This is a genomic window from Xanthomonas boreopolis (genome assembly GCF_046529185.1).
Lineage (GTDB): Bacteria > Pseudomonadota > Gammaproteobacteria > Xanthomonadales > Xanthomonadaceae > Pseudomonas_S > Pseudomonas_S boreopolis.
Map to the genome: position 1 here is coordinate 1,986,501 of NZ_CP097162.1, position 227,850 is coordinate 2,214,350.

Genomic DNA, 227,850 nt, shown 5'->3' on the forward strand with positions numbered 1-227,850 from the left:
GGCCGGTGCCGGCAGCGGGAACCGGTCCGAGGCACGCGCGGCCGCGCGGTACAAGGTGTCGCGCTGGCGCCACCAGGCGACCCGTTGCCACCGGCCATCGCCGTCGGCGGCGCGGCGCACGATCTCGATCCGCAGCGGCGCCAGGCCCTGGCGCGTGCTGACCATGGCGTCCGGCAGCAATCGCCGCGGGATCGGACGCCCGTCCTCGTCCACCTCCGCGGGCTCGCCGCTGTCCAGCGGCGGCAATTCGGTCGTGGCGCGCGCGGCCACGTCGAGCTCGAACTGGCGCAGCGTGCGCAGGATGGCCGTGCTCTGCTCGCCGGACCGCTCCAGGCGCTGGCTCGAGCGGGCGACGCTGTCCAGGCCTTTCCAGCTGATCAGGCTGATGACGGACAGCAGCACGATCGCGACCAGCACTTCGATCAGGGTGAAGCCCGGCGAGCCGGGGCGCACGCCGTTCATCGCTGCGTGCCCCCCAGGTCGAGCGTGGCCAACCGGCGACGGAGGTCGTCCTGGACTTCGACGGTGATCGCGTACTCGCCCGGTGCGGTGCGCGTCACGTGCTGCACGCAATCGAACCGGAGGTGCCCCTGCGGGCAGGCGACGCGCAGCGTTCCCGGCGGTGGCGGGCTCAACTGCAGCTCGGCCAGCCGGTTCTCGGCCGCCATCAACGCCAGGGCGCGGTCGCGGAGCAGGCCCTGGTTGGACGTGGACACGCCGACCGCGCGCATGATCGCCACCAGCGCGATCGAGACGATGGCCAGCGCGATCATGACTTCGATCAGGGTGAAGCCGCCAGGCCGGCGGCGCATCGGATGGGGCGGGCGAGGACCGGGCGGCATCGGCGTCAATGGATCGAGAGCCGCCCCGAGGCGTCGCGCGAGATGTCCACGCTGGCGTTGCCATCGGACAGGCGGATCCGCCAGCTCGGGCCGATCCATTCCGGCGTCACCAACAGGCGCGGCTGCGGCGATACCCGGGTGCCGGCGGAGCGCCATGCGCGGGCGCGCAGCACGTCGTCGCGGGCGAAGGCGTCCGGTGCCTGGGCGGAGCGCAGGCGCCCGCTTTCCGGGAGCGTGCCGGCACGGACGAAGCGGTAGCCTTCGCCGTCGGCCAGCCAGACGATCGGCCGGCCGTCGATGCGGGCCACGCTCTGCGCGACGACCAGCGCCTGTGCCAGTTGCTGCGCTTCCAGGCGCAATGCGCGCGCCGGGTCCTGGGTCAGTTTCAGGGTGATCGCGGTGGTGCCGATGCCGACGATGACCAGCACGATCATCAGTTCGATCAGGGTGAATCCTCGCTGGCGCCGGCGGGCGGGCAGGAAAGGCAGGGCGCTGCTCATGGCGCATCCATGTCCCGTGTCGACCGGCGATGAGGCTAGCCGGCGAATATGATCGGCGTATGAAACATTCCCGTCAGCGGCGGGTGCTAGCGTCGGCGATCCCAGGCGGGAAACTCGGGGTCCGGTGATGAGATTCGGCCAGTCGGCGCTGCCTTCCGCATTGCTTTGCCTCGGCGTGGCAGGGACCGTCGCGGGTCTCGCGGGGTGGGGCTGGATGTTGCTGCGGCCGTTCCCGGCACCGGCGCCCGCCGGGCCGGCCGGTGCGGTTCCCGGCGACGTGCGCGAGGCCGCGCGGGCGATGGCGCACTGGTTCGAGCCGGCCGCGGCCACGCTCGACGTGCGCGCCAATGGCCTGGTGCACGGGGCCGGCCGCGACGTGGCCGTGCTTTCGGTCAACGGTGGCGCCGAACAGGCCTACGTGGTCGGCGAGAGCCTGGGGCCTTCGGCGAAGCTGCAGGCGATCGAGGCCGACACGGTGGTCATCGACCATGCGGGCACGCTGGTGCGGGTCGCGGTGCCGTCGTTGCCGGCCTTGCCCGAAGACGCCATGCAGCGGGCGGGCACCGCGCCGCGCTGAGGACCCTCCCGATCCGCGGACGGGCACGGCGCCCTAGGCAGGGCCGCCCCCGGGCGCTTATGGTCTGTGCCCGGGCTTCGCCGTCGGAGCCGTCGGAGGGAAGGGGAGACATGCGGGCGAGAGTCGCGAGTGACCGAGGCCGGAGGGCCGGATTGCGGAGGTTCGCATTCCTCAGGGCGATGTCGTTGATCGTGGCGTTGGCATGGGGATGCGTCCACGCGTCCATCGCGATGGCCGCCGAGAACGCCGCGGCGCCCGGCGACGTCCCGCCGACGCGCACGCAGGTCCCGATCGATGCGGGGTGGCGCTTCCTCCGCGCCGATCCGGCGGATGCGGCGCGGGAGGATTTCGACGACGGCCCGTGGGCCGAGGTCACCTTGCCGCATACCTACAACGCCGCCGATGGCGAGGACGGCGGCGGCTACTACCGGGGCGCAGGATGGTACCGGCGCGCGTTGCAGGTGCCCTCGCTTCCCGCCGACCGGCGCGTGTGGCTGCAATTCGACGGCGCGGCGCTGGCGGCGGACGTATGGGTCAATGGCCGGCATGTCGGGCGGCACGAGGGCGGCTATGCCCGGTTCCGGTTCGACATCACGCCGCAGCTGAAGGTGGGAGCGAACCTCATCGCGGTCCGCACCGACAATGCGGCATCGCTGCCCATCGCGCCGCTCGGTGGCGATTTCACGGTGTTCGGCGGGCTCTATCGCGGCGTGTCGATCGTGGAGGTCCCGGCGCTGCATATCGACCTGGCCGATCACGGCGGCCCCGGCGTTTATGCGTCCACGCGCTCGCTTTCGGACGACCGGGCATCGCTTTCCGTCCGCGTCGCCTTGCGCAACGACGAGGCGCGCGCGCGCCGTTCCAACGTGAGCGTCACGATCGACGACGCCGAGGGAAATACCGTCGCCAGCGCGCGACGGCAGCTCCAGGTCGGTGCGGGCTCGACGGCGTCGCTCGACCTGCCCTTGGCCATCGCCCGCCCGCGCCTGTGGCAGGGCCGGGCGGATCCCTACCTGTACACGGTGACCGCGCGCCTGGATTCGGGCGACGAAGTGCGCGTTCCGCTGGGCCTGCGCACCATCCGGTTCGATCCGCGCGACGGCTTCGTGCTCAACGGCAAGCCGTATCCGCTGCATGGCGTGAACCTCTTCCATCCCCAGCGACCGGGGCGCGGCACCGCCGTCGCCGAAACCGACGTGGCCGCGGACATGCAGGCGATGGACGAGCTCGGGCTGACCGCGCTGCGCCTCGTGCACTACCAGCATCCCCAGAGCGTCTACGACTACGCCGACAGGCACGGCATCGCGGTCTGGACGGAGATCCCGATCAACGGGGTGATCCAGGACAGCGCCCGGTTCCTCGACAATGCGTCGGCCCAGCTCAGGGAGCTGGTCAGGCAGAACTACCACCATCCTTCGGTGGTGTTGTGGGGCATCGGCAACGAGGTCTACGCGACCACGCCCGACGTGGCGGCGTTCCTGCGCCGCATGAACGACCTGGCGCACGAACTCGATCCGTCGCGCCCGACGGCCTACGCGCACTGCTGCCAGCGCGACGACGATCCCAAGGCGGCGATCACCGACGTGATCGGCTTCAACCGCTATTTCGGCTGGTATCCCGAGCAGACCGACACCATGCGCGCCTGGGCGGAGCGCTACCGGTCGGCGTTCCCGGAGCGCGCCTTCATGGTGAGCGAGTACGGCGCCGGCGGCAGCCCGTTGCAACAACAGGTGCCGCCGCCGGACAGGAACGTGCCGCAGAGCGGTTGGCATCCGGAGCAGGCCCAGACCCGCTACCACGTGCAGAACTGGCGCGACCTGCGCGACCAGCACGGCCTGTCCGGCGCCTTCGTGTGGGTCGCGTTCGACCTGGCCTCCGATGGCCGCCACGAGGGCGACCGGCCGGGCATCAACGACAAGGGGCTGGTCAGCTACGACCGCAGCGTCCGCAAGGATGCCTATTTCTGGTACCAGGCCAACTGGAGCGCCAGGCCGATGGCGCACCTGCTGGACCGGCGCCTGGCGGTGCGATACGAGGACAAGGTGGATATTGCCGCCTTCAGCAATCTGGCGGAGGTGTCGTTGACCATCAACGGACGCATGTTCGGACAGACGCCGGTGGTCGACCACGTCGCGCAGTGGAGCGATGTCCCGCTGGTTATCGGCACCAATGACATCCGCATCGCCGGAAAAACGGCGCAGGGCACGACGGTGGGCGACCGCATCCAGCTCACCCGGATGCCATCGCCCGAGACGGGCATTTCGCCGATTCCCGCGATTCGAAAGCCTGTGCCGGCAGCGCCCACGGGGAAGCCGCCGGGGCAGTAGCGCTTTCGGTATTCCGGCATCCGCGTTGCGATCCAGACATTGCCTTGATTTCAAACCCGTCGTCCCCGCCTTCGCGGGAACGACGGGAAAGAGGGTATGCAGCGCGCGATGTGCAACTACCCGTTAGGGCAGTGGGGTGCGCGTATACCGTCCGTTACTGCGCATGCGCAGCACGCACTAGCGCGGTACGCGCACCATCCGTTCCAGGAGATGCTCGACGATCCGCTCCGGGTACAGGGTGCGGCCGACGTGCGCCGGCGATACCTGCACGATGGAGCTGCGCTTGGCGGTCAGCCAATGGAAGCGCGCGCGCGGCTGCAGCGCGGCGATCGGGCCGGCCCCGGCATCGCCGCGGCAGATCGCCTCGATCGCCCGCAGGTAGGGCAGCAGCGCGTCGATATCGAGCGACGGCGCGAACGCACGCAGGCGCGCCTCGTCCAGTTCGATGCGCGCCTCCAGCCGGCGCGCGCCGGGGCAGGACACGATCACGCCGACGTTGATGAATTCCTCGCGCTCCACCCGCGGTACCACGCGGATGATCGCGTAGTCATACGTGTGCGGCGTGGGCACGGACGGCCTCCTGGACGAAGACCTGGCGCTGGGCCAGGCGCTGCACGAGGTGTTCGACGTAGGCCCGGCGCTGGGCCTGGGCGTCGGCGAAGGCGGGGTCCGGCAACAGCCAGCCGTCCGGGACCTGCGCGACGATGCGCTCGATCGTCGCTTGGTCCAGCCGCGGCGCGAGCTCGGCATCGGCCGCGGCGATGCCGTCTGCGAACGGCAGCAGCACGTGGTCGCGGACCAGGGCGAACGGCTTGGCGGCCGCGCTGGCGGCATTGGCCCAGTCGTGGTGGAAGTACAGCGAGGCGCCGTGGTCGATCAGGTGCAGGCGGTCATGCCAGACCATCAGGTTGGTGTTGCGCGTGGTGCGGTCGACGTTGCTGACGAAGGCGTCGAACCAGACGATGCGCGAAGCCAGCGCGGCGTCCGGGCGCATCGCCGCGGGGTCGTAGTTGATCGCGCCGGGCAGGTAGTCGAGCGCCAGGTTGAGGCCCTCGCTGGCGCGGATCAGGTCCTGGATCTCCGGGTCGGGCTCGGTGCGGGCGAACTCGGTGTCCAGCTCGACGAACACGATCTCCGGCACCGGCAGGCCGAGCGCGCGCGCCAGCTCGCCGGAGATCAGCTCGGCGACCAGCGCCTTGGGGCCCTGGCCGGCGCCGCGGAATTTCATCACGTACAGGCCGTCGTCGTCGGCCTCGACGATGGCCGGCAGCGAGCCGCCCTCGCGCAGGGGCGTGACGTAGCGGGTCGCCTGGACGGTGCGTGGAAGGGGCTGCGTGCTCATCAGGGGCGCAAGTTTAGCGCCCGCACGGCGCGCCGGGCCGGGATCCTTCCGCGGAAGGCCTCCGGCCCGGCGCCGGCACGCAGGCGATCAGCCCAGGATGCCCGGCAGGTCCAGTCCCTTGTCCTTCGCGCACTGCACGGCGATGTCGTAGCCGGCGTCGGCGTGCCGCATCACGCCGGTGGCGGGATCGTTCCACAGCACCCGGGCGATGCGCCGGTCGGCGGCCTCGCTGCCGTCGCAGACGATGACCATGCCGGCATGCTGCGAGAAGCCCATGCCGACGCCTCCGCCGTGGTGCAGCGACACCCAGGTCGCGCCGGACGCGGTGTTGAGCAGGGCGTTGAGCAGCGGCCAGTCGGAGACGGCATCGGAGCCGTCGCGCATGGCCTCGGTTTCGCGGTTGGGCGAGGCCACGCTGCCGGAATCCAGGTGGTCGCGGCCGATCACCACCGGCGCCTTCAGCTCGCCGTTGCGCACCATCTCGTTGAACGCCAGGCCGAGCCGGTCGCGATCGCCCAGGCCGACCCAGCAGATGCGCGCCGGCAGGCCCTGGAACTTGATCTTCTCGCCGGCCATGTCCAGCCAGCGATGCAGGTGCGGGTTGTCCGGGATCAGCTCCTTGACCTTGGCGTCGGTCTTGCGGATGTCCTCCGGATCGCCCGACAGCGCGGCCCAGCGGAACGGGCCGATGCCGCGGCAGAACAGCGGGCGGATGTAGGCGGGCACGAAGCCGGGGAAGTCGAAGGCATCGCTTACGCCTTCCTCCAGCGCCATCTGGCGCAGGTTGTTGCCGTAGTCCACGGTCGGCACGCCGAGCCGGTGGAAGCCGAGCATGGCTTGCACGTGCGCCGCCATCGACTTGCGCGCGGCCGCTTCCACTTCCTTCGGCGCGGATGCGCGCTTGTCGTCCCATTGCTCGACGCTCCAGCCCAGTGGCAGGTAGCCGTTGACCGGGTCGTGCGCGGAGGTCTGGTCGGTGAGCAGGTCCGGCTTGACGCCGCGGCGGAGCAGTTCGGGCAGCACGTCGGCGACGTTGCCGAGCAGGCCGACGGAAGTCGGCTTCCTGGCCTTGCAGGATTCCCCGATCAGGCGCAGCGCCTCGTCCAGCGAGTCGGTCCAGGTGTCGAGATAGCCGGTGCGCAGGCGCATGTCGATGCTGCTCTTGCGGCATTCCACCGCCAGGCAGGAGGCGCCGGCCATCACCGCCGCCAGCGGCTGCGCGCCGCCCATGCCGCCGAGGCCGCCGGTGAACAGCCACTTGCCGGACAGGTCGCCGCCGTAGTGCTGCCGGCCCATCTCGACGAAGGTCTCGTAGGTGCCCTGCACGATGCCCTGTGCGCCGATGTAGATCCAGCTGCCGGCGGTCATTTGCCCGTACATCGCCAGGCCCTTCCTGTCCAGCTCGTTGAAGTGGTCCCAGTTGGCCCAGCGCGGCACCAGGTTGGAGTTGGCGATCAGCACGCGGGGCGCGTCGGGATGCGTGCGGAACACGCCGACCGGCTTGCCCGACTGCACCAGCAGGGTCTGGTCGTCGTCCAGGCGCTTGAGCGTTTCGATGATGGTGTCGAACGACTCCCAGTCGCGCGCGGCGCGGCCGATGCCGCCGTAGACGACCAGTTCCTCCGGCCGCTCGGCGACGTCCGGATCGAGGTTGTTCTGGATCATGCGCAGCGGCGCTTCGGTCAGCCAGCTCTTGGCGCTGAGCGTGGTACCGGTCGGCGCGTGGATCTTGCGGGTTGGATCGCGGCGGGTCGTCATACGGTGTCCCTTGGATTGGCGGGGCCGCGCGCAGGGCGCGGGTCAGTACGGGGAAGGGGCGGCGTCCCGCGGGGACGCCGCGAACGCGATGCAGGCGGCCAGGACCTGTTGCAGGACCTGGCGCAATGGCGCTGCGCGCTCGGGGTCCCAGGGCGTGGGCCAGTTGTCCGGCGACGGCACGGCCGGCTCGTCGATGTAGCCGCGGCAGGCCAGTTCCATCTGGATCGAGTGCACGCCGCGCGCCGGATCGGCATGGTGGCGGGTGATCCAGCCGCCCTTGAACCGGCCGTTGCGCACCGTGCCCAGCCCGCTGGCGCGGCAGATGCGCTCGACCTCGTCGGTCAGCGCGTCGTCGCAGCTGGTATCGCCGTTGGTGCCGATGTTGAACTGCGGCAATTCGCCGTCGAACAGGTGCGGGATGCGCGAGCGGATCGAATGCGCGTCGTAGACGACGATCCTTCCGTGCCTGCCGCGCAGGCGCGCGATCTCGCTTGCGAGGGCGTCGTGGTAGGGCGTGAACCAGGCAGCGCGGCGGCGCGCGATCGCGGCCTCGTCGGGCTCGGCGCCGGGCCTGTACAGCGGCTCGTCGTCGAAGGTGGTCAGCGGGCACAAGCCGGTGGTGTTCTGCCCGGGATAGAGCGAAGCGCCGCTGGGGTCGCGGTTGACGTCGATCACCGAGCGCGACACCGATGTGCGGATCGTGGTCGCGCCCAATGCCTGGGCGAAGTCGTAGAGGTGGTGCACCCACCAGTCGGCGTCGCGGCGCGCCAGCCAGGGCGATGCGAACCCGGCGGCCTCGCTCGCCGGCAGCTCGGTGCCGGTATGCGGGAAGCTCACGATCAGCGGGGCATCGCCGCGGTGGAGTTCGAGCCAATCGGGAAGGGATGTCATGCGCGTCTCCTGGCCTGGATCGGGACATGCCTTTCCGCGCGACCGCGCAAGGAAAGGCAACTCGGCGCAACGCGAAGGCCTCCGCCTGCTGGCACGTCCGGATGGCGACGGAGCCGGTCCTTCTCCTGCTTGCCGAAGAAGGTGGCACGAAGCGCCGGATGAAGGGCGGGAGCCCGCTTCCGATTCCCGCTCGGCCGGAGGCCGGCCTTGCGGGCACTTCCCTCGTGGGCGAAGAGACCGCGGAACGCGATCATGTCCGCGCTTCCTGGGAAACGCCCGGCAACGCCAGGCCGACGCAGTCCGCCAGCACGCCCGAGCGCACCAGTCCGGTCGCCGCCAGCATGTCCGGATGGAAATAGCGGTCCTCCTGCAGTGCCGGCACTTGCGCCCGCAGCAAGGCGCGCGCCGCCTCCAGCGCGTCGCTGGAGCGCAGCGGCGCGTGGAAGTCGCAGCCCTGCACGGCGGCGAGCAGTTCGATGCCGACCACGTTGGCCGCGTTCCCGGCCATCGCCAGCAGCCGGCGCGCGCCGTGCGCGGCCATCGACACATGGTCTTCCTGGTTGGCCGAGGTCGGGATCGAGTCCACGCTGGCCGGATGGGCGCGCTGCTTGTTCTCCGAGACCAGCGCCGCGGCGGTGACCTGCGGGATCATGAAGCCGGAGTTGAGCCCGGGCCGGGGCGTCAGGAACGCCGGCAGGCCCGACAGCGCCGGATCGACCAGCATCGCGATGCGGCGCTCGCTGATCGAGCCGATCTCGCATACCGCCATCGCCAGCATGTCGGCGGCGAACGCCACCGGCTCGGCATGGAAGTTGCCGCCGCTCAGCGCCTCGCCGGTGTCGCTGAACACCAGCGGGTTGTCGGATACGCCGTTGGCCTCGGTCTCCAGCGTGCGCGCGGCCTGGCGGATCACGTCGAGCGCGGCGCCCATCACCTGCGGCTGGCAGCGCAGGCAGTACGGGTCCTGCACGCGCACGTCGTTCTCGCGATGCGATTCGCGGATCGCCGAGCCGGCCATCAGCCTGCGCAGCGCCTCGGCCACCGCGACCTGGCCCGGCTGGCGGCGCAGCGCATGGATGCGCGGGTCGAACGGCGTGTCCGAACCCTTGGCCGCCTCGGTCGAGAGCGCGCCGGCGACCAGCGCGGCCTGGAACACCGCCTCGATCTCGAACAGCCCGGCCAGCGCATAGGCGGTGGAGAACTGGGTGCCGTTGAGCAGCGCCAGGCCCTCCTTGGCGCCCAGTACGAGCGGCGCGAGCCCGGCCTGGCGCAGCGCATCGGCGGCGGGCATGCGCTCGCCGCGCAGGAACGCCTCGCCGGTGCCGATCATCGCCGCGGCCATGTGCGACAGCGGCGCCAGGTCGCCGGAAGCGCCTACCGAACCCTGGCAGGGCACCACCGGCACCACGTCGCGCTGCAGCATCGCTTCCAGCAGCGCGATCGTCTCCGGCTTCACGCCCGAGGCGCCCTGGGCCAGGCTGGCGAGCTTGAGCGCCATCATCAGTCGCACGACCGCGGCCGGCATCGGCTCGCCGACGCCGGCCGCATGCGAGAGCACGATGTTCCGCTGCAGCGTCTGCAGGTCGTCGCGCTCGATGCGCACCGTCGCCAGCTTGCCGAAGCCGGTGTTGATGCCGTAGACCGGCTCGCCCTTGGCGACGATGGCGTCCACGGTCTGCGCGCTGCGCGCGATCGCCGCGGCCGAGGCCGGATCGAGCTGGATGCCCGCGCCGCGGTAGATGGCGCGCCACTGCGCGAGGGTGACCGCGCCGGGTTGCACCAGGATCGGGGCCGCGTACGGGGATGTGCGCGGCGCTTGCGAGGGATTCGCGCCCAGGGGGGAATTCATGCGGTTGCTCCGTGGATCATGGAAGGCGGTGCGGAAGCGGCGGGGTCATGTCCGGCGGCCGCGATGGACGCGCGCGTGCAGCGGGTTGAAGCCGATCCGGTAGACCAGGTCGGCCGGGGCCTCGATGTCCCAGATCGCCAGGTCGCATTGCAGGCCGGCGCGCAGCCGGCCGATCCGCTCGTGGCGGCCGAGCGCGCGCGCCGCTTCGCGGGTGAAGCCGGCGATGCATTCGGCCACGGTCAGGCGGAACAGGGTCGCGCCCATGTTCATCGCCAACAGCGGGCTGGTCAGCGGCGAGGTGCCCGGATTGCAGTCGGTGGCCAGGGCCAGCGGCACGCCGGCCGCGCGCAATCCGGCGATCGGCGGCACCCGGGTGTCGCGGGTGAAGTAGAACGCGCCCGGCAGCAGGACCGCGACGGTGCCGGCCGCCGCCATCGCGGCGATGCCGTCGGCGTCCAGGTGCTCGATATGGTCGGCCGACAGCGCGCCGAAGCGCGCCGCCAGCGCCGCGCCGTGCTGGTTGCTGAGCTGTTCGGCATGGATCTTCACCGCCAGCCCCGCGGCGCGCGCGGCGGCGAACACCTGCCCGGCCTGCGCGGGCGAGAACGCGATGTCCTCGCAGAACACGTCCACCGCTTCGGCCAGGCCCTGCGCGGCGATCGCCGGGATCATCGTCGCGCAGACCTCGTCGACGTAGTCCTGCGATTCGCGCCCGGGCGGCACCGCGTGCGCGCCGAGGAAGGTCGGGACCACGTCCACGCCGCGCAGCTCGCCGAGTCGCCTGGCCACGCGCAGCTGCTTGGTTTCGTCCTCCAGCGTGAGCCCGTAGCCGGACTTGATCTCGATCGTGGTGACGCCCTCGGCGAGCATCGCGTCCAGGCGCGGCAGCGATGCGGCGACCAGCGCCGCATCGTCGGCGGCGCGGGTGGCGCGCACCGTGGAGACGATGCCGCCGCCGGCGCGCGCGATGTCGGCATAGCTGGCGCCCTGCAGGCGCTGCTCGAACTCGTTGGCGCGGTTGCCGGCGTAGACCAGGTGGGTATGGCAGTCGACCAGCCCCGGGCTGATCCAGCGGCCGCCGCAATCGATGCGCTCGGCCGGCGCCAGCGCGGGCGCGCCCGCGGCCGGGCCGGCGTAGGCGATCCGGCCGTCCAGACTGGCGACCACGCCGTCGGGGACGATGCCCAGGCCGCCGTCGGCGGCGTCGAGCGTGAGCAGGTGCGCGTTGTGCCAGAGCGTGTCGCAGTGCATGTCGTGGTCCGGCGCGGTTCGTGATATGTCTATACAATAAATTCGGTTCGAGGAGGGCGTCCAGTGGCAGTGCAGCACGACGACAACGCACGGCATCTGTGGGCCGAACGCGCCCTGTTGCCGCAGGGATGGGCCCGCGACGTGCGCCTGCAGGTGGCGGGCGGACGCCTGGCCCGGGTGGAGGCCGGCGTGCCTGCCGCGGACGGCGACATCCGCCTGCAGGTGGCGCTGCCCGGCCTGGGCAACCTGCACAGCCATGCGTTCCAGCGCGGCATGGCCGGGCTGACCGAGATCGGCGGTGCGAGCGGCGACAGCTTCTGGAGCTGGCGCGAGCTGATGTACCGCTTCCTCGAACGCCTGGATCCGGACAGCCTGCAGGCCATCGCCGAGCAGGCCTACGTCGAGATGCTGGAGGCGGGTTTCACCCGCGTCGGCGAATTCCACTACCTGCACCACGCGCCGGATGGCGCGCCGTACGCCGATCCGGCGGAAATGTCGGCGCGCATCGCCGCGGCGGCGCAGGCCTCGGGCATCGGGCTGACCCTGCTGCCGGTGTTCTACGCGCACGCCGATTTCGGCGGCGCGCCGCCGAACCCCGCCCAGCGCCGCCTGATCCACGACATCGACGGCTTCGCGCGCCTGCTGGAGCGCTGCCGCGCCGTGCTCGCCGGCACCCCCGACGCGGTGCTCGGCATCGCTCCCCACAGCCTGCGCGCGGCGACGCCCGGGGAGCTGTCGGCCCTGCTGCCGCTCAACGCCGGGCCGGTGCACATCCACATCGCCGAACAGTTGCGCGAGGTCGAGGCCTGCCTGGCCTGGTCCGGGCAGCGCCCGGTCGAGTGGCTGCTGGCGCACGCGCCGGTGGATGAGCGCTGGTGCCTGGTGCATGCCACCCATGTCACGCCGGAGGAAATGGCGGGGATCGTCGCCAGTGGCGCGGTCGCCGGCCTGTGCCCGATCACCGAGGCGAACCTGGGCGACGGGCTGTTCCCGATGCGCGAGTTCGCGCGCGCCGGCGGTCGCTTCGGCGTCGGCTCGGATTCCAACGTGCTGATCGACGCCGCCGAGGAACTGCGCCTGCTCGAGTACGGCCAGCGCCTGCATGCGCGCGGCCGCAACGTGGTGGTGCCGGACGCGGGCATGTCGAGCGGACGTTGGCTGTACCAGCACGCGCTCGCCGGCGCCGGGCAGGCGCTGGGCGCAACGGCGGGCCTGCAGGCCGGCGCTCCGGCCGACGTCGTCGAGCTGGACCTGCGGCATCCCTCGCTGGCCGGCCGCGAGGGCGACGCGCTGCTCGACAGCTGGCTGTTCGCCGCGCGCGGCGGCGCGGTGCGCTCGGTATGGCGGCGCGGCGTGCAATGGGTGGACGAGGGACGCCACGTCCGCCGCGAGCAGGTCGCCGCCCGCTACCGGCAGGCGCTGGCGCGCGTGCTGGCGGCCGCGTGACCGCGCAGCGCTCGCGCGCCGGCGGGAGAGGCACAATGCCGGCCCCGGAGAATGGACGCCGCATGTCCGCCGCATCCCCGACATCCCGCAGCACGGCCACCACGCTGCACCAGCGCATCCGTGGCGACATCGAGGCGCGCATCCACAGCGGCGAATGGCCGCCGGGCCACCGCGTGCCGTCCGAACACGCGCTGATGGCGCAGTACGGCTGCTCGCGGATGACCGTGAACAAGGTGCTGGGCCTGCTGGCCGACGCCGGCATGATCGAGCGCCGCCGCCGTGCCGGCTCGTTCGTCGCGCGCCCGCACCCGCACATCGAGCAGGTCGCGCTGGCCATCCCGGACATCGAGGTGGAGGTGACCTCGCGCGGCCATGCCTATGGGTTCGAGCTGATCGCGCGCAGCCTGCGCAAGGCGCGTGCCTCGGTCCCGCAGGAACGCGAACTCGGCAGCCGCGCGCGGCTGCTGTCGCTGCACTGCCTGCATCTCGCCGACGGCCGGCCGTTCGCGCTGGAAGAGCGGTTGATCGACACGGAGACCGTGCCGGAGGCGCTGGAGCAGGATTTCGCGGCCTCCGCGCCGGGCAGCTGGCTGTTGCGCCACGTGCCGTGGACGCGCGCGCAGCACCGCATCGGCGCGATCAACGCCGACGCGGCCCAGGCCGAGCGCCTGCGCGTGCCGGCCGGCACGGCCTGCCTGGTGATCGACCGGCACACCTGGCGCGGCGAGCAACCGGTGACCTACGTCAGGCAGGTGTTCCTGGGCAGTGCGTACGATCTGGTGGCGCGCTTCGCGCCCGGGATGCGCTAGGACGCGCCGGGCGGACGGGAACCCTCGGCCGCCTGCCGTGGAAGGCCCTAGGCCAGCACCGACAGGATCGTGCCCACGGTTCCGGCCGCGGCCAGCCACTTGCCCGCGGTGTAGTACTCGTTCTTCTCGGCCTCGGGCCTGGCCTTGGTGGGGTCTTCCAGCCCCAGCGCACCGGCCACGATCGAATGCACCGCCTGGAGCCCCGAGGTGCCGTCGCCTTGCTCGTCCTTGGCCACGGGCTCGTCGCCGCGCTTGGCGGCGGCCGCCAGGGCGCGGGCATGGGCGAGAGGGGCGGCTTGGCCGCCGGGGGAGGCTGTGCTGCCGATGACCATCCGGGAGTTCCTGCGCGAAGCGGGGGAGCCTGGCTGGTATCGGCGGGACGACGGCCGGCTTGAGCCTCCGGAAGCGCTCAGAAGGTCGCGCACTGGCGCCAGCGCACCGGCTCGTCGATCTCGGGGCGTGGATTGAGCTGCACGCGCACCGTGCGCAATACCGGATAGCGTTCCAGCTCCCGGCAGATGGACGGCCAGATCTCGGCATCCCCGCCGGTCCGGTCGACCGCGAGCGTCATCCGGGTCATCCAGATGCCGCGGACGACGCCCGGCACGCCGGTCAGGGCGCGCGATACCGCCTGCTGGTAGCGATCCAGCGTGGCGTCGTCCGGTTCGGCGGCAGCCTGCATCGGGCGGACAGGAGCGGTTGCCGATGCCGCTTGTCCGGCCGGCATAGCCGCCGGCGGCGCGGACCGAGGCGCGACGGCTTCCCGCAAGGGCGCTTCCGGCGTGGCCGGCCGATGGGTGGACAGCCAGCCGAGCCCGGCCAGCAAGCCGATACCGAGCGCGACGATGCCGGCAACGACGGTATGCCGCCACGCGCGCCGGCGGGCGCCTTCGACGACGTCGTCTTCCAGCCCGCCTGGCAGGTACGCGCGCAGGATCGGCCAGGCGCGATGGCCGTCCAGGATCTCGATGGACTGCTTCCCGGCCGCGGCCAGGCCCTCGCGTTCGACCTTGCCCTCGGTGACCAGCACGCCGCCCCGGGCCCCGGCCAGGCGCAACAGGGTGCCCAGCTCGCTCACCGCGACCGTGCCGATGCGGTAGGTGCAACCGTGCTTGCAGGAGACCATCCAGCGCTCGCCGCTATGGCGGTCGCGCATCAGGAAGTCCGCGCCCGGTGGGTCGTGCCGTTCCGGGTCGGCCTGCCAGCCGCGTCGTTCGCCCAGGGCGCGGTGCACGATCTCGGAGAAGTCCCGCCAGTGCAGGCTTGCCAGGGCCGCCAGGCCGGCACGCGTCTCGTCGCGGCATCGGCGGAACAGCCAGAGATGGAGGATCGTGATGGTCCAAACCGCCGCGGCCGTCGCAAACGCGAGGATCCACGCAGACATAAAACTCCCTGGCCGAAAAATATCGCAGCGCGAAAAGTATATCGGCCCCGGGAAGCGTTCCTTGACCTGTCATGCCGCGACCGGGCGCGGGAACGCAGGCATAAAAAACCCGCCAGTCCGAAGCCGAAAGGGGAGGGGAGCAGACGGTCTTCTGGTGGACTGGCGGGTCGGGTCCGATTGTGGGCAAACATTTTGTGCTTTGCAACAAGCGCCTATTCGCCCGGGGAAGGCGGCGCCTGGGGAGGCGTGCGGTGGTCGGCCGGCGTGCTCCGGGCACGCGAACTGCGGCCGGCGCGGCGTGCGCGCACCTGGGCCGCATGCAACTGCGCCTTGAGCGATTCCACTTCCGCACGCAGGTTCTCGACCTCCGCGCGATCGGGCACCTGCAAGGCGTGCAGCACGCCTTTCACCCGCTCGTCGAAGGCCTTGCCGAGCCGATGCCAGCTCTCGCGAGCCTGGCCCAGGCCGGCTTCCACCTGGTCGCGCATCGCGTCCGCGCCGCTCTCGGCCCGGCGCTTGCCTTCGCGCTGGTAGGTGGCGCCTTCCTTCACCAGCGATTCGAACAGGCGGCTGCCTTCGCTTTGCGCGCGGCCGAACGCGCCGAGCCCGGCGAGCCACACCTGCTCGGCCGACTCGCCGAGCTTGCGCGAGAACCGACTGGCCTGGGCCTGGAATCCCCGGTCGTCGTGGTCGTCGGTATGGGATCTGGCGTTCCGGGTCGTGGTCATGGGGACTCCTCATCGGACGATGGAAGCCCTCACGCTAATCCCGCCGCTGCATCGGCGGGGTGAAACCGCGACGGAGCGTGCAGGGATCCTTCAGGATGCGGGACCCAGCTTTTCCGCCAGTACGCGGCGGATTTCCGCTTCGACCATGCCCTTCATCGCAGAAAGCAGGAACCCAAGCGTGGCGGTCACCCGCACCTGCCCGGGCAGCAGCTCGATCGCGCCGTCCACGCCGGAGCCGGAGAAGTCCAGCCGGTCGCCGTTCCAGCTCGAACGCAGGCCGAAGCGCTCGTCGAGCTTGCGCGCCGCCTCGTCGATGGCGGTGCGCGCCTGCTCGGCGCTCAGGGCATGGTCTTGGCGGATGTCGATGCTGGACATGGGCGGGCCTGGCTGAAGGGAGCCGCGCATTGTGCCACTTCGCCGCGCGCGGCTTCCTGTCCGGGCGGCAACGCCTCTCTTCCCAAAGGCCTGCGCACGCTCTAGTCTGCCGCGGTGCGCGATCTGCAAGTCCATTTCACCCACCGGCAGCAGCCGGACCATTCCCTCACGCCGGGCGTCCACAAGGTGGTCCGCCATGCCAGCGGCAGCGTCCGCCTGGCCGAGGATACCCAGGGCGCGTTGCTGCTCGCGCAGTTCTGCCTGGACCGGCGCGGCCTGTGGCTGCAGGTCGCCAACGGCGTGCGCGGCATCCACGTCAACGGCCGCCCGGTCCGGCGCATGGCGCTGCTGCGCGCCGGCGACGCGGTCTATGCCGACGGCGTGGAAATGCTGGTGCGTGGCGCCGCGGTGCCGGTGGGCCGCGTGCCCGAACCGGCGCAGCCGGGCGAGTCCGATCCGGGCGTGCTGCTGCGCGGGGTGGGCGGGCCGCACCATGGCCGCAGCTTCACCCTGCAATCGCCGCGGGTGATCGGGCGGGATCCCGCTTCGGACATCGTCGTGGACGACCCCGCGTTCGCGCCGCGCCATGCCAGCGTCGAACTGCACGACGGCAAGGTGTTGCTGCGCGATCTCGGGTCGGAGGACGGCAGCCTGGTGAACGGCGTGCCGGTCCGCGACTGCTGGCTGCAACCCGGCGACCAGGTCGCGTTCGATGCGCGGCACCGGTTCGTGCTGGAGGCGCCGCTGCAGCCGCCCGCGATGGACCTGCCGGCCGGCGAGGAAGACGAGCCGCCACCGGTCGCTCCGGGACACCCGCAGGCGGGCGGGGTGCGGCCGGTCAAGGTCGCGCGCTGGCCGTGGCTGCTGTTGAGCGCGCTGCTGCTGGCGGCGGCGCTCAGCGCGCTGCTGTGGTTCGGCGCGCGCTGAACCATCTCCAGCAGCGCCAGCCCAGCAGCACGGCCAGGATCGCCGCGTACATCGCCGGTTCGCGGATGTCGGATTTCACCACCCACCAGAAATGCAGCACCGCGAGCAGGCCGATCGCGTAGACCAGTTTGTGCAGCCGTCCCCAGGCGCGCTTGAGCCGGCGCATCCAGCCCTGGGTCGAGGTGATCGCCAGCGGCACCAGCAACAGCCAGGCCGCGAAGCCCACGGTGATGTAGGGGCGCTTGAGGATCTCCTCGAAGATCTGCGTCCAGTAGCCGCGCAGGTCCAGCGCCAGGTAGGCGGCCAGGTGCAGCGTCGCGTAGAAGAAGGCGTACAGGCCGAACATGCGCCGGAAGCGGATCAGCACGGCCTGGCCGGTCAATTGCCGCAGCGGCGTCAGGGCCAGCGTGACCAGCAGCAAGCGCAGCGCCCACAGCCCGGTGCGATGCTCGATTTCCGCCACCGGATCGGCGCCGAGCGCATCGCTGCCGGTCTGCCACACCTGCCAGAACTGCCAGGCCAGCCATGCGGCGGGCGCGATCGCGAGGGCGTGCAGCAGGGTCTTGGCGGCGATCAGGCGCGATGAAGAGGGCATGGGGGAAGGAGCTCAAAGAAGTACGGATTCATCGCGGGAGCGGCTCGTGCGGGAGCGGCTTCAGCCGCCATGGGTTTGCACAGGGATGTGCAGGCTGTTGCAGAGGGACCTGCATGCAAGCCCCATCGCGGCCGAAGCCGCTCCCACGGATAAGCACGCAAGGATGCGAGCCTCTCCCGAGTCCCCATCAAAACCACTTCTTCAGGTCCATGCCCGCATACATCGAGGCGACCTGGTCGGCGTAGCCGTTGAACGGCCGGGTCGGGATCCGCTCGGCGAACAGCTTGCTGGCGGTGCCGGCGATGCGGCGCTCGGTCTTCTGGCTCCAGCGCGGGTGGTCGACCGCCGGATTGACGTTGGAGAAGAACCCGTACTCGTTCGGCTGCAGTTCGTTCCACGCGGTCGGCGGCATCCGCTCGACGAAGCGGATCTCCACGATCGACTTGATGCTCTTGAAGCCGTACTTCCACGGCACCACCAGCCGCACCGGCGCGCCGTTCTGCTGCGGCAACGGCTTGCCGTACAGGCCGGTGGCGAGCAGGGTCAGCGGGTGCATCGCCTCGTCGATGCGCAGGCCTTCCCGGTACGGCCAGTCGATCGAGCGGTAGCGCACGCCGGGCATCTGCTGCGGGTCGGCGAGCGTGGTGAAGGCCACGTACTTGGCCTTGGAGGTCGGCCCCAGGCGCTTGATCACCTCGGCCAGCGGCACGCCCATCCACGGGATCACCATCGACCAGCCTTCCACGCAGCGCAGCCGGTAGATGCGTTCCTCCGGCTTCAGGCCCTTGAGCAGGTCCTCCAGCGAGACCATGCCGGTCTTGTCGCAGTAGCCCGTGACGTTGATCGACCACTGCCGGGTCTGCAGGGTCTTGGCGGCCCGGGACGGGTCGGTCTTGTCGGTGCCGAACTCGTAGAAGTTGTTGTAGCTGGTGACATCCTCGTAGCGCGTCAGCGGCTCGTCGGTGGTGAAGCCGCTGCGCGCCTGCGCGGGGGAGACGACCCGGGCCGGCGGCGGGGGCGGGTCGGCGTCGGCGCAGCCGGCCAGTCCGAGCGCCGGCGCCAACCCGAGCATCTGGACCACGCGCCGGCGATCGCGGTACACCGCCTCGTCGGTCACGGTTTCGCCGGCGGATAGGCGAAGGGCATCGCGCAGGGACATCGCAGGCTCCTGGAATCGTTCGTTCGCTCAGACCGGCGGGAGGCGGGGAAGTTCGCGCCAGTGGATCGCATCGGCCGTATCCAACGCGCGAATGGGTGCAATTGCAACCTTTTGCCGGCGATGCCAGGGCTGGTGCACTGCGGCATACTAGGGGTCTTGCCCCGAAGGTGTGACATGACACGCGCGTTCAATTTCAGTGCCGGCCCCGCGACCTTGCCGGAATCGGTCCTGCGCCAGGCGCAGGCGGAGATGTTGGAATGGAACGGCGTAGGTGCCTCGATCGTCGAAATCAGCCACCGCAGCGCCGACTTCATGGCGGTCGCGGCGGCCGCCGAGGCCGACCTGCGCACCCTGCTGTCGATCCCCGACGACTACGCCGTGCTGTTCATGCCCGGCGGCGCGACCACCCAGCAGGCGCTGGTCGCGCTCAACTTCGCCGCGCCCGGCCAGGTCGCCGACTACGTGGTCACCGGCCACTGGGGCAAGACCGCGATCAGGCAGGCCAAGCCTTACGTCTCGGTCAACGTGGCCGCCGACGGCGAGGCCGGCGGCTTCCGCGACATCCCGGCGCGCGGCGGCTGGAAGCTGTCCAGCGACGCCGCCTACGTCCACATCACGGCCAACGAGACCATCCATGGCGTGGAGTTCCGGGACACGCCCGACGTGGGCGACGTGCCGCTGTTCGCCGACTTCAGCTCGTCGATCGCCTCCGAGCCGATCGACGTATCGAAGTACGGGCTGATCTACGCCGGCGCGCAGAAGAACCTGGGGCCGGTCGGCATCACCGTGGTGATCGTGCGCCGCGACCTGCTCGAGCGCGCCGGCCAGCCGCGCGCGGACATCTTCACCTACGCCTCGCACGCCGCGCGCGACTCGATGCTCAATACGCCGCCGACGTGGAACTGGTACCTGCTCGGCCTGACCACCAAGTGGATGCTGGCCGAAGGCGGCGTACCCGAGTTCGCGCGCCGCAGCGCGGCCAAGGCCAAGCTGGTGTACGACGCGATCGATGCCTCCGGCGGCTTCTACCGCAACGAGGTGGCGCCGGCCGCGCGCTCGCGCATGAACATTCCCTTCTTCCTGCCCGATGCCGAGCTGGACGCGCGCTTCGTGGCCGAGTCCAAGGCCGCCGGGCTGCTGGCACTGAAGGGCCACAAGGCGGTCGGCGGCATCCGTGCCTCGCTGTACAACGCGATGCCGCTGGCGGGCGCCGAGGCGCTGGTCGCGTTCATGCGCGACTTCCAGCAGCGCCATGGTTGAGGGATGCCACGCGGCCCCCGCCGCACGCCGTGCCGCATGACGCGGGCGGACCGAACGAGGAAACACGCAACGATGGCCGCAAAGCCGAAGAAACCCACTCCCGCCAAGCGCGGCAAGACCCGGGAGCCGGCGCCGCCGGTTCCGGCGCTGGCCGACGTGCGGGCCAAGATCGACGAGATCGACCGCAACATCCAGGCGCTGATCGCCGAGCGCGCGCGCTTCGCCCACCAGGTCGGCAAGGCCAAGGGCAAGCTCGCCGCGGCGGTCGACTACTACCGGCCCGAGCGCGAGGCGCAGGTGCTGCGGATGGTGGTGGACCGCAACGAAGGGCCGCTTTCCGACGAAGTGCTGGTGCACGTGTTCCGCGAGATCATGTCCGCCTGCCTGGCCCAGCAGGAGCCGCTGAAGATCGGCTACCTGGGCCCGGAGGGCACCTTCAGCCAGCAGGCCGTGCTCAAGCACTTCGGCCGCTCGGCGGTCGGCCTGCCGATGGCGACGATCGAGGAGGTGTTCCAGGAAGTGGAGAGCGGCAACGCCGACTTCGGCGTGGTGCCGGTGGAGAATTCCGGGCAGGGCACGATCCAGGTGACGCTGGACATGTTCCTGACCTCCAGCCTGAAGATCTGCGGCGAGACCGAGCTGCGCGTGCGCCAGTACCTGATGTCGCGCAGCGGCCGCATCGAGGACATCGAGCGCATCTACGCGCACCCGCAGTCGTTCGCGCAGACCGCCGGCTGGCTGCGCGCCAACCTGCCCAAGGTCGAGAAGATCCCGGTGTCGAGCAATGCCGAGGGCGCGCGCCGCGCCCGCAATGCCGACGATGCCGCCTCGATCGGCGGGGAGAGCGCCGCGCACGTGTATGGCCTGAAGAAGGTCATCATGAAGCCGATCGAGGACGACGACGACAACACCACGCGCTTCCTGGTGATCGGCCGCAAGATCTTCCCGCCGTCGGGGCACGACCGTACCTCGATCCTGGTGTTCATCCACGACAAGCCGGGCGCGTTGTTCGACGTGCTGAGCCCGTTCGCGCGGCATGGCATCAGCATGAACCGGATCGAGTCGCGGCCGTCGCACCAGGCCAAGTGGGAGTACGGGTTCTTCATCGACCTGGCCGGGCATGTCGAGGACGAGGCGATGAAGTCGGCGCTGGCGGAACTGGAGGCGCATTCGGCGCAGATCAAGGTGCTGGGTTCGTATCCGGTGGCGGTACCGTAGGCTACGTTTTTCCCTTCCTGCGCCGGGACATCAGCCCCCTTTCGGGGGGGAGGTGCCCGAAGGGCGGATGAGGGTGCGAGCGAAGCCTCATGCGGTTTCACTCGCCATCTCTCTACCGTCATCCCCGCGTAGGCGGGGATCCAGGGACGTTGCTTTTGGCCTTTGGGGCCTTTGGCGATAAAGCCGAAAGCTTTCGCCTTTGGCGAGTTACTTTTCTTTGCTCGTGCAAAGAAAAGTAACCAAAAGAAAGCACGCCCCAGATCTCCGCGCCCTCCGCGCCGTTGGCGCTCCGGGTCCGCTCCGCCAGCGGGATTTTTCGACGGGACATCCTGTCCCGGCGAAAAACGACGTGCATCCTTGCACGTCGCCCTTCGGGTATTTCCCGCTGGCTTCGCCGCTGCGAATGGGGCCCCGGAAAGCAGAAAAGCAAGGCAACAACTTAAAGTCGCAAGCAACTGCAACAGCAAATTCAACGGCAACAACGCGGCTTCGGCCGCCGGACGAGACTTAACAATGACCGGTTCGCAATCCTGGATCGCACGCAAGGGCACGGCGCTGCACGGCACGCTGGCCATCCCCGGCGACAAGTCGGTATCGCATCGTGCGGTGATGTTCGCTGCACTGGCGGACGGCACGTCGCATATCGATGGTTTCCTGGAAGGCGAGGACACCCGGGCCACCGCGGCGATCTTCTCGAAGCTGGGCGTGCGCATCGAAACCCCGTCGCCGTCGCGGCGCATCGTGCACGGCGTCGGCGTGGACGGCCTCAAGGCGCCCCAGGGCGAACTGGATTGCGGCAATGCGGGCACCGGCATGCGCCTGCTCGCCGGCCTGCTGGCCGCGCAGCCGTTCGACAGCGTGCTGGTGGGCGACGAGTCGCTGTCGCGCCGGCCGATGCGGCGCGTCACCGGGCCGCTGGAGCAGATGGGCGCCAGGATCGACACCCGGCCCGACGGCACGCCGCCGCTGCATATCCACGGCGGCCAGGCCTTGAGCGGGATCGACTTCGCCTCGCCGGTCGCCAGCGCCCAGGTCAAGTCCTGCGTGCTGCTCGCGGGCCTGTATGCGCAGGGCGAGACCACGGTGCGCGAGCCGCACCCGACCCGCGACTACACCGAGCGCATGCTGTCCGCGTTCGGCGTGGACATCGCGTTCTCGCCGGGCTACGCGAAGCTGCGCGGCGGCCAGCGCCTGAGCGCGACCGACATCTCGGTGCCGGCCGATTTCTCGTCGTCGGCCTTCTTCCTGGTCGCGGCCAGCGTGATCCCGGGGTCGGACGTGACCTTGAAGGCGGTGGGCCTCAACCCGCGCCGCACCGGCCTGCTCGCCGCGTTGCGGCTGATGGGCGCGGACATCGAGGAGCTGAACCACGGCGAGCATGGCGGCGAAGCGGTCGCCGACCTGCGCGTGCGCTACGCGCCGCTGAAGGGCGCGCGCATCCCCGAGGAGGTGGTACCGGACATGATCGACGAGTTCCCCGCGCTGTTCGTCGCGGCGGCGGCGGCTCGGGGCCAGACCGTCGTCAGCGGCGCCGCCGAGCTGCGCGTGAAGGAATCCGACCGCCTGGCGGCGATGGCGACCGGCCTGCGTACGCTGGGCGTGCAGGTGGACGAGACGCCGGACGGCGCGACCATCCACGGCGGCGCCGCGCTCGGCAGCGGCACGATCGAAAGCCATGGCGACCACCGCATCGCCATGGCCTTCGCGATCGCCGGCCAGCTCTCGACGGGCGAAGTCAGGATCGAGGACGTCGCCAACGTGGCGACCTCGTTCCCCGGCTTCGACACGCTCGCGCGCGGCGCCGGGTTCGGGCTTACTGCTGCGCCTTGAAGTCGACCGGCAACTGCACCGTGCTGGCCACGGCGTGGCCGTTGCGGATCGCCGGTTCGAAACGCCAGCCGCGGACCGCGTCGATCACCGCGCGGTCCAGCTCGCGGTCGCGGGTGCCCTTGCGCTCGATGATCTCCACGTCGTCCACGTGGCCGCGCGCATCGATGCTCACGCGCGCCACCACGCTGCCCTCGATGCCGGCGCGCAACGCGCGCGGCGGATAGACCGGCAGCGGATTGCCGCCCAGCGGCCGGGCGTCGCGGTTGCGCACGACGGGAGCGCTGCGCTGCGGCTCCTGCTTCACCATTGACGGTTGCTTCGGCTGCGCGGGGGCCGGGATCACTTCGCTGGCGGCGGGGGGCGCCGGCGGCGCGGCCACGGTCTCGGGGCGCTCGCTGCTGTTGCGGATCCACCACCAGGCAGGCGCGGCGATCAGCAGCAGGATCAACAGGGCCCACAGCAACGGGGAGACGGTGCGCTCGCGTTCTTCGGCCGGCACGTCGCCCTGGTGCCGGATGTCGTGGGTGGGGGACATGGCCATGGTCTACCTCCTGCGTCGTGGTACAGGAGCAGTCTTGCCACGATCGGGCGGCGAGGGTGTCAGTTCCGGGTGAACCCGGCGGTCGCGCCGCCGCTGGGGTTCAGCTTACTGACCCGGCTTGAAATCGAACGGCACGTCGATGCTGCCCGGCACGGGGCGGCCGTCGCGATGCGCGGGCCGGAAGTGCCAGTCGCGCACCGCGTCCATCGCGGCACGATCCAGGTCGCGCGAACCGCTGCGCTGGACCAGCGCCACGTCGACCGGAACGCCGTTGGCGTCCACGTCGACCCGCACCACCACGGTGCCGCTCTCGCCCCGGCGCAGCGCGGCCGGCGGATAGGTCGGCGGCGGCATCTGGCCCTGGATCGGCAGCGGGCGATCCTCGGGCAGGTTGGCGGCCGTGCCCGCAGGTGCCGGCGCGGGAGCAGGCTCGGCCGGCGCGGGCGGAGGAGGCGGCGCGGTTTCCACCAGCTTGGGGGCCTCGTCCCCGCTGGCGTCCTCGGCCGGCTTGGCGCCGGGCATGTCGGCGGCGCCGTCGTCTCCGGCGGCCAGCGGCGCCGGGAGCGGGGCGAGCGCGTCGTCCGGCTGTTGCCGCGCCGCATCCTGGGCCGGAGCGGTGGTCGCCGCGGCGGGATCGTCCTTGCGTGCCACCAGCCAGACCAGCACGAAGCAGAGCACGCCCAGGCCGAACGCGATGCCGGCGATCTTCCAGGTCTCTCGGGGAAGGCGAAACGCGAAGCGCGGAGCAGGGGAGCGGCGGGCAGGCATGAAGATCACCGGGAATGACCCCCGGATTCTGTCACAGCCCGAATGAATCGAGCGGCAGAACGGAGCGCGACAGGCGATAATCGCGGTCTGTCCCAACAAGAACCGCCTCCATGCTCGATCCGGCCCTGCTCCGCCAACAGCCCGCTGAACTCGCCGAACGCCTGCGCGCCACGCGCGGCTTCGCGCTCGATACCGCCCGGCTGGAGTCGCTGGAGAGCGAGCGCAAGCGCATCCAGGTGCGCACCCAGGAATTGCAGGCGCTGCGCAACAGCAAGTCCAAGGCGATCGGCCAGGCCAAGGCCAAGGGCGAGGACGCCTCGGCGCTGATGGCGGAAGTGGCGGGCTTCGGCGACGAGCTGAAGGCCTCCGAGGTCGAGCTGGAGCGCATCCGCGGCGAGCTGGAAGCGCTGGCGCAGGGCATCCCGAACCTGCCGGCGGACGACGTGCCGGCCGGGCAGGACGAGAGCCAGAACGTGGAGATCGCCCGCTGGGGAACCCCGCGCAGCTTCGATTTCGCGGTCAAGGACCACGTCGAGCTGGGCGCCCGCAACGGCTGGCTGGACGGCGAGACCGCCGCCAAGCTGTCCGGCGCGCGCTTCACCGTGCTGCGCGGCCCGATCGCGCGCCTGCACCGTGCGCTGGCGCAGTTCATGCTGGACCTGCACACCGGCGAGCACGGCTACGAGGAGACCAACGTGCCGGTGATCGTCAATGCCGAGAGCATGACCGGCACCGGGCAGTTGCCGAAGTTCGAGGAAGACCTGTTCTCGACCGAGCTCGGCGAGCACCGGCGCTATCTCATCCCGACCTCGGAAGTGCCGCTGACCAACATCGTGCGCGAGGAGATCGTCGATGCCGAGCGCCTGCCGTTGCGCATGACCGCGCACTCGATGTGCTTCCGCTCCGAGGCCGGCAGCGGCGGCCGCGACACCCGCGGCATGATCCGCCAGCACCAGTTCGAGAAGGTCGAACTGGTCAGCGTCTGCAAGCCGGAGGACAGCGAGGCCGAGCACCAGCGCATGACCGAATGCGCCGAGGCCGTGCTGCGCAAGCTCGGCCTGCCGTACCGCAAGGTGCTGTTGTGCACCGGCGACATGGGCTTTTCCGCGCGCAAGACCTACGACCTCGAGGTGTGGCTGCCGTCGCAGGGCACCTACCGCGAGATCTCCTCGTGCTCCAATTGCGGCGACTTCCAGGCGCGCCGGATGCAGGCGCGCTGGCGCAACCCGGCCACCGGCAAGCCGGAACTGGTGCATACCCTCAACGGCTCGGGCGTGGCGGTCGGCCGCGCGATGATCGCGGTGATGGAGAACTACCAGAACGCGGACGGCTCGATCGACGTGCCCGAGGCGCTGCGGCCGTACATGGGCGGTACCGGTCGGATCGGCTGAGGGTCTTCCGCAGCTTCCAGGCCGGAGAACGACGGGCCCGCGCATCGCGGGCCCGTCGCGTTTTCGGGACAGGGGAGCCTGGCGCGCTTGAAGGTGAGACAGGCGGCCTCATGGAAGAGGCGCGGCACCTGGACGGGCTACAAGGTACATCGTTGCCTTGGTGGGATAAATGGAGTCTAATGTCGGTTATCGTTCCATTGGTGTTGCCGTCATGCACGATCTGAATGACCTGTACTACTTCGCGATGGTGGTCGATCACGGCGGCTTCGCCGCGGCGGAACGCGCACTGGGAATCCCCAAGTCGCGCCTGAGCCGGCGCATCAGCCAGTTGGAGACCGACCTGGGCGTGCGCCTGCTGCAGCGCTCCACCCGGCGCTTCGCCGTCACCGACGTCGGCATGAGCGTGCACCGCCATGCCCAGACCATGCTGGCCGAGGCGCAGGCCGCACGCGAGGTGGTCGATCGCCTCAGCGCGGAGCCGCGCGGCCTGGTGCGGGTCAGCGTGCCGGTGTCGCTGGCGCAGATCCAGTTGCCCAAGCTGCTGCCCGAGTTCCTCAACAAGTACCCGAAGGTGCGTCTGCAGCTGAACATCAGCAACCGCCGCGTCGACGTGATCAACGAAGGCTACGACGTGGCCCTGCGCGTGCGTTCGCGGCTGGACGACGACGGCAGCCTGGTGATGCGCAGCTTCGGCCAGGTGCAGGAACTGCTGGTCGCCAGCCCGAAGTACCTCGATCGCGCCGGCCGCCCGCGGACGCCCGAGGACCTCGCGCACCACACCACCATGAGCATCAACGAGGACGAGGCGCACCAGCGCTGGGAACTGCATGGTCCCAACGGCGAGACGCGCCGCGTCGAACTGCAGCCGCGCGTGGCCGGTTTCGACTTCCCCTTGCTGCAATCGATGGCCCGCGACGGCTTCGGCATCACCATGCTGCCCGAGACCGTGTGCGCCGAGGCGGTTCGCGCCGGCGAGCTGGAAGTGGTGCTGCCGGACTGGTCGCTGCCGCAGGGCATCTGCCACGCGGTGTTCGCCTCGCGCCGCGGCCTGCTGCCGGCGGTCCGGGTGTTCATCGACTTCCTCGCCGAACGCCTGCCGCGCGAGATCGAACGCTCGCGCCTGGACTGCGGCGGCAACTGCGAGGAAGTGAAGGCCAAGCTCAAGCAGGCCAGCGAACGCCGCCTGCAGACCGCCGAAGTCGGCTGAGCAAAAACGCGTCGGGCGTGCGAGAATGCCCGCCCGGCGCAAGCCGCTGGTGCCGCGCAACGCGGCATCCATCGCGACCGGAGCGGTCGCACATGCAGCAACAACGGAGAGATGGCCGAGCGGTTTAAGGCACCGGTCTTGAAAACCGGCGAAGGGTCAAACCTTCCGTGGGTTCGAATCCCACTCTCTCCGCCAGTTATGTAATTAAGCCCTTGATTTCAAGAGCTTTTTATTGAATAAACGATTGTCCCAACATCATGCCCATACGTTGCGGAATGATGCTTTTGGGGGTCGGAGAACCCTACACTTTGCCCTCGCAGCAACGTGCCTGCGCAAAGCTACCGGCTGAAAGGGGAACGCCGTGACCAAAGAGCAAGTCCGCGCAGCTTTCAATGGCCTATTCAACGAATGGCGCGCATTGCCTGCAAATAGGGACACGGATGAACAACGGCTGGACTTTGGCAGCTTCTACAGTTGGTTGCTAGCCAACTATCCGCAGGCAACTCAGTTCCGGTCTCGGATGGGGCCTCGGGAAGACTTGGAGCAATGGTTCGATCAGGCAACCCGCCAGACTTGGCGGAACTGAAACAAGGGGACAACGATGACCGAAGAATGGATCAGCATTGACGATCAATTGCCGGATGACACTCGATCCGTTGTAGTGAAGACAGTCGAAAACCAGGCATTGATTGCTCGCTACTTCAATACCGGAAATCCGCGAGAAGACTTCATAGTTCAAGGTCAGCCGGTAGTGTATGGCGCTATTACGCACTGGCGATACCCAAGGGAATAAAAACGTTTCGCCGGCGCGTGCGGGACGTCGCCGAAGAAGACGTCTTCAGGGCCTCGCTGCCTGCTGCGGTCCGGCTGCTGTCCATGCAATGCGCGCGGCATCTGCCCGCAGGCACCCTCGGCAACGCGAAGGCGGCCGAGGCGCTCGCGGCCATGATCGAGGGCGGATGTGGCGACGATCTCCGTGGCCACCTCATTCACTTCGCGATACGCGTCGGCGCCAGGCGGCTGGCCGATGCCGCGACCTGCCTGGCGCGGATCGGCCACGGCGGTGCTGCGCGGATCGCTTCGGAGCAGGCGCAACTCGTCGGTTCGCTGCAGTACCCCTTAACGGTCGGGCGGGACGAGGAGGCGGTCGCCACGCTCAGGCGACTCGGTCCGACATATGCCGGGCTGCTCGCTGCGTTGCAGGACGCGGGACGGGAAAGGTAGTCGGGGGGCGGCGCCTGCCTTGGGGAGGGCCTGGGCGCCGGCAAGCCTCGTCGGGACCGAAGTCCCTCCCGCAACGGCTCCCATCGAAATCCCGCGCGCTGCAAGCGGGATGCTGGAATGCTGTAACGCCGTCGACCGGACGCTGGGCCGCTGGTGTCGGCGCCGGGCGGCCCCATCTCGGCAGGTATCCCCGTGCCGGAATCCGCCGATGATCCCGATTTCCGTACTCGACCTGGCTCCCGTCTGCGAAGGCAGCGACACCACCCGTGCGTTCGCCAACATGCTCGACCTGGCCCAGCATGCCGAGCGCTGGGGCTACCAGCGCTATTGGCTGGCCGAGCACCACAACATGCCGGGCATCGCCAGCGCGGCGACCGCGGTGCTGATCGGCCACGTCGCCGGCGGCACGAAGACGATCCGGGTCGGCGCGGGCGGGATCATGCTGCCCAACCATGCGCCGCTGCAGGTGGCCGAGCAGTTCGGCACGCTGGCATCGCTGTATCCCGGCCGCATCGACCTGGGCCTGGGGCGCGCCCCGGGCACCGACCAGCCGACCGCCCGTGCGTTGCGGCGCTATTTCGACAGCGCCGACCAGTTCCCGCAGGATGTGGCGGAGTTGCTGCGCTACTTCGAGCCGGCGGTGGAAGGGCAATTGGTGCGCGCGGTGCCCGGCGCCGGGATCGAGGTGCCGGTCTGGCTGCTCGGTTCCAGCCTGTTCAGTGCGCGGCTGGCGGCCGCGCTCGGCTTGCCGTTCGCGTTCGCCTCGCATTTCGCCCCGGATGCGATGGACGAGGCGCTGGCGATCTATCGGCGCGAGTTCCGGCCCTCGGCGCGGCTGCAGAAGCCGTACGCCTTGCTGGCGCTGAACGTGGTCGCGGCCGGTTCGCGCGAGGAGGCGCGGCAGTTGTTCACCAGCCAGCAGCAGGCGTTCGTCAACCTGCGGCGCGGCCGGCCCGGCAAGATCCCGCCGCCGATCGACGACATCGAGGCCTATTGGCAGCCGCACGAGAAGTTCGGCGTGGAGAACGCGCTGGCCTGCACCGTGCTGGGCGACGAGGCGGACGTGGCGCAGGGATTGGACGATTTCGTCGCGCGTCACCGCCCGGACGAGCTGATGGTCACCGCGAACATCTACGATCACGCGGCGCGGCTGCGCTCGTTCGAACTCGCAGCGCGCGCCTGGCAGGGGCGCCGGGCCGGTGCCCTGCAAGAGTGACGGCGATCGCCGCACGCGCCGCCCGTGCCCGGGAGGTTCCGCCCGGGCTCAGCCCAGCCTCGACAGCCAGCCCTGGAACAGGTCGACCAGCTGGTTCGACGTGATGCCGAAGGCGAACACGCAGATGCCCGCGGCGATCCAGCACGCCAGCATGAGCACGCCGTCCCGTTCCAGCAGCGCCAGCGCGAACAGCAGCAGGATGGCGCCGAACAGGTAGTTGGTGAGCGGGATCGGCAACGCCAGCAGCAGGCCGGTCAGCGCCAGCAGCAGGCCGGTGAACATGCGCGCGGGCAGCGGCGAAAGCAGCAGGCCGAACCGCGCCTTCAGCAGGCGGTCCAGCCAGTGCAGCATCGGCGCGATCTTGCCCATGAAGCGGCGCGTGGTGCTGCGGCGCGGACCGCGCTCGCCGATGAAGCGCGGCAGCCAGGGATTGCGCAGTCCGAACAGCATCTGCAGGCCGATCAGGATCACCAGCGGCCCGCTCACCGCGCCGCCGATGCCGGGGATCGGGATGAACGCCGGCAGGATCGCCACGAACAGGAACACGCCGAAGCCGCTCTGCTGCAGCGTCGCCAGGATGTTGCGCAGGGTCAGTACGGTCTCGTCGTCGCCGATCGTGAAGTGCGCCAGCAGCGTGCGGATACCTTCGTTGCGGTAGCGGGCCTCACCCGCGCCTGCAGGGTCACCCGACGATGTCATCGCTTTCCTCTTCCTCGAGCCGGCGCAGCAGCAGCTTGTCGATGCGGGCGCCGTCCAGGTCGACGATCTCGATGCGCCAGCCGGCCCAGTCGAAGTACTCGCCCGCGTGCGGGATGCGGCCGAAGTAGTAGATGCACATGCCGGCCAGCGTGTGGTAATCGCCTTCCTGCGCGGGCGGCAGCTCGGCGCCGCCGAGCACCTCGCGCAGTTCCTCGACCGGCAGCGAGCCGTCGATCAGCAGCGAGCCGTCCTCGCGCATCACCACCAGCGCGTCCTCGTCGGTGTTCTCCACCGCCTGCAGGCGGCCGACGACGGCGCCCATCAGGTCGCTGATGGTGACCAGGCCCTGGATCTCGCCGTACTCGTCCACCACCAGCGCCATCGACTGCTGTTCCTCGCGGAAGATCTCCAGCAGCTTCATCGCGTGGGTGGACTCGGAGACGAACAGGGTCTCGCGCAGGTGCTTGAACAGCTGCCGCGATCCTCCTTCCAGATGGGTGACCAGCGACTTGACCTCCAGCACGCCGACGATGTCCTGGTCGCTGTCGCGGTAGACCGGGTAGCGCGAGAACTCGTGCTCGCGCATCACCGCCAGGTTCTTCTCGGCGTCGGCGCCGATGTCGAGCCAGGCGATGCGGTTGCGCGGCGTCATCAGGCTGTCGGCGGTGCGGTCGCCCAGGCGCATGACGCGGTTCATCATGTCGCGCTCGTGCGTGTCGATGACGCCGGCCTCGTGGCTCTCGGCGACGAGCATGCGGATCTCCTCCTCGGTCACCGAGGCGGACTCGTCCTTGCCGAGGCCGAGCAGGCGTAGCACCAGCTTGGTCGAGCGGGCCAGCACCCAGACGAACGGGGCGCCGGCCCGGGCCAGCCACGACATCGGCATCGCCACGAAGCCGGCGAACGTCTCCGGCCGGGTCAATGCCAGGCGCTTGGGCACCAGTTCGCCGAAGATCAGGGTGATGAAGGTGATCAGCACGATCGCCAGCGCCTTGCCGATGGTCTCGGCATAGGGCAGGGCCGGGATCGCCGTGCCCAGCTGCGTGCCGATCACCTCGCCGATGGCGTCGCCGCCGAGCACGCCGGTCAGGATGCCGATCGCGGTAATGCCGATCTGTACCGTGGACAGGAAGTTCTCGGGGTTCTCGGCCAGCGCCAGCGCCTTCTCGGCGCGCTTGCTGGACTGGGCCATCTGCTTGAGCCGGCTCTTGCGCGAGGTCATCAGCGACATCTCCGACATGGCGAAGAAGCCGTTGAGCAGGATCAGGGCGAATACGATGAGGAGCAGCTCAAGCACGGGCGTCGTCCCCGGTCAGTGAAGGGGAGGGCGTCGCGGAGCGGTGTCCGGACCGCGCGGAGGCGGCGTAACGGGGGGAGGTAGGGTCGTCGTCCATAGGCTGCGCCCAGCGGGCGCGAGGACCATGTTAACAAAAACCCGGCCAGCGTCGGCCAACCCCGGCTAGGGCGCCGTGAAGGCGGCGTCGGGGCGGCGGATACCCAGAACGGTCATCCAGCGGTCATAATTCCGCCCCAGTGCCGTCCCTCCGCGACGGCGGGATACCACCTGACGCATGTTTTCCCTGCAGACCATCTTCGGTTCCGGCAAGCAGTTCTACACGCTGTTGAACGAGGCTGCCGAAGCCGCCCACGACAGCACCAAGGCCCTGCATTCGATGATGCGCGAGAGCGACCGGCAGCCCGCGCTCGATGCCTTCAAGCTCGCGCGCCTGCGCGAGCGCGCCGCCTCGGACAAGATCGGCCAGGCCCTGGTCGACAGCTTCATGACCCCGATCGAGCGCGAGGACATCGAGGCGCTGGGCTCGGCGCTGTACAAGATCCCCAAGCAGGTCGAGAAGTTCGCCGACCGCTACTCGCTGGCCACCCAGCACCTGGCGCACATCGATTTCGCCCCGCGCGCGGCGATGCTGGAGCAGGCGGCCTCGGTGGTGGTGGAGATGGTGCGCGAGCTGCCGTCGATGAACCTGGACCGCATGACCGCGCTCAACGACAAGCTGCGCATGCTCGAGAACGAGGCCGACCGGTTGATGCTGGAGCTGTACCGGGACATCTATTCCGGGCGCCTGGACAACCTGCAGATGTTCCTGCTCAAGGAGTTCTTCGAGATCCTGGAGAAGGCCATCGACCGCTGCCGCGAGGCCGGCGTGGTGGTCTACCAGATCGTGCTGAAGAACTCCTGATGGCCATGTCGCGGGTTGCTTGCATGTCCATTCCGGGAGTCGCGGGCGCGGTCGCGCGCTCGGGGAGGCAGGGATGCTGACGCTGGTCATCGTGGTGATCCTGGCCGCGCTCGTCTTCGAGTTCATCAACGGCTTCCACGACACCGCCAATTCCATCGCCACGGTGGTGGCCACCAAGGTGCTCTCGCCCGGATGGGCGGTGATGCTGGCCGCGGTGATGAACCTGATCGGCGCCCTGACCGGTACCGCGGTGGCGCTGACGATCTCTTCCGGCCTGCTCGATTCCAACGTGATCGAGGTGACCCCGCAGGTGGTGCTGTGCGCGCTGCTGGGCGGCATCATCTGGAACCTGATCACCTGGTGGAAGGGGCTCCCGTCCTCGTCCTCGCACGCGTTGATCGGCGGCCTGTGCGGCGCCGGCCTGGCCGCCGCGCACAACAACTGGGACGTGCTGATCTGGTCGGAGAACGTCGGCAACTGGGCCAAGAACAAGGGCCTGCTGTGGAAGGTGTTCGTGCCGATGATCACCTCGCCGATCGCCGGGTTCATCCTCGGCATCCTGGTCATGATGCTGCTGTGGGCGATCATCGCCGGCATGTCCAGGGTGGGCGGCTCGATCGGGCGGCTGGCGCGCCCGCGCTGGGTGAACGCGTTCTTCGGCAAGGCGCAGATCGCCTCGGCGGCCTACATGGGCTATGCGCACGGGCACAACGATGCGCAGAAGACCATGGGCATCATCGCCATGACGCTGATCGGCGCGCAGTCGGTAGGGGCCCTGGACGACCTGCCGCAATGGCTGTGGTTCCTGCACCCGCAGGCGCACGGCGGCGACGGCATCCCGACCTGGATCGTGCTGACCTGCGCGCTGGTGATGGCGGCCGGCACCGCCTCGGGCGGCTGGAAGATCATCAAGACGCTGGGCCACAAGATGGTCAAGCTGCATCCGATCCACGGCTTCGCCGCGGAAACCAGCTCGGCGACGATCCTCACGCTGGCGGCGCACTTCGGCATGCCGGTGTCCACCACGCACAGCATCTCGACCGCGATCATGGGGGTGGGCTACGCGAAGAATCCGCGCTCGCTGAAGTTCGGCGTGATCGAGCGCATCATCTGGGCCTGGATCCTGACGATCCCGGCGGCGGGCGGCGTGGCTTACCTGATCCTGCGCGGCTTCGAACTGTTCGGCTGGGCCTGAGCCCGTCGCGGCAGTGTCCCTGCCAGGCCCGCCGGTCGCCCCGGCGGGCCTTCGTGTTTCCGGTGGCGGACGCCCAGGCGCGTGCGTCATGGATCGGCAACCGGCGGCGGTCGCGGGACGGCTATCATCCCCGGTCCTGTCGCCTGCGGAGCCGTCGTTGAAATCGCTGGGAAAATGGTGGCTGGCGCCATCGCTGGCAGTCGCGGGGATCGCGGCCGCGCTCGCCGCCGGCAAGGTCCGCGATCCCGATGCCCTGTGGCGGATCGTAAGCATCGGCTGCAACGAGCGCGTCGCAACGCGTTCGGCGGATTGCGTGGCGGTCTGGGCCGATCCCGCCCGGCGCTCGGCGGTGCTGAAGGACCGCCACGGCGATTACCAGCACCTGCTGCTGCCGCTGCAGCGCGTCACCGGCATCGAGGATCCGCGGTTGCTGCAGCCGGCGATGCCGAATTACTTCGCCCTGGCCTGGCAGGCGCGCGGCTTCGTCGAGGGCGCGTTGGGTCGGCCGTTGCCGCGCCGCTATATGAGCCTGTCGCTGAACTCGCCGCACGGGCGCTCGCAGGACCAATTGCACATCCACCTGGATTGCCTGCGGGCGGACGTGGCCGCGGTGCTGGCGCGGCAGGCGAAGGTGATCGGCGGGGACTTCGCGCCGTTGCCCGAGCCATTGCGCGGCCATGCCTATCTCGCGCGCTACCTGCCCGGCGAGGCGCTGACCGCCGATCCGGTGCACCTGCTGGCGCAGGCGCTGCCGCCGGGGGAGGCGCTGGAGCGCTATTCGCTGGTGGTCGCCGGCGCCGAGGATGCGCGCGGGCCGGGTTTCGTGGTGCTGGCGACCCGGCTGGACGCGCTGGCGGGCAATTTCGCCAGCGGCGAGGAACTGCAGGACCACGCCTGCGGCGTGGTCACCGGGGCCAGGGCGCTCGACGGGGTGCGCTAGGCTAGGCGGGTGCTGCCGTGGAAGGGACTTCAGTCTCGACGCCTATTGTCGGGACTGAAGTCCCTCCCACAAGAAGGTCTCTGCTGGGGCGCTGGCGCCTGCGTTCAGACTTCCAGCGAGGCCAGGTCGCCCTTGGTCTCCAGCCACTGCTTGCGGTCGCTCGCGCGCTTTTTCGCCAGCAGCATGTCCATCAGCGAGCGGGTCTGCTCGCCGTCGTCGACGGTGAGCTGGACCAGCCGGCGGGTATCCGGGTGGATGGTGGACTCGCGCAACTGCTGCGGGTTCATCTCGCCCAGGCCCTTGAAGCGGGTCACGCTGACCTGGCCCTTGATCTTCTCGCGCTGGATCTTCTCCAGCAGCACGCGCTTTTCCTCCTCGTCCAGCGCGTAGAACACCTGCTTGCCCACGTCCACGCGGAACAGCGGCGGCATCGCGACGAACACGTGGCCGGCCTCGACCAGCGCCGGGAAGTGCTTCAGGAACAGGGCCGAGAGCAGGGTGGCGATGTGCAGGCCGTCCGAGTCGGCGTCGGCGAGGATGACGACCTTGCCGTAGCGCAGGCCGGAGATGTCGTCCTTGCCCGGGTCGCAGCCGATCGCGATGGCGAGGTTGTGCACTTCCTCGGAGGCCAGCACGCTGCCGGAGGCGACTTCCCAGGTGTTCAGGATCTTGCCGCGCAGCGGCATGATCGCCTGGAAGTCCTTGTCGCGGGCCTGCTTGGCGCTGCCGCCGGCCGAATCGCCTTCCACCAGGAACAGCTCGGTGCGGGAAAGGTCCTGGCTGATGCAGTCGGCCAGCTTGCCGGGCAGGGCCGGGCCCTGGGTGACCTTCTTGCGGACGATCTGCTTCTCGGTCTTCAGCCGCGCGCTGGCGCGCTCGATCGCGATCTGGGCGATCTTCTCGCCGATCTCCACGTTCTGGTTGAGGTAGAGGCTGAAGGCGTCGTGCGCGGCGCCCTCGATGAAGCCGGCGGCCTGGCGCGAGGACAGGCGCTCCTTGGTCTGGCCGCTGAACTGCGGGTCGGTCATCTTCAGCGACAGCACGAAGGCGACCCGGTCCCACACGTCCTCGGGCGCCAGCTTGACCCCGCGCGGCAGCAGGTTGCGGAAGTCGCAGAACTCGCGCAGCGCGTCGGTCAGGCCCGAGCGCAGCCCGTTGACGTGGGTGCCGTGCTGGGCGGTCGGGATCAGGTTGACGTAGCTCTCCTGGACCAGTTCGCCTTCCGGCACCCAGGCCACCGCCCAGTCCACCACCTCGGTGTCCTTCTTGAGCCCGCCGACGAACAGGTCGGCCGGCAGCAGCTCGCGCCCGGCCATCTCGCCCTTGAGGTAGTCGCGCAGGCCGTCCTCGAAGTACCAGGTGTCGCTCTCGCCGCTGGCCTCGTCGAACAGCTTGACGGTCAGGCCGGGGCACAGCACCGCCTTGGCGCGCAGCAGGTGGCGCAGCGAGCGCAGGTTGATCTTGGGGCTGTCGAAGTACTTCGGGTCCGGCCAGAACCGCACCCGGGTGCCGGTGTTCTTCTTGCCCACGGTGCCGACCACTTCCAGCGGCGTGTCGCGATGGCCGTCGCGGAAGGTGATGCGGTGCTCGCTGCCCTCGCGCTTGATGTGGACCTCGACCAGCTTCGACAGCGCGTTGACCACGCTGACGCCGACGCCGTGCAGGCCGCCGGAGAAGGTGTAGTTGCGGTTGCTGAACTTGCCGCCGGCATGCAGCCGGGTCAGGATCAGCTCCACGCCGGGGATCTTCTCCTCCGGATGGATGTCCACCGGCATGCCGCGGCCGTCGTCGGCGACCTCGCAGCTGCCGTCCTTGTAGAGCGTGACCTCGATCTGGCGAGCGTGCCCGGCCAGCGCCTCGTCCACCGAGTTGTCGATGACTTCCTGCGCCAGGTGGTTCGGGCGCGCGGTGTCGGTGTACATGCCGGGCCGGCGCTTGACCGGGTCAAGGCCGGAGAGGACTTCGATGTCGGCGGCGTTATAACGGGTATTCATGCATCTCGGACGGCGTGAAACGACGCGCAAGTGTGCGGTCTCGACCGTTTTTTTGCACGCGGCGGCCCGCGTTCAGTGGCGATGGGGGCGGGGGCGGCTAGGCTGGCGTGGATTTCCTGGGTAGCCGCCCCCATGTACGGGGGCGACCGAGACGGAGGTGCGACGATGAAACTCAAGAGTGTCCTGATGCTGGCGGCGGGCCTTGCGGCCATCGCCGCCGTGCCGGCCGTGCTGGCGCAGAGCGCGCCGCAGCCGCAGGCGAACGAGGGCGCGGCCGCGCAGAAGCAGGCCGAGCAGAAGGCCCAGACCGAGGCCGAGCGCAAGGCCCAGCGCCGCGCCGCCGCTGCCGCGGAGAAGGCCAAGGCCGAGAAGGAAGGCAAGATCGGCAACCGCGTCGAGGAAGAGGAAGAAAAGCCCGCGCGCTGATCCCGGCAGGTCGTTTCGTGGACGCCCCGGTCCCGGCCGGGGCGTCCTTGTTTTTGTGAGTCCTCCGCGGGAGCGCCGGCGCCCCGCGCGGGCTTTTTCGTTCGTCGACACCGGCCGGGGTGCTTGGGCAACCCGGCTCCAACCGTTAAACTATGGCTTTCCGGGAGTCCCCGACCATGACCCCCCTTATTTTCGTTACCGGCGGCGTCGTGTCCTCGCTTGGCAAGGGCATCGCGGCCGCTTCGCTCGCGTCCATCCTCGAAGCGCGTGGCCTGAAGGTCACGATGATGAAGCTGGACCCCTACATCAACGTCGATCCGGGCACGATGAGCCCGTTCCAGCACGGCGAGGTCTACGTCACCGACGACGGTGCCGAGACCGACCTGGACCTGGGGCACTACGAGCGCTTCGTGCGCACCCGGCTGAGCCGCAAGAACTCGGTCACCACCGGCCGGATCTACGAGAACGTGATCCGCAAGGAGCGCCGCGGCGACTACCTGGGCGCCACCGTGCAGGTGATCCCGCACATCACCGACGAGATCCGCCGCTGCATCGACGAGGCCACCGAGGGCTTCGACGTGGCGCTGGTGGAGATCGGCGGCACCGTCGGCGACATCGAGTCGCTGCCGTTCCTGGAGGCGATCCGCCAGGTCCGCACCGAACGCGGCGCCGAGAAGGCGATGTTCATGCACCTGACCCTGGTGCCGTACATCGCCGCGGCCGGCGAACTGAAGACCAAGCCGACCCAGCACTCGGTCAAGGAACTGCGTTCGATCGGCATCCAGCCGGACGTGCTGCTGTGCCGGTCCGAGCAGGCCATCCCGGACTCCGAGCGGCGCAAGATCGCGCTGTTCACCAACGTGTCCGAGCGCGCGGTGATCAGCTGCGCCGACATCGACGTGCTGTACGGCATGCCGCTGGAGCTGCATCGCCAGGGCCTGGACGAGATCGTCATCGACCAGTTCAAGCTGCGCGACAAGGCCGGCCAGGCCGACCTGTCCGAGTGGGCGGCGGTGGTGGACGCGGTCAAGCACCCGCTCGACGAGGTCAACATCGCGGTGGTCGGCAAGTACGTCGACCACCAGGACGCCTACAAGTCGGTCGGCGAGGCGCTCAAGCACGGCGGCCTGCGCCAGCGCACCAAGGTCAACCTGAAGTGGATCGAGGCGCAGGACCTGGAAGGCACCGACATGGCGCTGCTGCGCGACGTCGACGGCATCCTGGTGCCGGGCGGCTTCGGCGACCGCGGCTTCGAAGGCAAGGTGCTGACCTCCAAGTACGCGCGCGAGCACAAGGTGCCGTACTTCGGCATCTGCTACGGCATGCAGGCGGCGGTGGTGGATTACGCCCGCCACGTCGCCGGGCTGGAGAACGCCAACAGCACCGAGAACGACCGGCAGTCGCCGAATCCGGTGATCGGGCTGATCACCGAGTGGCGCACCGCCACCGGCGAGGTCGAGCGCCGCGACGAGAAGTCCGACCTGGGCGGCACCATGCGCCTGGGCCTGCAGGAGCAGCGCCTCAAGCCGGGCACGCTGGCGCGCGAGCTGTACGGCAAGGACGTGGTGGCCGAGCGGCATCGCCACCGCTACGAGTTCAACAACCGCTACCGCACCCAGCTGGAGGACGCCGGCCTGGTGATCGCCGCCAAGTCGATGGACGACACGCTGGTGGAGATGATCGAGCTGCCACGCGAGGTGCACCCGTGGTTCCTGGCCTGCCAGGCGCACCCGGAGTTCCTGTCCACGCCGCGCGACGGCCACGCGCTGTTCGTGGGCTTCATCCGCGCCGCGCGCGAGAAGAAGGCCGGCGGCAAGCTGTTGAAGGAAGCGCGGGCTTGATGCTTTGACGCCTTCTCCCTCGGGAGAAGGTGCCCCGAAGGGGCGGATGAGGGTACGGGCGAAGCTTCGCGTATCCGACTCCGCAGGGGCTTCGCCCCGGACCCTCGTCCCAACCCCTCTCCCGGCGGGAGAGGGGGCCATGAGAACAGGTGACGCAATGAAACTGTGTGGTTTCGAAGTAGGCCTCGACCAGCCGTTGTTCCTGATCGCCGGTCCCTGCGTGATCGAGTCGATGCAGCTGCAGCTGGATACCGCCGGCAAGCTGAAGGAGATCACCTCCAGGCTCGGCGTGAACTTCATCTTCAAGTCCAGCTTCGACAAGGCCAACCGTACCTCGGGCAACAGCTTCCGCGGCCCGGGCCTGGAAGAAGGCCTGAAGGTGCTCGACGCGGTGAAGAAGCAGATCGGCGTGCCGGTGCTGACCGACGTGCACGAGTACACCCCGATGAACGAGGTGGCCGCGGTCGTCGACGTGCTGCAGACGCCGGCGTTCCTGGTGCGCCAGACCGATTTCATCCGCAACGTCTGCTCCGCCGGCAAGCCGGTCAACATCAAGAAGGGCCAGTTCCTCTCGCCGTGGGACATGAAGCCGGTGGTCGATAAGGCCAAGTCGACCGGCAACGAGCAGATCCTGGTTTGCGAGCGCGGCGCCAGCTTCGGCTACAACAACCTGGTCAGCGACATGCGCTCGCTGGCGGTGATGCGCGATACCGGTTGCCCGGTGGTGTTCGACGCCACCCACTCGGTGCAGTTGCCGGGCGGGCAGGGCACCAGTTCCGGCGGGCAGCGCGAGTTCGTGCCGGTGCTGGCCAAGGCGGCGGTGGCGGTCGGCATCTCCGGCCTGTTCGCCGAAACGCATCCCGACCCGTCCAAGGCCCTGTCCGACGGCCCCAACGCGTGGCCGCTGGACAAGATGGAAGCGCTCCTGGAAACCCTGCTGGAACTGGACGCGGTCACCAAGAAGCACGGCTTCGAGCGGTTCGCCTGAACGAGGCGGACCTCGATGCAGGACCGAGGCCCGGAACGCCAGTTCCGGGCCTTTTCTTTGTCCATTCCCATGCCCGGCGGAAATGGCCGGCCGGCGGACGCGCATTTGGCAATGGCGCGCACCGCGGCGATAATCGCGGGCGTTTCGGCGTTCCCCCCTTTTCTGGCAACCGATCGGACCTATGACCAACATCGCCAAGATCCACGCCCGCGAGATCCTCGACAGCCGCGGCAATCCCACCCTGGAAGCGGAAGTCACGCTGGAAGATGGTTCGTTCGGCCGCGCCGCGGTGCCGTCCGGCGCCTCGACCGGTACCAAGGAGGCCGTCGAGCTGCGCGACGGCGACAAGACCCGTTACCTGGGCAAGGGCGTGCGCAAGGCGGTCGAGAACGTCAACGGCGCGATCGCCTCGGCGCTGAAGGGCTTCGACGCCGCCGACCAGCAGGGGCTGGACCGCCGCCTGATCGACCTGGACGGCACCGAGAACAAGGGGCGCCTGGGCGCCAATGCGCTGCTCGGCGTCTCGCTTGCCGCCGCGCACGCGATGGCCGCGTCGAAGAAGCAGCCGCTGTGGCAGTACCTGTCGACGATCACCGAGTCCGACGTGTCGCTGCCGGTGCCGATGATGAACATCATCAACGGCGGCGCGCACGCCGACAACAACGTCGACTTCCAGGAGTTCATGGTGCTGCCGGTCGGCTTCGCCTCGTTCTCCGAGGCGCTGCGCGCCGGCACCGAGATCTTCCACTCGCTGAAGTCGGTGCTGAAGGGCCACGGCCTGAGCACGGCGGTCGGCGACGAGGGCGGCTTCGCGCCCGACTTCCGCAGCAACGTCGAGGCGCTGGACACGATCCTGGAAGCGATCGGCAAGGCCGGCTACACCGCCGGCGAGGACGTGCTGCTGGGCCTGGACGTGGCCTCCAGCGAGTTCTACGAGAACGGCAAGTACAACCTGGTCGGCGAGAACAAGCGCCTGACCAGCGAGCAGTTCGTCGACTTCCTGGCCGACTGGGTCGCCCAGTACCCGATCATCAGCATCGAGGACGGCCTGGCCGAGAACGACTGGGCCGGCTGGAAGCTGCTGACCGACCGCATCGGCGGCAAGGTGCAGCTGGTCGGCGACGACCTGTTCGTGACCAACCCGAAGATCTTCAAGGAAGGCATCGAGTCGGGCACCGCCAACGCGATCCTGATCAAGGTCAACCAGATCGGCACGCTGACCGAGACGCTGGAAGCGATCGCGATGGCGCACAACGCCAAGTACGCGGCGATCGTCTCGCACCGTTCCGGCGAGACCGAGGACACCACCATCGCCGACATCGCGGTGGCGACCACGGCGACCCAGATCAAGACCGGCTCGCTGTGCCGCAGCGACCGCGTCGCCAAGTACAACCAGCTGCTGCGCATCGAGGAAGCGCTGGGCGGCCAGGCGCGCTACGCCGGCCGCGGCGCGTTCGTCTCGCTCAAGCGCTGAGCCGTGCGCAACTGGCGCTGGCTGCTGCTGGTGCTGGCGGTACTGCTGGCCTGGCTGCAGTACCGCTTCTGGTTCGGCACGGGCAACTCCGGCGAAGTGATGATGCTGGAGGCCCAGGTCGCCCACCAGAAGCGCGACAACGAGGGCCTGCGCCAGCGCAATGCGGCGCTGGCCGCCGAGGTGAAGGACCTCAAGGAAGGCGAGGCCGCGATCGAGGAGCGCGCGCGCAGCGAGCTGGGCATGATCAAGCCGGGCGAGAAGTTCTATCGCGTGGTCGAGAACGCGCCGGTCGCCGCGCCGGTCCAGCCCCATCCGGCGAACGACGCCGACCACGCGCAGGGCGAACAGCCATGAGGACGTCGGTGTGGGCCGTGGTTCCGGCCGCCGGTCGCGGCACGCGCTTCGGCGGCCCGGTGCCCAAGCAATACCTGATGGCGGCCGGCAAGCCGCTGATCGCGCATGCGCTCGAGGCGCTGGCGGCGCACCCGGCGGTGGCCGGGCTGATGGTGGCGATTTCCGACGGCGACGCCGACTGGCCGGGCTGGACCGAGGTCGCCGGAAAGCCGGTGCTGACCTGCCTCGGCGGCGCCAACCGCGCCGATTCGGTGCTGGCGGGATTGTTGGCGTTGCCGGACAGTGTGCGCGCCGACGATTTCGTGCTCGTGCACGATGCCGCGCGGCCCAATCTCGCGATCGAGGACCTGGACCGGCTGCTCGAAACCGGTCGTGGCGATCCGGTCGGGGCGATCCTGGCGGCGCCGGTGCGCGATACCCTCAAGCGTTCCGGCGACGACGGCGGCATCGATGCCACCGAACCGCGCGAGCGCCTGTGGCGGGCGTTCACGCCGCAGCTGTTCCGCCGCCACCAGTTGGTGCGGGCCTTGCAGGACGCCGCCGCGTCGGGCATCCAGGTCACCGACGAGGCGATGGCCATGGAGCGGCTTGGATTGCGCCCGCTGCTGGTCGAGGGCGCCGAAGGCAACTTCAAGGTGACCACGCCGGCCGACCTGGCCCGTTTCGAATTCGAACTTTCCCGGCGCGGCGGCTGATCCCGTCGCCGCTTTTCCGACAGGGAGCATCATGAGCGCGTTGAATTTCCGCATCGGCCAGGGCTACGACGTGCACGCCTTCGGCGAGGGCGACCACGTCATGCTCGGCGGCGTGCGCGTTCCGCACGGCCAGGGCGTGCTCGCCCACAGCGACGGCGACGTCGTGCTGCATGCGCTGTGCGATGCGATGCTGGGCGCGCTGGCGCTGGGCGACATCGGGCAGCACTTCCCGCCTTCCGACGATCGCTGGAAGGGGGAGGACAGCATCGCGTTCGTCCACCACTGCGAACGGTTGGCGCGGGAGCGCGGCTGGAAGGTCGGCAACGCGGACGTGACGGTGGTCTGCGAACGGCCGAAGGTCGGGCCGCATGCCGCGGCCATGCGCGAGCGGATCGCCGGGGCGCTCGGCATCGACCTCGACTGCGTCAGCGTCAAGGCCACCACCAGCGAAAAGCTGGGGTTCACCGGGCGCGGCGAGGGCATCGCCGCGCAGGCGGTGGTGCTGCTGGTGCGCGCGTGAATTTTCCCTTCTCCCCCAAGGAGAAGGCGGCGCGAAGCGCCGGATGAGGGTACGACCGAAGCCGGGTACCCGAGCACCGACCGGAAACCAAGGGCCATGACCGACACTTCCATTCTTCCGCGCGCCCACGGCCCGGCCGTGCTGAGCGCCGCGATGCGCAGCCGGCCCGAGGATTTCAGGGTCGACGAGATCGATGCGTTCGAGCCGCACGGCGAGGGCGAGCACCTGCTGCTGACCTTGGAGAAGCGCGTGCTCAACACCGCCGAGGTCGCGCGCCGCCTGGCCAAGTGGGCGGGGATCGGCGAGGTCGGGATCGGCTATGCCGGCCTGAAGGATCGCCATGCGGTCACCACCCAGCGCTTCAGCGTGCACCTGCCGAAGCGGGTCGCGCCCGATCTCGACGCGCTGCAGGACGAAGACCTGAAGGTCCGCCACCATGCCTGGCACAACCGCAAGCTCCCGCGCGGCGCGCTTGCCGGCAATCGCTTCACGCTGGTCCTGCGGCAGGTGCAGGGCGAGCCCGCGCCGATCGATGCCAGGCTCGCGCGGATCGCCTCGCGGGGCATTCCCAACTGGTTCGGCGAGCAGCGGTTCGGGCGCGGCGGCGGCAACGTGGCGCAGGCGCTGGCGATGTTCCAGGGGCGCAAGGTCAAGCGCGAGCAGCGTTCCATCCTGCTGTCGGCCGCGCGCTCGGAGCTGTTCAACCGGGTACTGGCGCGTCGGGTCGAACGGGCCGATTGGGACACCGGCCTGGAGGGCGAGGTGTGGATGCTGGCCGGCAGCCGCAGCGTGTTCGGCCCCGAACCGTGGAGCGAGGCGCTGGCGCAGCGCCTGGCCGCGTTCGACATCCACCCGACCGGCCCGCTGTGGGGCGAGGGGCCGTTGCGCACGGCGGCGGCCTGCGCCGAGGCCGAACTGGCGGCGCTCGGCGATGAGGTCGCGCTGCGGCTGCGACAAGGCCTCGAACAGGCCGGCCTGAAGCAGGAGCGGCGCTCCCTGCGCCTGCCGGTATCCGACCTGGCATGGACCTGGCAGGATGCCGGGACGCTGGAGCTGGCGTTCTCGCTGCCGCCCGGCAGCTACGCCACCGCGCTGCTGCACGAACTGGGCGACGTAGCCGACCGGCCGTGACGCCCTAGGGCGCCAGCAGCACCAGTACCGCACCGGTGCCGCCCTGGGCGGGCGGCGCGGAGTGGAAGGCGAGCACGTCGTTGCGCTGGCGCAGCATCCGGTCGACCAGGTTCTTGAGCACCGGCGCGCCGCCGTCGGACTGCAGGCCCTTGCCATGGATGATCCGCACGCAGCCGTACTCGTGCGCATGCGCCTCGGCCAGGAACTGCCGCAGCATCGATTCCGCCTGCGCGGCGGTGGCGCCGTGCAGGTCCAGCTCGTCCTGCACCGAGAACTGGCCGCGCTTGAGCCGCTGGAACACGCGCGGCGGCACGTGGTCGCGTCGATAGCTGGCGGTGTCGCCGGCTTCCAGGGGCGTGGCGTCGCGAAGCATCCTGGCGAACTCGCCGAGCGCCTCGGCCTCGTCGCGTTCGGCCATGCGCGCGCGCGCGCGGGGCTTGGGCCTGTCGCCGGCGGCCGCGGCCGCGGCGCGGATCGGCTTCACTTTGCCGACGGCGGCGCGGAACAGCGCGGCGTCGTCTTCGTCTTCGGGATGCGACATGCGCACAGGGTAGCGCTGCCCATGCGGCGTGCAACCGTACCGGTTCGCGCGGACCGCATCCGGTATCATGGGGCGGTTTTCCGAGGAGTCCCATGCGAGTACTCGTAAGCAACGACGACGGCGTCGACGCCCCCGGCATCAACATCCTCGCCGAGGAGCTGCGCGGTGCCGGCCATGAGGTGACCGTGGTCGCTCCCGATCGCGACCGTTCCGGTGCCAGCAATTCGCTCACCCTGGACCTGCCGATCCGTACCAAGCGGATCGACCACTACACCTGCAGCGTCGCCGGCACCCCGACCGACTGCGTGCACCTGGCGCTGACCGGCATGCTGGAGTACGAGCCGGACATCGTGGTGTCGGGCATCAACAATTCCGCCAACCTCGGCGACGACGTGATCTATTCCGGCACCGTGTCGGCCGCGATGGAAGGGCGCTTCCTCGGGCTGCCCGCCGTCGCCGTGTCGCTGGTCACCCGCAACCACGAGGCGCACCACTACCGCACCGCGGCGCGCGCCGCGGTGGAGATCGTCAAGCGGCTCAAGGCCGACCCGCTTCCGGCCGACACCATCCTCAACGTCAACGTGCCGGACCTGCCGTGGCACGAGGTGCGCGGCTTCGAGGTGACCCGGCTCGGCAACCGGCACCGCTCCGAGCCGTGCATCCCGCAGAGCGATCCGCGCGGGCGCACCGTCTACTGGATCGGCCCGGCCGGACCCGAGCAGGACGCCGGGCCGGGCACCGACTTCCATGCGGTGCGCACGGGCCACATCTCGATCACTCCGATCCAGGTCGACCTCACCCGCTACCAGGCGCTGGAGAAGGTAGCGAGCTGGGTCGGCGGCCTGACGGCAGCCCTGGACGAGCCGGCATGACCCCGCGGTTGCGCCTGCAGCCGGCCGCGGTCGGCATCGGCATGACCTCGCAGCGCGTGCGCGACCGCCTGGTCGAGCGCCTGCGCGAGGCCGGCATCCGCGACGAGAGCGTGCTCAACGCCGTGCGGATCGTGCCGCGCCACCTGTTCATCGACGAGGCGCTGGCCTCGCGTGCGTACGAGGACACCGCGCTGCCGATCGGCCATGGCCAGACCATCTCGCAGCCCTGGGTGGTGGCCCGCATGACCGAGGCGGTGCTGGAGGTGGCGCCCAAGAAGGTGCTGGAAGTCGGCACGGGTTCGGGCTACCAGGGCGCGATCCTGGCGGCGCTGGGCCTGGAGGTCTACACGGTCGAGCGGATCGGCGACCTGTTGCGCCAGGCGCGCAAGCGGTTCCGGCACCTCGGCATGAACGTGCGCAGCAAGCATGACGACGGCCGCATCGGCTGGCCGGAGCACGGTCCCTACGATGCGATCGTGGTCACCGCGGCGGCGCCCGCGCTGGTGGACGCGCTGGTCGAGCAGCTCGCCCCGGGAGGGCGCCTGGTGGCGCCGGTCGGCGGTGCCGGCACCCAGTCGCTGGTCCAGCTCAGTCGCGGCCAGGACGGTAGTATCGAGCAGCAGGTTCTGGCGCCGGTCACGTTCGTGCCGTTGCTGTCGGGCATGCTGGACTGAATCCACGAGAATCCTTGATGAAGATATTCGGGCCGCTGTACGACCTGGCCATACGCTGGTCTCGCCATCGCCGTGCGCCGACCCTGCTGGGCGGGCTGAGCTTTCTGGAAGGCTTCATTTTCCCGGTTCCCCCCGAGGTGATGCTGGCGCCGATGTCGCTGGCGCAGCCGCGGCGCGCGCTCTGGTTCGCCACGGTGAGCCTGGCCGGTTCCCTGGGTGGAGCCGTGGTCGGCTACCTGCTCGGGCATTTCGCCTTTGCCGCGCTGCAGCCGCTGATCGAATGGCTGGGATGGAGCGCCAAGATCGACGAGCAGGTGGCGCACCTGCGCGCAGTGGTCGCCGAATCGCCCTGGCGGGCGTTTTGGCTGCTGGTGCTGGTGGGCTTCACCCCGATCCCGCTGAAGATCTTCACCTGGGCCTCCGGCGTGGTCGGCGTGCCGATGCTGCCGTTCCTGGCGAGCATGTTCGTCGGGCGCGGCAAGCGGGTATATCTGGTGGCCGGCGCGATCCGGCTGGGCGGCGCGCGCGCGGAGGCGGCGCTGCATCGTTGGATCGAGCCGCTGGGATGGATCGCAAGCGTGGTCCTGCTGGGCCTGGCGGGCTGGTTGGTATGGAGGGCTAAGTTCGGATGAAACAGAAGCTGGGCATGGATATCGGTCGGCACGGGGCATCGCTCCTGCTGGTGGGCGCGCTGGCGGCCTGCAGCAGCGCCACGGTGGTGCGTTCGCCTTCGGCGGGGAGCGCGGCCGCGTCGAGCGCGCCGAGGACCTCCGTCGCCAAGCCGGGGGCCGTCGTGACGGTGCAGCGCGGCGACACGCTGTACGCCATCTCGCGCCGCACCGGCATCACGCCGCAGGACCTCAGCGCCTGGAACAACCTGTCCTCGCCTGACACGATCTATCCTGGGCAGACGCTGCGGCTGTATCCGCCGGGCGCCGGCACCGCCGCGCCCAAGCCTTCGACGGCATCGTCCTCCACGGGCGCGGCCACGCAACGCCCGGCGGCGCCGGTGGCCGCTCCGCCCAGCAGCGGTTTCAGCTGGCGCTGGCCGGCCGACGGCGTCGTGGTGGGCAGTTTCGTCCAGGGCGAAACCACCAAGCAGGGCGTGGACATCGCCGGCGCGAGCGGGCAGGCGGTGCGGGCGGCCGCCGATGGCGTGGTGGTCTATTCCGGCAACGGCCTGGTCGGCTATGGCGAGCTGATCATCATCAAGCACAACGAGCAGTGGCTGTCGGCCTATGGCCACAACCGCAAGCGCCTGGTCAACGAGGGCCAGAGCGTCAAGGCCGGGCAACAGATCGCCGAAATGGGCCGCAGCGGCGCCTCGCGCGACATGCTGCACTTCGAGATCCGCTACAACGGCAAGCCGGTCGATCCCTTGCTGTATCTGCCGAAGAAGTAGCCGGGACCGGGGACCGGGACAGCGACGGGCCTGCTCCGGGTCGATTGCCGTGGTGGGAAGGGCTTCGATGAAGCCGGGGCTCGGGGCCGGGGATCCGGACCCGGGCCAGCGGCAAGCCCGCCCCGGATCGAGTGTCGCTGTGGGAGGGACTTCAGTCCCGACGGGCTTTACTGGCCTGCTGTCGGGACTGAAGTCCCTCCCACAGAAAGCCCGAAAGACTGCAAAAAAAGCATCAGGTTGCGTCAGTCAGGCCCGGGCAAGACGCGTCCCCGAGTCACTCCCCGCGCCCGAGCCGCCGCTCAGCCGGGCAGGATCATCGCCAGCGCCACCTTAGATCTGCCGAAGAAGTAGCTCAAGCCGGGGTCCGGGTTCCGGGACAGCGACGGGCCTGCTCCGGGTCGAGTGCCGTGGTGGGAAGGGCTTCGATGAAGCCGGGACTCGGGACCGGGGATCCGGACCCGGGCCAGCGGCAAGCTCGCCCCGGATCGAGTGTCGTTGTGGGAGGGACTTCAGTCCCGACGGGCTCTACTGGCCTGCTGTCGGGACTGAAGTCCCTCCCACAGAAAGCCCGAAAGACTGCAAAAAAAGCATCAGGTCGCGTCAGTCAGGCCCGGCAGGGCGCGTCCCCGAGCCGCTCCTCGCGCCCGAACCGCCGCTCAGCCGGGCAGGATCATCGCCAGCGCCACCTTGCGGCCCTCGCTGGCGAGCACGTTGTAGGTGCGGGCGGCGGCGGCGTTGGTCATCGCTTCGATGCCGATGCCGCGGGTCAGGCAAGCCGCCATCACTTCCGGCGGCGGGAAGCCCTGGCTTTCACCCGTGCCCAGCAACACCAGCGCGGGCGCCAGCTCCAGCACCGGTTGCATGTGCGCGGCGGTGAGCTGGTCGAGCGCGGCCACCGGCCAGGCCTCGACCAGTTTCTCGGGGGTCAGCAGGAAGCTCCGCCGCAGGACCTGCTCGTTGACCTTGGCCTGGGTGCCATCGGCCGAGCGCAGCGCGTAGGTGTAGTCGGGATGTTCCTGGTTCAGTTGCATGGAACCACTCAGGCGCGCGGCAGGACGATCTGGCGCTTTTCCTTGCTGGGCCGGTAGAGGATCGCGGTATGCCCGATCCGCTGGACCAGCGCGCTGCCGGTCTGCCCGACGATGTCGGCGATCATGGCATCGCGTACCTCGCGATCGTCCGCGCCAACCTTCACCTTCACCAGCTCGTGCCGCTCCAGCACCTCGTCCAGCTCCGCCAGGAACGCGGGCGTGACCCCCTTGCCTCCGGTCTGGAGCAGCGCCTTGAGGTCGTGGGCCTGGCCGCGCAGGAAACGGGTCTGGGCGGGGGTGAGAGCGATGGACATGCAGGAGAAAGGGAAGCCAAGGGGGTTCAGGGTATCATGACGCCCCCTCAGGTCCCCCAGCCCGATGTCCCGCAGCAAGAGCAGCCAGCGTTGGCTCAAGGAACATTTCTCCGACCCCTTCGTGAAGAAGGCCCAGGCCGAAGGCATGCGTTCGCGCGCGGCCTACAAGCTGGAGGAGCTGCTGGAGCGGGATCGCCTGTTGAAGCCGGACATGGTGGTCGTCGACCTCGGTGCGGCGCCGGGCGGGTGGTCGCAACAGGTCCGCAAGCAGATGGGCGATCGCGGCCGGGTGCTGGCGCTGGACATCCTGGACATGCCGCCGCTGGCCGGCGTGGAGTTCCTGCACGGCGACTTCAGGGAGGAGGCGGTCCTGGCCCGTTTCGAGGAAATGCTCGGCGGCGAGCCGGTGGACCTTGTGCTGTCGGACATGGCCCCCAATAAGAGCGGTATGGATGCGGTCGACCAGCCGCGGATGATGCACTTGGCTGAATTGGCGATGGATTTCGCCGACAACCACCTGAAGCCGGGCGGGGCGTTCCTGATCAAGCTGTTCCAGGGCGTCGGGTTCGACGACTACGTCCGCGAGCTGCGCCGGCGCTACGACAAGGTGTCCATCCGCAAGCCCCAGGCGTCGCGCAAGCGTTCACCCGAGGTTTATGCCCTTGGCCAGGGCAAGCGTGCCCAGATCAAGTAAGCTGCCCCAAGAACCAATAGAGTAACGAGCGAGAGGGACACCGGAGCCAATGAGGATGAACGACTTGACCAAGAATCTGCTGCTATGGGTGGTCGTCGCCGTCGTGCTGATGGTGGTGTTCCAGAGCTTCTCGCCGCGGATGGCGGCCGGGGCCGGCAGCGACTCGATCAGCTATACCCAGTTCCTGGAGGACGTGGACAGCGGCCGGATCAAGTCGGTGGACTTCACCGACGAGAGCGGCTTCGCGGTCAACGCCATCCGTTTCAAGCGCAGCGACGGCAGCGAAGGGATCGTCTACGGCCCCCGCGACGACAAGCTGGTCGACGTGCTGTACGCCAAGAAGGTCGAGATGACCCGCGCCAAGCCGGCCAGCGGCCCGAGCTTCTGGTCGATCGTGCTGAACTTCCTGCCGGTCATCCTGATCATCGGCTTCTGGCTGTTCATCATGCGCCAGATGCAGGGCGGCGGCGGCGGCGCCAAGGGCGCTATGTCGTTCGGCAAGTCGCGCGCCAAGCTGCAGGGCGAGGACCAGATCAAGGTCACCTTCGCCGACGTGGCCGGCTGCGACGAGGCCAAGGAGGAGGTGGGCGAACTGGTCGACTTCCTGCGCGACCCCACCAAGTTCACCAAGCTGGGCGGCAAGATCCCGCGCGGCGTGCTGATGGTCGGCCCGCCCGGTACCGGCAAGACCCTGCTGGCCAAGGCGATCGCCGGCGAGGCCAAGGTGCCGTTCTTCTCGATCTCCGGCTCGGACTTCGTGGAGATGTTCGTCGGCGTCGGCGCCAGCCGCGTGCGCGACATGTTCGAGCAGGCCAAGAAGCATGCCCCGTGCATCATCTTCATCGACGAGATCGATGCGGTCGGCCGCCACCGCGGCGCCGGCCTGGGCGGCGGCCACGACGAGCGTGAGCAGACCCTGAACCAGTTGCTGGTCGAGATGGACGGCTTCGAGGGCGGCGAGGGCGTGATCGTGATCGCCGCGACCAACCGTCCGGACGTGCTGGACCCGGCGCTGCTGCGCCCGGGCCGCTTCGACCGCCAGGTGGTGGTCGGCCTGCCGGACGTGAAGGGCCGCGAGCAGATCCTGCGCGTGCACATGCGCAAGCTGCCGCTGGCCGACGACGTCGAGCCGCTGGTGATCGCGCGCGGTACCCCGGGCTTCTCCGGCGCGGACCTGGCCAACCTCTGCAACGAGGCGGCGCTGTTCGCCGCGCGCGGCAACGAGAAGGAGGTCCGCATGGACCACTTCGACCGTGCCCGCGACAAGATCCTGATGGGCGCGGAGCGGCGCTCGATGGCAATGAGCGAGGAGGAGAAGACCCTCACCGCCTACCACGAGGCCGGCCACGCCATCGTCGGCCGCCTGGTGCCCGAGCACGACCCGGTCTACAAGGTCACGATCATCCCGCGCGGCCGCGCGCTGGGCGTGACGATGTACCTGCCGGAAGGCGACAAGTACTCGATGAACCGCGTGGCGATCGAATCGCAGCTGTGCTCGCTGTACGGCGGCCGCGTGGCCGAGGAACTGATCTTCGGCGAGGACAAGGTCACCACGGGCGCCTCCAACGACATCGAGCGCGCGACCAAGATGGCGCGCAACATGGTCACCAAGTGGGGCCTGTCCGACGAACTGGGCCCGGTCGCCTACGGCGAACAGGAGGACGAGGTGTTCCTGGGCCGCTCGGTGACCCAGCACAAGAACGTCTCCGACGAGACCGCGCGCAAGATCGACGAGGTGGTGCGTTCGATCCTGGACAAGGCCTACGCCCGCACCAAGCAGATCCTGACCGAGAACCTGGACAAGCTGCATTCGATGTCCCAGCTGCTGCTGCAGTACGAGACCATCGATGCGCCGCAGATCGACGCGATCATGGAAGGCCGCGAGCCGCCGCCGCCGGCGGGCTGGGGCAAGTCCGGCAAGGACGGCAACGACAAGGGATCGCCGCGGCCGCTGCCGCCGATCGCGGGGCCGGCCGAGCAGACCTGATCCGGCCGGTCGCCATGAACGGGAGGGCGCGCAGGCAGCTGCGCGCCCTTCGCTTTTGAGGGCATTGGGCATTCGCGCGCAGGTCGGCGAAAATGCCGGTCCATGCATCGCGAGGTCGCCATGTCGCCGCCATCCACGGAAACCCCGTCGTACACGCTGGAAATCGTCATCGCCACCTGCGTGGGCGCGACGCTGGGGCTGTTGACCGACAACATCCCGCTCGGCACCGGCGTGGGCATCGCGCTGGGCTGCCTGTTGAGCGTGATCAAGGTCGTCCGTACGCAGAAGAAGGACAAGTGATGTTCGATACCCGGCCGACGCTGGATTGCGGCGGGCGCCCGCTCGCGCTGGACCGCCCGCAGGTGATGGGCATCGTCAACGTGACGCCGGATTCGTTTTCCGACGGCGGGCGCCACGACACCCTGGACGCCGCCATCGCGCACGGGTTGCGGCTGGTGGAGGAGGGCGCGGCGATCCTGGACATCGGCGGCGAATCGACCCGGCCCGGCGCCGAGCCGGTCGGGGTGGAGGAAGAACTGCGCCGGGTGGTCCCGGTGATCGAGTCGCTGGCTGCGCGGGTCGAAGTGCCGATCAGCGTGGACACCTTCAAGCCGGAGGTGATGCGCGCGGCGGTCGCCGCCGGCGCGGGCATGATCAACGACATCCGCGCGCTGAGGGAGCCGGGCGCCCTCGACGCGGCGGCGCAGCTGGGCGTGCCGGTGGTGCTGATGCACATGCAGGGCGAGCCGCGCTCGATGCAGCAGGCGCCCCACTACGACGACGTGGTCGCCGAGGTGCACCGTTTCCTGGCCGAGCGGATCTTCGCCGCGGAGATGGCGGGAATCGACAAGCGCCGGCTCGTGCTCGACCCGGGCTTCGGTTTCGGCAAGACCACCGCGCACAACCTGCAGTTGCTGGGCGAGCTGGAGCGTTTCGCCGGCTTCGGGCTGCCGATCCTGGCCGGGCTGTCGCGCAAGCGCAGCATCGGCGAACTGACCGGGCGCGAGGCGCCTGCCGAGCGCGTCCATGGCTCGGTGGCGGCGCACCTGATTGCGGTCCAGCGTGGCGCGGGCATCGTGCGCGTGCACGATGTCGCGGCCACCGTCGATGCGCTGAAGGTGTTGGCGGCGCTTCCGCCCAAGGCGGCAGCCACGGCATCTCCGGCCGCGGCGATCCGCTGGCCCGACGACGAATGAGCCTTCCCGCCTGCCGGCCGGCACGGCCCGGTGGGTAGGCCTTCGAATGGCGACCATGCACGACACCCGCCCCCTTGCCATCGCCTTGATGGGGCCGACCGCCAGCGGCAAGACCGCGGCGGCGCTGGCGCTCGCGCGGCGTTGGGGAGGCGAGATCGTCAGCGTGGATTCGGCCCTGGTGTACCGCGGGCTGGATATCGGTGCGGCCAAGCCGGACCGCGCGATGCTGGCCGCGGCGCCGCACCACCTGATCGATATCTGCGATCCGTGGCAGGCCTACTCGGCCGCGGACTTCGCCCGGGACGCGCGTGCGGCCATCGACGGGATCGTCGCGCGCGGGCGGTTGCCGATCCTGGCCGGCGGTACCGGCCTGTACTTCCGGTCGCTGCTGACCGGGCTTTCGCAGATGCCGCAGGCCGACCCGCAGGTGCGCGCCCGCCTGGCGGCGGAGGCCGACGCGCGCGGATGGCCAGCCCTGCATGCCGAGCTGGCCCGGGTCGATCCGGTCGCGGCGGCGCGCATCCACGCTACCGATCCGCAACGGATCCAGCGCGCCTTGGAGGTCTATCGCCTGACCGGGCGCCCGATCAGCGAGTGGCAGGCCATGCCGCCGCCGCCGCGCCTGCCGCTGCGGGTGCTCAAGCTGGTGCTCGCGCCGCGCGCGCGCGCCGTCCTGCACGCGCGCATCGAGCGCCGGTTCGACGCGATGCTGGCGGACGGATTCCTGGACGAGGTCCGCGCGCTGAGGGCCATGCCGGAGATGACGCGGGTCGCCAGGCCGCTCGACCTGCCGGCGGTGCGGGCGGTCGGCTACCGGCAGGCCTGGGAACACCTGGACGGGCGCTGGGGCGCGGCGGAATTCCGCGAGCGGGCGATCCACGCCACCCGGCAACTGGCCAAGCGCCAGCTGACCTGGCTGCGCGGGGAGCTGGACGCGCGCTGGTTCGACCCCGAGAGCGACGCCGGACGCGTGGATGAGGCCGTCGCCGCATTCCTTTCACATCGACCCGGGGACCATAACGGGCTCCAGGACACTGCCAGCGGGCCCAAGGCCGTGTAACATCCGGGGTCCGGAAACCGGCTGGGGAAAAGCAGGTGTCGACCGGGCCCAATAAGAACAATCAATAATTAAAAAAGGGAGTCTTCAATGTCCAAGGGACAGTCCTTGCAGGATCCTTTCCTCAATGCACTGCGCCGCGAGCGGGTTCCGGTGTCGGTGTACCTGGTCAATGGCATCAAGCTGCAAGGCACGATCGAGTCGTTCGACCAGTTCGTGGTCCTGCTGCGCAACACCGTCAGCCAGATGGTCTACAAGCATGCGATCTCGACGGTCGTGCCGGCGCGCAACGTGCGCGTGGGGCCGGGCGGCGGTTACGTGCAGTCCGCGGGCGACGCTTCCAGCCAGGATGACGGCGACGTTGACTGAGTTCGAGGTGATGCGTGTTTGACCGTTCGCGCAAGGGCGAGCACGCGCTGTTGATCCAGCCCCACGCGGGCGGGCCTGCCGAGGAGGACGTGCTGGAGGAGTTCGCCGACCTGGCGCGCTCCGCCGGCGCGAGCGTGGCCGCGACGCTGACCGCGCGCATCGACCGGCCGAGCCCGTCCACCCTCATCGGCAGCGGCAAGCTGGAAGAGGTCAAGGCCGCCGCCGACGCCACCGGCGCCGACCTGGTGCTGGTGAACCACCAGCTCACCCCGGTGCAGGAGCGCAACCTGGAGAAGTACCTGCAGCGGCGCGTGATCGACCGCACCGGGCTGATCCTGGACATCTTCGCCCAGCGTGCGCGCAGCCACGAGGGCAAGCTGCAGGTGGAACTGGCGCAGCTCCGCCACCTGGCGACGCGATTGGTGCGGGGCTGGACCCACCTGGAGCGCCAGCGCGGCGGCTCGATCGGGTTGCGCGGCCCCGGCGAGACCCAGCTCGAGACCGACCGCCGCCTGCTGCAGAAGCGGGTGGAGCAACTGCAGAAGCGGCTGGACAAGGTCGAGGTGCAGCGCACCCAGATGCGCCGCGCGCGCGTGCGCAGCGAGCTGCCGCGCGTGGCGCTGGTGGGCTATACCAATGCCGGCAAGTCGACCCTGTTCAACGCCTTGACCGGCGCGGAGGCCTACGCGGCGGACCAACTGTTCGCCACGCTGGACCCGACCGTGCGCCGCATCGCGCTGCCGGGCGGGCACGTGGTGCTCGCCGACACCGTCGGCTTCGTGCGCGACCTGCCGCACGAACTGGTGGCGGCATTCCGCTCGACCCTGTCGGAAGCGCGCGAGGCGGACCTGCTGCTGCACGTGGTCGATGCGGCCGATCCGTTGCGCGAGGACCGCATCCGCCAGGTCGACGAGGTGCTGCACGCGGTGGGCGCGGGCGAACTGCCGCAGTTGCTGGTGTTCAACAAGATCGACCGCATCGAGGGCGCCGAAGTGCGGCATGACGCGCAGGATGGCGTGCCGGACGAGGCGCGGCGCGAGCGGGTCTGGATTTCCGCGCGCGGCGGCGACGGCCTGGACCTGCTGCGCGAAGTGCTGGCGCGCCGGCTCAATCTCCAGCACGTGCAGGGCACGCTGCGCTTGCCGGCGTCGGCTGGCCGGCTGCGCTCGCGGCTGCACGCGCTGGACGTGGTGCGCGGCGAACGGGCCGACGAACACGGCTGGCTGATCGACGTGGACTTGCCGCTGGCCGAGGCCGAGCGGCTCGCCGCCGGGCGCGATGGCGAGCCGGTGCGGGCCTTGCTGCCGCAGCCGGCGCGGGAGTGGTAGCGCCCTGGGCATGCGCCCCGGGGCGGCAGGACCGGTAGGCGGGGGATCCGGGCGGCACGGCGTGCCGGGGCGTTCACTTCGCCTGGCGCATGATCGCCCGGAGTCCAGGGCCATCACGGAGTTCCTCCGATGTCCGAGCAGCCGGTCGCCGCGCTTCCGCACTACACCGCCGAGGAAAAACGCCATCGCGTGTTCGCGATCATGGCGGCGTCCTCGGGCAACCTGGTGGAGTGGTTCGACTTCTATGTCTATGCGTTCTGCGCGATCTACTTCGCCGCCGAGTTCTTCCCCAAGGGCGATACCACCGCGCAGTTGCTGAACACGGCCGGCGTGTTCGCGGCCGGGTTCCTGATGCGCCCGATCGGCGGATGGCTGTTCGGGCGCGTCGCCGACCGCTACGGGCGCAAGTCCTCGATGCTGATCTCGGTGTCGATGATGTGCGGCGGCTCGCTGATGATCGCGTGCCTGCCGACCCACGCCCAGATCGGCGCCCTGGCCCCGGCGCTGCTGTTGGTCGCGCGCCTGGTCCAGGGGCTGTCCGTCGGCGGCGAGTACGGCACCACGGCCACCTACATGAGCGAGGTGGCGTTGCGGGGCCAGCGCGGCTTCTTCTCCTCGTTCCAGTACGTGACCCTGATCGGCGGCCAGTTGCTGGCGGTACTGGTGATCGTGGCGATGGAGGCGCTGTTGTCCGAGCAGGAGATCCGCGCGTGGGGCTGGCGCGTGCCGTTCGTGATCGGCGCGATCGCGGCGGTGGTGTCGGTGCTGCTGCGGCGCACGCTCCGCGAGACCCAGCGCGAGGACGTGCGCAAGGGGAAGGACGCGGGATCGCTCGGCGCGCTGTTCCGGCGCCACAAGGCGGCGTTCTTCACCGTGCTGGGCTACACCGCCGGCGGCTCCCTGATCTTCTACACCTTCACCACGTACATGCAGAAGTTCCTGGTCAACACGGTGCACCTGCCGATCAAGACCGCCAGCTTCGTGATGACCGGGGCGCTGTTCCTGTACATGTGCATGCAGCCGGCGTTCGGCATGCTGTCCGACCGCATCGGCCGCCGCAACAACATGCTGATCTTCGGCGCGCTCGGCGCGCTGACCACGGTGCCGATCCTGACCGCCTTGCAGCATGTCGCCAACCCGGTCGCCGCCTTCGCGCTGATCGTGCTGGCGCTGGCGATCGTCAGCTTCTATACCTCGGTCGCCGGCATCGTGAAGGCCGAGATGTTTCCGCCGGAAGTGCGCGCGCTCGGCGTGGGGCTGGCCTACGCGGTGGGCAACGCGATCTTCGGCGGTTCGGCCGAGTACGTCGCGCTGGGCCTGAAGAAGCTGGGCCACGAGCCGGCGTTCTTCTGGTACGTCACCGCGATGATGGTGGTGACGTTCCTGGTCAGCCTGCGCCTGCCCAGGCAGGCGGCGTACCTCCACCACGACCATTGAGCATGAACGCCGGTGCGCCGCCGAAGGCGCACCGGCCGGCGGCGGCAGACATGGCTTGCGAATTCGGTTAAAAGACGGGCCTGGTCCATCGGCGCGAGATCCATGCCCATTCCTTCCGATCCAGAGCTGCGCGTGCTTTCCGAAACGCTGGGGGCGCAACTGCTCGACCGGCGCGAACATCTCGTCGCGGCGGAAAGCTGCACCGGCGGTTGGATCGCCAAGGCGATGACCGATGTGGCCGGTTCCTCGGCGTGGTTCGATTGCGGCATGGTCGCCTACAGCTACGAAGCCAAGCAGGCGCTGCTGGGCGTGCGCCCGCAGACGCTGGAGACGCATGGCGCGGTCAGCCGCGAGACGGCGATCGAGATGGTGTCGGGGGCGCTGGCCAATTCCGGGGCGAGCATCGCCGTGGCGGTCACCGGCATCGCCGGCCCCGGCGGCGGCAGCGCCGGCAAGCCCGTGGGCACGGTCTGGATCGGCTGGAAGCGGCGTGGCGGCTACGCCAGCGCGGAAGTGTTCCACTTCGACGGCGATCGCGATGCCGTGCGCCGGCAGACCGTCGCCGCGGCACTGCGGGGTTTGAGCGCGCTGCTGTGAGCATCGACGGCCTGCCGCGGCAGCGTGGAGCTCGTGCCCGATGATGTGGGATGCGCTCGGCACGGTACGCGACCTGGGGCGGCTGCAGGAAATCGCCTCGGTGCTGATCCGCCATGGATTCGGCGACGTGGTGCGCCGCATCGGCCTGGCCGACGTGCTGGAACGGGCGGGGCGGCTGCTGCACTGGCACAACGGCGAAGGCATGTTGCGCATGTCCGCGGCCGTGCGGGTGCGGCGCGCCCTCGAGGAACTCGGGCCGACGTTCGTGAAGCTGGGGCAGGTACTGGCCACGCGCGTGGACCTGCTGCCGCCGGAATGGACCGACGAGCTTTCCCGCTTGCAGAACGCGGTGCCCGCGCTGCCGTTCGAGCGGATCCGCGACCAGTTGCTGGCCGACCTCGGCGTTCCGCCCGAGCAGGCGTTCGCGCGCTTCGACGAGAAGGCCCTGGCGGCGGCGTCGCTCGCGCAGACCCACCGTGCCTGGCTGCACGATGGCCGCGCCGTGGTGTTGAAGGTGCGCCGGCCGGGCATCCGCGAGGTGGTGGAAGCCGACCTGCGCTTGCTGGCGAGGCTGGCCGAGATCGTCGAGGCGCGCGCGCCGGACCTGCAGCGCTACCGACCGAAGGAGGTCGTCCACCAGTTCACGGTATCGCTGCGGCGGGAGCTGGACTTCGCCGCCGAGTGCCGCAACGCCGAGCGCATCGCCGCCAACTTCGCCGGCCATGCCGAGGTGGTCATCCCCGCCGTGCATTGGCAATGGACCTGCGAGAGCCTCAACGTGCAGGACTTCGTCGATGGCATCCCCGGGCGCGACCTGGCGGCGGCCGATGCGGCGGGCCTCGACCGCGTGCAGCTGGCCAGGCTCGGCGCCGGCATCGTGCTGAAGATGGTGCTCGAAGACGGCTGCTTCCACGCCGATCCGCATCCGGGCAACATCTTCTACATGCGCGACGGCCGCATCGCCATCATCGACTTCGGCATGGTCGGGCGCATTTCCGAGCAACGGCGCCAGCAGGTCGCGCAGCTGCTGTACGGCATGGTCGACCACGACGCCGAGATCGTCGTCGACGTGTTGCTGGAGTGGGCCGCGGGCGGAATCGAGGTCGACGAGATGCGGCTGCAGCAGGACATCGGCACCTTCGTCGACCAGTACCGTGGCGTGCCGCTGAAGGAATTGCGGATCGGCGCGATGCTGGCCGACATCACCGCGATCCTGCGCGAGCACGCGCTGACCTTGCCTGCCGACCTGGCGCTGATGATCAAGGCGTTCCTGAGCCTGGAGGGCATGGGGCGCCAGCTCGATCCCGATTTCGACATGGCCAGCGAGGCGCGGCCTTACCTGCAGCGGGCGCTGCTGCAGCGCTTCGCGCCCGGCCAGGTGCTGCGGCGGGGCCGGCGCAGCCTGACCGGCGCCATCGACCTGGTCGGCAACCTGCCGCGCGATCTCAAGCGGCTGCTGCAGGCGGCCCGCCGCGGCCGCCTGCAACTGCATGTGGAAACCCAGTCGCTCAAGGCCTTCGGCGCCCAGATCAACCGCGCCGCCAACCGCCTGACCATGGGCATCGTCACCGCGGCCCTGGTGATCGGTTCCTCGATCGTGATGAACAGCGTGGGCGGCATTTCCAGCCGGTGGCTGCTGGCGATCGGCGTGACCGGCTTCGTCGGCGCCGCCCTGTGCGGCATCTGGATCCTGATCTCGATCTGGCGCAGCGGCAGGGACTGACCGGCGGCGTCCGAGGCTATCGGGGCTTGCGACCGCCTTAATTAGTAGTAATACTACTAACCATGGACCTGACCGACACCCAGCAGGCGATCCTGGCGATGATCGCCGAACGCATCGAGTCCGATGGCGTGCCGCCGTCGCAGACCGAGATCGCGCGTGCCTTCGGCTTCAAGGGCGTGCGTGCCGCGCAATACCACCTGGAAGCGCTGGAGCAGGCCGGAGCGATCCGGCGGGTGCCCGGGCAGGCGCGCGGTATCCGCCTGGTCGCCCCGGCGGTCGAGGCCATCGAGCCGCCCCGGCAGCAGGACGATGTCCTGCGCCTGCCGGTGCTGGGCCGGGTCGCGGCCGGCCTGCCGATCGGCGCCGACATCGGTTCGGACGATTTCGTGGTGCTCGACCGGGTGCTGTTCTCCCCCTCGCCGGACTACCTGCTCAAGGTGCAGGGGGATTCGATGCGCGACGAAGGCATCTTCGACGGCGACCTGATCGGCGTGCACCGCACCCGCGATGCGCGTTCGGGGCAGATCGTGGTGGCGCGGATCGACGAGGAAATCACCGTCAAGCTGCTGAAGATCGGCAAGGATCGCATCCGCTTGCTGCCGCGCAATCCGGACTACGCCCCCATCGAAGTGCTGCCGGACCAGGATTTCGCGATCGAAGGCCTGTATTGCGGCCTGCTGAGGCCGAACCGTTGAGGCCGTCGCCCGAGGCCGGGCCGTGGGGTTTTCCCACGCTCGCGGCCGGCATGCACTGGTGCCCGCGGACCCGCCCGCCGATTAATTTCGATCGCGTCGCCGGCAGTCTCAGCCCTTGCGATACATCGACGCTAGATTGACCCCATTCCGATCACTGACGAGGAACACACGATGGACGAGAACAAGAAGCGCGCGCTGGCGGCTGCCCTGGGCCAGATCGAGAAGCAGTTCGGCAAGGGCTCGGTGATGCGCATGGGCGACCGCGTGGTCGAGCCCGTCGAGGCCGTCCCGACCGGCTCGCTGATGCTGGATATCGCCCTGGGCATCGGCGGCCTGCCCAAGGGCCGCGTGGTCGAGATCTACGGTCCGGAATCCTCGGGCAAGACCACCTTGACCCTGCAGGCCATCGCCGAGTGCCAGAAGCAGGGCGGCACCGCTGCCTTCATCGATGCCGAGCACGCGCTGGACCCGATCTACGCCGCCAAGCTGGGCGTCAACGTCGACGAGCTGCTGCTGTCGCAGCCGGATACCGGCGAGCAGGCGCTGGAGATCGCCGACATGCTGGTGCGCTCGGGCTCGGTGGACATCCTGGTGGTCGACTCGGTGGCCGCGCTGACCCCCAAGGCCGAGATCGAGGGCGAGATGGGCGACCAGTTGCCGGGCCTGCAGGCACGCCTGATGAGCCAGGCCCTGCGCAAGCTGACCGGCAACATCAAGCGCTCCAATACGCTGGTGATCTTCATCAACCAGTTGCGCATGAAGATCGGCGTGATGATGCCGGGCCAGAGCCCGGAAACCACCACCGGCGGCAACGCGCTGAAGTTCTATGCCTCGGTGCGCCTGGACATCCGCCGCATCGGTTCGATCAAGAAGGGCGACGAGATCATCGGCAACCAGACCAAGATCAAGGTGGTCAAGAACAAGCTGGCGCCGCCGTTCAAGCAGGTCGTCACCGAGATCCTCTACGGCGAAGGCATCAGCCGCGAGGGCGAACTGATCGACATGGGCGTGGAGGCCAAGCTGGTCGAGAAGGCCGGTGCCTGGTACAGCTACGGCAACGAGCGCATCGGCCAGGGCAAGGACAACGCCCGTGCCTACCTGCGCGACAACCCGCAGGTGGCGGCCAAGATCGAGGCCGAGCTGCGCGAGAAGTTCCAGCCGGCCGAGGCTTCGCGCGACGAGGGCGAGGACCTGGACGACTGAGTCCCCGCGTGTTTTCCGCTCTGGGCGAGGGACGCTGTCAGTGACGTCCCTCGCCCGGGGCACTCCGGATGAGGCCAGGAGGACGGGCGCCAGGGAAGGCGCGCTTCCTGGCCCGAGCCGATCCGGTGTTGTTGCAGGGAGCCGCCATGGCCACCGACCCAGGGTTCATCGAGTACATCCGCGAACAGGCGGACCTGCCACAGCGGCTGACGTGCCGCAAGATGTTCGGGGAATACGGGTTGTACTGCGACGGCAAGTTCGTGGCCGTGGCCGCCGACAACTCCTTGTTCCTCAAGCCCACCGAGGCGGGACGCCGCCTGTTGCCCTCGATGACCGAGGGAAAACCGTATCCTGGAGCAAAGGCTTGGTTCGTGGTGGACGAGGTCCTGGACGATCCCGATCTATTGCGTCGATTGATCCTGGCCACCGCTGCCGAGTTGCCTATTTCCACGCGAAGGGCCGGCGCGGCCGGGAAGCGACGTTCGACTGGGGCAGGATGAGCGAACGGACAGGGTGCCGCCCGGCATTGACGAACCAACGATGACTTCCAAGCCCGAGCGCAAACCGAGGACCCCGCCCACGCCGCTCCAGCGCGCCCTGGGGCTGTTGGTGCGGCGCGAACATTCGCGCAAGGAGCTGACCCGCAAGCTGCAGGCGCGGGGCGTCGAGGCGGAGGCTGCCCTCGAAGCGGTCGAGCGCCTGGCCGGGGAGGGGTGGCAGGACGATGCCCGGTTCGCCGAATCGCTGGTGCGCAGCCGTGCGGCCAGTGGCTATGGACCGCTGCATATTCGCGCCGAACTGGCCACGCACGGGCTGGACGGCGATGCCGTGGCCACCGCCATGGCGGCTTTCGAAGGCGACTGGACCGAGAATGCCCGGGACCTGGTCCGCCGCCGGTTCGGCGAGGCCGGGCCAACCGATCTCGCCCAGCGCCGCAAGGCCGCGGACCTCCTGGCACGACGGGGCTTCGACGGCGACAGTATCCGGGCCGCGACCCGTTTCGATCCTGAGGACTGAACAGGCAAGGCCTGATACCCTTGGCAGTTTAGGTTGTCCCGATTCCGTGCCCGCCGGGAGTGCCGTCGTCCCGGCGGCGCCCGCCTACTGCCAGCCCCATGAACGCACCCGCCAAATTCACCACCTCCCAGATCCGCAGCGACTTCCTCGAGTTCTTCAAGGGCAAGGGCCATACCATCGTGCCGTCGGCACCGCTGGTGCCGGGCAACGACCCGACCCTGTTGTTCACCAACTCCGGCATGGTGCAGTTCAAGGACGTGTTCCTGGGCGCGGAAAAGCGCAGCTACGTGCGCGCGGCCGACGTCCAGCGCTGCCTGCGTGCCGGCGGCAAGCACAACGACCTCGATTCGGTCGGCTATACCGCCCGCCACCACACCTTCTTCGAGATGCTGGGCAACTGGTCGTTCGGCGATTACTTCAAGAAGGAAGCGATCGCCTGGGCCTGGGAACTGCTGACCCAGGTCTGGAAGCTGCCGGCCGAGCGCCTGCTGGTCACGGTCTACCACACCGACGACGAGGCCTACGCGTTGTGGCGCGACATGATCGGCGTGCCGGAAGCGCGCATCGTGCGCATCGGCGACAACAAGGGCGCCCCGTACGCTTCCGACAATTTCTGGCAGATGGCCGATACCGGCCCGTGCGGTCCTTGCACCGAGATCTTCTACGACCACGGCGAACACATCGCCGGCGGCCCCCCGGGCTCGCCGGACGAGGATGGCGATCGCTTCATCGAGATCTGGAACCTGGTGTTCATGCAGTTCGACCGCCAGCCCGACGGCACCCTGGTGCCGCTGCCGGCGCCGTGCGTGGACACCGGCATGGGCCTGGAGCGCTTGGCGGCGATCCTGCAGCACGTGCACAGCAACTACGAGATCGACCTGTTCCAGGCGTTGATCCGCAAGGCCGCGGAGCTGACCGGCACGGCCGACCTGGAGAACAAGTCGCTGCGCGTGATCGCCGACCATATCCGCGCCTGTTCCTTCCTGATCGTGGATGGCGTGCTGCCGTCCAACGAAGGGCGCGGCTACGTGCTGCGCCGGATCATCCGCCGGGCCTTGCGCCATGGCTGGATGCTCGGCGTGCGCCAGCCGTTCTTCAGCAGGATGGTCCCGACCCTGGTCGAGCAGATGGGCGAGGCCTATCCGGAACTGCCGGCGGCGGCGGACACGGTGGCGCGGGCGTTGCTGGCCGAGGAGGAGCGCTTCGCGGAGACCCTCGATGCGGGCATGAAGATCTTCGACGAGGTCGCGGCAAAGGCGGCCGACGGGGTGATCCCCGGCGCCGAGGCCTTCCGCCTGTACGACACCTACGGCTTCCCGGTCGACCTGACCGCCGATATCGCGCGCGAGCGCGGCATGAGCGTGGACATGGACGGCTTCGATGCCGCGATGGAGCGGCAGCGCGAAACCGCCCGTGCGGCCGGCAAGTTCGGCGGCGGCGTGCAACTGCCGGCCGAGCTGGTGGCGGCGCTGTCGCCGACGGTCTTCCTCGGGTACGACCTGCTGGAAGCCGACGGCCTGAAGGTGGTGGCATTGTTGCGCGATGGCCGCCCGGTGGAGTCCGCCTCGGAGGGCGACGAGGTCATCGTGCTGACCGACCGCACCCCGTTCTATGCCGAATCCGGCGGCCAGGTCGGCGATACCGGCACACTGGCCGCGCCGGGCATGCGCCTGGACGTGACCGATACGCAGAAGTTCGCCGGGCAGTTCCATGGCCATGTAGGCCGCATCGCCCAGGGCAGGCTGAAGATCGGCGACGTGCTGTCCGGCAGCGTCGATGCGGAGCGCCGCGGCACGATCGTGCTCAACCATTCGGCGACCCACCTGCTGCACGGTGCCCTGCGCGGCCTGCTCGGCACCCACGTGGCGCAGAAGGGCTCGCTGGTCGCGCCGGATCGCCTGCGTTTCGACTTCTCGCACTTCCAGCCGGTGACGGCCGCGGAGCTTGCCGAGATCGAACGCCAGGTCAACGACGAAGTACGTGCCAACCACGCGGTGGTCATCCAGCAGATGGACATGCAGGCCGCGCTGGACGCGGGCGCGATGGCGCTGTTCGGCGAGAAGTACGGCGAACGCGTGCGCGTGGTGACGATGGGTCCCTCGGTGGAGCTTTGCGGCGGCACCCACGTAGCCCGCACCGGCGACATCGGCCTGTTCAAGATCGTTTCCGAAGGCGGCGTGTCCTCCGGAGTGCGGCGTATCGAAGCGGTCACCGGCCGGGGCGCCCTCGATCACGTGGCCGGCGAGGAGCGGCGCTTGCAGGAGGCCGCGAGCCTGCTGGGCGGCAGCGCCGCCGACGTGGTCGACAAGATCCGCCAGCTCGGCGAGCGGCAGAAGAAGCTCGAGCGCGAACTGGAAGCGCTCAAGGCCAAGGTGGCTTCGAGCGCCACGGCCGATCTGGCCGGTTCGGCCGTGGACGTGGCCGGCGCAAAGGTGATCGCGGTGCGCCTGGACGGTTTCGACGCCAAGGCGTTGCGCGAGGCGGTCGACCGCCTCAAGCAGCAGGTGCGGGACCTGGTGGTCGTGCTCGCGGGCGTCGTCGACGGCAAGGTCGCGCTCGTCGCGGGTGTGAATGGCAGCCCAATGGGCAAGGTCAAGGCGGGGGAACTCATCGCGCATGTCGCCGGTCAGATCGGTGGCAAGGGCGGCGGCCGCCCGGACCTCGCCCAGGGTGGTGGCGAGGACGGGCCCGCCCTTGCCACGACTCTCAGCGGAGTCACCGAGTGGGTCAGGCAGCACCTCTCCTGAATGTATCGGCGCCGCGCCTTGATGGTCGGTGGTGGTGCCGTTAACATTTCCAATCTTTTCCTCTGACTGTAGGGCGCTCCGTCCGGAGCGCCGATGCTGGCGGGGAAGTTCCTGCCAGTTCCTGGAGAACCACTGACATGTTGATCCTGACCCGCCGCGTTGGCGAAACCTTGATGATTGGAGATTCGGTCACCGTGACCGTGCTGGGCGTCAAGGGCAACCAGGTGCGTATCGGCATTACTGCGCCGAAGGACGTCGCGGTGCATCGCGAAGAGATCTACCAGCGCATCCAGCGCGGCGAAGAGCCGACTTCCCACGGTTCGGGCGCCGGCGAGGAATAATCTTCGCATTGAGGGTTTACGTTGGCCCTCGTTAACCGGTATTCTTCGCACCCCGCAGCGCGACGCCGCGGCGGGGACGAAAATCCGGAGTGATGCCCGAGAGGCCGAAGGGGCTCCCCTGCTAAGGGAGTATAGGGTCAAAAGCTCTATCGAGGGTTCGAATCCCTCTCACTCCGCCAGTTACGAACAACCCGCCTTCCGGCGGGTTGTTTGCGTTTGGGCGCGGCATCAGTTCAACGGCAGGTCGAACAGCAGGATCTCGGCATCCTGTCCCCCGGACAGGACGATGCGCTCCTCTGCGGTGACCTGTGCGGCATCGCCCTGGTCCAACCGCTGGCCGTTCACCGAGAGGCTGCCGCGCGCCACTTGCACGTAGGCGCCGCGGCCTTGGCCGAGCGCGTGCTCGAGCTGCTGTCCGCCGTCGAGGATCGAGGCGAAGATGCGCGCGTCCTGGTGGATCAGCAGCGAGCCTTCGGCCGCATCCGGGGAGGCGATCAGGCGCAGCCGGTTGCGCTTGTCCTCGGGCGCGAAGTGCCTTTCCTCGTAGCTCGGTTCGATGCCGTTGCGTTCCGGGAAGAGCCAGATCTGCAGGAAATGCACCGGTTCGCTGGGCGAATGGTTGAACTCGCTGTGGGTGACGCCGCTGCCGGCGCTCATCCGCTGCACGTCGCCGTAATGCAGCACCGAGCCGCTGCCCATGCTGTCCTTGTGCTCCAGTGCGCCGGACAGGACGTAGGACACGATCTCCATGTCGCGGTGGCCGTGCGTGCCGAAACCTTCGCCGGGCTGCACGCGGTCTTCGTTGATCACGCGCAGCGGGCCGAAGCCCATGTGGCGCGGGTCGTGGTAGTGGGCGAACGAGAACGTGTGGCGGGACGACAGCCAGCCATGTTCGGCGCGGCCCCGGGTATCGCTCTTGCGGATCTGAAGCATGGTGGTCTCCTTTCGATTCTATCGATGGTGTCCGTGGAGCCGAACTGTTCGGTTCCTTTGGGTTGGCGAAAGTCTGTGGCTTTTCTCGCGGTAGGAAAAGCGAGTAGATTTGGGTAATACAATCGAAAAAATCGAACATGAAGATCAGCCTGGACGCCCTGCAGATCCTGGATGCCATCGATCGGCGGGGCTCGTTCGCGGGGGCGGCGAAGGTCCTGTTCAAGGTGCCTTCCACGATCTCCTACACGGTCGCCAAGCTGGAGGAAGACCTCGGCGTGCAATTGTTCGAGCGCTCCGGCCCCAAGGCATGGCCGACCGAGGCCGGCCGGGAGCTGCTGCGCGAGGGCCGGCACCTGCTGCAGGCCGCCCAGGAGCTCGAGCAGCGGGTGCGCCGCGTGGCTTCCGGGTGGGAGGCCGATCTCGGGATCGCGATCGATTCGGCGCTTCCGGGATGGTTGCTGGAACCCGACATCCGGGCCTTCTGCGACACCGCGCCGAACACGCGGCTGCGCGTGCAGAGCGAGGCGCTGTCCGGGACCTGGGAGGCGCTGCTGGACCGCCGGGTGGACTTGGTGGTCGCGGCCGGGGAAGGGCCGAGCGGAGCGGGGTACGTCGCCGAGCCGCTGGGCAGGATCGGCTTCGTGTTCGTCGTCGCGCCGGACCATCCGTTGGCGGCGTCGGGCAAGGTCTCTTCCGCCGACCTGGCGGCGCATCGCGCGATCGCGGTGGGGGACAGTGCGCGCCGGCTGCTGCCGAGGACGGTCGGGCTGCTGTCGGAACGGGACGTGCTGACCGTGGCGAGCATGCACGACAAGTACCTGTTCCAGCGATCGGGCCTCGGCTATGGCTTCCTGCCCCTGCCTTACGCGCAGGCGGCCATCGAGGCCGGGGCGCTGGTGCCGGTCCGGGTGGATGAGCGCAAGCCCGACGAGACCTTCTATCTCGCCTGGCGGATCGAGGAAGAGGGCAATGCGCTGGCGTGGTGGCGGCAGCGCCTGCGGCGCCAAGGGCTGTTCGACGAATGGCAACGCCGGATCGCGGAAACGTACCGTTCCGTCGCTCGCGGCGGCTGAAGCGGGATAATCCGCATCATCGCGAGGGGCGTTGGAGTCGGTGATGCAGGCGTTGCTGGAGCAGTTCGGGCTGGCGCTCGTGTTCGTGAACGTGCTGGCGTTGTCGCTGGGCTTGCCGGTGCCCGCGATGCCGACGTTGATCGTGGTCGGCGCCGGCTTCGCATTGCAGGGCGGGGCGACGGCCTGGTTCGGCTGCCTTGCCGCGCTGGCGCTGTCCGTCGCGGCCAGCCTGCTGGGCGACCTGGCTTGGTACGCCGCGGGGCGGCGCTACGGCACGTCGACCCTGCGCTCGCTGTGCCGGCTATCGCTGTCGCGCGACAGTTGCATGAAGAAGACCGAGCGCTTCTATGGCCGCTGGGGCGTGCGCGTGTTGGCGGTCGCCAAGTTCGTGCCGGGGTTGTCGATGGTGTCGGTGCCGATGGCGGGCGCGATGCAGGTGCGGCCGGCTGCGTTCCTCCGCTACGACGCGCTGGGCGCGGCGCTGTGGGCGCTGGTGGGCGTGGGACTCGGCGTGCTGTTCCATGGCCAAGTGGGGCGGGTCACTTCGCTGCTGGCCGAGCTCGGCTCCGGTGCGGTGCTGCTCGTCGTGGCATTGCTGGTGGCCTACATCGGCTGGCGCGCGTGGCATCGCCGTGCGTTGCTGCGTTCGCTCGATGCGGCGCGGATCGACGTGGACGAGCTGCATGCGCTGTTGCAGGGCGAGGACGCGCCGGTCGTGCTCGACATCCGCGCGCCCGGCTACCGCGAACTGGAGCCTTTCACGATCCCCGGCGCGGTGTTCGCGGACGAGCGCCGGCTCGGCGACATCCTCGCGGCGTATCCGCCCGAGCGGAGCATCGTGATCTATTGCGCCTGCCCGGACGAAGTGTCCGCGGCCTGGCTTGCCGCGCAGCTGCGGAAGCATCGTTATCGGGACGTGCGGCCCTTGCGGGGCGGCCTGGCGGACTGGCGGAAGGCCGGCTACGACGTCGCCTGGTTGCAGGGCACGAGTGGCGCCGGAATGCCGCGGCCGCTCGTGCAGGCATAAAAAAACGACCTGCGTTGCCGCAGGTCGTCTCGAAGATGGCGCGCCCGGAGAGATTCGAACTCCCGACCGCCTGGTTCGTAGCCAGGTACTCTATCCAACTGAGCTACGGGCGCGTTTTGAACTGGCTCGAAGCGACTCGATCGCTTCGAAACAAAAAGACAGCACTGGATGCTGTCTTTTTTGTCGATCCTGAAGATGGCGCGCCCGGAGAGATTCGAACTCCCGACCGCCTGGTTCGTAGCCAGGTACTCTATCCAACTGAGCTACGGGCGCGTCGTCAGGAGCGGAATTATGCGGGTGTGAAGGGCATGCGTCAACCTCCTTGTCCGGCAGCCGGGCAATCCTGGCCGTGGCGCTTGCGGAAGGCGAAGACGGATGTCCGGGCGGGCGTCAGCGCAACGACTGCGCCAGTTGCTCCGCCACCGCTTCGGGTTGCCGCATCCAGCTGAAATGGTCCGCGCGCGTGCCCAGGCGCGCTTGCGCCAGGCGATGGACGCGCTTGGGCGCGGCACCGTGCAGCTTCCGCAGAAGGGCCTGCATGGAGCTTTCGGGGGCCAGCCAATCGTCGGCCATGAGCACCCCGGTGGTCGCGATGTCGAGCGTCCCCATGCCGGTTTCCAGCTCCGAGGGCAGGCCGGCGGCGGCATAGTGGTTGGTCAGGCCCACGCGGGCCCAGTCGCGGATCAGCCCGCGCGCCTCGGTGCCTCCGAAGCCGAGGCGCCTTCCCGGCAGCGCGCCCTGGCGCCTGGCCAGCCAGGGCAGGAAGCGATAGACCAGCGGCAAGGCGTAGCGCACCGGTGCCGGGAAAGCGCGCCAGTAGGGTGTGCCGGTGGCGACCAGCCACAATCGCGAGATCCCTTCCGGCGAGAGCGCCGCGTGGCAGCACGCCAATTGGCCGCCGAGACTGTGCCCGCCGACGATCAATGGCGCTTCGCCTGCGTGCCGGGAAAGCGCGTTGCGGCTGGCAGGGAGGTCTTCGAGCAGCAGTTCGCGATAACCCCAGTCGTGTTCGCGGGACGGACGCAGCGAACTGCTGCCGTTTCCGCGCCATTCGTGCAGGAACACGGCAATGCCGTGGTTGGCGAGCGCGTCGGCCCATGGTTCGTAGTGGCGGGCCGCCACGCCCAGCGCGGGCAACCATAGCAGGCGTGCGACCGGGGCCGGGGGCAATCGGCCGACCAACTGCCAGCGATGCCCATCGTCGGCCTGGAGATCGAGAATGATCGGCGTCATGCCGGCTAGCCTACCGAACCAAGATACCGGGTGCGAGCGCGCGCCTGGCGGGAGGCGCGCTCGAGACCGCGGCGTTGCCGCGCCTCAACGCACGCGAGGTCGAGGGTTCCGGGCACGGTGGAGCGTCCACTGCCGATGGATCACGTACCCGGCACCGGTGAGGCCGGTGATGCAGGCGGGGATCAGCAGCGACAGGTAGTGAAGGCGCTGGAACAACCAGGTGCCGAACAGGCTGCCGCACAGGAAGCCGCCGATGATCAAGCCGCTCAACGTGAGCCGCCGCACCTGCAAGGGCATGCCGCGCAGCAGGTGACCGAGCCCGATGCCGAGATCGGTGAACATCCCGCTCAGGTGGGTGGTGCGGACGATTGCGCCACTGAACGTGGTGGCCATCGCGTTCTGCAGCCCGCAGGCCGCGGCTGCCGAGAAAATGCCCCAGGCCAGGTGCTGTCCGAGCAGCGGGATCGCCGCCAGCAACAGGAGCGATTCCAGCAGCAATACCACGCCATAGCGCCTGCCGAGCCGGAGCGTGCTGTCCTGGACGATCAACCCGCTCAGCATCGCGCCGAGGCTGAAGGCGATCAGCACGCCCCATAGCAGGCGGACTTCACTCCAGTCGCCTTGCGCCAGGGCCGCGCCGAGCAGGCTGGTGGTGCCGGACATGTGGCTGACCACCTGGTGCTCCACGCCGAGGTAGGCGATCACGTTGACCATGCCGGCCACGGCCGAGAGCGTGATCGCGCCTATCCATACCCAGCGTGGCAGGTGGATCCCCACGGCGCCCGTCCGCTCTTGGGCTTCAGTGCGGACCATTGACTTCCACCTGCGAGAATTCGCCGGTCTGTGGATCGTACACGGCCCCCCAGAAGCTGCTCCCGCCGTCGCAGACGCGGATGGCGGTCCTGCCGGGATCGAGGTCGGAATGGTCGGGCAGGCGGAAGGCGTTGATGTAGATCAGCCGGCGCCCGCCGGATTCGATGCCCACGTACTGGCGATCCGATTTTTCCGGCGCGGCGATCGTGGGGCGCAACCGGCCGAGCGCCGCTTCCAGCTGGTCGATCTGCTGGCGGCTGGGGGCCCAGAAGCCGGTCACTTCCCCGATGTGGCGCCCCGGGCTGTCGCGGGAGCAGGTGTCCAGCACTTCCGCGGCGACGAGCGGGCGGGTGATCACCCACGATTGCCCGCTCTTGGCCTGGGTCGGCACCATGGCCGGCCCACGGGTGGCGCAGCCGGCGAGCAATGCGCCCGCGGCTGCCAGGCAAAGCGCTTGGCGGATCACAGGACCTCCGAAGCGTAGTCGGCCAGGCGCGAACGCTCGCCGCGGCGCAAGGTGACGTGCGCGCTGTGCGGCCAGGCCTTGAAGCGGTCGACCGCGTAGGTCAGGCCGGAGGTGGTCTCGGTGAGGTAGGGCGTGTCGATCTGCTCGACGTTGCCCAGGCATACGATCTTGGTGCCGGGGCCGGCGCGGGTGATCAGCGTCTTCATCTGCTTGGGCGTGAGGTTCTGCGCCTCGTCCAGGATCAGGTAGCGCGACAGGAAGGTGCGGCCGCGCATGAAGTTCATCGAGCGGATCTTGATGCGGCTGGCGAGCAGGTCGTTGGTGGCGGCCCGTCCCCAGGCGCCGCCTTCCTGGTTGTGCGTCAGCACTTCCAGGTTGTCGGTCAGCGCGCCCATCCACGGCGTCATCTTCTCCTCCTCGGTTCCGGGCAGGAAGCCGATGTCCTCGCCGACGCTGACGGTGGCGCGCGTCATGATGATTTCGCGGTAGCGCTGCTGGTCCATGGTCTGCGCCAGGCCGGCGGCGAGCGCCAGCAGCGTCTTGCCGGTACCGGCGGTGCCGAGCAGGGTGACGAAGTCGATCTCCGGGTCCATCAGGGCGTTGAGCGCGAAGTTCTGCTCGCGGTTGCGCGCGGCGATGCCCCAGACCGCGTGCTGGCCGGTGCGGTAGTCCTCGACCAGGCTCAGCGTCGCCTTGCCTCCGGCGAGCTTGGCCACGCGCAGTTCGACTTCGTCGTCGCCCGGCAGGTACAGGTACTGGTTCGGATAGAAATCCTCGTCCTCGGCGAGCCGGATCTCGTAATGGGTGCGGCCCTTGTCGCTCCAGCTGCGCAGGTCCTGGTTGTGCTTCTGCCAGAAGTCCTCCGGCAGCTCGAGCGCGCCGGTGAACAGCAGGCTGAAATCGTCCAGCGCCCGGTCGTTCTCGTAGTCCTCGGCCACCAGGCCGCTGATCGAGGCCTTGATGCGCAGGTTGATGTCCTTGGACACCAGCACCACCGGCACCTCGGGGTGGGCCTCGCGCAATTCCAGCACCGCGGCGAGGATCTTGTTGTCCGGCATGACGTTGCCGAAGGTGCGCCCGGGCTCGCTGGCGGTGGTCTGGAAGTACAGCTTGCCGATCCCGGACTGGCCCTTGAGCTGGATGCCCTGCGGGTGGCTGAGGGTGATGCCGGCCTGGATCTGCTCGGCGCTGGCGCTGCCCAGCAGTTCGTCGAGGAAGCGGCTGACCTGGCGGGCGTTGCGGCTGACTTCGGAGGTGCCCTTCTTGGCGTTGTCCAGCTCCTCGATCACCTGCATCGGCAGGAAGACGTCGTGCTCCTCGAACTTGAACAGCGCGGTCGGATCATGCATCAGCACGTTGGTGTCCAGCACGTAGATGCGCTTGCCTCGGGTCATCATCGGTTCCTGGGTGAGGGACAGGGGCAAGCCATCACGGCCTGCGGTGCAGGGTGATGGCGTTTGCAGGGAGCGGGTGCGATCACTTCTTGACGTGTGCCTTCAGGGCTTCGAGTACGGCTTCCGCGTGGCCGGCCACCTTGACCTTGCGCCACGCCTGCACGATACGACTGTCCGGCGAAATGAGGAAGGTGCTGCGCTCGATGCCGAGCACCTGCTTGCCGTACATGTTCTTCATCTTGATGACATCGAACGCCTTGCACAGCGCCTCGTCGGCATCGCTGACCAGCGGGAAGCGGAACCCCTGCTTGGCGCAGAAATTGTCGTGCGACTTCACCGAGTCGCGCGAGACGCCCAGCACGACCGCGCCGGCGCGCTTGAACTGGGGCAGCAGCGCGTTGAAGTCCAGGCCTTCGGTGGTGCAGCCCGGGGTGCTGTCCTTGGGGTAGAAGTACAGCACCAGCCAGTGGCCGGCCTGTTCGGCCAAGGTGGTGCCGGCGCCGCCGGACAAGGCGAGCGGAAGGTTCAGTACCGAGGCCGGCAATTCGATCCGTGATTCAGTCATGGCTCCTCGACCAGGATTGGGAAGCGGGGAATCAGTGGGGAGGCGGACCGGCGTCCACGCGGTCGCAGGCCGCCGCGCCCGGGCGGCAGCCTTGCCATGCGGACGCTGCGCCAAGCCGGCGCAGCGCGCCGGCGTCGATGTCGGTACAGGAGTGGCCCCACGGCATGGGGCCGTCGACGTTCCAATCGGTATCGGCGCGGGGGGCGGCAGGCAGCGGGTCCAGTGCGGATATCTCGATGGCCATCGCGGCTCCGGCGATCAGAACTTCATCGGGTCCATGATCGCGTCGAGGTTGAGGTGGTCGCAGAACTCGAGGAAGTCGTCGCGCAGCGCGGCGATGTGCATGTTCGCCGGCACGCCGATCGTCACCTGCGCCGAGAACATCTCCGCGCCGGTCTGCATCGCGCGGTAGCGCGAGCTCTGCAGGTTCTCGATGGTGATGCCCTGGCGGTCGAAGAAATCGGCCAGCTGGAACAGGATGCCCGGCTTGTCGGCGGCGATGACTTCGACGATGTAGGGAAGCAGGTTGGACTGGGTCTGCTTGGGACCGGTGCGGTACCAGATCAGCTTCAGTCCTTCCTCGCGCTCCAGGCGCGTGAGCATCGCTTCCAGCTTGGCGACCGAATCCCACGACCCCGTCGCCAGCGCGGTGACCGAGACGTCGCGGCCCACGGTGGCCAGGCGCGCGTCCACGAGGTTGCAGCCGCTGTCGGCGATGCGGCGGGTCACGGGCAGCAGGGGGGACTCCGGATGCGTCGTGTAGGCGTTGATCAGGAGGTGGTTTTCGTTCGGCGAAGGCCGGGGCGTGGAGTCGGTCAAAGGGGATTCCGGCATTGCGAGGTAAGGCTGAATGGCGGCCGGCAGGGCCCGGTGCGCTGTGCGCAGCATACTTGCCCGTGCTTTCGCGCCGCAAGTAACATGCGGGATGCCCCGAACCCGCCCCGGCGGGCCTTTCACCACGCACAGAGCCGTTTCCATCTTGTCACTTTCCGGCATCATCACCGCGCTGGCGACCCCCTTCGGTCCCGATGGCGCTCTCGATCTGGACGCCTGGCATCGCCTGCTCGACCAGCAACTGGATGCGGGCATCCAAGGCGTGGTCGTGGCCGGTTCCACCGGCGAGGCGGCCACCCTGTCCGACGACGAATACGACCTGGTCCTGCGCGCGGCGGTCGCCCGCGTGGCCGGGCGCGTGCCGGTGCTGGCCGGTACCGGCCTGTCCGGGACCGCCAAGACCGTGGCGCAGACCCGCCGCGCGGCCGCCAACGGCGCCGAGTACGCGCTGGTGGTGACGCCGCCGTACGTGCGCCCCACCCAGGAAGGACTGAAAGCGCACTACCTGGCCGTCGCCGAGAACGGCGGCCTGCCGGTGGTGCTGTACAACGTGCCGGGCCGCACCGGGTGCGACCTGCTGCCGGAAACGGTGGCGACCCTGGCCGGGCACCCGAACATCGTCGGCATCAAGGAAGCGCGCGCCGAGCCGGAGCGCATGCAGGCGCTGCTGGCGTTGCGCAGCGAGAGCTTCGCGGTGCTCAGCGGCGACGACGGCACGGCCGCGCGCGCCATGCTCGCCGGCGGCGACGGCCTGATCTCGGTCGGTTCCAACGCGCTCCCGGGCGCCTACCGCCGCCTGTGCGACCTGGCGCGCGCGGGCGATCGCGCCGCGGCCGAGGCCTGGGACGCGCGCCTGCGCGAGTTCCATGAGTTCTGCGGCATCGAATCGAACCCGATCCCGGTCAAGGCGTTGCTGCAGCGGGCCGGGATCGGCCATGGCCTGCGGCTGCCGTTGCTGCCGCTGTCCGAGCCGCACCATGCGGCCGCCGACCGCCTGGCCGCGCAGGCCAGGGCGTTGGAAGAACTTTCCAGCCGCGAACGCCTCGCGGCCTGACCCAGGAGATTTACCGATGCGTCATACCGTTTCCTCCGTCCGCGTGCTGTCGCTCGCGTTGCTGGCGACCGCCGCCGTCGCTGCCACGAGTGGCTGCAGCTGGTTCAAGAAGGGGGCCCGCGGCGACTATGCGCTGCCGGCCGAGCAGCGCCCGCTCGAAGTGCCGCCGGACCTGAACGTGCCCGACACGTCCGGCGCGATGAAGGTGCCGGCGCTGGCCTCGGCGGTGCAGGGGCAGGCCGCGTCTTCGCAGCCGGCCGCCGCCAGCAACAACAGCGGTTTCATCGTCAGCGGCAGCAAGGACGCCGTGTTCGGCCAGGTCGGCGACGCGCTCGGCCAGATCGAGGGCGTGACCATCGCCAGCCGCGCGCAGATGCTGGGTTCGTTCGACGTGAGCTACGAAGGCAGCAACTTCCTGGTGCGCGTCACCACGGTCGATGCCGGGAGCTATGTCTCGGCGGTCGATCCGCGCGGGCTGCCGGCCACGGCCGAGGCGCCGGTCAAGCTGATCGCGGCATTGAAGGCCAAGCTCGGCGGCAACTGAGCCGCTCGCGAGAGCGTACGAAAACGGGCGCCGATGGCGCCCGTTTTCGTTTGCTGGAAGAGGACTTGCCGGTTACCGGCCGCCCTCGCGCGCTCAGCGCTCCAGCAGCGACAGCTTGCCCGGCTTGCCGTCCCAGTCGGCGGCATCGGGCATCGGTTCCTTGCGTACGGTCAGCACCGGCCAGGCCTTGGCCAGCTCCGCATTGAGGGCGACGAAGTTCTCCTGGCCCGCCGGGACGTCGTCTTCCGGGTAGATCGCGTTCGCCGGGCACTCCGGCTCGCACAACGTGCAATCGATGCACTCGTCGGGGTCGATCACCAGGAAGTTGGGGCCTTCATGGAAGCAATCGACGGGGCATACCTCGACGCAGTCGGTGTATTTGCACTTGATGCAGTTTTCGGTGACAACAAAAGGCATGAGGAGGTCCAGCGTTAAGCCGGGCAATTCTAGAACAGTCGGGCGGGCCAGGTGCGGATGGTTCTCAACGCCGGCACGAGGTTTCCCGGCCGGCGCCCGGCACGATGGCGCCCTCCCGGCGGGAGGTCACAGGCCCCGTTGGCGCGCCAGCAGGTGCAGGCCGGTGGCGGCGAGGTCTTCGCCATGGCGCATGGAGCCCACGCCCAGAAGGCCCAGGGCGCGTGCGTAGCGCTGGGCCAGGCCCGAGCCGCCGACCAGGTGCACCACGTCGCCGATCGGCTGGCGGTCGCGGATTTCGTGGCCGATCAGGATGCCGGACAGGTAGGACGCCAGCGCGTTGGAGGGCAGGCGCTCGAACAGGCCCAGCGTGCGCGTGCCGAACAGGTGATGGCCGAGCCCGCCCGGCTCGCCGCTGCGCGCCACGCCCCGTTCGAAGGCGTCCTCGTGCAGGTCGTCGCCATCGCCGTCCATCAGCTTGCCCAGGATGCTGTGCCGGCGCAGCAGTGCGTAGAGTTCGCCGGTCATGGTCGTGGCGAAGTCGACCAGCCGGCCGCCCTCGACGCGCGCCCACTTGCAGTGCGTGCCGGGCAGGCAGACGGTGTGCCGGCCGGGGCCGAGCGTAGGCAGCAGGCCGACGATCTGGGTTTCCTCGCCACGCATCACGTCGGGTACGCCGCTGCGTTCGCGGGTGGCGACGCCGGGCACGAACCATAGGTGGCGGCCGGGCAGGCTGGCATCCTCGTGCCGTTGCATCGCCGCCGCCAAGGCCGGCGTGTCGGCCGGGCAGGGCAGGTACGGCAGTTCGATCCAGCCGTTGCGGCTGCCGATCATGCCGCACAGCAGGAGATCGCCTGGCCATCCGTCGATCTGCCCGCGCAACACCTCGGCGAAACGGCCGGCGCTGGCGAGGATGCCCTGGTCGCTGCGGCGCGCGTCGACGACCTGCCCCTGTGCGTCGAGGCGGTAGGCGCGCAGGCTGCTGGTACCCCAGTCGACGGCGATCATGCGAGGGCGATCCGGCTTTCGGGAAGACCGGCCGTGCCGGGGCTGCATTCGAACAGGCTGCCGGAGGAGGGCGTATCCGCCAGTTCGGACGGGGTGTGGTCCAGCCGGGAACTGATCACGTACAGGCGGTCCAGCGCGCTGCCGCCGAAGGCGCTGCAGGTCGGGTGCTTGACCGGCATCCGGACGATGCGGTCGACGCTTCCGTCCGGGCGGTAGCGCACCACGCGCCAGGCGCGCCACTGCGCGTTCCAGACGAAGCCTTCGGCGTCGACGATGGAGCCGTCGGGTTCGGCATCGCCCAGGTCGAGCGTGGCGAACACGCGCGGGTTGGCCGCATGCGCGGCGTCCGGGTCGTAGTCGCAGCAGAGGATCTGCGGACGCACCGAGTCGCAGTAGTACATCGTGCGGCCGTCCGGGCTGAAGCAGATCGAGTTGGGGATCGATACGCCGCCGAGCGGCAGCCGGCGCAGGCCGTGGCGCAGCGAGAACTGGTAGAACGCGCCGCGCCCGGCCTTCTCGGCATGCTCGTCCATGGTGCCGAACACGAAATTGCCATGGCGATCGGCGCGGCCGTCGTTGCTGCGGGTATGCGGGTCGCCGGGCTCGACATCGGCCAGGTGCCGCAGCGGCAATTCGCCGGCCGGCGCGCCCGGATCGGTCAGGGCGATCGATTTGGCCATGACCACCAGCAGGCGGCCGTCCTCGAGCAGGCCGAGGCAGCCAGGGCGGTCGGGCAGGGTCCACTGCAGGGTCCGCGCGCTGCCCGGGTCGTGGCGCCAGATCCGCTTCCCGCTGATGTCGACCCAGAACAGCGCCTGCCGGCGCTCGCACCAGATCACGCCTTCGCCATGGGTACAACGGCTGTCGACCGCCAGGGTCGCCACGATCGGTTCCACGCGGTCACCTACCATTCGGCGATGCTGCCGTCGGCATGGCGCCATACCGGGTTGTGCCAGTCGGGCGGGTTTTCGTTCGCACGCTTGAGCATCTCTTCGTCGATCTCCACGCCCAGGCCGGGCTTGGGCAGCGCGGCGATACTGCCGGCGGTGCACTGGAAATCTTCCTTGTTGAGGACGTAGTCCAGCAAGTCGGCGCCTTCGTTGTAGTGGATGCCGATGCTCTGCTCCTGCAGCACCGCGTTGTGCGAGACGAAATCCACGTGCAGGCAGGCGGCGAGCGCGATCGGGCCGAGCGGGCAGTGGGGCGCGAAACCGACGTCGTAGGCATCGGCCATCGCGGCGATCTTGACGCACTCGGTGATGCCGCCGGCGTGCGAGAGGTCCGGCTGCAGCATCGCGATGCCGCCGCCCTGCAGGACGTGCTTGAACTCGAAGCGCGAGTACATGCGCTCGCCGGCCGCGAGTGGGATCGAGGTGCTCGCCGCCAGGCGCGGATAGTGTTCGGCCTGTTCGGCGAGCACGGGTTCTTCGACGAACAGCGGCTTGTAGGGCTCCAGTTCGCGCAGCAGCACCTTGGCCATGGCCGGGCCGACGCGGCCGTGGAAGTCGATGCCGAAGTCCACGCCGTCGCCGAGCGCGTCGCGGATGCCGGCGATCTTGGCCACGGCGGCATCGACCGCGCGCGGGGTGTCGATCAGCTTCATCTCCTCGGTGCCGTTGAGCTTGAAGGTGTCGTAGCCCAGTTCGCGATAGGCCTGCATCTGCGCGACGATGTCGGCCGGGCGGTCGCCGCCGACCCAGCGGTAGGTCTTCATGCTGTCGCGCACCAGGCCGCCGAGCAGTTCGTAGACCGGCACGCCCAGCAGCTTGCCCTTGATGTCCCACAGCGCCTGGTCGATGCCGGCGATCGCGCTCATCAGGATCGCGCCGCCGCGGTAGAAGCCGCCCCGGTAGAGGGTCTGCCACAGGTCGTTGATGCGGCGCGGGTCCTTGCCGACCAGGTAATGGGACAGCTCGTGCACGGCGGCCTCGACGCTGCGCGAGCGTCCTTCGATGACCGGCTCGCCCCAGCCGGTGATGCCTTCGTCGGTCTCCATTTTCAGGAACAGCCAACGCGGGGCGGCGTGATAGGTGGTGAGGCGGGTGATCTTCATCCCTGGGCTTCCTGGTAGGCCTGCACGAACGCGCGTGCCTGCGACTGGGTGGTTTCGAGAGGTTGTGCGGGCCGGTACAGCTCGCCGCCGATGCCGGCGCCGGCCGCGCCCTGGGCGAGGAAATCGGCGAGATTGGCAGGCGTAACGCCGCCGACGACGTAGACCGGCACGCTCGCCGGCAGCACCGAGCGCAGCGCACGCACGTGGCCGCCGCCGTAGGTCGCGGCCGGGAACAGCTTGAGCAGTTGCGCGCCGGCGTCGATCGCGTCGAACGCCTCGCTGGCGGTGGCGAAGCCGGCCAGCACGACCAATCCGCGCGAGACCGCGTGGCGGATCAGCGCGGGGCGCGTGTTGGGGGTGACGATGAAGCGCGCGCCGATGTCGGCCAGCGCGTCCACGTCTTCGTTGCGCAGCACGGTACCGCCGCCGATCCAGGCGCGGTCGCCGTATTCGCGTTGCGCCAGCGCGATGCTCTCCGCCCAGCGCGGCGAATTGAGCGGGATCTCGATCGCGTCGAAGCCGGCCTCGACCAGCGCACCGACGTGCGCGGAGGTCTCCTCCGGCGTGATGCCGCGCAGGATCGCGACCAGGGGCAGCTTGAAGGAGGCTGAGGCAGGGGTCATGGCATCACTCGCGGTGGAACGGGGGAACGGTCGCCATCGACCAGGACGTCGATGGCGCTCGGAAGGGCTTCGGCGCTGGCGATGGCCCGGCGGGCGGCCATGCGACGGCAATGCCGGCGCCATCGGCGGCGCCGGTCACGTGGGCGGGCTTGCCGGCCAGCCGATCGCTCACGCGTGGACACCACGCGCAAGGCGCCGGCGACCCGATGACGGTCGAAGGGTTGGCGTCATGTCACTCCTCCTGATGTTCCTGGAAACCGGTCCGCCGAGGGCGGCTAAGGTTCCGCATTCATTCTCCTGCCGCAGAAAGGAGTGGGGCTCCAGCATCGGCGATGATTAGCCTCGCGCGGGCGAGATATGTGCTGCAAATGAATTTTTCGTCATATTCTATTCCCCTCGTGAATACACCAACGCAGCGAGTCCCCAATGGCAAGTCCCGGTACGCCCTGGTTCAATGCTTCCCGTCTGAAGACCCGTCAGTTGTTGCTGTTGCTGCACCTGTATGAACAGCGCTCCGTGCTGCGCGCGGCAGAAGCCGCCAGCATGACCCAGCCCGCGGCGTCCAAGCTGCTGGCCGAGATGGAGGACATGCTCGGGGTGAAGTTGTTCGAGCGCCATGCCCGCGGCGTCGAGCCCACTTGGTACGGGCAAGTGTTGATCCGGCGCGCGCGCGCCGCGATGTCCGAGATCGGCCGCGCCCAGGAGGAGATCGCCGCGCTCAAGAGCGGGCGGATGGGCCAGGCTTCGATCGGGACCGTGGTCAATCCCGGCAGCAACCTGGTGCCGCAGGCCATCGCCGAGGTGAAGCGCGAGTACCCGGACATCCTGGTGCGCGTGGAGATGGACTACAGCCGCCCGTTGGTGGCCAAGCTGCTGGACGGCCAGCTCGACATCGTGATCGGCCGCATCCTGGGCCCGGAAGGCGCCGGCGAACTGGAGTTCGAGCCGCTGGCGGACGAGCCGCATTCGGTCGTGGCCCGCGCCGGCCATCCGCTGGCGAACCGCAGCGGCCTGCAGCACGCCGACCTGCTGCGCTACGGCTGGATCCTGCCGCCCGCCGACAGCATCTTGCGGACGCGCCTGGACTCGATGTTCCTGGAGCACGGGCTGCACGCGCCGGGCAACACCATCGAGACGTCCTCGCTGCCGGTCACGACCAACCTGCTGCGCGGCAGCGACCTGCTGACCGCATTGCCGGCGGACGCGGTCGCGCCGCTGGTCCAGGCCAAGATGCTGACGATCCTGCCGATCGAGCTGGGGGTGCGCATGGAATCGTTCGGCATCATCCGCCGCCGCGACTACATCCTCCCACCCGGCGCGGAACGCATCCTCCAGGCATTGCGGACCACCGCCCGCCGGCTCTATCCGGAACCGAGGGCGTAGGCGGGTGGCGATGCCGTCGCGCTCGAGCTTGTTGCATGGCGCAACGCCGATCTGCGAAGGGCGGGGACGGCCGCGATTTGTCGCGAGTACCTTCCTCGATAAACGCGATCCAGGAAGTGGTCGTAAACGTTTTCCTTATCGATTTATGTCGGGGGATTTCGAAAACGTATATGTGTTGCAGTTTTTTTTATTGGTGTAGATGACAGCGCTGCCCGTAGGTTTGTAGCGGGCAGCGCCGGAGCGACGTGACGTCGGGTGTGGGCCCCAACAGAGATGTGCTGCACGCGGCAGAGGGGCAGCACGGCAAGGCAGGTCGTTTGCTTGCCTGTTGACAAAAACTCGTGGTTTCGTCGTTTCCTGGGAGGGAGTTGCGATGTCGATACATGCAAGCCGTACGTCGGCGGGGACGGGCGTGCGCCCGCGTCATGCTTGTCTGTCGCAGCGCACGCTGCTGGCAGCGGCGATCGCCATGCAGTTGGCGATGCCAGCATTCGCGCAGCAGGCCGGGGCGCAGGATGATGCCGGTGGCGGGAAGAAGGGCGAGGCGGTCAATCTGGACACGGTCGAAGTGCGCGGCGTGCGCGCCAGCCTGATCAAGTCACAGGTGATAAAGCGCGACGCGGCGCAGATCGTCGACTCGGTGAGCGCCGAGGACATCGGCGCGCTGCCTGATCGCTCGGTGACCGAGACGCTGCAGCGCGTGAGTGGTGTGACCATCGACCATTTCATGGCGCGCAACGACCCGGACCACTTCTCGGCCGAAGGCAGTGGAGTGATGATCCGCGGCATGACCCAGGTGCGCGGCGAACTGAACGGCCGAGATATCTTCAGCGCCAACAGTGGGCGCGGGCTGAGCTTTGAGGACGTGCCGGCCGAATTGATGGCTGGCGTGGACGTGTACAAGAACCCGTCGGCGGAGATCATCGAGGGTGGCCTTGGCGGCACCGTCAACCTGCGCACGTACAAGCCGTTCGACTTCCCCGGCCGGAAGGTCGCCGGCACGGTCGACGTGAACTATGGCGACATGAGCAAGGAGAAGAAGCCGTCCGGCTCGTTCCTGTTCAGCGACCGCTGGAACACCGGCATCGGCGAGGTCGGGGCGATGATCGACCTGGCCTACTCGGAACTGGCCACCGAAAGCGACGGCATCCAGGTGGAACCGTTCTACCGCTTCAAGCGCGGCGACGGCCAGGCGAACACGGATGCGGTGCTGGCCGGTTCCGGGCTCGACAGCGTCTACGTGCCCGGTGGCGTGAACTGGCGCCGGCTGGACTTCGAACGCAAGCGCCAGGGCATCGCAGCGGCTTTCCAGTGGCGGCCGAACGAGGATACCGAGTTCTACCTGCAGTACCTGCGGTCCAAGTACGACATGAACTGGACCGAGCATGCGTCGTTCTTCAACGACTATACCCCCGACCTGCGCCCGGCGACCGGCACCACCTATACCTACGACGCGAACGGCGTGTTCGTGAGCGGCAACCCGGTGTCCACCTCGTGGCGTGGGGAGGGCGGCGTCACGGACGGGCGACTGCCCGAGAGCGAGGCCGTCAAGTTCGTCGACGACACCCGCTACGCAACACAGAAGACCGTCACTCAGGATATCTCGGCAGGCTTCAAGCGCTATCTCACCGAGAACGACACGGTGCAGTTCGACGCGCAATTGGTGCAGTCCAAGAGCGACCAGCTCGACTTCACCGTGGCGCAGAGTATCTACCTGCCCTCGATCAATTTCGACCTGAGCGGGAAGTACCCGCAGGTGGACATCGCCAACACGGACTTCACCGCGAACCGGGACAATTACTACTGGTTCTGGGCGATGGACCACCTGGCCAACAACAAAGGCCGCGAACTCGCGCTTCGCCTGGACTTCGAACACCAGTTCGACAGCGCTTGGCTGAGGACCCTCCGCTTTGGCGTGCGCAGCACCGACCGTTCCCAGACGAACCGCAGCTCGGCCTATAACTGGCAAGCCATCAGCGAGACCTGGGCGGCCATCCCCAATGCCGACGGCACCACCAGCCTGGCCTGGCTGGACCAGTACATGACCGACCAGTCCTCGCTCTACAACTTCTCCGGCTTCTTCAATGGGAAAGTCTCGATTCCGACCAACATGTGGTTCCCGAACGTTGGCATGGTGAAGGACTACAGCGGAGCCGCAGCGCTGATCAAGCCGATCGTGGATGCGCGCGGTTCTGGATGGACGCCGGTCCAGTACCTGATCGGCGACGTCAACCGGCAGCACGAGCGTACCCAGGCGGCCTACGGCGTCCTGTATTTCGGCAACGACGAGACGCGGTTCCCTATCGATGGCAACGTCGGCGTCCGCGTCGTGCAGACCCGGGGCGAGGCCGACGGCTGGTGGCAGCTGCCCAATGTGGCGGGCACCAGTGCGAGCGAGCAATGGCAGCAACGCTACCAGGGCCAGTACTTCGAAAACGACGGCAACAATCGCTACACGGACGTGCTGCCGAGTCTCAACCTGCGCGTCAAGTTCACGGACAGCCTGCAGTGGCGCTTCGCCGCTTCCAAGGCGATCGCCCGTCCCAGCTTCGACGACCTGAAGGCCTACCTGCGGCTTGCGGTGACCACCGACCAGGAGACCGGCGAGATCCTCACGCGGACAGGTGACGGCTCCAATCCGCTGTTGGATCCCATGCGCGCGACCCAGTTCGATACCGCCCTGGAGTGGTACTTCGACGATACCGACATGCTGTACGTAACGGCGTTCTACAAGGACGTGAAGAACTACATCGCGCGCGAGGTGCGCACCGAGGTCTATGACGACGCCGAATGGCAGGTCACGCGTCCGTACAACATGGACAACGGGAAGATCAAGGGTGTCGAGTTCGGTTATACCCAGTTCTTCGACTCGTTGCCGGGATGGCTGAGCGGCTTCGGTGTCAGCGGCAACTATACCTACATCGATAGCGAGGGTTCGCCGCTGAAATTGGTCACCCCGGTGACCAAGGCGCCGGTCGATGTGATGACAACCCTGCCGCTCGAGGGCCTGTCGAAGAACAGCTACAACGCGGCCCTGATCTACGAGAAATACCGGTTGTCGGCTCGGCTGGCATACAACTGGCGTTCCCGGTACCTGTTGACCACCAGCGATGCGGCCACGGGGCTTCCGACCTGGTCGGACGACTTCGGCCAACTCGATGCGTCCGTGTTCTATGGCATCACCAAGAACATCCAGATCGGCCTCCAGGCCAACAACCTGACCGATACCGTCACCAAGGTGCTGATGGGACCGTCCGGTTATGCCGACGGCGAGATCGACAAGCGTCTTTATACGCGTGGCTGGTTCGTCAACGATCGCCGTTATTCGTTGGTGCTGCGCGCCAACTGGTAGGACCTCCGCTTGGTATGGTTTCCGAAGGCCCGCCTTCCGGCGGGCCTTCGTTTTGGGGCAGAGAACGGACGCGGACTCCATGCCTATCCATACGTGCAGTGATCGTTCAGATATGCAATATGCTGATATTTGTCCGTAAATATTTCATTGGTCCGGCCTGAAAACGGCTTCTATGCTCCCCGCCGACCCGTGACGGAAAGCCTCCGGCATTCCTCTTGCGCATTCAGGGTGCCCGCAACGGGCGCCTGCTCAGGCAGCGGTCATCACTACAACGAGGCAGGGCCGCCGCTGGCGTGACCGCTGCCGAAGATCAATACACATGCATCCTGGGAGGGAGTTCCATGTCAGCACATCATGGCCGTGTTCCGGCCGGCCGCCTCGTGGCTTCGCGGTCCATCCGTGAAGTCCGCCGTTCGATCATGGCGGCCAGCATCGCCGCGTTCCTGAGCGCGAACGCCTATGCGCAGGAAGCTCCCGGGCAGGACGCCACCCAGTTGGATACCGTGCGGGTGACCGGCACGCGCTCCAGCGTCACCAAGGCGCAGCTGGTCAAGCAGAACGCCGAGCAGATCGTCGACTCGATCGTCGCCGAGGACATCGGCAAGCTGCCGGACAACAACGTCGCCGAGGCGCTGCAGCGCATCTCCGGCATCCAGATCTCGCGCAACTACGGCGAAGGCAGCTCGATCGCGATCCGCGGCCTGACCCAGGTGCGCACCGAACTCAACGGCCGCGACATCTTCACCGCCAACGACGGCCGCGGGCTGAGCTTCGAGGACGTGTCGGCCGAGCTGCTGGCCGGCGTGAACGTCTACAAGAACCCGTCGGCCGACATGATCGAGGGCGGCCTGGGCGGCACGGTCGACCTGCGCACGCGGCTGCCGTTCGACTACGACGGCCGCAAGATCGCCGGCAGCGTGCAGTACAACCACTACGACCTGGCCGACGACAGCAAGCCGGCGTTCTCCGGCATGTACAGCGACCGCTGGCAGACCGGCATCGGCGAGATCGGCCTGCTGGTGAACTACTCGCAGCAGACCAGTCCGTTCCGCCAGGACACCATTTCGGTCGAACCGTGGTACACGCAGACCGACCTGCCGGGCTACGAAGGCCAGGAAATCTCGGTGCCGCACGGTGCGGGCATCAACACCACGGTGGGCGAGCGCAAGCGCAAGACCGGCGCGTTCGCGCTGCAGTGGCGCCCCAACGACGACGTGGAAGTCACCGCGCAGGTGCTGCGCTCGGACTACGACTTCCGCTGGCACGATTACTCGTTCTTCGCCTATAGCGGCCAGGACGCGATGAAGGGCTACGACGACATCGTGGTCAACGACCGCAACGAGTTCGTCAGCGGCACTTTCCGGGATACGCCGGCCGATTCCAACACCAGCCTGACCACGCGCCACTCGGTGACCACCGACTACTCGCTGGGCGCGAAATGGACGGTGAATCCCAGCCTGACCCTGAGCACCGACCTGCAGTACGTCGATGCGACCACCAAGGGCACGCGCTACATCCTGGGCACCGGCATGACGGCGGTGCCGTTCTACACCATCGATTTCAGCGGCGACCTGCCGCGCCTGTCGGTGACCGATGCCAGCGGCGGCGCGGGCTACCTGACCGATCCGGCCAACTACACCGGCTGGAAGTTCCACCTGGACAACAAGGACGACAACAAGGGCACCGAGTTCGCCTGGCGCGCCGACATGGACCTGGCGTTCGACGGCGATTTCGCGCGCAGCTTCAAGGCGGGCGTGCGTTATACGGACCGCGACGCCGAGAACAAGGGCAATGTGTGGCGCTGGATGGCGCTGGGCGTCCCGTTCTCGCAGTACCCGGACGTGCAGCTGGTGGCCAACCCGATCACCGATTTCTTCCGCGGCGATTCGCTGGCGTTCGGGCCGACGCTTTCCGCCTCCGACGATGCGGTCAACAACTACGAACAGACGCTGGCGGCGTTCGGGGCCTCGCCGCTAGTGTTCGCGCCCAACAACATCAACAGCCAGAACGAGAAGACCTACGCGGCCTACGGCGTGCTGCGGTTCGGTACCGACGGGGACATCCCCTTCGACGGCAACATCGGCGTGCGCATCGTCCGTACCGAGGTGAACTCGCAGGGCGTGCGCACCGCCACGGATGCGGAAGGCGGCGGCCTGCTGCCGGTCGACGTCAAGCAGACCTACACCGACGTGTTGCCGAGCCTGAACCTGCGTTGGATGCTGACCGACCAGCTGCAATGGCGCTTCGCGGCCTCGCGCGGCATCTCGCGCCCGGGCTTCGACAAGATGAACCCGAACCTGAGCCTGAGCGCTTCGGATACGGGGGGCGGCGTGACCCGGCGCACGGGATCGGCCGGCAATCCCGACCTGGAACCGATGAAGGCCGACCAGTTCGATACTGCGCTGGAGTGGTATTTCGGCAAGGGTTCGATGATGTACGGCACGCTCTTCTACAAGAAGGTGAAGGGCTTCATCGCCGATGCCGTATTCGAGGAAGTCTACGGTGGCCAGACTTGGGAGATCACCCGCCCGGTCAACGGCGACGAGGGCACGATCAAGGGCGTCGAGGTCGGCTACACGCAGTTCTTCGACTTCCTGCCGGGCTGGCTGAGCCACTTCGGCCTGCAGACGAACTACACCTACGTGGATTCGAAATCGCCCAGCCCGACCGCCACCGATACCAACGGCCAGGCCCTGACGGTACCGCTGCAGGGGCTGTCCAAGAACAGCTACAACGTCATCCTCAGCTACGAAGTGCCGAAGTTCCAGGCGCGCGTGGCGTACAACTGGCGCAGCGACTGGCTGGTGACGACGGCGGGCAACGGCACCGGCAACCTGCCGGTCTACAACAAGGGCTTCGGCCAACTGGACGCGTCGTTGCGCTACAACATCAACGACGTCTGGTCGGTTTCGCTCGATGGCGTGAACCTGCTCGATACCCGCAACGAGAGCTACCTGGGCTTCGAATCGCGCTACCGCGATTTCGTGATCAACGACCGTCGCTACGGCCTGACCGTCCGCGCCAGCTTCTGATCCGCGACATCGCGTTGTTCCAGCCCGGCTCGCCCCGCGCGCCGGGCTTTTCTCGTGTCGTGGACATCGCCATCGGTGCGAACGGGGCGGCGATTCGGCACGGGATCGCTCGGCGATCGTTCGCGACCGTAGGGGAGACCCTGCGATTCGGCGGGAAACCAGGCTTTCAGCGGCGTCCGGCGCGAGATTCCGCACGTGGAAAGCCTATTCCCGAGGCTGATAGCTCGGCGTCATTTTTCTATTGGCCGGAAATGGGACAAGGGCCCTATGCTCGGATTTTTGCAGGCGCCGGCCTGATGACCGGGCGCGCGCCGCGCGGGAGGCAGGTACGTTCGAACGAGCGCACCTGGGCGTCGGTGGCTGGTGCCTGCGTATGCAGTACATGTGTCCTGGGAGGGAATCATGTCGAAGCAGCATATCCACGCTCCGCGTTCGCGGAATGTGACCGTTCCCACGTGCCGCCGGAGGGCCGCGACGTGGCAGCGATGATCAACGGGATGGCCTCGCAGTGCAGGTCGTCCCAGAAACGCGCCGTAGGAAGTGCGTCTCCGGTCCGGCACGCCGAGCAGGCGGCCGGGCCGGTGTTTTTTCTTCGCCGCGCAGGCGGCCGGGCCATGGCCCTGCTGCTGGCCTGCGCGGCACTGCTGGCTCCGGCCATCGCCTCTGCATCGGCCGCTTCGACCGCGTATGCCTGGCGCAACGTCGCGGTGGGCGCGGGCGGCTTCGTCAGCGGCGTGCTGTTCCATCCGCGCGAGCGCGGCCTGGCGTATGCCCGCACCGACATCGGTGGCGCCTACCGCTGGGACGCCGCCGCCAAGCGTTGGGTGCCGCTGCTGGATTGGCTGCCGCACGACGATGCCAACCTGATGGGCGTCGAGAGCCTGGCGGTGGATCCGTCCGATCCGGAGCGGCTGTACCTGGCCGTGGGCACGTACCTGAAGCGGGGCAATGGCGCGATCCTGCGCTCGTCGGACCGCGGCCGCACCTTCCAGCGCGCCGACCTGCCGTTTCCGCTCGGCGGCAACGAGATGGGCCGGGGCAACGGCGAACGCCTGGCGGTGGACCCGAACGACGGCCGCGTGCTGTTCTTCGGCTCGCGCGGGGCCGGGCTGTGGCGCAGCGGCGATGGCGGCGCGAGCTGGAAGAAGGTGGAGGCGTTCCCGGCGGTCGCCACCGCGCCCGAGTCCGGCACGCAGACCCGTTGGGCGGGCCTGCAGCCGGTCGGCATCGTCTCGGTGCTGTTCGATCCGGCCAGCGGGCGTCCGGGGAAGGCCACGCCCACGCTCTATGCCGCGGTGTCCACGCGCGGGACCAGTCTCTACGTCTCGCACGACGGCGGCGTCCGCTGGGCGCCGGTGAAGGGCCAGCCGAGCGGATTGCGCCCGACCCGGATGGCATTGGCGTCCGACGGCGAGCTGTACATCGCCTACGGCGACGAGCCCGGCCCGAACGTGATGAACGACGGCGCCCTGTGGCGCTACTCGCCCGCGGGCGGCGCCTGGCGCGACATCAGTCCCGTGCCGCAGTCCAGCGACCTGCAGCACGACGGCTTCGGCTGGGGCGCGGTGGCGGTGGACCCGGCCAACCCGAAGGTATTGATCGCCTCGACGTTCTGCCGCTACCAGCCGCACGAGGAAATCTTCCGCAGCGTCGACGGCGGCGAACACTGGACGCCGATCCTCGGCGGCTCGCAGTTCGACCACAGCGTGGTGCCATGGACGGAGCAGGCGTTCCCGCACTGGATCGCCTCGCTGGCGATCGATCCGTTCGATCCGGATCGCGCGCTGTTCGTCACCGGTTACGGTCTGTGGGCTTCGCGCAACCTGACCGAGGCCGGCCGCGCGCCGGTGCGCTGGGGGTTCGACGACGATGGCCTGGAAGAGACCGCCGCGCTCGCCCTGGCAAGCCCGTCCGAGGGCGCGCACCTGATCAGTGGCGTGGGCGACATCGACGGCTTCCGCCACGACGACCTGGACAAGTACACCTTGCAGTTCGGCGGTCCGCGGCTGACCAACACCGAAGCGATGGCATGGGCCGGGCAGGCGCCGCAGGTACTGGTGCGCGCGGGGCGCATCCGCCATCACGAGGGCGAGGTGCGGGCGCTGTATTCGCAGGACGGCGCCCGCAGCTGGAAGGCGTTCGCCAGCGAGCCGCCGCAGGGCGAGGGCGCCGGCCGCATCACCGTCGGCGCCGATGGCAAGCGTGTGATCTGGACGCCGAGCAAATCCGATACCGCCTGGGTCACCGCCGACTTCGGCCAACGTTGGCAGGCGGCGAAGGGACTGCCGAACAACGCGGTGGTCGAGGCCGATCGTTTCGATGCGGGCACTTACTACGGTTTCGATCCTGCCAGCGGGAAGCTCTATCGCAGCGGCAACGGTGGCGTCGAGTTCAAGGAGGTCGCTGCCGGCCTCGGCGAGCCAGGCCCGTGGTATCGCGCGGAGCTGCGGCCTTCGCTGACCGATCCGGCGACGGTCTACATCGCGGCGGGCCAGCATGGCCTGCGACGCTGGTCCGCACGTGGGCCGGAGCGCTTGCCGGGCGTGGAGAACGCGATGTCGCTGGGGCTGGGCGCGCCCAGGCCGGGGAGCAAGGCGCCGACGCTGTTCCTGTATGGCCAGGTGGGCGGCGTCACCGGGCTGTTCCGTTCGGACGACGACGGCAAGCGCTGGACCCGCATCGACGACGATGCCCACCGCTATGGCGGCATGCGCCTGGTCACCGGCGATCCGCGACTGTATGGACGTGTCTACTTCGCCGCGGAAGGGCGCGGCGTGATTTACGGCGATCCGCGCTGAATTTCGAGGAGATCAGATGAACGTGCGTCTCACCTTCGCATCCCTCGCGCTGGCGCTCGCCGGCGCGAACGGTGCCGCTTCCGCACAGCCGCAGCTGCCGCTGCTGTTCGCCGACGGCGCAGTGCTGCAGCGCGACCAGCCGATGCCGGTATGGGGCTGGGCGACGCCGGGGGCGAAGATCCGCGTGGCGTTCGACGGCCGCCGCGCCGAAGCGACCGCCAACGCGCAGGGCGAGTGGAAGGCGGTGCTGCCCGCGCATCGCGCCGGCGGGCCGTACGTGCTGTCCGTCGAGGGTGATGGTGGTGCGTTGCAGGTGCGCGACGTGCTGGTCGGCGACGTATGGCTGGCCAGCGGCCAATCGAACATGGAATGGACGCTGGCGCAGGCGCGCGACGGCGCGCGGGAAGTGGCCAACGCCCGCGATCCGCAGTTGCGCCATTTCAAGGTGCCCAAGTCCTGGGCCGAGTCGCCGCAGCCGCGCCTGCAAGGGGGCGAGTGGAAGGCGGCCACGCCGGAGAACGCCGGCGCCTTCACCGCCGTGGGCTATTTCTTCGCGCGCGAGCTGCGCAAGAGCACCGGCGTGCCGATCGGCATCGTCAACAGTACCTGGGGCGGCAGCGCGATCGAGGCCTGGATGGACGCAGCCTCGCAAGGCCTGGATGCAGCGCAGGCCGCCGCGCGCCTCGCCGAGGTCCGCAGCAAGGACGAGCAGCAGATGGCGGCGACCCGCAAGCGCGTGGCGCGCTGGCCGCAGGCCGACGACGAAGGCGACGGCTGGGCCGCGGCCGATCTCGACGACGGCGACTGGGACAGCATCCCGGTGCCGGGATTGTGGGAGCAGGGCGGTTATCCGGGCATGGACGGCATCGCCTGGTACCGCACCACGTTCACCTTGAGCGCCGCCGAGGCGAAGGCCGGCATCACGCTCGGCATCGCGGCGGTCGACGACACCGACTTCACCTACGTCAACGGCCAGCAGGTCGGCCATACCGAGAACCGCTACGGCGATCCCCGGGCCTATGCCGTGCCGGCGGCGGCGCTGCGCGCGGGCGTCAACCACGTCGCGATCAAGGTGGTCGATACCGGCGGCGGCGGCGGTATCCACGGCGATGCCTCGGCGCTGTACGTGCAGCCGCGGGACGGAGCGCGGCGGCCGATCGACGGCGCGTGGAAGTTCCGCCCGGCCAAGGTCACGATCGCGGCCCAGGACGACAAGAACCAGGTGCCGACGCTGCTGTACAACGCGATGATCCATCCGCTGCAGCCGTTCCCGGTCAGGGGCGTGATCTGGTACCAGGGCGAGAGCAACGCCTACGAGGGCGGCGCATTGCGCTATCGCGACCAGTTCGCGGCGATGATCCGGCAGTGGCGCACCGAGCGCGGCCAGCCGAAGTTGCCGTTCCTGTGGGTGCAGCTGGCCAACTGGAAGGCCGGTTCGGACAAGGGCGACCTCAGCCCGTGGGCGCAGCTGCGCGAGTCGCAGTCCAAGACCCTGGCGCTGCCGGCGACCGGGCAGGCGGTGATCATCGACGTCGGCACGCCCGACGACATCCATCCGACCAACAAGCAGGACGTCGGCCATCGCCTGGCCTTGGCGGCGCGCCATGTCGCCTATGGCGAGTCGCTGGTGTACAGCGCGCCGGTGTTCGAGCGCGCCGAGTTCGCCGGCGGCCAGGCCCAGGTGCGCTTCAAGGCGATGGGCAGCGCCCTGGCGGTGCGCGGCGGCGGCACGGACGTGCACGGCTTTGCCCTGGCCGGCGCCGACCGGAAGTTCCATCCGGCGCGGGCGCGCATCGAGGGCGACCGCGTCGTGGTGCGCAGCGACGCGGTGTCCGCTCCGGTCGCGGTGCGCTACGCCTGGAGCGAGAACCCGGTCGATGCCGACCTGGTCAATCGCGAGCAACTGCCGGTGTCGCCCTTCCGGAGCGACGAATGGTGAGCACCGCGAGCTCCGTCCGGAACGTTTCCCGCGCGTGCCGGGGGAACCCGGCGCCTCCGTGCCTCACGGCACCAGGTCTCCGCCAGTGCGGGGACGACGACTCATCGAACAACTCAGGAGCCGCCTGTCCATGACGAACTTCCATTCTTCCCGCGCCCGCCTGTTGCTCGGCGTGGCCTGCACGCTCGCGCTGGCGGCCTGCCAGCGCACGGAATCGCCAAGCGCGGCCGCAGCCGGCGCACGAGCACCGGACAGGCAGGCGGCGTCCGCCGACCCGGCCAGGCAGGCGCCGATCCCGCAGTTCGTCAGCAAGGACGGCAAGCACGCGCTGCTGGTCGACGGCGCGCCGTTCCTGATCCTCGGCGCGCAGGTCAACAACTCCAGCAACTACCCCGCGACGCTGGAGCAGGTCTGGCCGGCGATCAAGGCGATGGGCCCCAACACGGTGCAGGTGCCGATCGCGTGGGAGCAGGTCGAGCCGGAGGAGGGCAAGTTCGACTTCTCGTTCGTCGACACGCTGCTGGAGCAGGCGCGCGCGAACGACGTCCGGCTGGTGCTGCTGTGGTTCGGTACCTGGAAGAACAACGGCCCGAACTACACCCCGCGCTGGGTCAAGACCGACAACAAGCGCTTCCCGCGCGTGGTGACCCAGGACGGCCGCACCCTCGGCTCGCTCTCGCCGCACGCGCCGGCCACGCTGGAGGCCGACCGCAAGGCGTTCGTCGAGTTCATGAAGCACCTCAAGCAGGCCGATCCGCAGCGCACCGTGATCATGGTGCAGCCCGAGAACGAGGCCGGCACCTACGGCAGCGTGCGCGACTTCTCGCCGATGGCGCAGCAGCTGTTCGAGGGCCAGGTGCCGGAAGAGCTGTTGAAGAAGCTCGGCAAGCAGCCGGGCACCTGGGCGCAGGTGTTCGGCAAGGACGCGGACGAATTCTTCCATGCCTGGTCGATCGCGCGCTTCATCGACCAGGTCGCCGAGGCGGGTAAGGCGGTCTATCCGCTGCCGATGTACGTCAACGCCGCGTTGCGCGGGCCGTTCAACCCCGGCCAGCCGGGGCAGTACGCCAGCGGCGGGCCGACCGACAACGTGCTGGACGTCTGGAAGGCCGCCGGACCGCATATCGACCTGCTGGCGCCGGACATCTACATGCCCGAGTACACCATGTACACCACGGTGCTGGACCGTTACGCGCGCCCGGACAACGCCCTGTTCGTGGCCGAGACCGGCAACCGCACCGAGTACGCCCGCTACCTGTTCCCGGCGCTGGGCCACGACGGCATCGGCTGGTCGGCGTTCGGCATCGACTACACGCGCTATTCCAACTATCCGCTCGGCGCCAAGCAGGTGAACGAGGAGACGCTGGCGCCGTTCGCGCTGAACTACAAGCTGGTGGGCCTGGGCATGCGCCAGTTCGCCAAGGCCGCGTCCGAGGGCAAGCTGCACGGCGTGGCCGAGCAACCGGGCGTGGCGGTGCAGGAAATCCCGCTCAACGAGCGTTGGGCCGCGACCGTGACCTACGGGGTGCCGCAGTTCTGGTTCCAGGGCGAGCCGCCGGGCAACCCCGAGCCGATCGGCGGTGCGCTGATCGCGGAGCTGGCACCGGACGAGTTCCTCGTCACCGCCGTGCACGCCCGCGTGACCCTGCATCCGGCGAGCGAGGCGACCGCCAACATGGTCTACGACCGCGTCGAGGAAGGTTTCTACGACAAGGCCGGGCAGTGGCAGTTCCAGCGCAACTGGAACGGCGACCAGACCGACTACGGCGTGAATTTCTCGAGCGCCCCGCAGCTGCTCAAGATCAAGCTCGCCACCTATCAATGATCCAGGCGCCCCAGAGCGTCCAGACCGCAACACAAAAGGGAGAGAACATGCGCAAGTCCACCCACGCGGCCACAGGCCTGCAACCCACGCCACTGGCACGCAGCCTGGCGTTCTCGTTGATGCTGCTGGCCGGCGCGGCCGGCGCCCAGGAAGTGAGGAAGGCCGCCGACGGCGTCACCGTCGTGCCCAGCGCCAAGGGCGCCTCGCCGGTGCGGCTGCAGGTCGTGGATGCCGGCATCATCCGCGTGAGCGCCGACCAGGACGGCGATTTCCAGCGTTCGCCCAGCCTGATGCGCGTGCCGGTGCAGGGCGACACGGGCTTCACCCTGGACCAGCAGGGCGACGCGGTGACGCTGAAGACCGCCAAGGTCACCGCGACCGTCTCCACCACGGACGGCCACGTCAGCTTCGCCGACGCCAGCGGCAAGCCGGTGCTGTCCGAAGTGGCGGGCGGCCGCAGCTTCGCGCCGATCACCGTCGATGGCACCCAGCGCCTGCTGAGCACGCGCCAGCGCTTCGTCTCGCCCGATGGCGAGGCGATCTACGGTTTCGGCCAGCACCAGCAGGGCTGGATGAACCAGAAAGGCCGCAACGTCGAGCTGCTGCAGAGCAATATCGACATGGCGGTGCCGTTCCTGGTGTCCAGCCGCAACTACGGCATCCTGTGGGACAACAACTCGATCACCCGCCTGGGCGATCCGCGCGGCCTGCAACCGCTCGACAAGTCGCTCAAGCTGTACGACGCCAAGGGCAAGCCGGGCGCGTTGACCGCCACTTACTCGGTGGACGGCAAGGTCGTGGCGACGCGCCGCGAGAGCGAGGTCAACTACCAGTACATCAAGGACCTGGCCAAGTACCCGCAGAACGCGAAGACCAAGAACGGCCGCATGCAGGCCAGCTGGGAGGGCCAGATCGAGGCGCTCAGCGCCGGCGAGCACACCTTCTCGCTGTACGGCAGCGAGTACCTCAAGCTCTACGTCGACGGCAAGCCGGTGATCGATCGCTGGCGCCAGAACTGGAACCCGTGGCACCACGAGTTCGCGCTGCAGATGAAGCCCGGCGAGCGCCACACCGTCAAGATCGAGTGGGACCTGATCGACCCGAGCTACATCGCGCTGCTGCACCGCGACCCGCTGCCGGCCGCCGAGGCCAAGGACCTCTCGCTGTGGTCCGAAGCGGGGCAGATGATCGACTACTACTACGTCGCCGGCGACAACGCCGACCAGGTGATCGCCGGCTACCGCAAGCTCACCGGCAAGGCGGTGCTGCTGCCGAAGTGGTCCTATGGCTTCTGGCAGAGCCGCGAGCGCTACAAGAGCCAGCAGGAGATGGAGGACGTGGTCGCCGAGTACCGCAAGCGCGGCCTGCCGCTGGACAACATCGTGCTGGACTGGTCGTACTGGCCGGTCGATGCCTGGGGCTCGCACGACTTCGACAAGCAGTTTTTCCCGGATCCGGACGGGATGGTCAAGTATTTCCATGACCATCACACCAACCTGATGATCTCGATCTGGCCGAAGTTCTATCCGAACACCGAGAACTACAAGGAACTCGCCGCCAAGGGCTACATGTTCACCAAGAACGTCGAGGCCGGCGAGCTCGACTGGATCGGCAAGGGCTACCTCAACGCGTTCTACGATCCGTTCGCCACCGAGGCGCAGAAGATCTACTGGCGCCAGATCAACGAGAAGCTCAACAGCAAGGGCATCGACGCGTGGTGGATGGACGCCGACGAGCCGGACATCCATTCCAACCTGGACATCGCCACCCGTAAGGAGCGGCTGACGCCGAACGCGCTGGGCAGTTCCACCGAGTACTTCAACGCCTATCCGTTGCCGCATACCCACGGCGTCTACGAGGGCGACCGCGCCGCCGACGGCAAGCGCGTGTTCATCCTCTCCCGCAAGGGCTACGCCGGGACCCAGCGCAACGCCGTGGCGGTATGGAGCGGCGACATCGTCTCGCGCTGGGACGACCTGCGCGACCAGATCTCGGCCGGCGTGAACATCTCCATGTCGGGCCTGCCGAACTGGACCTTCGACATCGGCGGTTTCTCGGTCGAGAAGCGCTACGAGAACCAGGACCCGGCGCACCTGCCGGAATGGCGCGAGCTCAACACGCGCTGGTTCCAGTTCGGCGCGTTCGTGCCGCTGTTCCGCTCGCACGGCCAGTTCCCGTACCGCGAGATCTGGAACATCGCGCCGGAGGGCACGCCGTACTACGCCTCGCTGGCCTATTACGACAAGCTGCGCTACACGCTGATCCCGTACATCTACACGCTGGCGGCGGATACGTACTTCAAGGACGGCGTGATCATGCGCGGCCTGCCGATGGACTTCCCGCACGATCCGAAGGTAGCCGACCTGAACGACCAGTACCTGTTCGGACCGGCGTTCCTGGTCGCGCCGGTGACCAGGTTCGGCGCGACCTCGCGTCCGGTCTACCTGCCGGCCGGCACCAGCTGGATCGACTTCGCCACCGGCAAGCGCTACCAGGGCGGGCAGACCATCCAGGCCGATGCGCCGATCGAGCGCATGCCGCTGTTCGTGCGCGCCGGTTCGATCGTGCCCACCACCACCGTGCAGCAGTACGTGGACGAGAAGCCGGACGCGCCGCTGACCGTGGTCGTCTACACCGGCGCCGACGGCCAGTTCTCGCTGTACGAGGACCAGGGCAAGGACTACGGCTACGAGAAGGGCGAATACAGCCGCATCCCGTTGAGCTGGGACCAGGCCAAGGGCGTGCTGAGCATCGGCCAGCGCGAAGGCAGCTGGCCGGGCATGCCGGCCAAGCGCACGATCAACGTCCGGTTCGTGGACGGTCCGCGCGAGGATGCCGGGGCGCTGGAACCGAAGGTGGACGCGACCGTGCAGTACGCCGGCAAGCCGCTGACCGTGGCGTTCAAGGGCGGCCAGGCGAAGTGATGCCTTCGATGCCGTTGCCGGCCAAGGACCGTCGTCCCCGCGCAGGCGGGGACCCGGCGGCTTTTGCGTCGCTGGCCGGAATGCCTGCGCGAAGGATGCCGGGTGGTCCAGGGCCATCGGCCCGGGCGGATGCTCGGGAAAACCTGCCGGGCATGGATTCCCTCCCACGACGAGCGTTGGCCTGATGAGCGTCGAACTGACTCGCCGCGAGCTGTGCAAGGCCCTGGGCGCCGGCGGTCTCGCGGCCGGCATGACGATGCGTGCCGGAAGCGTGGCGGCGGCGCCGGAACCGGCCGAGCTGCCGCCGGTTGCCCCGCAGGGCGCGCTGGCGCTCTGGTATCCCGAGCCCGCCAAGGAGTGGGTGGAGGCATTGCCGGTCGGCAACGGCCGGCTGGCGGCGATGGTCTGGGGCGGCATCGGGCACGAACGCCTGCAGCTCAACGAGGACACGCTCTATGCCGGCGGCCCATACGACGCGACCAGTCCCGACGCGTTGGCGGCGCTGCCGCAGGTGCGCGAGCTGATCTTCGCAGGCCGCTATGCAGAGGCCGAGAAGCTCGCCGACGAGAAGCTGCTGTCGCGCCCGCACAAGCAGATGCCGTACCAGCCGCTGGCCGACCTGCTGCTGGATTTCGACCGCGCCGACGGGATCGGCGACTACCGGCGCGAGCTCGACCTGGACAGCGCCCTGGCGATCACCACCTTCAGTTCGGGCGGCGCCAGGCACCGGCGCGAGGTGTTCGTATCGCCGGTGGACCAATGCATCGTGGTGCGGCTCTCGTGCGAGCAGCCGGGCGGGGTGTCGCTGCGCATCGGCATCGACAGTCCGCAGGCCGGCGACATCGCGGCCGATCGAGAGGGCCTGCTGTTCAGCGGCAGGAACGCGGGCTTCGCCGGCATCGAGGGCAAGCTGCGCTTTGCCCTGCGCGTGCTGCCGCGGGCCAAGGGCGGCACGGTGCGCGTCCTGCGCGACCGCATCCACGTCCAGAACGCCGACGAGGTCGTGCTGCTGTTGGCCGCGGCCACCAGCTACCGTCGCTACGACGACGTCGGCGGCGATCCGCTCGCGGCGACCGCGCAAGCGTTGCGGAACGTAGCCGGGTACGACTATCCGGCGCTGTTGCGGCGGCACCTGGCCGAACATCGGCGGCTGTTCCGCCGCGTCGCCATCGACCTCGGCACGAGCGAGGCGGCGGCGCTGCCGACCGACGAGCGCGTGCGCCGTTTCGCCCAGGGCGACGACCCCGCGCTCGCCGCGCTCTACCACCAGTACGGCCGCTACCTGCTGATCTGCAGTTCGCGGCCCGGCAGCCAGCCGGCCAACCTGCAGGGCGTCTGGAACGACCTGATGGCGCCGCCGTGGGAGAGCAAGTACACCATCAACATCAATACCGAGATGAACTACTGGCCGTCCGAGCCGAACGCGCTGCACGAGTGCGTCGAGCCGCTGGAAGCCATGCTGTTCGATCTCGCGCAGACCGGCGCGCGCGCCGCCAGGGCGATGTACGGCGCGCCGGGCTGGGTGGTGCACAACAACACCGACCTGTGGCGCCAGGCCGGGCCGATCGACGGCTCCAAGTGGAGCCTGTGGCCGATGGGCGGCGTGTGGCTGCTGCAGCAGTTGTGGGACCGCTGGGACTACGGCCGCGACCGCGCCTGCCTGGAAAGGATCTATCCGCTGTTCAAGGGCGCGGCCGAGTTCTTCGTCGCCACGCTGCAGCGCGATCCGGCCACCGGCGCGCTGGTGACCAACCCGTCGATGTCGCCCGAGAACCAGCATCCGTTCGGTGCGGCCGTCTGCGCCGGTCCGGCGATGGATGCGCAACTGTTGCGCGACCTGTTCGCGCAGTGCATCGCGATGGGCAAGCTGCTGGGCGTGGACGAGGCCTTCGGCGCGCAGTTGGCGCAACTGCGCGCGCAGCTGCCGCCGCACCGGATCGGCAAGGCCGGCCAGTTGCAGGAGTGGCAGCAGGACTGGGACATGGAGGCGCCGGAGATCCACCATCGCCACGTCTCGCACCTGTACGCGCTGCACCCGTCCAGCCAGATCAACGTGCGCGACACGCCCGGGCTGGCCGCCGCGGCGAAGCGCTCGCTGGAGATCCGCGGCGACAACGCCACCGGCTGGGGCATCGGCTGGCGGCTGAACCTGTGGGCGCGGCTGCGCGACGGCGAGCACGCCCATCGCATCCTGCAATTGCTGCTGTCGCCGGACCGCACGTATCCGAACCTGTTCGACGCGCACCCGCCGTTCCAGATCGACGGCAATTTCGGCGGCACCGCCGGCATCACCGAGATGCTGGTGCAGAGCTGGGGCGGGACGGTGTTCCTGCTGCCGGCCCTGCCCAAGGCGTGGCCGAGCGGGCGCCTGCGCGGCGTGCGCGTGCGCGGGGCGGCGACGCTGGACCTGACCTGGGAGCAGGGCCGGCTGTCGAATGCGGTGCTGCACAGTGACAAGGGCGGGCGCTACGAGATTTCCTATGCGGATCAGGTCCTGGCATTCGGGCTCGGCGCCGGACGCACGCAGCAGGTGGGCTTCAAGAACGGTCGATTGGTGAAGCAATGAGTCTTTATGTAGGTCTGGACGTAGGCACGCAGAGCGTGAAGCTGGTGGCCTACGATCCCGAGGCGGGGGAGGTGGTGTCCACGCAGTCGTCGGCGCTGGCGCTGACGAGCGCGGAGGACGGCACGCGCGAGCAGGAAGCGGCGTGGTGGATCGAGGGGATCGTGGCGTGCTTTGCCGGGTTGCCGGCCGGGCAGCGGGCGCGGGTGCGCGGGATCGCGGTGTCGGGCCAGCAGCACGGGTTCGTGCCGGTGGCGGCGGACGGGACGGTGACCGCGCCGGTGAAGCTGTGGTGCGACACCAGCACGCAGGCGCAGGTGGAGGCGCTGATGGCGGCGGTGGGCGGGGTGCCGGGGGCGGTGGCCGCGGCCGGCAACCCGATCCTGGCCGGCTACACGGCCTCCAAGCTGCCGTGGACCCGGGTCCACCGGCCCGCGGCGTACGCGGCGATGGCCACGGTGATGCTGCCGCACGACTACGTGAACTTCTGGCTGACCGGCGAGCGCTTCATGGAAGCCGGCGACGCCTCGGGCACCGGCTGGCTGGACGTGCGCACGCGCACCTGGTCCGAGCCGATGCTGCGGGCGATCGACCCGGAGCGGGACCTGCGCGCGGCGTTGCCGCCGCTGGTGGAGCCGGGCACGAGCTTCGCGCTGTCGTCGGCGGCGGCGCAGGCGCTGGGCCTGCCGGCGGGGGTGCGGGTGACCACCGGCGGTGGGGACAACATGATGGCGGCGATCGGTACCGGCAACGTGGTGCCGGGGCGGCTGACCATGAGCCTGGGCACCTCCGGCACGCTGTTCGCGCATGCCGAGCGGCCGGTGGTGGACGCGGCGGCGCGCTGGGCGGCGTTCTGCGACTCCACCGGCGGCTGGCTGCCGCTGATCTGCACGATGAACTGCACGGTGGCGACCGAGGCGGCGATGCGGCTGGGCGGTCTGGACCGGGCGCAGGCCGAGGCGGCGGTGGCCGGCACGGCCCCGGGCGCGGACGGGCTGGCGATGCTGCCGTTCTTCAACGGCGAGCGCACCCCGGACCTGCCGGCCGCGCGCGGGATGCTGTTCGGCATGGAGCCGCACAACACCACGCCGGCGCACGTGTACCGGGCGGCGATGGAAGGAGCGACCTACAGCCTGCGCAACGGCTATGACGCCTTCGTCGAGGCCGGGCTGCGCTTCGACACGGTGCTGCTGACCGGCGGCGGCTCCAAGAGCGCGCAGTGGCGGCAGATGGTGGCCGACGTGTTCGGGCTGCCGGTGCGGGTGCCGAGCCAACCGGAGGGTGCGGCCTTCGGGGCGGCGCTGCAGGCGCTGTGGGCGTGCGCGGGCGGCGGTGCGACGCTGGCGGAGGTGGTGCTGGCGCACCTGCGGTTCGACGAGGCCCTGGCGGCCACGCCCGATCCGGGCCGCACGGCGGCCTATGCGCAGGGCTACCGGAGCTTCCAGCGCTACCTGCAGGCGGTGACGCCGCTGTACCGCGGTGCGGTCTCATGAGTGCCGCGGGAGGAGCCTTTGTCACTTCTACACACGATTTCCCCAGACGTTTCCCTTTCCCTTTCCCCCTGATCAGCAGCAAGGACCCGACATGAGCAGCAACGTTTTCATCGGCGCCAAGGAATATTTCCCGGGCATCGGCCGGATCAAGTTCGAAGGCCGCGACTCGGACAACCCGCTGGCGTTCAAGGTCTACGACGCGGACAAGAAGATCGGCGGCAAGACCATGGCCGAGCACCTGCGCTTTGCCACCTGCTACTGGCACACCTTCGGCAACGCCGGGGCCGACCCGTTCGGGCCGGGCACGCGCAAGTTCCCGTGGGAGGCCGGCACGCCGATGGCCACGGCCGAGGCCAAGGTCGATGCGGCGTTCGAGTTCTTCACCAAGCTGGGCACGCCGTTCTGGTGCTTCCACGACGTGGACCTGGCGCCGGACGCGGACGACATCGGCCAGTACGAGAAGAACCTCAGGCACATGGTGGCCCAGGCCAAGGAGCGCCAGGCGGCGACCGGGATCAAGCTGCTGTGGGGCACGGCCAACCTGTTCAGCCACCCGCGCTACATGAACGGGGCGGCGACCAACCCGGACTTCGCGGTGGTGGCGCGCGCGGCGGTGCAGGTGAAGGCGGCGCTGGAGGCGACGGTGGAGCTGGGCGGGGAGCACTACGTGTTCTGGGGCGGCCGCGAGGGTTATGCGAGCCTGCACAACACCGACATGAAGCGCGAGCTGGCCAACTTCGCGCGGTTCCTGACGATGGCGCGCGACTACGGCCGCAGCATCGGGCTGAAGGGCAACTTCCTGATCGAGCCCAAGCCGATGGAGCCGATGAAGCACCAGTACGACTTCGACAGCGCCACGGTGGCCGGCTTCCTGCGCGAGCACGGGCTGGAGAAGGATTTCAAGCTCAACATCGAGGCCAACCACGCCACGCTGAGCGGTCACACCTTCGAGCACGACCTGCAGGTGGCCTCCGACCACGGCCTGCTGGGCAGCATCGACGCCAACCGCGGCAATGCGCAGAACGGCTGGGACACCGACCAGTTCCCGACCGACCTGTACGACACGGTGGGGGCGATGCTGGTGGTGCTGCGCCAGGGCGGGCTGGAGGGCGGGTTGAACTTCGACGCCAAGCCGCGCCGGGAGTCGACCGACCTGCAGGACCTGTTCATCGCGCACATCGGCGGCATGGACGCGTTCGCGCGCGGGCTGGAGGTGGCGCACGCGCTGCTGACGGCCTCGCCGTGGGAGCAGTGGCGCCAGCAGCGCTACGCCAGCTTCGACAGCGGCGCGGGCAAGGACTTCGTGGACGGCAAGCTGGACCTGGCGGCGCTGGCGGGCCTGGCCGCCCAGCACGGCGAGCCGAAGCAGACCAGCGGCCGCCAGGAGGCCTACGAGAACCTGCTCAACCAGTACCTGTTGCGCTGACCGCGCACGGCCGGTGGTCGCGGTGACCGCCGGCAGGCGGTAGAGTCGGCGCGGCCGCCGCGCTGGCGAGGGCCGGCACCGGCGATCCGGTGCCGGCAGGCCGGCGGCCACGATCATGCGAGGGGCACCGGCACGCCGGTGCGGTCAATCGAACACAACCCGGGGAGAACCACCGGAATGAGCACCACCACCACGGCTGCGAATCCAGCCGCCGCGCACGCCGCGGAGAACACCCGTTTCATCATCCTGATCAGCTGCGTCGCCACGATCGGCGGCTTCCTGTTCGGCTTCGACAGCGGCGTCATCAACGGCACGGTCGACGGTCTCAAGCAGACCTTCCATTCCAGCTCGGCCGGGATCGGCTTCGAGGTCGCCTCGATGCTGCTCGGTTGCGCGATCGGCGCGTTCTTCGCCGGCCGCCTGGCCGACCGCTGGGGCCGCCGCGCGGTGCTGATCATCGCCGCGGTGCTGTTCCTGCTCTCGGCGCTGGGCGCGGGGGCCTCGCACAGCTCCGCGTTCTTCATCTTCTCGCGGGTGATGGGCGGCTTCGCGGTCGGCGCGGCCAGCGTGATGTCGCCGGCCTACATCGCCGAGGTCGCTTCGGCGCGCTACCGCGGCCGGCTGGCGACGGTGCAGCAGATCGCGATCATCAGCGGCCTGTTCTGCGCGTTCCTGTCCAACTACCTGCTGGCCAAGGCGGCCGGCGCGTCCACGCAGCACCTGTGGTTCGGGCAGGAGGCCTGGCGCTGGATGTTCTGGATGCAGGCGATCCCGTCCGCCATCTTCCTGATCCTGCTGCTGACGATCCCGGAAAGCCCTCGCTACCTGGTGGTGAAGAAGCGCAAGGAAGAGGCCCTGGCGGTGCTGACGCGCCTGTACGGCGCCTCCGAGGCGCAGGCCAAGCTGGGCGAGATCGATGCATCGCTGTCGGAGGACCACCACCGGCCGAGCCTGTCGGACCTGATCAACAAGGCGACCGGCAAGATCCGCCCGATCGTCTGGATCGGCATCGGCCTGGCGGTGTTCCAGCAGCTGGTCGGCATCAACGTGGTGTTCTACTACGGCGCGGTGCTGTGGCAGGCGGTCGGCTTCTCGGAGAACGACGCGCTGCTGATCAACGTGCTCTCCGGCGGCCTGAGCATCGGCGCCTGCCTGGTGACGGTGGTGCTGATCGACAAGATCGGCCGCAAGCCGTTGCTGTGGGTCGGCTCGGCGGGCATGGCGGTCACGCTGGCGCTGGTCACCTACGCCTTCGCCAGCGCATCGCTGGATGCGAACGGCAAGCTGGCGATGTCCGACTCGATGGGCCTGCTGGCGCTGGTCGCGGCCAATGCCTACGTGGTGTTCTTCAACATGTCCTGGGGCCCGGTGATGTGGGTGATGCTGGGCGAGATGTTCCCGAACCAGATCCGCGGCTCGGGCCTGGCGGTGGCCGGCGCGGCGCAGTGGACCTCCAACTTCGCGATCACCGTGACCTTCCCGATCCTGCTCGGCAGCATCGGCCTGGCGGGGGCCTACGGGATCTACACCGTGGCGGCCTTCCTGTCGGTGTTCTTCGTGCTCAAGTGGGTCTACGAGACCAAGGGCAAGGAACTGGAGCAGATGGAGGGCTGAGCCCTGCTGCCGCCCCTTTCCCGCCAGGGGAGAGGGGTAAGGCATGCACGCCATGGCGCGCATGCCCCCGGGCGCCCACGCCGCCGGCGTGGGCCGGGACGGGGAGGACCAGGGTGCTTCCCCCCGCCTCACCAGAGGGGGAGGGAAAAACAAAAAGCCCCGCATTGGCGGGGCTTTTTCGTTCTCGCATCCGACGTGGCGCTCCCTAGGGGACTCGAACCCCTGTTTTAGCCTTGAGAGGGCCACGTCCTAACCACTAGACGAAGGGAGCGTTTTGTTACGTCGATGTGAGCGCGCTAGTATAGTGGGCTCGAATCCGTTCGGCAACATCCTGCACCACTTTGGGAAGCGCCACCATCGAACCTTCAGTTACATCTCCGTTCACCCTGCGGGTGATTCCGCGCGAGCAGCACGTCATCTCGCGCAAGGACATCAGTCCCAACGCACTGCGGGTGCTGTACCGCCTGCGCGAGGCGGGCTTCGGCGCCTTCCTCGTCGGCGGCGCGGTCCGCGACCTGCTGGTCGGCGGGCATCCCAAGGATTTCGACGTCGCCACCGATGCCACGCCGGAGGAGGTCAAGAGCCTGTTCCGCAATTGCCGCCTGATCGGCCGCCGCTTCCGCTTGGCGCACGTGGTGTTCGGCCGCGAGATCATCGAGGTGGCCACGTTCCGCGCCAACAGCGACGACGGCAGCGGCGACCGCGAGGTCGAGAACGGCCGGCTGGTGCGCGACAACGTCTACGGCACGATCGAGGAGGACGCGATCCGCCGCGACTTCACCTGCAACGCCCTGTACTACGCGATCGAGGACTTCTCGGTGCGCGACTACGTGGGCGGGTTCGACGACGTGCAGGCGCGGGTGATGCGCCTGATCGGCGATCCCGAGCAGCGCTACCGCGAGGACCCGGTACGCATGCTGCGCGCGGTGCGCCTGGCGGCCAAGCTCGGCTTCGAGATCGAGCCGGCCACGGCCGGGCCGATCCCGCGCCTGGCCGGGTTGCTGGCCGACGCCGCGCCGGCGCGGTTGTTCGAGGAAGTGCTCAAGCTGTTCCTGTCCGGCCACGGCGTGGCCAGCTTCGAAGGGCTGGAGCGGCACGGGTTGCTCGACGCGCTGTTCCCCGAGAGCGCCGCGGCGCTGCGCTCCAACCGCAGCGGCGCGTTGCGCCGGATGCTGATCGCGGGCCTGGGCAATACCGACCAGCGGGTCGCGAACGACGAGCCGGTCTCGCCGGCATTCCTGTTCGCGCTGCTGCTGTGGCCGGCGTTCTGCCGGACCCTGGCGATGCTGCAGGCCCAGGGCGTGCCGGTGGAGGAGGCGCAGCGGCGCGCCGCCGACCGCGTCACCCTGCACGAGATCGAGCGGGTCGCGCTGCCACGGCGCTTCTCGTTGCCGATGCAGGAGATCTGGCTGCTGCAGACCCGCTTCTCCTCGCGGCAGCGCAAGCGCGTGTTCCGCACGCTGGCGCACCCGCGCTTCCGCGCGGCGTTCGACTTCCTGGCGCTGCGCCAGATCGCCTCGCCCGACCATGCCGCCGATGTCGAGTTCTGGCGCGAGGCGCAGCAGCAGTCCGGGCAGGAGCTGGTCTCGGCGATCGAGTCGGCGCAGGTCGAACTCGGCGACGACGCGCCGGCCCCGCACAAGCGCCGCCGCCGGCGCCGGCGCGCCACCGGCTCCAGCCCGGAGTAACGGGCTTGGTAAGGGCCTGTATCGGCCTGGGAGCCAACCTGGGCGATGCGCCGGCGGCCGTGCGGCAGGCGCTGGCGGCGCTGGCGGACCTGCCGCGGACCCGCCTGGTGGCGGCATCGCGGCTGTACCGCACGCCGGCATGGGGCCGCGAGGACCAGCCGGATTTCATCAACGCCGCCGCACTGGTCGAGACCGGCCTGGCAGCCGAGCCGCTGCTGGACGCGCTGCTGGGGATCGAGCGGCGCTTCGGCCGGACCCGCCTGCCGGGCGAGCGCTGGGGGCCGCGCACGCTGGACCTGGACCTGTTGCTCTATGGCGAACGGCGCATCGGGCTGCCGCGCCTGCAGGTGCCGCACCCGCACCTGCACGAGCGTGCGTTCGCGCTGGTGCCGCTGGCCGAGGTCGCCCCGGAGGCGATGATCCCGGGCCATGGAACGGTGAAGTCCGTACTCGCCGGTATCGATGCCTGCGGGATCGAGCCGATTGGGTAGATAATGCTGGGCTTATCACCCCACGTAATGAGTTCATGAGCAGCCACGCCGATAGCAAGCCCTGGACCGTTCCCGCCCTGGCCGAGGCCAAGCGGGAAGGTCGCAAGCTGGTGATGTTGACCGCCTACGACGCCGGGTTCGCGCGTACCTTCGAGGCCAACGGCGTCGACCTGATCCTGATCGGCGATTCGCTCGGCATGGTGGTGCAGGGCCACGATTCGACCCTGCCGGTGACCGTGCGCGACATGGTCTACCACACCTCGGCGGTCGCGCGCGTGCTGCAGCGGGCGCTGCTGGTGGCCGACCTGCCGTTCGGCGCGGACGCCACCCCGGAACGCGCCTTCGACGCCTCGATGCAGCTGCTGCAGGCCGGCGCGGAGATGGTCAAGATCGAAGGCGCCGGCTTCAAGCTGGACGTGATCCGCCACCTGGTCGAGCGCGAGATCCCGGTCTGCTCGCACCTGGGCCTGACCCCGCAGTCGGTGCTGCGCCTGGGCGGGTTCAAGGTGCAGGGGCGCGGCGACGCCGCGCAACGGCTGGTCGAGGATGCCAGGGCCGTGGTCGAGGCGGGCGCCTCGCTGCTGGTGCTGGAATGCGTGCCGAGCCCGCTCGCCGCGCAGATCACCGCCGAGGTGGCCGCCCCGACCATCGGCATCGGTGCCGGTCCCGGCTGCGACGGCCAGGTGCTGGTGATGCACGACTTCCTCGGCCTGGACAGCGGCCACCGCCGGCCCAAGTTCGTCAAGGACTTCCTGGCCGAGGGCGGTTCGGTCGCGGGCGCGGTCCGCGCATATGCGGAAGCCGTCCGCGACGGCAGTTTCCCCGACGAAGAGCACGCCTACGCCGCATGATCGAGACCGTCAAAGACCTGGCCCGGCTGCGCGCGATCGTCGCCGGGTGGAAGCGCGAGGGCCTGCGCGTGGCGCTGGTGCCGACCATGGGCAACCTGCATGCCGGCCACTTCTCGCTGGTGATGCTGGCGCGGCAGTATGCCGACCGCGTGGTGTCGAGCGTGTTCGTGAACCCGACCCAGTTCGGCCCGAACGAGGACTTCTCGCGCTATCCGCGCACGCCGGAGGCCGACATGCGCGGCCTGGAGGACGCCGGTTGCGACGTGCTCTGGCTGCCGAGCGTGGAGACGATGTACCCGCTCGGCACCGAGCTGGCGATGCGGATGCGGGCGCCGGGCATCAGCGAGGTGCTGGAGGGCGCGCACCGCCCCGGCCACTTCGATGGCGTGTGCACGGTGGTGGCGCGCCTGTTCAACCAGGCCCAGCCGGACGTCGCCGCGTTCGGCAAGAAGGACTACCAGCAACTGGCGGTGATCCGGCAGATGGTGGCCGACCTGGCGTTCCCGATCGAACTGCTGGCCGGCAGCATCGTGCGCGAGCAGGACGGCCTGGCGATGAGTTCCCGCAACCAGTACCTGTCGGCGGAGGAGCGCCCGCGTGCCGCGCTGATCCGCAAGGTGCTGCTGGGCATGCGCGAGGCCTGCGAGGCGGGGACGCCGCGCGCGCAGGTCGAGGCGGCGGCGGCGGAGCGGCTCGCCGGAGGCGGTTTCGCGGTGGACTACGCGGTGGTCCGCACGCCGGAGCTGGCCGAGCCGGAGGATGGCTACGACGGCCCGCGCGTGGCGCTGGTCGCGGCCAAGCTGGGGCGCACCCGGTTGATCGACAACCTGGAGTTCTGAGGCCGGCTCCCTGGAGAGCCGGCTTCGGAACCGCCGCTGCGGGCTCCGGTCCCGAGGCTTTGCCGGTCCTCTGTCGGGATTGAAGTCCCCACCACGAACAAACAGGCATCCTGCAAGCGTTCGATCGCTCGACGGCCCGACCCGGGCGAGTTCGCTTTCCCAAGTCCCGGGTCCCGGGTCCCGGGTGTAAACTCAATCCTTTCTTTACGCCGTCCCCCGTCATGCAACTGTCCCTGCTGAAAGCCAAGATCCATCGCGCCACCGTCACCCATTCGGAGCTCAACTACGAGGGCTCGATTGCCATCGACGGCCTGCTGCTGGAGGCCACCGGCATCCGCGAGTTCGAGCAGGTCCACATCTGGGACGTGACCAACGGTTCGCGCTTCACCACCTATGCGATCCGCGCGGAGGAAGGCAGCGGCGTGATCTCGCTCAACGGCGGCGCGGCGCGCCACGTGCAGGTCGGCGATCTCGTGATCATCGCCGCGTTCGCGAGCATGACCGAGGCGGAGGTCAACGCGTTCAAGCCGAACCTGGTCTACGTCGACGGCGCCAACAAGATCACCCACACCAACCACACGATCCCCACACAGGCCGCATGACCCAGAACAACGGATTCGATTCGCTGCACTCCCACGCCCAGCGCCTGCGTGGCGCTGCCATCCCCGCGCTGCTGGCCGCCGAGCCCGACCGGCCGGAGCAGTACGCAAGGCGGGTCGGTCCGTTGTATTTCAACTTCGCGCGGCAGAAGTACGACCGCGCGGCGCTGGACGCGCTGCTGGCGCTGGCGGCCGAGCGCGACGTGGCCGGCGCGTTCCGGCGCCTGTTCCGCGGCGAGCAGGTCAACGTCACCGAGCAACGCGCGGCGCTGCACACCGCATTGCGCGGCGACCTGACCGGCGCGCCGGTCGCGGCGGAGGCCTATGCCACGGCCGCCGGCGTGCGCCAGCGCATGAAGGGGCTGATCGAAGCGCTGGAGAAGAGCGGCGTCACCGACGTCGTCAGCGTCGGCATCGGCGGTTCGGACCTCGGCCCGCGCCTGGTCGCCGATGCCCTGCGCCCGGTCGCGGGCGCGCGCTTCCGCGTGCACTTCGTCTCCAACGTCGACGGCGCGGCGATGCAGCGCACGCTGGCGACGTTGGACCCGGCGACCACCGCCGGCATCCTGATCTCCAAGACCTTCGGCACCCAGGAAACGCTGCTCAACGGCGCGATCCTGCACCAGTGGCTGGGCGGCAGCGAGCGCCTGTACGCGGTCAGCGCCAATCCCGAGCGCGCCGCCAAGGCCTTCGACATCGCGCCGGGCCACGTGCTGCCGATGTGGGACTGGGTCGGCGGCCGCTATTCGCTGTGGTCGGCGGTCGGTTTCCCGATCGCGCTGGCGATCGGGTTCGAGCGCTTCGAACAGCTGCTGGCCGGCGCGGCCGAGTTCGACCGGCACGCGCTGGAGACGCCGCTGGCCGACAACGTCGCGGTGCTGCACGGCCTGACCGCCGTATGGAACCGCAACCTGCTCGGCAGCGCCACGCACGCGGTGATGACCTACGACCAGCGCCTGGCGCTGCTGCCGGCCTACCTGCAGCAGCTGGTGATGGAAAGCCTGGGCAAGCGCGTCAAGCTCGACGGCTCGCCGGTCGACAGCGACACGGTGTCGGTATGGTGGGGCGGCGCGGGCACCGACGTGCAGCACAGCTTCTTCCAGGCCCTGCACCAGGGCACCAGCATCGTTCCGGCCGATTTCATCGGCATCGTCCGCAACGACGATCCCTACGTAGAGAACCACAGGGCGCTGCTGGCCAACCTGCTGGCGCAGACCGAGGCGCTGGCCAACGGCCAGTCCAGCGACGATCCGCACCGCAGCTACCCGGGCGGCCGTCCGAGCACGCTGATCCTGCTCGATGCGCTGACGCCGCAGGCGCTGGGCGCGCTGATCTCGATGTACGAGCACAGCGTGTACGTGCAGTCGGTGATGTGGGGCATCAACGCGTTCGACCAGTTCGGCGTCGAGCTGGGCAAGCAGCTGGCCAATCAGTTGCTGCCGGCGCTGAAGGGCGAGGCGACCGAGATCGCCGACCCGGTGACGCGCGGCGTGCTGCGGCAACTCGCCGCGAAGTAGCGCCAAACCACTTGCTCGCGCGGAGAAACGGATGCCGGAGGCATCCGTTTTTCGTTGGCAGGTTCGACGCCGCAAACCCTGGCCGGGGTTTCGGGCGGCGAGTGGGGTTGGCGCCTATGCCGTCCGCGGTTTTGCGCAGCCGCGGCGCAGTTCGATATTGCGTTGCAGCATGGCACCTGCCGGCTCTTCGCCGCCCGTGGCGAGGAACCCGGCGAAAACCCGCAAATCGCATGGGTTTGGGCGCAGGCGGGATATATCGCATTCCGATATACGGTTGCACATGGGCTATATCGTTCGCTTTTGTTGACAGCCATTCACGAATGGGAAAGCGTACGCGCCGGATGACGGCCCATGCACGGGCCGGTCGGTAACCCGTACGGAGATCGCCCTTGCAAACCACCCATCGCGCTTCCGCGCCCATGATCCGTCGCGCGCTTTCGGTCGCCACCGCCAGCGCCGTGCTGTTGCTGGCCGCCTGCCAAGGCAAGCCCGCCGCCAATGCCAACGATGCCACGCCGGCGCAGGATGCTTCCGCGTCGACCACGATCCATCCGGACAAATGGCCTTCGCCGAAGTGGCCGTTCGCGGAGGACCCCGCGCTCGAGAAGCGCGTCAGCGACGTGATGGCGCAGATGAGCGTGGAAGAAAAGGTGGCGCAGACCGTGCAGGGCGATATCGCCAGCATGACCCCGGAGGACGTGCGCAAGTACCGCATCGGCTCGGTGCTCGCGGGCGGCAACTCCGATCCCGGCGGCAAGTACGACGCCAGCCCGGCGGAATGGCTGAAGCTGGCCGACGCGTTCTACGAAGCGTCGATGGACACCTCGCAGGGCGGCCACGCGATCCCGATCATCTTCGGCATCGATGCGGTGCACGGGCAGAGCAACATCGTCGGCGCGACGCTGTTCCCGCACAACATCGGCCTGGGCGCGACCCGCAACCCGGCGCTGATCAAGAAGATCGGCGAGGTCACCGCGATCGAGACCCGCGTGACCGGCATGGAGTGGACCTTCGCGCCGACCGTGGCGGTGCCGCAGGACGACCGCTGGGGCCGCAGCTACGAGGGCTATTCCGAGTCGCCGGACGTGGTGGCCAGCTATGCCGGCGAGATGGTCAAGGGCCTGCAGGGCGAACCGGGTTCGCCGCAGTTCCTCGACGGCCGCCACGTGATCTCCTCGGTCAAGCACTACCTCGGCGACGGCGGCACCACCGACGGCAAGGACCAGGGCGACACCGCAGTGTCCGAGGACGTCCTGCGCGACATCCACAACGCGGGCTATCCGCCGGCGATCGCCGCCGGCGCGCAGAGCGTGATGGCGTCGTTCAACAGCGTCAACGGCGAGAAGATGCACGGCAACAAGGTCATGCTGACCGACGTGCTCAAGGGCCGGATGAACTTCGGCGGCTTCGTGGTCGGCGACTGGAACGGCCATGGCCAGATCAAGGGCTGCACCAACCAGGACTGCCCGGCGGCGCTGCTGGCCGGCCTGGACATGTACATGGCCCCGGACAGCTGGAAGAGCGTGTACGAGACCACGCTGGCCGCGGTGAAGTCCGGCCAGGTGCCGATGGAGCGGCTGGACGACGCCGTGCGCCGCATCCTGCGCGTGAAGGTGCGGCTGGGCCTGTTCGAAGCGGGCAAGCCGTCGCAGCGTCCGCTTGGCGCCAAGTTCGAATTGCTCGGCGCGCCGGAGCACCGCGCGGTGGCGCGGCAGGCGGTGCGCGAGTCGCTGGTGCTGCTGAAGAACCAGGGCGGCATCCTGCCGCTGGATCCGCGCAAGCACGTGCTGGTGGCCGGCGACGGCGCCGACGACATGGGCAAGCAGTCCGGCGGCTGGACGCTGAACTGGCAGGGCACCGGCACCAAGCGCGCCGACTACCCGAACGGCAACACCATCTGGGAGGGCCTGTCCAAGCAGGTCAAGGCGGCCGGCGGCAGCGCGGAACTGGCGGTCGACGGCAAGTACAAGCGCAAGCCGGACGTGGCGATCGTCGTGTTCGGCGAGAACCCGTATGCCGAGTTCCAGGGCGACATCCCGAACCTGCTGTACAAGGCCGGCGACGAGAGCGACCTGCAGTTGCTGAAAAAGCTCAAGGCCGAGGGCATCCCGGTGGTGTCGGTGTTCCTGAGCGGCCGCCCGCTGTGGCTGAACCGCGAGATCAACGCCTCCGACGCCTTCGTGGCCGCCTGGCTGCCGGGTTCGGAAGGCGAGGGCATCGCCGACGTGCTGCTGCGCAAGCCCGACGGCAGCGTGCAGTACGACTTCAAGGGCAAGCTGAGCTTCTCCTGGCCGCGGACCGCGGTGCAGTTCCACAACAATGTGGGCCAGAAGGACTACGACCCGCAGTTCGCGTTCGGCTACGGCCTGACCTACGCGGACAAGGGCGACCTGGCGCCGCTGCCGGAGGAATCGGGCGTGAGCGGCGAGCAGTCGGCCGCCGGCGTGTATTTCAGCCGCGGCAAGCCGTCGATGGGCATCACGGTGCACCTGTCCAACGCCGGGCAGGCGAACATGCCGGCCACCACGCTGCCGGTGGCGCTGTCGGACGGCAGCCTGAAGCTGAGCGCGGTGGACCACAAGGCGCAGGAAGATGCGCGCCGGCTGCAATGGTCCGGTTCGGAAGCGGCCAGGCTGGTGCTGATCGCGGCCAAGCCGTTCGACCTGACCCGCGAGAGCAACGGCGACGTGCAGCTGCAACTGACCTTGCGCCGCGACAGCGCGGTGAGCGCGCCGGTATGGCTGGGCGTCGGTTGCGGTGAAGGCTGCAGCGGCCGCGTCGACCTGCAGAAGACCCTGGCGGCGTTGCCGCAGGGCCAGTGGAAGGTGGTCGGCGTGCCACTGAAGTGCTTCGCGGCCGCGGGTGCGGACGTGAGCAAGCTGGTGCAGGTGCCGACGCTGGAAAGCGCCGCGGCGCTGGACCTGTCGGTGTCGCGCATCGCGCTGGGCGCGTTGAACGAGGCCGAGGTCACGGTGGAGTGCCCGGCCAAGTAAGCCGGGCAGGATGTTCGCGCCATCGTTGGCGCGAGCGACAAGAGCAACGGCTGTCTTTGCGGCAGCCGCGACGACGGCAAGCGAAGGCGCTGGCGGTCGTGGGTCCTGTTTTGTTTTTGTGGGAGCGACTTCAGTCGCGATGGGGCTTTACCGATAAAGCCCCGTCGCGACTGAAGTCGCTCCCACAGGGAAACGCGGCTTCGGAACCAGCGCACGGTCCACGGTTGAACGGGAGAGGGATGCAATGGGTCTTGCGACATTGGACATCGTGATCGTGCTGGCCTACCTGGCCGGCATCTTCGTGCTGGCGCAGGTGGTCTCGCGCGAGAAGGCCGGGCACAGCAAGAGCGCGGAGGACTACTTCCTCGCCGGCAAGTCGCTGCCGTGGTGGGCGATCGGCGCATCGCTGATCGCGGCCAACATCTCGGCCGAGCAAATCATCGGCATGGCCGGCTCCGGCTACGCGATCGGCCTGGCGATCGCCTCCTACGAGTGGATGGCGGCGGCCACGCTGTTGATCGTCGGCAAGTTCTTCCTGCCGATCTTCCTGCGCAACCGCATCTACACGATGCCGCAGTTCCTGGAGCAGCGCTACGGCAACCGCATCCGCACGCTGATGGCGGTGTTCTGGCTGGGCCTGTACGTGTTCGTCAACCTGACCTCGATCCTGTGGCTGGGTTCGATCGCGGTGACCCAGGTGACCGGCATGGACCAGATGCTGGCGCTGGCGCTGATCGGCGTGTTCGCGCTGCTGTACCAGCTGTACGGCGGCCTGAAGGCGGTGGCGCTGACCGACATCGTGCAGGTCTCGCTGCTGGTGCTCGGCGGCCTGCTGGTGGCGGGCCTGACCCTGGCCAAGATCGGCGATGGTGCCGGCATCGTCGCGGGCTTCCAGCAGCTGTGGCAGCAGCATCCGGAGCACTTCCACATGATCCTGTCGAAGGACAATCCCTTCTACAAGGACCTGCCGGGCCTGAGCGTGCTGATCGGCGGCCTGTGGATCATGAACATCAGCTACTGGGGCTTCAACCAGTACATCATCCAGCGCGCATTGGCCGCCAAGGACATCGGCGAGGCGCAGAAGGGCATGGTGTTCGCCGCGTTCCTGAAGCTGCTTATGCCGGTCGTGGTGGTGGTGCCGGGCATTGCCGCGGTGGTGCTGGCGCCGGACCTGGCCAAGCCCGACCAGGCCTACCCGACGATGATGCAGTTGCTGCCCACGGGCGTGCTGGGATTGGTGTTCGCGGCGCTGGTCGCGGCGATCGTGGCCTCGCTGGCGTCCAAGATCAATTCGGTGGCGACGATCTTCACCTTGGACTTCTACGCCAAGTCGCGCCCGCAGGCGGAACAGCAGAAGCTGGTGCGGGTGGGGCGCATCGCCGCGGTGGTGGCGGTCGCGCTCGGCATCCTGACCGCGCGCCCGCTGCTGGGCAGCTTCGACCAGGGCTTCCAGTACATCCAGGAATTCACCGGCTTCTTCACCCCCGGCATCGTGGTGATCTTCATGCTCGGCCTGTTCTGGAAGCGCGCCAACGAGGCCGGCGCGCTGAGCGCGGCGATCGGCTCGTTCGCGCTGTCGATCCTGTTCAAGCTGGCCTGGCCGTCGCTGCCGTTCATCGACCGGGTGGGGCTGGTGTTCCTGCTGTCGCTGCTGTTGGCCGCGGTGGTGTCGCTGGCGACGCCGGCGGTGCCCGGCCGCGACCATATCCGTACCGACGACGTCAGCTACGGCACCCCGGCCAGCTTCAACATGGGCGCGGTGGGCGTGCTGGCGATCCTGGTCGCGCTGTATACGCTGTTCTGGTAGGCCGGCTCGTTCCTTCCCCCGCTCGCGGGGGAAGGTGCCCGAAGGGCGGATGGAAGGGCGCCCGAGCCGTTCCCGGCCTGCACATTCCTCATCCGGCGCCGCACGCCTGCTTCTCCCGCAGGCGGGAGAGGGGCACGCATCAAGTGCCCGGTTCGCGCAACGACCCGGGGCTCGGGCGCTTGGTGAGCTTGCGCTGCAGCGAGCGGCGATGCATGCCGAGCAGGCGAGCGGCGGCCGACACGTTGCCCCCGGTCTCGTGCAAGGCCTGCTGGATGTGCTCCCACTGCAGCCGGCTCAGCGGCGTCATCGCTTCGGGCAGGTGCTCCTCGTCGTCCGGCGACTCGACCGGGTCATCGTCTTCCTCGCCCAGCGCGCGCATGATCGTGGCGATGTTGGCGGGCTTGGGCAGGTAGTCGTCGGCACCGAGCTTGATCGCCTCCACGGCGGTGGCGATGCTGGCATAGCCGGTCACCAGCAGGATCCGCATGTCCTGCCGGATCGCGCGCAGCGGCTGGATCAGCGACAGGCCCGAGTCCTGGCCGAGCTTGAGGTCGACCAGCGCGAAGTCGGGCAGGGCCTGGCGGGCGATATCCAGCGCGGTGGCGGCATCGCTGGCGACCAGGGTCTCGATGCCGCGCCTGGCCAGGCTGCGTTGCAGCGTGCGCAGGTACAGGCCGTCGTCGTCGACCAGCAGGCCCTTGGCAGTGAACTCGTTCATGCGTGTGCCTCTTCGGTTGGGTCCTTCGCAAGAGAACGGCGCATCCCTGCGCCGGGTCGATTTCGTGGATCCTCCGCAGGAGCGGCGCACCGCCCCGCGTGCGGATTCCTGCAGCGTGAGTCGTTCACAACAGCGCGACACCTCCCTGTGCCGGGTCCTATCGGGGCAGGGGCAGGCGGAATCCTACCCGAGCGCCCTGGCCCTCGGCGGGCAGCATCCACAACTCCCCGTGAAGACGTTCGATCGTGGCGTGGGACAGGGCCAGGCCCACGCCCATGCCGTCCGGCTTGCCGCTGTTGAACAGCTTGCCGGGCAGCATGGCCTGGTTGGTGTCGAAGCCGGGGCCGTAGTCGCGCACCTCGGCCAGCAACTGGTCCCCGTCGATGCGCAGGCTCAGGTCCACCTGCGGGCGGCCGCTGCGCTCGCCGGCATCGGCGGCGTTGTTGAGCAGCACCAGCAACAGGTGGCTGACGCCCGGTTCGAGCATCAGCTGCATCGGCGCGTCGGGGTTGCGGTGCAGCTGGATGGTCGGCCGCACCAGCCGCCATTGCTCGAGCACGTCCTGGACCGCCACGTCGCTGGTCAGGTTGCCGTTGTCGGCGGGCGCGGCCAGCGCCAGCACGCGCTCGTGGCATTGCACGAGCAGCTCGCGCAGGGTCTCCAGGTCCTCGCGCAGCTCGGGCTGGTCGCATTGCTCGGCGACGTCGTCGACCAGCAGGGTCATCGTCGCCAGCGGCGTGTTCAGCTCGTGCGCCACCGAGGCGGCGTGGGTGGCCAGGGCGACGATGCCCTCGTTGCGGGCGAAGCGCTCGCGCAGCGTCGAGATCTCGCGCTCCCGCTCGCGCAGTTCGAACGCCAGCCGGGTCGAGAACACCAGCACGACGATGGTGGAGATCAGGAAGTTGGCCGCCATGCCCCACATGTGCAGGCTCAGCGGATCGAAGCTGCCCGACGGCAGCGGCATGCCGAACGCGGCGCTGACCACGTAGCCGGCCACGCAGGCCGCGGCCACCGCCATGGTCCAGTTCAGCGGCAGCGCCAGCGCGGCCAGCGCGATCAGGATGACGAACAGCGAGCCGAACGGATTGGCGATGCCGCCGCTCCAGCCCACCATCCAGGTCAACACGGTGATGTCCACCAGGATGTGCCCGAACGCGGTGGCCGGGGCGGCGTCGTCCGAGTGCGACACCCGGATCTGCGCGTACAGGTTGAACAGCGCGAGCGCGACCACGCCGGACCACAGCGGGGCCTGCGGCAGGTCCAGGCGCATCAGCCCGGTACAGATCAGGATGGTGGCGGCCTGGCCGGCGGTCGCCAGCCAGCGCAGGCTGCACAGGGTTCGCAGGAACGAAGCGTCGGAAGGATTCATGCGGCCTCAATCGTAGGCGCCGGCCGCCGGGACCGTATGCGACAAACCGTCGCACGGGCGGCCCGGGGATTCAGCTGCAGGCCATGATGGACGCGGCAGCCCGTCCATGGAACCGCGCAGGCGGGACCATGCAGGCGCGCATCCTCGCCGCATCGAGGGCAGCGCGTCCTGATCCTGCGCAACGACGGCCTGCCACGAGGCTGGCGCCGGGGTGAGCGGCCCCGGGGCTCAGGCTAGAATGCACGCATGCACGACGCCGTCAGCCGCCCCACGCCCCCCACCTCCGCCGCCCCCTGGGCCCGCCGCACGACCCAGGCGGTCAGGATCGGCAATGTCACGGTCGGAGGCGGCCATCCGGTGGTGGTGCAGTCGATGACCAACACCGATACCGCCGACGTCGCCGCCAGCGTCAAGCAGGTGGCCGAGCTGTGGCGCGCCGGGTCGGAAATGGTGCGGCTGACCGTCAACAACGCCGAATCGGCCGCCGCGATCCCGCGCATCGCCGAGAAGCTGGCGATGATGGGCATCGACGTGCCGCTGATCGGCGATTTCCACTACAACGGGCACCAGTTGCTGGCCGGCGAGCCGGCCTGCGCCGAGGCCCTGGCCAAGTACCGGATCAATCCCGGCAACGTCGGCTTCGGCAAGAAGAAGGACCTGCAGTTCGGCCAGCTGATCGAGTTCGCGATCAAGTACGGCAAGCCGGTGCGCATCGGCGCCAACTGGGGATCGCTGGACCAGGCGCTGGCGGCGCAGCTGATGGACGAGAACTCCCGGCGCGAGGAGCCCTGGGACGCCGCCCGGGTGCTGCGCGAGGCGCTGATCCGGTCCGCGGTGGATTCGGCCGAGCGCGCCGTGGAGCTGGGCCTGCCGCGCGACCGCATCGTGCTGTCGGCCAAGGTCTCCGGCGTGCAGGAACTGATCGCGGTGTACCGCGACATGTCCGCGCGCTGCGATTTCGCGCTGCACCTGGGCCTGACCGAGGCCGGCATCGGCAGCAAGGGCATCGTCGCCTCCAGCGCCGCGCTGGCGGTACTGCTGCAGGAAGGCATCGGCGACACGATCCGCATCTCGTTGACGCCGGAACCGGGCCAGCCGCGCACCCAGGAGGTGATCGTGGCCCAGGAGCTGCTGCAGACCACCGGCCAGCGGGCCTTCACGCCGCTGGTCACGGCCTGCCCGGGCTGCGGCCGCACCACCTCCGAGTTCTTCCAGGAGCTGGCCAAGGTGGTGCAGAACCACGTGCGCGAGAAGATGCCGCAATGGCGCATCACCCATCCGGGCGCGGAGAACATGACCCTGGCGGTGATGGGCTGCGTGGTCAACGGCCCGGGCGAGTCGCGCCACGCCAACATCGGCATCTCGCTGCCGGGTACCGGCGAGGCGCCGGCCGCGCCGGTGTTCGTCGATGGCGAGAAGAAGGTGACGCTGCGCGGGGAGAACATCGCGCAGGAGTTCGTCGCGCTGGTCGACGAGTACGTCGAAAACCGGTATGCGCGCCGGGCCGGCTGAGTCGCCGGCCGGTTTCCGCCATTGGCTGCGCGACAACGCGTGGCGGCTCGTGTTGCTGTTCGCCGGGGTGCTGCTGCCGTTGGGCGTGTTCGTCGGCCTGGCCGACGAGGTGCACGAGCTGGAGGACTTCTTCTTCGACGAACCGCTGCTGTGGCGCATGCGCGGCATCGCTTCGCCCGGGCTCGATGCGTTCTTCGTCGTGGTCTCCAAGCTGGGCTACCAGTACGGCGTGATCCCGGTCGATACCGCGATCGTGCTGGCGCTGCTCGCGTTGCGGCGCTGGCGCGAGGCGGCGTTCGCCGGTTTCGGCTTCGTCGGTTCGGCGCTGCTGAACGTCGGCGCCAAGCATTTCTTCCAGCGCGAGCGGCCCAGCCTGTGGGAGTCGATCGCGCCGGAGAGCACCTTCAGTTTCCCGAGCGGCCACGCGATGGGCTCGATGACGCTGGCGGCGGTGGTGGTCGCGCTGGCCTGGCGTACCCGCTGGCGCTGGCCGGTGGCGGTCGTGGCCGGTCTTTTCGCCTTGCTGGTGAGCCTCTCGCGCATCTACCTGGGCGTGCACTATCCGTCCGACATCCTCGGCGGCTGGTGCGCAGCGCTGGCGTGGGTGATCGGCCTGTACCTGATCTGCTTCCGCCGGCACTACCGGCCGTGGCGGCATCGCTCCGCCTGAGCCGCGGCCGGTTCCAGGCTGTGCAGGGCGGCCGCCTCGGCGTGCAGCACGGCGGTGTCCAGCAACGGCACCGTGGCGTCCGCCGCGTCCACCAATAGCGCGATCTCGGTGCAGCCGAGCACGATGGCCTCGGCGCCGTCCGCGACCAGCGCGGCCATGACCTCGCGGTAGCGCTGCCGCGAAGCGTCGCGCAACACGCCCTGGCACAGCTCGTCGTAGATGATCCGATGCACGTCGGCGCGCGCGGCCTCGTCCGGTACCACGGCCGCGAAGCCGCGTTGCGCCAGGCGCTGCTTGTAGAACGCCTGCTCCATCGTGAAGCGGGTCCCGAGCAGGCCGACCCGGCGCGCGCCGAGCGCGGCGAGCGCATCGGCGGTCGGATCGGCGATGTGCAGCAGCGGCAGCGGCGTGGCGGCCTCGATCGCCGCGGCCACGCGATGCATGGTGTTGGTGCACAACACCAGGAAATCGGCGCCGCCGGCCTGCAGGGCGCGCGCGGTGCCGGCCAGCGCCGCGCCGGCGGCGTCCCAGTCGCCGGCGCGCTGCAGCACCTCGATGTCGTGGAAATCCACGCTGGCGAGCAGCAGCCGGGCCGAATGCAGGCCGCCGCATTCCCGGCGCACCGTCTCGTTGATGTGGCGGTAGTACGGCAGCGTGGATTCCCAGCTCATGCCGCCGATCAGGCCGATGGTGCGGGCGGGCCGCCTGGGCGATGCAGTGGAAGCGTCCATCCGCGCAATCTAGCGCATCGGCGGCGCGGCGTTCGCCCCGCTGTGCCGTTCATTCCCCCGGCTTGGCGCCTTCCGCCGGCGCGTGGGTGGCCGCGCGCCGCGCCAGCACCGTCTCGCGGTGGGCGATATAGGCATTGGCGGCGATGATGATGGCCGCGCCGAGCACGGTATAGCGGTCCACTTGCTCGCCGAACAGCCACCAGCCGAGCAATGCGACCAGCGGCAACTGCATGAACCCGATCGGCTGCAGCGCGGAGACCTCGCCCAGCCGCAGCGCGCGCGTCCAGAACAATTGGCCGGAGGTACCCAGCGCGCCGGTCAGCGCCAGCCACAGCCAGTCGATGCCTTGCGGCCAGGTCCACTGGAACAGCGCAGGCAGCAGCGAGAGCGGGACCCAGAACGCATAGGTGTAGAAGACCACGGTGTCGGGCGGGTCCAGGTGCGAGAGCTGCTTGATCTGGATGGCGACCACCGCGCCGATCATGGCGGCCGCCAGCGCGACCAGCAGGCCTGGGCTGAAGGTTTCCGACCAGGGCCGCAGCAGCACCAGCACGCCGACGAAGCCGGCCGCCACTGCGAGCCAGCGCCGCATCCGCACCACTTCGTGCAGCCACACCACCGCCAGCACCGTGGCGAACAAGGGCGTGGAGTAGGAGAGCGTGATCGCCTGCGCCAGCGGCAGGTGACCGATCGCCCAGAAGCCGCACAGCATCGACACCAGCCCGATCAGCGTGCGGACCAGGTAGCGCGACAGGTGCCGGGTGCGCGGCAGCGGCCGCCCGGGGGCGAGGACCAGCGGCAGCAGCGCCAGCAGGCCGAAGGCGTTGCGGAAGAACGCGATCTCGGTGGTGGGGATGCCGGCGGAGGCGTAGCGGATGGTGATCGCCATCAGGCCGAACGACAGCGTGCTGAGCAGCATCAACGCCGCCGCGCGCAGCGGCACCGAGGCGGGACTCACCAGCGCGCCCCGACCAGGCGCGGTTCGGGCTCCAGGACCACGCCGAAGCGCTCGCGGACCGAGCCGGCGACCCGCCGTGCCAGCGCCAGCAGCTCCGCACCGGTGGCGTCGCCGTGGTTGACCAGCACCAGGGCGTGGTCGGGCGACACGCCGGCATCGCCGTCGCGGTGGCCCTTCCAGCCGCATTGTTCGATCAGCCACGCGGCCGAGAGCTTGGCGGCGCCGGGCCGGTCGGCCGGGAACACCGGCAGCGCCGGATGTTCGTGGAGCAGGGCATCGACCTGTTCGCGCGGCAACTGCGGGTTCTTGAAGAAACTGCCGGCATTGCCGAGCCGGTCCGGGTCCGGCAGCTTGCGCCGGCGGATGTTGATCACCGCCTGGGCGACGTCGCGCGCCTCGGGCAGCGCGACCTGCATGGCGGCGAGCTCCTCGCGGATGCCGGCGTAGTCGAGCTTCAGTTCGTGCAGGAACGGCAGGTCCAGCTCGAGCGCGCCGATCAGCCAGCGGTCCGGCTCGCGCTTGAACACGCTGTCGCGATAGCCGAACGCGCAGGCCTGCGCGTCGAGCCGGACGAAGCGGCCCTCGGTGCGGTCGAAGGCTTCCACCGCGTGCACGAAATCGCCGACCTGGGCGCCATAGGCGCCGATGTTCTGGATCGGCGCGGCGCCGGCCGTGCCCGGGATCAGGGCGAGGTTCTCCAGCCCGGACAGGCCTTGCTGCAGCGACCACATCACCAGTTCGTGCCACGGCATGCCGGCGCCGGCGCGCAGGATGGCGTGGTCGGCATGGTGGGCGATCACCTCGATGGTGCGGTTGGTGAAGGTCAGCACGGTGCCTTCAGGATCGTCCGCCAGCAGCACGTTGCTGCCGGCGCCGAGCACCAGCGGCGCGGCGCCGGCGACGTCCGGCAGCGCGAGCGCCTCGGGCAGCGCGAGCGGGTCGGCGACCTCGAGCAGCCGCGGCGCGGTGGCGGCGACGTGGAAGGTGTTGAACGAACGCAGCGGCGCGTGTTCGACCAGCGTCCAGGCCGGCGCAGGGGGAGCGGATGTCATAGGGCGGAGACCGCTCCCCGGCTCGGCGCCTCGCGCCGGCGGCGGATCGCCTCGACGCATTCGCCGACCAGCGCCGGCCCGCGGAAGACGAAGCCGCTGTACACCTGCACCAGGCTGGCGCCGGCGGCCATCTTGGCGGCCGCATCGGCGCCGGAGGCGATGCCGCCCACGCCGATGAGCGGGATCGACTCGGGCAGGCGCGCGCGCAGCCGGCGCAGCACCAGCGTGGACTGGTCCAGCAGCGGCGCGCCGGACAGGCCCCCGGCCTCGCCCGCGAGCGGATGGTGCTCGACCAGCGTGCGCGCCACGGTGGTGTTGGTGGCGATCACGCCGTCCACCGCCAGGTCGGAGAGCACGCGCGCGGCCGCGTCGATGTCGCGGTCGCTCAGGTCCGGCGCGACCTTGACCAGCATCGGCACGCGCCGCCCGTGCCGGGCCGAGAGCGCTTCCTGCGCCTCGCGCAGGTCGCCGATCAACTGCCGCAGCGCCTGCTCTTCCTGCAACTCGCGCAGGCCGGCGGTGTTGGGCGAAGAGATGTTGACGGTGACGTAGTCGGCCAGCGGATAGACCTTGTGCAGGCAGTGCAGGTAGTCGCGCGAGGCCTCTTCGTTCGGCGTGTCCTTGTTCTTGCCGATGTTGATGCCGAGCAGGCCGCCGCGCCGCCGCGCGCGCTCGACGTTGCGCACCAGCGCGTCCACGCCCAGGTTGTTGAAGCCCATCCGGTTGATGATCGCCTGGTGCTCGGGCAGCCGGAACATGCGCGGCCTGGGGTTGCCGGCCTGGGCGCGCGGCGTGACCGTGCCGATCTCGACGAAGCCGAAGCCCAGCGCCATGAGCGCGTCGACATGTTCGCCGTTCTTGTCCAGGCCGGCGGCCAGGCCGACCGGGTTGGGGAAGGTCAGTCCGAATGCGGGCGTGGGCAGCGGTTCGGGGCGGTGCGCCAGCAAGGGCGTGGTGCCGGTCCTGTAGGCCAGCTCCAGGCCCCGCAGGCCGAGGCCGTGGGCGCGTTCGGCATCGAAGGCGAACAGGAAGGGACGGGCGAGGGAATACATGGGCGTCAGTTCAGCGTGTTGCTCGGTTCAACGTGCCGGCGAAGGCGCGCGTGCGGTAGTCGATGTCGACATGGCCGTCCTGCTGGTGGCGGTCGAACAGTTCGCGCAGCGCGGCCAGCATGGGCGCGTGGCGCGGATCGCCCTCCAGCGGCGCATAGGAGGACGAAAGCAGGCGCCCGCGCAGCGCGTCGAAGTCCACCCGCTGCACGTTGGGCAGTTGCACGCTGGCCACCAGGCCGGCGCCGAACCAGCGCTGCATGGTCTCGTCGTCGGCATAGCGCTCGGCCACCGCGCTGTAGTCGGTGCCGTACTCCAGCAGCAGCTGCTCGTAGCCGCGCAGGAACGGCGAGGCGTCGAGCAGGCGCGAATTCCAGTACACCACGGCCAGGCCGCCGGGGACGAGGATGCGCGCCCATTCGCGGCGGACCGCTTCCGGGTCGAACCAATGGAACGCCTGCGCGGCGGACACCAGGTCGATGCTGGCGTCGCCGAGCGTGGTCGCCTCGGCACTGGCGTCCACCGCGTGGAAGCGGGGATAGCCGGCCAGCCATGCCTCGGCGGCCCCGCGCATCGCCGCATTGGGTTCGACCGCGAACACCTCGTGCCCGGCCTCGAGGAACATCCGCGTGGAGATGCCGGTGCCGGCGCCGATGTCGGCGACCGTCGCGGTGGAGGGGACCTCCAGCTCGCCGTGGATCCATTCCATCAGGGCCGGCGGGTAGCCGGGGCGATAGCGGACATAGTCCGCGACGCGGTTGCTGAAGCGTTGCTGCGAGGACAGGGAGCCCATGGCGTCACGACCCGAGATGGGCGAGCCAGGCCAGCCCGCCGAAGAACAGCACGAAGGCCAGGATGCCGACGATCCACGTGGCCACCGACAGCCAGCCGAGGATCAGCCCGCCGAGGGCCAGGCCATCGCCTTCCAGGCGCTGCGGCTCGCGCCGGATCTCGGCGCGGGCCAGGTGCCCGGTGATGATCGCGCCGATGCTGCCGATGAAGGGCAGCAGGGTCCAACCCAGGATGCCAGCCACCAGGCTGACGACGGCCAGGGTACTGGTCTGACGGGGAACGCTCATCGGCACGACTCCTTGGCAGTGGAAGAGAGGGGGGAGGGGCCGAAACCCCTCCCGCCACGAGGCGCTACAGGTCGAACTTGATGCCCTGCGCCAGCGGCAGCGAGTCGGAGTAGTTGATCGTGTTGGTCTGGCGGCGCATGTAGACCTTCCACGCGTCCGAGCCGGATTCGCGGCCGCCGCCGGTGTCCTTCTCGCCGCCGAACGCGCCGCCGATCTCGGCGCCGGAGGTGCCGATGTTGACGTTGGCGATGCCGCAGTCGCTGCCGGCCGCCGACAGGAAGCGCTCGGCCGCCTTCAGGTTCTGGGTGAAGATCGAGGAGGACAGGCCCTGCGGCACGCCGTTCTGCATGTCGATGGCCTGGTCCAGGGTCGAGTACTTCATCACGTACAGGATCGGCGCGAAGGTCTCGTGCTGGACCACCTCGTCGCTGTTCTTGAGCCCGGTCACGATCGCCGGCAGCACGAAGTTGCCCGGGCGGTCCAGCGCGGTGCCGCCGGTCTCGACCTTGCCGCCGGCGGCCTTGGCCTTCTCGATCGAGGCCAGGAACTGCTGCACCGCCTCGCGGCTGTTGAGCGGTCCCATCAGGTTGGCCGGGTCGGTCGGATCGCCGATCTTGCCTTCCACCTGCTTGTAGGCCTTGACCAGCGCCGCCAGCACGGTGTCGTAGATCGACTCGTGCACGATCAGGCGGCGGGTGGTGGTGCAGCGCTGGCCGGCGGTGCCGACCGCGCCGAACACGATGCCCGGCACCGCCAGCTTCAGGTCGGCCGTCTCGTCCAGGATGATCGCGTTGTTGCCGCCCAGCTCCAGCAGGCAGCGGCCGAGCCGGCGCGCGACCTTCTCGGCGACGATGCGGCCGACCTGGGTCGAGCCGGTGAAGCTGATCAGCGGCACGCGCGCATCGTCCACCAGCTTTTCCGACAGCGCGGTGCCCGCGTCGTTGATCAGGAAGAAGATGTCCGGGAAGCCGCCTTCCTTCAGCGCCGCGTTGCAGATCTTCATCGAGGCGATCGCGGTCAGCGGGGTCTTGTTGGACGGCTTCCAGATGCACACGTCGCCGCAGATCGCGGCCAGGAACGCGTTCCAGCTCCACACCGCGACCGGGAAGTTGAACGCGCTGATGATGCCGACCAGGCCGAGCGGGTGGTACTGCTCGTACATGCGGTGGCCGGGGCGCTCGGAGTGCATGGTGTAGCCGTACAGCATGCGGCTCTGGCCGACCGCGAAGTCGGCAATGTCGATCATCTCCTGCACCTCGCCGTCGCCTTCGGGCTTGCTCTTGCCCATCTCCAGCGCGACCAGCGAGCCGAGCGCGTCCTTGTGCTTGCGCAGCGCCTCGCCGCACAGGCGGATCGCCTCGCCGCGACGGGGGGCCGGCAGGGTGCGCCAGGCCTTGAAGGCTTCCTGGGCGCGGGCGATCACCTGCTCGTAGTCTTCCACCGTGGTCGCCTGGACTTCGGCGATGACTTCGTTGGTGGTCGGGTTGAGGGGCTTGAGCACGCCGGCGCCGGTGGCTTGCGACCACTGGCCATCGCCGAGATAGGTGCCGGGATTGGAGGCGGTGAGCTCGAGCGCCTTGAGCAGCTCTGCGGACATGGAAACTCCTGGAAAACGAAGCGACAGGGAGCGCCGCCGCAGGCGGGGGACGCGGCGCAACGGGATCGCGAATTCTAGCAGAGCGGCCCGGCCGGCCCTTGCCCGGATCGTGCGCGCGGCTTGGCAAAAACGGCGTTCATGCGACAATGCAGGGCATTGGCCCCGTAGCTCAGCTGGATAGAGCGTCCCCCTCCTAAGGGGAAGGTCGCACGTTCGAATCGTGTCGGGGCCGCCAGTCTCCGCATGGCGGCCGCCCGTCGATGGTGGCGCCGGCGTTATGCTCGCCCGGTCGCTTCCCCCACGGAGCCGTCGATGGCGCTGCTGAAGTTGCCGTTGTCGCTGCACGCGGTGCAGATCTCGATCGTCGAACCGGCGCTGCCCGGCTGGCTGGACACGCCGCGGGCGCGAGTGCTGCTGATGGCGATCGGATTGCAGGAATCCGGGTTCCGGGTGCGCCGCCAGCGCGGCGGGCCGGCGCGCGGCTTGTGGCAGTTCGAACGCGACGGCGGCGTGCGCGGCGTGCTGCGGCATCCGTCCAGCCGCGGCCTGGCGCGGCAGTTCTGCGCCGAAGCCGGCGTGGCGGCCGATGCCCAGGACTGCTACGACGCGCTGGCCGCGAACGACGTGCTGGCCTGCCAGTTCGCGCGCCTGTTGCTGTACACCGATCCGGCGCCGTTGCCGCGCCTGGGCGCAAGCCAGCAGGCATGGGAGTACTACCTGCGCAACTGGCGCCCGGGACGGCCGCGACCCGACAGCTGGCCGGACCATTACGCCCGGGCGCGGGCGGCGCTGCTGGCCCGTGGCGAGGCCGCCTGACCGGCCCATCCGCCAGGACAGTGCGCGCCCGTTGCCGCCATGCCGGGCGGCCTCCCGTCGGCGGTGCGGCGCTTTCAGTCGCCGGCGCGGTCGTGATCGTCGCGGTCGGGCCCGGGCGAGGTCCGCCGCTGCTGCGCCTGCGCGGCGCGCCGGGCCAGCGCTTCGTACTGCTTGCGGATCTCTTCCAGGCGCTTCTCGTCCAGCTCTTCCAGGTCCAGCAGTTCGTTGTTGCCTTCGCTGGCGACCCGGATCAGTTCGTCGAGCTTGATCTGCATCGCGGCGGTGTCCGCGTTCTGGGCATGCTGGATCAGGAACACCATCAGGAAGGTGATGATCGTGGTGCCGGTGTTGATCACCAGTTGCCAAGTGTCGTTGAAGCCGAAGATCGGGCCGCTGACCGCCCAGAGCACGACGATGGCGACGGCCGTGCAGAACGTCCAGGGCGACCCGGCGGTGCTCGATGCTTTCCTGGCGATGTTGCTGAAGAAGGCGCGGAGAGTCATTGGCGCGGCAGTGGAATGGAACTGGCTCGACGGTAAGGCGGGGGCCGTCCACGCTGCGCGAAGCCGCGCAGCCGGTGCCGCCGCTTGGTTGCCGATGCAAGCAAGCGGCGGTTGGTTGCAAGTGCAAGTCGCTGAACAGGCGGGATTTTCCGCGGACCTGCTGCGCGCCCGGGCGGATGCGGCGGCGCAACACTTGACAGCCCCTCGACGCCTGATGTCTTGTTGGGCGCATGCTGAATACCGCGCACATCGCCGCCGTCACCCGTACCGCCCACGGCGGCGCGGCGAGCGCGGGCGCGTCCGGCACCACCATTACCACCATTACCACCGGCACCATTACCCCGGTGCGGTCCGTCGTCTTCGCGTAACTTCCGAAAACCACGGCCCCGCACCCGGATCAGGATGCGGGGGAACCCCACAGCCTGAAGCGGACGGGGCCTCCCCAACGAGGTCTGTCGATGTCATCGCCCGCTGTCCCGCTCGAATCCCCGTCTCCCGCCCAGGCGCCCGCTCCGCGGACCGTCGTGCACAAGTTCGGCGGCACCTCCGTCGCCGACGCCGAGCGCTACCGGCACGTGGCCCGGCTGCTGCTGGCGCGCGCCGAGCCGGTGCAGGTCACCGTCGTCTCGGCGATGAAAGGTGTCACCGATGCCTTGATCGAACTGGCCGAACTGGCCGCCGCGGACCGGCCCGAATGGCACGAACGCTGGCACGAGCTGCGCGCCCGCCATCGCGGCGCGGCGGTGGCCTTGCTGGGGGAGAACGCCGGGCCGGCGCTGGAATGGCTGGAGGCGCATTTCGAGAAACTGTCCGAGATCCTGTCGGCGCTGGCGGTGATCGGCGAGCTGCCGCGCGAGGTGCTCGATCGCGTGCAGGGCCTGGGCGAGGTCTACTCGGCGCAGCTGCTGGGCAGCCACCTGCAGGCGCTGGGCGAGGATTGCGCGGTGCTCGACGCGCGCGAGGTGCTGGTGGTCAACCGCGGCGAGCTGGGCGTGGACGTGGACTGGAGCGTGAGCGCGCGGAAGCTGGGCGAGTGGCGCGCGCAGAACCCGCAGCCGCGGGTGGTGGCGACCGGCTTCGTCGCGCGCGACCGCGCCGGCCGCATCACCACGCTGGGCCGCAACGGCAGCGACTATTCCGGCGCGATCTTCGCCGCGCTGTTCGAGGCCGACGAACTGCACATCTGGACCGACGTGGACGGCGTGCTCTCGGCCGATCCGCGCGTGGTGCCCGAAGCCGTGCAACTGGAGACGCTCAGCTACGACGAGGCGTGCGAGCTGGCGTACTTCGGCGCCAAGGTCGTGCACCCGCAGACGATGTCGCCGGCGATCGAGCGCGGGCTGCCGATCATCATCCGCAACACCTTCCAGCCGGGCCATCCGGGTACGCGCATCACCGCCAACAGCGAGGTCAGCGGGCCGATCAAGGGCCTGACGCTGAGCCCGGGCCTGGCGGTGCTGAACCTGGAAGGCACCGGCCTGATCGGCGTGCCGGGCACCGCCGAGCGCGTGTTCGCCGCGCTGCGCAACGCGCGCGTGTCGGTAGTGATGATCTCGCAGGGCTCGTCCGAGCATTCGATCTGCTGCGTGGTCAAGGAAGAGGAATCGGCGCGCGCGCAGGACGCGCTGCTGCACGCCTTCGCCCACGAACTGGCGGTCGGCCAGGTGCAGCGCGTGCAGCTGACCACCGGCATCAGCGTGCTGGCGGCGGTGGGCGACGGCATGGCCGGCCAGCCCGGCGTCGCCGCGCGCCTGTTCGAATCGCTCGGGCGCGCCCAGGTCAACATCCTGGCCATCGCGCAGGGCTCGTCCGAGCGCAACATCTCGGTGGCGATCGACAGCGCGCACGCGACCAAGGCGCTGCGAGCCGCGCACGCCGGATTCTGGCTCTCGCCGCAGACGTTCTCGGTCGGCGTGATCGGGCCTGGCAACGTGGGCGCGGCCCTGCTGGACCAGCTGCGCGCGGCGCAACCGCAACTGCTGGCCAAGGCCAACCTGGACCTGCGGCTGCGCGCGATCGCCTCGCGCGGCCGCATGCTGCTGGACGAGCGCGGCCTGGCCGACGACTGGCGCCCGGCGTTCGCGGCCAGCGCCACGCCCACCGACCTGGACCGCTTCACCGCGCACCTGCAGGCGGCGCACCTGCCGCACGCGATCATCATCGATTGCAGCGGCAGTCCCGAGGTCGCCGACCGCTATGCCGGCTGGCTGGCCGCCGGCATCCACGTGGTGACGCCCAACAAGCAGGCCGGCTCCGGCCCGCTCGGGCGCTTCCTGGCGATCCGTGAAGCGGCCGCGGCCAGCGGCGCGCGCTTCCGCTACGAGGCCACGGTGGGCGCGGGGCTGCCGGTGATCACCACGCTGCGCGACCTGGTCGATACCGGCGATGCGGTGACCTCGATCGAAGGCATCTTCTCCGGCACCCTGGCCTGGCTGTTCAACAAGTACGACGGCAGCGTGCCGTTCTCCGAACTGGTGGCGCAGGCCCGTGCGATGGGCTACACCGAACCGGACCCGCGCGACGACCTGTCCGGCGTGGACGTGGCGCGCAAGCTGGTGATCCTGGCGCGCGAGGCCGGGCGCGAGGTCAGCCTGGAGGACGTGGAGGTGGAAAGCCTGGTGCCGGCTGCGTTGAAGGAGGCGTCGGTGGAGGAATTCATGGCGCGGCTGCGCGAGGTCGATGCGGCGTTCGCGCAGCGCCTGGCCGATGCGCGCAGCCGCGGCAACGTGCTGCGCTACGTCGCGCAGCTGCCCTCCGACGGCCCGCACGCGCTCGCGGCCGGATCCGCGGCCCGGCGCGCGCCGAGCGTGGGCCTGGTCGAGCTGCCGGCCGGGCATGGCTTCGCCAACCTGCGCCTGACCGACAACGTGGTGCAGTTCACCACGCGCCGCTATTGCGAGAACCCGCTGGTCGTGCAGGGGCCGGGCGCCGGCCCCGAGGTCACCGCGGCCGGCGTGTTCGCCGACGTGCTGCGGGTGGCGGCGGGCGAGGGGGCCCGGCTGTGAGCGAGGCCGCGATGACCCGGGCGCCGGTGCAAGGGCGGTCCGGCGTGCGCGAGGCGAGGGCGTTCTCGCCTGCCTCCGTGGCGAACGTGGCGGTGGGCTTCGACCTGCTCGGCTACGCGGTGGCGGGCGTCGGCGACACCGTCACCGTGCGCCGGATCGATGCGCCGGAGGTGCGCATCGCCGCGATCCGCGGCACCACCGCCGCCCTGCCGCTGGAGGCGGCGGACAACACCGCGGGCGCGGCGCTGATCTCGCTGCACCGGGCGCTGGCGCTGCCGTTCGGCTTCGAGGTCGAGATCGACAAGGGCATTCCGCTCGGCTCCGGCATGGGCGGCTCGGCCGCCTCGTGCGTGGCCGCGCTGGTGGCCGCCAATGCCCTGCTGGACCGGCCCCTGAGCAGGGAGCAGCTGTACCTGCACTCGCTGGAGGGCGAGGCGGTCGCGAGCGGCAGCCGCCACGGCGACAACCTCGGCCCGATGTTCCTGGGCGGGCTGGTGCTGTCCACGCTGGAGCGGCTGGTGCCGGTGCCGGTGCCGGCGGCCTGGCACAGCCTGCTGGTGCACCCGGACGCAGTGCTGGAAACGCGCCGCGCGCGCGCCGCGCTGGCGGGGGACTACCCGCTCAAGGAATTCGTCGCGCAAAGCGCCAACCTGGCGCTGGTGCTGGCCGGCTGCCATGCCGGCGACGCGTCGCTGGTGCGCCAAGGCTTGCGCGACGTGCTGGTCGAGCCGCGCCGGGCGCCGCTGATCGTCGGCTTCGACGCAGCCAAGGCCGCGGCCTTGGAGGCTGGCGCGATGGGGGCAAGCATTTCCGGCGCCGGGCCCAGCGTGTTCGCCTGGTTCGAGACGGAACAGGCCGCCGCGGCCGCCGCGCCGCAGGTGCAGGCCGCGTTCGCCGCCGCTGGCTTCGACAGCCAGGCCTGGGTGACGCCGTTGGATAGCCCAGGTGCGCGGCTGCTGTAGCAATGTAGATCGACCGTCGTCCCGGAAGGCGGGGACCCAGCGACTTGAAGCTCGCGCGAGAACCGAAGGCACTGGGTCCCCGCCTTCGCGGGGACGACGATCCGACTGGATGTTTTCAAGACCCACGGAACCCCGATGAACTTCATCTCCACCCGCAACAACGCCCCGGCCGCCACGCTCAGCCAGGCCATCGCCGCCGGGCTGGCGCCGGATGGCGGCCTGTACGTGCCGGCGCAACTGCCGGCCGCCCGCACCCTCGCGCCAGGCGCGACCCTGGCCGGCACGGCCGCCGATCTGCTGGCGCCGTTCTTTGCCGGTGATGGCCTGGAAAGCGAACTGGCCGCGATCTGCCACGAAGCCTTCGACTTCGCCGCGCCACTGGTGCCGCTGGCGACGCCGGGCGACCACAGCCTGGAGCTGTTCCACGGCCCGACCGCGGCGTTCAAGGATTTCGGCGCGCGCTTCCTGGCCGCCAGCCTGGCGCGGTTGCGCCGCGACGCCGACCGGCCGCTGACGATCCTGGTCGCCACTTCCGGCGACACCGGCGCGGCGGTGGCGGCGGCGTTCCATCGCCAGCCCGGGTTGCGCGTGGTCGTGCTGTACCCGGACGGGCGCGTGTCGCCGCGCCAGGCGCACCAGCTCGGCTGCTTCGGCGACAACGTGAGCGCATTGCGCGTGGCAGGCTCGTTCGACGATTGCCAGGCGCTGGTCAAGCAAGCGCTCAACGACGGCGAATTGCAGGCGCAGGTGCCGATGAGTTCCGCCAACAGCATCAGCCTGGGACGGCTGCTGCCGCAGATGAGCTATTACGCGCACGCCGCGCTGGTGCACCACGCCCGCCACAGCGCCCCGCTGAACCTGGTGGTGCCGACCGGCAACCTGGGCAATGCGCTGGCGGCGATCCTGGCGCGCTCGCTGGGCGTGCCGCTGGGCCGGATCGTGTTGGCGACCAACGCCAACCGCGTGCTGCCGGACTACTTCGCCGGCAACGACTATGCGCCGCAGCCGAGCGTGGCGACGCTGGCCAATGCGATGGACGTGGGCGCGCCGAGCAACTTCGAGCGGCTGCGCTGGCTCTACGCGGGCGACGATGCGGCGCTGCGCGGGGACTTCACCGCGCTCTCGGTGGACGACGAGGCGATCCGCCGCACGATCGTCGAACGCCACCGCCGCTTCGGCGAGGTGTTCTGCCCGCATACCGCGACCGCCGTGCACGTGCTGGAGCAGATCCGCGCCGAAGGCGCGGAAGCGGACCTGGGCGACTGGGCGGTCGCGGCCACCGCGCATCCGGCCAAGTTCGAGGGCGTGGTCGAACCGTTGATCGGCGAACCGGTGCCGGTTCCGCCCGCGCTGGCCGAGCTGTTGGCCCGCCCGGCCCAGGCCGAGCCGCTGCCGCCGGACTACGCGCGGCTGAAGGCACGGTTGCTGGCCGGCTGAGCGCGGGCCGAACGCGGCGGCTGCCCGGGCTGGCAAAGCCGGGCAGGGGCCGCCATCTAGGGCAGAATGCGGACGGCCGGAACCGGATGTCCGCCCCTCAGCCCGTTTCCCGAAAGCCGTCCCGATGCGCCATGTGCTGAAGACGGCGGCCGCCGCCGCGCTGTCCTGCGCGGTCGCGGCCGCCCCCGCCAGTCCTCCCCAAGCCCCGGGCGCCATGGCCGCCGCCGCGCCGGTGCCCGCTTCCGGGCTGGCCGGCGTGTTGGCGTCGCAGGCGCCGACGCTGGACCGGCATGTGCTGGCCCTGGCCACCGAAGCGTTGCAATGCGCGCGCCATCGCGGCGAGGTGGCCGGGGACGCCCTGCTCAGCGTGATCGACTATTCCCGGCCCTCGACCGAGCGCCGGCTGTGGGTCTTCGACCTCAGGCAGCAGCGGCTGCTGTTCCAGGAATGGGTGGCGCACGGCCGCAATACCGGGGCCGACCTCGCGACCAGGTTCTCCAACGACGACGGCAGCTACATGTCGAGCCTGGGCGCGTTCGTCGCCGAGGACGCCTATACCGGCCACAACGGCTATTCGCTGCGGCTGAAGGGGCTGGAGCCGGGCTTCAACGATCGCGCCCGCGATCGCGCCATCGTCATCCACGGCGCGCCCTACGTGAGCGAGGCGATCATCCGGAGCCAGGGGCGGCTCGGCCGCAGCCTGGGGTGCCCGGCCGTGCGCCCGGCGATCGCGCGCCGGCTCATCGACGCGATCCGCGGCGGTTCGTTCGTGTTCGCCTACTACCCGGACCCGGATTGGCTGCGCCATTCGCGCCTGCTCGGCGATTGCGGCGCGACCTAGCGGGTGCCGTTCGCGACCGCCCGGGAGGCGTGGCGCGCCCGGGGCCGCCGGAGCCGTCAGAAGTCGTCGTCGCCCGCGAGCCGGCGCAGGCCGGGGTAATCCAGGATCTGCACCAGGTGCAACTGCGGCAGCGCGATCAGCCGTTGCTGCTTGAGTTTGGTGAAGGTGCGGCTCACCGTTTCCATGGTCAGGCCGAGGTGGTCGGCGATGTCGCCGCGCCCCATCGGCAATGCGACGGTGTCGCCGGGCAGGCCCGGCTGGGTGGAACGCGCGGCCAGCCGCAGCAGGAAGTGCGCGAGCCGCTCGCCCGGCTGCAGCCGGGCGAGCGCCAGGCCGGTGTCCTGGGCGGCGGCCAGCTCCATGCTGGTGCGCTGGAGCAGCTTGCGTTCCAGGTGCGGGTAGCGCTCGCGTATCGCGCGCATGTCGGCGACCGGCGTCCGGCACACCTGGCTGTCGACGAGGGCCTCGATGTCGTGGCGATGCTGCGGCGTCCCGGTCAGGCCGACGTAGTCGCCGGGCAGCACGAAGCCGGTGACCTGGCGGCGCCCGTCGGCCAGCGTCCGCACCATCCGCAGCACGCCGGAGGTGAGGGTATAGACGTACTGCCGGGCGTCGCCGGCGCGCACCAGGGTGCTGCCGGCGGAGCAGCGCAGGTGCTGGGTGGCCCGGTCCAGCGTCTCCATCTCGTGCTCGGACAGCGCCGAGCAGACGGCGCGGCCGCGCACGGCGCAATGGGCGCATTCCAGCGCCTGCGGGGGCGGCGCCGAGGCGTCCGTGCAAGGGGTCCCGGCGATTGCGCTCTGCCGATACATGGCGGATTCCCTGGCGAAAAGACGCCGCCATGATACGCCATGCGGCCTGCGCGGCCGAGGCCGGATAGAATTGCGTTCTTTCGTCCCCCCGTTCCGCAGGAGTCCCGCACGTGATCAAGCCCCGCACGCCGCCCGGCATCATGGAATTGCTGCCGCGCGAGCAGATCGCGTTCCAGCGCATGCTGGACGTCATCCGCCGCAACTACGAGCGGTTCGGGTTCCTGCCGGTGGAGACGCCGGTGTTCGAACTGTCCGACGTGCTGCTGACCAAGTCCGGGGGCGAGACCGAGCGGCAGGTGTACTTCGTGCAGTCCACCGGCGCGCTGGCCAATGCCGCCGGATCCGGCGAGGCCGGGCTGCCGGAGCTGGCGCTGCGCTTCGACCTGACCGTGCCGCTGGCGCGCTACGTCGCCGAGCACGAGCACGAGCTGGCGTTCCCGTTCCGCCGCTACCAGATGCAGCGCGTCTACCGCGGCGAGCGCGCCCAGCGCGGCCGCTTCCGCGAGTTCTACCAGTGCGACATCGACGTGATCGGCAAGGACGCGCTGAGCATCCGCTACGACGCCGAGGTGCTGGCGGTGATCCACGCGGTGTTCTCCGAACTGGGGATCGGCGACTTCCGCGTGCAGTTGAACAACCGCAAGCTGCTGCGCGGCTTCTTCGAGAGCCTGGGCGTGGCCGAGGGCGAGCTGCAGCTGGCGGTGCTGCGCGAGGTCGACAAGATCGACAAGCGCGGCGCCGACTACGTGCGCGAGACCCTGGCCGGCGAGGGCTTCGGCATCCCGGCGCAGCAGGTCGAGAAGATCCTGGCGTTCATCGCGGTGCGCTCGAACGGCCACGCCGATGCGCTGGCGCGGCTGGATGCGCTGCTAGCGGAGGCCGGGCCGAGCGAGGTGCTGCGCGAGGGCGCGGCCGAGCTGCGCGAGGTGCTGGAACTGGTGCGGGCGCTGGGCGTGCCCGAGGACGCCTATTGCCTGAACTTCTCCATCGCCCGCGGCCTGGACTACTACACCGGCACCGTCTACGAGACCACGCTGGTCGACCATCCGCAGATCGGCTCGATCTGCTCCGGCGGCCGCTACGAGAACCTGGCCAGCCACTACACCAAGTCGAAGCTGCCCGGCGTCGGCATCTCGATCGGCCTGACCCGTTTGTTCTGGCAACTGCGCGATGCCGGGCTGGTCTCGGGCGTGGAGGCCAGCAGCGTGCAGGCGCTGGTGGCGCTGATGGACGAGGAGCGGCTGGCCGATTCGCTCGACATCGCGCGCTTGCTGCGCGCGGGCGGGATCAACACCGAAGTGCAGATGGAGCCGAAGAAGATCGGCAAGCAGTTCCAGTACGCGGCGCGCGCCGGCATCCGTTTCGTGGTGCTGGCCGGCGAGGACGAGCGCGCGCGCGGCGTGGTCGCGGTGAAGGACCTGGTGCGCGAGCAGCAGTTCGAGGTCGCCCGCGAGGAGTTGGCGAGCGCCCTGCAGGTCGAGCTGGAGCAGGCGAAGGTGATGTGAACCGGGTTCGCCGGGCTCCGTGCCGGCGAACCGGTGGGGCCTTCGCCCCGGATGGAAAGATCGGGCCGGGCCGCTTGTCCCGGCCCTTTTTTTGGTTTAATGTATTAACACGCTATTACATTAACGCAATGAAACAACGTCTCAACCCCCGTTCCGACCGCGATGCCAGCGCCCCCCTCCGGGCGCTGGCCGATGCGCTGGCGTGCCTGGGCGAGGCCGCGGCGGTCGAGGCTTTCCTGCGCGACCTGTGCACCCCGGCCGAGCTGGAGGCCATGGCCGATCGCTGGCGGGTGGTGCCGTTGCTGGTGCAGGGCGTGCCGTACCGCGAGATCCATGACCTGACCGGCGTCAGCGTCACCACTATCGGGCGCGTCGCCCGCACCCTCGAGCACGGCACCGGCGGCTATGCCGCGGCGTTGCGCGAGTCTTCGGCACGGCCTGCCGGATCCCACTGAGAGATCGATATGAGTGCTTCCCATGCGGCACCGGTGCGCGACCGGTTGCGCATCGCCATCCAGAAAAGCGGCCGACTGGCCGAGCCCGCGCGCAGCCTGCTGACCGCGTGCGGGCTGAGCTGGCGCCAGAGCCGCGACAAGCTGTTCTGCTATGGCGAGTCGCTGCCGGTCGACCTGCTGCTGGTGCGCGACGACGACATCCCGGGCCTGATCGCCGACGGCGTGGCCGACCTGGGCATCGTCGGCCTCAACGAGCTGGACGAGCAGGCCGCCGAGCGCCGCCGCAACGGCCTGCCGCCGGCCTATCGCGCGTTGCGCGGCCTGGACTTCGGCCAATGCCGGCTGATGCTGGCGGTGCCCGAGGAATGGGAGTGGCAGGGCGTGCGGCAGCTCGCCGGCATGCGCATCGCCACCAGTTATCCCGCGATCCTGTCGGAGTGGCTGGCCAGGCAGGGCGTGGACGCGCAGGTGGTGGAGCTGTCCGGTTCGGTCGAGATCGCGCCGCGCCTGGGCACGGCCGACCTGATCTGCGACCTGGTGTCCTCTGGCGCCACGCTGGCGGCGAACCAGCTCAAGCCGGTGGAGCTGGTGATGGAGAGCGAAGCCGTGCTGGCCGGTTCGGTGCGCGAACCGGCGGACGCCCGCGCCGGCCTGCAGGCGATGCTGCTGCGCCGCCTGGACGGCGTGGTCAAGCTGCGCGACAGCAAGTTGCTGATGTTCCGCGCCGAACGGGCGCAGGTGGCGGCGCTGAGCCGGCTGCTGCCCGACGCCGACCCGTTGGTGCAGCTGCCCGACGACGGCAGCAACGGGGTGCGCCTGCAGACGATGTGCCACGGCGCGGTCACCTGGCAGCGCCTGGAGGAACTGGAGCGCGCCGGCGCGCGCGGATTGATGGTGTTGACGGTGGAGCGGTCCCTCGCATGAACAGACTCGACTGGAGCCAGCTCGACGAACGGGCGCAGGCCCGCGCGCTGACCCGCCCGGTGCAGGCGGTGGCTGCGCAGACCCGCGATTCGGTCGCCCGGTTGATCGCCGAAGTGCGCGAGATCGGCGATGTCGCGCTGCGCGAGATCACCGCGCGCTTCGACGGCGTGGCGCTGGCGCGCTTCGAGGTGGAGGCGGAGGAATTCGCCGCGGCCGAGGCGTTGATCGCGCCGGAACTGCGCGAGGCGATGGTGGAGGCGATCGGCCGGATCGAGGCGTTCCACCGCGCCGGCATGGCGCAAGGCTATGCGGTGGAGACCGCGCCGGGCGTGGTCTGCGAGAAGATCGTGCGGCCGATCGGCCGGGTCGGGCTGTACGTGCCCGCCGGCAGCGCGCCGCTGCCTTCGACCGCCTTGATGCTGGGCGTGCCGGCGCGCCTGGCCGGGTGCCGCGAGGTCGTGCTGTGCACGCCCCCGCGCAAGGACGGCACGGCCGATCCCGCGGTGCTGGTCGCCGCCAGGCTGACCGGCGTGAGCCGCGTCTTCAAGCTGGGCGGCGCGCAGGCGATCGCGGCCATGGCGTACGGCACCGAGAGCGTGCCCGCCTGCGACAAGCTGTTCGGGCCGGGCAACGGCTTCGTGACCGAGGCCAAGCAGCAGGTCGCGCAGTCCGGGGCGGCGGCCATCGACATGCCGGCCGGGCCGTCCGAGGTGCTGGTGATCGCCGATGCCGGCGCCAACGCCGCCTTCGTCGCGGCCGACCTGCTGTCGCAGGCCGAGCACGGTCCGGACTCGCAGGTGCTGCTGCTGTCCGACAGCGATGCGCTGATCGACGCGGTGCAGGTCGAGATCGAACGCCAACTGGCGCGGTTGCCGCGCGCGCAGATCGCGCGCCAGGCGCTGGCGCAGTCGCGGCTGGTCAAGGTCGCCGCGCTGGAGGACGCGTTCGCGATCAGCAACCGCTACGCGCCCGAGCACCTGATCCTGGCGCTGCGCGAGCCGCGCGCGTGGCTGGAACAGGTGGAGGCGGCCGGCTCGGTGTTCCTGGGCGACTACACGCCGGAGGCGCTGGGCGATTACTGCAGCGGCACCAACCACGTCCTGCCGACCAGCGGCGCGGCGCGCGCCTACAGCGGCGTGTCGGTGGCCAGCTTCCAGAACATGCTCAGCGTGCAGGCGGCCAGCCGCGCCGGCATCGCCGCGATCGGCGGTTGCGCGCTGACCCTGGCGCGCGCCGAAGGCCTGGACGCGCATGCGCTGGCGGTGGCGCTGCGGATGGAGGCGGCATGAGCGGGGCCTCGATCCTCGAGCTGGTGCGCGAGGACCTGCGCGCCTTCGCCGGCTATTCCTCGGCGCGCAGCGCCCGGGTGATGGGCGACGTCTGGCTCAATGCCAACGAATCGGCCTGGGCCAACCCGGCCGATCCGCAGGCGGGCGCGCGGCGCTATCCGGAACCGCAGCCGGAAGCGCTGCGGCGGACCCTGGCCGCGCTGTACGGCTGCGCCCCGGAGCAACTGCTGATCGGCCGCGGCAGCGATGAAGGCATCGACCTGCTGGTGCGCGCGCTGTGCGTGCCCGGCCGCGACGCGGTGGTGACCACGCCGCCGGTGTTCGGCATGTACGCCGTGTGCGCACGGCTGCAGAACGCGCCGCTGGTCGAGGTGCCCCTGGTGGACGGCGAGGGCGGCTTCCATGCCGACATCCCGGCGATCGTCGGGGCCGCACTGGCTTCGCGCGCCAAGCTGGTGTTCCTGTGCTCGCCGTCCAATCCCGCCGGCTCGGCGATCGCGCTGGAAGAGATCGAAGCGGCCCTGCAGGCGTTGAGCGGCAAGGCGGTGGTGGTGGTCGACGAGGCCTACGGCGAGTTCTCCGACGTGCCCTCGGCGGTACCGCTGCTGCAGCGCCATCCCAACCTGGCGGTACTGCGCACCCTGTCGAAGGCGCATGCCTTGGCGGCCGCGCGCATCGGCAGCCTGGTCGCCGACGCCGGGCTGATCGCGGTGCTGCGCCGCTGCCAGGCGCCGTACCCGGTGCCGGCGCCGTGCGCTGCGCTGGCCGAGCAGGCCTTGCTGCCGCAAGCCCTGGAAACCACCGCGCGCCGCGTGGCCGAGGTCCGCGCCGAGCGCGAACGGCTGCAACGCGCGCTGGCCGCCGTGCCTGGCGTGCGCCGGGTGTATCCCTCGCAGGGCAACTTCCTGCTGGCGCGCTTCGCGGACGCCGGGTCGGCGTTCCAGGCACTGCTCGATGCCGGGGTGGTGGTGCGCGACCAGCGCGCCGCGCCGCAGCTCGGCGATGCCTTGCGCATCACCATCGGCACGCCGGAACAGAACGCGCGCGTGCTCGCGGCGCTACGGGAACCGAAAACCGGCGGCAAGGACGCGGCGCGCGCTCGAGAGGGGTTCGCACCGGACGGGGAGGCCGCATGAAACCGATCCTGTTCGTCGACCGCGACGGCACCCTGATCGAGGAGCCGGCCGATTTCCAGATCGATGCCTTCGAGAAGCTGCGCTTCGTCCGCGACGTGATCCCGGCGATGCTGAAACTGCGCGACGCGGGCTACGAGTTCGTCATCGTCAGCAACCAGGACGGCCTGGGCACGGACAGTTATCCGCAGGCCAGCTTCGATGGCCCGCACGGGCTGATGATGCAGGTGTTCGAAAGCCAGGGCATCGTGTTCCGCGACGTGCTGATCGACCGCAGCCTGCCGGCCGACAATGCGCCCACCCGCAAGCCGGGCCTGGGCATGATGGTGAAGTACCTGCAGGACCGGAACATCGACTGGGCGCGTTCGGCGATGGTCGGCGACCGCCCGACCGACATCCAGTTCGCGCGCAACCTCAACATCCGCGGCTTCCAGCTCAAGACCGACCAGTTCGGCGGCGAGTGGAACTGGAGCGGCATCGCCCACGAGCTGGCCGATGCGCCACGCCGCGCGGTGGTCCGGCGCGATACCAAGGAGACCCGGATCCGGGTCGAGCTGGACCTGGACGGCGCGCCCGAGGCGCGCGTCGCCACAGGCCTGCCGTTCTTCGACCATATGCTCGAACAGATCGGCAAGCACGGCGGTTTCAGCCTCGACATCCGCGCCGAGGGCGACCTGCACATCGACGAGCACCACACCATCGAGGACACCGGCCTGGCGCTCGGGCAGGCGCTGCGCGAGGCGCTCGGCGACAAGCGCGGCATCGGCCGCTACGGGTTCACGCTGCCGATGGACGAGACCCAGGCCAGCGCGGCCCTGGATTTCAGCGGGCGGCCGTACTTCGTGTTCGAGGGCGAGTTCAGGCGCGAGCGGGTCGGCGACATGCCGACCGAGCTGGTGCCGCATTTCTTCCGCTCGCTGTGCGATGCCTCCGGGCTCAACCTGCACCTGTCGGTGCGCGGCGAGAACGACCACCACAAGGTCGAGGGATGCTTCAAGGCGTTGGCCCGCGCGCTGCGCCAGGCCATCCGCCGCGAGGGCACCGCATTGCCGTCGACCAAGGGGGCGCTATGACCGAGGTCGCGTTGATCGATGCCGGCGGCGCCAACCTCGGCTCGGTACGCTATGCGCTGGAGCGGCTCGGCGTGCAGGCCAGGCTGGTGCGCGACGCCGATGGCCTGCGCGGTGCCGGGCGGGTGATCCTGCCCGGCGTCGGCGCGGCCCCCGAGGGAATGGCGCGGTTGCATGCGCAGGGCCTGGTCGAGCCGCTGCGCGCCCTGCGGGTGCCGCTGATCGGCATCTGCCTCGGCATGCAGTTGCTGTTCGAGCGCTCGGAGGAGGGCGACGTCGAATGCCTCGGACTGCTGCCGGGCGTGGTGCGCAGGCTGCATCCGGCCACCGGCATCCGGGTGCCGCACATGGGCTGGAACCGGCTGTTGCCGCTGCGCGCCTCGCCGTTGCTGGAAGGGCTGCCCGAGCGCGCTTACGCCTATTTCGTGCATGGCTACGCCGCGCCGCTCACCCCGGCCACCGTGGCCGCCAGCGACCATGGCGGCCTGTTCACCGCCGTCGTGCACCAAGGCCTGTATTGCGGCGCGCAGTTCCATCCCGAGCGCTCGGCCGATGCCGGCTCGCGCATCCTGCGCAATTTCCTGCAGATGGATTTCGAATGAGCTTCACCGTCTATCCCGCGTTGGACATCCGCAACGGCCAGGTGGTGCGCCTGCTGCAGGGCGACTACGACCGCGAGACCCGCTACGGCGACGATCCGCTGGAACGCGCGCGGCGTTTCGCCGCGGCGGGCGCGCGCTGGATGCACCTGGTCGATCTGGACGCGGCCAAGGCCGGCGGCTATACCTTGTCGCCGCTGCTGGCGCGGATCGCTTCGCAGACCGGGCTGCAGGTGCAGACCGGGGGCGGCGTGCGTTCGCGCGAGGACGTCGCGCGGATCCTCGACGCAGGTGCCGCGCGCGTGGTGATCGGCTCCCTGGCGGTGCGCGAGAGCGCGGCGGTGCTCGGCTGGCTGGACGAGTTCGGCCCCGAACGCATCACCATCGCGCTCGACACGCGCCGCGACGAGGCCGGCGCGTGGCGCCTGCCGGTGCATGGCTGGACCGAGACCGCCGGCACCACGCTGGACGAACTGGCGACGCGCTACGCGCAGGCGGGCCTGCGCCACCTGCTGTGCACCGACATCGCCCGCGACGGCATGCTGTCCGGGCCGAACATGGATCTGTACGCGCACCTGCGCCGGCTGGCGCCCGGGCTGCAGGTGCAGGTCTCCGGCGGCGCCCGCGACGTGGCCGACGTCGCCGCGGCGAAGACGGCCGGCTGCGCCGGGATCGTGCTCGGCAAGGCGCTGCTGGAAGGCCGCCTGCGGCTCGAGGAGGCGCTGGGGGCTGCCAGCGCGATCGGGACCGGCCACGCCACGCCCGGCTGCGTGCGGGCCCAGGAAGAGGGAGGAAATGTATGTTGATGCATGCCCGGGCGATGACGCCGGCCTGCGCGCAGCCTGGCGTGGGCCTTTCGGGTCGCCGTATCCGGCCATCAGAAGGCCGGATACGGCAACGTGGTCTGTCCCGACCGCATTGGCGGAGGCCGTCATGCTGACCCGCCGGATCATTCCCTGCCTGGACGTGCGCGATGGCCGCGTGGTCAAGGGCGTCAGGTTCCGCGACCACGTCGACATGGGCGACATCGTCGAGCTGGCGCTGCGCTACCGCGAGCAAGGGGCCGACGAACTGGTGTTCTACGACATCGGCGCCAGCCCGGAAGGGCGCTCGGTCGACTACGGCTGGGTCGAGCGCGTCGCGCGCCTGATCGACATCCCGTTCTGCGTCGCAGGCGGCATCCGCGACGTGGAAACCGCGCGCAAGGTGCTCTACGCCGGCGCCGACAAGATATCGATCAACTCGCCGGCGCTGGGCCGCCCGCGGTTGATCAGCGAACTGGCCGAGGCGTTCGGCGTGCAATGCGTGGTGGTCGGCATCGATTCGATCCGCGAGGACGACGGCCAATGGCGGGTGCGCCGCTTCACCGGCGATCCGGACAAGACCCAGGCGGTGCCGCTGCGCACCGTCGATTGGGTGGTCGAGGCGCAGCGCCTGGGCGCGGGCGAGATCGTGCTCAATTGCATGGACAACGACGGCGTGCGCCGCGGTTACGATATCGCCCAGCTCGCGCAGGTACGGTCGCTGTGCGGAGTGCCGTTGATCGCCTCGGGAGGCGCCGGCGAGATGCAGCACTTCGCCGACGTGTTCGAACAGGCCGACGTCGATGGCGCGCTGGCCGCCAGCGTATTCCACAGCGGCGCGATTCCGATCCCGGAACTCAAGCAGTTCCTGCGCCGGCAACAGATCGAGGTGCGCGATGTGCAGTGACGCGACAACGGCGCCGGAACGGCTCGACTGGGAAAAGGGCGGCGGCCTGCTGCCGGTGGTCGTGCAGGACGCCGATACCCTGCGCGTGCTGATGCTCGGCTACATGGATGCCGAGGCGCTCGCCGCCACCCGCGCAAGCGGCCATGTCACCTTCTACAGCCGCAGCAAGCAGCGCTTGTGGACCAAGGGCGAAAGCTCGGGGCATTTCCTCGACCTGGTCTCGATCGACGTCGATTGCGACGAGGACACCTTGCTGGTGCTCGCGCGCCCGCGCGGGCCAACCTGCCACACCGGCCGCGCGAGCTGCTTCCCCGGCGCGCCGGGGATCGACGGGGCGCCGTCGGCGCCGGACGTGTCGTTCCTGGGCACGCTCGATGCGCTCGTGGCCGAACGCGAGCGGCAGCGCCCGGAAGGCAGCTACACCACCCGGCTGTTCGAGAAGGGCACGCGCCGGATCGCGCAGAAGGTCGGCGAGGAGGGCGTGGAGACCGCGCTGGCCGGCGTCGCGCAAGGCGACGAGGACCTGCTCGGGGAGTCCGCGGACCTGCTGTACCACCTGATCGTGCTGTTGCGCGCGCGCGGGCTGTCGCTGGCGGACGCGGTCGCGGTGCTGGAGTCGCGGCACCGCTGAAGTGGCGGCCTTGCTGGAGGCAAGGAGCGGTAGCCGGTTCGCGTGAGGCCCCAAGTCGCTGGGTCCCCGCCTGCGCGGGGACGACGGCCGAGATGCCATGCGATCGTTACGATCGTGGGGTTTCACCGAAGATTTTCCAGTCGTCGTCCCCGCGCAGGCGGGGAGCCAGCGACTTCCGGGACAGGCAAGGCAGCGACCGGCACCGGAAACGAAAACGCCTCCGCAAGGGAGGCGTTCGGGGATTCCGGCTGGCAGGCGATGGCTGGCGGGCGGGAATCGCGGCTGGCTGGCGCTGAGGCGGGCTGGCTGCGCGGCAGTCTAGCCATCCACGCGGGAGCATGCGGAAATGCGAATTACTCGCAGGAAGCGGTGCGCCGCCGCGCAGCCCGCATGGCCTGCAGGTTGTCCAGCGGAGCCAGCGGCTCGGGCACGCTGTAGGGCACGGCCGGGCCCGGATGCAACCCGGCGCGCCAATGCTGCAGGACCTGGCCGATACGGCCCCCGCGCCAGATCTGCGGCATCGAAGGCTGTTCGCCTTCGGCCTTCTCGCGCGCGGCGATCTCGTCCACGGCGAGCCGGTAGGCCTGCTCGAAGTCGTCGGTGCGATTGAGCGCGTCCACCAGCCAGGCCTTGCCGAAGTAGGTGGCGTCCTCGGTGTTGCCGCAACCGAACGAGGGACGGTCGGCGCGGGCAGCCGTGATCACCATCGTGTCCGGGTTCTTGAGCGCCGGGATGAAACCGCCGGAATAGCAGGCCGAAAGCACGATCACGCGGTTGCGGATGCCGGCGTCGTCGAGGGCCTGGCGCAGGTCCTGCGGCGTGATGAAGTCCTCCTCGTCCTCGCTGACCTGCACGTAGAGCGTGTGGTCCTCGGTGCCGTGCGTGGTGGCGAACAGCAGCAGCACGTCCTCCTTCGGGTCCATCAGCTTGCCGATCCGCGCCAGCGTGTCGTAGAGATTGTCGTAGGTCGCGAGCGGCGCGTACGGGCGATCGGTGAGATTGTCCGAATGGTTGACCAGCGTGACGATGTGCCCGGCGGCATCGAAGCGCTGGCTGAAGAGTTCCTTGAGGTACAGGGTCTCGTTGCGGAACACGTCCTCGCTGGCGTCGCCGGCGAAGCCCACCACGTACAGGTCGGTCGCGCCGGGGCGTTGCGGCGCGAGCGCATCCAGTGCCTTGTCCAGCGCGGCATCGTCCTCGGGATCGGAGACCTGCTGCTGGCCGGGCTCGTCCTGCGCGGGAGCGGGGCCGGCCTGGGACGAGCAACCCGCGGCGAGCCACAACAGGCCGGAGAGCAGGACGATCGCGCCCTTGGACGGGCGCCGCGGAAGGGGGAGGTGGGACGACATCGAACGCCAACGACGGAAAGGCAGGCGCAGGTTTACAGCGAGCCTGCCGGATTGGCAAGGCGAGCGGCGCGACGGGGCGCCGAAGTGGAACCGGAAAGCGGAACCGCCGCTGCCGGCGGTCACGGCGGGCGGCAAGCGCCGGCGGGACAGGTGCCCGCCGGCGCGCCGGGGTCAGGGAGAGAAGACGATCTCGTCGAAGTCCTGCACGCGCGGATGCTTGCCGATCTCGTGCAGGGTGCGCGGGGTCGGATAGTCCTGGACGCGGTCGAGCAGCGAGGTCTTCATGCCGGCCCGGGTGGCGGCATCGAGTTCCTCGACCACGTCCGACAGGAACAGCACCTCGCCGGCCGGCAGCCCGATCTTCTCGGCGATGCGGCGGTAGCTGTTGCTCTCGCGCTTGCCGCCGATCTCGGTGTCGAACCAGCCGGAGACCAGCCCGCTCAGGTCGCCCGCGTCGCTATGGGCGAAGAACAGCTTCTGCGCCGGTACGGAGCCGGACGAGTACACGTAGATCGGGATGCCGGCGGCGTGCCATTCGCGCAGGCGCCGCGCGGCGTCGGGGTAGATGTGGGCGGTGAAGTCGGCGGTGCGGTAGCCGTCTTCCCAGATCATGCCCTGCAGCGCCTTCAGCGCGGTGTTCTTGCGGTCCTCGTCGATCCAGCGCTGCAGCGCGGCGACGAGCGTGTCGTCGTCCGCGTCCTCGCCGACCTCGTCGGCCACCTGGTTCAGCCAGTGCCGCACCTGCGGATGGTTGCCGTGCTCGCGCACGAACCCGGGCATGGCACGGCGCGCATACGGGAAAAGCACGTCCTTGACGAACGAGATGCTACTGGTGGTGCCTTCGATATCAGTGAGGATCGCCTGCGGTTGGGTCATCGTCAGCTCGCCTTCTGGGTTTTCTCAGGTTCGTAGCGGGGGAACTGTCGTGCGATGTCGGTCCCGGTGAAATGGCCCACCCAGCCGTCCGGCTCGGTGAAGAAGCGGATGGCCACGAAGTATGGCTCGGCGCCCATGTCGAACCAGTGCAGCGTGCCGTCCGGCACCGCGATCAGGTCGTCCTTCACGCACTCGATCTCGTACACCTTGTCGCCGACGTGCAGCGTGAACAGGCCGGAGCCTGCCACGAAGAAGCGTACTTCGTCTTCCTTGTGGAAGTGTTCGTCGAGGAACTTGGCGCGCATTTCCTCGCGCTTGGGGTTGTCCGGGGCGATGCTGACCACGTCCACGGTCTTGAAGCCGCGTTCGGCGACCAGGCGGTCGACGTCGGCGCGGTAGGCGTCCATCACCTGCTCGGGCGTGGCGCCGGGTTCGATCGGCTGGCTGGCCCGCCAACGCTCGAAGCGCACGCCGATCTTCTCCAGTTCGGCGGCGATCTGGGCACCGTCGCGGCTGTCGAAGTGCGGCTGCCGGGGATCGGTGTCGGAAAAGATGCGGAGTCGGCTCATGGCGGCAGTATCGGCTGTGGGGAGGGGAACGGGGAGCGCTTCAGCGCGTTCCCCGCAGCTTGATCAGCTCCAGTTCGCAGCCGATCAGGAATTCGAACGCCTCCAGGTGGCGGCGGGCCTCGGCCATGTTGCGGCCCCAGGCGTACAGGCCGTGTCCATCGATGAGATACCCCCACATCGGCTGCTTGTCCAGCAGCGCGTCGACCTGGCCGGCCAGCACGGTCATGTCCTGGGTGTTGGCGAACACCGGCACGTCCACCGAGGTTTCGTGGGTGTGGTTGCCCTCGAAGGCCTTGAGCAGCTCGTAGCCTTCCAGGCGGATATGCCCGGCGCCGGCGAACAGGCGCGAAGCGACCGTCTGTACCGGCGAGTGCGTGTGCAGCACGCAGCCGATCTCCGGGTAGCGGCGGTAGAGCTGGGTATGCAGCAGGGTTTCGGCCGAAGGCCGCAGCTGGCGGCCGACAGGGCGGCCGTCGAAGTCCACCACCATGATGTCGTCCTCGACCAGCCGGCCCTTGTCGCGGCCGGACACGGTGATCGCGGCATGGCGGTCGTCCAGGCGGTGCGAGAAGTTGCTGCTGGTTGCGGGGGTCCAGCCGGCCTGGGCCAGTTCGCGGATGTTGCAGATCAGCAGCTTGGCCAGCTCGTGCAGCCGTGCGGCGCTGTAGGGAAGCGGGGCGGTGGTGGCGTTCATCGCCGTATTCTAGGGCGTGTTGTCATGTCCCGAGTAGACCGCGTTGGGTCTGGAAAGCCACCAGCCGGTGTTGCGTGGCGCAGCGCCTGACTGGCCGTCAGGTCAAGCCGCGCGGCGCCGGCTGGCGGCTTTCCAGGCCCAACCCACGGGACAGCCGCTGCGCGCCGGGACTGCGTCATCGCTCGGGCGCGGACGGACGTCCACTTCCTTACTCTTCCTTGCCCCGAGCACGCGCAGCGACGGCGCGGCCTATTCGGGACATGACAACACACCCTGCTATCCCGCCCGGGGCCGGCCAGCCCCGGCTCATGACATTCGCTCATCGGGACGTGCCCGCCGGGCGGGGACGGCGGTACGGGCCGCGCCGTCAGCGGCGCAGCTTGCTGTGGCGGTAGCCGTAGCCGAAGTACAGCGCGAAGCCGGCCAGGGTCCACAGGCCCATCAGCATCCAGTTGTGCGCGGTCATCGCCGACAGCAGCGCCACGCAGCTGAGCACGCCGGCCGAGCAGATCAGCCAGGCGGCGGGCATGCGGAACGGGCGCGGCAGGTCCGGCTGGGTGCGGCGCAGGATCAGCACGCCGGCGCAGACCGCGGCGAAGGCGATCAGCGTGCCCATCGAGGTCAGCTCGCCCAGCACGTCCAGCGGGAACAGCGCGGCCAGCAGGGCGATGCCGATGCCGGTGATCACGGTGTTGATGTGCGGCGTGCGGTACTCGGGATGGATCTTGGTGAAGACCGGCGGCAGCAGGCCGTCGCGGGCCATGATCATGAAGATTCGCGGCTGCCCGATGATCATCACCAGCACCACCGAGGACAGGCCGATCAGCGCGCCCACCTCGACCACCACCCGCAGCCAGCCCAACTGGGGATGCGCGGCGACGGCGGTCACCACCGGCTCGTCGGTGCCGAGCACGCGGTAGGGCACCAGGCCGGTCATCACCGCGGCCATGGCGATGTAGAGCACCGTGCAGATCACCAGCGAGAGCAGCATGCCGATCGGCAGGTCGCGCTGCGGCCGGTGCGATTCCTGCGCGGCCACCGACACCGCCTCGAAGCCGATGTAGGCGAAGAACACCATCGCCGCGCCGCGCAGCACGCCTTCCATGCCGTACTTGCCGGGTCCCTCGTTGGCCGGGATGAAGGGCTGCCAGTTGGACGGATCCACGTACTTCCAGCCGACCGCGATCACCAGCACGATCAGGCCGCTCTTGAGCACGACCATGGCCATGTTCATCGCCGAGGACTTGCGGATGCCGACGTAGCACAGCCAGGTCAGCAGCAGCACGATCGCCGCCGCCGGCAGGTTGGCGATCGCGCCGGTGGGCCGCAGCTTCGCGTCGAGCGGCGCGTTGACCAGGCTGGCCGGCAGGTGGATGCCGAAGTGGTCGAGCAGGCTCAGGAAATAGCCGGTCCAACTCACCGCCACCGCCGAGGCGGACACGCCGTACTCCAGCACCAGCATCCAGCCGATGAACCAGGCGGCCAGTTCGCCGAAGGTGGCGTAGGTATAGGTGTAGGCGCTGCCGGAGACCGGCACCATCGCCGCGAACTCGGCGTAGGCCATCGCGCAGAACGCGCAGCACACCGCGGCCAGCACGAAGCTGAGCATGATCGCCGGCCCGGCATGGTTGGCCGCGGCCTGGCCGGTGATCACGAAGATGCCGCCGCCGATCACCGCCCCGATGCCAAGCGCGGTCAGGCCCCAGGGGCCGAGCGCGCGTTGCAGGCCCAGGCCGCCGGCGTCCTGGTGGCTGGCGTGCGGATGCTTGGTGGCCCAGAGTTGTTTGAACATGCAGCAGCGGTTCCGGCGTGGGGAGTTGGGAAGGCCACTGCGCAAGGATGCGCAGCGACCCCGTCCGTTCGTATCACCGCACGTGCTCGTGCGGGCTGTTGCGAGGGACTCGTTTTCTCAAATCCCGCACCGGGGCGTGCGGGCGGTTGCCAAGGGATTCGCGGTCAAGCCTTGCCGGCCAGGCGGCTATGGCGGATGCCGTAGCCGAAGTAGATGAACAGGCCGAGCACGGTCCAGCCGACGAAGACCTTCCAATGTTCCTGGAACGCCTGGAAGAACAGGAACAGGCAGGCCAGCGCGCCCAGCGGGCAGATCACGATCGCCAGCGGGACGCGGAACGGGCGCGGCAGGTCGGGCTTGGTGAAGCGCAGCACCAGCACGCCGATGCAGACGGTGGCGAAGGCCAGCAGGGTGCCCATCGAGACCAGCTCGCCGAGCACGTCGAGCGGGATCATGCCGGCGAGCAGGGCGGCGACCACGCCGACGGCGACGGTGCCGATGTAGGGCGTGTGGAACTTCCTGTGCACCCTGCCGAACGGCTTCGGCAGCAGCCCGTCCCGGGACATGGTGTAGAAGATGCGCGGCTGCGCCATCAGCATCACCAGCACCACCGAGGACAGGCCGGCGATCGCGCCGATCTCCACGGCGGTCTTCAGCCAGGCCAGCTGCGGATAGCTTTCCAGGGCAGTCGCCACCGGTTTGGCGGTGCCGAGCTGGGTGTAGGGCAGCAGGCCGGTCAGCACGGCGCAGACGATGATGTAGATGATCGTGCACACCGCCAGCGAGCCGAGGATGCCGATCGGCATGTTCTTCTGCGGGTCCTTGGTCTCGCCGGCCGAGGTGGAGACCGCATCGAAGCCGATGTAGGAGAAGAACACGATCGAGGCGGCGCGGAACACGCCGTCCCAGCCGAACTGCCCGGGCCCCTTGTTCTCCGGGATGAACGGGTGCCAGTTGTCCGGATTGACGTAGGCGGCGGCGAAGCCCACGAACAGGCAGATCACCGCGATTTTGATGGCCACCACGATCGCGTTGGCGAAGGCGGACTGGGTGACGCCGACGTAGCACAGGCAGCTGACCGCGACGACGATCAGCACCGCCGGCAGGTTGACGATGCCGCCGGAGGCGACGAAGGCGTGCCCGGTCCAGCTCAGCGGCGCGCTGGCCAGCTCGGCCGGGAACGGCAGGCCGAGCGTGCTGGTCAGGAAGCTGATCAGGTAGGCCGACCAGCCGACCGCGACGCTGGAGCCGGCGAACAGGTACTCGAGCACCAGGCACCAGCCGATGAACCAGGCCACGCCCTCGCCGAGCGTGGAATAGGAGTAGGAGTAGGCGCTGCCGGACACCGGCATCATCGCGGCGAACTCGGCATAGCACAGGCCGGCGAAGGCGCAGGCGATGCCGGCGAAGACGAACGAGAGCATCACCGCCGGGCCGGCATGGTTGGCCGCGGCCTGGCCGGTGAGCACGAAGATGCCCGCGCCGATCACCGCGCCGATGCCGAGCATCACGAGGTGCCTGGCCGTGAGGGTCCTTTTCAGCGTGGCCTCGCCTTCCAGGCTGCCTTCGAACGGTTCGCCGGCATCGACGTGCCCGGCCGGCTGGACCGGTTTGACCCTCAACAGAGCTTTCAGCATTCAGTACGTCCCCAGTGTGCGGTAGGCGTGGCCGGCAGGCCGCGACGGAGCGCGGCCGCGTCCGGCGGACGCCGCGCAAGCGCCGTACCTTGCCAAAGCCCGCGGTTTGCTACAAGCGCAACCGCAGCATGCCCGGCGATAATGGGCCCGGTTCGACGACGGAAGAGGGCGCATGGCAACGAGGGAAACCGGGCAGGGCGTGGACGTCCTGCGCGCACGGCTGCTGGACTACCGCGAGCGGTGGCGGGAGGAGGCCGCGGTCGCCGACGCGTTCCTGGAACTGCTCGACGATGCCGCCGACCCGTTCGTCCGCGAGCGCCTGGCCGGCCATTTCACCGCCTCGTCCTGGCTGGTCAGCCGCGACCGCCGGCGCACCTTGATGACCCACCACCGCAAGCTGCGGCGCTGGCTGCAGCTGGGCGGGCACGCCGACGGCGAGCGCGACCTGGCCCGGGTGGCGCTGAAGGAGGCCGAGGAGGAGTCCGGGCTGGCGGGCCTGGCGCTGGCGGGCCCGGCGATCTTCGACCTGGACCGGCACTGGATTCCTGAACGCGGCGACGTGCCCGGGCACTGGCACTACGACGCGCGCTACGTGGTGCTGGCCGGCGAGGACGAGGCGTTCGCGGTCAGCGAGGAGTCGCTGGCCCTGGCATGGCGGCCGATCGCCGAGTTGCTGGACGATCCCGACCTGGATCCGTCGATACGGCGGATGGCGGGGAAGTGGCTGCGATCGGAGTCCCCGCTGCCCCCGGAGTGACGAGGCAAGGGCGTGCGCGCCATGGGCGCGGGCCCGGAGGGCGGAGCCAGGGCCACGGGAGGGGCCTTGGGCGCCGCATCCGGCATGGCCGGTCGCCTGTGGGAAGGACTTCGGTCCCGACAGGGCTTTCGCCTGAACCCCGCGCAGGAGCGCGGGGGTTATTGCCCGGGGGCCGCCACCAGGGCCTGCCGGGATCGAAGTCCCTCCCGCAGGCACTGCGTGCATGCGCTCCTCTCCCGGGAGCGGGAGGGGCGGCGGATCAATACAGGATGCGCGTCCGCAAGGTTCCCGGGATCTTCGCCAGTTCGTCCCGCAGCGCGTTCGCCTGTTCCTCGCTGGCATCGACGTCGATGACCACGTAGCCGACCTTCGGGTCGGTGCGCAGGAACTGGCCGTCGATGTTGACGTTGTGGCGGGAGAACAGCTCGTTGATCTGCGACAGCACGCCCGGCACGTTGCGGTGGATGTGCAGCAGGCGCAGGCTGCCGGCGTGCTCGGGCAGGGTGACCTCGGGGAAGTTGACCGCCGAGAGCGTGCTGCCGTTGTCGCTGTAGCGCACCAGCTTGGCCGCCACCTCCACGCCGATGTTGTCCTGCGCCTCGAGCGTGCTGCCGCCGACGTGCGGGGTCAGGATCACGTTGTCGTGCGCGGTCAGCGGCGACTCGAACGCATCGCCGTTGCCCTTCGGCTCGACCGGGAACACGTCCACCGCCGCGCCGCCGAGGTGGCCCGACTTGAGCGCGGCATCCAGCGCGTCGATGTCGACCACGGTGCCGCGCGAGGCGTTGATCAGGTGCGCGCCGGGCTTCATCCTCGCGATCTGCGCCGCGCCGATCATGTTCTTCGTCGAAGCGACCTCCGGCACGTGCAGCGTCACCACGTCGGCCACCGCCAGCAGTTCGTCGAGGTCGGCGGCGGCACGCGCATTGCCGAGCGAGAGCTTGGTCTCGATGTCGTGGAACACCACCTGCATGCCGAGCGCCTCGGCCAGCACGCCGACCTGGGTGCCGATGTGGCCGTAGCCGATGATGCCCAGCACCTTGCCGCGGGTCTCGTGGCTGCCGGCCGCCGACTTGGACCAGCCGCCGCGGTGGCATTCGGCGTTCTTCTGCGGGATGCCGCGCAGCAGCAGGATCGCCTCGGCGATCACCAGCTCGGCCACCGAGCGGGTATTGGAATAGGGCGCGTTGAAGACCGGGATGCCGGCCAGTTCCGCCGCTTCCAGGTCGACCTGGTTGGTGCCGATGCAAAAGCAGCCGACCGCGATCAGGCGCTTGGCGTGCGCGAGCACGTCGGCGGTCAGGTGCGTGCGCGAACGGATGCCGATGATGTGCGCCTCGGCGATGCGCGCCTTCAGCTCCTGCTCCGGCAACGACTTGGCGTGCGTCTCGATCTGGGAATAGCCGGCGGCACGGAACGTGTCCACGGCGGTCTGGCTGATGCCTTCGAGCAGCAGGACGCGGATGTCCTGCTTGGGGAACGAGGTCTTCTTCGGCGACATGGATGCAGCTTGGGGCGGCGGATCGGGCGGCCACTATGCCAGATGGCGCAGGCCTTTGGTGCGTTGCCGCATCGCTTCGGCACGCATCGGACACAGCGTTCCCGGAATCGCCGGATGCTTTGCGCTGCAACCGTTTCAGCTGCATCGAAAGCGGCGATGCGCCGGGGCGGTTCGCTGGACGGCCCGGGGGTTCGCTGGCACGCTGTGCCGCCCTGCCAAAGCGCCCCGCCGTACGATGACCGACCCTCGCATCGCCTCGCTCGAACAGTCCGTGCACGGGCTGCGCCTGAAGACCGATCCGGCCGACCTGGAACACTACGGCCGCGACTGGACGCGGCGCTGGACGCCGGCGCCGCTGGCGATCGCGCTGCCGGCCAGCGTGGAGGAAGTCCAGGCGATCGTGCGCTGGGCCAATGCCCACGACGTGGCGATCGTGCCCTCCGGCGGCCGCACCGGCCTGTCCGGGGGCGCCGTGGCCGCCCGCGGCGAACTGGTGCTGAGCCTGGAGCGCATGAACAAGGCGCTGGCCTTCGATGCGGTGGACCGCACGTTGACGGTGCAGGCCGGCATGCCGCTGGAGGCCGTGCATAATGCCGCCCGCGAGCACGGGCTGGTGTACCCGGTGGACTTCGCCGCGCGCGGCTCGTGCTCGATCGGCGGCAACATCGCCACCAACGCCGGCGGCATCCGCGTGATCCGCTACGGCAACACCCGGGAGTGGATCGCCGGCCTGAAGGTGGTGACCGGCACCGGCGAGGTGGTGGAGTTGAACAACGCGCTGGTCAAGAACTCCAGCGGCTACGACCTCCGTCAGCTGATGATCGGGTCCGAGGGCACGCTCGGCATCGTGGTCGAGGCGACGCTGCGCCTGACCGATCCGCCGCCGCCCACCAACGTGATGCTGCTGGCGCTGCCTTCGTTCGAGGTGCTGATGCAGGTGTTCGCGGCGTTCCGCGCGCAACTGCGGCTGGAGGCGTTCGAGTTCTTCACCGACCGGGCGCTGCACCACGTGCTCGCGCACGGCGCGCAACAGCCGTTCGACGAGGTCCACCCGTACTACGTGGTCACCGAGTTCGCCAACGACGAGGCCGGGGAGGCGGCGGCGCTGGCCGCGTTCGAGACCTGCATGGAGCAGGGCTGGGTGCTGGACGGCGTGATCAGCCAGAGCGAGGCGCAGGCGCAGCAACTGTGGCGCCTGCGCGAGGGCATCACCGAGAGCCTGGCGCGCTACAAGCCCTACAAGAACGACGTGTCGGTGCGGATTTCGGCGATGCCGGCGTTCCTGGCGCAGACCCAGGCGCTGCTCGGCGAGGCCTACCCGCACTTCGACGTGGTCTGGTTCGGCCACATCGGCGACGGCAACCTGCACATCAACGTGCTCAAGCCCGACGACACCCCGGATGCGGAATTCATCGCCGCGTGCGAGCAGGTGACCAAGTTGCTGGCGGAGGTGCTGCAGCGCTTCCAGGGCAGCATTTCCGCCGAGCACGGCATCGGCCTGGTCAAGAAGCCGTACCTGGGCAGTACCCGCAGCCCGGCGGAGGTGGCCCTGATGCAGGGCATCAAGCGCGCGTTCGACCCCAAGGGCTTGCTGAATCCCGGCAAAGTGTTCGATGCCCCGCCGGCATCGGCGCCCATGACGGCCCAATGATCGCCGGCTAGGCTGTCCCCCGTTCCCTCTGGATACTTCCCGATGAAAAGGCATTCGCTGTCGCTCGTCCTCCTCCTGCTCCTGCCGGCCTCCGCGTTCGCGGTGAGTTCGGCCGGTACTTCCGCCGCCGGCAGTTCGGCGGGCAGCTCGGCTTCGTCCGACAGCACCTCCGACGACGACAAGGTCGTGCTGGACGCCCGCGACGACGCGGCGGGATTCGTCGCCAGCGACGGACGCATCCGCGGCGCCAGGCTGGAGGCGGCGCTGATCCAGCTGCGCGAGCGCAGCGAAGCGGCGCGCTCGGCCAGCGACATGGCGTTGGCGCGCGCGATCCTGGCCCAGTGATCGCGCCTGGCCGGCCACCGTTCCGGTGGCTGGCGGGACTGCTGTTCTGCCTGCCCGGCACCGGCTGGGCCCAGGCATCGCTGCCGCTGCAGTTGCATGCCGAAGGACTGACGGCCGAGGAAGCCGAGGCCAGTGACCGGCTGGTGGAGCAGGTCGCAGGCCGGCTCCCGGCGCGCTGGCGCGAAGCGTTGGCCAGCCCGATCCGGCTGGAATGGACGCAAGGCCTGCCGGCGCACGTGCAAGGACGCGCCGCGGCGACGCGGATCCGCCTGGACCGCCGCCTGCTGCAAGCCTGGATGGCGCTGCCGGCCGGCAGCGATCCCGAGCTCCCGGCGGCGCACGCGGCGATGGCCGCATTGATCCACGAGCTGGCGCACGTGCTGGACCGTTCCCAGGCCCGTGGCTTGTCGCGCGATCCGCGCCTGCTCGACCTGGCCGGCTGGCAGGTGCGGCCATGGCGGCTCGGGCGCGGCGGGAACCATTTCGCCGACCGCAGCCCCGACCGCTACGAACTGCACGATCCGGCCGAGTTCGTGGCGGTGAACCTGGAGCACTTCGTGCTCGACCCGGACTACGCCTGCCGGCGACCGGCGCTGTGGCAGTGGTTCGCCGCGCGCGTGGGCGTGCCGGCGACGGCGGCGGCCTGCAACGCCGCATTGCCGTTCCTGCAGGCGGACAACGAGGACGGCGAAGTCTCGCTGCTGCACCTGGACCCGGCGCGGGTCTACCAGGTGGACTACCTGCTGGCCGAAGGCAACGAACAGCCGATGAGCCGCTGGGGCCACAGCATGCTGCGTTTGGTGGTCTGCGCCCCGGGACGCGCCCCGGGACCGCAGTGCCGGATGGACCTGCAATACCACCGGGTGATCTCGTTCCGCGCCTTCGTCGGCGACCTGCAGATTTCCAGTTGGCGCGGGCTGACGGGTTCGTATCCGTCGCGGCTGTTCTTGCTGCCGCTGGACCAGGTGGTGGACGAGTACACCAAGATCGAACTGCGGGCGCTGTCGTCGGTCCCGCTGGCGCTGGACCGGCAGGAGATCGCGGCGCTGCTGGAGCGCGCCGCGCGGGTGCACTGGAACTACGACGGGCGCTATTACTTCATCGGCAACAACTGCGCGGTGGAGACCTGGAAGCTGTTGCACGACGGCATTCCGCGCCTAGCCGCGATGCCGCTGTCGGGCATCACCCCGAACGGCCTCCAGCGCCGGCTGCGGCGCGGCGGCGTGCTGCAGGCCGGCGTGCTCGACGACCACGCACGGGCGGTGCGGCAGGGCTATTACTTCGAGTCCGCGCAGGCGCACTACCAGGCGATGTTCGACGTGGTGCGCGCGGCGCTGCCGGTGCCGCAACGCACCCTGCAGGATTGGTTCGAGAGCGCGCCGGACGAACGGCGCGGCTGGATGGCGCAGGCCGATCTGCGTGCCAGTGCGGCGTTGCTGTTGCTGGAACAGGCGATCCGGCGCCGCCAGGAACAGCAAGTGAGGGAGGACGTGAAGCGACGCCTGCTGCGCGGGCGAGGGGACGCGCGCGACGAGGTGCTGGGCGTGCTGGAACAGGTCGGCGTCCTGGCCCGGCCGGCCGCCGTCCTGGATCGGCTGGAGGGCTACGGCATTCCGCAGCGCGAAGAGCAGGCCGCCGCCGCGCAGCGCGCGCGGGAGCGCAGCGTGCGGATCCGCGAGGAATGGACGGAACTGCGCCGGCGCACGCGCTCGGCGCTGCCGGCGCACCAGCGCGACGCGCTGGCGCAGGTCGAGGACAACCTGGCCTTCATCGGGCAGCGATTGCGCGAATTGAACGCTGGCGCGGACGTTCCCGGACTGCCGGAGAATCCGTAGCCCCTCTCCCGCCGGGAGAGGGGAAAGGGCGCGGCCTCGCGCGCATCCTCGTCCTGCCTCTCCGGGGCGAACCGGCGGTTCGCAAGCAACGCGCCTTCATCCGAAGGGCAAGGGAAGACCGCCGCCTTCCCCTCGGAGCGCTGCGTCAATCGGCGCGGCCGCCGAACTCGCCGGTGGTCGTGTTGACCAGGATGCGCTCGCCGTTGGCGATGTACTCCGGCACCATGATCTCCAGGCCGGTGCTGAGCTTGGCCGGCTTCGGGCGCTTGGTCGCAGTGCCGCCCTTCAGTTCCGGCGGCGTGTCCACCACTTCCAGGGTCACGTGCTGCGGCAGCTGCAGCGCCACCGGGGACTCGTCGATGATCTGCACGTAGCAGCCGGCCAGGCCATCGGTGATGTAGCCGGCGTCGTCGCCGATCACGTCGGCGTCGAGGGTGTAGGGGGTGTAGTCCTCGTCGTCGAGGAACACGAACGCCTCGCCATCCTTGTAGGAGAACGTGGCCTGGCGGCGCAGCAGCTCGACTTCGGTCAGGTTGTCGTCGGCATCGAAGCTGGCGTCGAGCTTGTTGCCGCCCGGCACGCTGTACATGATGAAGCGGAAGCGGACGTTGCCGCCGCGGCCCTGCGGCGAGCTGCGCTCGATATCGCGGATCTGGTAGACGCCGTTGTTGTACTCGACGACGTTGCCTTTCTTGACTTCGCTGGCTTTCATTTTTTGAGTCGGGGATTGGGGATTCGGGATGGGTGAAAAGCGGGGCCGGGGAACCAGGACGGGGCGCTTTCGCGAATCCCGGTCCCGGATCTCCGATGCCGGTTACTTCGCCGCCAGCCGCACGGCGCCGTCGAGGCGGATCACCTCGCCGTTGAGGTAGCGGTTGCGCAGGACGAAGGCGACGGTCTCGGCGAATTCCTCCGGCCGGCCCAGCCGCGACGGGAACGGGATCGAGGCCGACAGCGACTGCTGCACGGCCTCGGGCATGCCGTCCACCATCGGCGTCCAGAAGATGCCCGGGGCGATGGTCATCACCCGGATGCCGAAGCGCGACAGCTCGCGCGCCATCGGCAGGGTCATGCCGACCACGCCGCCCTTGGAGGCGGAATAGGCGGCCTGGCCGATCTGCCCCTCGTAGGCGGCGACCGAGGCGGTGTTGACGATGACGCCGCGCTCGCCGTCCTCGCCGGGCGGGTTGTGCTGCATCGCGTCCGCGGCGGCCTTGGCGACGTTGAAACTGCCGACCAGATTGACCATCACCGTGGTGCGGAACGTCGCCAGCGGCATCGGCGCCTCCTTGCCGAGCACGCGGCCCGCGCCCAGGATGCCGGCACAGTTGACCGCCACGTTCAGGCCGCCGAGGAACTCCCGGGCCGCGGCGACGTTGTCGGCCACCTGCTGCTCGTCGGTGACGTCGGTGCGGAAATAGCGGGCGTTGGCTTCGCCCAGCGACGCGACGGCGGCGGCGCCTTTCTCGTCGTTGACGTCGAACAGGGCGACCTTGCCGCCTTGTTCGGCAATGGACTTCGCGACGGCCAGGCCCAGGCCGGAGACGCCGCCGGTGACGATGGCGCGGGTGTCGGGGAGCTGCATTCAGGTGCCTGCGAAAGGAAAAGGCGGGATTCTAGGGCATGTCCGCGAGCACGGGCGGCGAGGGGACTGGGAGGCGCCGACCCTGGCACTTGAATCGAACGATCGTTCGTGTTTTTATCGCCGTCATGAACGCACAGCCGAGCAAAGGCGACCTTACCCGCGACCGGTTGATCGCCACCGGTTCGATGTTGGCGCGCACCGAAGGCCTGGACGGATTGACCATCGGCGCGCTCGCGTCGGCCGCCGGCATGTCCAAGAGCGGGGTGTTCGCCCATTTCGGCTCGCGCGAGGACCTGCAACTGTGCATCCTCGACCACGCGGCGGAAGTGTTCACCGAGCAGGTGTTCCGGCCGGCGCTGCGCGAGCGCCGCGGCGTCCCGCGCTACCGTGCCGTGATGCGGCACTGGCTGGACTACCTGTGCGGCCTGGGCAAGGGCGGCGGCTGCATCCTGATCGCGGCCGTCAGCGAGTTCGACGACAAGCCGGGCCCGGTACGCGAGCGGGTGCATGCCTATGAGCGCCAACTGCGCAGGGAACTGCAGCGTTGCGCGCAACTGGCGATCGACGCGGGCGACCTGCGGGCGGACAGCGATGCCGCCCAGATCGCGTTCGAGACCTATGCCCTGGCGCTGGTGGTCCACCACGACCTGCGCCTGTTCGGCCCCGGCGAGGTGGTCGCCCGGGCCGGGCGGGCATTGGATGCGCTGTTGCAGCGCCACGTCCCCTGATTCCCGTTGGATGGAGAGAGTGCCATGGCGGTCGTTGTCGTTCCCAGTAAAAGCACGAACGTTCGTATTAATGAGGCGGTTCGACTGGAGGCAGTGCGGCTCGCCTTCGGCGTCGGAGGCTGGCTGTTCCCGCGCCAGGCCGGCCGGCGGATCGAAGCCCTGTTCACCCGCCCCTCGGTGCAAGGCCGCGAGCGCGCCTTGGCCGCGCCCTTGCTGGATGCGGAACTGGACAGCCTGGAGATCGACGGCGAGACGGTGACGCTGTACCGCTGGGGCGATGCGGCCACGCAGCCGCTGCTGCTGTTCTCGCACGGGTGGTCGAGCTTCGGCCTGCGCGTGTCGCCCTGGTTGCCGCGCCTGCGCGAGCAGGGCTACGCAGTGGCCAGTTTCGACCAGGTCGCGCATGGGCGCAGCAGCGGCAGGCATGCGACGTTGCCGGGATTCGGCCGGGTGCTGGCGCGGGTGGCGCGGCGGCTGGGGCCGCTCGAAGGCGTGATCGGGCATTCGCTGGGCGGCGCGGCGATCGGGCTGGCCTTGGCCGAAGGCATGGAGGCGCGCCGTGCCGTGCTGATCGCGCCGCCGGCCGACGCGCTGGCCGCGACCGAGCGATTCGCCCGCGCCATGGGGCTCGGTGCGCCGGCCTTGCCCATGTTCCGGCGCGCGCTCGAACGGCGGGCCGGTGCGTCGCTCCCTGCGATTGCCGCCCAGCACGTCGTGCCCGGACTGGCCGTGCCGGCGCTGGTCGTGCACGACCTGGCCGACCGCGAGGTGCCCTGGGACGAGGGCGAGCGTTATGCGCGCTATTGGCCTGGCTCGCGCCTGCTCAATACCACCGGGCTGGGACACCACCGCATCGCCGGCGACGCGCAGGTGATCGAAGCCGGAGTGCGCTTCCTGCGCGGCGAAGCGATAGGCGAACGAGTGGTGTCCACCCCTGCATTGCCCTACGGCCTGGCATGAGCCGTGTCATCTTCCGGATGGAACCCAGGCAATGAAAGAACCAAGCAATGAAAGAACCAAGCAATGAAAGAACCAAGCAATGAAAGAACCAAGCAATGAAAGAACCAAGCAATGGAAGAGCCAAGGCGATGGATGAACCAGGGCATTGGATGAACAAAGGCATTGGATGAACCAGGGCGGAGGAATCGCCATCCCTTCTCCCGCCTGCGGGAGAAGGTGGCGCGAAGCGCCGGATGATGGCCGACGCAGAACGGCGATCATGAAAAAACGCATCGCCCCGCATCCATCGGGCGCTTGCTTGGTGAGGGAGGCGGCTGGCACATGGCGCGCGTTTGCCCCTGTTGCGGGGCGCGGGCTCCATGCGGCTCCCTCGTCCGCTCCTCGGGCACCTCGCTCCGCGCCCCGGCCCGGCGCGCGGGGCGTTCAGGCGCGCGCGAGCCCGTGGTTCGCAAGCCGCACGTCTTCACCCCGCAAGCGGGAGCAGGGACCGCTTGCGGCTGCCTGGCCTCATGCCGAGGCGCTGGCCAGCGCCTTGCCGGCCTTGCTGCCGGTCTCGCGGCCGAGCAGGGCCGCCAGCCATCGCCCGGTGGCGGCCAGCGCCTGCAGGTCGACGCCGGTGGACATGCCCATGCCGTGCAGCATGTACACCACGTCCTCGCTGGCCACGTTGCCGCTGGCGCCCTTGGCATAAGGGCAGCCGCCGGTGCCGGACACCGCGGCGTCGACCACCCGCACGCCTTCGTCCAGGCAGGCGGCGATGTTGGCCAGCGCCTGTCCGTAGGTGTCGTGGAAATGCACGGCCAGCGCATCGAGGGGGATTTCCGCGGCCACCGCATGCAGCATGGCCCGGGCCCGGCGCGGCGTGCCGACCCCGATGGTGTCGCCGAGCGAGATCTCGTAGCAGCCCAGTTCGTGCAATCGGCGCGCGACGCGGACCACGTCGGCCAGGGGCACCTCGCCCTGGTAGGGGCAGCCGAGCACCGTGGAGACATAGCCGCGCACGCGCACGCCGTCCTGCCGCGCACGCGCCAGCACCGGGCGGAAACGCTCGATCGACTCGTCGATGCCTGCATTGGTGTTGCGGCGGTTGAACGCCTCGGACGCCGCCGTGAACACCGCCACTTCCTGCGCGCCGACCTGGCGGGCGCGTTCGTAGCCCTGGTCGTTCGGCACCAGCACCGGGTAGGCCACGCCCGGGGCCTTGGCGATGCCGGCGTAGACCTCGGCGGCGTCGGCCAATTGCGGTACCCAGCGCGGGCTGACGAAGCTGGTGGCCTCGATGCTGCGCAGGCCGGTCGCCGACAGTCGGTCGATCAGGGCGATCTTGTCGGCGGTCGCGATCGGGCGGGCCTCGTTCTGCAGGCCGTCGCGCGGGCCGACTTCGACGATGCGGACGAAATCGTTCATGCCGGCCGGCTCCGGAAGAAGCCGGTGGCCGGATGGAGGGAAGGGCGGTCCGGCGGGATCGGCATCGGTCAGGTCTCCGTCACCCAGCCGGGCGAACGCTTCTCGAGGAAGGCGCCCAGGCCCTCCTGGCCCTCGCGGGAGACGCGCAGGCGGGCGATCAGCGCCGCGTTGTCGCGATCCAGCGCATCGCGGTCGCGGCTGTCCCGGACCCGCCGGACCAGGTGCTTGGCGGTGGCCGAGGCGATCGGGCCGGCCTTGTCGAGCAGGCCGAGCTGGTGCTGCAGGGCATCGTCGAGCCGTTCAGGCTCGACGATCTGGTGGACCAGGCCGATGCGCAACGCGGTTTCGGCGTCGAAGTGCTCGCCGGTGGCGAACCAGCGCCGCGCCTGGCGCGGGCCGATCGCCTCGACGACATAGGGCGAGATCACCGCCGGCAGCAGCCCGAGCCGGCTTTCGGTCAGGCCGAACCGGGCGCTGCCGCTGGCGATGGCGATGTCGCAGCAGGCCACCAGGCCGACGCCGCCGCCGAACGCGGCGCCATGCACGCGCGCGATGGTCGGCTTGGGCAGTTCGTCGAGCGTGCGCATCAGCCGGGCGAGGGCGAGCGCGTCCTCGCGGTTGGCTTGCTCGCTGGCCGATGCCATGCCGCGCATCCACTGCAGGTCCGCGCCGGCCGAGAACGAGGTGCCTGCCCCGGCCAGCACGACGGCGCGCACCGTGGCGGCGTCGGCGGACTGCACGAGCGCATCGGTCAGCGCCGCGACCAAGCCGGCGTCGAAGGCGTTGTGCAGGTCGGGACGGTTCAACAGCAGGGTGCGGACCGGGCCGCGGTCGATGACGCGAAGAACGGGTTCCGGCATGGAGAAGCGAGCTCGTTGGAGTGCGAACGGATGATAACGGCCCGGTCCGTTGCGGCCATGACGCGCTGCGTCGATGCTACAATCGAGAATCATTCCCAATCACTGGTCGTTCCGTGACGCTGTCCGACATGCCTTTGCACCGTCTCGCCATCGTGCAGTCCGTGGAAGATCGCCAGCCGAACGACGCGATCGCGCGCCGGCTGCGCGAACTCGGTTTCGTGGCCGGCGAGGAGGTCGTGGTGCTGGCGACGGGGCCGGTCGGGCGCGAGCCGTTGCTGGTGCAGGTGGGCTATACCCGGTTCGCCCTGCGCCGCAGCGAGGCCGCCCGGATCGAGGTCGAGGAGGCGAAGGCGGCATGAGCGCATCGACGTTGCGGCTGGCCCTGGTCGGCAATCCGAACTGCGGCAAGACCGCGCTGTTCAACCAGCTGACCGGCAGCAAGCAGAAGGTCGCCAACTACGCCGGCGTCACCGTCGAGCGCAAGGAAGGGCATTTCCGCGCCCCGTCGGGGCGCGAGTTCGCGGTGCTGGACCTGCCCGGCGCCTACAGCCTGCAGCCGGCCAGCCTCGACGAGGCGGTCTCGCGTGACGTGATCCGCGGCATCTATCCGGGCGAACCGGCGCCCGACGTGCTGGTCTGCGTGGTCGACGCCACCAACCTGCGCCTGCACCTGCGCTTCGCGCTGGAACTGCGCGAACTGGGCCGGCCCATGGTGGTGGCGCTGAACATGATGGACGCCGCGCGCCGCCGCGGCATCGTGGTGGATCGCCTCGCCCTGGAGCGCGCGCTCGGCGTGCCGGTGGTGGAAACGGTGGCGGTGCGCCGCAACGGCGCGCATGCGCTGGTCGAGATGCTCGACGGCCTGTCGCCGGCGCAATCCGCGCCGCAGGTCGAACCGCCCGCCGACGGCAACTACCACGCCATGGTGCGCGGCATCCTGGCCGAGGCGGTCACGATGCCTTCGCGCACCAGCCGGGTCGACGATGCGCTGGACCGCTGGCTGCTGCACCCGGTATTCGGGCTGGTCAGCCTGGCGGTGGTGATGTTCCTGATCTTCCAGGCGGTGTACGCCTGGGCGACGCCGCTGATGGACCTGATCGATGCCGGCACCAGCGCGCTCGGCGGGTGGGTGGGCGGCGTGCTGCCCGAAGGCCCCCTCAACAGCCTGCTGGTCGACGGCGTGATCGCCGGCGTCGGCGGCGTGATCGTGTTCCTGCCGCAGATCCTGATCCTGTTCGCCTTCATCCTGGCGCTGGAGGAGTCCGGCTACCTGCCGCGCGCGGCGTTCCTGCTCGACCGGCTGATGGCCTCGGCCGGGCTGTCCGGGCGTTCGTTCATCCCGCTGCTGTCCAGCTTCGCCTGCGCGGTGCCGGGCATCATGTCCACCCGCAGCATCCAGGACCCGCGCGACCGCCTGGCCACCATCCTGGTGGCGCCGCTGATGACCTGCTCGGCGCGGCTGCCGGTGTACGCGCTGCTGATCGGCGCGTTCATCCCGCAGAAGACCGTGTGGGGCGTGTTCAACCAGCAGGGGCTGGTGCTGTTCGGCCTCTATGCCGCCGGCATCGCCAGCGCGCTGCTGGTGTCGTGGACGATGAAGAAGTGGCGCCGCGACAAGGGCGAGCACCCGCTGCTGCTGGAGCTGCCGTCGTACCGCCTGCCGCACCCGCGCGACCTGGCGCTGGGCCTGTGGGAGCGCGCGATGATCTTCCTCAAGCGCGTCGGCGGCATCATCCTGGCGTTGACCATCCTGCTGTGGTTCCTGCTCTCGTTCCCCGGCGCGCCGCCCGATGCGACCCTGCCGGCGATCGACTACAGCTTCGCCGGCCGCATCGGCCACGCCATGGCCGTGGTGTTCGCGCCGCTGGGCTTCAACTGGCAGATCTGCATCGCGCTGATCCCGGGCATGGCCGCGCGCGAAGTGGCGGTGTCCTCGCTGGCCACCGTCTACGCGCTGTCCGCCGCGGACGACGACGCGGCCGCGCAGGCGCTGTCGCCGCTGATCCACGACGGCTGGTCGCTGGCGACCGCGCTGTCGCTGCTGGTCTGGTACATCTACGCGCCGATGTGCATCTCCACGCTCGCCACGATCAAGCGCGAGACCAACTCGTGGAAGCAGATGGCGTACGCGGCGACCTACCTGTTCGCGATGGCCTACCTGGCCTCGCTGGTCACCTACCAGGTCGCCAAGGCGCTGGGAGCCGGCTGAACATGTCCGGCTCGCTGCTGCTCCAGTACCTGGTGATCGCGCTGGCGGTACTGGCCAGCGCCTGGGTGGTGCTCAAAAAGCAGTTCCCGAACACGGCGCGCCGGCTGCGCGTCGCCGTGGCGCTGCCGCTGCTGCGCGACGGGCGGCCGGCATGGATGCAGGCGCTGGGGCGGCGCGTGGCGCCGCCGGCGAGCGGCGGCGCGGGCGGCTGCGACGGGTGCAGCAGCTGCGGCCCGGGCAAGCGCTGACGGACCGGCAGGCGGTCGCTTCGCTGCAGCGCAGATCGGCAACGCCGGGCGTGGCCGTTATGCTTGTGCGATGACGACATCCTTCTCCATATCCCGCCGTGCGCAGGCGCTGACCAGTTCGGCGATCCGCGAAATCCTCAAGGTCACCGAGCGTCCCGAGGTGATTTCCTTCGCCGGCGGCCTGCCGTCGCCGGCCACGTTCCCGGTCGAGCGCATGCGCGAGGCGACCGAGAAGGTGCTGCGCGATGCGCCGCACGCCGCCCTGCAGTACGGGCCCACCGAAGGCTTCGCGCCGTTGCGCGAGTGGATCGCCGAACGGCTCGGCCGCGCCGGCGCCGCGATCCGCCCGTCGCAGGTGCTGGTGACCACCGGTTCGCAGCAGGGCCTGGACCTGCTCGGCAAGGTATTCATCGACGAAGGCAGCAAGGTGCTGGTGGAAGCCCCGAGCTACCTCGGCGCGCTGCAGGCGTTCTCGCTGTTCCAGCCGGCGTTCTCGCCGATGGCCTCGGACGAGCAGGGCGTGGTGGTCGATGCCCTGGCCCCAGGGCAACTGGCCGGCGGGCGCTTCATGTACTGCCTGCCGAATTTCCAGAATCCCACCGGCCGGCGCCTGCCCGGCGAACGGCGCACCGCGCTGGTCGCGAAGGCCGCCGAAGCCGGGGTGCCGATCGTCGAGGACGATCCCTACGGCGAGCTGTACTACGCCGGCGAGCCGCTGCCGAGCCTGCTGTCGATGAATCCCGACGGCGTGGTCTACATGGGATCGTTCTCCAAGGTGCTCGCACCCGGACTGCGGCTGGGCTACGTGGTCGCGCCGGAAGCGGTGCTCGGCAAGCTGGTGCAGGCCAAGCAGGCCGCGGACCTGCACACGCCGTCGTTCAGCCAGCGCATCGTGCACGAGGTCGTGCGCGACGGCTTCCTCGACCAGCACATCCCGACGATCCGCGCGCTCTACGGCCGCCAGTGCGAGTTGATGCTGGACGCGTTGGACCGGCACTTCCCGGAGCAGGTCCGCTGGAACCGGCCGGAAGGCGGCATGTTCATCTGGGTCACGCTGCCCGAAGGCATCGACAGCACCGCGCTGCTGGCGCGGGCGATCGAGCGCAACGTCGCGTTCGTGCCGGGCGCGCCGTTCTTCGCGGCCGATCCCCGGCGCAATACGCTGCGGCTTTCGTTCGTGACCGTGCCGGGCGAGCGCATCGAGGCCGGCGTGCGCGTGCTGGGCGAGCTGCTGCGCGAAGTGCTGGCCGAGCACGCGGGGCTGGCGGCATAGCGCGACGCCCGGTGCCATGGGGCCCGGGCCGGCCCGGCTCCATGGATGCGGTGGACGGCTTGTGGAGCGCCGCGGCGACCGCTAGCCTGCGCCGATGAATACCGTGCCTTTGAAGATCCTCATCCACGGCGCCTCCGGCCGCATGGGCAAGGCCTTGCTCCGCCTCGCCGCGGAGGACGATGCCCTGGACGTGGTCGCCGCGGTCGTGGGCCGTTCGCCCTCGCAACGCGTGGTCGACGGCGTGCCGCATTTCGCCGCCAGCGAGCTTTCCGGTGCGCCGCCGTTCGACGTGGCGATCGATTTCAGCCTGCCGCAGGGTTTCGGGCCGGTCCTGCAGCTGTGCGTGCAACGGGGCGTGCCGCTGGTGTCCGGCACGACCGGCCTGGAGGAGCCGCAGCGGCAAGCCTTGGCCGAGGCCGCGGCGAAGGTCCCGCTGGTGTGGGCCTCCAACTTCAGCCTCGGCGTGGCGGTGCTGACCGACCTGGTCGAGCGCGCCGCCGGCACGCTGCCGGGCTGGGATTGCGACATCGTCGAATCGCACCACGTGCACAAGAAGGACGCGCCCTCGGGCACCGCGCTGACGCTGGGCGAGGCCGCGACCGGCAGCGGCGCGCAGCCGCGCTATGCCAGCCTGCGGGCCGGCGACATCGTCGGCGAGCACCTAGTGCAGTTCACCGGCCTGGGCGAGCGCATCGAGCTGGTGCACCGCGCCACCAATCGCGACATCTTCGCGCGCGGCGCGCTGCATGCGGCCAAGCGCCTGCACGGCAAGCCGGCCGGCAGTTACCGGGTGCGCGACCTGATCGGTTGAGGGCGTCCATCGGATCTCCACCGCGGCGGCGATGCTTGGCCGCCGCGCCTGGAACCCGTGCTTCACCCGCGCGGCAGTTTGCGGACGTAGCGCTGCTCCATGACCTCGCGTCCCCACTGCGAACCGGGTCGTTCCTCGACGAGGACGAAACCGCTGGCCAGGTAGAGGTGCCGGGCCGCATCCAGGCCGGCAAAGGTCGATAGCTCGATGTGCGGGACGCTGCGCTCGTCGCAGAACGCGATGGCTTCGGCGAGAAGCCGCTTGCCGACGCCCTCGCCGCGGACGCCGTCCTCCACGATGAACCAGCGCAGGTGCGCGCGGTCCTTACCGAGGTCCTCGCCATCGATGGCGATGGTCCCGACGATTTCCTCGTCCATCAGCGCGGCCCAGGCGTTGTTCCCGGGATGCCCGATCCTGTTGGCGAACTCGGCCATTCCCGCCGCGACGCGGCTCTCGAAGAACGCGCCGAAGCCGCTAGTCCTGGCGTAATAGCGCGCGTGCATTTCCGCGCATCGCCCCACGAGGCCGGGGCGATATCCCGATTCGATCCGGATCGCCGGAGCGGACTCCGGGGATTGCGTACGCAGGTCTTCGAGGGCGCGCGCATAGGCGGCCAATCCCGAGGAGACGCGCCTCCGGCTCGCCGGACCTAGTCGGAGGACCGCGCCGCGGACTTGCCGCTCGGCGAAGGCATCGATCTCCGCCAGCGTTCGCCGGCCCTGTGGGGTCAGCGACAGGAGTTTGGCCCGGGCATCCTCGCTGGATGCCGTCTCGGTCACCTTGCCCGCATCGATGAGCTTGCGGATCAACCGGCTGATGCTGGATTTCTCCAGATTGAGGATTTCGGCCAACGCTACGGCCGTGATCGCCCGGCGCCGTCCGAGTTCGACCAGCGCGTGCACTGCCGAGGCGTGGAGGTCGGTGCCCGCGAGCGTCGGGCGCATGAACCCGAGTTCGCGTACGAGGCGCCGCGACGCATCGCGGATGCGATGGATGTCTTCGGCATCGGGATCTGTCATGGCGGCGGCCTGGTCGGGTTTGGTTGTATGGTGCAACCATTTGCCTGGCCAGGCAAGGAGCGACGGGGTGGCCACGCATGCTGGCGGCGATGAAGCGGGGCTGTCCAAGGCATGCGCAAGCCGAAGGGCCACAAACCTTGCCGGGCGGCGCGATGATGGGTTTTTTCGCCGCGCAATGCGGCTGCGGCCCGCGCGATCGAATGCGCGCCGCTACGGACGCCGCAGTACATTCGCGCTGGCAAGCGCGGGCACTTGCCGCTACAATTCCGGCTTGCCCGAACCCAGCGTCGGACCGGTTCCAGAACCGCGTCCGCGCTTTGCTGCAACCGGATTTTGGCCGGTGCGCATCGGAGTCCCCCGCAGCCAGAGCGAGATTCCCGTGACCCAACCCGCAATCCTTGTCCTCGAAGACGGCACCGTGTTCGAGGGCGAATCCGTAGGCGCCAACGGACTGTCCGTGGGCGAAGTGGTGTTCAACACCGCGATGACCGGTTACCAGGAAATCCTGACCGATCCGTCCTACGCCCGTCAGCTGGTCACGTTGACCTACCCGCACATCGGCAACACCGGCTTCACCGACCAGGACGACGAGGCCGCCCAGGTGTGGGCCGCTGGCCTGATCGTGCGCGACGTGCCGCGCCGCCCCAGCAACTGGCGCAGCCAGGCCTCGCTGGGCGATTGGATGATCGCGCGCGGCGTGGTCGGCATCGCCGGCATCGACACGCGCAAGCTGACCCGCATCCTGCGCGAGAAGGGCGCCCAGAACGGCGCGTTGATGGCGGGCGAGATCGACGTCGAGAAGGCCCTGGAGGCGGCGCGCAAGTTCCCGGGCCTGAAGGGCATGGACCTGGCCAAGGTGGTCAGCACCGACAAGCCCTATGCCTGGCGCGAGGGCCAGCTCGACCTGGACCGCAACGAGTTCGTGACCGCCGCGCCGAAGCACAAGGTGGTGGCCTACGACTTCGGCGTGAAGCTCAACATCCTGCGCATGCTCGCCGAGCGCGGCTGCGACGTCACCGTGGTGCCGGCGCAGACGCCGGCGGCCGAGGTGCTGGCGATGAATCCGGACGGCGTGTTCCTGTCCAACGGCCCCGGCGACCCGGAACCGTGCGACTACGCGATCGCCGCGATCAAGGAGTTCGTCGCCAGGAAGGTCCCGACCTTCGGCATCTGCCTGGGCCACCAGCTGCTTGCGCTGGCCTCCGGGGCGCGGACCGTCAAGATGGGCCACGGCCACCACGGCGCCAACCACCCGGTGCAGGACCTGGACAGCGGCCGGGTGATGATCACCTCGCAGAACCATGGCTTCGCGGTGGACGAGGCGACGCTGCCCGGCAACGTGCGCGTCACGCACCGCTCGCTGTTCGACGGCACCAACCAGGGCATCGCACTGACCGATGCGCCGGCGTTCTCCTTCCAGGGGCACCCGGAGGCGTCGCCGGGGCCGCATGACGTGGGGCCGTTGTTCGATCGGTTCGCCGCGTTGATGCGGGACTCGGGATCCGCGACCCGGGGCCCGGAAAAGGCCGCGTGATGCCGGTGTCCCATTTCAGGGAACTCGAAGTCTGGCAGCTGGCCATGGAACTCGCCCAGGGCGTTCATTCGTCGGCGGCGTCCCTGCCGCGCGACGAGGGCCATGGCCTGGCGGCGCAACTCCGGCGTTCCGCCGTTTCGATCCCTTCCAGCATCGCAGAAGGCAATGCGCGCGGCACCACCCGGGACTATGCGCGATCCGTGTCGATCGCCATGGGAGCGTGCGGCGAATTGCAGACGCAGCTGCTGTTGTCCGAGCGGCTTGGCCTGGGCGAACCGTCGCAGCTGGTTGCGGCGCTCCGGCTCTGCGAACGCGTCGGCCAGATGCTTTCCAAATTGCAGCAATCGTTACAGCGTCGGCTTGAATCCGGGTCCCGGGCCCCGGGTGCCGGGTCCCGCATTTCCGAGAACGTTGAGGATTACTGAAAAATGCCACGTCGTACCGACCTAAAGACCATCCTCATCATCGGTGCCGGCCCGATCGTCATCGGCCAGGCCTGCGAGTTCGACTACTCCGGCGCGCAGGCGTGCAAGGCGCTGCGCGACGAGGGCTACCGCGTGGTGCTGGTTAACTCCAACCCGGCCACCATCATGACCGACCCGGAGATGGCCGACGCCGTCTACATCGAGCCGATCAACTGGCAGACGGTCGAGAAGATCGTCGCCAAGGAGAAGCCGGACGCGCTGCTGCCGACCATGGGCGGGCAGACCGCGCTGAACTGCGCGCTGGACCTGGCCGACAACGGCGTGCTGGAGAAGTACGGCGTGGAGCTGATCGGCGCCAAGCGCGAGGCCATCCGCATGGCCGAGGATCGCGAGCTGTTCCGCGTGGCGATGCAGGAGATCGGGCTGGAGTGCCCGAAGGCTGAGGTCGCCAAGAGCTTCGAGCAGGCGGTGGAGATCCAGGCCAAGGTCGGCTTCCCGACCATCATCCGCCCGTCGTTCACGCTGGGTGGCAGCGGCGGCGGCATCGCCTACAACAAGGAAGAGTTCGAGGAGATCATCAAGCGCGGGCTGGAGCTGTCGCCGGTGCATGAAGTGCTGGTCGAGGAATCCGTGCTCGGCTGGAAGGAGTTCGAGATGGAAGTGGTCCGCGACACCGCGGACAACTGCATCATCGTCTGCTCGATCGAGAACCTTGACCCGATGGGCGTGCACACCGGCGACTCGATCACCGTCGCGCCGGCGCAGACCCTGACCGACAAGGAGTACCAGCGCCTGCGCGACGCCTCGATCGCGGTGCTGCGCAAGATCGGGGTGGATACGGGTGGCTCGAACGTGCAGTTCGGCATCAACCCGAACACCGGCCGCGTGGTCGTCATCGAGATGAACCCGCGCGTGTCGCGCTCCTCGGCGCTGGCCTCCAAGGCCACCGGCTTCCCGATCGCCAAGGTCGCGGCCAAGCTGGCCGTGGGCTACACCCTGGACGAGCTGAAGAACGAGATCACCGGTGGGCTGACCCCGGCTTCGTTCGAGCCCTCCATCGACTATGTGGTCACCAAGATCCCGCGCTTCGCCTTCGAGAAGTTCCCGCAGGCCGACGCGCGCCTGACCACGCAGATGAAGTCGGTGGGCGAGGTGATGGCCATGGGCCGCACCTTCCAGGAGTCGGTGCAGAAGGCGCTGCGCGGCCTGGAGACCGGCAAGGTCGGCTTCGACCCGACCGGGCTGGACCTGTCCAGCGAGGACGACCTGACCACGCTCAAGCGAGAGCTGAAGGCGCCGGGACCGGAACGCCTGTTCTACGTCGCCGACGCGTTCCGCGCCGGCATGAGCGTGGAGGAGGTCTACAACCTGTCGTACATCGACCCGTGGTTCCTCGACCAGATCGAGGAGATCATCGCGGCCGAGAGGCAGGTGGCCGCCGACGGCATCGACGCGCTCGACGCCGCGCGCCTGCGCAAGCTCAAGCGCGCCGGTTTCTCGGACGCGCGCCTGGCGCAGCTGACCGGGACCAACGAGGCGGCGATCCGCGCGCTGCGCCGCGCGCACAAGGTGCGCCCGGTGTACAAGCGCGTGGACTCGTGCGCGGCCGAGTTCGCCACCAGCACCGCCTACCTGTACTCGACCTACGAGGACGAGTGCGAGGCCGACCCGTCCAACCGCGAGAAGATCATGATCCTGGGCGGCGGCCCCAACCGCATCGGCCAGGGCATCGAGTTCGACTACTGCTGCGTGCATGCCGCGCTGGCGCTGCGCGAGGACGGGTACGAGACCATCATGGTCAACTGCAACCCGGAAACCGTCTCGACCGACTACGACACCTCCGACCGCCTGTACTTCGAGCCGCTGACGCTCGAGGACGTGCTGGAGATCGTCGAGCTGGAGAAGCCCAAGGGCGTGATCGTGCAGTACGGCGGCCAGACCCCGCTGAAGCTGGCCAAGGCGCTGGAGGCCAACGGCGTGCCGGTGATCGGCACCACGCCGGACTCGATCGACCTGGCCGAGGACCGCGAGCGCTTCCAGCAGCTGGTCGAGAAGCTCGGCCTCAAGCAGCCGCCGAACCGCACCGCGCGCACCGCCGAGGAAGCGCTGACGCTGGCGCGCGAGATCGGCTACCCGCTGGTGGTGCGCCCGAGCTACGTGCTCGGCGGCCGCGCGATGGAGATCGTGTACGGCGAGTCGGACCTGGCGCGCTACGTGCGCGATGCGGTGAAGGTGTCCAACGATTCGCCGGTCCTGCTGGACCGCTTCCTCGACAACGCGGTCGAGTGCGACGTGGACATCATCGCCGACAAGGACGGCGACGTGCTGATCGGCGGGGTCATGGAGCACATCGAGGAAGCCGGCGTGCATTCGGGCGACTCCTCGTGCTCGCTGCCGCCGTACTCGCTGTCGCAGCAGACGCAGGACGAGCTGCGCCGCCAGGTGGTGGAGCTGGCCAAGGCCCTGAACGTGGTCGGCCTGATGAACACCCAGTTCGCGATCCAGTCCAACGAGGACGGTACCGATACCGTCTACCTGCTGGAAGTGAACCCGCGCGCCTCGCGCACCGTGCCGTTCGTGTCCAAGGCCACCGGCGTGGCCCTGGCCAAGATCGCGGCGCGCTGCATGGCCGGCCGCACCCTGGCCGAGCAGGGCGCCACCGAGGAAGTCGTGCCCGACTACTACTCGGTGAAGGAAGCGATCTTCCCGTTCGCCAAGTTCCAGGGCGTGGACCCGATCCTCGGGCCGGAGATGCGCTCCACCGGCGAGGTGATGGGCGTGGGCCGCAGCTTCAGCGCCGCGTTCGCGCGCGCGCAGGAAGCCGGCGGCATCCGCGCGCCGAAGCCGGGCAAGGCCTTCGTGTCGGTGCGCGATCCGGACAAGAAGCGCGTGCTGCCGGTGGCCAAGGCGCTGGTCGAGCGCGGCTTCAGCCTGGTCGCGACCCGCGGTACCGGCGCCTGGCTGCAGCAGCACGGCCTGGCTTGCGAGATCGTGAACAAGGTCGTGGAAGGCCGCCCGCACATCGTCGATTCGATCAAGAACGGCGAGATTTCCTATATCGTGAACACCACCGAAGGTCGCGCGGCGATCGCGGACTCGTTCTCGATCCGCCGCGAGGCGCTGCAGCAGCGCGTGACCTATTCGACCACCATCGCCGGTGCCAAGGCGCTGGTGCAATCCCTCGAATTCCGCGGCACGGGCCCGGTGTGGTCGCTGCAGGAACTGCACAAGGAGTTGGAAGCATGAGAGCCCCCATCACCCTGAAAGGCGCGCAGCGTCTGCGCGACGAACTGGAACACCTGAAGTCGGTCAAGCGCCCCAAGGTGATCGCCGCGATCGCCGAGGCGCGCGAGCACGGCGACCTGAAGGAGAACGCCGAGTACCACGCCGCGCGCGAGGAGCAGGGCTTCATCGAAGGCCGCATCAAGCAGCTGGAGGCGGAGCTGTCGCACGCCGAGATCATCGACGTGACCAAGCTCGGCGCCGGCAGCAAGATCGTGTTCGGCGCGACCGTGGCGCTGGCCGACGTCGAGACCGACGAGGAAAAGCGCTACCAGATCGTCGGCGACCTGGAAGCGGACATCAAGCAGGGCCTGATCGCGATCTCCTCGCCGCTGGCGCGTGCCCTGATCGGCAAGCACGAAGGCGACAGCGTCACCATCGACGCACCGGCCGGCCAGCGCGAGTACGAAGTGGTCAGCGTCGAGTACCTGGGCTGACCCGGGGCCCCTGGTGACCACGGCGACGCTGCTGTTGCCGGAACGCGGGCGGCTGGCCGGGGCCGCGCTGGCCGACCCGGTCGCGCGCGCGCTCGGGCACGCCGATCGCGATACGCGCGAGAGCGGGGAAACGCCGCAGCTGCGCCGCCACTTCCGGCTGGTGCCCGGGCACTGGCCGGTCGCGGCGCTCACCCGCCAGCTGGACGTCGGCGACGCCTCCGGAGCTACCTGGGTGCGCGCCGATCCCGCCTACGTGGTGCCCGACATGCAGGGCGCGCGGATGATGGCGTATGGCGAGGCGCTCGGCCTGGACCAGGACGACGTCGCCGCCTTGCTGCCGTCGCTCAAGCCGATGTTCGGCGATGCCGGCTTCCTGCTGGATGCGCCGGTGCCGTCGCGCTGGTACCTGCGGCTGTCGCCCGAGGCGCGGCTGCCGAACTTCGACGAGCCGGGCGAGGTGCTCGGCGACGACCTGTTCGACCACCTGCCTGGAGGGGAGCACGGCCGCCGCTGGCGCGCGTTGCTGACCGAGGCCCAGGTCCTGCTGCACCAGCATCCGTGGAACCGCGAGCGCTCCGCCCGCGGCAAGCCGGCGATCAACTCGCTGTGGTTCTGGGGCGGCGGCGTGTATCCGCAGGCCGTCAGCTCCCCGCATGCGCAGGTCCGCAGCCGCGAATCGCTGCTGAGGGCGTTGGCCAAGGCCAGCGGCACCGATGCCGAGGGCGAGCGGCAGGTCGACGCGCTGATCGACCTGCGCCAGCTGCGTTCGCTCGAACAGTTCTCCACCGACGTGATCGCGCCGCTGCTCGCCGCCATGCGGCGCGGCGAGCTGGACCGGCTGCTGCTCGATTTCCAGGACGGCGCGCAGTTCGCGCTGGAACGACGCCATCGCTGGCGGTTCTGGCGCAAGCCTTTGCTCCAGCTCGCCGGATGAATCGTCCATTGCGGATCGTGCGGCGGCCGCCCGGGGAACCCGGGAACTGGCCCGACGGGATGCTGCCGTTGTTGCGGCGCCTGTACGCCGCGCGCGGGGCGGTGTGCCTGGAGCAGGCGCAGCCGCGGCTGGCGCAGCTGCATGCCCCCGCCGGCCTGGCCAACATCGACCGGGCGGTGGACCTGCTGGCGGATGCCATCGGCGCCGGGCGCCGCATCCTGGTGGTGGGCGATTTCGATTGCGACGGCGCGACCGCCTGCGCCGTCGCGGTCCGCGGTTTGCGCCTGCTGGGCGCCGCCGAGGTGATGCACGCGGTGCCGAACCGCATCGTGCACGGCTATGGCCTGTCGCCGGCGCTGGTCGAAGAACTGGCGCCGCTGCGCCCGGACCTGCTGGTCACGGTCGACCACGGCGTGGCCTGCCACGCGGGCGTCGCCGCGGCCAAGGCACTGGGCTGGAAGGTGCTGGTGACCGACCACCATCTCCCGGGCGAGCGGCTCCCGCCTGCCGATGTCATCGTCGATCCCAATCTCGACGGCGATGGCTTTCCCAGCAAGGCGCTGGCGGGCGTCGGCGTGATCTTCTACGTCTTGATGGCGCTGCGCGCGCGCCTGCGCGAGTCGGGGGCGTTCGCCGGCAATGGGCCGGACCTGTCGGTGCTGCTCGACCTGGTGGCCGTCGGCACGGTCGCCGACCTGGTGGCGCTGGACGTCAACAACCGCGCGTTGGTCGCCGCGGGATTGCGCCGCCTCCGGCAAGGGCAGGGTTGCGTCGGGCTGCGGGCGCTGATCGAGGCCAGCGGCCGCGACGCTTCGCGGCTGACCGCCAGCGACATCGGCTATGCGCTGGGGCCGCGCCTGAACGCCGCGGGCCGGCTGGAAGACATGGCGCTCGGCATCGAGCTGTTGCTGACCGAAGACGCCACGCAGGCGCGCGAGATCGCCGCGATGCTCGAGGAGATCAACGCCGAGCGGCGTGCCGTCCAACAGTTGATGACCGACGACGCCGAGTCCGCGGTCGCGCGCGCGTTGCTGGCGGCCGGCGATGGCTCGCCGCCCCTGGCGGCCTGCCTGTTCGATGCCGAATGGCATCCCGGCGTGGTCGGGCTGGTGGCTTCGAGGATGAAGGATCGCCTGCACCGGCCGGTGATCGCCTTCGCCCCGGCCGAGCCCGGGAGCGACCAACTGCGCGGTTCGGCCCGCTCGATCCCCGGCCTGCACATCCGCGATGCGCTGGCCGCGGTGGATGCCGCATGCCCAGGCTTGATCGGCAAGTTCGGCGGCCACGCCATGGCGGCCGGGTTGAGCTTGTCGCGCGATGCGTTGCCCGCCTTCGAGACGGCGCTGCTGGCGCACCTCGAAACCAGCCTCGACCGCGCCTTGCTGCAGGCCGAGCTGCACAGCGACGGCGAACTGGCGCCGCACGAACTGGACTACGCCCATGCCGAAGCGCTGCGGATGGCCGGGCCGTGGGGGCAGGGATTCCCGGAGCCGTTGTTCGACGGCGAGTTCGAGGTGGCGCAGTGGCGCCTGTTGAAGGAGCGCCACCTCAAGCTGAACCTGCGATGCCCGGGCCGGGCGGAGCCGTTGAACGCGATTCACTTCAACGGCTGGTCCGGGCGCGAACCCGGCCGCCGCGTCCGGCTCGCCTACAGGCTGGTCGGCGACGACTATCGCGGCGGCGAGGCGATCCAGCTGATCGTGGAGCATTGCGAACCGGCTTGATGCGGCTCGGTGCCCGCGGCTCGACATCGCTGACCAGCGAAGGCAGCGCGCAGCGCTGCGATCCCGTCGGGCCGGCACCCGCCCGCGCTGCGCCCGGATAGGGCGCTTGCTACAATTGCGCTCTTGTCTGCAGGAATACCGACATGATCGAAACCAATCCGATCCGCCAGCGAATCGCCGATCTGAACGATCGCGTGGTCTCGCTCAGGGGGTATCTTTGACTACGACGCCAAGAAAGAGCGTCTCGAAGAAGTGACCCGGGAGCTGGAAAGCCCCGATATCTGGAACAACCCCGAATACGCCCAGCAGCTCGGCCGCGAACGTTCGCTGCTGGACAAGACCGTGGGCGGCATCGCCTCGGTGCTGGACGGCCTGGCCGAGAGCGGGGAACTGCTGGACCTGGCCGAAAGCGAGCAGGACGAGGACACCGCGCAGGCGGTGGTCGCCGACCTGGACAAGTACCAGTCCCAGGTCGAGAAGCTGGAGTTCCAGCGCATGTTCTCCGGCAAGATGGACGGCGCCAACGCGTTCGTCGACATCCAGGCCGGCGCCGGCGGCACCGAGGCGCAGGACTGGGCCGAAATGCTGCTGCGCATGTACCTGCGCTGGGCCGAAGGCCGCGGCTGGAAGACCGAGCTGCTGGAAGTCTCCGGCGGCGAAGTGGCGGGCATCAAGTCGGCCACGTTCCGCGTGGAAGGCGATTTCGCCTATGGCTGGCTGAAGACCGAGATCGGCGTGCACCGGCTGGTGCGCAAGAGCCCGTTCGATTCGGACAACCGCCGCCACACCAGCTTCACCTCGGTGTTCGTCTCGCCCGAGGTCGACGACGACATCGACATCGAGATCAACCCGGCCGACCTGAAGACCGACGTGTACCGCTCCAGCGGCGCCGGCGGCCAGCACGTCAACAAGACCGAGTCGGCGGTGCGCATCACCCACGTGCCCTCGGGCGTGGTGGTGGCCTGCCAGACCGAGCGCAGCCAGCATGCCAACCGCGACCGCGCGATGAAGATGCTGAAGGCCAAGCTGTACGAGATCGAGCTGCAGAAGCGCAACGCCGAGAAGGACGCGCTGGAAGCGTCCAAGTCCGACATCGGCTGGGGCAGCCAGATCCGCAACTACGTGCTGGACCAGAGCCGGATCAAGGACCTGCGCACCGGCATCGAGCGCAGCGATACCCAGAAGGTGCTCGACGGCGACCTGGACGAATTCGTCGAGGCCAGCCTGAAGGCCGGCCTGGAGGCCGGCGCCAAGCGCGTGGACGCATAATCCGCCGCCACCCCCTTGCGGGAGGGACCGGAGTCCCTCCCGCGGAAATCCCCCCGTTACCGAACATCCCGCCATGACCGACCAGACCGCCACGCCCACGCCTGCCGACGAGAACAGCCTGATCGCCGAGCGCCGCGCGAAACTCAAGGCGTTGCGCGAGCAGGGCATCGCCTACCCGAACGATTTCAAGCGCGAGCAGTTCGCCGGCGACCTGCAGGCCGAGTTCGGCGACGCCGGGGCCTGGACCGCCGAGGCGCTGGAAGGGCTGGACCGCCAGGTGAAGCTGGCCGGCCGGCTGATGGCCAAGCGGGTGATGGGCAAGGCCAGCTTCGCCCAGATCCAGGACGAGTCCGGCCGTATTCAGGTGTTCCTGCAGGCCAACGCGCTGGGCGAGGCCTACGATGCCTTCAAGGGCTGGGACGTGGGCGACATCATCGCGGTCGAGGGCGGCCTGACCCGCACCCGCACCGGCGAGCTGTCGGTGAAGGCGGCCAGGCTGCGCCTGCTGACCAAGTCGCTGCGTCCGCTGCCCGACAAGTGGCACGGGCTATCGGACGTGGAGCAGCGCTATCGCCAGCGCTACGTCGACCTGATCGTCACCCCGGAAGCGCGCGAGGTCTTCATCAAGCGCTCCAAGATCATCCGCGCGATCCGCTCGTGGCTGGACGCGCGCGGCTTCCTGGAGGTCGAGACGCCGATGATGCACTACATCCCCGGCGGTGCGACGGCCAAGCCGTTCATCACCCACCACAACGCGCTGGACCTGCAGCTGTACCTGCGCGTGGCGCCGGAGCTGTACCTCAAGCGGCTGGTGGTCGGCGGGCTGGAGCGCGTCTACGAGATCAACCGCAATTTCCGCAACGAGGGCGTCTCCACCCGCCACAACCCGGAATTCACCATGCTCGAGCTGTACGAGGCCTACGCCACGTACCACGAGGTGATGGACCTGACCGAGAGCGTGATCCGCGATGCCGCGCAGTCCGTGCTCGGCACCGCCGAGGTGGAGTGGGACGGCGCGAAGATCGACCTGGGCCCGGCGTTCCGCCGTTGGCGCATGGACGAGGCGGTGCGCCACCACAACCCGGAGATCTCCGAGGCCGACTGCACCGACCGCGATGCGCTGCTGCGCCATTGCGAGCGCCTGAAGATCAAGGTCAAGCCGTCCTACGGCTGGGGCAAGCTGCTGCTGGAGATCTTCGAGGCCACGGTCGAGCACACCCTGGTGCAGCCGACCTTCATCACCGACCATCCGGTCGAGGTTTCGCCGTTGGCGCGCGCCAGCGATACCGAACCGGGCTATACCGACCGCTTCGAGCTGTTCGTCAACGGCAAGGAGTTCGCCAACGGCTTCTCCGAGCTCAACGATCCCGAGGACCAGGCCGCCCGTTTCCAGAAGCAGGTCGAGGCGAAGGAGGGAGGCGACGACGAGGCCATGCACTTCGACGCCGACTACATCCGTGCGCTGGAGTACGGCATGGCGCCCACCGGCGGCCTGGGCATCGGCATCGACCGCCTGGTGATGCTGCTGACCGGCAGCACCTCGATCCGCGACGTGCTGCTGTTTCCCTACATGCGTCCCGAAAACTGACCCGGGAAGCGGCAGCGCTCTATGCTGTCGCCCCGTTTCCTGCCTATGCTTGGCATGGCGGCCCCGGGGTGGCCGTCCCGCTACGGCCGGCGCCCGGGCCTATGCTCCTGATTGGAGGGAATGGTCATGCCTGATACGGCAGTTCATGCTCGCGGCGCTCCGGTTGCCGCGCATCCTTCGTGGCACACCAGGACGGATGCCGGTTTGAACATCGTGATCGTCGATGACCAGACCTCCGCGCGCACGATGCTGCGGCACGTCATCGAGGACATCGCCCCGGAACTGCGGGTGTACGACTTCGGCGATCCCCTGGCCGCGCTTTCCTGGTGCGAGAGCGGCCGGGTCGACCTGCTCCTGCTGGACTACCGCATGCCGGCGATGGACGGGCTGGAATTCGCGCGCCGGTTGCGCCGGCTGCCGAGCCACCGCGACATCCCCATCATCCTGATCACCGTGGTCGGCGACGAACCGGTGCGGCAGGCGGCGCTGGAGGCCGGCGTGATCGACTTCCTGGTCAAGCCGATCCGCCCCCGCGAACTGCGCGCCCGCTGCACCAACCTGCTGCAGTTGCGCCAGCAGAGCGAGAGCATCAAGCAACGGGCGCTGTCGCTGGAGCAACGGCTGCTGGCCAGCATCAACGAGGTCGAGGAACGCGAGCGCGAGACGCTGTCGCGCCTGGCGCGCGCGATCGAGTACCGCGACGCCGGCACCAGCGCCTACCTGGAGCGGATGGCGCATATCGCCGGCCTCATCGCCGAGCAGATGGGCCTGTCGGAGGACGAGGTGCGCCTGATCGAGATGGCCGCGCCCTTGCACGACATCGGCAAGATCGCGATCCCCGACGCGGTGCTGCTCAAGCAGGGCAAGTTGACCGAGGACGAGATGGCGGTCATGCGCCGGCACCCGCGGATCGGCTACGAATTGCTCAGCGGCAGCCAGAACCGCTTCATCCAGGTCGCGGCCCTGATCGCGCTGCGGCACCACGAGCGCTACGACGGCAGCGGCTATCCCGACGGACTGATCGGCGAGGCGATCCCGCTCGAGGCGCGCGTCGTGGCCGTCGCGGACGTCTGCGACGCGCTGCTGTCGCCGCGTCCCTACAAGGAGGCATGGACCATGGACGCGACCCTGGCGTACCTGTATGCGCAGCGCGGCCGGCTGTTCGACCCGCGCTGCGTCGACGCGCTGGTGCGTTCCCGTCCCGCGCTGGAGCGGATCTGCGAGAAGTTCTCCAAGGCCTCGGAACGGCCGGGTCTCTAGTCATGCTGGCTTTGATGGATACCTTACGCAGTCGCCTGGCCCAGCGCGAGGACAGCGAGCATGGGCAGGCCGCCATCCGGATAGGCATGGTCGCCCTGATCCTGGCGTACGAGATCGCGTCGATCTATCGTTGGGATCTCCCGGAAAGGCAGCTGCTCTACGTCATCGGCCTCACGCTGCTGGCGCAATTGCTGTCGCTGCTGCTGTTCGCGTGGATCGTCGCCCGGCCCGCCCGTTCAGACCTGAGGCGGGTGATCGGCATGTTCGCCGATTACGGCTTGATGGCCATGGCGATGAGCGCGGTGGGCGAGCCCATGGCCTGCATCTACGTCGTGGTGATGTGGGTGACGATCGGCAATGGGTTGCGCTACGGCAACCGGTATCTCTACCTCGCCATTGCCATGGCCATGGCGAGCTTCAGCATCACGCTGGCCACCAACGAATACTGGGAGCGCAATCTGCAGCTCGGCCTGGCGTTGTGGCTGGGATTGGCTGCGATTCCCCTGTATCTCTCGGGCCTGCTGCGCCAGTTGACCCGCGCGACCGCGGAGGCGCGTCGCGCCAGCGAGGCGAAGAGCCGTTTCCTCGCGAACATGAGCCACGAGTTCCGCACGCCGCTCAACGGTTTGTCCGGCATGACGGAGGTGCTGGCCGCTACCCGGCTGGACGCGGAGCAACGCGAGTGCGTAAGCACCATCCAGGCTTCGGCGCGCAGCTTGCTGGCACTGGTTGAAGAGGTGCTGGACATCTCGGCGATCGAGGCCGGCAAGGTGAGGGTCAGGCGCCAGGACTTCGCCCTGCGCGAGACCCTCGACAGCATCGGCTTGATCCTGAAGCCGCAGGCACGCAACAAGGGCCTGGACTACAGGGTCCACGTACCGGTGGACGTGCCCGACCGATTGAATGGCGATCCGGACCATGTCCGGCAAGTGCTTCTCAACTTGATCGGCAATGCGGTGAAGTTCACCGAGCGTGGGAGCGTGAACATCCAGGTAGCGGTGGCCGATCGCTCGCCGATGCGCTTGCGCTTCGAAATAATCGATACGGGCATAGGCGTGCCGGTAAGCATGCGCCCGAGGCTCTTCGAGGCATTCGAGCAGGCCGACAACGGCTTGACCCGCCGCTACGAGGGCACCGGGCTCGGCACCACGATCGCCAAGGGACTCGTGGAATCGATGGGAGGCAGCATCGGTTACGAGGAGAACCCGGGAGGCGGCAGTCGCTTCTGGTTCGAGGTCCCGTTCGAGGTCACGCCTTCCTTGGAGGCGCAGGGTTCGGCGGAAGCTTCCGTGCCGTCGGGCGCCGAACCGGACAACGTGATCGCGTTTACCGATCCTTTCCTGCGCCATCGTGCCCGGGTGCGCAGCATGCAGATCGTGGTGGGCGACGACCACGAGGCCAATCGCATGGTTCTGCAGCGGTTGTTGCAGAAGGCTGGCCATCGGGTGACGTGCGTGAATGGCGCGGAGGCCGTGCTCGATGCGCTTGCCGACCTGGACTACGACGCCGCGATCATAGATCTGCACATGCCCGGCATGAGCGGGCTGGACATGCTGAAGCAATTGCGGGTGCTGCAAGCCGGCGGCGAGCGCCGGACGCCCGTCGTGGTACTAAGCGCGGACGTCACGCCCGACTCCATCCGGCAATGCGAGCGGGCCGGCGCCTATGCGTTCCTGGCCAAGCCGGTCTCCGCCAGCCGATTGCTGGACACGCTTGCCGACATCGCGGCCAATCGCAGGCTCAGGCAATCGGAGCGTCCGGCGATGCAGGTCGCCAGTGCCGCCGATGGCGTGCTCGATCCTGCGGTCCTGAACGAGCTCGCCTCGCTGGGCATGGGCGACACGTTCGAGCGCGAGTTCATCCAGCAATGCCTGACCGATGCGGCCAATTGCATTGCGGGCATACGCACGGCCGCCGCCGGCGACAACTGGCTCGTGCTGCGGGAGCAGGCGCATGCGCTGAAAGGCGTGGCAAGCAACCTGGGGCTGCATCTGTTGGCCGGGCAGGGCGACGAATTGATGCGCATGCAGGATTGGCAGGTCAAGGCGGAAATCCACCAACGGATCGAAAGGCTGGACACGGGACTGCGGGAGGGGCGTGCCGCGTTGGATGCCCATCTGAGCAACCGCTTCGAAAAGGGCAAGGGCGCCGAGCCGAAGTAATAAAAAGCCCGGCGGAGCGCCGGGCCAACTTCGACATGCGTTTCAGGCCACCGCCGCGGACAAGGCCCTGGCGGCCCGGCGGGACTGCGCCTTGACCAGGCGATCCATCGTCTTCAACGATTTTTCGCCAAGGGCGAGCGCCGTCTCGACCCATACGTGCGTGATCGAGAGCAGTTCCTCGCGGGTCACCGGTTGGCACAGCTTCCGCGCCGCGTTCATTGCCAAGTACGAGTGGGGGATGCGTTGCTGGCGCTCGATCAAGTCCCAGACCGCCGCGGCTCCCTGGCCTTTGGGGACCAACAGATCGACGATGCCCATGGCGTGCATCTCCTGGCTGCTGTAGACCTGTCCTTCCAGGATGATCTTCTCCGCCAGCTGCGGCGAGACGCGGCGGGAAAGGAAAGAATAGGCGCCCATGCCCGGGAACAGGCCGAACAGGACTTCGGGCAGGCCCATGCCGACGTCCTCTTCGGCCACGATGGTATGGCACGACAAGGCCATCTCCAGTCCGCCTCCGAGGGCGTCGCCCTGCAGCAATGCGACGGTGCGGAAGTTGCCGTTGAGGCCTTGGTGGAACCGGTGCACGCCGAGAATGCAGCTCTCGGCATAGCGGAGCAGGCCCTCCCTGTCGCGGTTGCGGATCATCTTGCCGAACAGGTCGAGGTCGCCGCCCAGGTTGAACGCGTTGGCATCGGAAGCGAGCACCAAGGTGCTCAGGCTCCCCGGCTGCTGCCGGGAGGGATCCGCGATTTCCGACAGGTAGGCGTGCATCTCTTCCATGAGGGGCGGGCGGAAGCAGGGGCGGACGCCAGCGGCGGCATCGGCATGCATGTACAGCCAGTGGCTGCGGCTGGCATCGTCGGTGGCAACTCGGATGGTGGAATGAAGTGTCTGGCGTTGCAGATTTTCCATCGTGATCATGGGCTTGGCCTCGGGGAGAGCGCCCGCGATGGGTGACCGTGGCGCAGCGGGCGGTGCGAACTCCACTGACCGATGCTACACCGGTGTAACTGCGTGAAACGAAAAGGGCTTTCCGTTACAGGAAAGCCCTTCGAAGTGGCGTCGCGGCCCTTGTGTGCGTCAGGATTTTGGCGCGTCCCGCAGCTCCCGCCTCAGGATCTTGCCGACGTTGGTCTTGGGCAGCTCCTTGCGGAATTCGACGATCCGCGGGTGCTTGTAGCCGGTCAGGTTGGCACGGGCGTGTTCCTTGACCTGCTCGGCGGTCAGGTTCGGGTCCTTCTTGACGATGACGACCTTGACCACCTCGCCGGACTTCTCGTCGGGGACGCCGACCGCCGCCACCTCGGCGACGCCGGGCATCATCGCGATGACGTCCTCGATCTCGTTGGGATAAACGTTGAAACCGGACACCAGGATCATGTCCTTCTTGCGGTCGACGATGTAGAAGAAGCCTTTCTCGTCCATCCGGGCGATGTCGCCGGTGTGCAGCCAGCCGTCGGCATCGATGGCCTTGGCGGTCTCCTCGGGACGGTGCCAGTAGCCCTTCATGACCTGGGGTCCCTTGATGCACAGCTCGCCGGTCTCGCCTGCCGGCAACTGGTTGCCGGCGTCGTCCTTGATGCAGGCATCGGTGGAGGGGACCGGCAGGCCGATGGAGCCGTTGTACTCGGGGAGGTCGGGCGGGTTGATGCAGGCCGCCGGCGAGGTCTCGGTCAGGCCGTAGGCTTCGACGAGGGTGCAGCCGGTGACTTTCTTCCAGCGCTCGGCGACCGAACGCTGCACGGCCATGCCGCCGCCCAGGGTCATCTTCAGCGAGGAGAAGTCGAGCTGCTCGAAGCCGGGGGTGTTGAGCAGGCCGTTGAACAGGGTGTTGACTCCGGTGATGGCGCTGAAGCGGATGCCCTTGAGCTCCTTGACGAAGCCGGGCATGTCGCGCGGATTGCTGATCAGGTGGTTGCAGCCGCCGAGCTTCATGAAGACCAGGCAGTTCGCGGTGAGCGCGAAGATGTGGTACAGCGGCAGCGCGGTGACCACCGTCTCCTGGCCTTCCTGCAGCTTGCCGTCGGAGGCGACCCAGGTGTGCGCCTGCTGCATGTTCGCGACCAGGTTGCGGTGGGTCAGCATCGCGCCCTTGGCCACGCCGGTGGTGCCGCCCGTGTACTGCAGGAAGGCGATGTCGTCGCTGGAGACGTCCAGCGACGGCAACGCGTGCCGGCTGCCGAGCGAGAGCGCTTCGCGGAAGCGGATGGCGCCGGCGATCCGGTACTCCGGCACCAGCTTCTTGACGTACTTGACGACGAAGTTGACCAGGTTGCCCTTGGGGAAGCCGAGCATGTCGCCCAGGCCGGTGGTGATCACCTGGCGGACCGCCGTGCCTTCCAGCGACTCGGCCACGGTGTTGCCGAAGTTGTCGATGGCGACCAGCACGCAGGCGCCGGAGTCGACCAACTGGTGCCTGAGCTCGCGGGCGGTATAGAGCGGGTTGACGTTCACCACCGTCAGGCCGGCCTTGAGGATGCCGAAGGTGGCGACCGGGTACTGCAGGCAGTTGGGCATCATCACCGCGACGCGGTCGCCCTTCTTGAGCTTCAGTTCGCCCAGCAGGTAGGCGGCGAACCGGGTCGCCAGCGCGTCGGTCTCGCCGTAGGTCAGGGTCTTGCCGAAGCTGGTGTAGGCCGGGCGATCGCGGTACTTGGCGACGGACGATGCGAAGACGTCCGCGACCGTCCGGAACTCGTGGACATCGATTTCCGCGGGCACTCCCGCCGGATAGCTCTGCAGCCAAGGACGCGCCTGAGACATTCTGCCTCCCTCCAGGGATGTTGGTCGCACCGGAAACGTCCCGGCGCTCTGGCGGGCAGGATACCGTCCCGAATGGAAAAGGCGAAGCGGGGAAACCGGCCGGCGGCGCGGGAACGGCTCCGGCCGCGACGGGCTTTGCCGGGAAGGCCCGTCGCAGCCGGAGCCGCTCCCGCAGCGGCGGGACGGCTAGGCCGCCTTCGACGCCAGCTGGCGCAGCACGTACTGCAGCAGGCCGCCGTGCTTGAAGTACTCCACTTCCTTCGGGGTCAGCAGCAGCACCTTGACCTCGAATTCCTTGGTGGTGCCGTCGGCCTTCCTCGCCGTCACCCTGGCGCGCTTGCTCGCGCCGTCCTGCAGGCCGGTGACGTCGAAGACCTCCGAACCGTCCAGGCCCAGGGACTGCGCGTTCTGGCCGTCCAGGAACTGCAACGGCAGCACGCCCATGCCGACCAGGTTGGAGCGGTGGATGCGCTCGAAGCTCTCGGCGATCACGGCCTTGACCCCGAGCAGGTTGGTGCCCTTGGCCGCCCAGTCGCGCGAGGAGCCGGTGCCGTATTCCTTGCCGGCGATCACCACCAGCGGCACGCCGTCGGCCTTGTACTTCATGGCCGCGTCGTAGATCGACATCTTCTCCGGCGGCGTGCTGCCGAAGTACAGGGTGTTGCCGCCTTCCTCGCCGCCGAACATCAGGTTCTTGATGCGGATGTTGGCGAAGGTGCCGCGCACCATGACGTCGTCGTTGCCGCGCCGGCTGCCGTAGCTGTTGAAGTCGGCCGGCTGCACGCCGCGCGACTGCAGGAAGCGGCCCGCCGGGGAGTCCTTCTTGATGTTGCCGGCCGGGGAGATGTGGTCGGTGGTGATCGAGTCGCCGAACAGGCCCAGCACGCGCGCGCCGTGCACGTCGTCGACGTGGCCCACCTGCATGGTCATGCCTTCGAAGTAGGGTGGGTTCTTGATGTAGGTGGAGGCCGCATCCCATTCGTACAGTTCGCCGTCGGGCGAGGCGATGGTATTCCAGCGGGTGTCGCCCTTGAACACGTCGGCGTAGTTCTGCTTGAACATCTCCGGCCCGATGGTGGCGGCGATGACGTCGCCGATCTCCTTGTTGCTGGGCCAGATGTCCCTCAGGTACACCGGCTGGCCGTCGCTGCCGGTGCCGAGCGGCTCGCGGGTCAGGTCGATGTCGGTGGTGCCGGCCAGCGCGTAGGCGACCACCAGCGGCGGGGAGGCCAGGTAGTTCATCTTGACCTCGGGGTGCACGCGGCCCTCGAAGTTGCGGTTGCCGGACAGCACCGAGGTCACCACCAGGTCGCCCATGGCGATGCCCGCGCTGACCTCGGTGGGCAGCGGGCCGGAGTTGCCGATGCAGGTGGTGCAGCCGTAGCCGACCACGTAGAAGCCGACCTTCTCCAGGTCGTCGAGGACGCCGGCCTTCTGCAGGTAGTCGGTGACCACGCGCGAGCCCGGCCCCAGCGAGGTCTTCACCCACGGCTGGCGGTTCAGGCCCCTGGCCGCGGCGTTGCGGGCCAGCAGGCCGGCACCGATCATCACCGCCGGGTTGGAGGTGTTGGTGCACGAGGTGATCGCGGCGATCACCACGGCGCCGTCCTTGAGCCTTACCTTCTTGCCCTCGATCTCGATGTCGGCATAGCCCTTGGCGAGCTGCTCGTTGCCGACCGCCGCGCCGCCGCCCTCGGCGACGAACCGGCCGACGTCGTCGCTGCGCTTGTCGCGGTTGGCGGTGAGCCCTGCCAGCGCCTCGCGGTAGTTCTTCTGCACGTCCTCGAGCAGCACGCGGTCCTGCGGGCGCTTGGGGCCGGCCAGCGACGGGCGCACGTCGCCCATGTCCAGCTCCAGCGTGGCGCTGTACTGCGCATGCGGGCTGCCCGGCTCGTGCCACAGGCCCTGCGCCTTGGCGTAGGCCTCGACCAGCGCGATCTGCTCCTCGCTGCGGCCGGACAGGCGCAGGTAGCTAAGCGACTCGGCGTCGATCGGGAAGATGCCGCAGGTGGCGCCGTATTCCGGGGCCATGTTGCCGATGGTGGCGCGGTCGGCCAGCGGCAGGTGCTGCAGGCCGTCGCCGTAGAACTCGACGAACTTGCCGACCACGCCGAGCTTGCGCAGCATCTGGGTGACGGTCAGCACCAGGTCGGTGGCGGTGGCGCCCTCGGGCAGCTTGCCGGTGAGCTTGAAGCCGACCACCTGCGGGATCAGCATCGAGGACGGCTGGCCGAGCATGGCGGCTTCCGCCTCGATGCCGCCGACGCCCCAGCCGAGCACGCCGATGCCGTTGATCATCGTGGTGTGCGAGTCGGTGCCGAACACGGTGTCGGGATAGGCGATGGCCTGGCCGTCCTTCTCCGCGGTCATCACCACGCGGGCCAGGTTCTCCAGGTTGACCTGGTGGACGATGCCGGTGTTCGGCGGTACCACCTTGAAGTTGTCGAAGGCCTTCTGGCCCCAGCGCAGGAAGCCGTAGCGCTCCTTGTTGCGCTGGAACTCGATCTGGCCGTTGAGGTCGAGCGCGTCGGGCTTGCCGAACACGTCGACCTGCACCGAGTGGTCGATCACCAGCTCGGAGGGGATCTGCGGGTTGATCTGGCCGGCCGCGCCGCCGAGCTTGACCACCGCGTCGCGCATCGCCGCGAGGTCGACCACGCAGGGCACGCCGGTGAAGTCCTGCAGCACCACGCGCGCGGGCATGAACGCGATCTCGGTGTCGGGCTCGGCCTTGGGATCCCACTTGGCCACCGCCTCGATGTGCTCCTTGCCGACGGTGATGCCGCCGTCCTCGTTCCGGAGCAGGTTCTCCAGCAGGATCTTCATCGAGTAGGGCAGGCGGGAGATGTCGAAGCGCTGGCCCAGCTTGGGCAGGCTGTAATAGGCGTAGGTCTTGCCGCCCACGTCCAACTGGCTGCGGGTGGAGAACGAATCGCTCATGCAGTGACTCCTTTTGCGAATGGCTTGCAGTGGCCGGGGCGGGCCTGCTGGCGTTTGCCGGGAGCGTCTGTCCCCTGGCCCCGTCCAGTATGCGGGATGGCAGGCATGGCAAAGATCCGCGGCGCAGGACGCAAGGTTACATGGCTGTATGTAGTGCCGATGTCACGGCTTGTTGCGCCACTGGCTCATCAGCATCTGCAGGAAGCGCTCGGCGCTGGGCGAGAGCATGGCGCCGCGCCGGCGGACGATGCCGATGGTGCGCGAGACCACCGGGTTGCCGATGGGGCGGGTGACCAGGATCGGGTGGTCGCCGTCGGGCGTGGCCATCCGGGGCAGCACCGAGACGCCGATGCCGGCCTCGACCATGCCGAGCGAGGTCGACAGGTGGGTCACCTCGTAGTGCCAGCTCAGCTTGAGGTTCTCGCGGGCCAGCGCGCCGTCGAGCAGGGTGCGGTTGCCGCTGGTGCGGTGCACGGTGATCAGTTGGTGGCGGGCCAGGTCCGACCATTCGATCCTGCGCTTCTTCGCCAGCGGATGGTCGCGGCGGCAGGCCAGCACGAAGGGGTCCTCGGCCAGCACGTCGAAATCCAGGTTGGGGTCGTTGGCGCCCATGAAGTTGATGCCGAACTCGACTTCGCCGCGCTCGACCGCCTGCAGGCCCTCGGTGGCGGGGATGTCGAGGATACGGAAGCGCACGTTCGGGAACGCCTCGTGGAAGCGCGCCATCACGCTGGGCAGGAAGTAGAACGCCGCGGTCGGCAGGCAGGCGATGGTGATCTGCGCGCCGCGCGTGTCGTCCTGCCCGCGCAGGGAGAACAGCGAACCATCGAACTCCTCGAGCATGCGCCGCACCAGCGGCAGCAGGTTCTCGCCGACGGCGGTGGTGGCGACGCTGCGGGTGGTGCGCTCCAGCAAGGGCGAACCCACCGCCTGCTCCAGCTTCTGTATTCGCCGGCTCAGGGCCGGTTGGGAGACGTGCAGCGCTTCGGCGGCGCGATGGAAGCTGCGCGTCTCGGCGACGAGCAGGAAGGCACGCAGATCGAGGATTTCGCAATTGATGCTCATGGCGTATCAATGAGGAAAAAATAAGCAATTCACAGATCAATCGTGTCCATGCCAGTATCGGATCACACAAGGATATTCATCCGATACAAGCATCAATCTAGCACACGTATGTCCAACGATCTGCTCAGCCTCCCGTGCGTGCTCATGCGCGGGGGAACCTCCAAGGGGCCGTTCTTCCTGGCGTCCGACCTGCCGGCCGACCCGGAGGCGCGCGACCGGTTGCTGCTGGAGGTGATGGGGTCCGGCCATCCGCTGCAGATCGACGGCATCGGCGGCGGCCATCCGCTGACCAGCAAGGTGGCGATCGTCGATCGCGCCAGCCGCGCCGATGCCGACGTCGACTACCTGTTCGCCCAGGTCTGGGTGGAACGGCAGGTCGTGGACACCACGCCCAACTGCGGCAACATGCTGGCGGCGGTCGGCCCGTACGCGATCGAGCGCGGGTTGGTGCAGGCGCGGCATCCGCGCACCGAGGTGCGCATCCACAACGTCAACACCGGCAAGCTGATCGTGGCCACGGTGGAAACGCCGCACGGCCGCGTGGCCTACCGCGGCGACACCCGCATCGCCGGTGCGCCGGGCACGGCCGCACCGGTGCACCTGGCCTTCCTCGATGCGGCCGGCGCGCTCACGGGACGGTTGCTGCCCAGCGGCCGCGCGGTGGACGAGATCGACGGCGTGCAGGCCAGCCTGGTGGACTGCGCGATGCCGATGATGCTGGTGCGCGCGGCCGACCTGGGCGTGCCCGCCGATGCGGCACCGGAGGCGCTGAACGCCGACAGCGCGCTGCTGGCGCGGCTGGAGCGCATGCGCGTGGAGGCTGGGGCCCGCATGGGCATCGCCGATGCCGGCGGCAAGGTGGTGCCCAAGCCGGTGCTGCTTTCCGAGCCGCGGCAAGGCGGGCATCTCCAGGTGCGCTACTTCATGCCGCATCGCTGCCACACGGCCCTGGCGATCACCGGGGCGGTCGGCCTGGCCACCGCCGCGGTCACGCCGGGCACGCTGGCCCACACTTTCGTCGGGTGCCTGCCGTTGCCCGGTAGCGTTACGCTCGAACATCCGAGCGGTGCCCTGGAAGTCGGCCTGAGCAGCGGTGCGGAGAACGCGCCGGTGGTCGCCAGCGTGGTGCGCACCGCCCGCCGCCTGTTCGAGGGGCGCGTGTTCGCCACCTCGCCCGTTTCCGCCGAAGCCCGCCAATGGACGTCCGCGGCATGACCTGAACCGGCCGGCCCGCGCATGGCTGCGCGAGCCGGTCGTCCACAACGCTCCACATCCTGGGAGGGATAGATGTACAAGCAGTTCTTCACCGCCATGCTGGCCGCGGCCAGCCTGTTGCTTGCCGGTTGCGGCAAGGAGGGCGCAGCGGCCGGCGGCGCCTCCGATGCACCGGTGCGCATCAGCGTCGGTTCCTACAACCTCAACAATCTCCCGTTCTTCATCGCCGACGCCAACGGTTACTTCGAGCAGGTCGGCCTGAAGGTACGCACCGAGAACTTCGCCCAGGGCGGCTCGAAGGTGCTGCAGGCGCTGGTGGCCAACTCCACGGACGTGGCGGTGGGCTTCTACGACCACACCATCCAGATGCAGGCCAAGCACAAGGACGTGACCGCGTTCGTGCTGCTCTCGCGCAATTCCGGGCTGGTGCTGGCCGGGCGCGAGAACACGAGCTTCGATCCCAAGCGGCCGGAGACGATCAAGGGGCTGAAGGTGGGCATCACCGCGCCGGGCTCGTCGTCGGACTTCTTCGTGCGCCACTACCTGGCCCGGCACGACATCCCCGAGGACAGCGTGTCGCTGATCGGCGTCGGCTCGGGCGCCGCGGCGGTGGCGGCGCTGGAGCAGGGCAAGATCGACCTGCTGGTGAACTACGACCCCGCCGCCACGCTGATCACCGAGCGCAAGGTCGGCAAGATCCTGATCGACGCGCGCAGCGACGAAGGCGCCCGCGAGGTCTACGGCGGGCTGTACCCGACCTCGGTGATGTACGCCAACCGCAGCTTCCTGGAAAAGCGCCCGGACGCGGCCGAGAAGATCGCGCGCGCCGAACAGATGGCGCTGCGCTTCATCGCCGAGCGCAGCGCCAAGGAAATCGTCGACGCCTTGCCCGACGCGTACGTGTCCGGCGACCGCGCGACCTATGCCCAGGCGGTCGAGAACGCCCGCGCCATCTTCACCACCGACGGCCGTTTCGACCCCGAGGACCTGAAGATCCCGCTGGCCGTGCTGCGCGAGTTCAATGCCGACGTGGCCAATGCGGACATCGACCTTTCCAAGACCTACACCAACGCCTTCGTCGAGCGCGCCAGCGCCGCGGCGACGGCCGCCAAACAGTAAGCGGAGGAAACCCATGGCACTCAATGCCAACGTGCGGCGCCTCGACATCGCGCCGCCCACGGCCGCGGCGCAAGTCATGGTCGCCATCAACCGGGTGACGATGTCGTTCGGCAACTTCACCGCGGTGCGCGACGTGGACATCCAGGTCGGCGACGGCGAATTCCTGGCCGTGGTCGGCCCGACCGGGTGCGGCAAGAGCACCATCCTCAATGCCGTGGCCGGCCTGCTCAAGCCGGCGTCCGGCGACATCGCCATCGATGGCCGCCGGGTGCAGGGCGTGCAGGAATCGGTGGGCTACCTGTTCCAGCAGGATGCGCTGCTGCCGTGGAAGACCGCGCTGCAGAACGTCGAGCTGGGCCTGCGCTTCCGGGGCGTGGCCCAGGCCGAGCGCGAGCAGCGGGCGAAGGCCTGGCTGGCCAAGGTCGGCCTGGCCGGCTTCGAGCACCGCTACCCGCACCAGCTCTCCGGCGGCCAGCGCAAGCGCGTGCAGATGGCGCAGGCGCTGATCGTCGAGCCGAAGGTGATCCTGATGGACGAGCCGTTCTCGGCGCTGGACATCCATACCCGCCACCTGATGCAGAACGAACTGCTGCGGCTGTGGCAGGAGGACCGGCGCTCGGTGATCCTGATCACCCACGACCTGGAGGAGGCGATCGCGCTGGGCGACCGCGTGGTGGTGCTGTCCGCCGGCCCGGCCAGCCGGGTGGTGCGCAGCTTCGAGGTGGATCTGGAAAGGCCGCGCAACGTCGCCGAGATCAAGCTCGACGACCGTTTCACCGATCTGTACCGCGACATCTGGGCCTGCCTGCGCGGCGAAGTGGAGAAGAGTTATGCACGCCAAGACTGACAAGTTCATCCAGGCCGCCCTGGTGGTGGCCATCTTCGGAGGGTGGCAGGCCGGCATCGCGCTGGGCTGGATCGATCCGTTCTTCTTCCCGGCGCCGCTGGACATCGTCCGGCAGATGTACGCGTGGCTGTCGGATACCTCGTTCTACCAGCACGTCTACATCACCCTGACCGAGACCGCGCTCGGCTACATCATCGGCACCGCGCTGGGCGTGGCCGGCGGCGTCTGGCTCGGCCTGAGCCGGCGTTCGGCGCGCATCCTCGACCCGTTCATCAAGGGCTTCAACGCGATCCCGCGCGTGGTGCTGGCGCCGATCTTCGTGCTGTGGCTCGGCCTGGGCCTGTGGTCCAAGGTCGCGCTGGCGGTGACGCTGGTGTTCTTCACCACCTTCTTCAATGCGATGCAGGGCGTGCGCGAGGTCAACCCGGTGGTGCTCGCCAACGCGCGCATCCTCGGCGCCAGCCGCGGCGACCTGCTGCGCCACGTGTACTTCCCCGCGGCGGCGAGCTGGATCCTGTCGTCGCTGCGCACCTCGGTGGGCTTCGCCGTGGTCGGCGCGATCATCGGCGAATACCTGGGCGCCTCGGCGGGCCTGGGCTACCTGATCGCACAGGCCGAAGGCAACTTCAATGCCGTGGGCGTGTTCGCCGGCATCATCATCCTGGCGGCCTTCGTGCTGGTCATCGACTGGGTGCTGGACCTGGTCGAGAACCGCCTCATCACCTGGCGCCCGAACAGCCAGGCCCAGGCGACCAGCTGAGCCTGGCATGAGCCGCGCCGCCGGGTGGTCCGGCGGCGCGGTCCCGTCCCGCACTTCCCGTACACCACCAGGGCCAGCGCCAGGCCAGGGAGCCGGCTGGCCGGAGAGAACCCATGAACCATCATCCCGTGCTGCCCAAGGCAGCGCTGGCGGTCGCGCTCGGCCTGCTGCTGGGCAGCGCCCAGGCCGGCGCCCAGTCCATCGATTCCGGCAACGCCTCGCCTGTCGTGCCCTTGAGCCAGGCCGAACTGAGCGCCCTGGTCCGGCAGCAGGCGCAACAGATCCGGCAGCTCGAGGCGCGCCTGCGCGCACTGGAAGGCGGCTCGCCCGCGGCCGCGAGCGCCGCCCCGGCCGTTCCCGCCACGGATGCGCCCGCGCTCGAAGCGCGCGTGGCCGCGCTGGAATCCGGCCAGGCCAAGGCACCGAAGGTGTCGTGGTCCAAGGGCGCGCCGGAGTTCTCCAACGCCGATGGCTCGGCGACCTTCCGCCCGCGCGGCCGCCTGTTCGTCGACGGTTCCAGCACCAGCGGCTCGTCGGCCGGCGACCGCAACCTGTCCGGTACCGAGATCCGCTCGGTGCGCCTGGGCGCGGAAGGCCGCTACGGCATCCTCGGCTGGGCGGTGGAAGGCGATTTCGCCGACAACGAGGTGGCGTGGAAATCCGTCTACGCGACGGTGGACCATCGCGCGTTCGGGCTGCCGGCGGACCTGACCATCGGCAACCGCCTCAACGACCGCGGCATCGATGGCTCCAGCAGCACCTCCAACACGCCGTTCCAGGACCGCAACGTGGTCGGCACGCTGGTGCTGCCGCAGCGCGGCCTGTTCGGCGTCGGCCTGACCGAGCGCGTGTACGGCAAGGGCTGGCATGCCAGCCTGTCGGTGGCCGGCAACGACCTCAACAATGCGGGCAGCGACAACGACAGCCTGACCTGGGCCACGCGCGCGCACTGGAATCCGCTGGCGCGCCAGGACGCCGTCGTGCACCTGGGCGCGTGGGCGTTCCACGAGGAGATCGCGGCCGGCGCCAGCGGGGTGTTGCGCAGTTCGGCCATCGCCGGCCACTTCAACGACCTGGTGAAGATCGCCCCCGGCACGCTGGCGGGCGCCGAGCGCAGCACGGCCTACGGCCTGGAGGCGGCGGGCTTCTTCGGTCCCGCCTGGGCGACGGGCGAGTGGGGCACGCGCAACCTGCACGGCGTGGGCACCGCCGGCCGCTACGACCTCGACCACCAGGCCTGGGCGGTCTCGGCCGGTTGGTTCCTGGGCGGCGCCGTGCCGGCCTATGCGGGCAAGACCGGTACCTGGGGCAAGGTCAAGGTGAACGACCCGGTCACCGCCGGCGGGCGCGGCGCCTGGGAGCTGAAGGCGCGCTACGAGGACGTGGACTACGCCGAACTGCCGACCGGCGGTACCGGCCACGCCTGGACGGTGGGCGCGAACTGGTACCTGAACGACCTGAGCCGGATCATGCTGGACGTGGTCCGCTGGCAGACCGACAACCGTAGCGGGGCGGTACAGGGCCCGGACAAGGGCACCACGGTGAATACCCGGTTCCAGGTGGCGTTCTGACGGCCAGGCATCGTCCCCGCTCGCGCGGGGACGACGCACGCTTCAGGAGATCGATGAACTCCTGGTACGCATCGTCCCCGCTCGCGCGGGGACGACCGTTCTGGCCAGCCCCTGGCCATTCCGAGGGGAAGTGCCGGGCCTAGCCGGCACTATCGGTATGACGCCCCAGGTATGTATAATTCGTGCATACCGAAGAGGGCGTACCCATGGAAGCCACCGTTGCCGAACGCGGCCAGATCACCCTGCCGAAGGCGGTCCGCGACGCCTTGGGCCTGACCAAGGGCACCCAGCTCAAGGTCGAACTCGACGGCAGCCGCATCATCCTGCGCAAGAGCGTGGACGATGCCATTTCCCGTGCCCGCGGCAAGTTCGCGCTGGACGGTTTCGATTCCTCCGAGGCCGCCGTGCGCGCGGTCCGCGACGAGGAATAGCCCATGGCCATCGCCGTCGATTCCCCGGTCCTGATCGAACTGCTCAGCAACGGCCCGCAGGCCGATGCGGTGGAGGCCTGCCTGCGGCAGAGCCTGGTCGGCGGCCGCGTGGTGGTCTGCGGCACGACCCTCGCCGAACTGTGCGCCGCCTTGCAGGGCGGTGCCGAGGTGCTGGAGGCGCTGGAGGAAATGGGCGTCCATTTCAGCGCGCTGGAAGCCAAGTCGGCGTTGCGCGCCGGCGAGATGCATCGCCGCCATCGCCAGCGCCGCGGCGGCCGGCGCAGCCTGGACGGATTCATGGTGGGAGCCCACGCGCTGCTGCAGTGCGACGGCCTGATCACCTGGAACGACACGTTTTACCGCGACTACTTCAAGGGCCTGAAGCTGATCGTGCCGCAAGCCTGAGCCCACCCATCCCCATCCACCGCGTTACCTGGGAGTTGTCATGTTGGAAGCCTACCGCCACCACGTTGCAGAGCGCGCCGCGCTCGGCATCCCGCCGCTGCCGTTGAGCGCGCAGCAGACCGCCGAGGTCATCGAGCTGCTGAAGAACCCGCCGGCGGGCGAGGAGGAGTTCCTCGTCGAGCTGATCACCCACCGCGTGCCGGCCGGCGTCGACGATGCCGCCAAGGTGAAGGCCTCGTACCTGGCCGCGGTCGCCTTCGGCACCGAGAAGACGCCGCTGATCACGCCCCAGCGCGCCACCGAACTGCTGGGCACGATGCTGGGCGGCTACAACATCCACCCGCTGGTCGAATTGCTCGACCACGCCGAGCTGGGCCCGGTCGCGGCCGAGGGCCTGAAGCACACGCTGCTGATCTTCGATGCCTTCCACGACGTGCAGGAGAAGGCCGAGAAGGGCAACGCCAACGCGCAGGCCGTGCTGAAGAGCTGGGCCGAGGCCGAGTGGTTCACCAGCAAGCCGGAAGTGCCGCAGAGCCTGACCGTCACCGTGTTCAAGGTGCCGGGCGAGACCAACACCGACGACCTGTCGCCGGCGCCGGACGCGACCACCCGCCCGGACATCCCGATGCACGCGCTGGCGATGCTGAAGAACAAGCGCCCCGACGCGCCGTTCGTGCCGGAGGAAGACGGCAAGCGCGGCCCGATCGGCGAGATCCTCAAGCTCAAGGAGAAGGGCCACCTGGTCGCCTACGTCGGCGACGTGGTCGGTACCGGTTCCTCGCGCAAGTCGGCGACCAACAGCGTGCTGTGGTGGACCGGCGAGGACATCCCGTTCATCCCGAACAAGCGCTTCGGCGGCGTGTGCCTGGGCAGCAAGATCGCCCCGATCTTCTACAACACGATGGAAGACGCCGGCGCGCTGCCGATCGAGCTGGACGTGTCGAAGATGGAGCACGGCGACGTCATCGAGCTGCGCCCGTACGAAGGCAAAGCGCTGAAGAACGGCGAGGTGATCGCCGAGTTCCAGGTCAAGTCCGAGGTGCTGTTCGACGAAGTGCGCGCCGGCGGCCGCATCCCGCTGATCGTCGGCCGCGGCCTGACCGGCAAGGCGCGCGAAGCGCTGAAGCTGCCCCCCACCGACCTGTTCCGCCTGCCGGTGCAGCCGGCCGACACCGGCAAGGGCTTCTCGCTGGCGCAGAAGATGGTCGGCCGCGCCTGCGGGTTGCCGGAAGGCCAGGGCATGCGCCCGGGCACCTACTGCGAACCGAAGATGACCTCGGTGGGTTCGCAGGACACCACCGGCCCGATGACCCGCGACGAGCTCAAGGACCTGGCCTGCCTGGGCTTCTCGGCCGACCTGGTGATGCAGTCGTTCTGCCACACCGCGGCCTATCCCAAGCCGGTGGACGTGAAGACCCACCACACCCTGCCGGAGTTCATCTCCACCCGCGGCGGCATCTCGCTGCGCCCGGGCGACGGTGTGATCCACAGCTGGCTCAACCGCATGCTGCTGCCCGACACCGTCGGCACCGGCGGCGACTCGCACACCCGCTTCCCGATCGGCATCTCGTTCCCGGCCGGCTCGGGCCTGGTCGCCTTCGCCGCGGCCACCGGCGTGATGCCGCTGGACATGCCCGAGTCGGTGCTGGTGCGCTTCAAGGGCCAGATGCAGCCGGGCGTCACGCTGCGCGACCTGGTCAACGCGATCCCGCTGTACGCGATCAAGCAGGGCCTGCTGACCGTCGCCAAGCAGGGCAAGAAGAACATCTTCTCCGGCCGCATCCTCGAGATCGAGGGCCTGCCGGACCTGAAGGTGGAGCAGGCGTTCGAGCTGTCCGACGCCTCGGCCGAGCGCTCGGCCGCCGGCTGCACCGTGCGCCTGAACAAGGAGCCGATCATCGAGTACCTCAACAGCAACATCACGCTGTTGAAGTGGATGATCGCCGAGGGCTACCAGGATGCGCGTTCGCTGGCCCGCCGCATCAAGAAGATGGAAGAGTGGCTGGCCAACCCGCAGCTGCTCGAGCCGGATGCCGACGCCGAGTACGCCGCCGTCATCGAGATCGACCTGGCCGACATCCACGAGCCGATCGTGGCCTGCCCGAACGATCCGGACGACGTGAAGACCCTGTCCGAAGTGGCCGGCGCCAAGATCGACGAGGTGTTCATCGGTTCGTGCATGACCAACATCGGCCACTTCCGCGCCGCGGCCAAGCTGCTGGAAGGCAAGCGCGACATCCCGACCCGCCTGTGGGTCGCGCCGCCGACCAAGATGGACGCCTCGGAGCTGACCAAGGAAGGCCACTACGGCACCTTCGGCACCGCCGGCGCGCGCATGGAGATGCCGGGCTGCTCGCTGTGCATGGGCAACCAGGCGCAGGCGCGCGAGGGCGCGACGGTGTTCTCGACCTCGACCCGCAACTTCCCGAACCGCCTGGGCCGCAACACCAACGTGTACCTGGGTTCGGCCGAGCTGGCGGCGATCGCCTCGCGCCTGGGCAAGATCCCGACCAAGGAGGAGTACATGGCGGACATCGGCGTGATCAACAGCAAGGGCGCCGAGATCTACCGCTACATGAACTTCGACCAGATCCGGGACTACCAGGACGTGGCCGAGACCGTGGCGGCCTGATCCCCGGGGCCCAAGGCAAGCAGGAAGCCCGGCGAAAGCCGGGCTTCTTGTTCGTGCAGGGTGAAGCGGCAGGAATGACTCTTGTGGGAGCGGCTTTAGCCGCGATGGGGCTTTCCCGAAATTCGATTGCCACCGAATTTCAGCAACTTCCGCGCCGTCGTCCCCGCGCAGGCGGGGACGACGGTCGATGTCGATGCGACAACGGATACCGGACCCTGGGAAAGCCCCATCGCGGCTAAAGCCGCTCCCACAACAGCCGCTTCACAAGAAGCGCTCCCGCAAAAAGGCCGTTTCTGTGGCGATGCTTGCCCGCGCTACGCCGGCGGGTTGGCCAGCGCGACCAGACGCTCCGCCACGCGCTCCAATGGCACGACTTCCTGTGCCGCGCCGAGCTTGAACGCCGCGCCCGGCATGCCCCAGACCACGCTGCTGGCCTCGTCCTGGACCAGGGTCGACGCGCCGGCCTCGCGCATCTTCAGCAGGCCGCGGGCGCCGTCGTCGCCCATGCCGGTGAGGATCGCGCCGACCGCGTTCGGGCCGGCGTTGGCGGCGACCGACTGGAACAGCACGTCCACCGCCGGCTTGTGGCGATTGACCGGCACGCCGTCATCGATCCGTGCGCGCCAGCGGGCGCCGTCGCGCACGACGCGCAGGTGCTTGCCGCCCGGCGGCAGGTAGGCATGGCCGGGCAGGATGGCCTCGCCGTCGGCGGCCTCGCGCACCGACATCGCCGAATGGCGGTCCAGGCGTTCGGCGAAGGCCGTGCTGAAGCTGGCCGGCAGGTGCTGGGTCAGCACGACGGCCGGGGCGTCGGCCGGCATGCCTTCGAGCACGATGCGCAGCGCCTCGGTGCCGCCGGCGGAGGCGCCGATGGCGATCAGGCGCTCGGTGGTGCGAAAGCGCATCGAGCGCGCCGCACCGGGCACCGGCGCTTCCGGCGCGGGCCGGACCAGGGGCGGGCGGGCGATCGCGCGCACCCGGGCCTTGGCCGCGTTCTTGACCTTGGCGACGATCTCGGCGGCGTAGTCCTCCAGGCCGCGGGCGACGTCGAGCTTGGGCTTGGAGACGAAGTCCACCGCGCCCAGCGCCAGCGCCTGCAAGGTCGCATCGGCGCCGCGTTCGGTCAGCGACGAGATCATCACCACCGGCGTCGGGCGCAGCCGCATCAGGTTCTCGAGGAAGGCCAGCCCGTCCATGCGCGGCATCTCGATGTCGAGGGTGAGCACGTCCGGGTCGAAGCGCTTGATCTTCTCGCGCGCGACATAGGGGTCGGTGGCCGAGCCGACCACCTCGATGCCCGGGTCGCGGGACAGGATCTCGGTCAGGAGCTGCCGCACGACCGCCGAGTCGTCGACGATCAGCACGCGTACGGGAGCTTCGATCATTCGAACAGCTCCACGCCGCCGGTGACCGGGGCCTTGGACAGGCGTGCGCGCACGGCGGATTCGGCGGCGGCGACCTCGGCCTCGTGGGCGTGCGGCAGGCGCTGCACGACCACGCGCCCGGTGGCCGGGAAGAACCAGATCTTGCGCGGGTGGATGCCCATCAGGTCCTCGGCGAGGATCGGGATGTGCTCGGCCTGCAGGTACTGGCGCACGAATTCGGCGTTGCGCGTGCCGACCGGGTTGCTGGTGAATCCCTTGAGCACGTTGGCGCCGCCGAACACCTTGGCCTCCAGGCGCTTGCGGTGCGCGCCGCGCTTGAGCAGGTCGTTGATCAGCAGTTCCATCGCGTAGCTGCCGTAGCGCGCGGGCGCGCCGTCGCCGACCTGGCCCTCCGGCAGCAGGAAGTGGTTCATGCCGCCGATCTTCAGCACCGGGTCGCGCAGGCAGGCGGCCACGCACGAGCCGAGGATGGTGGTCAGCGCGGTGTCGTCGTCGACCACCAGGTACTGGGTGGGCAGCAACTTGGCGGCGACGGTCTGGAACCGGGTGTCGTGGTAGCGCATCACCTCGTCGATCTTCGGCAGGCTGCTCATGCCGGCGCCCCGTTGCGCGGCGCCCGGCGGTAGAGGGTGCGCCCGCAGGGTTGGATCAGGTCGGACGCGTGCAGGTAGTTCTCCGAGTGGCCGGTGTAGAGCAGGCCGTCGTCGCCGAGGTGCGTGACCAGCCGCGACAGGATGGCGCGCTGGGTGGGCTTGTCGAAATAGATCATCACGTTGCGGCAGAACAGGGCGGCGAACGGGCCGCCGGCGTCGTAGCGCGGCGCCAGCAGGTTGAGCTGGCGGAACTCGACCAGTTGGCGCAGCGCCGGCACCACCCGGCACTTGCCCTCGTTCGGGCCGGTGCCGCGCTGGAAGTACTTGCGCTTGACCGCGATGTCCAGCGAGGCGATGCGTTCGAGCGGATAGATGCCGCGCGAGGCGGTTTCCAGCACCTGCGTGTCCACGTCGGTGGCCAGGATCCTGACCGGCGGCGCCAAGGTGCCGAAGGCCTCGCAGGCGGTGATCGCGATCGAGTAGGGTTCCTCGCCGGTGGACGCCGCGCACGACCAGAGCTTGAGCGGGGCTTGTCCGGCACGCCGGCGCAGTTCCTCGTGCAGCTTGTCGAAGTGGTGGGGTTCGCGGAAGAACGAGGTGAGGTTGGTGGTCAGCGCATTGGTGAAGGATTGCCACTCCTCGTCGCCCTCGCCGCTGGCTTCCAGGCGATCCAGGTAGTCGCGGAACGAACGCAGCCCGAGCGCACGCAAGCGCCGCGACAGCCGGCCATAGACCATGTCGCGCTTGGCCGGCGCCAGGGCGATCCCGGCGCGCTGGTGGATCAGGTCGCAGACGCGGCGGAAGTCGCGGTCGGCGAACTCGAATTCCCGGGAATCTGCGGTGGCATCGGCAGGCGTCATTGGGCGGAAGGTCGGGGGACTATGGCGATATCGGTCGGCGTGCCGGACGCCTGAAGGCCGAAGGGGCCGAAAAGGAGAACGCCGGGGAGGGACTCCAGTCCCGGCGCCGTGCCGGCACTGCCTGGCGGGACTGAAGTTCCTCCCGCTAGAGAGGCTTCTTCCGCACGACCCGTGCCGCGGCGGCATCAAAAAAAGGCCCCGGGCGGACCCGGGGCGATCGGAACAGCGAAACGGTGGATCAGAATTCCTGCCAGTCGCCATCCGCCAGCACCGGCTCGCTCTCGCTCTTGAGCGGACGCGAGGCGCGCACCGGCCGGGCCGGCGCGGCCGCCGGCGCCGCCTTGGCGGTCCTGGCGACGGTGCGCGGCGGTGCGCTGGCGGCCTGCACCGGCGCGGGCAGGTCGTCGAGCTTGAAGACGGCCACGGCCTCGGCGAGCTGCGCGGCCTGTTCCTCCATGGCACGGGCGGCGGCGGTGGCTTCCTCGACCAGGGCGGCGTTCTGCTGGGTGGTCTCGTCCATCTGGGTGATGGTCTGGTTGACCTGCTCGATGCCGCTGCTCTGTTCCTGCGAGGCGGCGGAGATCTCGGCCATGATGTCGGTGACGCGCTGCACGCTGGCGACGATCTCGCCCATGGTGGCGCCAGCCTTGTGCACGAGCGCCGAGCCGTCGGCGACCTTGCCGACCGAGTCGTCGATCAGGCCCTTGATCTCCTTGGCGGCGTTGGCCGAACGCTGGGCGAGGGTGCGCACTTCGCTGGCGACCACGGCGAAGCCGCGGCCCTGCTCGCCGGCGCGCGCGGCCTCGACGGCGGCGTTGAGGGCGAGGATGTTGGTCTGGAAGGCGATGCCGTCGATGACCGAGATGATCTCGGCGATCTTCTTGGAGGAACGCTCGATCTCGCCCATCGTGGAGACGACCTGGCTGACGACCTGGCCGCCGTCGCGGGCGACGCCGGCGGCGCCCTGCGCGAGCTGGTTGGCCTGGCGGGCGTGCTCGGCGTTCTGCTTGACGGTGGAGGTGAGCTCTTCCATCGAGGCCGCGGTTTCCTCGAGGTTGGCGGCCTGCTGCTCGGTGCGGCGGGAGAGGTCGTTGTTGCCGGAGGCGATCTCGACGGCAGCGGTGTTGATCGCCTGCGAGGACTGCTTGATGCGCCCGACGATGTCGGCCAGCTGCTCGGCGGTGGCATTGGCGTCGTCGCGCATGCGGGCGAACACGCCCTGGAAATCGCCGTGCATGCGGGCCGTCAGGTCGCCGCGCGACAATGCCGAGAGCAGGCCGGAGATCTGCTCGATGCTGGACGAATTGGCTTCCAGCAGGCTGTTGAGCTGCTGGGCCAGCTGCAGGAAGAAACCCTCCTTGCCGTCCTGGGAGACGCGCCCGCCGAGGTCGCCGGCGGCCGCGGCGCGGACGATGCGCGCCACTTCCTCCTCGACGCCGACCTCGACGGTGCGGTCGCGCCATTCGCAGACGTTGCCGCTGAGGTTGCCGTCGGTATCGCGGATGAGCGTGATGGTCTGGGCGATCACCGCCTCGCCGAAGCGTTCTTCGACCTGGGCGCTGCCGTCCTTCTCGAGCTTGCCGGCGACCGCGCGCAGGGCCGCTTCGGACAGGCCGAGATAGGCGACGGGGCGGCCGATCACGTCGTTGCCGTCGAAGTCCGGTGAGACCGTGCGCAGGCTCTCCTGGTGCAGCGCCGCGGTCCTGCGGAACGATTCGTTGGCGTAGATGACGATGCGGTCGCGGTCGGTGATGAAGGTCGGGGTCGAGGAGCTGTCCAGCGCGGTGCGGATGCGCAGGTTCTCGCTGGCGATGGCCTGGTCGCGCTCGATGCGCTCCTTCAGGTCGCGCTGCATGCGCTGCATGGCGCGCATCAGGTCGCCGACCTCGTCCGCGCGCGAAACGTCGATATGGCCGTCCAGCTTGCCGCCGGCCACGTCGTTGGCCACGGCGACCGCGCCGCGCACGGTCTTGACCAGGGCATTGGCGAAGAACCACGCCAGCACCAGGCCGCCCGCGATGCCGGCCGCGATCATCACCCCGGTCAGCGTCACGGAGGTCGCGTGCACGTCCTCGGCCTGCTCCTTGGCGGCCTGGGCGAGCTTGTTGTCCTCGGCGATCAGCGCGGCCAGCGAGTCCTGGGCCTTCCGGTGCAGCATGCGGGTTTCGCCGACGAACGTGTCGACCGCATCGTCGGGCAGGTTCAGCTGGATCATCTCCTCGACGCTGGCATAGGAGGCGCTGGCCTTCTTCCAGTCGGCGACGAAAGCGTCGAACAGCTTCTTCTGCTCGGGCGTCTCGATCAGCCGGGGATAGGCCTTGATCGCGGCGTCGATCTGCCCGTGCAACTGGATGGCGCGTTGCTTGGCTTCCTCCTTCACCGAGTCGCTGGCGCGGACCAGGCCCTGGTAGGCGGAGTTGCGATACTCGCCGATCATGCCGCGCAGTTCGCCGGCCTCGCGCACGCTGGACATGGTGTTGCCGGCCAGCTGCTTGCTGGCGCGGTTGAGGGACGACAGACCGGTGAAGGCGATGATGCCCTGGATCAGCATGAGCGTCAGGACGACGCCGAAGGCCAGCAGCAGCTTCGGCTTCAGTTTGAGATTGATGATCCACTGCATGAACGCTGTTCCTTGTTGGGATGCTGCAGGCGGCAGCTGCGAGCCCGCCGCCGGCAGCCGGCGGCGGGGGCAGGAAAGGATTACTTGATCGTGGCCAGCTTCAGGCTCGACGGCGAGCTGACGTCGATGGCCGCGCGCGAGCTGTCGCGCTCGATCTTGCCGATCACGCAGATGTCCTTGCCCTCGAGCGACTCGGGCGGGAAGCTGAACTTGCCGCGGTCGGAACCGGCGATGCGCGCCGAGAAGGTGTGGCGGGGGAACATGCCGCCCATGTAGAGGAAGGTCGGCTCGCCTTCCGAACCCTGCGCGTACTTGGCCTTCTCGACCTTGCCGCAGACCATGCCGTCCTTGCCCACGAACCGGGAAGCCATTTCCGGCGGGATCATTTCCTGCGACTGCGCGAACGCGGTGGAAGCGACGGCGGCGAGGACGAGGGGAAGCAGGGATTTCATCGGTGTTCTCCGGAATACGATACGGGTGGGGCGAGCCTCCGCGACGGAGGTCCTTGCCGGTGCTATCGGCGTGGTCGTCGGCATCTTGACCGGGTGATATGTGATTTACGTCACTTTTTCACGCATGCGTCACGCGGCTGTAGGGAATGTCCCGACAGCGCGCTCAGGCCGCTTCTTCCGCGGTTTCCTGCTGGGCGAGGTCGGCGCTGTCGAGCAGGCTTTCGATATCCAGCAGGATCAGCATGCGATCGCCTTCCGTGCCGATGCCGGAGATGAAACGGGTGTCGACCGCGGCGCCGAATTCCGGCGTGGGGCGGATCTGTTCGTCGGACAGCGCGATCACGTCGGACACGCTGTCCACCACGATGCCGACCACGCGGCTGTCGACGTTGAGGACGATCATCACGGTGAAGGCGTCGTAGCGCGCTTCCTTCAGCTTCAGCTTCAGGCGCAGGTCGATGACCGGCACGATGGTGCCGCGCAGGTTGATCACGCCCTTGATGTAGTCGGGGGCGTCGGGCACGCGGGTGACGGTGTCGTAGCCGCGGATCTCCTGCACCTTGAGGATGTCCACGCCGTAGTGTTCTTCGCCGAGGGCAAAGCTGAGGAATTCGCCGCCTTTGCCGGCGGTGGGGGTCTTGTCGTTCATGGCGGCTCCAGCGTGCGCTGCGAAGGCAACGGGGGTTCTGTCCGATCCTGATCGGCTGGAGCGGCGGCAACTTTAGGGCCTGGCGTGAGGTGGGCTGGCGTTCCCGTCGGAGCGAGGGGCGTGGCCGGGATGGGGCGCCGAAGGAGGAATGCGCCGTGGCAGGGACTCCAGCCCCGGCGGGCCTTGCCGGTGTGGTTCAGAACACGCCGCTTTTGCGCGCGTTGCGCTGCCGGTCCACGCGGAAGATGTAGCGCTGGATCGCCTCGCCGGCGCCGCGCGGCAGGTCCGTGAACTGCAGGCCCATGCGGATGCTTTCCTGGCCGTTGGGCAGGGTCTGCCGGAACTGGTTGCATGCGGTCAGCGGCAGCGCGATCGGGTCCTGGTCCGGGAGCTTCAGCACGCAGTCGCGGCAGGTGCGGTGGAGTTCCGGCAGCGGCATGCCGGGGGCGAGTGCGACGGCCAGCCCGCCGCCGCTGATGTCGATGACGCGCAGGTCCAGTTCGATCCTGCGCCCGCTCTCGTGTTCGAAGCGGAGCAGGCAGCTGGGCGACTCGGTGACCGGCGTTTCCAGCCGGTAGTGCTCGCGGCGCTGCAGGTAGTAGAAGGCGTCCGGCAGGGGCGCGCGAAAGGCGACATGGGCGTCGCGCTCGATCCGCCGGTGGCCGGCGACGCGGAAACGGACCCGCACGCGTTCGAGCTGGGCGAAGCAGAGCAGGTAGCCGGCCTCCGCCGCCGCCCGGTTGGAGGCTTCCTGCGGGCTGCCATCGAGGATCAGCCAGGCCTGGTCGCCGGCGTCCTCCACGTCGAGCACGGCGGTGGGGAAGAACAGGTCGCGGCCGCCGACGTGGGCGGTGATCAGCGAGCGCTGCTGGACCAGCGACTGCAGCAACCCCCGGATCTGGCGAGGGTTGCGCACCAGGTATTTCTCGTCGCCCTCCGCGCCCTCGCCGGGCGCGTCTCCTGGGGCTTCGGAAGCGTTGCCTTCGGCCATGGACCCTGGACGCTGCAGGCGTTATCGCGGATTGAGGTTGACCACGGTATCGGCCGTCCGCTCGGTTCTTGAAGGGCCGGGCCGCGCCGCCTGCGCCAGCAGCGCGTCGACGCCGTCCTCCCCGAGCCGGAACAGCGCGACCGCGTCGACCAGCTGGCTGGCCTGGTGTTCCATCGCCCGCGCGGCGGCGGAGGCCTCCTCGACCAGGCTGGCGTTCTGCTGGGTGGATTCGTCCATGTGCGCCAGGGTCCGGTTGACCTGGTCGATGCCCGCGCTCTGCTCCTGCGAGGCGCCGGAGATCTGCGCCATGATGTCGGTGACGCGCTGCACGCTGGCGACGATCTCGCCCATGGTGGCGCCAGCCTGCTTGACCAGCGCCGCCCCGCTTGCCACCCGGCCGGTCGAGTCGTCGATCAGCCGCTTGATCTCCCCGGCCGCGGCGGCCGAGCGCTGGGCGAGGGTGCGCACCTCGCTGGCGACCACGGTGAAGCCGCGGCCCTGCTCACCGGCGCGCGCGGCCTCGACGGCGGCGTTGAGGGCCAGGATGTTGGTCTGGAAGGCGATGCCGTCGATGACCGAGATGATCTCGGCGATCTTCTTCGAGGACGCCTCGATCTCGTCCATCGTGGCGACGACCCGGCCGACCACCGTGCCGCCCTCCGAGGCGACGCTGGCGGCGCCCTGCGCGAGCTGGTTGGCCTGGCGGGCGTGCTCGGCGTTCTGCTTGACCGTGGAGGTCAGTTCTTCCATGGCGGCCGCGGTCTGCTCCAGCGCGGCCGCCTGCTGCTCGGTGCGGCGGGCGAGGTCGCTGTTGCCGGCGGAGATCTCCGCGGCGGCGGTGTCGATCGCCAGGGCGGAGTCCTTGATCCGCCGCACGATGCCGGTCAGTTGCGCGGCGGTGCTGTTGGCGTCCTCGCCGATCCGCGCGAACACGCCTTCCAGGCCACCCTGCATGCGCGCGCCGAGGTCGCCGTGCGACAGCGAGGACAGCAGGGCGGAGATGCCGTCCAGCGCATGCGCGTTGTTGTCCAGCAGCTCGTTGAGCTGTTGCGCCAGCTGGCGGAAGAAGCCCTGCTTGCCGTCCAGCGCGACGCGGTCCTTGAGGTTGCCGCGGGCGGCTTCGCGGACGATGCGGGCGACTTCTTCTTCCACCTGCACCTCGGCGGTACGGTCGGCCCATTCCACGACGTAACCGAGCCGCTCGCCGGCGGAGTCGGCGACCGGGTTGATGATCAGCCGCATGTTGCGCCCGCCGACCTTGATCTGGGCGCGGTGCGTGCCGCTCAGCCGGTCGAGCAGCCGGGCCTGGTGCTCGGGATGGCGGTGGAACTGGTCGATGCTGCTGCCGAGCAGCCGGGCGGCGTCGAAGCCGGGGAGGTCGCGGCGCAGGTCGTCCTGGGCCTCGGCCAGCATCGCGGCCAGCGGGCGGTTGACGTAGACGATCGTGCGTTGCGCATCGGCGATCATCACGTGGGTGGTGACGTTGTCGAGGGCGCTGCGCAGGCGCAGGCTCTCGCAGTGCTCGCGTTGCTGCTGCGCATGCTGGCGCAGCAGTTGGTCGCTGGCGGCCGCCAGCGTGTGCGCCAGCGAACCTTCCGGGAAGTCCATGCCATGGAACTCCTCGGGCAGGGGCTGTTCCCGGGCGATGTTGCGGGCGGCGCGCGCGAGCGCGCGCGGATCGTGGCCGACCGAGCGCAGCTGCCTGCGCATCGGCACCGCCATCATCGCCAGGATCGCGGTTTCGACGATCACGGCGCCGGCGTGGATGAGCAGGACGCCGAACCCGGTGCCGGGCGCGAACGCCCGCAATGGCCAGCCTTGGCGCTGCAGCCAGAAGAACGCCAGGTGGTGGACCGCGATCGCCGCGGCCGCGACCACGATCGGGCGCCAGTCGCGGTAGTACACCAGCAGCGCGATCGCCATGATGACCACGAAATGCACTTCGGCCATGCCGCCGGACTGGTGGATCAGCAGCGCCGACAGCGCCATCAGCACCAGGCCGATGGTGCAGCGGCTCAGCAGCGTGCCCGGGTACAGCAGGTGCTGCCCGGCGGCGACGGCCAGCGACGGCAGCGCCACGATCAGGAACGGCCACCACTGGCCCAGCCAGGCGGCCGCGACCAGGCTGGCGAATGCCAGCAGCCCGCCCAGGCCCAGGAACAGGCGATCGGCGCTGACCGCCAATTGCCGCAGGTACGGAAGCGATTCGTCGTTGGCAGGTCTGGCTGCTGGGTGGCTGGACCGCATGTCATGGCTCCTTGTGACATTGGCAGGTTGGAGGAACGATCAGCGCCCGCCCGGGCCGGGAGAGCAGGGCAGGCAACAGCGTGTCCAGCGCGATCGGCGCGCCGCAGCCGATATCCACGAGGGCAGGGCCGGCATAGACCAGCCGGGCCGGCGGCGCGAGCACCAGGACCGGATAGCCGATGTCGCTGGAAGCGGTGCCCAGGTCGAGCGCCGGAACGGACCGGAGCAGCGCGGCCTGCAGGCGGGACACGCCGGTGTCGGCGCGGCAGCGGCATTCGCCCGAACGTGCCAGGAAGACGGTGGCTCTTGCGAGGTCGCGCGCGGCGGGGCTGTGGGCTTGCAGGCGCGCCACGATGGCGGCCGCATCCTCCTGCGCGCGGACGGGAGCCAGCAGGGTCCGGAAGGCCGGGACCAGCCAACCGAGCCAGAGCGCCAGCAATGCGATTCCGAACCACGGCGCCAGGCGTGGCGCAAAGACGTACCGCATGACGGCCATCGCCCATCCCTCCCTGCACGGTCCTCGTCCGGGTCACGGCCTGATCGGCGCCAAGCAAGAAAGGTTGAGCGTCGTGTCACGGCTTTGTAACTGAGCGCACAGATTACTGAATTCACCTTTGGCAAGGCCATGTGAAGCCAGGGGGCAAACGATGGCCGGGGATCGATCCGGCAGGTGCCGCGATGCAATGCCGGAGGCATCGTGGCCTGCGATCACGCCCGCAGAGGACGTCAAGTCATCGGGCCGTGCGCAGCGATCTCTCGCCAAAGGCGGCGAATCGCGGGGAAGGCATGGCGATGCGGCCGGGCGGAAGGTCGTACCGCGCGGGCGCGGCCTTGCCGGCAGGATGTCGTCGCGGCTGGGCGCCGCTCCGCGGACGCGGAGCCGAGGCTGCGCGCTACGCGGCCTGCGGTACGCGCAGCGAGCGCACCAGGCCGCCGATGTCCACGATCAGCGCGACGCGGCCGTCGCCGAGGATGGTCGCGCCGGACACGCCGGCGATGCGTCGGTAGTTGTTCTCGATGTTCTTGACCACCACCTGCTGCTGGCCGACCAGTTCGTCCACCTCCAGCGCGATCTTCTGGCCGTCGCCCTCGACCACGACGACCAGCGGCTCGCCGCCTTGCCGACCGTCGTAGCCGTAGTAGTCGCTGAGCGAAAGGATCGGCAGGTACTCGCCGCGCACGCGCAGGACGCGGCCTTCGCCGGCCATGGTGCGCACGTCGGCGGCCTGCGGCTGCAAGGCCTCCAGCACGTAGGCGAGCGGCAGGATCAGGGTTTCGCCGGCGACCGAGACGATCATGCCGTCGAGGATGGCCAGGGTCAGCGGCAGCCGGATCAGGGTGCGGGTGCCGAGGCCGGCATTGCTTTCGATCTGCACCTCGCCGCCCAGCGCCTGGATGTTGCGACGGACCACGTCCATGCCGACGCCGCGGCCGGACAGGTCGGTGACGGCATCGGCGGTGGAGAAGCCCGGGGCGAAGATCAGGTCCCAGACCTGCGCGTCGGTGGGGTTCTCGGGCACGGCCAGGCCGCGCTCGCGCGCCTTGGCCAGGATCTTCTCGCGGTTGAGGCCGCGGCCGTCGTCGCTGACCTCGATGACGATGTGGCCGCCCTGGTGGGAGGCCGCCAGCGTGATGGTGCCGGTCTCGTCCTTGCCGGCGGCGCGGCGCGCGTCCGGGAGCTCCAGGCCGTGGTCGATCGAGTTGCGCACCAGGTGCACCAGCGGGTCGGCGATCTTCTCGATCAGGCCCTTGTCCAGCTCGGTGCCTTCGCCGATGGTGCGCAGGCGCACCTGCTTGCCCAGGCGCGTGGACAGGTCGCGGACCAGGCGCGGGAAACGCCGGAACACCGCGTCCACCGGCAGCATGCGCACGCTGATGACGGCTTCCTGGATGTCGCGGGTGTTGCGTTCGAGCAGTTCCAGGCCGGCGACCAGGCGCTCGGCGACGGCGGGATCCAGGCCGCTGGAGACCTGCTTGAGCATGGCCTGGGTGATGACCAGTTCGCCGACCAGATTGATCAGCGCGTCGACCTTGTCGACGCTGACCCGGATGGAGGTTTCCGCTTCCTGCGTGCTGCCGGCCGCGGCCGGGGCAGCGGGAGAGGCCGGAACGGCGGCAAGGGCGGGGGCGGGCGCGGCGGCGGCCGGTTCCGCCACGGGCGTGGCTTCGACCGCCGACGGCGGGTCCATCGGACGGATGTCCAGCTCGCAATCGTCGACCACCCAGGCGAAGGTGTCCTCGATCTTGCTGCGCGGGACCTTGCCGAGCAGGCCGAGGTCCCAGGCGATGTAGGCCTCCAGCGGGTCGATCTGCTCGAAGCCGGGCAGGCGTTCCAGGCGCGCGGCGACCTGCAGCGGGCCGAGGCTTTCGAGTTCGCGGATGATGCGCAGCGGGTCGTTGCCGCTCATGAACAGCGATGGCGCCGGCGTGAAGCCGATGTGCCAGGCCTCCGGCGCTTCTTCCTTCGCGGCGGCCGGCGGGGCAGGCGCGGCGGCGCCGGACAGCACGGCGTCGAGGCGCTCTAGTACCGCCCGCACCGCGGCCGGGTCGGCCGGCTGGTCGTGCTCGGCCTCGCGCAGCAGCGCGCGCAGCACGTCGACCGAGCCCAGCATGGCGTCGATCGCGGCGGCTTCCAGCGCGCGCTTGCCGGCGCGCAGCTCGTCGAGCAGCGTTTCCAGCACGTGCGTCAGCCCGGCGATCGACTCGAAGCCGAACGTGGCGGCGCCGCCCTTGATCGAGTGCGCGGCGCGGAACACCGAGTTGATGGTCTCCGGATCGGTGGTGCCGCCTTCGAGCGACAGCAGGCCGGCCTCCATCGCGTCCAGCCCTTCGCGGCTTTCCTCGAAGAAGGTGGCGTGGAAGCGTTGCAGGTCCATGCTCATGGCGCGGAATCCGGATCGTGGGAGTCGACGGCGGGTATCGGGGCGTGGCGGGGCCCTAGCCCAGCACCTTCTGGACGGTGGCGACCAGTTGTTCGGGATTGAACGGCTTGACCAGCCAGCCGGTGGCGCCGGCGGCCTTGCCTTCGGACTTCTTCTCGGCGGCCGACTCGGTGGTCAGCATCAGCAGCGGGGTGAACTTGTAGTCCGGCAACTGGCGCAGCTCGCGGATCAGCGCGATGCCGTCCATGTTGGGCATGTTGACGTCGGTGACCACCGCGTTGAACTTCTCGCCCTTGGCGCGGCCGAGGGCGATCGCGCCGTCCTCGGCTTCTTCGACCGCGAAACCGGCCGAGGTGAGGGCGAAGGACACCATCTGGCGCATCGACGCCGAATCGTCCACCACCAGGATACGTGCGCTCATGCGGCGTTCTCCACAGATTTCAGGTTGTCGTTGGATGCGGGCAGGCCGAGCGTGTGGGCCACGCCGAGCAGGCGCACCGCGTCCTTGAAGATGTCGTTGCAGCCATCGAAGCCGGTCCGCAACCCCGCCTTGCGGCGGCTGTCGACGAAGGCGCACAGCACCTGCACGCTGGCGGTATGGATGCGGCGGACCTGGCCGGCATCGAGCATCAGCTGTCCCGCCTCGGCGAGATAGGGCGCGAGCTTCTGCTTGAGGTCGGCGCTGGTCTCGATGCCGAGATCCTCGCCCAGTGACACTGTGCTCATCGGTGCTCCGGAAAGACGATTGCCCAGGCGGTATCGGCAGGAAGCGGCCAAGCTTGAGGGGGAATGTCGATGTGCGAAGCGGGCCGGGGGGGCGTGGCCCCGGGGCCCGGCGTCACTGCAACAGCTGCGAGGCATCCAGCAGGATCACCGGGCGCTGGCCGAGGCGTGCCACGCCGCGGAAGAACTGGTTGGAGATCTTGCACAGGCGGGTGTTGTCCGGCGGCTCGATCTGCTGGTCGGTCAGGGTGGTGACGTCCTCCACGGCCGAGACCCGCAGGCCCATCGTCTCGCCCTGTTCCTCCAGGACCACCACGCGGGTATCGGGATCGGCCGCGACCGGCTGCGAGCCCAGGTACAGGCCGAGGTCGAGCACGGGCACCACCAGCCCGCGCAGGTTCATGATCCCGAGCATCGAGCGCGAAGTGCCGCGCAGGCGCAACAGCGGGGTCGGCAATACCACTTCCTGCACCTTCAGCAGTTCCAGCGCATAGGCCTGTTCGCCGCAGCGCAGCCGCAGCCAGCGCGAGCTGCGTTCGGCGGGCTGCGGCGGGACCTGGGCGCGGTCCGCGTCGTCGGGGCGGAACAGGGCCTGGATGTGCGGCGGCAGCCGGGCGGGCTGCCCCGCTGCCGACCGGGCCGGCAGCCGGGACTTGGACATCGCCGGCGGGTTCGTGGCGGCCTTGCTGCGCGCGGGCGCGCTTTCGAGGGCAGCGGGCTTGGCGGGCGCGAACGCGGGGTCGTTCTCCATTTCCGCGATCAGGTCGGCGGCCATGGGATCGACGAGTGCCGGAGCGCTCGCCACCCCGGCGACCGGGGCCTTGGCCCGATCGGCCGGTGCATCGGCGAAGGCGGGATCGGCCAGCATCTCCGCGATCACGTCCGCGCCGACATCCACGGGTGCGCGGGCTTCGGCGGCGAAAGCCGGGTCGGCCATCATCTCGGCGATCACGTCGTCGGCGATCGTTGCGGCAGACGCGTCCGGGCCCGCGGCGGGCGTGGAGTCTCCGCACGCGGCGGCAGGCACCTCGCCGGTCGCGGATGCGGCCGCCGGGGGCGCCTGCGCGGCACTGCAGGCCACCGCCTGCAGCAGGCCGTCCAGGTATTCGTCGAGCACCTCAGTGCCGTTCACGCGGCCTGCTCCATGCGCGCGGCGTCGTTGGCGAGCATCCACTCGAGCGCGCGGCGGTACGCGGCCAGGCCGCGGCCCGGATAGTCGTCGGTGCTGGCCGGCGAGGTCAGCAGGTCGACGTTGCTGATGCGGGTGTCGACCGGGATCGCGTCTTCCCACACGCGCTCGCCGTAGCGCGCCTGCATCTCCTTGAGCGATTCGTGGCCGGCGCGGGTGCGGCGGTCGAACAGGGTCGGCAGGATCGACAGCGGAAGCTCGCGCCGGCGCGAGCGCTGCACCATGTCGGCGGTGCGCACCATGCCGGCCAGGCCGTGCAGCGCCAACGGCTCCGCCTGGGTGGGGATCACCAGGTGGTCGGCCGCGGCCAGCGCGTTGATCATCAGCAGGCCGAGCGTCGGCGGGCAATCGAGCAGGATGTAGTCGTGCGCGCGGCCGTGCCGTGCCAGGGCGTTTTGCAGGGCCAGGCCGAGGCCGGGCTGGTTGGCGCTGCGTCGCTCCAGCGTGGCCAGGGCGGGTTGCGCGCAGACGTAGGCCAGGCCCGGGATGTCGCTTTCGCGCAGCAGCGTGGACAGGTCGGCGGGCGGGGTGCCGAACAGGTCGAGCACGCCACGCGGCGGCGGCTCGGCCGGCACGCCGAAGGCGCGGGTCAGCGAGGAGTGCGGGTCCAGGTCGACCAGCAGCACGCGATGCCCGAGCGCGGCCAGGCCGCGGCCCAGGGCCAGCGTCGTGGTGGTCTTGCCCACGCCGCCCTTCTGGTTGGCGATCGCCCAGATGCGCATCAGTTCACTCCTTCGATGACCGCGGGAACGCTCTTGACGCCGCGGCTGCCGGGGACGACCCCGGCGGTTTGCGATTCGGTTGCCTTGGTGGGGTCCGGCGACGTCGCCTGCAACGGCGGCGTCAGTTCCGGGGCGAGGCTGGCGTCGGAGTCGGCGAGGATGATCAGCACCACCCGCCGGTTCGCGTTGCGACCGGCCTCGCTGGCGTTATCGGCACGCGGGCGGAATTCTCCATAGCCGACCATCGCCAGCCGCTGCGGCGCGATGCCCTCGTCGACGAACAGGTGCACCACGCTGGCGGCCCGTGCCGTGGACAGCTCCCAGTTGGACGGGAACTGCGCGGTGGCGATCGGCTGGTTGTCGGTATAGCCCTCCACGCGCACGCCGTTGGGCGCCTCGCGCAGGACCGTGGCGAGCTTGGCCAGGGTGTCGCGGGCATTGCGGTCGAGCAGGGCCGAGCCGGTCGCGAACAGGATGTCGCTGTGGATCTCCACCTCGATCCACAGGTCGTGGCGGCGCACGGTGATCAGCCGGGCGTCGACCAGCGGGGCCAGCGCGCGGGTGAGTTGCCGGGCGACCTGGTCCATCTGCCGCTGCGCGCGCGCCAGCCGGTCCTGGTCGCGCAGCGACACCGGCATGCGCATCTGCGAGGCCATCGACGGCAGCAGGGTGGGGTCGGGCGCCGGCGACGGCGCGGTCGGCCCTTCCTTGGCGCCGGACTTGATCGGCGAGGGCCGGTCCCAGTCGGACCCCTGCAGCTGGTGGTTGCCGACCTGCACCGGGTTGATGGTGCGCGGGGCGCCGCCGAACGCGGCGGTCAGCGCGTCGGCCATCACGCGGTACTTGCCCTCGTTGATCGAGGAGATCGCGTACATCACCACGAAGAAGGCGAGCAGCAGCGTCAGCAGGTCGGCGTACGGGATCGCCCATGCCTCGTGGTTGTTGTGCTCTTCGTGGTGCTTGCGGCGGGCCATCAGTGCAGGAAACCGGCCAGCTTGGCCTCGATGTTGCGCGGGTTCTCGCCGTGCGCGATCGCGATCAGGCCCTCGATGACCATCTCGCGCTCGTTGCTGGCGTGGTGGATCACGCTCTTGAGCTTGGCCGCGACCGGCAGGAACAGCAGGTTGGCCGAGGCGATGCCGTAGATGGTGGCGGTGAAGGCGGCGGCGATGCCGTGGCCGAGCTTGGACGGGTCGGCCAGGTTCTTCATGACCGCGATCAGGCCGAGCACGGCGCCGATGATGCCGAGCGTGGGCGCATAGATGCCCATGCCTTCGAACACCTTCGCCGCGGCGAGGTCCTGCCGCTCCTGGTTGGACACTTCGATCTCCAGCATGTGGCGCATGGTTTCCGGTTCCACGCCGTCGACCAGCATCTGCAGGCCCTTGCGCAGGAAGGCGTCGTCCTGGCCGTCGAGCTGGCTTTCCAGGCCGAGCAGGCCCTGGCGGCGCGCGATGTTGCTCCATTCCAGGATCTGCGCGAGCAGCGCCTCGCGCTGGCTGGCCGGCGGGTTGAACACCCAGCCGACGATCCGGAAGGCGCGGCGGAAGATCGCCGGCGAGGTGTGCAGCAGGATCGCCGCGAGCGTGCCGACGATGACGATCAGGAAGGCGGCGGGCGACCACAGCGAGGCCAGGCCCGCGCCCTTCAGGACGCTGCCGCCGACCACGGCGATCAGCGCCAGCACGATACCGGTGAGACTGAGCTTGTCCATGCAAGCGGTATCGGCGCGGGCGCGGGGGACTTGATAGCGCTTCATAGCGCTTCGCCGGGGGAATCGGTCACAAAGCGGCGTGAAGCCGCGTGAAGCGGGCGTTGGCGGATCGGGCGACGGCCAGCGCTATCTTCGCGGCATGCCACTGCGTCATTTCGTTCATGTCATCGGGTTCGAGGTCCCGGTCCATGGCAAGGCCCGGCCCGATGAACCGCTGGTCGTGCTGCTGGACAAGGTGCCGGTCGAGCGGTGGCGCGCGGTATTCCAGGAATGCGCGGAGGAACTGGTGCCCGGGCTGCGGCGCGGGGCGCCGACGCTGCAGGACGACACGATCCGGTTCCTGGTGGCGGGGCCGATGTCGCACAGGCAGGCGGCGGACATCCGCGGTTTCGTCGACCGGGTCAACCGTTTGACGTTCCTGCAGGACCGGGGCTCGTTCCAGCCGTTGTGAGCGCCAGGGAACCAACGGGCCCGCAATCGCGGTGGCCGCTCAACCGTCGCTGGCGCGCAGCCCGTCCACGTCGAGGATCAGCGCCATGCGGCCGTCGCCGATCAGGGTGGCGCCGGCATAGCCGGGAAGGCCGCGCAGCACGCGCGGCAACGGCTTGATCACCACTTCCTCGCGGCCGCGGACCTGGTCCACGACCAGGCCGAACCGGGTATCGCCGGCCTGCAGCAAGACCACGGTCAACAGCGGGGTGGGGCGCGGATCCAGCGACAGCCAGCGGCGCAGGTCCACCAGCGGCAAGGTATGCGAGCGGCGGTCGAGCACGGCGCGGCCGTCGAACCATCCCAGCGAGGTCTGCGGCGCGTGCAGCACCTCCACGACGCGCGCCAGCGGCAGCGCGTAGACGTCCTCGCCGGCCTGCACCAGCAGGGTCGGCAGGATCGCCAGGGTCAGCGGCACGCGGATCATGAAGCGGGTGCCGCGGCCGAGTTCCGACTGGATCTGGATGGTGCCGCTCAGCTCGCGGATGCGCGACTGCACCACGTCCATGCCGACGCCGCGCCCGGAGATGTCGGTGACTTCGGTCTTGGTCGAGAAGCCCGGCAGGAAGATCAGGTGCAGGCATTCGTCCACGCTCAGGCGCGCGGCCGCCTCGTGGTCGATCAGGCCCTTCTCGCGCGCCTTCTCGCGCAGCCGTTCCGGATCGATGCCGGCGCCGTCGTCCTGGATCTCGATGCTGACGTAGTCGCCTTCCTGCTGGGCCGACAGGCGCACGCGGCCGCTGCGCGGCTTGCCGCTGGCCTCGCGCAGGTCCGGGTCCTCCACGCCGTGGTCGATCGCGTTGCGGACCAGGTGCACCAGCGGATCGGCCAGGGCTTCGACCAGGTTGCGGTCCAGCTCGGTCTCGGCGCCGACCAGTTCCAGCTCGACCTCCTTGCGCAGCGAGCGGGCGACGTCGCGCGCGACTTTGGGAAAGCGCGAGAACACCTTGCCGACCGGCTGCATGCGCGTGCGCATCACCGCCGACTGCAGGCGCGCGGTGGCGATGTCGAGGGTGCTGACGGCGCGGTCGAGTTCCTCGTCGCGGATGCGCGCGCGCAGCGTCTTCAGGCGATTGCGCGCCAGCACCAGCTCGCCGATCAGGTTGACGATCGCGTCCAGGCGCTTGGTGTCGACGCGGACGGTGTGTTCGGCTTCGGCGGCCGGCTTGGCGACGGGCGCCGATGCCCGGGTCCCGGGGGCCGGAACGGCCGCAGCCAGCGGCTTTGTGCCGGGCGCGGCGCGGCCGTGCAGTTCGTCGAGCAGGGACTCGAACTCGTCCTCGCCGATCAGGCCATCGTCGTGGGACGCTGCAGGCTGGGGGGGGCTGGCCTGCGCCTTGCCGGATCCCGTCGCCGGCGGTGGCTCGCTCCCGGCATCGAACTGGGCGATCAACGCCGCCGGCACCTGCTCCGGTTCCCGCCCGGCGGACAGCGCATCGAGCATCGCCTGCAGGTGGTCCAGCGACTGCTGCGCGGCATCGAAGTGATGGGGGGCGAGCGTCGCCTGCCCGGAACGCGCGCGGCCCAGGGTTTCCTCGGCCGCGTGGCACAGTTCGACCATCGGCTGCACGCCGAGGAAGCCCGCGCCGCCCTTGAGCGTGTGGAAGCCGCGGAACACCGCATTGAGCTGGGTCGCGTCCTCCGGCGCCTGTTCCAGCGAGACCAGCTGCTCGCCGAGGCGGTCCAGGATCTCCTGGGCCTCGACGATGAAGTCGGCGACGATGTCGTCGGGAACGGCGCTCATGACCGCTCGCTCCCTGGAACCGTCGGCAAGGCCTTGGTCGTCATTCCCGCGAAGTGCTTTCCAGCAGCCGGATGGCTGGTGAGGCGGGAATCCACCGACGTGGACCTGCCATTCGCAGGGTTTGCCCCATTGCAACGTCCCGGGATTCCCGTTCTCGCGGGAATGGCGGTCGTTTCGGGACGCCTCATGCTCACGTGCAAGGCTCCTACAGCCCCAGTCCGGACAACAGGTCGTCGGCGTCGTCCTGCGAGACGGCGTGGTGGTCCAGCCCCTTCAGCGCGGGACCGGACAGCGCCGCGTCGGGCTTGCCGTCCTTGGGCGGCAGGCCGAGCGCGCCGAAGCCTTCGTGCACGCGCCGCACGATTCCCGCTACGCGGCGGATGATCTGGCCGGTCAGGTCCTGGTAGCTCTGGGTGAGCGCCATCTCGGTGAGGTTGTGGCGGATCTTCTCCAGGATCGCCTGCTGGTCGGCGCCCAGGCCACCGGCCTGCAGCTGGTCGGCGAGCGTGCGGCATTCCTCGGCCAGGTCCAGGGTGCGATGGCTGGCCTGTTCGGTCATCTGCACCACGTGGTCCAGGCGCGCGCAGGCATCGTCCAGCTGGCCGGCTTCCTCCGGCAGGCTCGGCAGTTCGCCCAGCGCCTGCCCGAGCTCGCGCGCGAGCCGGCTCAGGCCCTGGATCATCGGGCGCGTGCGCCAGGCGGCCAGCGCGTCGATTTCCCGGCGCCAGCCGCCCTCGTCGCCGCCCTCGAGGGCGTCCAGGGCATGGTGCAGGCGCTCGATCAGCGCGGCGCGCTCGGCGTTGGTTTCGATCGCGCTCTCCATCATGCGGTGGCCGCCAGCCGCTCGAAGATCTTGCCGAGCTTCTCTTCCAGGGTCTGCGCGGTGAACGGCTTGATGATGTAGCCGTTCACGCCGCTCTGGGCGGCCTCGATGATCTGCTCGCGCTTGGCCTCGGCGGTGACCATCAGCACCGGCAGGGCCTTGAGCTTGGGATCGGCGCGGATGGTCTTGAGCAGTTCGATGCCGGTCATGCCCGGCATGTTCCAGTCGGTGATGACGAAATCGAACGGCCCCGAGCGCAGCGCGGACAGCGCGGCATTGCCGTCCTCGGCTTCCGCGGTATTGGTGAAACCCAGATCGCCGAGCAGGTTCTTGACGATGCGCCGCATCGTCGAGAAGTCGTCCACGATCAGGATTCGCATGTTCTTGTTCACGGGGTACTCCTAGGGAAACGGAAATCTTGGCCGGGACGCGGGCCTGGGACCGGGGGGCGTGGAAAACCAGAAGCGCCGATATCCCTGCTTTCCCGAGTCCCCGGTGGCGACCTCATTCTTCATCGTCCACGCCGGTATCGGCCAACTCGAAGACCTTCAGGCGACCGCGCAGGCGCACCATCGCCTGGCCGTGGATCTGGCATACGCGCGATTCGCTCACGCCGAGGACGGCGCCGATCTCCTTCAGGTTGAGCTCCTGCTCGTAATAGAGCGACAGCACCAGCTGCTCGCGCTCGGGCAATTGGGAGATGGCCTTGGACAGTTCGCGGCCGAACTCGCCGCGCTCCACCATCTGTTGCGGGGTCGGGCCGCCCTTGGCCGTGGTATCGAGCTCGCCGTGGTCCTCGATCCGCGATTCCAGGCTCAGCACCTGGCCGCGCGCGGCATCCTCCATCAGGCGCAGGTAGTCCGGCAGCGGCATGTCCATCGCCGCGGCGACCTCCGTGGCGGAGGCGGCGCGGCCGGTTTCCTGCTCGATCCTGCGGATCGTGGCGGCGGCGTCGCGGGCGCGGCGGTGGACCGAGCGCGGCACCCAGTCGCCGCGCCGGATCTCGTCGATCATCGCGCCGCGGATGCGGATGGAGGCGTAGGTCTCGAACGAGGCGCCCTGGTCGGCGTCGTACGAGCGCGAGGCCTCGATCAGGCCGATCATGCCGGCCTGGATCAGGTCGTCGATCTCCACGCTGGCCGGCAACCGCGCGGCGAGGTGGTGGGCGATGCGGCGCACCAGGTCGGCGTGCTGGTAGACGTTGTCGGCGCTGCCGGCGCGCTGCACCGCCTTGTACTGGGCGGCGGCGTTCATGCCGCCACCCCGTTGCGCTGCTGGATGATGCGCTCGAGGAAGAACTCGACGTTGCCGCGCGCCGCGGTCGGGGCCTGCCAGCGCGAAGTGCGGCGCGCGATCTCGGCGATCGCCTGCGCCGACGGGCTGCCCGGGTAGAGCTTGGTCACCGGTTGCTGGCGCTGCACCGCCAACCGCAGCCAGTCGTCCTGGGGCACGTGGCCGAGGTAGTTGAGCGAGACGTCGCCGAGGAACTTCTCGCAGACCCGCGCGAGCTTGTCGTACAGCAGCCGGCCTTCGTTCGGGTCGCGCACCATGTTGGCGACGATCTGCAGGCGGTCCACGCCGCGCTCGCGCGAGAGCACCTTGATCAGCGCGTAGGCATCGGTGATCGAGGCCGGCTCGTCGCAGACCACGACCACCGTGTCCTGCGCGGCCTGGCAGAAGGTGAGCACGCTGTCGGTGATGCCGGCGGCGGTGTCGATCACCATCACGTCCAGGTCGCGTTCCAGCTCGGAGAACACGTTGACCAGGCCGATGTGCTCGGCCTGGGCCAGCTCGGCCATGTGGCGGCGGCCGGACGCGGCCGGCACCACCAGCACGCCGCCCGGGCCGGTGAGGATCACGTCTTCCAGCGAGCAGCGCCCCGCGACCAGGTCGGCCAGGGTCAGCTTGGGCTGCAGGCCGAGGATCACGTCGATGTTGGCCAGGCCCAGGTCGGCATCCAGCAGCAGCGTGCGCCGGCCCATGTCGGCCAGCGCCACGGCCAGGTTGGCCGAGAGGTTGGTCTTGCCGACGCCGCCCTTGCCGCCGGTCACGGCGATGCTCCGCACCGGGCCCAGCGGCTCGGCACGGGTCGTGGACAACGGGTAGGCGTTGGTCAGCTGGGCGTATTCACGCGACGGCATGGGTGTGCTCCGGAGTACAGGGCTTATCGGCAGCGCGCCGCAAATCTTCAAGGCGGAGTACGAGGCTGGCGGCGTTGGCCCGGTGCAGGTCGTCGGGGACGCGCTGGCCGTCGGTGATCCAGGTGATCGGCAACTGGTGGTCGACCACCACGGACAGGGCGCTGCCGAGCCGCCCGGTCTCGTCCAGCTTGGTCAGCACCACGCCCTGGGGCCGGGCTCCGGCGAAGCGGCGCGCCACCTCGTCCAGGTCCGAGAAGTGGGCGTTGGCCGGCAGCACCAGCAGCGAGGTGACCTGGCGTGCGGCGCGCAGCCAGTTCAACTGCGCCGCCAGGGCACGGTCGCGCTGGCCCATGCCGGCGGTGTCGATCAGCACCAGCTTGTAGTCGCGCAGGCGTTCCAGCAGGGCCATAAGGCCCTGGTCGCTGTCGGCCTCGTGCACGGCGATGCCGAGCTGGCGGCCGTAGCCGTGCAACTGCTCGCGCCCGCCGACGCGCAGGGTGTCGGTGGTGACCAGGGCGACGTCGCGCGGGGCGTGCTGGGCGGCGAAGCGCGCGGCGAGCTTGGCGATGGTGGTGGTCTTGCCGGCGCCGGTGGGGCCGACCAGCGCGATCACGCCGCCGATCTCGAGCGGATCGACCGGGGCGATCGGCAGGCGCTTGGACAGCAGGCCGAGCATCAGGCCGCGGCCCTTGTGCAGTTCGGTGTCGGCCGGGATCTGCATGGCGACGTCGCGGGTGATGCCGGCGTCGAAGCCGTAGTCGTCGAGCAGTTCCAGCGCCTGGGCGCGCACCGGCGAGCCGCGCAGGCGCTCGTCGGTGAGCCGGTTCATCTCGCGCTCGATCATCTGCCGCATCAGCGCCAGTTCCTCGCGTAGCTGCCGCAGTTCGGCGTCGTCCTGCGGCTTGGGCAACGGCGCGGGCGCGAGGGAAGGCGTGCCCGCGGCCGGTTCGGCGGGCGGCAGCGGCCGGGGCGCGGCGATCGGCGGCAACGCCGGCAGCTCGGGAGCGTCCGGCGCGGGCTGCACGAACGTGGCGAAGATCTCTTCGGGCAACTGCGCCGGGGCGCGGCCGGAAGCGGCCTTCGCACGGGCCGCGGGCTTCTCCGCGACCGGCACGCCGCGTTCGCGCGGCGCGGCGGCCGCGCCACGCCCGGGCTGCTGGCGCTGGGCAAGCGCGGCGATCATCTCGTCGGCTGGCGTGCGCGCCGGCGCGGATTCGGCGATGCCCGCCGCGGCGGCGCGCGCCGGCGGCTGGCGCACGTTGTCCAGGGCGCGCTGCACCAGCTCCTCGTCGTAGTTGCTGGCAGCGACGATCTCGATCCCTTCCTCGGTGCGCCGGTTGGACAGGATCACCGCGTCCGGGCCGTGCTCTTCGCGCACCATGCGGAAGGCCGTGCGCATGTCGGGGGCGACGAAGCGTTTGATCTTCATGGGGTGCCGTGATTGGTGATTGGTGATTGGTGATTCGCGACGGCGGCACGGCTCAAGCCCGTCCGGCGGCTTCCAGTTGATGTCTTCATCGCTCTCATCTCCATCTCTCCGCTCGCGGAGCCTGCTTCCACGAATCACCAAGCACGAATCACGAATCGCCGCCTCAACTGATCGTCCCCACCAGCTTCAGCCGCTTGTCCTCCGGCACCTCGCTGTAGGCCAGCACCGACAGCTGCGGGACGCTGTGCCGGACCAGGCGCGCCAGCGCGGCGCGGACCTGGCCGGGGACCAGCACCACCGCCGGCTCGTTGCGGGCCTCCTGCTTGCCGACGCAGTCGGCCAGGCTCTGGTGCAGGCGCTCGGCGAGGCCGGGTTCGAGGGCGACGTTGCCGCCGCCCTGGGCGGACTCCTGCAAGACCCGTTCCAATTGCGGGGCGAGGGTGAACACCGGCAGCTCCGGCGACATGCCGGCGATCTCCTGGACGATGAAACGGCCCAGCGAAGTGCGCACCGCGGCGGTCAGCATGGCCGGGTCCTGGCCATGCGGGGCGTGCTCGACCAGCGCCTCGACGATCTTGCGCAGCTGGCGGATGGGGATGCGCTCGACCAGCAGGTTCTGCAGCACCCGCACCACGACGGCGAGCGGCAGCGCCTTGGGGGTGAGGTCCTCGACCAGCTTGGGTGCGCTCTTGCCGAGCTGGGCGAGCAGTTGCTGCACTTCCTCGTGGCCGAGCAGCTCGGGCGCGTGCTCGCGGATCAGGTGCGAGAGGTGGGTGGCGATCACCGTGGCGGGATCGACCACGGTATAGCCCATGGCCTCGGCCTGGGCGCGCTGGCCGGGCTGGATCCAGGTGGCGTCGAGCCCGAACGCGGGATCCTTGCCCTTGATGCCGTCGAGCTTGCCGAGCGCGCCGCCCGGGTCCAGCGCCAGTTCGCGGTCGGGGTGCACCTCGGCGGTCGCCACCGGCACGCCGTGGATCAGCAGGCGGTACGACGTGGCGGTCAGTTCCAGGTTGTCGCGGATGTGCACCGGCGGGATCAGGAAGCCGATGTCCTGGGTGAGCTTGCGTCGCACGCCCTTGATGCGTGCCATCAGTTCGCCGCCCTGGTTCTTGTCCACCAGCGGGATCAGCCGGTAGCCGACTTCCAGGCCGAGCGGGTCGATCGGGCGCAGTTCGTCCCAGCTCAGTTCCGGCGAGGGCGCGGGCGCGGCGCCGGGCAGCTTGGGATCGCCCGGTTTGCCCGGCGCGGCGCCCGTACCCGGCGACGGAGTTCCGGCGTCGCGCTTCCACAACCGCCACGCCACGAAACCGAGCAGCAGGCCCAACGTCAAAAAGGCGACGTTCGGCATGCCCGGCACCAGCCCGACCAGGCCGAGGATCGCCGCGGCGATCGCCAGCGCCTTGTGCTGCCCGAACACCTGGCCGACCATCGCCTGGCTCATGTCCTGTGCGCGCGAGGCGCGCGTGACCAGCATCGCCACCGCCGAGGACACCAGCAGCGCCGGCAGCTGCGCCACTAGGCCGTCGCCGATCGACAGCAGGGTATAGGTCGAGGCGGCCTCGCCGAACGGCATGCCGTGCTGGAGCACGCCCACCGCCAGGCCGCCGAGCAGGTTGATGAACAGGATCAGGATGCCGGCAATGGCATCGCCACGGATGAACTTGCTGGCGCCGTCCATCGCGCCGTAGAAGTCGGCCTCCTCGCGCACCTCCTCGCGGCGGGCCTTGGCTTCCTCGCGGGTGAGCAGGCCGGCGTTGAGGTCGGCGTCGATCGCCATCTGCTTGCCGGGCATGGCGTCGAGGATGAAGCGCGCGGTCACCTCCGACACGCGCCCGGCGCCCTTGGTGATGACCACGAAGTTGATGATGGTCAGGATCGCGAACACCACGATGCCGACCGCGTAGTTGCCACCGATCACGAACTCGCCGAACGCGGCGATCACCTTGCCGGCCGCGTCGTGGCCGTTCTGGCCGTTGAGCAGGATCACGCGGGTGGAGGCCACGTTCAGCGCCAGCCGCAGCATCGTGGTCATCAGCAGCACGATCGGGAAGATCGTGAAGTCCAGCGGCCGCTTCACGTAGACCACCGCCAGCAGCACCATCAGCGAGATCGCGATGTTGAAGGTGAACAGCGCGTCCAGCACCGGCGCGGCCAGCGGCACCACCACCATCGCCAGCATCGCCAGCACGATGAGCGGCGCGCCCAGGCCGTGCCGGACCATGTCCAGCAGCTTGCGGGCGTTCACCGGCGAGGCCTGCGCACTCATGCGCGGCCGTCCGTGCCGGCGAACTCGTCGAGTTCGATCGCGGGCAGCTGCGGCATCGGGCCGCGCCGCCAGGCGCGCAGCTGGTAGACGTAGGACAGCACCTGGGCGACGGCCGAATACAGTCTCACGGGGATTTCCTTGCCGAGTTGCGCTTCCCGATACAAGGCGCGTGCCAAAGGCGGGGCCGACACGATCGCGACACGGTGCTGCTCGCCGACCTCGCGGATGCGCTGGGCGACCTCGTCCACGCCCTTGGCGACCACGATCGGCGCGCGCATCCTCTCTCCCTCGTACTGCAGCGCCACCGCGTAGTGGGTGGGGTTGACCAGCACCACGTCGGCCTTGGGCACCGCCTCGATCATCCGGCGCTGCGCCAGTTGCTGCTGCATCTGCCGGATCCGGCTCTTGACCTCCGGGCTGCCCTCGCTTTCCTTGATCTCGCGCTTGACCTCCTCGCGGGTCATCTTCAGCCGGCGCAGCCAGTTCCACTTCTGGTAAGGCGCGTCCAGCGCGGCGAGCAGCCCGAGCGCGAGCGCGGCGTACATCAGCAGCCGCAGGGTGAAGCCCAGGCCATCGACGATCGCGCGTTCCAGCGGCGCGTTCAGCAGGGTGCGCAGGTCGTGCAGGCCATGCCAGATGCACAGGCCGGTGGCGGTGCCGACGAACAGCACGCGCAACAGCGACTTGACCAGCTCGCCGATGCTCTCCGCGCCGTACAGGCGCTTGAGGCCAGCCAGCGGGTTGAGCTTGTTGGGGTCCGGCGCCAGCGCCTTGCCCGAAAACCGCAGTCCGCCCATCAACAGCGGCCCGGCCAATCCCGCCAACAGGCAGACCAGGACCAGCGGCGCCGCCACCCACAGCAACTGCACGAGCAGCTCGCCGAAATGGCCCAGCAGCTTGGACGGGTTGTCGCGCAGGCCCGGGTCCGGGCTCAGCGCGGCCTTCATCCAACCGCGCGCGCCCGACGCCAGGCTGCCGGACATCGCCATCAGCGCGAACACGCCGGCGGTGAACACCGCGGCGGTCGCCAGCTCGCGCGAGCGCGGGATGTTGCCTTGCTCGCGGGCCTCGCGCAGGCGTTTCTCGGTAGGCTGTTCGGTGCGTTCGGCGCCGTCTTCGTTCTCGGCCATCGCGTTGCGGGGGAAGGGCTCCCGCGGGGCGTTGCAAGTTCTATTCCTTTCCTTCGGAGGCGGCCCCCGGGTTTGGGGACTGGGACCGGGACTCGGAAAGGCGACGAGCCTGCTTCGGAGGGAATCCCGTTGTGGGAGGGACTTCAGTCCCGACAGGGCTTTACAGGGCCCTCCGTCGGGACTGAAGTCCCTTCCACGAAAGAACAAGAAAGCGGCAAGAAGGGCCTCGGATCACTTGACAGCCAAACCCAGGCAAGGAGGCTTTCCCGAATCCCGAATCCCGAATCCCGAATCCCGAATCCCGAGCCTAAAGGCTTGCGGCAGCAATGAAACTACGCGGCTCGAGCGGCCGGCTCATCAGGTAGCCCTGCAATTGGTCGCAGCCCAGGTCGCGCAGGTGGTGCCGCTGCAGTTCGGTCTCCACGCCTTCGGCCACCACCTTCATGTTGAGCGTGCGCGCCAGGCCGACGATCGCCGCCACGATCGCCCGGTCCTCGCCCTCCTGTTGCAGGCCCTGCACGAACATGCGGTCGATCTTCAGCTCGCAGGCCGGCAGGCGCTTGAGGTACATCAGGTTGGAGTAGCCGGTGCCGAAGTCGTCGATGGCGATGTTGACGCCGAGTTCGTGCAGGGCCTTGAGCACTTCCAGGCTGGCGTCGGCGTCGCGCATGGCGGCGCTCTCGGTGATCTCAAGGGTCAGCCGGGCCGGGTCGATGCCGTGCCTGGCCAGGGCCTGGCCGACGCAGGCGACCAGGCCCGGGGAGGCCAGTTGCACCGGCGACAGGTTCACGGCCACGTTCCAGTCGCCGCGACCGGCCTCGCGCCACTCGCGCATCTGGCGGCAGGCCTCCTCCAGCGCCCATTCGCCGATCGGCACGATCAGGCCGATCCGCTCGGCCACCGGGATGAAACGGTCCGGCATGATCAGGCCGCGTTCCGGATGCTGCCAGCGCATCAGCGCCTCCGCGCCGACCACGTCGCGGCCGTGCGCGCCGTACTTGGGCTGGTAATGGAGCACGAACTGGCGCCGCTCCAGCGCCAGCGGCAGATCGCGCACCAGCAGCATCTTCTCGTGAGCGCTGCGGTTCATCGACGGCTCGAAGAACGCATAGCCGTTCCGGCCGGTCGCCTTGGCGTGGTACATCGCCGCATCCGCATTGGCGATCAGCACGTGGTCGTGCGTGCCGTCCTCGGGATAGATCGCGATGCCGATGCTGGTCGAGACCCGCAACTCGATGTCGTTGGACTTGAACGGCGCCACGAGCGCGGCCACGACCCGCTCGGCCAGGGCGGCGGCGTCCTCCGGTTCGTCCACCGGCAGTGCCAGCACGAACTCGTCGCCGCCGAGCCGGGCGAGGGTGTCCTCGCTCCGCAGCAGCGTGCCGAGCCGGCTGGCCACCGCGACCAGCAGGGCATCGCCGGCCTGGTGCCCGTAGGCGTCGTTGATCGCCTTGAAGCCGTCCAGGTCCAGGAACATCACCGCGAACCGGCGGCGCCGTCGCTGCGCCCGCTCCAGCCCCTGCTGGATCCGGTCCTGCAGCAGCAGCCGGTTGGGCAACCGGGTCAGCGAGTCGTGCAGCGCGGCCTGTTCCAGCTCCCGGTTGGCGGCGGCAAGCGAGCTAGCCAACAGTTCCGTGCGCTGCTGGAAGTGACGGTCGAGCACCGACACGCCCAGCGCCATCGCGGTCACGCCCAGCGTCACCACGACCACCAGCACCGCCAGCCACTGCACCGGCATGCCACCGTCGCGCGCGGCGCCACAGATGCTTTCGGGCGGGAACCGGGCCGCGGCCATGCCGGTGTAGTGCATGCCGACGATCGCCAGGCCCATCACCAGCGCCGCCAGCGGCTGCACCACGTAGCGGCGGTGCCCGCTGCGCAGGCGGAACGCGATCCACAGCGCCGCGGCCGAGGCGGCGATCGCAATCGCCAGCGACAGCGCGAACCAGCCAGGGTGGTAGTCGATGCCGGGCTGCATCCGCATCGCGGCCATGCCCAGGTAATGCATCGCGGCGATGCCCAGCCCCATCAGCAGGGCGCCGGCCGCCAGCCGCGGGTAGGGCAGTTCGCGGCGCGACACCAGCCAGAGCGCGAAGGCCGAGGCGAGCACCGAGACCACCATCGAGTACAGGGTGAGCCCCAGGTCGTATCCGAGCGGGACCGGCAGGCTGAAGGCGAGCATGCCGATGAAATGCATCGACCAGACCCCGAAACCCATCGCCAGCGCGCCGCCGGCCAGCCACCAGCCGGCCGCCCGGCCGCGCGTGGCCGAAACCCGGCCGGCCATGTCCAACGCGGTATAGGAGGCCAGGACGGCTACGGCGAGCGAGATCGCCACCAGCCATTCGTTGTAGCTGCCCTGCATGTAAGGCCCGGGAGGAAAGAGCAGAAGTGCCCTGGCGATAGCGGCCGCGTTCGAGCGGACTTGAGCGCGGCGGCCGCAGGTCGGGGCGGCAGGGCGGTCGCTTCACGGGGGGGCTCCAGTCCCGGCGGGAGTTGCCGGCGCTGCCCGGGTGGTCATGCCAGCGGGCAGGCGCGGTATCGGCCTTCGGTCCCAACGGAAATCCTTGGCCGCCGTTCGCGGGCAGCCCCGTCGGGACCGGAGTCCCTCCCGCAGGGGGCCTGGGCTTGCGTCAGCCGCCGAGCTGGCGCGCCGCATCGAAGGCGGCGTCGAACATGCGCTGCACCGGCGCGGACATCTCGCCGGCCAGCATCGCCAGCAGGAACAGTCCCAGCAGCAGCGAGACCGGCAGGCCGAGCTGGATCGGGTTCAGTGCGGGCGCGGCCCGCGACAGCGCGCCGAAGGCCAGGTTGACCGCCAGCATCGCCACGATCATCGGCAGCGCCAGCGTGAGCCCGCCGCGCAGCACGTGCAGGAAGAAAGTGGGCGCAACCTCGGCGAAGGCATGCACGTCGGGCAGCGCGGTGCCGATCGGCAACGCCTTGTAGCTGTCCACCAGCAGCGCCACCAAGGCCAGGTGGCCGTTGGCGGCGAAGAACAACAGGCCGAAGCCGATGTAGAACCACTGCGACACCACGCCCGAGGTGACGCCGCGCAGCGGATCCGACATCTGCGCGAACGACAGGCCCATGCTCTGGGAAATCATTTCGCCGGCCAGCGCGCCGGCCTCGAAGATCAGCCGCAGCATGAAACCCATCGACGCACCGATCGCCAGCTCGCGCGCGATGCCCAGCACCGCGGCCGCATCGAATCCGTTCCACTCCGGGACCGGCGGCAGGATCGGCGCCAGCGCCATGGCCAGCGTGGCCGCGAGCACCACGCGTATCCGCGCCGGCAACGCGCGGGTGCCGATCAGCGGCATCGCCGCGAGCAGCGCCCCGATGCGCAGCATGGTCCACAGCACCGTACCGATCATCGCGAAGGCCTGCTGGCCGTCGATCACCATTTGGGTGGCGGCGTCCATCAGTGCGGCTCGCACTGCACGACAATGGCAATACCGTCGTCCCCGCGCAGGCGGGGACCCAGCGACTTGCGCGAAACCCGTCCGCAATCGTGGTTCATGCGTTCAACCGGCCTTTGCGCCATCTGCTCGAAAGCCACTGGGTCCCCGCCTGCGCGGGGACGACGGTATCAACGCGCGATAGCGGCATTGCCATCCCGCTACCCGATCAAATGCG

At 69.4% G+C, this 227,850-nt stretch carries 204 protein-coding genes, 6 tRNA genes and 1 pseudogene (2 of these 211 running past the window's edge); 118 read left to right on the forward strand and 93 right to left on the reverse strand.

Translation table 11 applies throughout. The annotated features are described in order from the left end of the window. The 3 genes in view from M3M27_RS08665 to gspH are tightly spaced (at most 35 nt apart) and all read right to left on the reverse strand, a layout consistent with a single transcriptional unit that may run on beyond the window. A protein-coding gene (locus M3M27_RS08665; protein ID WP_434027797.1) for a prepilin-type N-terminal cleavage/methylation domain-containing protein crosses the window boundary here: on the reverse strand, nt 1-462 show its 5' portion. It extends 186 nt beyond the left edge of the window; the window shows 462 of its 648 coding nt (coding positions 1-462); it begins with the start codon at nt 460-462; its stop codon lies beyond the left edge, outside the window. Further along, the gene (gene gspI, locus M3M27_RS08670; RefSeq protein WP_434027798.1) at nt 459-812 is read right to left on the reverse strand and encodes a type II secretion system minor pseudopilin GspI; all 354 of its coding nucleotides are present in this window, start codon (nt 810-812) and stop codon (nt 459-461) included. Before gspI ends, M3M27_RS08665 begins: the two co-directional genes overlap by 4 nt. Before the next feature lie 35 nt (nt 813-847). Beyond that, nucleotides 848-1,342, reverse strand: a complete 495-nt coding sequence (gene gspH / locus M3M27_RS08675) for a type II secretion system minor pseudopilin GspH (protein ID WP_140718655.1) — start codon at nt 1,340-1,342, stop codon at nt 848-850. A 127-nt stretch (nt 1,343-1,469) separates the two neighbouring features. On the opposite strand from gspH, the gene M3M27_RS08680 reads away from it, so the two are divergent. Both M3M27_RS08680 and M3M27_RS08685 read left to right on the forward strand, forming a co-directional pair. Continuing rightward, the gene (locus M3M27_RS08680; RefSeq protein ID WP_434027799.1) at nt 1,470-1,919 is read left to right on the forward strand and encodes a type II secretion system protein N; all 450 of its coding nucleotides are present in this window, start codon (nt 1,470-1,472) and stop codon (nt 1,917-1,919) included. A gap of 179 nt (nt 1,920-2,098) precedes the next feature. Continuing rightward, on the forward strand, nt 2,099-4,246 hold the full coding sequence (locus M3M27_RS08685) for a glycoside hydrolase family 2 protein (protein WP_434027800.1): 2,148 nt from the start codon (nt 2,099-2,101) through the stop codon (nt 4,244-4,246). 177 nt (nt 4,247-4,423) lie between these two features. On the opposite strand, the gene M3M27_RS08690 is transcribed toward M3M27_RS08685, so the two are convergent. From M3M27_RS08690 to hutI, 6 genes are all read right to left on the reverse strand, one after another. Beyond that, entirely contained in the window at nt 4,424-4,816 is a 393-nt protein-coding gene (locus M3M27_RS08690; protein ID WP_434027801.1) for a DUF3037 domain-containing protein, read from the reverse strand. Then, the gene (locus tag M3M27_RS08695) at nt 4,794-5,588 is read right to left on the reverse strand and encodes a HipA family kinase (protein WP_434027802.1); all 795 of its coding nucleotides are present in this window, start codon (nt 5,586-5,588) and stop codon (nt 4,794-4,796) included. Before M3M27_RS08695 ends, M3M27_RS08690 begins: the two co-directional genes overlap by 23 nt. Nucleotides 5,589-5,675: 87 nt before the next feature. Continuing rightward, on the reverse strand, nt 5,676-7,346 hold the full coding sequence (hutU, locus tag M3M27_RS08700) for a urocanate hydratase (RefSeq protein WP_434027803.1): 1,671 nt from the start codon (nt 7,344-7,346) through the stop codon (nt 5,676-5,678). Between the two features lie 42 nt (nt 7,347-7,388). Continuing rightward, nucleotides 7,389-8,237: an N-formylglutamate deformylase gene (gene hutG / locus M3M27_RS08705; RefSeq protein WP_434027804.1), complete on the reverse strand. Its 849-nt coding sequence runs from the start codon at nt 8,235-8,237 to the stop codon at nt 7,389-7,391. A gap of 250 nt (nt 8,238-8,487) precedes the next feature. Beyond that, complete coding sequence (hutH, locus tag M3M27_RS08710) at nt 8,488-10,017, reverse strand: histidine ammonia-lyase (protein WP_434027984.1); 1,530 nt, start codon at nt 10,015-10,017, stop codon at nt 8,488-8,490. Between the two features lie 114 nt (nt 10,018-10,131). Further along, nucleotides 10,132-11,337, reverse strand: coding sequence for an imidazolonepropionase (hutI, locus tag M3M27_RS08715; RefSeq protein ID WP_434027805.1), 1,206 nt, complete (start codon nt 11,335-11,337; stop codon nt 10,132-10,134). A gap of 69 nt (nt 11,338-11,406) precedes the next feature. Here hutI and M3M27_RS08720 point away from each other — a divergent pair, with 69 nt between their 5' ends. Both M3M27_RS08720 and hutC read left to right on the forward strand, forming a co-directional pair. Next, nucleotides 11,407-12,783 carry a formimidoylglutamate deiminase gene (locus M3M27_RS08720; RefSeq protein ID WP_434027985.1) on the forward strand — a complete coding sequence of 459 codons (1,377 nt, stop codon included), beginning with the start codon at nt 11,407-11,409 and terminating at the stop codon, nt 12,781-12,783. 62 nt (nt 12,784-12,845) lie between these two features. After that, a complete protein-coding gene (hutC, locus tag M3M27_RS08725; RefSeq protein WP_434027806.1) occupies nt 12,846-13,592 on the forward strand; it encodes a histidine utilization repressor in 747 nt (248 codons plus the stop codon). A 47-nt stretch (nt 13,593-13,639) separates the two neighbouring features. Here hutC and M3M27_RS08730 read toward each other — a convergent pair whose 3' ends face one another. The 4 genes from M3M27_RS08730 to M3M27_RS08745 all read right to left on the reverse strand — a co-directional run bounded on the left by M3M27_RS08730 (nt 13,640) and on the right by M3M27_RS08745 (nt 16,079). After that, nucleotides 13,640-13,924 (reverse strand): hypothetical protein, encoded by a 285-nt coding sequence (locus tag M3M27_RS08730; protein WP_140718646.1) that lies wholly within the window; start codon nt 13,922-13,924, stop codon nt 13,640-13,642. Nucleotides 13,925-14,001: 77 nt separating this feature from the next. Continuing rightward, nucleotides 14,002-14,976 carry a restriction endonuclease gene (locus M3M27_RS08735; RefSeq protein ID WP_434027807.1) on the reverse strand — a complete coding sequence of 325 codons (975 nt, stop codon included), beginning with the start codon at nt 14,974-14,976 and terminating at the stop codon, nt 14,002-14,004. Between the two features lie 212 nt (nt 14,977-15,188). Continuing rightward, nucleotides 15,189-15,704, reverse strand: a complete 516-nt coding sequence (locus M3M27_RS08740; RefSeq protein WP_140718644.1) for a phasin family protein — start codon at nt 15,702-15,704, stop codon at nt 15,189-15,191. Nucleotides 15,705-15,794: 90 nt separating this feature from the next. Beyond that, on the reverse strand, nt 15,795-16,079 hold the full coding sequence (locus M3M27_RS08745; RefSeq protein ID WP_140718643.1) for a polyhydroxyalkanoic acid system family protein: 285 nt from the start codon (nt 16,077-16,079) through the stop codon (nt 15,795-15,797). Nucleotides 16,080-16,193: 114 nt separating this feature from the next. On the opposite strand from M3M27_RS08745, the gene M3M27_RS08750 reads away from it, so the two are divergent. Continuing rightward, nucleotides 16,194-17,006, forward strand: a complete 813-nt coding sequence (locus M3M27_RS08750) for an FHA domain-containing protein (RefSeq protein ID WP_434027808.1) — start codon at nt 16,194-16,196, stop codon at nt 17,004-17,006. Here M3M27_RS08750 and msrQ read toward each other — a convergent pair. Beyond that, nucleotides 16,975-17,601 (reverse strand): protein-methionine-sulfoxide reductase heme-binding subunit MsrQ, encoded by a 627-nt coding sequence (msrQ, locus tag M3M27_RS08755; RefSeq protein WP_434027809.1) that lies wholly within the window; start codon nt 17,599-17,601, stop codon nt 16,975-16,977. The two genes, M3M27_RS08750 and msrQ, sit on opposite strands and share 32 nt — an antisense overlap. A 187-nt stretch (nt 17,602-17,788) precedes the next feature. Then, nucleotides 17,789-18,760, reverse strand: coding sequence for a protein-methionine-sulfoxide reductase catalytic subunit MsrP (gene msrP / locus M3M27_RS08760; protein ID WP_434027810.1), 972 nt, complete (start codon nt 18,758-18,760; stop codon nt 17,789-17,791). Nucleotides 18,761-18,934: 174 nt separating this feature from the next. On the opposite strand from msrP, the gene serC reads away from it, so the two are divergent. From serC to aroA, 3 genes are all read left to right on the forward strand, one after another. Further along, nucleotides 18,935-20,020, forward strand: a complete 1,086-nt coding sequence (gene serC / locus M3M27_RS08765; RefSeq protein ID WP_140718639.1) for a phosphoserine transaminase — start codon at nt 18,935-18,937, stop codon at nt 20,018-20,020. A 72-nt stretch (nt 20,021-20,092) separates the two neighbouring features. Further along, entirely contained in the window at nt 20,093-21,238 is a 1,146-nt protein-coding gene (gene pheA / locus M3M27_RS08770) for a prephenate dehydratase (protein ID WP_140718638.1), read from the forward strand. A 513-nt stretch (nt 21,239-21,751) separates the two neighbouring features. Next, complete coding sequence (aroA, locus tag M3M27_RS08775; RefSeq protein ID WP_434027811.1) at nt 21,752-23,068, forward strand: 3-phosphoshikimate 1-carboxyvinyltransferase; 1,317 nt, start codon at nt 21,752-21,754, stop codon at nt 23,066-23,068. Here aroA and M3M27_RS08780 read toward each other — a convergent pair. Together M3M27_RS08780 and M3M27_RS08785 are read right to left on the reverse strand one after the other, a co-directional pair. Further along, nucleotides 23,052-23,609 carry an energy transducer TonB gene (locus M3M27_RS08780; RefSeq protein WP_218569400.1) on the reverse strand — a complete coding sequence of 186 codons (558 nt, stop codon included), beginning with the start codon at nt 23,607-23,609 and terminating at the stop codon, nt 23,052-23,054. The genes aroA and M3M27_RS08780 overlap by 17 nt on opposite strands. Before the next feature lie 105 nt (nt 23,610-23,714). Continuing rightward, nucleotides 23,715-24,377, reverse strand: coding sequence for an energy transducer TonB (locus tag M3M27_RS08785; protein WP_434027812.1), 663 nt, complete (start codon nt 24,375-24,377; stop codon nt 23,715-23,717). Nucleotides 24,378-24,487: 110 nt separating this feature from the next. On the opposite strand from M3M27_RS08785, the gene serS reads away from it, so the two are divergent. The 6 genes from serS (at nt 24,488) to M3M27_RS08815 (ending at nt 29,415) form a co-directional block, all read left to right on the forward strand. Further along, nucleotides 24,488-25,768: a serine--tRNA ligase gene (gene serS / locus M3M27_RS08790; protein ID WP_140718635.1), complete on the forward strand. Its 1,281-nt coding sequence runs from the start codon at nt 24,488-24,490 to the stop codon at nt 25,766-25,768. A 211-nt stretch (nt 25,769-25,979) separates the two neighbouring features. After that, the gene (locus tag M3M27_RS08795; RefSeq protein ID WP_140718634.1) at nt 25,980-26,975 is read left to right on the forward strand and encodes a LysR family transcriptional regulator; all 996 of its coding nucleotides are present in this window, start codon (nt 25,980-25,982) and stop codon (nt 26,973-26,975) included. Nucleotides 26,976-27,080: 105 nt separating this feature from the next. Continuing rightward, nucleotides 27,081-27,170: transfer RNA gene (locus M3M27_RS08800), tRNA-Ser, on the forward strand. A 406-nt stretch (nt 27,171-27,576) separates the two neighbouring features. Continuing rightward, complete coding sequence (locus M3M27_RS08805) at nt 27,577-27,768, forward strand: DUF551 domain-containing protein (RefSeq protein WP_434027814.1); 192 nt, start codon at nt 27,577-27,579, stop codon at nt 27,766-27,768. A gap of 17 nt (nt 27,769-27,785) precedes the next feature. Further along, nucleotides 27,786-28,199, forward strand: coding sequence for a hypothetical protein (locus tag M3M27_RS08810; protein WP_434027815.1), 414 nt, complete (start codon nt 27,786-27,788; stop codon nt 28,197-28,199). A 208-nt stretch (nt 28,200-28,407) separates the two neighbouring features. Beyond that, on the forward strand, nt 28,408-29,415 hold the full coding sequence (locus M3M27_RS08815; protein ID WP_140718630.1) for an LLM class flavin-dependent oxidoreductase: 1,008 nt from the start codon (nt 28,408-28,410) through the stop codon (nt 29,413-29,415). A 48-nt stretch (nt 29,416-29,463) separates the two neighbouring features. Here M3M27_RS08815 and M3M27_RS08820 read toward each other — a convergent pair whose 3' ends face one another. Beyond that, entirely contained in the window at nt 29,464-30,114 is a 651-nt protein-coding gene (locus tag M3M27_RS08820) for an exopolysaccharide biosynthesis protein (protein ID WP_140718629.1), read from the reverse strand. Beyond that, nucleotides 30,098-31,354, reverse strand: coding sequence for a hemolysin family protein (locus M3M27_RS08825; RefSeq protein ID WP_434027986.1), 1,257 nt, complete (start codon nt 31,352-31,354; stop codon nt 30,098-30,100). The genes M3M27_RS08820 and M3M27_RS08825 overlap by 17 nt, the downstream gene beginning before the upstream one ends. Nucleotides 31,355-31,685: 331 nt before the next feature. On the opposite strand from M3M27_RS08825, the gene M3M27_RS08830 reads away from it, so the two are divergent. From M3M27_RS08830 to M3M27_RS08840, 3 genes are all read left to right on the forward strand, one after another. After that, a complete protein-coding gene (locus M3M27_RS08830) occupies nt 31,686-32,312 on the forward strand; it encodes a DUF47 domain-containing protein (protein ID WP_140718627.1) in 627 nt (208 codons plus the stop codon). 73 nt (nt 32,313-32,385) lie between these two features. After that, nucleotides 32,386-33,507, forward strand: coding sequence for an inorganic phosphate transporter (locus M3M27_RS08835; protein ID WP_140718626.1), 1,122 nt, complete (start codon nt 32,386-32,388; stop codon nt 33,505-33,507). A 157-nt stretch (nt 33,508-33,664) separates the two neighbouring features. Further along, nucleotides 33,665-34,447: a CDP-diacylglycerol diphosphatase gene (locus M3M27_RS08840; RefSeq protein ID WP_218569398.1), complete on the forward strand. Its 783-nt coding sequence runs from the start codon at nt 33,665-33,667 to the stop codon at nt 34,445-34,447. 104 nt (nt 34,448-34,551) lie between these two features. Here the strand turns inward: M3M27_RS08840 and parE are convergent, their stop codons facing one another. After that, nucleotides 34,552-36,441 carry a DNA topoisomerase IV subunit B gene (parE, locus tag M3M27_RS08845; RefSeq protein ID WP_140718624.1) on the reverse strand — a complete coding sequence of 630 codons (1,890 nt, stop codon included), beginning with the start codon at nt 36,439-36,441 and terminating at the stop codon, nt 34,552-34,554. Between the two features lie 165 nt (nt 36,442-36,606). Between parE and M3M27_RS08850 the strand changes: the two genes are divergently transcribed. From M3M27_RS08850 to truD, 8 genes and pseudogenes are all read left to right on the forward strand, one after another. Then, entirely contained in the window at nt 36,607-36,867 is a 261-nt protein-coding gene (locus M3M27_RS08850; RefSeq protein WP_434027816.1) for a hypothetical protein, read from the forward strand. Between the two features lie 176 nt (nt 36,868-37,043). Continuing rightward, nucleotides 37,044-38,708: a CTP synthase gene (locus M3M27_RS08855; RefSeq protein WP_434027817.1), complete on the forward strand. Its 1,665-nt coding sequence runs from the start codon at nt 37,044-37,046 to the stop codon at nt 38,706-38,708. 157 nt (nt 38,709-38,865) lie between these two features. Then, nucleotides 38,866-39,696, forward strand: a complete 831-nt coding sequence (gene kdsA, locus M3M27_RS08860) for a 3-deoxy-8-phosphooctulonate synthase (protein WP_140718621.1) — start codon at nt 38,866-38,868, stop codon at nt 39,694-39,696. Nucleotides 39,697-39,877: 181 nt separating this feature from the next. Next, a complete protein-coding gene (eno, locus tag M3M27_RS08865; RefSeq protein WP_140718620.1) occupies nt 39,878-41,170 on the forward strand; it encodes a phosphopyruvate hydratase in 1,293 nt (430 codons plus the stop codon). A 3-nt stretch (nt 41,171-41,173) separates the two neighbouring features. Then, nucleotides 41,174-41,524, forward strand: coding sequence for a cell division protein FtsB (gene ftsB / locus M3M27_RS08870; RefSeq protein ID WP_434027818.1), 351 nt, complete (start codon nt 41,174-41,176; stop codon nt 41,522-41,524). Next, a pseudogene (gene ispD, locus M3M27_RS08875) lies at nt 41,521-42,213 on the forward strand (2-C-methyl-D-erythritol 4-phosphate cytidylyltransferase); the annotation flags it as partial. The gene ftsB and the pseudogene ispD, both read left to right, overlap by 4 nt. Nucleotides 42,214-42,250: 37 nt before the next feature. Continuing rightward, nucleotides 42,251-42,739, forward strand: a complete 489-nt coding sequence (gene ispF, locus M3M27_RS08880; protein WP_434027819.1) for a 2-C-methyl-D-erythritol 2,4-cyclodiphosphate synthase — start codon at nt 42,251-42,253, stop codon at nt 42,737-42,739. Nucleotides 42,740-42,835: 96 nt separating this feature from the next. Further along, a complete protein-coding gene (truD, locus tag M3M27_RS08885; protein ID WP_434027820.1) occupies nt 42,836-43,870 on the forward strand; it encodes a tRNA pseudouridine(13) synthase TruD in 1,035 nt (344 codons plus the stop codon). 4 nt (nt 43,871-43,874) lie between these two features. On the opposite strand, the gene M3M27_RS08890 is transcribed toward truD, so the two are convergent. Next, nucleotides 43,875-44,411, reverse strand: a complete 537-nt coding sequence (locus M3M27_RS08890; RefSeq protein WP_434027821.1) for a Smr/MutS family protein — start codon at nt 44,409-44,411, stop codon at nt 43,875-43,877. Nucleotides 44,412-44,503: 92 nt separating this feature from the next. Between M3M27_RS08890 and surE the strand changes: the two genes are divergently transcribed. The 4 genes from surE to M3M27_RS08910 are packed head-to-tail and all read left to right on the forward strand — an operon-like array spanning nt 44,504 to nt 47,359. Continuing rightward, the gene (gene surE / locus M3M27_RS08895) at nt 44,504-45,283 is read left to right on the forward strand and encodes a 5'/3'-nucleotidase SurE (RefSeq protein ID WP_434027822.1); all 780 of its coding nucleotides are present in this window, start codon (nt 44,504-44,506) and stop codon (nt 45,281-45,283) included. Next, entirely contained in the window at nt 45,280-45,957 is a 678-nt protein-coding gene (locus M3M27_RS08900) for a protein-L-isoaspartate(D-aspartate) O-methyltransferase (protein ID WP_140718613.1), read from the forward strand. The genes surE and M3M27_RS08900 overlap by 4 nt, the downstream gene beginning before the upstream one ends. Before the next feature lie 17 nt (nt 45,958-45,974). Further along, a complete protein-coding gene (locus M3M27_RS08905) occupies nt 45,975-46,589 on the forward strand; it encodes a YqaA family protein (RefSeq protein WP_140718612.1) in 615 nt (204 codons plus the stop codon). 14 nt (nt 46,590-46,603) lie between these two features. After that, the gene (locus tag M3M27_RS08910) at nt 46,604-47,359 is read left to right on the forward strand and encodes a peptidoglycan DD-metalloendopeptidase family protein (protein ID WP_434027988.1); all 756 of its coding nucleotides are present in this window, start codon (nt 46,604-46,606) and stop codon (nt 47,357-47,359) included. A gap of 656 nt (nt 47,360-48,015) precedes the next feature. On the opposite strand, the gene M3M27_RS08915 is transcribed toward M3M27_RS08910, so the two are convergent. Both M3M27_RS08915 and yhbY read right to left on the reverse strand, forming a co-directional pair. Then, nucleotides 48,016-48,390 carry an Mth938-like domain-containing protein gene (locus tag M3M27_RS08915; protein ID WP_434027823.1) on the reverse strand — a complete coding sequence of 125 codons (375 nt, stop codon included), beginning with the start codon at nt 48,388-48,390 and terminating at the stop codon, nt 48,016-48,018. Nucleotides 48,391-48,398: 8 nt separating this feature from the next. Beyond that, nucleotides 48,399-48,704: a ribosome assembly RNA-binding protein YhbY gene (yhbY, locus tag M3M27_RS08920; RefSeq protein ID WP_140718610.1), complete on the reverse strand. Its 306-nt coding sequence runs from the start codon at nt 48,702-48,704 to the stop codon at nt 48,399-48,401. A gap of 64 nt (nt 48,705-48,768) precedes the next feature. Here yhbY and rlmE point away from each other — a divergent pair, with 64 nt between their 5' ends. From rlmE to M3M27_RS09005, 17 genes are all read left to right on the forward strand, one after another. Beyond that, complete coding sequence (rlmE, locus tag M3M27_RS08925; protein ID WP_140718609.1) at nt 48,769-49,398, forward strand: 23S rRNA (uridine(2552)-2'-O)-methyltransferase RlmE; 630 nt, start codon at nt 48,769-48,771, stop codon at nt 49,396-49,398. A gap of 55 nt (nt 49,399-49,453) precedes the next feature. After that, nucleotides 49,454-51,385: an ATP-dependent zinc metalloprotease FtsH gene (ftsH, locus tag M3M27_RS08930; protein ID WP_177497466.1), complete on the forward strand. Its 1,932-nt coding sequence runs from the start codon at nt 49,454-49,456 to the stop codon at nt 51,383-51,385. A gap of 120 nt (nt 51,386-51,505) precedes the next feature. Next, nucleotides 51,506-51,685 carry a hypothetical protein gene (locus M3M27_RS08935; protein ID WP_140718607.1) on the forward strand — a complete coding sequence of 60 codons (180 nt, stop codon included), beginning with the start codon at nt 51,506-51,508 and terminating at the stop codon, nt 51,683-51,685. Beyond that, complete coding sequence (gene folP, locus M3M27_RS08940) at nt 51,685-52,581, forward strand: dihydropteroate synthase (RefSeq protein WP_434027824.1); 897 nt, start codon at nt 51,685-51,687, stop codon at nt 52,579-52,581. Before M3M27_RS08935 ends, folP begins: the two co-directional genes overlap by 1 nt. 55 nt (nt 52,582-52,636) lie before the next feature. Continuing rightward, the gene (miaA, locus tag M3M27_RS08945; RefSeq protein WP_434027825.1) at nt 52,637-53,641 is read left to right on the forward strand and encodes a tRNA (adenosine(37)-N6)-dimethylallyltransferase MiaA; all 1,005 of its coding nucleotides are present in this window, start codon (nt 52,637-52,639) and stop codon (nt 53,639-53,641) included. A gap of 87 nt (nt 53,642-53,728) precedes the next feature. Continuing rightward, a complete protein-coding gene (gene hfq, locus M3M27_RS08950) occupies nt 53,729-54,007 on the forward strand; it encodes an RNA chaperone Hfq (RefSeq protein ID WP_140718604.1) in 279 nt (92 codons plus the stop codon). A 14-nt stretch (nt 54,008-54,021) separates the two neighbouring features. Beyond that, nucleotides 54,022-55,335 carry a ribosome rescue GTPase HflX gene (gene hflX / locus M3M27_RS08955; RefSeq protein ID WP_140718603.1) on the forward strand — a complete coding sequence of 438 codons (1,314 nt, stop codon included), beginning with the start codon at nt 54,022-54,024 and terminating at the stop codon, nt 55,333-55,335. A gap of 129 nt (nt 55,336-55,464) precedes the next feature. Then, nucleotides 55,465-56,772, forward strand: coding sequence for an MFS family transporter (locus M3M27_RS08960; protein ID WP_434027826.1), 1,308 nt, complete (start codon nt 55,465-55,467; stop codon nt 56,770-56,772). Between the two features lie 102 nt (nt 56,773-56,874). Beyond that, complete coding sequence (locus tag M3M27_RS08965) at nt 56,875-57,369, forward strand: CinA family protein (protein WP_177497464.1); 495 nt, start codon at nt 56,875-56,877, stop codon at nt 57,367-57,369. A 43-nt stretch (nt 57,370-57,412) separates the two neighbouring features. After that, complete coding sequence (ubiB, locus tag M3M27_RS08970) at nt 57,413-59,092, forward strand: 2-polyprenylphenol 6-hydroxylase (RefSeq protein ID WP_140719872.1); 1,680 nt, start codon at nt 57,413-57,415, stop codon at nt 59,090-59,092. A 62-nt stretch (nt 59,093-59,154) separates the two neighbouring features. Next, nucleotides 59,155-59,787, forward strand: a complete 633-nt coding sequence (lexA, locus tag M3M27_RS08975) for a transcriptional repressor LexA (protein WP_434027827.1) — start codon at nt 59,155-59,157, stop codon at nt 59,785-59,787. A gap of 171 nt (nt 59,788-59,958) precedes the next feature. After that, a complete protein-coding gene (gene recA / locus M3M27_RS08980) occupies nt 59,959-60,990 on the forward strand; it encodes a recombinase RecA (protein WP_140718600.1) in 1,032 nt (343 codons plus the stop codon). A 146-nt stretch (nt 60,991-61,136) separates the two neighbouring features. Then, nucleotides 61,137-61,490: a TfoX/Sxy family protein gene (locus M3M27_RS08985; RefSeq protein WP_434027828.1), complete on the forward strand. Its 354-nt coding sequence runs from the start codon at nt 61,137-61,139 to the stop codon at nt 61,488-61,490. A gap of 40 nt (nt 61,491-61,530) precedes the next feature. Beyond that, complete coding sequence (gene recX / locus M3M27_RS08990; RefSeq protein ID WP_434027830.1) at nt 61,531-62,007, forward strand: recombination regulator RecX; 477 nt, start codon at nt 61,531-61,533, stop codon at nt 62,005-62,007. Nucleotides 62,008-62,105: 98 nt separating this feature from the next. Continuing rightward, nucleotides 62,106-64,754: an alanine--tRNA ligase gene (gene alaS / locus M3M27_RS08995; protein WP_434027831.1), complete on the forward strand. Its 2,649-nt coding sequence runs from the start codon at nt 62,106-62,108 to the stop codon at nt 64,752-64,754. Between the two features lie 137 nt (nt 64,755-64,891). Next, nucleotides 64,892-65,095 (forward strand): carbon storage regulator CsrA, encoded by a 204-nt coding sequence (csrA, locus tag M3M27_RS09000; RefSeq protein ID WP_140718596.1) that lies wholly within the window; start codon nt 64,892-64,894, stop codon nt 65,093-65,095. Nucleotides 65,096-65,181: 86 nt separating this feature from the next. After that, nucleotides 65,182-65,274: transfer RNA gene (locus M3M27_RS09005), tRNA-Ser, on the forward strand. A 49-nt stretch (nt 65,275-65,323) separates the two neighbouring features. Here M3M27_RS09005 and M3M27_RS09010 read toward each other — a convergent pair. Continuing rightward, complete coding sequence (locus M3M27_RS09010) at nt 65,324-66,028, reverse strand: pirin family protein (protein WP_434027832.1); 705 nt, start codon at nt 66,026-66,028, stop codon at nt 65,324-65,326. A 137-nt stretch (nt 66,029-66,165) separates the two neighbouring features. Between M3M27_RS09010 and M3M27_RS09015 the strand changes: the two genes are divergently transcribed. Both M3M27_RS09015 and M3M27_RS09020 read left to right on the forward strand, forming a co-directional pair. Next, nucleotides 66,166-67,101 carry a LysR family transcriptional regulator gene (locus tag M3M27_RS09015; RefSeq protein ID WP_434027833.1) on the forward strand — a complete coding sequence of 312 codons (936 nt, stop codon included), beginning with the start codon at nt 66,166-66,168 and terminating at the stop codon, nt 67,099-67,101. Between the two features lie 43 nt (nt 67,102-67,144). Next, nucleotides 67,145-68,128, forward strand: coding sequence for a DedA family protein/thiosulfate sulfurtransferase GlpE (locus tag M3M27_RS09020; protein ID WP_434027835.1), 984 nt, complete (start codon nt 67,145-67,147; stop codon nt 68,126-68,128). 36 nt (nt 68,129-68,164) lie between these two features. Here M3M27_RS09020 and M3M27_RS09025 read toward each other — a convergent pair. From M3M27_RS09025 to M3M27_RS09065, 9 genes are all read right to left on the reverse strand, one after another. Beyond that, nucleotides 68,165-68,241 (reverse strand) — tRNA-Arg (locus tag M3M27_RS09025). Between the two features lie 83 nt (nt 68,242-68,324). Continuing rightward, nucleotides 68,325-68,401: transfer RNA gene (locus tag M3M27_RS09030), tRNA-Arg, on the reverse strand. 117 nt (nt 68,402-68,518) lie between these two features. Continuing rightward, nucleotides 68,519-69,361: an alpha/beta hydrolase family protein gene (locus M3M27_RS09035; RefSeq protein WP_140718593.1), complete on the reverse strand. Its 843-nt coding sequence runs from the start codon at nt 69,359-69,361 to the stop codon at nt 68,519-68,521. A gap of 84 nt (nt 69,362-69,445) precedes the next feature. Next, entirely contained in the window at nt 69,446-70,138 is a 693-nt protein-coding gene (locus M3M27_RS09040) for a YoaK family protein (protein ID WP_434027836.1), read from the reverse strand. 22 nt (nt 70,139-70,160) lie between these two features. Next, nucleotides 70,161-70,640 carry a hypothetical protein gene (locus M3M27_RS09045; RefSeq protein WP_434027837.1) on the reverse strand — a complete coding sequence of 160 codons (480 nt, stop codon included), beginning with the start codon at nt 70,638-70,640 and terminating at the stop codon, nt 70,161-70,163. Beyond that, the gene (locus tag M3M27_RS09050; RefSeq protein ID WP_140718591.1) at nt 70,637-72,034 is read right to left on the reverse strand and encodes a PhoH family protein; all 1,398 of its coding nucleotides are present in this window, start codon (nt 72,032-72,034) and stop codon (nt 70,637-70,639) included. The genes M3M27_RS09045 and M3M27_RS09050 overlap by 4 nt, the downstream gene beginning before the upstream one ends. Nucleotides 72,035-72,116: 82 nt before the next feature. After that, nucleotides 72,117-72,599, reverse strand: coding sequence for a peroxiredoxin (locus M3M27_RS09055; RefSeq protein WP_140718590.1), 483 nt, complete (start codon nt 72,597-72,599; stop codon nt 72,117-72,119). A gap of 31 nt (nt 72,600-72,630) precedes the next feature. Further along, on the reverse strand, nt 72,631-72,843 hold the full coding sequence (locus tag M3M27_RS09060; RefSeq protein WP_140718589.1) for a hypothetical protein: 213 nt from the start codon (nt 72,841-72,843) through the stop codon (nt 72,631-72,633). Nucleotides 72,844-72,857: 14 nt separating this feature from the next. Then, a complete protein-coding gene (locus M3M27_RS09065) occupies nt 72,858-73,433 on the reverse strand; it encodes a glycine cleavage system protein R (protein ID WP_140718588.1) in 576 nt (191 codons plus the stop codon). 145 nt (nt 73,434-73,578) lie between these two features. Between M3M27_RS09065 and dapA the strand changes: the two genes are divergently transcribed. Beyond that, complete coding sequence (gene dapA, locus M3M27_RS09070) at nt 73,579-74,487, forward strand: 4-hydroxy-tetrahydrodipicolinate synthase (protein ID WP_434027838.1); 909 nt, start codon at nt 73,579-73,581, stop codon at nt 74,485-74,487. A 16-nt stretch (nt 74,488-74,503) separates the two neighbouring features. Beyond that, nucleotides 74,504-75,031, forward strand: coding sequence for a hypothetical protein (locus tag M3M27_RS09075; protein WP_434027839.1), 528 nt, complete (start codon nt 74,504-74,506; stop codon nt 75,029-75,031). A 93-nt stretch (nt 75,032-75,124) separates the two neighbouring features. Here the strand turns inward: M3M27_RS09075 and fdxA are convergent, their stop codons facing one another. The 5 genes from fdxA to M3M27_RS09100 all read right to left on the reverse strand — a co-directional run bounded on the left by fdxA (nt 75,125) and on the right by M3M27_RS09100 (nt 79,129). Further along, nucleotides 75,125-75,448, reverse strand: coding sequence for a ferredoxin FdxA (fdxA, locus tag M3M27_RS09080; protein WP_140718585.1), 324 nt, complete (start codon nt 75,446-75,448; stop codon nt 75,125-75,127). Between the two features lie 126 nt (nt 75,449-75,574). Further along, complete coding sequence (locus tag M3M27_RS09085) at nt 75,575-76,453, reverse strand: 2-dehydro-3-deoxygalactonokinase (protein ID WP_140718584.1); 879 nt, start codon at nt 76,451-76,453, stop codon at nt 75,575-75,577. Continuing rightward, nucleotides 76,450-77,349 carry an SMP-30/gluconolactonase/LRE family protein gene (locus M3M27_RS09090; protein WP_434027840.1) on the reverse strand — a complete coding sequence of 300 codons (900 nt, stop codon included), beginning with the start codon at nt 77,347-77,349 and terminating at the stop codon, nt 76,450-76,452. The genes M3M27_RS09085 and M3M27_RS09090 overlap by 4 nt, the downstream gene beginning before the upstream one ends. Before the next feature lie 8 nt (nt 77,350-77,357). Further along, on the reverse strand, nt 77,358-78,506 hold the full coding sequence (gene dgoD / locus M3M27_RS09095) for a galactonate dehydratase (protein ID WP_434027841.1): 1,149 nt from the start codon (nt 78,504-78,506) through the stop codon (nt 77,358-77,360). Further along, nucleotides 78,503-79,129, reverse strand: coding sequence for a 2-dehydro-3-deoxy-6-phosphogalactonate aldolase (locus M3M27_RS09100; RefSeq protein ID WP_140718581.1), 627 nt, complete (start codon nt 79,127-79,129; stop codon nt 78,503-78,505). The genes dgoD and M3M27_RS09100 overlap by 4 nt, the downstream gene beginning before the upstream one ends. Nucleotides 79,130-79,555: 426 nt before the next feature. Between M3M27_RS09100 and M3M27_RS09105 the strand changes: the two genes are divergently transcribed. The 11 genes from M3M27_RS09105 (at nt 79,556) to M3M27_RS09155 (ending at nt 103,478) form a co-directional block, all read left to right on the forward strand. After that, nucleotides 79,556-80,512 carry a LysR family transcriptional regulator gene (locus tag M3M27_RS09105; RefSeq protein ID WP_140718580.1) on the forward strand — a complete coding sequence of 319 codons (957 nt, stop codon included), beginning with the start codon at nt 79,556-79,558 and terminating at the stop codon, nt 80,510-80,512. Nucleotides 80,513-80,885: 373 nt separating this feature from the next. Beyond that, nucleotides 80,886-83,864, forward strand: coding sequence for a TonB-dependent receptor (locus tag M3M27_RS09110; RefSeq protein ID WP_434027842.1), 2,979 nt, complete (start codon nt 80,886-80,888; stop codon nt 83,862-83,864). Between the two features lie 341 nt (nt 83,865-84,205). Continuing rightward, nucleotides 84,206-86,896 (forward strand): TonB-dependent receptor, encoded by a 2,691-nt coding sequence (locus M3M27_RS09115; RefSeq protein WP_434027843.1) that lies wholly within the window; start codon nt 84,206-84,208, stop codon nt 86,894-86,896. A 614-nt stretch (nt 86,897-87,510) separates the two neighbouring features. Continuing rightward, nucleotides 87,511-89,694, forward strand: coding sequence for a cellulase (locus M3M27_RS09120; protein ID WP_434027844.1), 2,184 nt, complete (start codon nt 87,511-87,513; stop codon nt 89,692-89,694). Nucleotides 89,695-89,710: 16 nt separating this feature from the next. Then, nucleotides 89,711-91,633, forward strand: a complete 1,923-nt coding sequence (locus M3M27_RS09125; protein ID WP_434027845.1) for a sialate O-acetylesterase — start codon at nt 89,711-89,713, stop codon at nt 91,631-91,633. Nucleotides 91,634-91,763: 130 nt separating this feature from the next. Beyond that, nucleotides 91,764-93,458, forward strand: coding sequence for a DUF5597 domain-containing protein (locus tag M3M27_RS09130; protein ID WP_434027846.1), 1,695 nt, complete (start codon nt 91,764-91,766; stop codon nt 93,456-93,458). Nucleotides 93,459-93,505: 47 nt separating this feature from the next. Beyond that, nucleotides 93,506-96,382, forward strand: a complete 2,877-nt coding sequence (locus tag M3M27_RS09135) for a TIM-barrel domain-containing protein (RefSeq protein WP_434027847.1) — start codon at nt 93,506-93,508, stop codon at nt 96,380-96,382. Nucleotides 96,383-96,632: 250 nt separating this feature from the next. Continuing rightward, nucleotides 96,633-98,948, forward strand: coding sequence for a glycoside hydrolase family 95 protein (locus M3M27_RS09140; RefSeq protein WP_434027989.1), 2,316 nt, complete (start codon nt 96,633-96,635; stop codon nt 98,946-98,948). Then, the gene (xylB, locus tag M3M27_RS09145) at nt 98,945-100,438 is read left to right on the forward strand and encodes a xylulokinase (protein WP_434027848.1); all 1,494 of its coding nucleotides are present in this window, start codon (nt 98,945-98,947) and stop codon (nt 100,436-100,438) included. The genes M3M27_RS09140 and xylB overlap by 4 nt, the downstream gene beginning before the upstream one ends. A 91-nt stretch (nt 100,439-100,529) precedes the next feature. Beyond that, nucleotides 100,530-101,864, forward strand: a complete 1,335-nt coding sequence (gene xylA, locus M3M27_RS09150; protein ID WP_140718572.1) for a xylose isomerase — start codon at nt 100,530-100,532, stop codon at nt 101,862-101,864. A 177-nt stretch (nt 101,865-102,041) separates the two neighbouring features. Beyond that, a complete protein-coding gene (locus M3M27_RS09155) occupies nt 102,042-103,478 on the forward strand; it encodes a sugar porter family MFS transporter (RefSeq protein ID WP_140721816.1) in 1,437 nt (478 codons plus the stop codon). Nucleotides 103,479-103,674: 196 nt separating this feature from the next. Here M3M27_RS09155 and M3M27_RS09160 read toward each other — a convergent pair. Then, nucleotides 103,675-103,749 (reverse strand) — tRNA-Glu (locus M3M27_RS09160). A gap of 43 nt (nt 103,750-103,792) precedes the next feature. Between M3M27_RS09160 and pcnB the strand changes: the two genes are divergently transcribed. The 8 genes from pcnB (at nt 103,793) to M3M27_RS09200 (ending at nt 114,263) form a co-directional block, all read left to right on the forward strand. After that, nucleotides 103,793-105,166 (forward strand): polynucleotide adenylyltransferase PcnB, encoded by a 1,374-nt coding sequence (gene pcnB, locus M3M27_RS09165; RefSeq protein WP_434027990.1) that lies wholly within the window; start codon nt 103,793-103,795, stop codon nt 105,164-105,166. Nucleotides 105,167-105,171: 5 nt separating this feature from the next. Then, the gene (folK, locus tag M3M27_RS09170) at nt 105,172-105,657 is read left to right on the forward strand and encodes a 2-amino-4-hydroxy-6-hydroxymethyldihydropteridine diphosphokinase (protein ID WP_434027849.1); all 486 of its coding nucleotides are present in this window, start codon (nt 105,172-105,174) and stop codon (nt 105,655-105,657) included. A gap of 35 nt (nt 105,658-105,692) precedes the next feature. Next, nucleotides 105,693-106,508 carry a 3-methyl-2-oxobutanoate hydroxymethyltransferase gene (gene panB, locus M3M27_RS09175; protein WP_140721805.1) on the forward strand — a complete coding sequence of 272 codons (816 nt, stop codon included), beginning with the start codon at nt 105,693-105,695 and terminating at the stop codon, nt 106,506-106,508. After that, entirely contained in the window at nt 106,505-107,347 is an 843-nt protein-coding gene (gene panC, locus M3M27_RS09180) for a pantoate--beta-alanine ligase (RefSeq protein ID WP_434027850.1), read from the forward strand. The genes panB and panC overlap by 4 nt, the downstream gene beginning before the upstream one ends. A gap of 221 nt (nt 107,348-107,568) precedes the next feature. Beyond that, on the forward strand, nt 107,569-107,949 hold the full coding sequence (panD, locus tag M3M27_RS09185) for an aspartate 1-decarboxylase (RefSeq protein WP_434027851.1): 381 nt from the start codon (nt 107,569-107,571) through the stop codon (nt 107,947-107,949). Continuing rightward, nucleotides 107,946-109,463 carry a glucose-6-phosphate isomerase gene (gene pgi, locus M3M27_RS09190; RefSeq protein WP_140721794.1) on the forward strand — a complete coding sequence of 506 codons (1,518 nt, stop codon included), beginning with the start codon at nt 107,946-107,948 and terminating at the stop codon, nt 109,461-109,463. Before panD ends, pgi begins: the two co-directional genes overlap by 4 nt. A gap of 419 nt (nt 109,464-109,882) precedes the next feature. Beyond that, nucleotides 109,883-112,456 (forward strand): glycoside hydrolase family 3 protein, encoded by a 2,574-nt coding sequence (locus M3M27_RS09195; protein WP_434027991.1) that lies wholly within the window; start codon nt 109,883-109,885, stop codon nt 112,454-112,456. 244 nt (nt 112,457-112,700) lie between these two features. After that, nucleotides 112,701-114,263 carry a sodium/sugar symporter gene (locus M3M27_RS09200; RefSeq protein ID WP_140721791.1) on the forward strand — a complete coding sequence of 521 codons (1,563 nt, stop codon included), beginning with the start codon at nt 112,701-112,703 and terminating at the stop codon, nt 114,261-114,263. A gap of 139 nt (nt 114,264-114,402) precedes the next feature. Here M3M27_RS09200 and M3M27_RS09205 read toward each other — a convergent pair whose 3' ends face one another. Continuing rightward, nucleotides 114,403-114,981, reverse strand: coding sequence for a response regulator transcription factor (locus tag M3M27_RS09205; RefSeq protein WP_434027852.1), 579 nt, complete (start codon nt 114,979-114,981; stop codon nt 114,403-114,405). Between the two features lie 157 nt (nt 114,982-115,138). Continuing rightward, nucleotides 115,139-116,350, reverse strand: a complete 1,212-nt coding sequence (locus M3M27_RS09210; protein ID WP_434027853.1) for an ATP-binding protein — start codon at nt 116,348-116,350, stop codon at nt 115,139-115,141. Nucleotides 116,351-116,596: 246 nt separating this feature from the next. Here M3M27_RS09210 and ispG point away from each other — a divergent pair, with 246 nt between their 5' ends. Together ispG and M3M27_RS09220 are read left to right on the forward strand one after the other, a co-directional pair. Continuing rightward, nucleotides 116,597-117,862: a flavodoxin-dependent (E)-4-hydroxy-3-methylbut-2-enyl-diphosphate synthase gene (ispG, locus tag M3M27_RS09215; protein ID WP_140721782.1), complete on the forward strand. Its 1,266-nt coding sequence runs from the start codon at nt 116,597-116,599 to the stop codon at nt 117,860-117,862. Beyond that, nucleotides 117,843-118,532 carry a phosphatase PAP2 family protein gene (locus tag M3M27_RS09220; RefSeq protein WP_140721779.1) on the forward strand — a complete coding sequence of 230 codons (690 nt, stop codon included), beginning with the start codon at nt 117,843-117,845 and terminating at the stop codon, nt 118,530-118,532. The genes ispG and M3M27_RS09220 overlap by 20 nt, the downstream gene beginning before the upstream one ends. Here M3M27_RS09220 and M3M27_RS09225 read toward each other — a convergent pair. From M3M27_RS09225 to amaB, 7 genes are all read right to left on the reverse strand, one after another. Next, nucleotides 118,502-119,263: an aspartate/glutamate racemase family protein gene (locus M3M27_RS09225; RefSeq protein WP_140721775.1), complete on the reverse strand. Its 762-nt coding sequence runs from the start codon at nt 119,261-119,263 to the stop codon at nt 118,502-118,504. The two genes, M3M27_RS09220 and M3M27_RS09225, sit on opposite strands and share 31 nt — an antisense overlap. A 49-nt stretch (nt 119,264-119,312) precedes the next feature. Further along, a complete protein-coding gene (locus tag M3M27_RS09230; protein WP_434027992.1) occupies nt 119,313-120,182 on the reverse strand; it encodes a DMT family transporter in 870 nt (289 codons plus the stop codon). A 35-nt stretch (nt 120,183-120,217) separates the two neighbouring features. After that, on the reverse strand, nt 120,218-121,273 hold the full coding sequence (gene murB, locus M3M27_RS09235) for a UDP-N-acetylmuramate dehydrogenase (RefSeq protein ID WP_434027854.1): 1,056 nt from the start codon (nt 121,271-121,273) through the stop codon (nt 120,218-120,220). Then, entirely contained in the window at nt 121,270-122,325 is a 1,056-nt protein-coding gene (locus tag M3M27_RS09240) for a quinone-dependent dihydroorotate dehydrogenase (RefSeq protein ID WP_140721769.1), read from the reverse strand. Before M3M27_RS09240 ends, murB begins: the two co-directional genes overlap by 4 nt. A gap of 10 nt (nt 122,326-122,335) precedes the next feature. Next, nucleotides 122,336-123,115: a class I SAM-dependent methyltransferase gene (locus M3M27_RS09245; protein ID WP_140721766.1), complete on the reverse strand. Its 780-nt coding sequence runs from the start codon at nt 123,113-123,115 to the stop codon at nt 122,336-122,338. Between the two features lie 4 nt (nt 123,116-123,119). Then, nucleotides 123,120-123,401 carry a DUF4190 domain-containing protein gene (locus M3M27_RS09250; RefSeq protein WP_140721763.1) on the reverse strand — a complete coding sequence of 94 codons (282 nt, stop codon included), beginning with the start codon at nt 123,399-123,401 and terminating at the stop codon, nt 123,120-123,122. A gap of 64 nt (nt 123,402-123,465) precedes the next feature. After that, entirely contained in the window at nt 123,466-124,998 is a 1,533-nt protein-coding gene (gene amaB / locus M3M27_RS09255) for an L-piperidine-6-carboxylate dehydrogenase (RefSeq protein ID WP_434027855.1), read from the reverse strand. A gap of 158 nt (nt 124,999-125,156) precedes the next feature. Here amaB and M3M27_RS09260 point away from each other — a divergent pair. After that, a tRNA-Arg gene (locus M3M27_RS09260) sits at nt 125,157-125,233 on the forward strand. A gap of 77 nt (nt 125,234-125,310) precedes the next feature. After that, nucleotides 125,311-125,814 (forward strand): hypothetical protein, encoded by a 504-nt coding sequence (locus M3M27_RS09265; protein ID WP_256661890.1) that lies wholly within the window; start codon nt 125,311-125,313, stop codon nt 125,812-125,814. A 74-nt stretch (nt 125,815-125,888) separates the two neighbouring features. On the opposite strand, the gene M3M27_RS09270 is transcribed toward M3M27_RS09265, so the two are convergent. Then, nucleotides 125,889-126,317, reverse strand: a complete 429-nt coding sequence (locus M3M27_RS09270) for a low affinity iron permease family protein (RefSeq protein ID WP_434027856.1) — start codon at nt 126,315-126,317, stop codon at nt 125,889-125,891. A 230-nt stretch (nt 126,318-126,547) separates the two neighbouring features. Here M3M27_RS09270 and M3M27_RS09275 point away from each other — a divergent pair, with 230 nt between their 5' ends. The 5 genes from M3M27_RS09275 to M3M27_RS09295 all read left to right on the forward strand — a co-directional run bounded on the left by M3M27_RS09275 (nt 126,548) and on the right by M3M27_RS09295 (nt 132,562). After that, entirely contained in the window at nt 126,548-126,685 is a 138-nt protein-coding gene (locus M3M27_RS09275) for a hypothetical protein (protein ID WP_177497658.1), read from the forward strand. Nucleotides 126,686-126,775: 90 nt separating this feature from the next. After that, nucleotides 126,776-129,322: a bifunctional aspartate kinase/homoserine dehydrogenase I gene (gene thrA / locus M3M27_RS09280; RefSeq protein ID WP_434027857.1), complete on the forward strand. Its 2,547-nt coding sequence runs from the start codon at nt 126,776-126,778 to the stop codon at nt 129,320-129,322. An 11-nt stretch (nt 129,323-129,333) separates the two neighbouring features. After that, nucleotides 129,334-130,284 (forward strand): homoserine kinase, encoded by a 951-nt coding sequence (locus tag M3M27_RS09285; protein ID WP_434027858.1) that lies wholly within the window; start codon nt 129,334-129,336, stop codon nt 130,282-130,284. Between the two features lie 135 nt (nt 130,285-130,419). Continuing rightward, nucleotides 130,420-131,721 (forward strand): threonine synthase, encoded by a 1,302-nt coding sequence (thrC, locus tag M3M27_RS09290; protein ID WP_140721746.1) that lies wholly within the window; start codon nt 130,420-130,422, stop codon nt 131,719-131,721. Nucleotides 131,722-131,845: 124 nt separating this feature from the next. Continuing rightward, a complete protein-coding gene (locus tag M3M27_RS09295) occupies nt 131,846-132,562 on the forward strand; it encodes a murein L,D-transpeptidase catalytic domain family protein (protein ID WP_434027859.1) in 717 nt (238 codons plus the stop codon). Nucleotides 132,563-132,618: 56 nt separating this feature from the next. On the opposite strand, the gene M3M27_RS09300 is transcribed toward M3M27_RS09295, so the two are convergent. Next, nucleotides 132,619-133,287, reverse strand: coding sequence for a Crp/Fnr family transcriptional regulator (locus M3M27_RS09300; protein ID WP_218569593.1), 669 nt, complete (start codon nt 133,285-133,287; stop codon nt 132,619-132,621). A 197-nt stretch (nt 133,288-133,484) separates the two neighbouring features. Between M3M27_RS09300 and hisS the strand changes: the two genes are divergently transcribed. From hisS to hisIE, 10 genes are all read left to right on the forward strand, one after another. Then, the gene (gene hisS / locus M3M27_RS09305; RefSeq protein ID WP_140721737.1) at nt 133,485-134,879 is read left to right on the forward strand and encodes a histidine--tRNA ligase; all 1,395 of its coding nucleotides are present in this window, start codon (nt 133,485-133,487) and stop codon (nt 134,877-134,879) included. Nucleotides 134,880-135,007: 128 nt separating this feature from the next. Next, complete coding sequence (locus M3M27_RS09310; protein WP_434027860.1) at nt 135,008-135,334, forward strand: YerC/YecD family TrpR-related protein; 327 nt, start codon at nt 135,008-135,010, stop codon at nt 135,332-135,334. 9 nt (nt 135,335-135,343) lie between these two features. Then, on the forward strand, nt 135,344-136,258 hold the full coding sequence (hisG, locus tag M3M27_RS09315) for an ATP phosphoribosyltransferase (RefSeq protein ID WP_140721731.1): 915 nt from the start codon (nt 135,344-135,346) through the stop codon (nt 136,256-136,258). Next, the gene (gene hisD, locus M3M27_RS09320; RefSeq protein ID WP_434027861.1) at nt 136,255-137,547 is read left to right on the forward strand and encodes a histidinol dehydrogenase; all 1,293 of its coding nucleotides are present in this window, start codon (nt 136,255-136,257) and stop codon (nt 137,545-137,547) included. The genes hisG and hisD overlap by 4 nt, the downstream gene beginning before the upstream one ends. Then, nucleotides 137,544-138,683 carry a histidinol-phosphate transaminase gene (gene hisC, locus M3M27_RS09325; protein ID WP_434027862.1) on the forward strand — a complete coding sequence of 380 codons (1,140 nt, stop codon included), beginning with the start codon at nt 137,544-137,546 and terminating at the stop codon, nt 138,681-138,683. Before hisD ends, hisC begins: the two co-directional genes overlap by 4 nt. After that, nucleotides 138,680-139,753 (forward strand): bifunctional histidinol-phosphatase/imidazoleglycerol-phosphate dehydratase HisB, encoded by a 1,074-nt coding sequence (gene hisB / locus M3M27_RS09330; RefSeq protein WP_434027863.1) that lies wholly within the window; start codon nt 138,680-138,682, stop codon nt 139,751-139,753. Before hisC ends, hisB begins: the two co-directional genes overlap by 4 nt. Beyond that, a complete protein-coding gene (hisH, locus tag M3M27_RS09335) occupies nt 139,750-140,352 on the forward strand; it encodes an imidazole glycerol phosphate synthase subunit HisH (protein WP_140721718.1) in 603 nt (200 codons plus the stop codon). Before hisB ends, hisH begins: the two co-directional genes overlap by 4 nt. Beyond that, nucleotides 140,349-141,155 carry a 1-(5-phosphoribosyl)-5-[(5-phosphoribosylamino)methylideneamino]imidazole-4-carboxamide isomerase gene (gene hisA, locus M3M27_RS09340; protein ID WP_434027864.1) on the forward strand — a complete coding sequence of 269 codons (807 nt, stop codon included), beginning with the start codon at nt 140,349-140,351 and terminating at the stop codon, nt 141,153-141,155. The genes hisH and hisA overlap by 4 nt, the downstream gene beginning before the upstream one ends. Before the next feature lie 127 nt (nt 141,156-141,282). Further along, complete coding sequence (hisF, locus tag M3M27_RS09345) at nt 141,283-142,059, forward strand: imidazole glycerol phosphate synthase subunit HisF (RefSeq protein ID WP_140721710.1); 777 nt, start codon at nt 141,283-141,285, stop codon at nt 142,057-142,059. After that, nucleotides 142,049-142,690: a bifunctional phosphoribosyl-AMP cyclohydrolase/phosphoribosyl-ATP diphosphatase HisIE gene (gene hisIE, locus M3M27_RS09350; RefSeq protein ID WP_140721707.1), complete on the forward strand. Its 642-nt coding sequence runs from the start codon at nt 142,049-142,051 to the stop codon at nt 142,688-142,690. Before hisF ends, hisIE begins: the two co-directional genes overlap by 11 nt. 353 nt (nt 142,691-143,043) lie before the next feature. On the opposite strand, the gene M3M27_RS09355 is transcribed toward hisIE, so the two are convergent. The 6 genes from M3M27_RS09355 to M3M27_RS09380 all read right to left on the reverse strand — a co-directional run bounded on the left by M3M27_RS09355 (nt 143,044) and on the right by M3M27_RS09380 (nt 149,607). Continuing rightward, nucleotides 143,044-144,039 (reverse strand): C13 family peptidase, encoded by a 996-nt coding sequence (locus tag M3M27_RS09355; RefSeq protein ID WP_434027865.1) that lies wholly within the window; start codon nt 144,037-144,039, stop codon nt 143,044-143,046. A gap of 171 nt (nt 144,040-144,210) precedes the next feature. Continuing rightward, nucleotides 144,211-144,915 carry an acireductone synthase gene (mtnC, locus tag M3M27_RS09360; RefSeq protein WP_140721700.1) on the reverse strand — a complete coding sequence of 235 codons (705 nt, stop codon included), beginning with the start codon at nt 144,913-144,915 and terminating at the stop codon, nt 144,211-144,213. A 2-nt stretch (nt 144,916-144,917) separates the two neighbouring features. After that, complete coding sequence (locus tag M3M27_RS09365) at nt 144,918-145,484, reverse strand: 1,2-dihydroxy-3-keto-5-methylthiopentene dioxygenase (protein ID WP_434027866.1); 567 nt, start codon at nt 145,482-145,484, stop codon at nt 144,918-144,920. 40 nt (nt 145,485-145,524) lie between these two features. Next, nucleotides 145,525-146,178, reverse strand: coding sequence for a methylthioribulose 1-phosphate dehydratase (locus M3M27_RS09370; RefSeq protein ID WP_140721694.1), 654 nt, complete (start codon nt 146,176-146,178; stop codon nt 145,525-145,527). 367 nt (nt 146,179-146,545) lie between these two features. Then, a complete protein-coding gene (locus M3M27_RS09375; RefSeq protein WP_434027868.1) occupies nt 146,546-147,970 on the reverse strand; it encodes an amino acid permease in 1,425 nt (474 codons plus the stop codon). A 164-nt stretch (nt 147,971-148,134) separates the two neighbouring features. Then, a complete protein-coding gene (locus M3M27_RS09380) occupies nt 148,135-149,607 on the reverse strand; it encodes an amino acid permease (RefSeq protein ID WP_434027869.1) in 1,473 nt (490 codons plus the stop codon). Between the two features lie 172 nt (nt 149,608-149,779). Here M3M27_RS09380 and M3M27_RS09385 point away from each other — a divergent pair, with 172 nt between their 5' ends. After that, on the forward strand, nt 149,780-150,364 hold the full coding sequence (locus tag M3M27_RS09385; RefSeq protein ID WP_434027870.1) for an NUDIX hydrolase: 585 nt from the start codon (nt 149,780-149,782) through the stop codon (nt 150,362-150,364). A gap of 259 nt (nt 150,365-150,623) precedes the next feature. On the opposite strand, the gene serA is transcribed toward M3M27_RS09385, so the two are convergent. Next, nucleotides 150,624-151,865, reverse strand: a complete 1,242-nt coding sequence (gene serA / locus M3M27_RS09390) for a phosphoglycerate dehydrogenase (RefSeq protein WP_140721681.1) — start codon at nt 151,863-151,865, stop codon at nt 150,624-150,626. Between the two features lie 235 nt (nt 151,866-152,100). Here serA and M3M27_RS09395 point away from each other — a divergent pair, with 235 nt between their 5' ends. The 3 genes from M3M27_RS09395 to M3M27_RS09405 are packed head-to-tail and all read left to right on the forward strand — an operon-like array spanning nt 152,101 to nt 155,696. Further along, nucleotides 152,101-153,516: an FAD-binding oxidoreductase gene (locus tag M3M27_RS09395; protein WP_434027872.1), complete on the forward strand. Its 1,416-nt coding sequence runs from the start codon at nt 152,101-152,103 to the stop codon at nt 153,514-153,516. A gap of 42 nt (nt 153,517-153,558) precedes the next feature. Beyond that, the gene (locus tag M3M27_RS09400; RefSeq protein WP_140721674.1) at nt 153,559-153,861 is read left to right on the forward strand and encodes a DUF2388 domain-containing protein; all 303 of its coding nucleotides are present in this window, start codon (nt 153,559-153,561) and stop codon (nt 153,859-153,861) included. Further along, nucleotides 153,858-155,696, forward strand: coding sequence for a DUF4105 domain-containing protein (locus M3M27_RS09405; protein WP_434027873.1), 1,839 nt, complete (start codon nt 153,858-153,860; stop codon nt 155,694-155,696). Before M3M27_RS09400 ends, M3M27_RS09405 begins: the two co-directional genes overlap by 4 nt. 145 nt (nt 155,697-155,841) lie before the next feature. Here M3M27_RS09405 and yeiP read toward each other — a convergent pair whose 3' ends face one another. Both yeiP and M3M27_RS09415 read right to left on the reverse strand, forming a co-directional pair. Then, nucleotides 155,842-156,408, reverse strand: coding sequence for an elongation factor P-like protein YeiP (yeiP, locus tag M3M27_RS09410; RefSeq protein ID WP_140721671.1), 567 nt, complete (start codon nt 156,406-156,408; stop codon nt 155,842-155,844). Between the two features lie 102 nt (nt 156,409-156,510). Further along, on the reverse strand, nt 156,511-157,281 hold the full coding sequence (locus M3M27_RS09415) for an SDR family NAD(P)-dependent oxidoreductase (RefSeq protein WP_434027874.1): 771 nt from the start codon (nt 157,279-157,281) through the stop codon (nt 156,511-156,513). Nucleotides 157,282-157,406: 125 nt separating this feature from the next. Between M3M27_RS09415 and M3M27_RS09420 the strand changes: the two genes are divergently transcribed. After that, on the forward strand, nt 157,407-158,009 hold the full coding sequence (locus tag M3M27_RS09420; protein ID WP_434027876.1) for a TetR/AcrR family transcriptional regulator: 603 nt from the start codon (nt 157,407-157,409) through the stop codon (nt 158,007-158,009). A gap of 93 nt (nt 158,010-158,102) precedes the next feature. Further along, on the forward strand, nt 158,103-158,969 hold the full coding sequence (locus tag M3M27_RS09425) for an alpha/beta hydrolase (RefSeq protein WP_434027877.1): 867 nt from the start codon (nt 158,103-158,105) through the stop codon (nt 158,967-158,969). A gap of 507 nt (nt 158,970-159,476) precedes the next feature. Here the strand turns inward: M3M27_RS09425 and M3M27_RS09430 are convergent. Both M3M27_RS09430 and M3M27_RS09435 read right to left on the reverse strand, forming a co-directional pair. Then, nucleotides 159,477-160,376, reverse strand: coding sequence for a hydroxymethylglutaryl-CoA lyase (locus M3M27_RS09430; protein WP_434027878.1), 900 nt, complete (start codon nt 160,374-160,376; stop codon nt 159,477-159,479). 68 nt (nt 160,377-160,444) lie between these two features. Then, the gene (locus tag M3M27_RS09435) at nt 160,445-161,236 is read right to left on the reverse strand and encodes an enoyl-CoA hydratase-related protein (protein ID WP_434027879.1); all 792 of its coding nucleotides are present in this window, start codon (nt 161,234-161,236) and stop codon (nt 160,445-160,447) included. Nucleotides 161,237-161,349: 113 nt separating this feature from the next. Between M3M27_RS09435 and M3M27_RS09440 the strand changes: the two genes are divergently transcribed. From M3M27_RS09440 to dapB, 5 genes are all read left to right on the forward strand, one after another. Next, a complete protein-coding gene (locus M3M27_RS09440) occupies nt 161,350-161,595 on the forward strand; it encodes a FeoA family protein (protein ID WP_434027880.1) in 246 nt (81 codons plus the stop codon). Beyond that, nucleotides 161,592-163,445, forward strand: a complete 1,854-nt coding sequence (gene feoB / locus M3M27_RS09445; RefSeq protein WP_434027881.1) for a ferrous iron transport protein B — start codon at nt 161,592-161,594, stop codon at nt 163,443-163,445. The genes M3M27_RS09440 and feoB overlap by 4 nt, the downstream gene beginning before the upstream one ends. Before the next feature lie 2 nt (nt 163,446-163,447). Next, complete coding sequence (locus M3M27_RS09450; RefSeq protein WP_140721648.1) at nt 163,448-163,693, forward strand: DUF6587 family protein; 246 nt, start codon at nt 163,448-163,450, stop codon at nt 163,691-163,693. A 70-nt stretch (nt 163,694-163,763) separates the two neighbouring features. Then, nucleotides 163,764-164,966, forward strand: a complete 1,203-nt coding sequence (locus M3M27_RS09455; RefSeq protein WP_434027882.1) for a PLP-dependent aminotransferase family protein — start codon at nt 163,764-163,766, stop codon at nt 164,964-164,966. Nucleotides 164,967-165,060: 94 nt separating this feature from the next. Beyond that, nucleotides 165,061-165,777: a 4-hydroxy-tetrahydrodipicolinate reductase gene (gene dapB, locus M3M27_RS09460; protein ID WP_434027883.1), complete on the forward strand. Its 717-nt coding sequence runs from the start codon at nt 165,061-165,063 to the stop codon at nt 165,775-165,777. A 62-nt stretch (nt 165,778-165,839) separates the two neighbouring features. On the opposite strand, the gene M3M27_RS09465 is transcribed toward dapB, so the two are convergent. Further along, entirely contained in the window at nt 165,840-166,796 is a 957-nt protein-coding gene (locus tag M3M27_RS09465; protein ID WP_140721639.1) for a bifunctional helix-turn-helix transcriptional regulator/GNAT family N-acetyltransferase, read from the reverse strand. Between the two features lie 379 nt (nt 166,797-167,175). Between M3M27_RS09465 and carA the strand changes: the two genes are divergently transcribed. From carA to M3M27_RS09515, 10 genes are all read left to right on the forward strand, one after another. Beyond that, entirely contained in the window at nt 167,176-168,330 is a 1,155-nt protein-coding gene (gene carA, locus M3M27_RS09470) for a glutamine-hydrolyzing carbamoyl-phosphate synthase small subunit (RefSeq protein ID WP_140721636.1), read from the forward strand. Next, nucleotides 168,330-168,755: a four helix bundle protein gene (locus M3M27_RS09475; protein ID WP_434027993.1), complete on the forward strand. Its 426-nt coding sequence runs from the start codon at nt 168,330-168,332 to the stop codon at nt 168,753-168,755. Before carA ends, M3M27_RS09475 begins: the two co-directional genes overlap by 1 nt. A 3-nt stretch (nt 168,756-168,758) precedes the next feature. Further along, a complete protein-coding gene (carB, locus tag M3M27_RS09480; RefSeq protein ID WP_434027884.1) occupies nt 168,759-172,001 on the forward strand; it encodes a carbamoyl-phosphate synthase large subunit in 3,243 nt (1,080 codons plus the stop codon). Next, nucleotides 171,998-172,474, forward strand: coding sequence for a transcription elongation factor GreA (gene greA / locus M3M27_RS09485; protein ID WP_140721626.1), 477 nt, complete (start codon nt 171,998-172,000; stop codon nt 172,472-172,474). Before carB ends, greA begins: the two co-directional genes overlap by 4 nt. Nucleotides 172,475-172,487: 13 nt before the next feature. After that, the gene (locus tag M3M27_RS09490; protein WP_434027885.1) at nt 172,488-173,408 is read left to right on the forward strand and encodes a phosphoglycerate mutase; all 921 of its coding nucleotides are present in this window, start codon (nt 172,488-172,490) and stop codon (nt 173,406-173,408) included. Further along, nucleotides 173,405-175,132: a single-stranded-DNA-specific exonuclease RecJ gene (recJ, locus tag M3M27_RS09495; RefSeq protein ID WP_140721618.1), complete on the forward strand. Its 1,728-nt coding sequence runs from the start codon at nt 173,405-173,407 to the stop codon at nt 175,130-175,132. Before M3M27_RS09490 ends, recJ begins: the two co-directional genes overlap by 4 nt. Before the next feature lie 143 nt (nt 175,133-175,275). Then, a protein-coding gene (prfB, locus tag M3M27_RS09500) for a peptide chain release factor 2 (RefSeq protein WP_140721615.1) occupies nt 175,276-176,401 on the forward strand; the annotation gives its coding sequence in 2 pieces (ribosomal slippage) (nt 175,276-175,350 and nt 175,352-176,401; 1,125 coding nt in all). A gap of 73 nt (nt 176,402-176,474) precedes the next feature. Then, nucleotides 176,475-177,989, forward strand: a complete 1,515-nt coding sequence (gene lysS / locus M3M27_RS09505) for a lysine--tRNA ligase (RefSeq protein ID WP_434027886.1) — start codon at nt 176,475-176,477, stop codon at nt 177,987-177,989. Between the two features lie 246 nt (nt 177,990-178,235). Further along, nucleotides 178,236-179,249, forward strand: coding sequence for an HD domain-containing phosphohydrolase (locus tag M3M27_RS09510; protein ID WP_434027994.1), 1,014 nt, complete (start codon nt 178,236-178,238; stop codon nt 179,247-179,249). Between the two features lie 2 nt (nt 179,250-179,251). Beyond that, nucleotides 179,252-181,411, forward strand: coding sequence for an ATP-binding protein (locus tag M3M27_RS09515; protein ID WP_434027887.1), 2,160 nt, complete (start codon nt 179,252-179,254; stop codon nt 181,409-181,411). Nucleotides 181,412-181,453: 42 nt separating this feature from the next. Here the strand turns inward: M3M27_RS09515 and M3M27_RS09520 are convergent, their stop codons facing one another. The 4 genes from M3M27_RS09520 to M3M27_RS09535 all read right to left on the reverse strand — a co-directional run bounded on the left by M3M27_RS09520 (nt 181,454) and on the right by M3M27_RS09535 (nt 188,179). Next, nucleotides 181,454-182,332: a crotonase/enoyl-CoA hydratase family protein gene (locus M3M27_RS09520; protein WP_434027888.1), complete on the reverse strand. Its 879-nt coding sequence runs from the start codon at nt 182,330-182,332 to the stop codon at nt 181,454-181,456. Between the two features lie 159 nt (nt 182,333-182,491). Further along, on the reverse strand, nt 182,492-184,174 hold the full coding sequence (locus tag M3M27_RS09525) for a long-chain fatty acid--CoA ligase (RefSeq protein ID WP_140721602.1): 1,683 nt from the start codon (nt 184,172-184,174) through the stop codon (nt 182,492-182,494). A gap of 186 nt (nt 184,175-184,360) precedes the next feature. Next, nucleotides 184,361-187,114, reverse strand: a complete 2,754-nt coding sequence (gene acnA, locus M3M27_RS09530; protein WP_434027889.1) for an aconitate hydratase AcnA — start codon at nt 187,112-187,114, stop codon at nt 184,361-184,363. A 162-nt stretch (nt 187,115-187,276) separates the two neighbouring features. Further along, a complete protein-coding gene (locus tag M3M27_RS09535) occupies nt 187,277-188,179 on the reverse strand; it encodes a LysR family transcriptional regulator (protein WP_140721596.1) in 903 nt (300 codons plus the stop codon). A gap of 108 nt (nt 188,180-188,287) precedes the next feature. On the opposite strand from M3M27_RS09535, the gene M3M27_RS09540 reads away from it, so the two are divergent. The 8 genes from M3M27_RS09540 (at nt 188,288) to acnB (ending at nt 197,159) form a co-directional block, all read left to right on the forward strand. Beyond that, entirely contained in the window at nt 188,288-189,394 is a 1,107-nt protein-coding gene (locus M3M27_RS09540) for a 4-oxalomesaconate tautomerase (RefSeq protein WP_434027890.1), read from the forward strand. Between the two features lie 72 nt (nt 189,395-189,466). Then, nucleotides 189,467-190,513 carry an ABC transporter substrate-binding protein gene (locus M3M27_RS09545; RefSeq protein WP_434027891.1) on the forward strand — a complete coding sequence of 349 codons (1,047 nt, stop codon included), beginning with the start codon at nt 189,467-189,469 and terminating at the stop codon, nt 190,511-190,513. Between the two features lie 13 nt (nt 190,514-190,526). Continuing rightward, entirely contained in the window at nt 190,527-191,360 is an 834-nt protein-coding gene (locus tag M3M27_RS09550; protein WP_140721586.1) for an ABC transporter ATP-binding protein, read from the forward strand. After that, entirely contained in the window at nt 191,344-192,120 is a 777-nt protein-coding gene (locus tag M3M27_RS09555) for an ABC transporter permease (RefSeq protein ID WP_140721583.1), read from the forward strand. The genes M3M27_RS09550 and M3M27_RS09555 overlap by 17 nt, the downstream gene beginning before the upstream one ends. Nucleotides 192,121-192,233: 113 nt before the next feature. After that, entirely contained in the window at nt 192,234-193,691 is a 1,458-nt protein-coding gene (locus M3M27_RS09560) for an OprO/OprP family phosphate-selective porin (RefSeq protein ID WP_434027892.1), read from the forward strand. A 206-nt stretch (nt 193,692-193,897) separates the two neighbouring features. After that, on the forward strand, nt 193,898-194,122 hold the full coding sequence (locus M3M27_RS09565; RefSeq protein ID WP_140721576.1) for an AbrB/MazE/SpoVT family DNA-binding domain-containing protein: 225 nt from the start codon (nt 193,898-193,900) through the stop codon (nt 194,120-194,122). Nucleotides 194,123-194,125: 3 nt separating this feature from the next. After that, a complete protein-coding gene (locus M3M27_RS09570) occupies nt 194,126-194,527 on the forward strand; it encodes a type II toxin-antitoxin system VapC family toxin (RefSeq protein ID WP_140721571.1) in 402 nt (133 codons plus the stop codon). A 40-nt stretch (nt 194,528-194,567) separates the two neighbouring features. After that, nucleotides 194,568-197,159, forward strand: coding sequence for a bifunctional aconitate hydratase 2/2-methylisocitrate dehydratase (gene acnB, locus M3M27_RS09575; protein WP_140721568.1), 2,592 nt, complete (start codon nt 194,568-194,570; stop codon nt 197,157-197,159). Nucleotides 197,160-197,473: 314 nt separating this feature from the next. Here acnB and M3M27_RS09580 read toward each other — a convergent pair whose 3' ends face one another. From M3M27_RS09580 to M3M27_RS09655, 16 genes are all read right to left on the reverse strand, one after another. Beyond that, nucleotides 197,474-198,544: a protein-glutamate methylesterase/protein-glutamine glutaminase gene (locus tag M3M27_RS09580; protein ID WP_434027893.1), complete on the reverse strand. Its 1,071-nt coding sequence runs from the start codon at nt 198,542-198,544 to the stop codon at nt 197,474-197,476. Then, nucleotides 198,541-199,137 (reverse strand): chemoreceptor glutamine deamidase CheD, encoded by a 597-nt coding sequence (gene cheD / locus M3M27_RS09585; protein ID WP_140721562.1) that lies wholly within the window; start codon nt 199,135-199,137, stop codon nt 198,541-198,543. Before cheD ends, M3M27_RS09580 begins: the two co-directional genes overlap by 4 nt. Then, nucleotides 199,134-199,997, reverse strand: a complete 864-nt coding sequence (locus M3M27_RS09590; RefSeq protein ID WP_140721560.1) for a CheR family methyltransferase — start codon at nt 199,995-199,997, stop codon at nt 199,134-199,136. The genes cheD and M3M27_RS09590 overlap by 4 nt, the downstream gene beginning before the upstream one ends. 238 nt (nt 199,998-200,235) lie before the next feature. Then, nucleotides 200,236-202,617 (reverse strand): methyl-accepting chemotaxis protein, encoded by a 2,382-nt coding sequence (locus M3M27_RS09595; RefSeq protein ID WP_434027894.1) that lies wholly within the window; start codon nt 202,615-202,617, stop codon nt 200,236-200,238. Nucleotides 202,618-202,697: 80 nt separating this feature from the next. Continuing rightward, on the reverse strand, nt 202,698-203,069 hold the full coding sequence (locus M3M27_RS09600; protein WP_140721553.1) for a hypothetical protein: 372 nt from the start codon (nt 203,067-203,069) through the stop codon (nt 202,698-202,700). A 163-nt stretch (nt 203,070-203,232) separates the two neighbouring features. Next, nucleotides 203,233-203,718, reverse strand: a complete 486-nt coding sequence (locus tag M3M27_RS09605) for a chemotaxis protein CheW (protein WP_140721550.1) — start codon at nt 203,716-203,718, stop codon at nt 203,233-203,235. A gap of 196 nt (nt 203,719-203,914) precedes the next feature. Next, entirely contained in the window at nt 203,915-204,709 is a 795-nt protein-coding gene (locus tag M3M27_RS09610) for a flagellar brake protein (RefSeq protein WP_140721547.1), read from the reverse strand. 21 nt (nt 204,710-204,730) lie between these two features. Next, nucleotides 204,731-206,956 carry a methyl-accepting chemotaxis protein gene (locus M3M27_RS09615; RefSeq protein ID WP_434027895.1) on the reverse strand — a complete coding sequence of 742 codons (2,226 nt, stop codon included), beginning with the start codon at nt 206,954-206,956 and terminating at the stop codon, nt 204,731-204,733. A gap of 1 nt (nt 206,957) precedes the next feature. Next, complete coding sequence (locus tag M3M27_RS09620; RefSeq protein ID WP_140721541.1) at nt 206,958-207,452, reverse strand: hypothetical protein; 495 nt, start codon at nt 207,450-207,452, stop codon at nt 206,958-206,960. A 397-nt stretch (nt 207,453-207,849) separates the two neighbouring features. After that, nucleotides 207,850-209,838, reverse strand: a complete 1,989-nt coding sequence (locus M3M27_RS09625) for a chemotaxis protein CheA (RefSeq protein ID WP_434027896.1) — start codon at nt 209,836-209,838, stop codon at nt 207,850-207,852. Between the two features lie 55 nt (nt 209,839-209,893). Then, entirely contained in the window at nt 209,894-210,259 is a 366-nt protein-coding gene (locus M3M27_RS09630; RefSeq protein WP_140721534.1) for a response regulator, read from the reverse strand. Continuing rightward, on the reverse strand, nt 210,256-210,564 hold the full coding sequence (locus M3M27_RS09635) for an STAS domain-containing protein (RefSeq protein ID WP_140721531.1): 309 nt from the start codon (nt 210,562-210,564) through the stop codon (nt 210,256-210,258). Before M3M27_RS09635 ends, M3M27_RS09630 begins: the two co-directional genes overlap by 4 nt. 112 nt (nt 210,565-210,676) lie before the next feature. Continuing rightward, nucleotides 210,677-211,693 (reverse strand): chemotaxis protein CheW, encoded by a 1,017-nt coding sequence (locus M3M27_RS09640; protein ID WP_434027897.1) that lies wholly within the window; start codon nt 211,691-211,693, stop codon nt 210,677-210,679. Continuing rightward, nucleotides 211,690-212,472 carry a ParA family protein gene (locus M3M27_RS09645; RefSeq protein ID WP_434027898.1) on the reverse strand — a complete coding sequence of 261 codons (783 nt, stop codon included), beginning with the start codon at nt 212,470-212,472 and terminating at the stop codon, nt 211,690-211,692. Before M3M27_RS09645 ends, M3M27_RS09640 begins: the two co-directional genes overlap by 4 nt. Continuing rightward, nucleotides 212,472-213,449 (reverse strand): flagellar motor protein MotD, encoded by a 978-nt coding sequence (motD, locus tag M3M27_RS09650; RefSeq protein WP_434027995.1) that lies wholly within the window; start codon nt 213,447-213,449, stop codon nt 212,472-212,474. The genes M3M27_RS09645 and motD overlap by 1 nt, the downstream gene beginning before the upstream one ends. Beyond that, nucleotides 213,446-214,186, reverse strand: coding sequence for a flagellar motor protein (locus M3M27_RS09655; RefSeq protein WP_140721525.1), 741 nt, complete (start codon nt 214,184-214,186; stop codon nt 213,446-213,448). The genes motD and M3M27_RS09655 overlap by 4 nt, the downstream gene beginning before the upstream one ends. A gap of 79 nt (nt 214,187-214,265) precedes the next feature. Between M3M27_RS09655 and M3M27_RS09660 the strand changes: the two genes are divergently transcribed. Continuing rightward, nucleotides 214,266-214,637, forward strand: coding sequence for a hypothetical protein (locus M3M27_RS09660; RefSeq protein ID WP_140721522.1), 372 nt, complete (start codon nt 214,266-214,268; stop codon nt 214,635-214,637). 39 nt (nt 214,638-214,676) lie between these two features. On the opposite strand, the gene M3M27_RS09665 is transcribed toward M3M27_RS09660, so the two are convergent. The 11 genes from M3M27_RS09665 to M3M27_RS09715 all read right to left on the reverse strand — a co-directional run. Next, nucleotides 214,677-216,419, reverse strand: coding sequence for a chemotaxis protein CheA (locus M3M27_RS09665; protein ID WP_434027899.1), 1,743 nt, complete (start codon nt 216,417-216,419; stop codon nt 214,677-214,679). 205 nt (nt 216,420-216,624) lie between these two features. Further along, entirely contained in the window at nt 216,625-217,242 is a 618-nt protein-coding gene (locus tag M3M27_RS09670; protein WP_434027996.1) for a protein phosphatase CheZ, read from the reverse strand. After that, the gene (cheY, locus tag M3M27_RS09675) at nt 217,242-217,634 is read right to left on the reverse strand and encodes a chemotaxis response regulator CheY (protein WP_434027900.1); all 393 of its coding nucleotides are present in this window, start codon (nt 217,632-217,634) and stop codon (nt 217,242-217,244) included. The genes M3M27_RS09670 and cheY overlap by 1 nt, the downstream gene beginning before the upstream one ends. Nucleotides 217,635-217,746: 112 nt before the next feature. Further along, entirely contained in the window at nt 217,747-218,496 is a 750-nt protein-coding gene (locus M3M27_RS09680) for an RNA polymerase sigma factor FliA (protein WP_140721516.1), read from the reverse strand. Further along, complete coding sequence (locus M3M27_RS09685; RefSeq protein WP_140721513.1) at nt 218,493-219,383, reverse strand: P-loop NTPase; 891 nt, start codon at nt 219,381-219,383, stop codon at nt 218,493-218,495. Before M3M27_RS09685 ends, M3M27_RS09680 begins: the two co-directional genes overlap by 4 nt. After that, nucleotides 219,370-220,812: a flagellar biosynthesis protein FlhF gene (gene flhF / locus M3M27_RS09690; RefSeq protein ID WP_434027901.1), complete on the reverse strand. Its 1,443-nt coding sequence runs from the start codon at nt 220,810-220,812 to the stop codon at nt 219,370-219,372. Before flhF ends, M3M27_RS09685 begins: the two co-directional genes overlap by 14 nt. A 163-nt stretch (nt 220,813-220,975) precedes the next feature. After that, nucleotides 220,976-223,081: a flagellar biosynthesis protein FlhA gene (gene flhA, locus M3M27_RS09695; protein ID WP_140721507.1), complete on the reverse strand. Its 2,106-nt coding sequence runs from the start codon at nt 223,079-223,081 to the stop codon at nt 220,976-220,978. Further along, the gene (gene flhB / locus M3M27_RS09700) at nt 223,078-224,211 is read right to left on the reverse strand and encodes a flagellar biosynthesis protein FlhB (RefSeq protein ID WP_434027902.1); all 1,134 of its coding nucleotides are present in this window, start codon (nt 224,209-224,211) and stop codon (nt 223,078-223,080) included. Before flhB ends, flhA begins: the two co-directional genes overlap by 4 nt. Nucleotides 224,212-224,518: 307 nt before the next feature. Further along, nucleotides 224,519-226,576, reverse strand: coding sequence for a putative bifunctional diguanylate cyclase/phosphodiesterase (locus M3M27_RS09705; protein ID WP_140721500.1), 2,058 nt, complete (start codon nt 226,574-226,576; stop codon nt 224,519-224,521). A 268-nt stretch (nt 226,577-226,844) separates the two neighbouring features. After that, a complete protein-coding gene (gene fliR, locus M3M27_RS09710) occupies nt 226,845-227,636 on the reverse strand; it encodes a flagellar biosynthetic protein FliR (RefSeq protein ID WP_434027903.1) in 792 nt (263 codons plus the stop codon). Between the two features lie 197 nt (nt 227,637-227,833). Beyond that, on the reverse strand, nt 227,834-227,850 hold the end of the coding sequence (locus M3M27_RS09715; RefSeq protein ID WP_140721494.1) for a flagellar biosynthetic protein FliQ. It continues 253 nt past the right edge of the window; only the last 17 of its 270 coding nucleotides appear in the window; the start codon falls outside the window, past its right edge; its stop codon occupies nt 227,834-227,836.

Coding starts and splice junctions, on each gene's coding strand:
- gspI (WP_434027798.1), bottom strand. CDS start 812: ATGCGCCGCCGGCCTGGCGGCTTCACCCTGATCGAAGTCATGATCGCG.
- gspH (WP_140718655.1), bottom strand. CDS start 1,342: ATGAGCAGCGCCCTGCCTTTCCTGCCCGCCCGCCGGCGCCAGCGAGGA.
- M3M27_RS08680 (WP_434027799.1), top strand. CDS start 1,470: ATGAGATTCGGCCAGTCGGCGCTGCCTTCCGCATTGCTTTGCCTCGGC.
- M3M27_RS08685 (WP_434027800.1), top strand. CDS start 2,099: ATGTCGTTGATCGTGGCGTTGGCATGGGGATGCGTCCACGCGTCCATC.
- M3M27_RS08695 (WP_434027802.1), bottom strand. CDS start 5,588: ATGAGCACGCAGCCCCTTCCACGCACCGTCCAGGCGACCCGCTACGTC.
- hutU (WP_434027803.1), bottom strand. CDS start 7,346: ATGACGACCCGCCGCGATCCAACCCGCAAGATCCACGCGCCGACCGGT.
- hutG (WP_434027804.1), bottom strand. CDS start 8,237: ATGACATCCCTTCCCGATTGGCTCGAACTCCACCGCGGCGATGCCCCG.
- hutI (WP_434027805.1), bottom strand. CDS start 11,337: ATGCACTGCGACACGCTCTGGCACAACGCGCACCTGCTCACGCTCGAC.
- hutC (WP_434027806.1), top strand. CDS start 12,846: ATGTCCGCCGCATCCCCGACATCCCGCAGCACGGCCACCACGCTGCAC.
- M3M27_RS08730 (WP_140718646.1), bottom strand. CDS start 13,924: ATGGTCATCGGCAGCACAGCCTCCCCCGGCGGCCAAGCCGCCCCTCTC.
- M3M27_RS08735 (WP_434027807.1), bottom strand. CDS start 14,976: ATGTCTGCGTGGATCCTCGCGTTTGCGACGGCCGCGGCGGTTTGGACC.
- M3M27_RS08740 (WP_140718644.1), bottom strand. CDS start 15,704: ATGACCACGACCCGGAACGCCAGATCCCATACCGACGACCACGACGAC.
- M3M27_RS08745 (WP_140718643.1), bottom strand. CDS start 16,079: ATGTCCAGCATCGACATCCGCCAAGACCATGCCCTGAGCGCCGAGCAG.
- msrQ (WP_434027809.1), bottom strand. CDS start 17,601: ATGCCCTCTTCATCGCGCCTGATCGCCGCCAAGACCCTGCTGCACGCC.
- msrP (WP_434027810.1), bottom strand. CDS start 18,760: ATGTCCCTGCGCGATGCCCTTCGCCTATCCGCCGGCGAAACCGTGACC.
- serC (WP_140718639.1), top strand. CDS start 18,935: ATGACACGCGCGTTCAATTTCAGTGCCGGCCCCGCGACCTTGCCGGAA.
- pheA (WP_140718638.1), top strand. CDS start 20,093: ATGGCCGCAAAGCCGAAGAAACCCACTCCCGCCAAGCGCGGCAAGACC.
- aroA (WP_434027811.1), top strand. CDS start 21,752: ATGACCGGTTCGCAATCCTGGATCGCACGCAAGGGCACGGCGCTGCAC.
- M3M27_RS08780 (WP_218569400.1), bottom strand. CDS start 23,609: ATGGCCATGTCCCCCACCCACGACATCCGGCACCAGGGCGACGTGCCG.
- M3M27_RS08785 (WP_434027812.1), bottom strand. CDS start 24,377: ATGCCTGCCCGCCGCTCCCCTGCTCCGCGCTTCGCGTTTCGCCTTCCC.
- serS (WP_140718635.1), top strand. CDS start 24,488: ATGCTCGATCCGGCCCTGCTCCGCCAACAGCCCGCTGAACTCGCCGAA.
- M3M27_RS08795 (WP_140718634.1), top strand. CDS start 25,980: ATGCACGATCTGAATGACCTGTACTACTTCGCGATGGTGGTCGATCAC.
- M3M27_RS08805 (WP_434027814.1), top strand. CDS start 27,577: ATGACCGAAGAATGGATCAGCATTGACGATCAATTGCCGGATGACACT.
- M3M27_RS08815 (WP_140718630.1), top strand. CDS start 28,408: ATGATCCCGATTTCCGTACTCGACCTGGCTCCCGTCTGCGAAGGCAGC.
- M3M27_RS08820 (WP_140718629.1), bottom strand. CDS start 30,114: ATGACATCGTCGGGTGACCCTGCAGGCGCGGGTGAGGCCCGCTACCGC.
- M3M27_RS08825 (WP_434027986.1), bottom strand. CDS start 31,354: ATGTCGGAGATGTCGCTGATGACCTCGCGCAAGAGCCGGCTCAAGCAG.
- M3M27_RS08830 (WP_140718627.1), top strand. CDS start 31,686: ATGTTTTCCCTGCAGACCATCTTCGGTTCCGGCAAGCAGTTCTACACG.
- M3M27_RS08835 (WP_140718626.1), top strand. CDS start 32,386: ATGCTGACGCTGGTCATCGTGGTGATCCTGGCCGCGCTCGTCTTCGAG.
- parE (WP_140718624.1), bottom strand. CDS start 36,441: ATGAATACCCGTTATAACGCCGCCGACATCGAAGTCCTCTCCGGCCTT.
- M3M27_RS08850 (WP_434027816.1), top strand. CDS start 36,607: ATGAAACTCAAGAGTGTCCTGATGCTGGCGGCGGGCCTTGCGGCCATC.
- M3M27_RS08855 (WP_434027817.1), top strand. CDS start 37,044: ATGACCCCCCTTATTTTCGTTACCGGCGGCGTCGTGTCCTCGCTTGGC.
- kdsA (WP_140718621.1), top strand. CDS start 38,866: ATGAAACTGTGTGGTTTCGAAGTAGGCCTCGACCAGCCGTTGTTCCTG.
- eno (WP_140718620.1), top strand. CDS start 39,878: ATGACCAACATCGCCAAGATCCACGCCCGCGAGATCCTCGACAGCCGC.
- ispF (WP_434027819.1), top strand. CDS start 42,251: ATGAGCGCGTTGAATTTCCGCATCGGCCAGGGCTACGACGTGCACGCC.
- truD (WP_434027820.1), top strand. CDS start 42,836: ATGACCGACACTTCCATTCTTCCGCGCGCCCACGGCCCGGCCGTGCTG.
- M3M27_RS08890 (WP_434027821.1), bottom strand. CDS start 44,411: ATGTCGCATCCCGAAGACGAAGACGACGCCGCGCTGTTCCGCGCCGCC.
- surE (WP_434027822.1), top strand. CDS start 44,504: ATGCGAGTACTCGTAAGCAACGACGACGGCGTCGACGCCCCCGGCATC.
- M3M27_RS08900 (WP_140718613.1), top strand. CDS start 45,280: ATGACCCCGCGGTTGCGCCTGCAGCCGGCCGCGGTCGGCATCGGCATG.
- M3M27_RS08905 (WP_140718612.1), top strand. CDS start 45,975: ATGAAGATATTCGGGCCGCTGTACGACCTGGCCATACGCTGGTCTCGC.
- M3M27_RS08910 (WP_434027988.1), top strand. CDS start 46,604: ATGGATATCGGTCGGCACGGGGCATCGCTCCTGCTGGTGGGCGCGCTG.
- M3M27_RS08915 (WP_434027823.1), bottom strand. CDS start 48,390: ATGCAACTGAACCAGGAACATCCCGACTACACCTACGCGCTGCGCTCG.
- yhbY (WP_140718610.1), bottom strand. CDS start 48,704: ATGTCCATCGCTCTCACCCCCGCCCAGACCCGTTTCCTGCGCGGCCAG.
- rlmE (WP_140718609.1), top strand. CDS start 48,769: ATGTCCCGCAGCAAGAGCAGCCAGCGTTGGCTCAAGGAACATTTCTCC.
- ftsH (WP_177497466.1), top strand. CDS start 49,454: ATGAACGACTTGACCAAGAATCTGCTGCTATGGGTGGTCGTCGCCGTC.
- M3M27_RS08935 (WP_140718607.1), top strand. CDS start 51,506: ATGTCGCCGCCATCCACGGAAACCCCGTCGTACACGCTGGAAATCGTC.
- folP (WP_434027824.1), top strand. CDS start 51,685: ATGTTCGATACCCGGCCGACGCTGGATTGCGGCGGGCGCCCGCTCGCG.
- miaA (WP_434027825.1), top strand. CDS start 52,637: ATGCACGACACCCGCCCCCTTGCCATCGCCTTGATGGGGCCGACCGCC.
- hfq (WP_140718604.1), top strand. CDS start 53,729: ATGTCCAAGGGACAGTCCTTGCAGGATCCTTTCCTCAATGCACTGCGC.
- M3M27_RS08960 (WP_434027826.1), top strand. CDS start 55,465: ATGTCCGAGCAGCCGGTCGCCGCGCTTCCGCACTACACCGCCGAGGAA.
- M3M27_RS08965 (WP_177497464.1), top strand. CDS start 56,875: ATGCCCATTCCTTCCGATCCAGAGCTGCGCGTGCTTTCCGAAACGCTG.
- ubiB (WP_140719872.1), top strand. CDS start 57,413: ATGTGGGATGCGCTCGGCACGGTACGCGACCTGGGGCGGCTGCAGGAA.
- lexA (WP_434027827.1), top strand. CDS start 59,155: ATGGACCTGACCGACACCCAGCAGGCGATCCTGGCGATGATCGCCGAA.
- recA (WP_140718600.1), top strand. CDS start 59,959: ATGGACGAGAACAAGAAGCGCGCGCTGGCGGCTGCCCTGGGCCAGATC.
- M3M27_RS08985 (WP_434027828.1), top strand. CDS start 61,137: ATGGCCACCGACCCAGGGTTCATCGAGTACATCCGCGAACAGGCGGAC.
- recX (WP_434027830.1), top strand. CDS start 61,531: ATGACTTCCAAGCCCGAGCGCAAACCGAGGACCCCGCCCACGCCGCTC.
- alaS (WP_434027831.1), top strand. CDS start 62,106: ATGAACGCACCCGCCAAATTCACCACCTCCCAGATCCGCAGCGACTTC.
- csrA (WP_140718596.1), top strand. CDS start 64,892: ATGTTGATCCTGACCCGCCGCGTTGGCGAAACCTTGATGATTGGAGAT.
- M3M27_RS09010 (WP_434027832.1), bottom strand. CDS start 66,028: ATGCTTCAGATCCGCAAGAGCGATACCCGGGGCCGCGCCGAACATGGC.
- M3M27_RS09015 (WP_434027833.1), top strand. CDS start 66,166: ATGAAGATCAGCCTGGACGCCCTGCAGATCCTGGATGCCATCGATCGG.
- M3M27_RS09020 (WP_434027835.1), top strand. CDS start 67,145: ATGCAGGCGTTGCTGGAGCAGTTCGGGCTGGCGCTCGTGTTCGTGAAC.
- M3M27_RS09035 (WP_140718593.1), bottom strand. CDS start 69,361: ATGACGCCGATCATTCTCGATCTCCAGGCCGACGATGGGCATCGCTGG.
- M3M27_RS09050 (WP_140718591.1), bottom strand. CDS start 72,034: ATGACCCGAGGCAAGCGCATCTACGTGCTGGACACCAACGTGCTGATG.
- M3M27_RS09055 (WP_140718590.1), bottom strand. CDS start 72,599: ATGACTGAATCACGGATCGAATTGCCGGCCTCGGTACTGAACCTTCCG.
- M3M27_RS09060 (WP_140718589.1), bottom strand. CDS start 72,843: ATGGCCATCGAGATATCCGCACTGGACCCGCTGCCTGCCGCCCCCCGC.
- M3M27_RS09065 (WP_140718588.1), bottom strand. CDS start 73,433: ATGCCGGAATCCCCTTTGACCGACTCCACGCCCCGGCCTTCGCCGAAC.
- M3M27_RS09075 (WP_434027839.1), top strand. CDS start 74,504: ATGCGTCATACCGTTTCCTCCGTCCGCGTGCTGTCGCTCGCGTTGCTG.
- fdxA (WP_140718585.1), bottom strand. CDS start 75,448: ATGCCTTTTGTTGTCACCGAAAACTGCATCAAGTGCAAATACACCGAC.
- M3M27_RS09085 (WP_140718584.1), bottom strand. CDS start 76,453: ATGATCGCCGTCGACTGGGGTACCAGCAGCCTGCGCGCCTACCGCCTC.
- dgoD (WP_434027841.1), bottom strand. CDS start 78,506: ATGAAGATCACCCGCCTCACCACCTATCACGCCGCCCCGCGTTGGCTG.
- M3M27_RS09100 (WP_140718581.1), bottom strand. CDS start 79,129: ATGACCCCTGCCTCAGCCTCCTTCAAGCTGCCCCTGGTCGCGATCCTG.
- M3M27_RS09105 (WP_140718580.1), top strand. CDS start 79,556: ATGGCAAGTCCCGGTACGCCCTGGTTCAATGCTTCCCGTCTGAAGACC.
- M3M27_RS09110 (WP_434027842.1), top strand. CDS start 80,886: ATGTCGATACATGCAAGCCGTACGTCGGCGGGGACGGGCGTGCGCCCG.
- M3M27_RS09115 (WP_434027843.1), top strand. CDS start 84,206: ATGTCAGCACATCATGGCCGTGTTCCGGCCGGCCGCCTCGTGGCTTCG.
- M3M27_RS09120 (WP_434027844.1), top strand. CDS start 87,511: ATGGCCCTGCTGCTGGCCTGCGCGGCACTGCTGGCTCCGGCCATCGCC.
- M3M27_RS09125 (WP_434027845.1), top strand. CDS start 89,711: ATGAACGTGCGTCTCACCTTCGCATCCCTCGCGCTGGCGCTCGCCGGC.
- M3M27_RS09130 (WP_434027846.1), top strand. CDS start 91,764: ATGACGAACTTCCATTCTTCCCGCGCCCGCCTGTTGCTCGGCGTGGCC.
- M3M27_RS09135 (WP_434027847.1), top strand. CDS start 93,506: ATGCGCAAGTCCACCCACGCGGCCACAGGCCTGCAACCCACGCCACTG.
- M3M27_RS09140 (WP_434027989.1), top strand. CDS start 96,633: ATGACGATGCGTGCCGGAAGCGTGGCGGCGGCGCCGGAACCGGCCGAG.
- xylB (WP_434027848.1), top strand. CDS start 98,945: ATGAGTCTTTATGTAGGTCTGGACGTAGGCACGCAGAGCGTGAAGCTG.
- xylA (WP_140718572.1), top strand. CDS start 100,530: ATGAGCAGCAACGTTTTCATCGGCGCCAAGGAATATTTCCCGGGCATC.
- M3M27_RS09155 (WP_140721816.1), top strand. CDS start 102,042: ATGAGCACCACCACCACGGCTGCGAATCCAGCCGCCGCGCACGCCGCG.
- panB (WP_140721805.1), top strand. CDS start 105,693: ATGAGCAGCCACGCCGATAGCAAGCCCTGGACCGTTCCCGCCCTGGCC.
- panC (WP_434027850.1), top strand. CDS start 106,505: ATGATCGAGACCGTCAAAGACCTGGCCCGGCTGCGCGCGATCGTCGCC.
- panD (WP_434027851.1), top strand. CDS start 107,569: ATGCAACTGTCCCTGCTGAAAGCCAAGATCCATCGCGCCACCGTCACC.
- pgi (WP_140721794.1), top strand. CDS start 107,946: ATGACCCAGAACAACGGATTCGATTCGCTGCACTCCCACGCCCAGCGC.
- M3M27_RS09195 (WP_434027991.1), top strand. CDS start 109,883: ATGATCCGTCGCGCGCTTTCGGTCGCCACCGCCAGCGCCGTGCTGTTG.
- M3M27_RS09200 (WP_140721791.1), top strand. CDS start 112,701: ATGGGTCTTGCGACATTGGACATCGTGATCGTGCTGGCCTACCTGGCC.
- M3M27_RS09205 (WP_434027852.1), bottom strand. CDS start 114,981: ATGAACGAGTTCACTGCCAAGGGCCTGCTGGTCGACGACGACGGCCTG.
- M3M27_RS09210 (WP_434027853.1), bottom strand. CDS start 116,350: ATGAATCCTTCCGACGCTTCGTTCCTGCGAACCCTGTGCAGCCTGCGC.
- ispG (WP_140721782.1), top strand. CDS start 116,597: ATGCACGACGCCGTCAGCCGCCCCACGCCCCCCACCTCCGCCGCCCCC.
- M3M27_RS09220 (WP_140721779.1), top strand. CDS start 117,843: ATGCGCGCCGGGCCGGCTGAGTCGCCGGCCGGTTTCCGCCATTGGCTG.
- M3M27_RS09225 (WP_140721775.1), bottom strand. CDS start 119,263: ATGGACGCTTCCACTGCATCGCCCAGGCGGCCCGCCCGCACCATCGGC.
- M3M27_RS09230 (WP_434027992.1), bottom strand. CDS start 120,182: ATGCTGCTCAGCACGCTGTCGTTCGGCCTGATGGCGATCACCATCCGC.
- murB (WP_434027854.1), bottom strand. CDS start 121,273: ATGACATCCGCTCCCCCTGCGCCGGCCTGGACGCTGGTCGAACACGCG.
- M3M27_RS09240 (WP_140721769.1), bottom strand. CDS start 122,325: ATGTATTCCCTCGCCCGTCCCTTCCTGTTCGCCTTCGATGCCGAACGC.
- M3M27_RS09245 (WP_140721766.1), bottom strand. CDS start 123,115: ATGGGCTCCCTGTCCTCGCAGCAACGCTTCAGCAACCGCGTCGCGGAC.
- M3M27_RS09250 (WP_140721763.1), bottom strand. CDS start 123,401: ATGAGCGTTCCCCGTCAGACCAGTACCCTGGCCGTCGTCAGCCTGGTG.
- amaB (WP_434027855.1), bottom strand. CDS start 124,998: ATGTCCGCAGAGCTGCTCAAGGCGCTCGAGCTCACCGCCTCCAATCCC.
- M3M27_RS09265 (WP_256661890.1), top strand. CDS start 125,311: ATGGCGCTGCTGAAGTTGCCGTTGTCGCTGCACGCGGTGCAGATCTCG.
- M3M27_RS09270 (WP_434027856.1), bottom strand. CDS start 126,317: ATGACTCTCCGCGCCTTCTTCAGCAACATCGCCAGGAAAGCATCGAGC.
- M3M27_RS09275 (WP_177497658.1), top strand. CDS start 126,548: ATGCTGAATACCGCGCACATCGCCGCCGTCACCCGTACCGCCCACGGC.
- thrA (WP_434027857.1), top strand. CDS start 126,776: ATGTCATCGCCCGCTGTCCCGCTCGAATCCCCGTCTCCCGCCCAGGCG.
- M3M27_RS09285 (WP_434027858.1), top strand. CDS start 129,334: ATGACCCGGGCGCCGGTGCAAGGGCGGTCCGGCGTGCGCGAGGCGAGG.
- thrC (WP_140721746.1), top strand. CDS start 130,420: ATGAACTTCATCTCCACCCGCAACAACGCCCCGGCCGCCACGCTCAGC.
- M3M27_RS09295 (WP_434027859.1), top strand. CDS start 131,846: ATGCGCCATGTGCTGAAGACGGCGGCCGCCGCCGCGCTGTCCTGCGCG.
- M3M27_RS09310 (WP_434027860.1), top strand. CDS start 135,008: ATGAAACAACGTCTCAACCCCCGTTCCGACCGCGATGCCAGCGCCCCC.
- hisG (WP_140721731.1), top strand. CDS start 135,344: ATGAGTGCTTCCCATGCGGCACCGGTGCGCGACCGGTTGCGCATCGCC.
- hisD (WP_434027861.1), top strand. CDS start 136,255: ATGAACAGACTCGACTGGAGCCAGCTCGACGAACGGGCGCAGGCCCGC.
- hisC (WP_434027862.1), top strand. CDS start 137,544: ATGAGCGGGGCCTCGATCCTCGAGCTGGTGCGCGAGGACCTGCGCGCC.
- hisB (WP_434027863.1), top strand. CDS start 138,680: ATGAAACCGATCCTGTTCGTCGACCGCGACGGCACCCTGATCGAGGAG.
- hisH (WP_140721718.1), top strand. CDS start 139,750: ATGACCGAGGTCGCGTTGATCGATGCCGGCGGCGCCAACCTCGGCTCG.
- hisA (WP_434027864.1), top strand. CDS start 140,349: ATGAGCTTCACCGTCTATCCCGCGTTGGACATCCGCAACGGCCAGGTG.
- hisF (WP_140721710.1), top strand. CDS start 141,283: ATGCTGACCCGCCGGATCATTCCCTGCCTGGACGTGCGCGATGGCCGC.
- hisIE (WP_140721707.1), top strand. CDS start 142,049: ATGTGCAGTGACGCGACAACGGCGCCGGAACGGCTCGACTGGGAAAAG.
- M3M27_RS09355 (WP_434027865.1), bottom strand. CDS start 144,039: ATGTCGTCCCACCTCCCCCTTCCGCGGCGCCCGTCCAAGGGCGCGATC.
- mtnC (WP_140721700.1), bottom strand. CDS start 144,915: ATGACCCAACCGCAGGCGATCCTCACTGATATCGAAGGCACCACCAGT.
- M3M27_RS09365 (WP_434027866.1), bottom strand. CDS start 145,484: ATGAGCCGACTCCGCATCTTTTCCGACACCGATCCCCGGCAGCCGCAC.
- M3M27_RS09370 (WP_140721694.1), bottom strand. CDS start 146,178: ATGAACGCCACCACCGCCCCGCTTCCCTACAGCGCCGCACGGCTGCAC.
- M3M27_RS09375 (WP_434027868.1), bottom strand. CDS start 147,970: ATGTTCAAACAACTCTGGGCCACCAAGCATCCGCACGCCAGCCACCAG.
- M3M27_RS09380 (WP_434027869.1), bottom strand. CDS start 149,607: ATGCTGAAAGCTCTGTTGAGGGTCAAACCGGTCCAGCCGGCCGGGCAC.
- M3M27_RS09385 (WP_434027870.1), top strand. CDS start 149,780: ATGGCAACGAGGGAAACCGGGCAGGGCGTGGACGTCCTGCGCGCACGG.
- serA (WP_140721681.1), bottom strand. CDS start 151,865: ATGTCGCCGAAGAAGACCTCGTTCCCCAAGCAGGACATCCGCGTCCTG.
- M3M27_RS09395 (WP_434027872.1), top strand. CDS start 152,101: ATGACCGACCCTCGCATCGCCTCGCTCGAACAGTCCGTGCACGGGCTG.
- M3M27_RS09400 (WP_140721674.1), top strand. CDS start 153,559: ATGAAAAGGCATTCGCTGTCGCTCGTCCTCCTCCTGCTCCTGCCGGCC.
- yeiP (WP_140721671.1), bottom strand. CDS start 156,408: ATGAAAGCCAGCGAAGTCAAGAAAGGCAACGTCGTCGAGTACAACAAC.
- M3M27_RS09415 (WP_434027874.1), bottom strand. CDS start 157,281: ATGCAGCTCCCCGACACCCGCGCCATCGTCACCGGCGGCGTCTCCGGC.
- M3M27_RS09420 (WP_434027876.1), top strand. CDS start 157,407: ATGAACGCACAGCCGAGCAAAGGCGACCTTACCCGCGACCGGTTGATC.
- M3M27_RS09430 (WP_434027878.1), bottom strand. CDS start 160,376: ATGAACGATTTCGTCCGCATCGTCGAAGTCGGCCCGCGCGACGGCCTG.
- M3M27_RS09435 (WP_434027879.1), bottom strand. CDS start 161,236: ATGCCGGAACCCGTTCTTCGCGTCATCGACCGCGGCCCGGTCCGCACC.
- feoB (WP_434027881.1), top strand. CDS start 161,592: ATGAGCGCATCGACGTTGCGGCTGGCCCTGGTCGGCAATCCGAACTGC.
- M3M27_RS09450 (WP_140721648.1), top strand. CDS start 163,448: ATGTCCGGCTCGCTGCTGCTCCAGTACCTGGTGATCGCGCTGGCGGTA.
- M3M27_RS09455 (WP_434027882.1), top strand. CDS start 163,764: ATGACGACATCCTTCTCCATATCCCGCCGTGCGCAGGCGCTGACCAGT.
- dapB (WP_434027883.1), top strand. CDS start 165,061: ATGAATACCGTGCCTTTGAAGATCCTCATCCACGGCGCCTCCGGCCGC.
- M3M27_RS09465 (WP_140721639.1), bottom strand. CDS start 166,796: ATGACAGATCCCGATGCCGAAGACATCCATCGCATCCGCGATGCGTCG.
- M3M27_RS09475 (WP_434027993.1), top strand. CDS start 168,330: ATGCCGGTGTCCCATTTCAGGGAACTCGAAGTCTGGCAGCTGGCCATG.
- carB (WP_434027884.1), top strand. CDS start 168,759: ATGCCACGTCGTACCGACCTAAAGACCATCCTCATCATCGGTGCCGGC.
- greA (WP_140721626.1), top strand. CDS start 171,998: ATGAGAGCCCCCATCACCCTGAAAGGCGCGCAGCGTCTGCGCGACGAA.
- recJ (WP_140721618.1), top strand. CDS start 173,405: ATGAATCGTCCATTGCGGATCGTGCGGCGGCCGCCCGGGGAACCCGGG.
- lysS (WP_434027886.1), top strand. CDS start 176,475: ATGACCGACCAGACCGCCACGCCCACGCCTGCCGACGAGAACAGCCTG.
- M3M27_RS09510 (WP_434027994.1), top strand. CDS start 178,236: ATGCTGCGGCACGTCATCGAGGACATCGCCCCGGAACTGCGGGTGTAC.
- M3M27_RS09515 (WP_434027887.1), top strand. CDS start 179,252: ATGCTGGCTTTGATGGATACCTTACGCAGTCGCCTGGCCCAGCGCGAG.
- M3M27_RS09520 (WP_434027888.1), bottom strand. CDS start 182,332: ATGATCACGATGGAAAATCTGCAACGCCAGACACTTCATTCCACCATC.
- M3M27_RS09525 (WP_140721602.1), bottom strand. CDS start 184,174: ATGTCTCAGGCGCGTCCTTGGCTGCAGAGCTATCCGGCGGGAGTGCCC.
- acnA (WP_434027889.1), bottom strand. CDS start 187,114: ATGAGCGATTCGTTCTCCACCCGCAGCCAGTTGGACGTGGGCGGCAAG.
- M3M27_RS09535 (WP_140721596.1), bottom strand. CDS start 188,179: ATGAGCATCAATTGCGAAATCCTCGATCTGCGTGCCTTCCTGCTCGTC.
- M3M27_RS09540 (WP_434027890.1), top strand. CDS start 188,288: ATGTCCAACGATCTGCTCAGCCTCCCGTGCGTGCTCATGCGCGGGGGA.
- M3M27_RS09545 (WP_434027891.1), top strand. CDS start 189,467: ATGTACAAGCAGTTCTTCACCGCCATGCTGGCCGCGGCCAGCCTGTTG.
- M3M27_RS09550 (WP_140721586.1), top strand. CDS start 190,527: ATGGCACTCAATGCCAACGTGCGGCGCCTCGACATCGCGCCGCCCACG.
- M3M27_RS09555 (WP_140721583.1), top strand. CDS start 191,344: ATGCACGCCAAGACTGACAAGTTCATCCAGGCCGCCCTGGTGGTGGCC.
- M3M27_RS09560 (WP_434027892.1), top strand. CDS start 192,234: ATGAACCATCATCCCGTGCTGCCCAAGGCAGCGCTGGCGGTCGCGCTC.
- M3M27_RS09565 (WP_140721576.1), top strand. CDS start 193,898: ATGGAAGCCACCGTTGCCGAACGCGGCCAGATCACCCTGCCGAAGGCG.
- M3M27_RS09570 (WP_140721571.1), top strand. CDS start 194,126: ATGGCCATCGCCGTCGATTCCCCGGTCCTGATCGAACTGCTCAGCAAC.
- acnB (WP_140721568.1), top strand. CDS start 194,568: ATGTTGGAAGCCTACCGCCACCACGTTGCAGAGCGCGCCGCGCTCGGC.
- M3M27_RS09580 (WP_434027893.1), bottom strand. CDS start 198,544: ATGATCGAAGCTCCCGTACGCGTGCTGATCGTCGACGACTCGGCGGTC.
- cheD (WP_140721562.1), bottom strand. CDS start 199,137: ATGAGCAGCCTGCCGAAGATCGACGAGGTGATGCGCTACCACGACACC.
- M3M27_RS09590 (WP_140721560.1), bottom strand. CDS start 199,997: ATGACGCCTGCCGATGCCACCGCAGATTCCCGGGAATTCGAGTTCGCC.
- M3M27_RS09595 (WP_434027894.1), bottom strand. CDS start 202,617: ATGCAGTGGATCATCAATCTCAAACTGAAGCCGAAGCTGCTGCTGGCC.
- M3M27_RS09600 (WP_140721553.1), bottom strand. CDS start 203,069: ATGAAATCCCTGCTTCCCCTCGTCCTCGCCGCCGTCGCTTCCACCGCG.
- M3M27_RS09605 (WP_140721550.1), bottom strand. CDS start 203,718: ATGAACGACAAGACCCCCACCGCCGGCAAAGGCGGCGAATTCCTCAGC.
- M3M27_RS09610 (WP_140721547.1), bottom strand. CDS start 204,709: ATGGCCGAAGGCAACGCTTCCGAAGCCCCAGGAGACGCGCCCGGCGAG.
- M3M27_RS09615 (WP_434027895.1), bottom strand. CDS start 206,956: ATGCGGTCCAGCCACCCAGCAGCCAGACCTGCCAACGACGAATCGCTT.
- M3M27_RS09620 (WP_140721541.1), bottom strand. CDS start 207,452: ATGGCCGTCATGCGGTACGTCTTTGCGCCACGCCTGGCGCCGTGGTTC.
- M3M27_RS09625 (WP_434027896.1), bottom strand. CDS start 209,838: ATGAGCATGGACCTGCAACGCTTCCACGCCACCTTCTTCGAGGAAAGC.
- M3M27_RS09630 (WP_140721534.1), bottom strand. CDS start 210,259: ATGAGCGCACGTATCCTGGTGGTGGACGATTCGGCGTCGATGCGCCAG.
- M3M27_RS09635 (WP_140721531.1), bottom strand. CDS start 210,564: ATGAGCACAGTGTCACTGGGCGAGGATCTCGGCATCGAGACCAGCGCC.
- M3M27_RS09645 (WP_434027898.1), bottom strand. CDS start 212,472: ATGCGCATCTGGGCGATCGCCAACCAGAAGGGCGGCGTGGGCAAGACC.
- M3M27_RS09655 (WP_140721525.1), bottom strand. CDS start 214,186: ATGGACAAGCTCAGTCTCACCGGTATCGTGCTGGCGCTGATCGCCGTG.
- M3M27_RS09665 (WP_434027899.1), bottom strand. CDS start 216,419: ATGAGCGCCGTTCCCGACGACATCGTCGCCGACTTCATCGTCGAGGCC.
- M3M27_RS09670 (WP_434027996.1), bottom strand. CDS start 217,242: ATGGAGAGCGCGATCGAAACCAACGCCGAGCGCGCCGCGCTGATCGAG.
- M3M27_RS09680 (WP_140721516.1), bottom strand. CDS start 218,496: ATGAACGCCGCCGCCCAGTACAAGGCGGTGCAGCGCGCCGGCAGCGCC.
- M3M27_RS09685 (WP_140721513.1), bottom strand. CDS start 219,383: ATGCCGTCGCGTGAATACGCCCAGCTGACCAACGCCTACCCGTTGTCC.
- flhF (WP_434027901.1), bottom strand. CDS start 220,812: ATGAAGATCAAACGCTTCGTCGCCCCCGACATGCGCACGGCCTTCCGC.
- flhA (WP_140721507.1), bottom strand. CDS start 223,081: ATGAGTGCGCAGGCCTCGCCGGTGAACGCCCGCAAGCTGCTGGACATG.
- flhB (WP_434027902.1), bottom strand. CDS start 224,211: ATGGCCGAGAACGAAGACGGCGCCGAACGCACCGAACAGCCTACCGAG.
- M3M27_RS09705 (WP_140721500.1), bottom strand. CDS start 226,576: ATGCAGGGCAGCTACAACGAATGGCTGGTGGCGATCTCGCTCGCCGTA.
- fliR (WP_434027903.1), bottom strand. CDS start 227,636: ATGGACGCCGCCACCCAAATGGTGATCGACGGCCAGCAGGCCTTCGCG.